165 protein-coding genes, 4 tRNA genes and 1 pseudogene are annotated in these 192112 nt (G+C 68.4%); 114 read left to right on the top strand and 56 right to left on the bottom strand.

The window, feature by feature from the left end; all coding sequences use genetic code 11:
* The first annotated feature begins 535 nt into the window (after positions 1-535).
* The 14 genes from ACFW0G_RS05965 (at position 536) to ACFW0G_RS05900 (ending at position 13024) form a co-directional block, all read left to right on the top strand.
* Entirely contained in the window at positions 536-1510 is a 975-nt protein-coding gene (locus ACFW0G_RS05965) for a redox-sensing transcriptional repressor Rex (RefSeq protein ID WP_378323642.1), read from the top strand.
* A complete protein-coding gene (locus ACFW0G_RS05960; RefSeq protein WP_378323641.1) occupies positions 1510-2826 on the top strand; it encodes a glutamyl-tRNA reductase in 1317 nt (438 codons plus the stop codon). Before ACFW0G_RS05965 ends, ACFW0G_RS05960 begins: the two co-directional genes overlap by 1 nt.
* A complete protein-coding gene (gene hemC, locus ACFW0G_RS05955) occupies positions 2827-3774 on the top strand; it encodes a hydroxymethylbilane synthase (RefSeq protein WP_378323640.1) in 948 nt (315 codons plus the stop codon).
* 86 nt (positions 3775-3860) lie between these two features.
* Entirely contained in the window at positions 3861-5393 is a 1533-nt protein-coding gene (locus ACFW0G_RS05950) for a uroporphyrinogen-III synthase (RefSeq protein WP_378323639.1), read from the top strand.
* Positions 5394-5469: 76 nt separating this feature from the next.
* On the top strand, positions 5470-5874 hold the full coding sequence (locus ACFW0G_RS05945) for a hypothetical protein (protein ID WP_378323638.1): 405 nt from the start codon (positions 5470-5472) through the stop codon (positions 5872-5874).
* A 43-nt stretch (positions 5875-5917) separates the two neighbouring features.
* The gene (locus ACFW0G_RS05940) at positions 5918-6607 is read left to right on the top strand and encodes a hypothetical protein (protein ID WP_378323637.1); all 690 of its coding nucleotides are present in this window, start codon (positions 5918-5920) and stop codon (positions 6605-6607) included.
* A gap of 143 nt (positions 6608-6750) precedes the next feature.
* Entirely contained in the window at positions 6751-7722 is a 972-nt protein-coding gene (gene hemB, locus ACFW0G_RS05935) for a porphobilinogen synthase (protein WP_378323635.1), read from the top strand.
* Between the two features lie 27 nt (positions 7723-7749).
* Positions 7750-8322 carry a hypothetical protein gene (locus tag ACFW0G_RS05930; RefSeq protein WP_378323634.1) on the top strand — a complete coding sequence of 191 codons (573 nt, stop codon included), beginning with the start codon at positions 7750-7752 and terminating at the stop codon, positions 8320-8322.
* 6 nt (positions 8323-8328) lie between these two features.
* Positions 8329-8847 carry a hypothetical protein gene (locus ACFW0G_RS05925; protein ID WP_378323633.1) on the top strand — a complete coding sequence of 173 codons (519 nt, stop codon included), beginning with the start codon at positions 8329-8331 and terminating at the stop codon, positions 8845-8847.
* Between the two features lie 13 nt (positions 8848-8860).
* On the top strand, positions 8861-9199 hold the full coding sequence (locus ACFW0G_RS05920; protein WP_378323631.1) for a hypothetical protein: 339 nt from the start codon (positions 8861-8863) through the stop codon (positions 9197-9199).
* A 71-nt stretch (positions 9200-9270) separates the two neighbouring features.
* Positions 9271-10539 carry an efflux RND transporter periplasmic adaptor subunit gene (locus tag ACFW0G_RS05915; RefSeq protein WP_378323630.1) on the top strand — a complete coding sequence of 423 codons (1269 nt, stop codon included), beginning with the start codon at positions 9271-9273 and terminating at the stop codon, positions 10537-10539.
* Positions 10536-11240: an ABC transporter ATP-binding protein gene (locus ACFW0G_RS05910; RefSeq protein WP_378323629.1), complete on the top strand. Its 705-nt coding sequence runs from the start codon at positions 10536-10538 to the stop codon at positions 11238-11240. Before ACFW0G_RS05915 ends, ACFW0G_RS05910 begins: the two co-directional genes overlap by 4 nt.
* On the top strand, positions 11237-12439 hold the full coding sequence (locus ACFW0G_RS05905; protein WP_378323628.1) for an ABC transporter permease: 1203 nt from the start codon (positions 11237-11239) through the stop codon (positions 12437-12439). The genes ACFW0G_RS05910 and ACFW0G_RS05905 overlap by 4 nt, the downstream gene beginning before the upstream one ends.
* Positions 12440-12451: 12 nt before the next feature.
* A complete protein-coding gene (locus ACFW0G_RS05900; protein WP_378323627.1) occupies positions 12452-13024 on the top strand; it encodes a DUF5666 domain-containing protein in 573 nt (190 codons plus the stop codon).
* 532 nt (positions 13025-13556) lie between these two features.
* Here the strand turns inward: ACFW0G_RS05900 and ACFW0G_RS05895 are convergent.
* Positions 13557-14039 (bottom strand): TspO/MBR family protein, encoded by a 483-nt coding sequence (locus ACFW0G_RS05895; RefSeq protein WP_378323626.1) that lies wholly within the window; start codon positions 14037-14039, stop codon positions 13557-13559.
* A gap of 91 nt (positions 14040-14130) precedes the next feature.
* On the opposite strand from ACFW0G_RS05895, the gene hemL reads away from it, so the two are divergent.
* The 4 genes from hemL to ACFW0G_RS05875 all read left to right on the top strand — a co-directional run bounded on the left by hemL (position 14131) and on the right by ACFW0G_RS05875 (position 17717).
* Positions 14131-15435 carry a glutamate-1-semialdehyde 2,1-aminomutase gene (hemL, locus tag ACFW0G_RS05890; RefSeq protein ID WP_378323625.1) on the top strand — a complete coding sequence of 435 codons (1305 nt, stop codon included), beginning with the start codon at positions 14131-14133 and terminating at the stop codon, positions 15433-15435.
* Positions 15432-16058 carry a histidine phosphatase family protein gene (locus tag ACFW0G_RS05885; protein WP_378323624.1) on the top strand — a complete coding sequence of 209 codons (627 nt, stop codon included), beginning with the start codon at positions 15432-15434 and terminating at the stop codon, positions 16056-16058. The genes hemL and ACFW0G_RS05885 overlap by 4 nt, the downstream gene beginning before the upstream one ends.
* Positions 16055-16639: a redoxin domain-containing protein gene (locus ACFW0G_RS05880; protein WP_378323623.1), complete on the top strand. Its 585-nt coding sequence runs from the start codon at positions 16055-16057 to the stop codon at positions 16637-16639. The genes ACFW0G_RS05885 and ACFW0G_RS05880 overlap by 4 nt, the downstream gene beginning before the upstream one ends.
* A 229-nt stretch (positions 16640-16868) precedes the next feature.
* Entirely contained in the window at positions 16869-17717 is an 849-nt protein-coding gene (locus ACFW0G_RS05875; protein ID WP_378323622.1) for a hypothetical protein, read from the top strand.
* A gap of 15 nt (positions 17718-17732) precedes the next feature.
* Here the strand turns inward: ACFW0G_RS05875 and ACFW0G_RS05870 are convergent, their stop codons facing one another.
* Positions 17733-18290, bottom strand: coding sequence for a TetR/AcrR family transcriptional regulator C-terminal domain-containing protein (locus tag ACFW0G_RS05870; protein ID WP_378323621.1), 558 nt, complete (start codon positions 18288-18290; stop codon positions 17733-17735).
* 103 nt (positions 18291-18393) lie between these two features.
* Between ACFW0G_RS05870 and ACFW0G_RS05865 the strand changes: the two genes are divergently transcribed.
* The 5 genes from ACFW0G_RS05865 (at position 18394) to ACFW0G_RS05845 (ending at position 25014) form a co-directional block, all read left to right on the top strand.
* Positions 18394-19494, top strand: coding sequence for an FAD-dependent oxidoreductase (locus ACFW0G_RS05865; RefSeq protein ID WP_378323620.1), 1101 nt, complete (start codon positions 18394-18396; stop codon positions 19492-19494).
* A 734-nt stretch (positions 19495-20228) separates the two neighbouring features.
* Positions 20229-21002: a cytochrome c biogenesis CcdA family protein gene (locus ACFW0G_RS05860; protein WP_378323619.1), complete on the top strand. Its 774-nt coding sequence runs from the start codon at positions 20229-20231 to the stop codon at positions 21000-21002.
* The gene (locus tag ACFW0G_RS05855) at positions 20999-22606 is read left to right on the top strand and encodes a cytochrome c biogenesis protein ResB (protein WP_378323618.1); all 1608 of its coding nucleotides are present in this window, start codon (positions 20999-21001) and stop codon (positions 22604-22606) included. Before ACFW0G_RS05860 ends, ACFW0G_RS05855 begins: the two co-directional genes overlap by 4 nt.
* Before the next feature lie 2 nt (positions 22607-22608).
* Positions 22609-23586 carry a c-type cytochrome biogenesis protein CcsB gene (gene ccsB, locus ACFW0G_RS05850; protein WP_378323617.1) on the top strand — a complete coding sequence of 326 codons (978 nt, stop codon included), beginning with the start codon at positions 22609-22611 and terminating at the stop codon, positions 23584-23586.
* Between the two features lie 108 nt (positions 23587-23694).
* The gene (locus tag ACFW0G_RS05845) at positions 23695-25014 is read left to right on the top strand and encodes a MinD/ParA family protein (protein ID WP_378323616.1); all 1320 of its coding nucleotides are present in this window, start codon (positions 23695-23697) and stop codon (positions 25012-25014) included.
* A gap of 7 nt (positions 25015-25021) precedes the next feature.
* Here ACFW0G_RS05845 and ACFW0G_RS05840 read toward each other — a convergent pair whose 3' ends face one another.
* A complete protein-coding gene (locus ACFW0G_RS05840) occupies positions 25022-25201 on the bottom strand; it encodes a hypothetical protein (RefSeq protein ID WP_378323615.1) in 180 nt (59 codons plus the stop codon).
* A gap of 230 nt (positions 25202-25431) precedes the next feature.
* Positions 25432-25644 carry a BldC family transcriptional regulator gene (locus ACFW0G_RS05835; protein WP_345397605.1) on the bottom strand — a complete coding sequence of 71 codons (213 nt, stop codon included), beginning with the start codon at positions 25642-25644 and terminating at the stop codon, positions 25432-25434.
* 579 nt (positions 25645-26223) lie between these two features.
* Between ACFW0G_RS05835 and ACFW0G_RS05830 the strand changes: the two genes are divergently transcribed.
* From ACFW0G_RS05830 to ACFW0G_RS05820, 3 genes are all read left to right on the top strand, one after another.
* Positions 26224-26697 (top strand): Lrp/AsnC family transcriptional regulator, encoded by a 474-nt coding sequence (locus ACFW0G_RS05830; RefSeq protein WP_378323613.1) that lies wholly within the window; start codon positions 26224-26226, stop codon positions 26695-26697.
* An 11-nt stretch (positions 26698-26708) separates the two neighbouring features.
* The gene (locus ACFW0G_RS05825; RefSeq protein WP_378323612.1) at positions 26709-27020 is read left to right on the top strand and encodes a DUF4229 domain-containing protein; all 312 of its coding nucleotides are present in this window, start codon (positions 26709-26711) and stop codon (positions 27018-27020) included.
* A gap of 76 nt (positions 27021-27096) precedes the next feature.
* Entirely contained in the window at positions 27097-28188 is a 1092-nt protein-coding gene (locus ACFW0G_RS05820) for a PLP-dependent cysteine synthase family protein (protein WP_378323611.1), read from the top strand.
* Between the two features lie 73 nt (positions 28189-28261).
* Here the strand turns inward: ACFW0G_RS05820 and ACFW0G_RS05815 are convergent, their stop codons facing one another.
* The 4 genes from ACFW0G_RS05815 to ACFW0G_RS05800 all read right to left on the bottom strand — a co-directional run bounded on the left by ACFW0G_RS05815 (position 28262) and on the right by ACFW0G_RS05800 (position 31612).
* Complete coding sequence (locus ACFW0G_RS05815; protein WP_378323610.1) at positions 28262-29134, bottom strand: 1,4-dihydroxy-2-naphthoate polyprenyltransferase; 873 nt, start codon at positions 29132-29134, stop codon at positions 28262-28264.
* A 53-nt stretch (positions 29135-29187) separates the two neighbouring features.
* On the bottom strand, positions 29188-29334 hold the full coding sequence (locus ACFW0G_RS05810; RefSeq protein ID WP_378323609.1) for a hypothetical protein: 147 nt from the start codon (positions 29332-29334) through the stop codon (positions 29188-29190).
* 50 nt (positions 29335-29384) lie between these two features.
* Positions 29385-30539, bottom strand: a complete 1155-nt coding sequence (gene menE, locus ACFW0G_RS05805) for an o-succinylbenzoate--CoA ligase (protein ID WP_378323607.1) — start codon at positions 30537-30539, stop codon at positions 29385-29387.
* 149 nt (positions 30540-30688) lie between these two features.
* A complete protein-coding gene (locus ACFW0G_RS05800) occupies positions 30689-31612 on the bottom strand; it encodes a 1,4-dihydroxy-2-naphthoyl-CoA synthase (RefSeq protein WP_378323606.1) in 924 nt (307 codons plus the stop codon).
* A gap of 57 nt (positions 31613-31669) precedes the next feature.
* Between ACFW0G_RS05800 and menD the strand changes: the two genes are divergently transcribed.
* From menD to ACFW0G_RS05785, 3 genes are all read left to right on the top strand, one after another.
* Complete coding sequence (gene menD, locus ACFW0G_RS05795) at positions 31670-33346, top strand: 2-succinyl-5-enolpyruvyl-6-hydroxy-3-cyclohexene-1-carboxylic-acid synthase (protein ID WP_378323604.1); 1677 nt, start codon at positions 31670-31672, stop codon at positions 33344-33346.
* A gap of 133 nt (positions 33347-33479) precedes the next feature.
* Positions 33480-34994, top strand: a complete 1515-nt coding sequence (locus tag ACFW0G_RS05790; protein WP_378323602.1) for a M1 family metallopeptidase — start codon at positions 33480-33482, stop codon at positions 34992-34994.
* A 22-nt stretch (positions 34995-35016) separates the two neighbouring features.
* Positions 35017-35466: a DUF3592 domain-containing protein gene (locus ACFW0G_RS05785; RefSeq protein WP_378323601.1), complete on the top strand. Its 450-nt coding sequence runs from the start codon at positions 35017-35019 to the stop codon at positions 35464-35466.
* Positions 35467-35487: 21 nt separating this feature from the next.
* Here the strand turns inward: ACFW0G_RS05785 and ACFW0G_RS05780 are convergent, their stop codons facing one another.
* The gene (locus ACFW0G_RS05780) at positions 35488-36333 is read right to left on the bottom strand and encodes an inositol monophosphatase family protein (protein ID WP_378323600.1); all 846 of its coding nucleotides are present in this window, start codon (positions 36331-36333) and stop codon (positions 35488-35490) included.
* A 178-nt stretch (positions 36334-36511) separates the two neighbouring features.
* Between ACFW0G_RS05780 and ACFW0G_RS05775 the strand changes: the two genes are divergently transcribed.
* Together ACFW0G_RS05775 and ACFW0G_RS05770 are read left to right on the top strand one after the other, a co-directional pair.
* The gene (locus tag ACFW0G_RS05775; RefSeq protein ID WP_378323599.1) at positions 36512-37630 is read left to right on the top strand and encodes a glycosyltransferase family 4 protein; all 1119 of its coding nucleotides are present in this window, start codon (positions 36512-36514) and stop codon (positions 37628-37630) included.
* 16 nt (positions 37631-37646) lie between these two features.
* Positions 37647-38750, top strand: a complete 1104-nt coding sequence (locus ACFW0G_RS05770; RefSeq protein WP_378323598.1) for a glycosyltransferase family 4 protein — start codon at positions 37647-37649, stop codon at positions 38748-38750.
* A 6-nt stretch (positions 38751-38756) separates the two neighbouring features.
* Here the strand turns inward: ACFW0G_RS05770 and ACFW0G_RS05765 are convergent, their stop codons facing one another.
* Both ACFW0G_RS05765 and ACFW0G_RS05760 read right to left on the bottom strand, forming a co-directional pair.
* Entirely contained in the window at positions 38757-39548 is a 792-nt protein-coding gene (locus ACFW0G_RS05765; protein ID WP_378323597.1) for a maleylpyruvate isomerase family mycothiol-dependent enzyme, read from the bottom strand.
* Between the two features lie 46 nt (positions 39549-39594).
* Positions 39595-40389: a maleylpyruvate isomerase family mycothiol-dependent enzyme gene (locus ACFW0G_RS05760; RefSeq protein WP_378323596.1), complete on the bottom strand. Its 795-nt coding sequence runs from the start codon at positions 40387-40389 to the stop codon at positions 39595-39597.
* A gap of 69 nt (positions 40390-40458) precedes the next feature.
* Between ACFW0G_RS05760 and ACFW0G_RS05755 the strand changes: the two genes are divergently transcribed.
* The 17 genes from ACFW0G_RS05755 to nuoN all read left to right on the top strand — a co-directional run bounded on the left by ACFW0G_RS05755 (position 40459) and on the right by nuoN (position 59848).
* Positions 40459-41202 (top strand): BTAD domain-containing putative transcriptional regulator, encoded by a 744-nt coding sequence (locus tag ACFW0G_RS05755; RefSeq protein WP_378323595.1) that lies wholly within the window; start codon positions 40459-40461, stop codon positions 41200-41202.
* A gap of 48 nt (positions 41203-41250) precedes the next feature.
* Positions 41251-41940, top strand: coding sequence for a demethylmenaquinone methyltransferase (locus ACFW0G_RS05750; protein ID WP_378323594.1), 690 nt, complete (start codon positions 41251-41253; stop codon positions 41938-41940).
* A gap of 10 nt (positions 41941-41950) precedes the next feature.
* Positions 41951-43246, top strand: a complete 1296-nt coding sequence (locus ACFW0G_RS05745; RefSeq protein WP_378323592.1) for a geranylgeranyl reductase family protein — start codon at positions 41951-41953, stop codon at positions 43244-43246.
* A gap of 752 nt (positions 43247-43998) precedes the next feature.
* Positions 43999-44415 carry an NADH-quinone oxidoreductase subunit A gene (locus ACFW0G_RS05740; protein ID WP_378323727.1) on the top strand — a complete coding sequence of 139 codons (417 nt, stop codon included), beginning with the start codon at positions 43999-44001 and terminating at the stop codon, positions 44413-44415.
* Positions 44416-44419: 4 nt separating this feature from the next.
* Positions 44420-44968, top strand: coding sequence for an NADH-quinone oxidoreductase subunit B family protein (locus ACFW0G_RS05735; RefSeq protein WP_345396263.1), 549 nt, complete (start codon positions 44420-44422; stop codon positions 44966-44968).
* A 5-nt stretch (positions 44969-44973) separates the two neighbouring features.
* Positions 44974-45738 carry an NADH-quinone oxidoreductase subunit C gene (locus ACFW0G_RS05730; protein WP_378323591.1) on the top strand — a complete coding sequence of 255 codons (765 nt, stop codon included), beginning with the start codon at positions 44974-44976 and terminating at the stop codon, positions 45736-45738.
* Positions 45735-47114: an NADH-quinone oxidoreductase subunit D gene (locus ACFW0G_RS05725; protein WP_378323590.1), complete on the top strand. Its 1380-nt coding sequence runs from the start codon at positions 45735-45737 to the stop codon at positions 47112-47114. The genes ACFW0G_RS05730 and ACFW0G_RS05725 overlap by 4 nt, the downstream gene beginning before the upstream one ends.
* The gene (nuoE, locus tag ACFW0G_RS05720) at positions 47111-47992 is read left to right on the top strand and encodes an NADH-quinone oxidoreductase subunit NuoE (RefSeq protein WP_378323589.1); all 882 of its coding nucleotides are present in this window, start codon (positions 47111-47113) and stop codon (positions 47990-47992) included. Before ACFW0G_RS05725 ends, nuoE begins: the two co-directional genes overlap by 4 nt.
* Positions 47992-49281 (top strand): NADH-quinone oxidoreductase subunit NuoF, encoded by a 1290-nt coding sequence (nuoF, locus tag ACFW0G_RS05715; protein WP_378323588.1) that lies wholly within the window; start codon positions 47992-47994, stop codon positions 49279-49281. Before nuoE ends, nuoF begins: the two co-directional genes overlap by 1 nt.
* Positions 49278-51764 carry an NADH-quinone oxidoreductase subunit G gene (locus ACFW0G_RS05710; protein WP_378323587.1) on the top strand — a complete coding sequence of 829 codons (2487 nt, stop codon included), beginning with the start codon at positions 49278-49280 and terminating at the stop codon, positions 51762-51764. Before nuoF ends, ACFW0G_RS05710 begins: the two co-directional genes overlap by 4 nt.
* A gap of 5 nt (positions 51765-51769) precedes the next feature.
* Positions 51770-53119: an NADH-quinone oxidoreductase subunit NuoH gene (gene nuoH, locus ACFW0G_RS05705; RefSeq protein WP_378323726.1), complete on the top strand. Its 1350-nt coding sequence runs from the start codon at positions 51770-51772 to the stop codon at positions 53117-53119.
* Positions 53106-53630, top strand: coding sequence for an NADH-quinone oxidoreductase subunit NuoI (nuoI, locus tag ACFW0G_RS05700; RefSeq protein WP_378323586.1), 525 nt, complete (start codon positions 53106-53108; stop codon positions 53628-53630). The genes nuoH and nuoI overlap by 14 nt, the downstream gene beginning before the upstream one ends.
* Complete coding sequence (locus ACFW0G_RS05695) at positions 53627-54514, top strand: NADH-quinone oxidoreductase subunit J (protein ID WP_378323585.1); 888 nt, start codon at positions 53627-53629, stop codon at positions 54512-54514. Before nuoI ends, ACFW0G_RS05695 begins: the two co-directional genes overlap by 4 nt.
* Complete coding sequence (nuoK, locus tag ACFW0G_RS05690) at positions 54511-54810, top strand: NADH-quinone oxidoreductase subunit NuoK (RefSeq protein WP_345396291.1); 300 nt, start codon at positions 54511-54513, stop codon at positions 54808-54810. The genes ACFW0G_RS05695 and nuoK overlap by 4 nt, the downstream gene beginning before the upstream one ends.
* Before the next feature lie 12 nt (positions 54811-54822).
* Positions 54823-56724, top strand: coding sequence for an NADH-quinone oxidoreductase subunit L (gene nuoL, locus ACFW0G_RS05685; RefSeq protein ID WP_378323584.1), 1902 nt, complete (start codon positions 54823-54825; stop codon positions 56722-56724).
* Positions 56724-58274 carry an NADH-quinone oxidoreductase subunit M gene (locus tag ACFW0G_RS05680; RefSeq protein ID WP_378323583.1) on the top strand — a complete coding sequence of 517 codons (1551 nt, stop codon included), beginning with the start codon at positions 56724-56726 and terminating at the stop codon, positions 58272-58274. Before nuoL ends, ACFW0G_RS05680 begins: the two co-directional genes overlap by 1 nt.
* A gap of 2 nt (positions 58275-58276) precedes the next feature.
* Entirely contained in the window at positions 58277-59848 is a 1572-nt protein-coding gene (gene nuoN / locus ACFW0G_RS05675; protein WP_378323582.1) for an NADH-quinone oxidoreductase subunit NuoN, read from the top strand.
* A 71-nt stretch (positions 59849-59919) separates the two neighbouring features.
* Here nuoN and ACFW0G_RS05670 read toward each other — a convergent pair whose 3' ends face one another.
* Together ACFW0G_RS05670 and ACFW0G_RS05665 are read right to left on the bottom strand one after the other, a co-directional pair.
* Positions 59920-60297 (bottom strand): hypothetical protein, encoded by a 378-nt coding sequence (locus ACFW0G_RS05670; RefSeq protein ID WP_378323581.1) that lies wholly within the window; start codon positions 60295-60297, stop codon positions 59920-59922.
* Positions 60298-60319: 22 nt separating this feature from the next.
* Positions 60320-60607, bottom strand: coding sequence for a hypothetical protein (locus ACFW0G_RS05665; protein ID WP_378323579.1), 288 nt, complete (start codon positions 60605-60607; stop codon positions 60320-60322).
* An 87-nt stretch (positions 60608-60694) separates the two neighbouring features.
* Between ACFW0G_RS05665 and ACFW0G_RS05660 the strand changes: the two genes are divergently transcribed.
* Both ACFW0G_RS05660 and ACFW0G_RS05655 read left to right on the top strand, forming a co-directional pair.
* Positions 60695-61537 (top strand): helix-turn-helix domain-containing protein, encoded by an 843-nt coding sequence (locus tag ACFW0G_RS05660; RefSeq protein WP_378323578.1) that lies wholly within the window; start codon positions 60695-60697, stop codon positions 61535-61537.
* Positions 61538-61550: 13 nt separating this feature from the next.
* The gene (locus tag ACFW0G_RS05655) at positions 61551-61754 is read left to right on the top strand and encodes a DUF397 domain-containing protein (protein ID WP_378323577.1); all 204 of its coding nucleotides are present in this window, start codon (positions 61551-61553) and stop codon (positions 61752-61754) included.
* Here the strand turns inward: ACFW0G_RS05655 and ACFW0G_RS05650 are convergent.
* The 4 genes from ACFW0G_RS05650 to ACFW0G_RS05635 all read right to left on the bottom strand — a co-directional run bounded on the left by ACFW0G_RS05650 (position 61707) and on the right by ACFW0G_RS05635 (position 64869).
* The gene (locus ACFW0G_RS05650) at positions 61707-62423 is read right to left on the bottom strand and encodes an ESX secretion-associated protein EspG (RefSeq protein ID WP_378323576.1); all 717 of its coding nucleotides are present in this window, start codon (positions 62421-62423) and stop codon (positions 61707-61709) included. The two genes, ACFW0G_RS05655 and ACFW0G_RS05650, sit on opposite strands and share 48 nt — an antisense overlap.
* A gap of 66 nt (positions 62424-62489) precedes the next feature.
* Positions 62490-63779, bottom strand: a complete 1290-nt coding sequence (locus ACFW0G_RS05645; protein ID WP_378323575.1) for a PPE domain-containing protein — start codon at positions 63777-63779, stop codon at positions 62490-62492.
* On the bottom strand, positions 63779-64429 hold the full coding sequence (locus ACFW0G_RS05640; RefSeq protein ID WP_378323574.1) for a DUF3558 domain-containing protein: 651 nt from the start codon (positions 64427-64429) through the stop codon (positions 63779-63781). Before ACFW0G_RS05640 ends, ACFW0G_RS05645 begins: the two co-directional genes overlap by 1 nt.
* Positions 64426-64869: a hypothetical protein gene (locus ACFW0G_RS05635; protein WP_378323573.1), complete on the bottom strand. Its 444-nt coding sequence runs from the start codon at positions 64867-64869 to the stop codon at positions 64426-64428. Before ACFW0G_RS05635 ends, ACFW0G_RS05640 begins: the two co-directional genes overlap by 4 nt.
* Positions 64870-65190: 321 nt before the next feature.
* Between ACFW0G_RS05635 and ACFW0G_RS05630 the strand changes: the two genes are divergently transcribed.
* Complete coding sequence (locus ACFW0G_RS05630; RefSeq protein ID WP_378323572.1) at positions 65191-66318, top strand: hypothetical protein; 1128 nt, start codon at positions 65191-65193, stop codon at positions 66316-66318.
* Here ACFW0G_RS05630 and ACFW0G_RS05625 read toward each other — a convergent pair whose 3' ends face one another.
* Entirely contained in the window at positions 66319-66975 is a 657-nt protein-coding gene (locus ACFW0G_RS05625; protein ID WP_378323571.1) for a hypothetical protein, read from the bottom strand.
* Between the two features lie 159 nt (positions 66976-67134).
* Here ACFW0G_RS05625 and ACFW0G_RS05620 point away from each other — a divergent pair, with 159 nt between their 5' ends.
* Positions 67135-67449 (top strand): DUF6204 family protein, encoded by a 315-nt coding sequence (locus tag ACFW0G_RS05620; protein WP_378323570.1) that lies wholly within the window; start codon positions 67135-67137, stop codon positions 67447-67449.
* 9 nt (positions 67450-67458) lie between these two features.
* Here ACFW0G_RS05620 and ACFW0G_RS05615 read toward each other — a convergent pair whose 3' ends face one another.
* On the bottom strand, positions 67459-68157 hold the full coding sequence (locus tag ACFW0G_RS05615; RefSeq protein ID WP_378323569.1) for a helix-turn-helix domain-containing protein: 699 nt from the start codon (positions 68155-68157) through the stop codon (positions 67459-67461).
* 24 nt (positions 68158-68181) lie between these two features.
* Positions 68182-70272: a UvrD-helicase domain-containing protein gene (locus tag ACFW0G_RS05610; protein ID WP_378323568.1), complete on the bottom strand. Its 2091-nt coding sequence runs from the start codon at positions 70270-70272 to the stop codon at positions 68182-68184.
* Positions 70273-70375: 103 nt separating this feature from the next.
* Between ACFW0G_RS05610 and drmD the strand changes: the two genes are divergently transcribed.
* Genes drmD through drmB form a run of 5 tightly spaced genes read left to right on the top strand, consistent with a single transcriptional unit; the run spans position 70376 to position 85379 of the window.
* Positions 70376-73540 carry a DISARM system SNF2-like helicase DrmD gene (gene drmD / locus ACFW0G_RS05605; protein WP_378323567.1) on the top strand — a complete coding sequence of 1055 codons (3165 nt, stop codon included), beginning with the start codon at positions 70376-70378 and terminating at the stop codon, positions 73538-73540.
* A complete protein-coding gene (locus ACFW0G_RS05600; protein ID WP_378323566.1) occupies positions 73540-77541 on the top strand; it encodes an Eco57I restriction-modification methylase domain-containing protein in 4002 nt (1333 codons plus the stop codon). Before drmD ends, ACFW0G_RS05600 begins: the two co-directional genes overlap by 1 nt.
* A gap of 33 nt (positions 77542-77574) precedes the next feature.
* Positions 77575-79911 carry a DUF262 domain-containing protein gene (locus ACFW0G_RS05595; protein ID WP_378323565.1) on the top strand — a complete coding sequence of 779 codons (2337 nt, stop codon included), beginning with the start codon at positions 77575-77577 and terminating at the stop codon, positions 79909-79911.
* A 51-nt stretch (positions 79912-79962) separates the two neighbouring features.
* Positions 79963-83520, top strand: a complete 3558-nt coding sequence (drmA, locus tag ACFW0G_RS05590; RefSeq protein ID WP_378323564.1) for a DISARM system helicase DrmA — start codon at positions 79963-79965, stop codon at positions 83518-83520.
* On the top strand, positions 83517-85379 hold the full coding sequence (gene drmB / locus ACFW0G_RS05585) for a DrmB family protein (protein WP_378323563.1): 1863 nt from the start codon (positions 83517-83519) through the stop codon (positions 85377-85379). The genes drmA and drmB overlap by 4 nt, the downstream gene beginning before the upstream one ends.
* On the opposite strand, the gene ACFW0G_RS05580 is transcribed toward drmB, so the two are convergent.
* Together ACFW0G_RS05580 and ACFW0G_RS05575 are read right to left on the bottom strand one after the other, a co-directional pair.
* Positions 85373-86497 (bottom strand): hypothetical protein, encoded by a 1125-nt coding sequence (locus ACFW0G_RS05580; RefSeq protein WP_378323562.1) that lies wholly within the window; start codon positions 86495-86497, stop codon positions 85373-85375. The genes drmB and ACFW0G_RS05580 overlap by 7 nt on opposite strands.
* Entirely contained in the window at positions 86497-87015 is a 519-nt protein-coding gene (locus tag ACFW0G_RS05575; protein WP_378323725.1) for a DUF4365 domain-containing protein, read from the bottom strand. Before ACFW0G_RS05575 ends, ACFW0G_RS05580 begins: the two co-directional genes overlap by 1 nt.
* Before the next feature lie 203 nt (positions 87016-87218).
* On the opposite strand from ACFW0G_RS05575, the gene ACFW0G_RS05570 reads away from it, so the two are divergent.
* The 3 genes from ACFW0G_RS05570 (at position 87219) to ACFW0G_RS05560 (ending at position 90889) form a co-directional block, all read left to right on the top strand.
* A complete protein-coding gene (locus ACFW0G_RS05570) occupies positions 87219-88091 on the top strand; it encodes a hypothetical protein (RefSeq protein ID WP_378323561.1) in 873 nt (290 codons plus the stop codon).
* A gap of 153 nt (positions 88092-88244) precedes the next feature.
* Positions 88245-89297 (top strand): polyprenyl synthetase family protein, encoded by a 1053-nt coding sequence (locus ACFW0G_RS05565; RefSeq protein WP_378323560.1) that lies wholly within the window; start codon positions 88245-88247, stop codon positions 89295-89297.
* A 20-nt stretch (positions 89298-89317) separates the two neighbouring features.
* Complete coding sequence (locus ACFW0G_RS05560; protein ID WP_378323559.1) at positions 89318-90889, top strand: hypothetical protein; 1572 nt, start codon at positions 89318-89320, stop codon at positions 90887-90889.
* A gap of 82 nt (positions 90890-90971) precedes the next feature.
* On the opposite strand, the gene ACFW0G_RS05555 is transcribed toward ACFW0G_RS05560, so the two are convergent.
* The 4 genes from ACFW0G_RS05555 to ACFW0G_RS05540 all read right to left on the bottom strand — a co-directional run bounded on the left by ACFW0G_RS05555 (position 90972) and on the right by ACFW0G_RS05540 (position 95522).
* Positions 90972-92036 carry a 2-oxoacid:ferredoxin oxidoreductase subunit beta gene (locus ACFW0G_RS05555; protein ID WP_378323558.1) on the bottom strand — a complete coding sequence of 355 codons (1065 nt, stop codon included), beginning with the start codon at positions 92034-92036 and terminating at the stop codon, positions 90972-90974.
* The gene (locus ACFW0G_RS05550) at positions 92033-93955 is read right to left on the bottom strand and encodes a 2-oxoacid:acceptor oxidoreductase subunit alpha (RefSeq protein WP_378323557.1); all 1923 of its coding nucleotides are present in this window, start codon (positions 93953-93955) and stop codon (positions 92033-92035) included. The genes ACFW0G_RS05555 and ACFW0G_RS05550 overlap by 4 nt, the downstream gene beginning before the upstream one ends.
* Positions 93956-94242: 287 nt before the next feature.
* Positions 94243-95004, bottom strand: coding sequence for an enoyl-CoA hydratase (locus tag ACFW0G_RS05545; RefSeq protein ID WP_378323556.1), 762 nt, complete (start codon positions 95002-95004; stop codon positions 94243-94245).
* Positions 95005-95075: 71 nt separating this feature from the next.
* Positions 95076-95522, bottom strand: a complete 447-nt coding sequence (locus ACFW0G_RS05540; protein WP_378323555.1) for an Lrp/AsnC family transcriptional regulator — start codon at positions 95520-95522, stop codon at positions 95076-95078.
* Positions 95523-95596: 74 nt separating this feature from the next.
* Between ACFW0G_RS05540 and ddaH the strand changes: the two genes are divergently transcribed.
* From ddaH to ACFW0G_RS05465, 15 genes are all read left to right on the top strand, one after another.
* Complete coding sequence (gene ddaH / locus ACFW0G_RS05535) at positions 95597-96451, top strand: dimethylargininase (protein WP_378323554.1); 855 nt, start codon at positions 95597-95599, stop codon at positions 96449-96451.
* An 82-nt stretch (positions 96452-96533) separates the two neighbouring features.
* The gene (locus tag ACFW0G_RS05530) at positions 96534-97199 is read left to right on the top strand and encodes a polysaccharide deacetylase family protein (protein WP_378323552.1); all 666 of its coding nucleotides are present in this window, start codon (positions 96534-96536) and stop codon (positions 97197-97199) included.
* Between the two features lie 135 nt (positions 97200-97334).
* Positions 97335-98042, top strand: coding sequence for a glycoside hydrolase family 75 protein (locus ACFW0G_RS05525; RefSeq protein ID WP_378323551.1), 708 nt, complete (start codon positions 97335-97337; stop codon positions 98040-98042).
* Between the two features lie 727 nt (positions 98043-98769).
* On the top strand, positions 98770-100101 hold the full coding sequence (locus tag ACFW0G_RS05520; protein WP_378323550.1) for a nucleotide sugar dehydrogenase: 1332 nt from the start codon (positions 98770-98772) through the stop codon (positions 100099-100101).
* A complete protein-coding gene (locus ACFW0G_RS05515; RefSeq protein ID WP_378323549.1) occupies positions 100091-101272 on the top strand; it encodes a glycosyltransferase family 4 protein in 1182 nt (393 codons plus the stop codon). The genes ACFW0G_RS05520 and ACFW0G_RS05515 overlap by 11 nt, the downstream gene beginning before the upstream one ends.
* Before the next feature lie 158 nt (positions 101273-101430).
* Positions 101431-102789 carry an exopolysaccharide biosynthesis protein gene (locus tag ACFW0G_RS05510; RefSeq protein WP_378323548.1) on the top strand — a complete coding sequence of 453 codons (1359 nt, stop codon included), beginning with the start codon at positions 101431-101433 and terminating at the stop codon, positions 102787-102789.
* Positions 102786-104483, top strand: coding sequence for a Wzz/FepE/Etk N-terminal domain-containing protein (locus tag ACFW0G_RS05505; protein ID WP_378323547.1), 1698 nt, complete (start codon positions 102786-102788; stop codon positions 104481-104483). The genes ACFW0G_RS05510 and ACFW0G_RS05505 overlap by 4 nt, the downstream gene beginning before the upstream one ends.
* 42 nt (positions 104484-104525) lie before the next feature.
* A complete protein-coding gene (gene asnB, locus ACFW0G_RS05500; RefSeq protein ID WP_378323546.1) occupies positions 104526-106445 on the top strand; it encodes an asparagine synthase (glutamine-hydrolyzing) in 1920 nt (639 codons plus the stop codon).
* A 7-nt stretch (positions 106446-106452) separates the two neighbouring features.
* Positions 106453-108633 (top strand): bi-domain-containing oxidoreductase, encoded by a 2181-nt coding sequence (locus ACFW0G_RS05495; protein ID WP_378323545.1) that lies wholly within the window; start codon positions 106453-106455, stop codon positions 108631-108633.
* Positions 108633-110561, top strand: a complete 1929-nt coding sequence (locus tag ACFW0G_RS05490) for an alginate lyase family protein (protein ID WP_378323543.1) — start codon at positions 108633-108635, stop codon at positions 110559-110561. The genes ACFW0G_RS05495 and ACFW0G_RS05490 overlap by 1 nt, the downstream gene beginning before the upstream one ends.
* A gap of 58 nt (positions 110562-110619) precedes the next feature.
* The gene (locus ACFW0G_RS05485; RefSeq protein ID WP_378323724.1) at positions 110620-112110 is read left to right on the top strand and encodes a right-handed parallel beta-helix repeat-containing protein; all 1491 of its coding nucleotides are present in this window, start codon (positions 110620-110622) and stop codon (positions 112108-112110) included.
* A gap of 1 nt (position 112111) precedes the next feature.
* A complete protein-coding gene (locus tag ACFW0G_RS05480) occupies positions 112112-113362 on the top strand; it encodes an O-antigen ligase family protein (protein WP_378323542.1) in 1251 nt (416 codons plus the stop codon).
* Positions 113359-114576 (top strand): glycosyltransferase, encoded by a 1218-nt coding sequence (locus ACFW0G_RS05475; RefSeq protein ID WP_378323541.1) that lies wholly within the window; start codon positions 113359-113361, stop codon positions 114574-114576. The genes ACFW0G_RS05480 and ACFW0G_RS05475 overlap by 4 nt, the downstream gene beginning before the upstream one ends.
* Before the next feature lie 26 nt (positions 114577-114602).
* On the top strand, positions 114603-115253 hold the full coding sequence (locus tag ACFW0G_RS05470) for a phosphatase PAP2 family protein (RefSeq protein ID WP_378323540.1): 651 nt from the start codon (positions 114603-114605) through the stop codon (positions 115251-115253).
* A 72-nt stretch (positions 115254-115325) separates the two neighbouring features.
* Positions 115326-115946, top strand: a complete 621-nt coding sequence (locus tag ACFW0G_RS05465) for a hypothetical protein (protein WP_378323539.1) — start codon at positions 115326-115328, stop codon at positions 115944-115946.
* On the opposite strand, the gene ACFW0G_RS05460 is transcribed toward ACFW0G_RS05465, so the two are convergent.
* The 14 genes and pseudogenes from ACFW0G_RS05460 to ACFW0G_RS05395 form a co-directional block, all read right to left on the bottom strand.
* A complete protein-coding gene (locus ACFW0G_RS05460) occupies positions 115871-117211 on the bottom strand; it encodes a DUF222 domain-containing protein (RefSeq protein ID WP_378323537.1) in 1341 nt (446 codons plus the stop codon). The genes ACFW0G_RS05465 and ACFW0G_RS05460 overlap by 76 nt on opposite strands.
* A gap of 146 nt (positions 117212-117357) precedes the next feature.
* On the bottom strand, positions 117358-117582 hold the full coding sequence (locus ACFW0G_RS05455; protein WP_378323536.1) for a PASTA domain-containing protein: 225 nt from the start codon (positions 117580-117582) through the stop codon (positions 117358-117360).
* 183 nt (positions 117583-117765) lie between these two features.
* Positions 117766-119192: pseudogene (locus tag ACFW0G_RS05450) on the bottom strand (right-handed parallel beta-helix repeat-containing protein).
* Between the two features lie 141 nt (positions 119193-119333).
* Positions 119334-120656 carry a glutamate-1-semialdehyde 2,1-aminomutase gene (locus tag ACFW0G_RS05445; protein WP_378323535.1) on the bottom strand — a complete coding sequence of 441 codons (1323 nt, stop codon included), beginning with the start codon at positions 120654-120656 and terminating at the stop codon, positions 119334-119336.
* Complete coding sequence (locus ACFW0G_RS05440) at positions 120653-121204, bottom strand: dTDP-4-dehydrorhamnose 3,5-epimerase family protein (protein WP_378323534.1); 552 nt, start codon at positions 121202-121204, stop codon at positions 120653-120655. The genes ACFW0G_RS05445 and ACFW0G_RS05440 overlap by 4 nt, the downstream gene beginning before the upstream one ends.
* Positions 121201-122382 carry a polysaccharide pyruvyl transferase family protein gene (locus ACFW0G_RS05435; protein WP_378323533.1) on the bottom strand — a complete coding sequence of 394 codons (1182 nt, stop codon included), beginning with the start codon at positions 122380-122382 and terminating at the stop codon, positions 121201-121203. The genes ACFW0G_RS05440 and ACFW0G_RS05435 overlap by 4 nt, the downstream gene beginning before the upstream one ends.
* Entirely contained in the window at positions 122379-123326 is a 948-nt protein-coding gene (locus ACFW0G_RS05430) for a glycosyltransferase family 2 protein (RefSeq protein WP_378323532.1), read from the bottom strand. The genes ACFW0G_RS05435 and ACFW0G_RS05430 overlap by 4 nt, the downstream gene beginning before the upstream one ends.
* Positions 123323-124564, bottom strand: coding sequence for a hypothetical protein (locus ACFW0G_RS05425; RefSeq protein WP_378323723.1), 1242 nt, complete (start codon positions 124562-124564; stop codon positions 123323-123325). The genes ACFW0G_RS05430 and ACFW0G_RS05425 overlap by 4 nt, the downstream gene beginning before the upstream one ends.
* Positions 124565-124627: 63 nt before the next feature.
* Positions 124628-125893 (bottom strand): DUF4910 domain-containing protein, encoded by a 1266-nt coding sequence (locus ACFW0G_RS05420; RefSeq protein WP_378323722.1) that lies wholly within the window; start codon positions 125891-125893, stop codon positions 124628-124630.
* Entirely contained in the window at positions 125893-126915 is a 1023-nt protein-coding gene (locus tag ACFW0G_RS05415; RefSeq protein ID WP_378323530.1) for an NAD-dependent epimerase/dehydratase family protein, read from the bottom strand. The genes ACFW0G_RS05420 and ACFW0G_RS05415 overlap by 1 nt, the downstream gene beginning before the upstream one ends.
* Positions 126900-127562: a PIG-L deacetylase family protein gene (locus ACFW0G_RS05410; protein WP_378323529.1), complete on the bottom strand. Its 663-nt coding sequence runs from the start codon at positions 127560-127562 to the stop codon at positions 126900-126902. The genes ACFW0G_RS05415 and ACFW0G_RS05410 overlap by 16 nt, the downstream gene beginning before the upstream one ends.
* Positions 127559-128353: a sugar phosphate nucleotidyltransferase gene (locus tag ACFW0G_RS05405; protein ID WP_378323528.1), complete on the bottom strand. Its 795-nt coding sequence runs from the start codon at positions 128351-128353 to the stop codon at positions 127559-127561. Before ACFW0G_RS05405 ends, ACFW0G_RS05410 begins: the two co-directional genes overlap by 4 nt.
* Positions 128350-129618 carry a class I SAM-dependent methyltransferase gene (locus ACFW0G_RS05400; RefSeq protein ID WP_378323526.1) on the bottom strand — a complete coding sequence of 423 codons (1269 nt, stop codon included), beginning with the start codon at positions 129616-129618 and terminating at the stop codon, positions 128350-128352. The genes ACFW0G_RS05405 and ACFW0G_RS05400 overlap by 4 nt, the downstream gene beginning before the upstream one ends.
* 636 nt (positions 129619-130254) lie before the next feature.
* Entirely contained in the window at positions 130255-131223 is a 969-nt protein-coding gene (locus ACFW0G_RS05395) for a YncE family protein (protein ID WP_378323524.1), read from the bottom strand.
* A 145-nt stretch (positions 131224-131368) separates the two neighbouring features.
* On the opposite strand from ACFW0G_RS05395, the gene htpX reads away from it, so the two are divergent.
* Entirely contained in the window at positions 131369-132220 is an 852-nt protein-coding gene (htpX, locus tag ACFW0G_RS05390) for a zinc metalloprotease HtpX (RefSeq protein ID WP_378323523.1), read from the top strand.
* 125 nt (positions 132221-132345) lie between these two features.
* Here the strand turns inward: htpX and rfbA are convergent, their stop codons facing one another.
* Both rfbA and ACFW0G_RS05380 read right to left on the bottom strand, forming a co-directional pair.
* A complete protein-coding gene (gene rfbA, locus ACFW0G_RS05385) occupies positions 132346-133230 on the bottom strand; it encodes a glucose-1-phosphate thymidylyltransferase RfbA (RefSeq protein ID WP_378323522.1) in 885 nt (294 codons plus the stop codon).
* Between the two features lie 54 nt (positions 133231-133284).
* A complete protein-coding gene (locus ACFW0G_RS05380; RefSeq protein WP_378323521.1) occupies positions 133285-134433 on the bottom strand; it encodes a sialidase family protein in 1149 nt (382 codons plus the stop codon).
* A 227-nt stretch (positions 134434-134660) separates the two neighbouring features.
* On the opposite strand from ACFW0G_RS05380, the gene ACFW0G_RS05375 reads away from it, so the two are divergent.
* Positions 134661-135365 (top strand): hypothetical protein, encoded by a 705-nt coding sequence (locus ACFW0G_RS05375; RefSeq protein ID WP_378323519.1) that lies wholly within the window; start codon positions 134661-134663, stop codon positions 135363-135365.
* Positions 135366-135368: 3 nt separating this feature from the next.
* Here ACFW0G_RS05375 and ACFW0G_RS05370 read toward each other — a convergent pair whose 3' ends face one another.
* Positions 135369-135860: a YajQ family cyclic di-GMP-binding protein gene (locus ACFW0G_RS05370; RefSeq protein WP_378323518.1), complete on the bottom strand. Its 492-nt coding sequence runs from the start codon at positions 135858-135860 to the stop codon at positions 135369-135371.
* A 150-nt stretch (positions 135861-136010) separates the two neighbouring features.
* On the opposite strand from ACFW0G_RS05370, the gene ACFW0G_RS05365 reads away from it, so the two are divergent.
* The 4 genes from ACFW0G_RS05365 to ACFW0G_RS05350 all read left to right on the top strand — a co-directional run bounded on the left by ACFW0G_RS05365 (position 136011) and on the right by ACFW0G_RS05350 (position 140037).
* Positions 136011-136092, top strand: a tRNA-Tyr gene (locus tag ACFW0G_RS05365).
* Positions 136093-136717: 625 nt separating this feature from the next.
* The gene (locus tag ACFW0G_RS05360) at positions 136718-137092 is read left to right on the top strand and encodes a hypothetical protein (protein ID WP_378323517.1); all 375 of its coding nucleotides are present in this window, start codon (positions 136718-136720) and stop codon (positions 137090-137092) included.
* A 69-nt stretch (positions 137093-137161) separates the two neighbouring features.
* Positions 137162-139303: a caspase family protein gene (locus tag ACFW0G_RS05355; protein WP_378323516.1), complete on the top strand. Its 2142-nt coding sequence runs from the start codon at positions 137162-137164 to the stop codon at positions 139301-139303.
* A 116-nt stretch (positions 139304-139419) separates the two neighbouring features.
* Positions 139420-140037: a hypothetical protein gene (locus ACFW0G_RS05350; RefSeq protein ID WP_378323515.1), complete on the top strand. Its 618-nt coding sequence runs from the start codon at positions 139420-139422 to the stop codon at positions 140035-140037.
* A gap of 28 nt (positions 140038-140065) precedes the next feature.
* Here the strand turns inward: ACFW0G_RS05350 and ACFW0G_RS05345 are convergent, their stop codons facing one another.
* Together ACFW0G_RS05345 and ACFW0G_RS05340 are read right to left on the bottom strand one after the other, a co-directional pair.
* Positions 140066-141247 carry an RNA polymerase sigma factor gene (locus ACFW0G_RS05345; RefSeq protein WP_378323721.1) on the bottom strand — a complete coding sequence of 394 codons (1182 nt, stop codon included), beginning with the start codon at positions 141245-141247 and terminating at the stop codon, positions 140066-140068.
* Positions 141248-141255: 8 nt separating this feature from the next.
* Positions 141256-141666, bottom strand: coding sequence for a YciI family protein (locus ACFW0G_RS05340; protein WP_378323514.1), 411 nt, complete (start codon positions 141664-141666; stop codon positions 141256-141258).
* 167 nt (positions 141667-141833) lie between these two features.
* Here ACFW0G_RS05340 and ACFW0G_RS05335 point away from each other — a divergent pair, with 167 nt between their 5' ends.
* On the top strand, positions 141834-143075 hold the full coding sequence (locus ACFW0G_RS05335) for an MFS transporter (protein WP_378323512.1): 1242 nt from the start codon (positions 141834-141836) through the stop codon (positions 143073-143075).
* Here the strand turns inward: ACFW0G_RS05335 and ACFW0G_RS05330 are convergent.
* The gene (locus tag ACFW0G_RS05330; protein ID WP_378323511.1) at positions 143072-143215 is read right to left on the bottom strand and encodes a hypothetical protein; all 144 of its coding nucleotides are present in this window, start codon (positions 143213-143215) and stop codon (positions 143072-143074) included. The two genes, ACFW0G_RS05335 and ACFW0G_RS05330, sit on opposite strands and share 4 nt — an antisense overlap.
* A 130-nt stretch (positions 143216-143345) precedes the next feature.
* Here ACFW0G_RS05330 and ACFW0G_RS05325 point away from each other — a divergent pair, with 130 nt between their 5' ends.
* Positions 143346-144623, top strand: coding sequence for a diguanylate cyclase (locus ACFW0G_RS05325; protein ID WP_378323510.1), 1278 nt, complete (start codon positions 143346-143348; stop codon positions 144621-144623).
* Between the two features lie 380 nt (positions 144624-145003).
* Complete coding sequence (locus ACFW0G_RS05320) at positions 145004-145858, top strand: class I SAM-dependent methyltransferase (protein ID WP_378323508.1); 855 nt, start codon at positions 145004-145006, stop codon at positions 145856-145858.
* A 73-nt stretch (positions 145859-145931) separates the two neighbouring features.
* Here the strand turns inward: ACFW0G_RS05320 and lon are convergent, their stop codons facing one another.
* The 3 genes from lon to ACFW0G_RS05305 all read right to left on the bottom strand — a co-directional run bounded on the left by lon (position 145932) and on the right by ACFW0G_RS05305 (position 150472).
* A complete protein-coding gene (gene lon / locus ACFW0G_RS05315) occupies positions 145932-148334 on the bottom strand; it encodes an endopeptidase La (RefSeq protein WP_378323507.1) in 2403 nt (800 codons plus the stop codon).
* 266 nt (positions 148335-148600) lie between these two features.
* Complete coding sequence (locus tag ACFW0G_RS05310; RefSeq protein WP_378323506.1) at positions 148601-149455, bottom strand: SAM-dependent methyltransferase; 855 nt, start codon at positions 149453-149455, stop codon at positions 148601-148603.
* A gap of 78 nt (positions 149456-149533) precedes the next feature.
* Positions 149534-150472 (bottom strand): GNAT family N-acetyltransferase, encoded by a 939-nt coding sequence (locus ACFW0G_RS05305; protein ID WP_378323505.1) that lies wholly within the window; start codon positions 150470-150472, stop codon positions 149534-149536.
* Positions 150473-150722: 250 nt separating this feature from the next.
* On the opposite strand from ACFW0G_RS05305, the gene ACFW0G_RS05300 reads away from it, so the two are divergent.
* The 6 genes from ACFW0G_RS05300 to ACFW0G_RS05275 all read left to right on the top strand — a co-directional run bounded on the left by ACFW0G_RS05300 (position 150723) and on the right by ACFW0G_RS05275 (position 154869).
* Complete coding sequence (locus ACFW0G_RS05300) at positions 150723-153365, top strand: putative bifunctional diguanylate cyclase/phosphodiesterase (RefSeq protein ID WP_378323504.1); 2643 nt, start codon at positions 150723-150725, stop codon at positions 153363-153365.
* Between the two features lie 80 nt (positions 153366-153445).
* Positions 153446-153518, top strand: a tRNA-Thr gene (locus ACFW0G_RS05295).
* A 126-nt stretch (positions 153519-153644) separates the two neighbouring features.
* Positions 153645-153717, top strand: a tRNA-Met gene (locus ACFW0G_RS05290).
* A gap of 49 nt (positions 153718-153766) precedes the next feature.
* On the top strand, positions 153767-153931 hold the full coding sequence (rpmG, locus tag ACFW0G_RS05285) for a 50S ribosomal protein L33 (RefSeq protein ID WP_005152047.1): 165 nt from the start codon (positions 153767-153769) through the stop codon (positions 153929-153931).
* A 90-nt stretch (positions 153932-154021) separates the two neighbouring features.
* Entirely contained in the window at positions 154022-154471 is a 450-nt protein-coding gene (locus tag ACFW0G_RS05280; protein WP_378323503.1) for a MaoC family dehydratase N-terminal domain-containing protein, read from the top strand.
* Positions 154468-154869: a MaoC family dehydratase gene (locus ACFW0G_RS05275; protein ID WP_378323502.1), complete on the top strand. Its 402-nt coding sequence runs from the start codon at positions 154468-154470 to the stop codon at positions 154867-154869. The genes ACFW0G_RS05280 and ACFW0G_RS05275 overlap by 4 nt, the downstream gene beginning before the upstream one ends.
* Before the next feature lie 78 nt (positions 154870-154947).
* On the opposite strand, the gene ACFW0G_RS05270 is transcribed toward ACFW0G_RS05275, so the two are convergent.
* A complete protein-coding gene (locus ACFW0G_RS05270) occupies positions 154948-155853 on the bottom strand; it encodes an SGNH/GDSL hydrolase family protein (RefSeq protein WP_378323501.1) in 906 nt (301 codons plus the stop codon).
* Positions 155854-156000: 147 nt separating this feature from the next.
* On the opposite strand from ACFW0G_RS05270, the gene ACFW0G_RS05265 reads away from it, so the two are divergent.
* Positions 156001-156216 carry a hypothetical protein gene (locus ACFW0G_RS05265; protein WP_378323499.1) on the top strand — a complete coding sequence of 72 codons (216 nt, stop codon included), beginning with the start codon at positions 156001-156003 and terminating at the stop codon, positions 156214-156216.
* A 111-nt stretch (positions 156217-156327) separates the two neighbouring features.
* Here ACFW0G_RS05265 and ACFW0G_RS05260 read toward each other — a convergent pair whose 3' ends face one another.
* Together ACFW0G_RS05260 and ACFW0G_RS05255 are read right to left on the bottom strand one after the other, a co-directional pair.
* A complete protein-coding gene (locus ACFW0G_RS05260; RefSeq protein WP_378323498.1) occupies positions 156328-157218 on the bottom strand; it encodes a TIGR03619 family F420-dependent LLM class oxidoreductase in 891 nt (296 codons plus the stop codon).
* Positions 157215-158444 carry a pyridoxal phosphate-dependent aminotransferase gene (locus tag ACFW0G_RS05255; RefSeq protein ID WP_378323497.1) on the bottom strand — a complete coding sequence of 410 codons (1230 nt, stop codon included), beginning with the start codon at positions 158442-158444 and terminating at the stop codon, positions 157215-157217. The genes ACFW0G_RS05260 and ACFW0G_RS05255 overlap by 4 nt, the downstream gene beginning before the upstream one ends.
* A 196-nt stretch (positions 158445-158640) precedes the next feature.
* Between ACFW0G_RS05255 and ACFW0G_RS05250 the strand changes: the two genes are divergently transcribed.
* The 6 genes from ACFW0G_RS05250 (at position 158641) to ACFW0G_RS05225 (ending at position 162268) form a co-directional block, all read left to right on the top strand.
* A tRNA-Trp gene (locus tag ACFW0G_RS05250) sits at positions 158641-158713 on the top strand.
* Between the two features lie 32 nt (positions 158714-158745).
* Positions 158746-159189, top strand: a complete 444-nt coding sequence (gene secE, locus ACFW0G_RS05245) for a preprotein translocase subunit SecE (protein WP_378323496.1) — start codon at positions 158746-158748, stop codon at positions 159187-159189.
* An 81-nt stretch (positions 159190-159270) separates the two neighbouring features.
* Positions 159271-160074, top strand: a complete 804-nt coding sequence (nusG, locus tag ACFW0G_RS05240) for a transcription termination/antitermination protein NusG (RefSeq protein WP_378323494.1) — start codon at positions 159271-159273, stop codon at positions 160072-160074.
* Positions 160075-160150: 76 nt separating this feature from the next.
* Positions 160151-160585 (top strand): 50S ribosomal protein L11, encoded by a 435-nt coding sequence (gene rplK / locus ACFW0G_RS05235; RefSeq protein ID WP_013222525.1) that lies wholly within the window; start codon positions 160151-160153, stop codon positions 160583-160585.
* Positions 160586-160664: 79 nt separating this feature from the next.
* On the top strand, positions 160665-161384 hold the full coding sequence (gene rplA / locus ACFW0G_RS05230; protein ID WP_378323492.1) for a 50S ribosomal protein L1: 720 nt from the start codon (positions 160665-160667) through the stop codon (positions 161382-161384).
* A gap of 80 nt (positions 161385-161464) precedes the next feature.
* Entirely contained in the window at positions 161465-162268 is an 804-nt protein-coding gene (locus tag ACFW0G_RS05225) for an alpha/beta fold hydrolase (RefSeq protein WP_378323491.1), read from the top strand.
* A gap of 57 nt (positions 162269-162325) precedes the next feature.
* On the opposite strand, the gene ACFW0G_RS05220 is transcribed toward ACFW0G_RS05225, so the two are convergent.
* Positions 162326-163246, bottom strand: coding sequence for a hypothetical protein (locus tag ACFW0G_RS05220; protein WP_378323490.1), 921 nt, complete (start codon positions 163244-163246; stop codon positions 162326-162328).
* A gap of 358 nt (positions 163247-163604) precedes the next feature.
* Here ACFW0G_RS05220 and rplJ point away from each other — a divergent pair, with 358 nt between their 5' ends.
* The gene (rplJ, locus tag ACFW0G_RS05215; RefSeq protein WP_378323488.1) at positions 163605-164153 is read left to right on the top strand and encodes a 50S ribosomal protein L10; all 549 of its coding nucleotides are present in this window, start codon (positions 163605-163607) and stop codon (positions 164151-164153) included.
* Between the two features lie 48 nt (positions 164154-164201).
* Entirely contained in the window at positions 164202-164588 is a 387-nt protein-coding gene (gene rplL, locus ACFW0G_RS05210; RefSeq protein ID WP_378323487.1) for a 50S ribosomal protein L7/L12, read from the top strand.
* Between the two features lie 86 nt (positions 164589-164674).
* Here rplL and ACFW0G_RS05205 read toward each other — a convergent pair whose 3' ends face one another.
* Positions 164675-166423, bottom strand: coding sequence for a DUF4157 domain-containing protein (locus ACFW0G_RS05205; protein WP_378323486.1), 1749 nt, complete (start codon positions 166421-166423; stop codon positions 164675-164677).
* A gap of 416 nt (positions 166424-166839) precedes the next feature.
* On the opposite strand from ACFW0G_RS05205, the gene ACFW0G_RS05200 reads away from it, so the two are divergent.
* Genes ACFW0G_RS05200 through ACFW0G_RS05150 form a run of 11 tightly spaced genes read left to right on the top strand, consistent with a single transcriptional unit; the run spans position 166840 to position 178458 of the window.
* The gene (locus ACFW0G_RS05200; RefSeq protein WP_378323485.1) at positions 166840-168033 is read left to right on the top strand and encodes an ABC transporter ATP-binding protein; all 1194 of its coding nucleotides are present in this window, start codon (positions 166840-166842) and stop codon (positions 168031-168033) included.
* 38 nt (positions 168034-168071) lie between these two features.
* Positions 168072-168824, top strand: coding sequence for an MlaE family ABC transporter permease (locus tag ACFW0G_RS05195; protein WP_378323720.1), 753 nt, complete (start codon positions 168072-168074; stop codon positions 168822-168824).
* A 3-nt stretch (positions 168825-168827) separates the two neighbouring features.
* Positions 168828-169664 (top strand): MlaE family ABC transporter permease, encoded by an 837-nt coding sequence (locus ACFW0G_RS05190; RefSeq protein WP_378323484.1) that lies wholly within the window; start codon positions 168828-168830, stop codon positions 169662-169664.
* The gene (locus tag ACFW0G_RS05185; protein ID WP_378323483.1) at positions 169661-170995 is read left to right on the top strand and encodes an MCE family protein; all 1335 of its coding nucleotides are present in this window, start codon (positions 169661-169663) and stop codon (positions 170993-170995) included. The genes ACFW0G_RS05190 and ACFW0G_RS05185 overlap by 4 nt, the downstream gene beginning before the upstream one ends.
* Positions 170992-172023 (top strand): MCE family protein, encoded by a 1032-nt coding sequence (locus ACFW0G_RS05180; protein WP_378323482.1) that lies wholly within the window; start codon positions 170992-170994, stop codon positions 172021-172023. The genes ACFW0G_RS05185 and ACFW0G_RS05180 overlap by 4 nt, the downstream gene beginning before the upstream one ends.
* Complete coding sequence (locus tag ACFW0G_RS05175; RefSeq protein ID WP_378323481.1) at positions 172020-173006, top strand: MCE family protein; 987 nt, start codon at positions 172020-172022, stop codon at positions 173004-173006. Before ACFW0G_RS05180 ends, ACFW0G_RS05175 begins: the two co-directional genes overlap by 4 nt.
* Positions 173003-174187, top strand: a complete 1185-nt coding sequence (locus ACFW0G_RS05170) for an MCE family protein (RefSeq protein WP_378323479.1) — start codon at positions 173003-173005, stop codon at positions 174185-174187. The genes ACFW0G_RS05175 and ACFW0G_RS05170 overlap by 4 nt, the downstream gene beginning before the upstream one ends.
* Positions 174187-175395, top strand: a complete 1209-nt coding sequence (locus ACFW0G_RS05165; protein ID WP_378323478.1) for an MCE family protein — start codon at positions 174187-174189, stop codon at positions 175393-175395. Before ACFW0G_RS05170 ends, ACFW0G_RS05165 begins: the two co-directional genes overlap by 1 nt.
* On the top strand, positions 175395-176660 hold the full coding sequence (locus ACFW0G_RS05160) for an MlaD family protein (protein WP_378323477.1): 1266 nt from the start codon (positions 175395-175397) through the stop codon (positions 176658-176660). The genes ACFW0G_RS05165 and ACFW0G_RS05160 overlap by 1 nt, the downstream gene beginning before the upstream one ends.
* A 36-nt stretch (positions 176661-176696) precedes the next feature.
* The gene (locus ACFW0G_RS05155) at positions 176697-177317 is read left to right on the top strand and encodes a hypothetical protein (protein ID WP_378323476.1); all 621 of its coding nucleotides are present in this window, start codon (positions 176697-176699) and stop codon (positions 177315-177317) included.
* Between the two features lie 22 nt (positions 177318-177339).
* Positions 177340-178458, top strand: coding sequence for a hypothetical protein (locus ACFW0G_RS05150; protein WP_378323475.1), 1119 nt, complete (start codon positions 177340-177342; stop codon positions 178456-178458).
* A 55-nt stretch (positions 178459-178513) separates the two neighbouring features.
* Here ACFW0G_RS05150 and ACFW0G_RS05145 read toward each other — a convergent pair whose 3' ends face one another.
* Positions 178514-179161 carry a class I SAM-dependent DNA methyltransferase gene (locus tag ACFW0G_RS05145; protein ID WP_378323474.1) on the bottom strand — a complete coding sequence of 216 codons (648 nt, stop codon included), beginning with the start codon at positions 179159-179161 and terminating at the stop codon, positions 178514-178516.
* Positions 179162-179881: 720 nt separating this feature from the next.
* On the opposite strand from ACFW0G_RS05145, the gene ACFW0G_RS05140 reads away from it, so the two are divergent.
* Both ACFW0G_RS05140 and ACFW0G_RS05135 read left to right on the top strand, forming a co-directional pair.
* Complete coding sequence (locus ACFW0G_RS05140) at positions 179882-183385, top strand: DNA-directed RNA polymerase subunit beta (protein WP_378323473.1); 3504 nt, start codon at positions 179882-179884, stop codon at positions 183383-183385.
* Positions 183386-183474: 89 nt separating this feature from the next.
* Complete coding sequence (locus ACFW0G_RS05135) at positions 183475-187386, top strand: DNA-directed RNA polymerase subunit beta' (RefSeq protein ID WP_378323472.1); 3912 nt, start codon at positions 183475-183477, stop codon at positions 187384-187386.
* A gap of 168 nt (positions 187387-187554) precedes the next feature.
* Here the strand turns inward: ACFW0G_RS05135 and ACFW0G_RS05130 are convergent, their stop codons facing one another.
* A complete protein-coding gene (locus ACFW0G_RS05130; RefSeq protein ID WP_378323471.1) occupies positions 187555-187914 on the bottom strand; it encodes a hypothetical protein in 360 nt (119 codons plus the stop codon).
* Here ACFW0G_RS05130 and ACFW0G_RS05125 point away from each other — a divergent pair.
* Both ACFW0G_RS05125 and ACFW0G_RS05120 read left to right on the top strand, forming a co-directional pair.
* On the top strand, positions 187865-189370 hold the full coding sequence (locus tag ACFW0G_RS05125) for an SdrD B-like domain-containing protein (RefSeq protein WP_378323469.1): 1506 nt from the start codon (positions 187865-187867) through the stop codon (positions 189368-189370). The genes ACFW0G_RS05130 and ACFW0G_RS05125 overlap by 50 nt on opposite strands.
* Positions 189371-190260: 890 nt before the next feature.
* A complete protein-coding gene (locus ACFW0G_RS05120; protein WP_378323719.1) occupies positions 190261-192060 on the top strand; it encodes a hypothetical protein in 1800 nt (599 codons plus the stop codon).
* Positions 192061-192112: the final 52 nt, after the last annotated feature.

Genomic DNA, 192112 nt, shown 5'->3' with positions numbered 1-192112 from the left:
CGGGAGCCGGGAGCCGGGAGCCGGGAGCCGGGAGCCGGGAGCCGGGAGCCGGGAGCCGGGAGCCGGGAGCCGGGAGCCGGGAGCCGGGAGCCGGGAGCCGGGCCTGGCCGCGCGATGCACTGAAGGCGCCCTTCACCGCGCTGGATGCACCGAAGGCGCCCTTCAACTCGTCCAACGCACTGAAAGCGTCCTTCAGCACCCCGCCGGTCGATCACACACTGCGATCAACGCCCGCCGCAGGGTGACTTCGATGCCACAGCGAGACCTCCTGAGCCCCGCCAGCACCCGCGAACGCCGCCCCGCGCACTACCCGGCGCCGCGTCAAGACTCCGTATGTGGGACTGGTCATGTCTCCTACCTGTGACTTTGTGCCTGCGTTCACAAGTGGACTACCGTAGGCACATCGCCTCCGCGCGGCCCGGCATCAAACCGGACTCCCGCCGCCGGGTCAAGAGCCAGTTTCGTACGGTTGTGGCGATGGCCGGAGCGGTACCGGACGCGCGGTCGGGAATTCGCGGTGAACAGGAGTGCCAGCGTGGTGACACAGCGGGGGCGTGGTGACGGGTCTACGCCACCCCGGGCGTCCCGCCGCCGGGACAGCCGCAACGGCCGGGCCACCCCCGACGCCGACAACGCGCCCACCGCCGAAATGCCCGCCGTACCCGGCGACGACGGCGCCAATGGCACCAACGGCAACGGTGGTGAAGGCGGCGAGGCCAGGGCGAAGTCGATCCCCGAGGCCGCGGTCGCGCGGCTCGCGGTGTACCTGCGGGTCCTTTCCGGACTGGCCGAGCAGGGCGCGACGACGGTGTCCAGTGAAGAACTCTCGCAGGCCGCCGGGGTCAACTCGGCGAAGCTGCGCAAGGATCTCTCCTACCTCGGCTCCTACGGCACCCGCGGCGTCGGCTACGACGTGCAGGTCCTGGTGAGCCAGATCGAGCGCATCCTCGGCCTGACGCGCAAGCACCGCGTCGCCGTGGTCGGGATCGGTAACCTCGGCCACGCGCTGGCCAACTACGGCGGGTTCCCCGGCCGCGGTTTCCCGGTGGAAGCGCTGTTCGACCTCGACCCGGACCTGATCGGCGTGCCGGTCGGCGGGCTGCCGGTGTCGCATCTGGACGAGATCCCGCAGGTCTGCGCCGAGCGGCAGATCTCGATCGGCGTGATCGCGACGCCGCCGACCGCCGCGCAGTCGGTGTGCGATCTGCTGGTCGCGGGCGGCGTCCAGTGCATCCTGAACTTCGCGCCGGTGGTGCTGCAGGTGCCGCCGCACATCGAGGTCCGCAAGGTCGATCTGGCGGTCGAGTTGCAGATCCTCTCCTTCCACGTCGCCCGGCGAGCCGACCTCGCCCCGGGCAACGGCACGGCGGGCGGTGACGGCCGTAACGGAGAACCGGGGGCTCGCCCCAGTGCCGACAATGGCAAGGCTGGTGCACTCTCAAGGGGGAAGAGTGCTTCGGGTAATGGGCGCGCCGGGACGGACGGCGGGCGGGGAATGGTGGTGCGCTGATGAGCGTGTTGGCAGTCGGGCTTTCCCATCGCAGCGCGGAGCTGAGCACGCTCGAGCGGGCCGCGGTGCCCGCGCACGAGGTGGTCAAGGTCCTGCACGAGCTGCAGCAGGCCGACCACGTCAGTGAGGCGATGCTGGTTTCGACCTGCAACCGGATCGAGGTCTACGCGGTCGTCGAGACGTTCCACGGTGGCCTCAACGACATCTCCGACGTCCTGGCCCGCCAGGCCGGGATGGAGCCAGCCGACCTGTACGACAGCCTGTACGTGCACTACGCGGGCGCCGCGATCGAGCACATCTTCTCGGTGGCCTCGGGGCTGGACTCGATGGTCGTCGGCGAGACGCAGATCCTCGGCCAGGTCCGTTCGTCCTACGCCACTGCGCGTGAGGCGGGTACGGTCGGCCGCACCCTGCACGAATTGGTCCAGACCACGCTGCGGGTCGGGAAGCGCGTGCACTCCGAGACCGGCCTGGACGCGCTCGGCGCGTCGGTGGTCTCCGAGGCGCTGGCCGCCGCGGGCGAGATCGAGGGCAAGCACGCGCTGATCGTCGGCGCCGGTTCGATGGGCGCGCTCACCGCGTCCCAGCTGCGCAAGGGCGGCATCGGCGAGATCACCGTGGCCAACCGCACCGAGGCCAACGCCCAGCGCCTCGCCGCGTCCGTCACCGAGGCCGGTGTGCAAGCCCGCTCGGTGCCGCTGGCCGACGTCCGGCGCGCGGTCGAGCTGGCCGACGTCGTGATCTGCTGCACCGGCGCGCAGGACGCCGTGTTCACGCCCGAGCACGTCACGCCCCGGGACGGCCGTGTGCTGGTCGTCTGCGATCTCGGCCTGCCGAGGGACGTCGACGCCGCGGTGGGTGAGCTGGCCTCGGTCACCGTGGTGGACCTGGAGACCATCCAGCGCCGCATGCGGGAAGCGGGCACCCCGACCACCGAGAAGCAGACCGCGAAGGCCACCGGCATCGTGCTCGACGAGGTGCGCGACTACCTCGCCGGACAGCGCAGTGCCGAGGTCACCCCGACCGTGACCGCGCTGCGCCGCCGCGCGGCCGAGGTCGTCGACGCGGAGCTGCTGCGGCTGGACAACCGGCTGCCCGACCTCGATTCGGGTGTCCGCGAGGAGGTCGGCCGCACGGTCCGCCGGGTGGTCGACAAGCTGCTGCACGCGCCGACGGTGCGGGTCAAGCAGCTGGCCGCCGAGACGGCCGACACCGACTACGCCAACGCGTTGCGCGAGCTGTTCTGCCTCGACCCGCAGGCCCCTGCGGCGGTGGCACGCCCGACCGCGCAGCAACCACCAGGGAAGAACCAGTAAGTGACCAGAGTCATCCGCATCGGGACGCGCGGCAGCAAGCTGGCGCTCGCGCAGACCGGGACCGTCGCCGAAACGCTCCGCAAGGCGGGCGCCGAGGTCGAGATCGTCACCGTCACCACGCCCGGCGACCAGTCGTCGGCGCCGATCCCGCAGATCGGCGTCGGGGTGTTCACCTCCGCGCTGCGGGAAGCGCTGCTGCGCGAAGAGGTCGACGTCGTCGTGCACTCCTGCAAGGACCTGCCGACCGCGCCCGAGCCCGGGATTACCCTCGCCGCGATCCCGCCGCGCGAGGACCCGCGCGACGCGCTGATCGCCCGTGACGGGCTCACCCTCGGCGAGCTGCCGCCGGGTTCGACGGTCGGCACCGGGGCGCCGCGGCGCACCGCGCAGCTGCGCGCGCTCGGGCTCGGTTTGGAAATCGTGCCGATCCGAGGCAATATCGACACCCGCATGCGCAAGGTCACCGACGGCGAGCTGGATGCCGTGGTGCTCGCGCGTGCCGGCCTGGTGCGTATCGGGCGGGGCGGGGCGATCACCGAGACCCTCGACCCGATCCAGATGCTGCCCGCTCCCGCGCAGGGGGCGCTGGCGGTGGAGTGCCGGGACGGTGACGTGGACGTCGAGCGACTGCTTTCGTCCACAGTGGACGATGAGGGCACGCGGGCCGCGGTGACGGCCGAACGGGCCATGCTGGCCGCGCTCGAAGCCGGGTGCACCGCTCCGGTGGGTGCGCTCGCCGAGATCGTCGAGGACCTCGACGCCGAGGGCGCGGTCGTGGAACGGATCTCGCTTCGCGGCACCGCGGCCGTCGAGGACGAGAACGGGTCGGTGGACATGTTGCGTGCCTCGGTGCTCGGCGACAAGGCCGAGGCCGCGCAGCTGGGCCGGACGCTGGCGGCCGAGCTGCTGGACCTGGGTGCCGGAGCGCTGCGCGGCACCGCGCACTGACCGACCCCGAGAGAACGACCAGCTGTACTGGAGAACTGCGGCCGTGCCCGAGCGCGCACGGCCGTCCAATGAGGAGAAACGCACAGATGACCCCCGCGCGTAAGACCACCGGGCGCGTCGCCTTCGTGGGCTCGGGCCCCGGTGACGCAGGACTGCTCACCGTCCGGGCCCAGGAACTGCTGGCCAAGGCCGAGGTCGTGGTGACCGACCCCGACGTCCCGGCCGGAGTGCTGGCCTTCGCCGCCGAAGGTGCCGAGGTACGCCCGGCCGTCGGCGAGGCGGCCGACGTCGCCAAGGACCTGACCACCGAGGCGAAGGCCGGGCGGCTGGTCCTGCGCCTGATCGCCGGTGACCCGCTGACCAGCCCGGCCGTGGTGGCCGAGGTCCAGGCCGTCGCGCGCACCAGCGCCGTGTTCGACGTCATCCCCGGCGTCTCGCCGAGCGCCGCCGTCCCGGCCTATGCGGGGATCGCGCTGGGCGGCACGCACACCGAGGTCGACGTCCGCGGTGACGTCGACTGGGGCGCGCTGGCCGCCGCGCCCGGCCCGCTCGTGCTGCACGCGACGTCGAGCCACCTGGCCGAAGCGGCGTCCGCGCTGGTCGAGAAGGGCCAGGCCGCGAGCACCCCGGTCGCGGTGACCGCGAACGGCACCATCAACACCCAGCGCACGCTGGACACCACCCTGGAGAAGCTCGCGGCCGACGCCGGCGAGCTGGTCGGCCCGCTGATCGTCACGATCGGCCAGGCCGCCGGGCAGCGCTCGAAGCTGTCGTGGTGGGAGTCGCGCGCGCTGTACGGCTGGAAGGTCCTGGTGCCGCGCACCAAGGAGCAGGCGGGCGAGATGGCCGAGCGGCTGCGCGGCCACGGCGCGACCTCGCACGAGGTGCCGACCATCTCCGTCGAGCCGCCGCGCAGCCCGGCGCAGATGGAGCGTTCGGTCAAGGGCCTCGTCGACGGCCGCTACCAGTGGATCGTGTTCACCTCGACCAACGCCGTCCGCGCGGTGTGGGAGAAGTTCGAGGAGTTCGGCCTGGACGCCCGCGCGTTCTCCGGCGTGAAGATCGCCTGCGTCGGTGAGTCGACCGCGGCGAAGGTGCGTTCGTTCGGCATCATCCCCGAGCTGGTGCCCGAGGGCGAGCAGTCCAGCGAGGGCCTGCTCGCCGAGTTCCCGCCGTACGACGACGTCCTCGACCCGGTCGACCGCGTGCTGCTGCCGCGGGCCGACATCGCCACCGAGACGCTGTCCGCCGGCCTGCGCGACCGCGGCTGGGAGATCGACGACGTGACGGCCTACCGGACCGTCCGCGCCGCCCCGCCGCCCGCCGAGACCCGCGAGATGATCAAGACCGGCGGCTTCGACGCGGTGTGCTTCACCTCGTCTTCGACCGTGCGGAACCTGGTCGGCATCGCGGGCAAGCCGCACGCGCGCACCCTCGTCGCGTGCATCGGCCCGAAGACCGCGGAGACCGCCGTGGAGTTCGGGTTGCGGGTCGACGTCCAGCCGGAGAAGGCCGACGTCCCGCACCTGGTCGACGCGCTCGCCGCGCACGCCGCGAAACTGCGTGCCGAGGGCGCGCTGCCGCCGCCGCGCAAGGCCAAGCGCGCCCGCCGCAGCTGAGTTCGTGAGCTGAAGGGGACTTTCCTCGCCTCACACGCGAGGAAAGTCCCCTTCAGCACAAGGCGGAGGGCGACTAGTGAGCGTTGATGGCACGGCGCCCTGGAAAGCCCTGCTTGACCAGGTGCCGCGCGCGCTCTTCATCCCGGACACCATCTGGGTGCGCGACGGGGATGATTTCGTCGCTCTGTCCAAGCACGACGAACCGGATCGGTGGGCCGAGGCGGTGGCCGCCGACGCGCCCGTGATCACGCAGGTCGATCTCGGCGAAGTCCGCCCCGGCGAGCGGGGGAGCTTTCCGTCCAGTTCGAGCAGCCAGCCCAGCATCGTCGCCGAGATGCTCGACGTGCTCGATCCGCAGCCCGGTGATTCCGTACTGGAGATCGGCACCGGAACCGGATGGAACGCGGCTCTCCTGCACCGCCGCGTCGCCCCGGATGGGCACGTCACCACGATCGAAAGTCGACCCCCAGCTCGCGGATGACGCGCGCCGCGCGCTGGCGAACGCGGGGTACGACGGTCCGCGGGTGATCACGGGCGACGGGCTGGCCGGTTGTCCCGATGGCGCCCCGTACGAGCGGGTCATCTCCACCGCGGCGATTCGTGAGGTCGTGCCCGTCGCCTGGGCAAGTCAGCTGCGGCCAGGAGGTCGCCTGGTCACCCCGTGGGGTACCGACTGGTCCAACGGCGTCATGCTGACCCTGGTCAAGGATGCCGACGGTGTCGGCACCGGCCGGTTCTCCGGTGATCTGGCGTTCATGCGCGTGCGCAGCCAGCGTCGCGCGCTCCACGCTTTCGAGCCCGATCCCGCCGACATCGCCGCTGCCGAAGTGTCCACCACCGACTGTCGGGGCCGCGACCTCGATCGGATGCTCAACCCCGGGAAGGGCCTGTTCGCCATCGGTGCTCGGCTGGCTGCGGCGAACCTGGTGACGGAGTGGGGTGCGTACGGTCCGCTGCACCACAACTTCGAGCTCGACGACCCCGATACCAGGTCGTGGGCGCGGCTGGATGCCAACCTCAACGATCCCGCGCCCTTCACGGTCCATCAGTTCGGCCCTCGCCGCCTGTGGGACGAGGTCGTGGCCGCGTATGACTGGTGGTACGAGAACGGGGAACCTGGTCTCGATCGGTTCGGGCTCACCGTCACGCCGGAGGGGGCGCAGACGCTGTGGCTCGACGATCCGGCGCACGTCGTTCGTACCTGGGAACACTGAGGTATCGGGCCGGGGAGCTGACGCACTGTCACTTCGAGAACGCGCTTTTCCTTGGCACATCGGGAAAAGCGCTTCTTCCGGCGGAGTGCCCGCTTACCCGCCCGCACCCCACGATCCCGACCGGCCGGGGTACCGTGGAGGACGTGTTCCCTGAGCATCGACCCCGCAGGCTCCGTACGACCCCGGCCATGCGCCGGCTGGTCGGCGAGACGACGTTGCGGCCGCGTCAGCTGATCCTCCCGATGTTCGTGGCCGAGGGCGCCGACGCGCCACGGCCGATCGCGAGCATGCCCGGCGTCGTCCAGCACACCCGTGACTCGCTGCGCAAGGCCGCCGTCGACGCGGTCAACGCCGGTGTCGGCGGGCTGATGCTGTTCGGCATCCCGAAGGTGCGCGACGCCGAGGGCTCCGGCGCGGTCGATCCGGACGGCATCCTGAACGTCGCGCTGCGCGACCTGCGGACCGAGCTCGGCGACGCGACCGTGCTGATGGCCGATACCTGCCTCGACGAGTTCACCGACCACGGCCACTGCGGTGTCCTGGACGCCGACGGCACGGTCGACAACGACGCGACGCTGCGGCTGTACGCGGAAATGGCGGTCGCACAGGCCGAAGCCGGGGCGCACGTGCTCGGGCCGAGCGGGATGATGGACGGCCAGATCGGCGTCATCCGCCGCGCGCTGGACGAGGTCGGGCACAGCTCGGCGGCGATCCTCGCCTACTCGGCGAAGTACGCCAGCGCGTTCTACGGGCCGTTCCGCGAGGCGGTGGACTCGCAGCTCAAGGGCGACCGCAAGACATACCAGCAGGACAGCGGCAACGCGCGCGAGGCGCTGCGCGAGATCGAGCTGGACCTCGCCGAGGGCGCCGACATGGTCATGGTCAAGCCCGCACTGTCCTATTTGGACGTCGTGAAGGCGGCGGCGGACATCTCACCGGTGCCGGTCGCGGCGTACAACATCTCCGGCGAGTACGCGATGGTCGAGGCCGCGGCCGCGAACGGCTGGCTCGACCGCGAGCGCACCGTCCTCGAGGTACTGACGTCGATCCGGCGCGCGGGCGCGGACCTGATCCTCACCTACTGGGCCGCCGAGGCCGCCGCCTGGCTGGACTGACCTCGCGCACGGGCTAGAGTCCTCGGGGTGGCCGACAAGGAGAACGAGATCCCCGACGACCTCGCCGGGCTGACCGACGACGAGCGCCGCAAGCGGGGCCGCGCGCCCGATCCGGTGCTGCCGGGTCAGCAGGCGCCGGCGTACACGGTGCCGACGCCGGTCAACATCTCGTTCGTGCTGTGGATCGCCTCGGGCGTGGTGCTGGTCGCCGGGCAGATTCTCTTCCTCGTGGAGAAGCAGCGCCTGATCGACGCCGTGATCAAGGCGACCAATGAAGCGAAGGCCCCCGGGCCGAAACCGAGCCCCGCGGACATCGCGGCGGGGATGACGACATTCCTGTGGACGCTGCTCGTCGGCGCCGTGGTGTTCAGTCTGCTGATCGCGCTGTTCGCCTACAAGGCGCGTCAAGGTACCCGTTCGGCGCGTTCCGTGGTGACCGCGCTGGCGATCTTCGAGGCGATCTTCCCGTTGCTGTTCCTGCCACAGGCGCTGCTGCCCTTCCTGGTGGTGAGCCTGCTGCTCGCGGTCGTCGCCCTGATCCTGATGTACTTGCCGAGCGTGGCGGCCTACTTCCCGAAGGTCGGCCGGAAGGTGAATTGAGACCGCATGAGTGAGCGCGTGCTGTACCACGAACCCGGCGTCGGCTGGATCGCCGTGCTGTGGGGGCCGCTGTTCGCCGTGCTGGGCTGGCTGTCCGAGTTGCTGCTCGGCGGGCCGGTACACACCTTCGCGTGGATTCTGGCGGGGCTCGCGTTGTGCGCGATCACCGCGCCGTGGGTTTATGCCCGGCGTCGTTACCTTTCGCTCGCGGTCACCACCGCCGGCTACCGGCAGGGCCGGGAAACCGTCCCGGCGGCGGAAATCGCCGCGGTCACCGACGTCGGCGCACCAGCGGGTGCGCGGGTGCTCGGCGGGGGCTGGGCGGTGCCCCGGAAGTACGACGAGCTGCCGGTCAAGCTCACCGACGGCTCGGTCGTCCTCGCCTGGGCGAAAGACGCGGAAGCCCTGCGCGACGCGCTTTCCCGGCTCGTCGGCACCGGTAGCGCCCATGACGGCAGTGCCGATGAAGACACTGCAGATAAAGACAGTGCCGATGCCGACAGCGCCAACCCCGGAGAGTCGTGAGAGGCTGCACACCGTGATCGAGCTGCCACAGCCCACCGGAGCGGAACTCTGGCCGCCGGAAGAGCCCGCGCCGTCCGCGCGGCTGAACAAGCCATGGCGGGCGCTGGTCGCCCTCGTCGAGGTGCTGCTGGCCGCGCTCGCCGTCTGGGGCGCGTTCGCGTGCTGGGACGCGGGCGTCGAGACGGTGACGACGACCGCCGGCGACGGCGCGGTCCTGGTGTCGCAACGGTATTTCGGTCACCTCATCGCCGGTGCGCTCGGGCTCGGTGCGCTCGCGGCGATCCTGCTGGTGGACGCGGTTCGTCAGCTGTCGCTCGCGGTGCGTGCGCGGCGCCGCGCGAAGAAGGACTGAGCCGCCCGATACACAGGTGCGGCACAGGAAACCCCTAGCTGGCTGATAACCGGTGCCCGCAGGGTTTCCGCATGACGCGGCGGCGCCCCACTCGGACGTGGGTCATCAACGGTGTACTGGTCGTGCTGCTCGGCGGCGCGGCTTTCGGGATATATCAGGCTTTCACGCCGTCGAGCAGTACCGCGCAGGCGCAGACGCGCACCACACCGGCCCGGCTGGCGACGGTGACGCAGACGATTTCCGCCGCGGGCACACTGGCCAGCAGCTACACGGGCGCGGCGAATTTCGGGACGTCCGGCAAGGTTTCCGCGATTTCGGTGAATGTCGGCGACGTCGTGACGGCCGGACAGAAATTGGCCACCCTCGACAGTGCTCAGGCGAACAAGCAACTTCAGGTCGCGCAGGCGAATCTGGCCGCCGCGCAGGAGGCGCTCACCGCGGGTGAGGCCGCTCCCGCCACGACGAGCGCCAAGGGTTCCACACAGACAGCCACGACGCAGAACAGCGTGACGGCCTTGCAGGCCAAAGTGGACCAGGCGCAGCTCGACGTCGACAACGCACAGGCCGCCGTCAACGCGACCGTGCTCTACGCACCGGGCGCGGGGACGGTCACCGCGATCAACGGCGCGGTGGGGCAGCAGACGGGTTCCTCGGGCAGCGGCCAGTCCTCGGCGTCTGCGTCCACAACGACGGGCTCGAGTGGCAACGGACAGAACAGCCAGGGCGGGCAGAGCGGTCAGCAGTCGTCGAGCGCGAGTTCGTCGAACAACGGGTTCATCGTCATCACGAACATGAGCGGCCTGGTCGTGAACACCTCGGTCGCCGAGATCGACGTCAGCAAGGTGAAGGCGGGCCAGAAGGCGACGGTGACGCTCAACGCCTTGCCGGACAAGCCGATCCAGGCGAGTGTGACGAAGGTCGACCTCACCCCGACCACGAGCGGGAACGTCGTTTCCTACGGCGCGCAGCTGAGCATGAGCAGCCCGCCGGACGGCCTGCGGCCGGGTCAGTCGGCGAGCGTGGTGATCACCGTCGCCCAGGCGGACAACGCGTTGAGCGTGCCCGCGGCGGCGGTGCGGACGGTCGGGAACACGAACGTCGTCACGGTCCAGGCGAACGGGCAGAACGTGACGCGGCAGGTGCAGATCGGCATCCGCGGCGAGTCGACCGTGCAGATCACCTCCGGGCTGGACGAGGGCGACAACGTGGTGCTCACCGCGGCAGCGCCCAGCGCGACGACCGGCAACGGCAGCCAGCGCGGCGGTACCGGCGGATTCCCCGGTACCGGTGGTCAGGGCAACGGCGGCCAGCGCGGGTTCGGCGGCGGGGGACGCGGATGAAGCCGGTGATCGCGGTCTCCGGACTGCGGAAGACCTACGGCAGCGGGGAAACCGCCGTGCACGCGCTGCGCGGTGTCGATCTCGTCGTCCGGCAAGGGGAGTACGTCGCGATCATGGGTGCGTCCGGCTCCGGGAAGTCGACGCTGCTGAACATGCTCGGCTGCCTCGACGTGCCGACCGCGGGGAGGTACCTGCTCGACGGGTTCAGCGTCGCCGACCTCAACGAACGTCAGCTCGCCTTGCTGCGCAACAGGAAGATCGGTTTCATCTTCCAGTCCTTCAATCTGGTCCCGCGCACCTCCGCGTTGTCCAATGTGGAACTCCCTCTTGTCTACAGTGGACTACGCAGGGTGGTGCGGCGGCGCAGGGCGTTGGCGGCACTGGAGATGGTGGGGCTGACCGAGCGCGCGCGGCATCTGCCCAGTGAGCTTTCCGGTGGGCAGCAACAACGTGTCGCCGTGGCGAGGGCGCTGGTGACCGGTCCGGCGCTGCTGCTGGCCGACGAACCGACCGGGAACCTCGACCGGGCCAGCACCGCGGACGTGCTCGGCGTGTTCGACCGGCTCAACGCGCAGGGCCGGACCGTCGTGGTGATCACGCACGAGGACGAGGTGGCCGCGCACGCGCACCGCGTCGTCCGTGTCGACGACGGGCTGATCGTCGTCGACGAGACTCGCCGTGCGGTGGGAGTGTCGACGTGAACCTGCTGGAAATCCTGCGGTTCGCGGTGCGCGGGCTGACCGCGAACAAGCTGCGTTCCGCGCTGACGACGCTCGGCATCACGATCGGGGTGGCGGCGGTGATCCTGCTCGTCGCGGTCGGCAACGGCGCGTCGGCGGCGATCGCGGCGAGCATCCAGGGCCTGGGCACGAACGTGGTCAACGTGTCCCCGCTCCGGGGCGGCCAGAGCGCGGGCTCGCGGCCGTTGACGGTGCAGGACGCGCACGCGCTGGTGGATCCGGTGGGCGCGCCGGACGTCAAGGCCGCGTCGCCGGTGGTGAACACGACGGCGACCGCGACGTACGGCCAGACCTCGTACTCGATCCCGACCGTGGCCGGCACCGAACCGGCGTACTTCACGACGACGAACCGGGCGATCGCCGACGGTGCGTTGTTCACCGACGAGGATGTCGCGTCGGCACGCAAGGTCGTCGTGCTGGGCCCGACGACCGCGCAGTCGCTGTTCGGGACCGCCGACGCCGCGGTGGGGAAGAACGTGCTGTTGAACAGCATTCAGTTCACCGTGCTCGGGGTGTTGCAGGCCAAGGGGAGTACCGGCCTGCAGAACGCCGACGACGTCGCGGTCGCGCCGCTGAGCGCGGTGCAGAACTCGCTGAGCGGTTACGGAAGCCTGAACCAGATCGCCGTCCAAGCGGGTTCGGCGGACTCGGTGGGGCTCGCGCAGGCGGAGATCACCGCGATCCTCGACGCGCGGCACGGGATCCGCGCGGGCGCGACGCCGGACTACCAGATCCAGAACTCCGAGCAGCTACTGGCGACCCGGACCTCTGCCACGCAGACGTTCACCGTGTTGCTGGCGGCCGTCGCGGCGATTTCGTTGCTGGTCGGGGGAATCGGCGTCACGAACATCATGCTGGTGACGGTGACCGAGCGGATCCGGGAGATCGGGATCCGCAAGGCGATCGGGGCGCCGCGGTCGGCGATTCTCGGCCAGTTCCTCGCCGAGGCCACGATGCTGAGCCTGTTCGGCGGCCTGCTCGGGGTCGTGATCGGCGTTGTCGGCAGCCAGTTCACCGTCGCCGGGATCACCCCGGTGGTGGTGCCGTCCTCGATCGCGCTCGCCTTCGCGGTTTCCGCGCTGATCGGCCTGTTCTTCGGCAGTTTCCCGGCGAACCGGGCCGCCAAACTGCGCCCCATCGACGCCTTGCGGCACGAGTAGGAGTTCTTCGCGATGTCTTCCACCACCTCCGACAGGCCCGCCGAGGAACCGACGGCCGAACTCCCGCCCGTGTCACCGGAATCGGTCGTCGCCGCCCCCGCCGTCGAAGGCGATCTCGACCGGGAACTCAAGCGCGTGGCGACGCCGTTCGGGAAGCCGACGCTCATCCTGGCCGCCTTGCTGGTTTTCGCACTCGCTTTCGGCGCCGGGGCGTGGACACACGCCGCTTTCCGCCCGGGCTCGAGCGCGGCATCCGGCTCCGGCAGTGACGCGCGCGGCCAAGGTCAGCGGCAGGGACAGAACGGAACCGGCGGCCAGGGCACCGGAAACCAGGGCGGCACCCGCGGCGCGGGCGGCCGCGGTACCGCGGGCACGATCGAGAAGATCGAGGGCAGCACACTGACCCTGAAAACCGCTCAGGGCACCGAAATCACCGTGTCCACAACGGACTCCACCACGATCGGCCTCACCCAGCCCGGCAAACTCGCCGACCTCAAACCGGGCGCCACCGTGACCGTGCAGGGCCAGCCGGACTCCTCCGGCGCCGTGACCGCCCAAGCCATCACCCAGCAACCCCCACGCTGACCACTCCCCACCGACCCCCATCCCCCACCCGCCCTATGGGGGGCGTCCCTGCAACATTCTATCGCGGGAGCACGACGAAAACCGGAGCCGCGGAAATCTGTGGACAGTCAGGGGAGTTGTGGACAACTCGGGGCGTGGCTCGGCCTGGGGTGCGCCCCGAGTTGCTCGGGCCTCTCCGTCACGCCGGGCGCCGCGCCCGCTGCCGTGAACGCTCCGTTGCGGACGTTGGACGTCGCGAACGACGCGTTCGCGACGTCCGGCCAGGCGCTCCCGCCGCCCCACGTTCGTCCTTTGTGGACTCTGGCATGGTGAAGGGAACTTTCAGGGCACTCAGCGCTGTGAAGGGGGCCTTCACCGCGTTCGGTACGCCTCGCAGCCTGCGGCTCCCGGAGCCAGGTAGTGCGAGGCAGAAGGGCGAGACCGTGGCCGAGCGGCGTGGTGAGGTGCGACAAGGGCGTCCCTCGGTGCGGTGAACGCACCCAGGGCGTCCCTCGGTACCCGCCGCCCCAGGCCCGAACCCGAGCCGTGGAACTCAGTTCAGCACGACCACCGCGGAATTCAGCGCCGTCGCGTACAACAGCCAGCCCACATAGGGCACCAGCAGCCCCGCCGCCAGCCGCGACCGCCGCGCGAAGAGCACGATGGTCACGAGTACCACGAAATCCAGTGCCACGATGTCGAACAGCGCGAGCGTCGTCGAACGCCCCGCGAAGAACAGCGGCGTCCACAGGACGTTCAGCAGCAGGCCGATGCCGTAGGCCGAGTACGCGCTGGTCTCCCCGTCCGTGCGCCAGTACCACCAGCCCGCGAAGGCGATCAGCAGGTACATGACCGTCCACATCGGACCGAAGAGCTCGGCGGGCGGGGCCCACTCCGGCTGGTTCAGGCGGGCGTAGATCTCCCGCGCCGACGTCGCGGCCAGCCCGCCGACCAGGCCCACCACGGCGACCACCGCGACGAACCCGAGCAGCGCCAGCCACGGATTGTGCCGCGGTGTGGTCGTGGTCACCGGCATGAGCCGATCCTAGGGCCGGCGAAAGAAAGGGGAAAGAAGCAGGTGACGGGGGTCGCGGCGGCGTTCGCGCGGGGTTTGCGAGACTGGACGGGTGACTTCTGGAACCGAGCAGTCCAAGGCATGGTTCGCCCGCGCGAAAGCGGCGGTCCCGGGCGGGGTGAACTCGCCGGTCCGCGCGTTCAACTCCGTCGGTGGCACCCCGCGGTTCATGGTCAAGGGTCAGGGGCCCTATCTGTGGGATGTCGACGGCAACCGCTACGTCGACCTGGTGTCCTCGTGGGGGCCGATGATCCTCGGCCACGCCCACCCGGGTGTCGTCGAGGCGGCCCGCGGCGCGGCCGCCGGCGGTCTGAGCTTCGGCACCCCGACGCTGGGCGAGGTCGAACTCGCCGAAGAGATCATCACCCGGGTCGCCCCGGTCGAGCGGGTGCGGCTGGTCAACTCCGGCACCGAGGCGACCATGAGCGCGATCCGGCTGGCGCGCGGCTTCACCGGCCGGCCGAAGATCATCAAGTTCGCCGGGTGTTACCACGGTCACGTCGACGCGCTGCTCGCCGAAGCCGGGTCCGGGGTGGCCACGCTCGGTCTCCCGACGTCGCCGGGCGTCACCGGCGCGCAGGCCGCGGACACCCTCGTGCTGCCCTACAACGACCTCGACGCCGTCCGGAAGTCCTTTGTGGACAACCCGGACTCGATCGCGGCGGTGATCACCGAGGCGGCGGCGGGCAACATGGGCGCGATCGCACCGGACGAGGGCTTCAACGCCGGGCTGCGCGACCTCGCGCACGAGTACGGCGCGCTGCTCGTCATGGACGAGGTGATGACGGGCTTCCGCGTCTCGCGCTCGGGCTGGTACGGGCTCGAGGGGGTCGCGGGTGACCTCTACACCTTCGGCAAAGTCATGTCCGGCGGGCTGCCCGCCGCGGCGTTCGGCGGACGTGCCGACGTGATGGCGAAGCTCGCGCCTGGTGGCCCGGTCTACCAGGCGGGGACGTTGTCCGGGAACCCGGTCGCGGTGGCCGCCGGGCTGGCGACGCTGCGCGCGGCCGACGATGCCGTGTACACGGCACTGGACACGAACGCTAAGCGCCTCGGCGGCCTGTTCGGCGCCGCGCTGAGCGAGGTGGGCGTCGCGCATTCCGTGCAGTACGCGGGCAACCTGGTCAGCGTGTTCTTCAGCGAGACGCCGGTGCGGGACTACCCGGGCGCGCAGGCCGCCGAGACCTGGCGTTTCCCGGCGTTCTTCCACGCGCTGCTCGACGCCGGGGTGTATCCGCCGCCGAGCGCGTTCGAGGCGTGGTTCGTCAACGCCGCCATGGACGACGAAGCGTTCGCGGTGATCGAGGCGGCCCTGCCCGCCGCGGCGCGTGCGGCCGCCGAGGCGGTACAGCCGTGAAGACGATCGTGCACCTGCTGCGTCACGGCGAAGTCCACAACCCCGAGAAGGTTCTGTACGGCCGCCTGCCCGGTTACCGGCTTTCCGACCGCGGCCAGCAGCAGGCGCTGACCGTCGCGGAGGCTGTTGCCGGGCACGACCTCATCTACGTCGTGGCGTCGCCGTTGCAGCGTGCGCAGGAGACCGCGGCGCCGATCGCGGCCGCGCATCGCCTCGACGTCGTCACCGACGAGCGGCTGATCGAGGCGGCGAACCAGTTCGAGGGCGAGCGGGTCGCCGTCGGGGACGGCGCGCTGCGCCAGCCGAAGCACTGGCCGAAGCTGCGGGACCCGTTCACGCCGTCCTGGGGCGAGCCGTATGTGGAGATCGCCCACCGCATGCTCGGCGCCGTCTACCGCGCGGCCGAGGCGGCCGAGGGACATGAAGCCCTGTGCGTTTCGCATCAGCTGCCGATCTGGACGCTGCGGCGATTCCTCGAGGCGAAGCGGTTGTGGCACGACCCGCGCAAGCGGCAGTGTTCGCTCGCGTCGCTGACCAGCCTGGTCTTCGACGACCGGGAGCTGCGCGAGATCGTCTACAGCGAACCCGCCGGCGCGACCGATCCGAAGGTGACGGGCGCGTGAAACGGCGGCTGGGCGCACTCGTGCTGAGCGCGGCGTTGCTGGTCGCGGGCTGTTCGACCGGCAAGGACGCGGTCGTCCAGGGAAGCAGTTTCACCTTCGTTTCCCCTGGCGGCAAGCTCGACATCACCTACGACCTCCCGCAGCGGCAGACCGCCCCCGTGCTGGCGGGGGACGATCTGATGAACGAGGGCAAGCAGCTGTCGCTCGCGGACTTCCCCGGCAAGATCATCGTGCTGAACCTGTGGGGCCAGTGGTGTGGTCCGTGCCGGGCGGAGGCGCCGGAGCTGGAGAAGCTGGCGGAGCAGGCGCAGCCGTTCGGGACCCAGCTCGTCGGGCTCGACGTGCGGGACCCGTCGCGCCAGGCGGCGCAGGATTTCGTACGGGACCGGAAGCTGACGTATCCGTCGATCTATGACCCGTCCGGACGCACCCTGTTGCAGCTTTCGGGCTATCCGCGCAACATCATCCCGTCGACGCTCGTACTGGACAAACAACATCGGGTCGCGGCGGTTTTCCTCCGTCAGGTACTCGCGAGCGACCTGCTGCCGCTGGTGCAGCGCCTTGCCGCCGAAGCGCCCTGACCTGCTGAAACGCGAGATCCAGTAACCGGAACGCAGGCCCCCGTCACTCCAATGGACCATTGACGGGGGTCTCGTTCACCTGCTTGGCTGGAATCGGAGATTGAGTAAACGCGTTTGCCCGGCCAAACTTGACGGATGATTTCGCCGGAATCGCGCCGCTCCATTTATTGTCGCAACACCGTATTTACTGCTGACACGACTGTGCTTTCTTTCGATGCAAGGAGTCGTCGTGCTGACGAGCGATACCGCGTTCAATGCCGCCAAAGCCGATTTCAACGACGTGTACAACCGGCCGGATCCGCGGGACTACTTCGCGGCCATGGAAAGAGTTGGCTACCGGCTGCCGGAGAATGTCATGCCGTCGTTTCTGCGGGTGATCGAAGCGGTGCGAAGAGTGCGGGGATCTGCTCCGCTCACCATCCTCGACGTCGGCTGCTCGTACGGTATCAATGGCGCGCTGTTGAACTACGAGTTGACTCTGGATGACCTTTACGGGCGCGGTGAGCAGCGGGAAGGTGACGCGACGCAGGAGCCGTCCGAGGTTGACAGGAAGTTCTTCGCCACGCGGAAAACGCCGTCCGGACACCGGATTCACGGAATCGACATAGCCACTCACGCGGTCGAGTACGCGACGAAAACCGGGCTGATCGACCGGGGTGCGGCACTCGATCTGGAGGCGGAGGAATCACCGGGAGTGCCTGCCGGATTGGCGGACGTCGACCTGATCATCTCGACCGGGTGTGTCGGATATGTCACCGTGAGAACGTTTTCCCGGTTGCTCGAAGCGAATACCGGCAGGCCGCCGTGGATCGCCACCTCCGCGTTGCGGACCCTCGATTATTCCTCGTTCGAACGCTGTTTCGGCGAGCGGGGATATGTGACGAGGAGTTCGTCGCGACCGGTGAAACAACGTTCGATTGCGAGTGCAGCGGAACGTGCACAGACACTGTCGAATCTGGCGGCGCTCGGTAAAGATCCCGCGGGGTTCGAGAGTGAGGGCGCGCTCTACGCCGATTGTCACGTCTCCGTACCCGGCGAGGAGGCCGGATCGGTGACGCGAGAGGAGCTTTTCGGCTGATCCGGGTCCGCTGGGTCAGCGAGTGGTGCGGACGGCGAGGCCGTCCACCACGACGGACAGGCCCGTCGTGAACGCGGTGTCCCGCAGCGCGCGGGGTACCGACGTCCGGCGGGCCTGTTCCTCGATCGTGAACCCGTTGACGTAACTCGTCACGACGTCCGCGCAGGCCTCCGCGTCCAGGCCGGACATTCCGGCGGAGCCGAGCGTGTCGATGAGCTGTCCGAGGAACGCGAGAGCGACCGGCCCCGGGGCGCTCATGGTCGCGATGACCCGGGCGCCATCGGGATGGGCCAGCATCGCATCGCGGTGTGCGTGCGCGAAGCAGATCACCTCGTCCTGCCAGGCCTCGATGGGGCAGACGGCCTTGGCCCTCGCGACGTCCGCCGTGGCGTCGGCGAGGATGCGCTCCGCGATCGCGTCCAGCAGGGCCTGTTTGTTCGCGTAGTGCCAGTAGAGCGCGCCGACGCGGACGCCGAGGCGGTCGGCCAGTTTGCGGGTCGACAACTCGTCCAGACCCGTTTCGTCGAGCAGGGCCACCGCGGCGTCGAGCACCGTGGCAGGGTTCAGCGGCATCCACCCCTCCGATCTTCGGTGCCCAGTTCACCACGCCTGGCGAATTGAGCACTGTTCAGGTAACTTGAGCACTGTTCAATTGAGCGGTGTTCAGGAGGTTGTCGTGAGGGTGGCGGTGATCGGGGCGGGACTCGGCGGGCTGTGCCTGGCGCAGGGATTGCGCGGCGCGGGCGTGGAGGTCGAGGTGTACGAACGGGACCCGGATGTCCACGGCCGGTTCCAGGGGTATCGGATCGGGCTGGGCGACTTGGGGGTCGGCGCGCTGCGCGCCTGTCTTCCCGAGCGGCTGCACGGCCTGCTCGACGCGACGACCGGCCGCCTCAGCGGGAGCAGGGAGAACTACGGGCCGGGGCTGGAGTTCACCGGGGCACGGCCGCCGATGACGGCGACCACGGTCGATCGGCAGGTGCTGCGGCAGCTGCTGCTCACCGGAATCGACGTCAGGTTCGGCAAGCGGCTCGGTGGCTATCGGGTGCTCGGCGACGGCCGGGTGCGGGCCGAGTTCACCGACGGTTCGGCCACCGAGGCCGATCTGCTCGTCGGCGCCGACGGAATCAACTCGGCGGTGCGTGCACAGCTCAGTCCAGGCGTGCGGCCCGAGGACACCGGCGTCCGGTGTGTCATCGGGCGCACGCCGCTCACCGACCGGTTCGCCGCGCTGGTGCCGGGATTCGGCGCGGGGGTCAGCGACGGCGAGGTGATGCTGATGATCGGCCTGATGCGGTTCCGGCGGCCGCCGCGCGAAGCGGGCGCGGAGCTGGGCGTGGCGCTACCGGACGTCGGTGACTACGCCCGCTGGGTGCTCATGCCGGCGCCGGAGCAGGAGGAACTGCCGCCGCGGGACGCCGTGCTCGCCGCGATCGAGGGCTGGCATCCCGACGTGCGGGCGCTCGTCGAGGCGGCGGACCCGGAGCACACGTCGTGGCTTTCGATCCGGGTCGTCCGGCCCGGCGTGCGCTGGCCGCTGGGGCCGGTGACGCTGCTGGGGGACGCCATCCACGCGACCTCGCCCAGCGGCGGCAACGGCGCGAACACCGCCCTGCACGACGCGCGGCGGCTGCGTGACCTGCTGGTGGAGCCGGGCACGAGCCTGCTCGACGCCGTCGACACCTATGAGACGGCGATGTTCACCTACGGTGCCCAGGCCGTCGAGCACAGCGTGGCCGCGCTCGACCAGTTCCTGCCCGGCCGCCGCGCCGCCTGACTCCCCGCGTCCGCTCCCCGGGCCACGCCATCCGATAGGCATTCCCCCACCCTCCCGGGGGCACCCCTGCAACCAGCATATCGGGGTTGACCTGCGAATATAGGGCTCGCGGAGAATCTGTGGACAACGGGTCCGGTTGTGGACAGCTCGGCGGGGACAGCGCACGGCCGGGCGGTAGCAAAGGTCCCTCGCTCCTGTTCCGGGGTGGCTCATGCGCCCGAATGTGGTTTTCTCGCTCAGGGTTCTGGGGCCGTGTGTGTTGCCGGAGGTGTTGTAGGACGCCTGGGGTGCGCTGGTCTGGGGTGTGACAAGGGCGTCCCTGGGTGCGGTGGATGCACCCAGGGCGTCCCTCGGACTTCCCTGCGCTCGCCGACTCCATTCGCCCGGTGTCGCGAACGCTCCGTTGGGGACGATGACCGTCCTGAACGACGCGTTCGGGACAGGGGCCTCGGCGCTGGAGCGTCGCGAATGCGACATTGACGGCGTTGAACGTCCCCAATGTCCCATTCGCGATACTGCCGACCAGGACACAAGCCCGCAACCGCCGTCGCCCGTATCGAACGCAACCGACCACTACCGAGAAACCCCAATGTGGCGCTCGGGGGACACGGCCACACCACCACGCACACAGCACGAAGCGCGCCCCAGGACCTTGGTCCTGTTTCGTCGTGACGTACGTCCTGTGAGACGGCCCCGGCGGGTTAACGCGAAGCTCACTGCCTACTCTCGTCGGAGTGAACTCCGTGTCCGAGCTGGCGCTTTCCGGGCCGCTGCTGCTCGCCGCGGGCGTCGCGCTGCTCGCCGGGGCCCTCTCGTTCGCGTCCCCGTGTGTGGTCCCGCTCGTGCCGGGGTACCTGGCGTACCTCGCCGCGCTGGTCGGCGCGGACGCCCCCGCGGTCAGCGCGGACGAACAGCGTAAGAAGGGCCGCTACGCCGTCGTCGGCGCGGCCCTGCTCTTCGTGCTCGGGTTCACCGTCGTCTTCGTCGCCACGCTGGGCACGCTGGTCTGGCTCGCCGACACGATCACGATCAACCAGGACGTCCTTCAGCGCGTCGGCGGTGTGCTCACGATCGCCATGGCGCTGGTGTTCCTCGGCTGGATCCCCGGCCTGCAGCGCGAGTTCCGTTCGCACCACGTGCCGCGCGGCGGGATCTGGGGCGCGCCGCTGCTCGGCGCCGTCTTCGGGCTCGGCTGGACACCGTGCATCGGCCCGACGCTGTCGGCGGTGACCAGCATGGCCAGCGCCACCGGCGGCGCCGCGGCGCGCGGCTACCTGCTGATCGCGATCTACTGCCTCGGCCTCGGCCTGCCGTTCCTGCTCATCGCGCTCGGCGCGCGCTGGGCCGTGCGGGCCACCGACTGGCTGCGCCGCAACGGCCGCCGCGTCCAGATCGTCGGCGGCGCGCTGCTGATGATCGTCGGGATCCTGCTCGTCACCGGGTTGTGGGGAGATCTGATGGGGTGGCTGCGCAACAGCCTCGCGAACAACCTCGAGCTGCCGCTGTGACGACCACGGAGACGCCCCCGGCGCAGCAGCCGAAGCCGAAGCACACGTCGCCGCTCAGGCGCGTCCTTGCCTTCCTGCGCAACACCTGGCGCGGCCTGACGTCGATGCGCACCGCGCTCGTCCTGCTCTTCCTGCTCGCGCTCGCCGCGCTGCCCGGCGCCCTGCTGCCGCAGCGCAGGCTCAACGCCCCGAAGGTCGACGAGTACATCACCGCGCACGGCTGGTGGGGCACGCTGCTGGACAAGCTGGAGTTCTACGACGTCTACAGCAGCGTCTGGTTTTCCGCGATCTACATCCTGCTCATGGTGTCGCTCGTCGGCTGCCTGACGCCGCGCAGCTTCGAGTACGTCAAGGCGATGCGCGCCAAGCCGGTGCTCACCCCGCGCAAACTCGGCCGCATGCCGCACTACCGCGTCGCGGGCACCGAGCGGCCGGTCGAAGACGTCCTCGAGGACGCGAACGCGCGGCTGTCCGGCTGGCGGCGGGTCCAGCGCGACGAGGGCGACGGCGCCCACAGCATCTCCGCGGAACGCGGCTACCTGCGCGAGACCGGCAACCTGGTGTTCCACTTCGGCATGCTCGGGCTGATCGTGTTCTTCGCGCTCGGCAAGCTGTTCAGCTACGACGGCCAGGTCATCGTGCAGGCCGACGGCAGCCAGTTCTGCAACGGCGGCATCTACAACTACGACTCGTTCAACGCCGGCCTGCGCGTCGACGGCACCGACCTGACGCCGTTCTGCGTGAAGGTGAACGACTTCAACGCGCACTACACCCCGGCTGGGCAGGCCGACTACTTCCACTCGAAGATCGAGTACCAGGCGGGCGAAGACCTGCAGACCGGCACCTGGCGGCCGTACGGCCTGGAGGTCAACTCGCCGCTGCGGGTCGACGGCGTGCGCGTCTACCTGCTCGACCACGGCTACACCCCGAAGTTCACCGTCACCTTCCCCGACGGCAGCGTCCGCACGATGGCGACCCAGTGGCGGACCGCGATCGTGCCCACCATGACCGCCGAGGGCGCGACGAAGTTCGACCAGCCGGGCATCACCGACGAGGCGCAGCGACGCACCCGGCAGCTCGCGATCACCGGCCTGCTCGCGCCGACCCCGCTGGTCCACGGCGGCATTCTCACCTCGACCGCGCCGGAGCTGAACAATCCGCAGGTCGCCGTCGACATCTACCGCGGCGACCTCGGGCTCGACGCGGGACGCGGCCAGTCGCTGTTCGAGATCGACCAGTCCCGGGTCGCCGACGGACGGCTGAAGAAGCTGACCCGGCTCAACATGCAGGTCGGCCAGGAGACCAAGCTCGACGACGGGACGAAGGTCAAGTTCGACGGTGTCCAGCCGTGGGTCGGGCTCCAGGTCTCCCACGATCCGACGCAGGGGTACGTCCTCGGTTTCGCGATCGCGATGTTCGTCGGTCTCGGCGGATCGTTGCTGGTCAAGCGGCGTCGGTTGTGGGTCCGGGTGCGCCCGGGTGGCGAGGGCGAGGCGCGTACCGTGATCGAGGTCGCCGGGCTGGCGCGCACCGATCAGGCCGGATACGGCGAAGAGTTCCAGCGCATCAGTGAACGACTGGTAACCGGCGAGAAGGGCAGCTGAGAATGCCGATCAACGACACGTTGTCGCAGTACAGCAACTGGCTGTACACGACCACCGTGGCGATCTACGTCCTCGCGTTGATGCTCACCCTCGTGGAGCAGGGCTTCGGGGCGAAGGGCAGGCAGGCCGCCGAACGCAGCAAGCAGCGGGCACGCGAGCTGGTCGGCGCGGGCGGGCCGGTGACCACCGAGGTCCCCTCGCAGCCCGAGGCACCCCGCGAGGTCGGCAGGCCGGAGCGGCTCGGCCGGATGGGCGCCGCGCTGCTCGTGCTGGGCGCGCTGCTGCAGCTGTCCGCGATCGTGCTGCGCGGGCTGGCGACGCACCGCGCGCCGTGGGGCAACATGTACGAGTACGGCATGGGCGTCACCTTCATCACGGTGGTGACCTGGCTCGTCGTGGTCCGGAAGTTCCCTGTCCGGCATCTGACGCCGTTCCTGCTGCTGCCCGTCGTCATCCTGATGTTCATCAACGGCACCATGCTGTACACGGTCGCGGCGCCGGTGCAGCCCGCGCTCCAGTCGTACTGGCTGGTCATCCACGTCTCCGCGGCCATCATCGGGTCCGGTGTCTTCCTGGTCCCCGGCGTGGCGAGCGTGCTGTACCTGTTCCGCTCGGCCCACGACCGGAACCCGGCGAAGTTCGCCCGGTTCGCGCCGAAGCTGCCCGCCGCGGACGTGCTCGACCGGATCGCCTACCGGACGACGATCTTCGCCTTCCCGGTGTTCACCTTCGGCGTGCTGTGCGGCGCGGTGTGGGCGGAGGCGGCGTGGGGCCGGTTCTGGGGCTGGGACCCGAAGGAGACCGTCGCGTTCATCGCGTGGGTGGTCTACGCGGCGTACCTGCACTCGCGGGCGACCGCGGGCTGGCGCGGCACGCGCGCCGCGGTGATCAACATCGTCGGGTTCGCGGCGACGATCTTCAACCTGTTCTTCGTCAACCTGGTCACGGCGGGATTGCACTCGTACGCCGGAGTCAGCTGACCGATCGGCCCTGGTAGGTCCTGCTGTAGCGTGTCGCCGACTACCGTCATCGCTGACGGGGTAATCAGTGTCTGGCAAGGCAACGACGTTCGTGGGAGGTTCGCACCGGTGACCGGATCCAGCGAAGAGTCGGCTCCTACGCCCTCTGAGCAGGCCAAACCGGCCGAACAGCTGTTCTCGGAGGACCGCACGGATTCGGCGCCGCACCCGAATTCGGGTGCCTATGAGGTCCAGCCGACGCAGTCCGTGTCGCCGCCCAACCCGGCGGTGTCCGGGCCGTACCAGGTCCCTGCCTCGGCGCAGCCCCAACCGCAGCCGCAGCAGCCGTATCCGGGATACGACCCCCACCTGCCGCCGCTGCAGCCGCAGTACGTCGACCCGGCCCAGCAGCAGCAACAACAGCCTCAGCAGCCCTACCCGCAGGCCGCACCGCACCAGGGTGTGCCGCAGCCCGCGCCGGGGGTGCTCCCGCAGCCGCAGGGCGGCAAGCACGCCGCGCCCGCCATGGACGAGCTGGCCACCGCGCACCTGGTCAAGCAGGTCAAGCGGCCGCCGCAGACCGGCTGGCGCAAGGCGCTCTACAAGGGCACCGGAAAGCTGGTCAACCCGGGCGAGAGCCCCGCCGACGTCCGGCGCCGCGAGCTGATCGCGCGGGTCAACCAGCCGCTGCGCGGGTGCTACAAGATCGCGATGCTGAGCCTCAAGGGCGGTGTCGGCAAGACCACCACGACGACCACGCTGGGCTCGACGTTCGCCTCGCTGCGCGGCGACCGCGTGGTGGCCGTCGACGCGAACCCGGACCGCGGCACGCTGTCGCAGAAGATCGCGATCGAGACCACCGCGACCGTGCGGCACCTGCTGCGCGACGCCGATCGCATCACCCGTTACAGCGACGTCCGCTCATACACCTCGCAGGGGTCGAGCAGGCTGGAAATCCTTGCCAGCGAACAGGATCCGGCCGTCTCCGAGGCGTTCTCCGAGGAGGACTACCGGCGCACGGTGAACCTGCTGGAGCACTTCTACAACATCGTGCTCACCGACTGCGGGACCGGCCTGATGCACTCGGCGATGAAGGGCGTCCTCGACGTCGCGGACGCGCTGGTCGTGGTGTCCTCCGGCTCGGTCGACGGGGCACGCAGCGCTTCGGCGACGCTGGACTGGCTCGAGGCGCACGGCTACGGGGAACTGGTCAAGCGCTCGGTGGCGGTGATCAACTCGGTGCGGCCGAAGGGTGGCTCGGTCGATCTGGACAAGCTGTCCGCGCATTTCGGCGCGAAGGTGCGCGCGGTCTGCCGCATCCCGTTCGACCCGCACCTGGAGGAAGGCGCCGAGATCGAACTGGACCGGCTGAACTCGGACACCCGGTTGAGCCTGCTGGAGCTGGCGGCGACGGTCGCCGACGGCTTCGGGACACAGCAGTACCGCTAGCCGGGATTCACTCCTCGTCGGGGCGTTTGCGCTGCTGTTCGCCGAGCTTGCGGAGGAAGTCGGGATCGTCGTCCGGGGCCAGTGGCGCCTGGCGCGTCGGCACGCCCACGCGCTGGGAGCCGCCGAACGCCCGCCACAACAGTACGGCGATGGTGAGCGCACCTACCGCCGCGAGCAGATAGAGCATGCCCGGTTCCTTCCGTGTCGTGCGGGACACCCGCACCCGATCGGCGCGACAAGCGGCTGCGCGAGGATAAGCTCATCGCGCCTCAACGTGCAGGCCTGCCGACCCCATGAGGTTAACCGCTTCGCCCCCACATCGGCGGATTCCCGGTACCCGGATGTGACGAAGGGCCGTGACCGGCAGGCAGGCGGTTGACCGCCCCATACCACTCACGACCCTCACGCACGGATGGTTCAGGCGTGCCGCGCCGGTTCGCTCGCATCCGTGGTCAGCTCGGCCAGGAGCTCGTTCACCTCGGACTCGCGGAATCGGCGGTGCCCACCCGGGGTCCTGATGGAGCCGATGCGGCCGGCGGTCGCCCACCGGGTCACCGTCTTCGGGTCCACTCGGAACAGAGCGGCCACTTCACCGGGGGTGAGCAACCGTCCTCCCATGGTCGCGGTCATTTTCCGCCTCCTTAACGACCTGACTGCTATACCGGAGGCGAGCCGGGCCGGTGGGCCCGTCGCGCCGGGGGTAGCCAACACGGCAATCGTTGCACTTCACCCGTCAGGTACTCGAACGGTTGTCGTTGAGTAAAGAGCCCTTAAAGGACAAAACAGACATGTTTCTTATGGACATCCGACGCGTCCGGGCGTAATGTCATCCGGTTTACCGCTGTGGGCCCTGACCTGCACATGTGACGCTGAACTGGGCTTTTCCGATTTCCCACCAGCCGTGTCGACGGTAGGGGACGCCCCGGTCGCCGGGAAAGGGCATTTCGGCGGGTTTCACGGTGCGGGCGCGGTATACCCGGCCATGAGTGGTGCTCGATCACGAGGTGAGGGCGCTGTTCGGTGAGATAATCACCGGTAAAGTTGTGCACAATCCTGGCCGCGATGTGGGATGTGTCTCAGCGCCTCCGAGTGTGTTGCGGGCACGGCCGCCGAAGGACGCTTTACGTACGTTGGGCGCGCCGAAGGACCCTTCAGCGCATCGGGCGGCACCGCGCGGGAATCTTCACAATGGCGGCCTAGGGTGGGCACGTGGACCACGTCGACAGGAAAATCATCGCGGCGCTGCGGGAAAACGGCCGGGCGACCTATGCCGATCTCGGGAGGTCTGTCGGGCTTTCGGCGTCCTCGGTGCACGAGCGGGTCGGCAAGCTCGAAGCGTCCGGGGTGATCACCGGCTATCACGCGATGGTCGACCCGAACGCCGTCGGGCTCGGGGTGACCGCGCTGGTCGGCATCCATCCCACCGACACCGCGACCGACGACGACGTCGCGGACGCGCTCGGCGGGCTCGACGAGGTCGAGAGCTGCTACGCCGTCGCGGGCGACGAGGCGTTCGTCGTCAAGGTCCGGGTTTCGACCGTCGACGAGCTGGAACGCAGCCTCGGCAGGCTGCGCCGCATTCCCGGGGTCGGCCGCACGAACACCACCGTCGTGCTGTCCACCCGCTTCGAGGGGCGCCCGAACAACGCGGGCCTGGACGAGGTGTCGCCGGGCAAGGCGTAGCCTGCTGAAGTGTGAGTGAGACGCCGACATCAGCCAAGCCGCCGGTCCCGCATCTGGCGCGTGACCTGACGTTGTACCTGCTGGCGCGATTCGCACTGGTCGCGGTGCTCGCCGCCGTCCTCGCGCTGACCGGCGTCCCGCTGCTGGTGGCGATCCTGATCGGCCTCGTCGTCGGGCTCCCGCTCGGCCTGCTGCTGTTCCGTTCGCTCAACGCCAGGGTGACCGCGGGCCTCGCCAAGCGCAACGAGCGGCGTGCGCGGGCCCGGGCCCGGCTGCGCGCCCAGCTCCGCGGCGACGCGACGTCGAATTCCGACGCCGCATGAGCGACGCTTGCGAGCGAATCATGGATGTCATGCGCCAAAAAGAATTCAACACTGTCTCGCGGAGCGAGGCGATCGCATGAGCCGCCTGCACAGCCGGAGCTGGGTCCGCGAGGCCGTCCGGATCATCGAGGCCGACGCGAACCGCAGCGCCGACACGCACCTGCACGTCTTCCCGTTGCCCGCGGACTGGGGCATCGATCTGTACCTGAAGGACGAATCGGTGCATCCCACCGGTTCGCTCAAGCACCGGCTGGCGCGCTCACTGCTGCTGTACGGGCTGGTCAACGGTCAGATCGGGCCGGACACCGTGCTCATCGAGGCCTCCAGCGGCTCGACGGCGGTGTCTGAGGCGTACTTCGCGCGGATGCTGGGCCTGCGGTTCGTCACGGTCGTGCCGCGCAGGACCAGCAAGGAGAAGATCGCGCTCATCGAGTTCTACGGTGGCGAATGCCACTACGTCGACCGGGCGCCGGACATGTACCCGGAGGCCGAGCGGCTCGCCGCCGAGTGCAACGGGCACTACCTCGACCAGTTCACCTACGCCGAGCGCGCGACGGACTGGCGGGGCAACAACAACATCGCCGAATCGGTGTTCGCGCAGATGAAGTCCGAACGGCATCCGGTGCCGGCCTGGATCGTGGTCGGCGCGGGTACCGGCGGTACGAGTGCCACCTTCGGCCGCTACGTGCGTTACAAGCGGCACACGACCAAGATCGCGGTCGCCGACCCGGAGAACTCGTCGTTCTACGGTGCCTGGCAGACCGGTGCGCTGGACTACTGCACCGGAATGCCTTCGCGCATCGAGGGAATCGGCCGTCCGCGCGTCGAGCCGTCGTTCGTGCCCGGTGTGATCGACGAGATGATCCGCGTCCCGGACGCCGGCTCGCTGGCCGCGATCCGGCTGCTGCGTGAGCGCACCGGGCACTGGGCGGGCGGATCCACCGGGACCAACCTGTACGGCGCTTTCCAGCTGATCGCGCGGATGCTCGAAGAGGGGCAGGCGGGCAGCGTCGTGACGCTGCTGTGCGACGGCGGCGAGCGCTACGCCAACACGTACTACAACGACGAATGGCTGGCCGAGCAGAACCTGGACATCACGCCGTACCAGGCGAAGTTCGAGGAGTTCCTCACCACGGGCAAGTTCGCCGAGGAAGAGCTGGGCGAGTAGCCGAAGGGGACGTTCCTCGCGTGCGATGCGAGGAAAGTCCCCTTCAGCGCGTCTTACGAGAGGAACGTCCCCTTCAGCTCAGGCCGAGGGCGACGGCGGAGAGGACGGCCCAGGCGAGCATCGCGAGCCCGGTGTCGCGCAGCGCCGGGATCAGCTCGCGGCCGACCTTCCCGCCCCCGACCGCGCGCACCGACGTCAGCAGCAGCGGCGCGGTGATCAGGGTGATCAGCACCCACGGCTGGAAGATGCCGAGTACGACGCTGAGCACGTACGGCACCGTCACCAGCGCCAGGTAGAGCCGTCGCGTGCCGCGATCGCCGAGGCGAGTGGCGAGGGTGCGCTTCCCGGCCTCGATGTCGGTGGGGATGTCCCGCAGATTGTTCGCGACGAGCACCCCGGTCGAGAAGGAGCCGACCGCGACCGCGCAGGCGAGGCCCGCCCAGCTGACCCGTCCGGCCTGGACGTACACCGTCCCGAGCACCCCGGCCAGGCCGAAGAACACGAACACCGCGATCTCGCCGAACCCGTAGTAGCCGTACGGTTTGCTGCCGCCGGTGTAGAACCACGCGCCGAGGATGCACAGCGCGCCCATCGCGAGCAGCCACCAGTGACCGGTGAGCGCGACGAGCAGCAGCCCCAGCACACCGGCGAGGCCGAGCGAGGTCAGCGCGGCGGCCAGCACGGTTTTCGGGGCAGCGCTACCGGACCCCACCAGCCGCAACGGGCCGACGCGGTGCTCGTCGGTGCCGCGGACGCCGTCGGAGTAGTCGTTGGCGAAGTTGACGCCGATGATCAGGGCCAGCGCGACCAGCAGGGCGAGCAGCGAACGCCACCAGGAGAACGCGTCGAGCGCGATCGCGGCGCCGATCCCGGCGACCACCGGGGCGATCGCGTTGGGCAGCGTCCGCGGCCGGGCGCCTTCGATCCACTCACTCACTGTCGCCATGACGTCCATTCAACGCCATGACGATCACCCGTTGGCCGGAAACCCCCGGAATGTCACGGGGTGCGCGGAGCACTCCACGTGAGCTGGCCACTGTTCGGTGCGAGGGCGGGAGTTTCGTCCGCCATAGCCGGACCGGCGAGGACGGCCAGTCCGAACGCGGCGAGCATGCAGGTGAGTGCGGTACGTATCCGGCGCGTCATGGGAGAAGCCAAGCCGTTCGGCCCAGGACCTGTCAACACAATCGGGTGAATCAGGGGATGTTTTCCGTCGTCAAGCGATCACGTACGGCCATTCGGTCTATTTTCCCCGGCCCGCGCAAGGGAAGCTCGGTGGCGAACTCGACCCGCTTCGGCGCGCACGCGGCGCCGAGTTCGGATTTCACCGCCGCGCACAGGTCGCCGCCATCGCAGGCACCGCTCGCCGGGACCACGAGCGCCACGACGGCCTCGCCCCATTCCGGGTGCGGCACACCGACCACGCAGGCGTCGCGCACGCCGGGCTGGGCGCCGAGGACGCGTTCGATCGCGGCGGCGGAGACCTTCACCCCGCCCGTGTTGATCATGTCGTCGGCGCGGCCGAGAACCTGGAGCCTGCCGTCCTCGGTAAACCGGCCGCGGTCCGAAGTGCGGAACCAGCCGTCGCCGAACGACTCCGCGGTCAGCTCCGGCTGCCGCCGGTAGCCGTGCGCGAGGACGTCGCCCGCGATCCGGATCCGGCCGTCGTCGTCCAGTTCGATCCGGACGCCGTCGAGCGGGACGCCGTCGTACACGCAGCCGCTGGCCGTCTCGCTCATCCCGTACGCGGGCACGATCCGGACGCCGGCGTCGGCCGCGCGTTCCCGCAGCTGCGCGGAGGTCGCGGCGGCGCCGATCACGATGGCGTCGAAGGTGCGGGCCGCGGCCAGTCCGGCGGGGGAGTCGAGCAGGCGGACGAGCTGGGTGGGCACCAGCGCGGTATACCGAGGACCGTCGACAGTGGACAGTGACGCGGCGGCCGCGGCGAAGTCGTCCGGGCGGAAGCCGTCGCCGGTCAGCACCGCCGGGGTGGTGCCCGACAGCAGCGCGCGGACGAGCACCTGCAGGCCCCCGATGTAGTGCGAGGGGGTGGCGAGCAGCCAGTGACCGGGGCCGCCGAGCCGTGCGTGAGTGGCCGTGGCGGACGCGCGTAGCGCCGACGCCGAGAGCAGCACACCCTTCGGGGCGCCGGTGGATCCCGACGTCGCGATGATCACCGCGGTGCCGGGCTCGACGGGTTCCTCCGGCGCCATCGCGTCCCGCAGCGCCTTCGCCGACGGGTCCTTCGCGTTCAACGGCACCACCGCGGGCCCACCGTCGAGCGCTTCACCCACCGCCGCCGTCAACTCGGCCACCGACCCGGCCGACCCGTCGACCCACACCTCCCGCACGCAACCTCCCGAGTCCCACACTCCCGCGCCCGAGTTCCACGTTCAGGCGTCCGAGGTCCCCGTTCGCGACGCGGAACCCTTCAGCGAGTGTGGAACACGACGCGCGCGAATGCGGAACTCGGGCGCGTAAGTGTGGGGCTCGCCGCAGCTCAGTAGTAGTAGGGCACGTCCTTGAAGTCGGGGTCGCGTTTTTGGAGGAAGGCGTCGCGGCCCTCGACGGCTTCGTCCTGCATGTACGCGAGACGGGTGGTTTCACCGGCGAAGAGCTGCTGGCCGACGAGGCCGTCGTCGATGAGGTTGAAGGCGTACTTCAGCATGCGCTGCGCCGTCGGCGACTTGCCGATGATCGTCCACGCCCAGTCCAGCGCCTCCGCCTCCAGCGAGGCGTGCGGGACGACGGCGTTGACCGCGCCCATCGCCTGCATTTGCTCGGCGGTGTACTCGCGGCCGAGGAAGAAGATCTCCCGCGCGAACTTCTGCCCGACCTGCCGGGCGAGGTAGGCCGAGCCGAAGCCGCCGTCGAACGAGCCGACGTCGGCGTCGGTCTGCTTGAAGCGGGCGTGTTCGGCCGAGGCGAGGGTGAGATCGCACACCACGTGCAGCGAGTGCCCGCCGCCCGCGGCCCAGCCGGGAACGACCGCGATCACCGGTTTCGGCATGAAGCGGATGAGCCGCTGGCACTCGAGGATGTGCAGCCGCCCGGCCCGTGCCGGGTCCACCGTGTCCGAAGTCTCCCCGCTCGCGTACTGATACCCGGAGCGTCCGCGAATACGCTGGTCACCGCCGGAGCAAAAGGCCCAGCCACCGTCCTTGGGGGACGGTCCGTTCCCGGTGAGGAGGACGCAGCCGACATCCGGGCTCTGCCGGGCGTGGTCGAGCGCGCGGTACAGCTCGTCGACGGTGTGCGGCCGGAAGGCGTTGCGGACCTCCGGCCGGTCGAACGCGATGCGCGCGACCCGCTTGCCACCGCGGTTCTCAGCCGACCGGTGGTAGGTGATGTCAGTGAAGTCGGATCCCTCGACCGGGGTCCACGCGGCGGGATCGAACAGCTCGGAAACTTGGGCTTCATCCACGTTTGGGAGAATAGGACGTGTGCTTATGAGTGAAGACGACAGTCGCGAGGTCCGCCGGTGAATCCGTCCACCGCGCAGGCCCGCGTGCTCGTCGACGAACTCGTCCGCAACACCGTCTCGCACGTCGTGCTCTGCCCCGGCTCCCGCAACGCCCCGTTGTCGATCGCGCTCTACGACGCGGCGGCGGCCGGGAGGCTCCAGCTGCACGTCCGCATCGACGAGCGCGGCGCCGCCTTCCTCGCGCTCGGCATCGCCGCCCGCACCGGCCGCCCGGTGGCCGTGCTGTGCACGTCCGGGACCGCCGCCGCGAACTTCCACCCCGCGGTGCTGGAGGCCGACCGCGCCGGGGTGCCGCTGATCGTGCTGACCGCCGACCGGCCGCCGGAGCTGCGGGCGGCGGGGGCGAGCCAGGTCATCGACCAGCACCAGCTCTACGGCGACGCCGTCCGCTACTTCGACGAGCTGGCGGTCGCGGAGCGCCGCGCCGGCCAGAACTCGTACTGGCGCAGCCAGATCTGCCGGGCCTGGAACGCCGCGTACGGCGAATGGCGCTGCGGGCCGGTGCACCTGAACATCCCGTTCCGCGAGCCGCTCGTGCCCGATACCGACGATGACGGCGAGTGGTACGAATCGCTCGAAGGACGTCCCGACGGCGAACGCTGGACGGAGCTGCCGGACTTCGGCGCGCTCCCGTCGTTCGTCGTGCCCTCGGCGCGGCACGGCCTGGTCATCGCGTGCGACACGGGCGTGCAGGCGGCGAGCGAATGGGCCGAGCTGCACGGCTGGCCCGTGGTGTCCGAGACCGGCGGCCTCGGCCTCTCGGGCGGGACGGCGATCTCGTCGGGGACGTGGCTGCTCGGCGTCGAGGACTTCATCGCGCGGCACAAGCCCGAGCAGGTGCTGTGCCTCGGCCGTCCGACCGTGTTCCGGCAGGTCCAGCGAGTCCTGTCCGATCCCGGCGTCGAGGTGCTGCTGGTGCGCCCCGACTCGGACTGGCCCGCGCCCGCGCACAACGTCCGCCAGGTCGGGCAGTGGTTCGACGAGCCGACCAAACCCGCCGACCCGGAGTGGCTGGCCAGCTGGCGCCGTGCCGACGCGGCCGCCCGTGAAGCCGTCGACGGGCTGCTCGCCGACGAGCCGTGGCCCAGCGGGTTGCGGCTGGCGAGCGAGCTGGTGGACGCGCTGCCGGAGGGTTCGCTGCTGGTCGTCGGCTCGTCCAACCCGACCCGGGACGTCGCGCTCGCCGGACGGCTGCGCCCGGACGTCCTGGTGCACCGCAACCGCGGTGTCGCGGGTATCGACGGAACCGTGTCGACCGCGATCGGCGCCGCCACCGTCCACCGTGGACCGTCGTACGCGCTGATCGGCGACCTGACGTTCCTGCACGACGCGAGCGGCCTGTTGACCGGGCCGACCGAGCAGCGGCCCGACCTGACGATCGTGGTGCTCAACGACGACGGCGGCGGGATCTTCTCGCTGCTGGAGCAGGGCGCGCCGGAGCACAACGCCAGCTTCGAACGCGTCTTCGGCACCCCGCACGGCGCGGATCTCGGCGCGCTGTGTGCCGGGTACCGGGTGCCGCACGTCGTGGCGAACACGCTCACGGAATTCCGCGCCGCACTGCGCCCCGCGCCAGGGCTGCGCGTGGTCGAGGTCCGCGTCGACCGGACGCGGCACCGCGATCTGCACAGCAGGCTGCGTGCGGTGGTGAGTTCGGCCGTCTCGGCGGTCTAGACCAAGATCGCCGTGCGCGTCAAAGCGGGGACGGCCACATTCTCACCGGGTAAGAACCCTCCCTTCGGCTGTATCTCCGGATTCGGCAGCTGAATACGTTCACCTTGCCTGAATTCGTTCTGGGAGGAACCACATGAGGAAAAGAACGCGCGCCGGGTTGGGTGTGCTCGCCGCCGGAGTCACTTCGGTACTGCTCGCGGGAGTCGCGGGCGCGGCGCCCTCGCCCGGCGCACCCGGCGTCGGGGATCCGTACTACCCGAACGCCGGGAACGGCGGTACGGACGTCCAGCACTACAACATCCGCCTGACCTACCAGCCCGCCACCGATCTGCTGTCCGGCACGACCACGCTCCTGCTCACCGCGACCCAGGACCTGTCGCGGTTCGATCTGGACTTCGGGCTCAAGGCCACCAGCGTCCTGGTGAACAACCGCCCGGCGCAGTTCACCAACTCGACCGGCAACGGCGAGCTGGTGATCACCCCGGCCACGCCGCTGGCCAAGGGCCAGACCGCCACCGTCGTGGTCGCGTACTCGGACACGCCGTCGCAGGTGAAGATCGACGGCATCGCCGGCTGGAAGAAGACGCCGGACGGTGCGCTCGCCGTCGACGAGCCGCAGAGCGCGGCGTGGTGGTTCCCGTCGAACGACCACCCGACCGACCGCGCCACCTTCGACGTCTCGGTCGAGGTGCCCGACGACGTCGCCGCGTTGTCCAACGGCACCCTGGTGAGCAAGACCAAGAAGCGGGCGGGCTGGACGCGCTGGAACTGGCGCAGCACGCAGCCGCAGGCGACGTACCTGACGTCGCTGGAGGTCGGCAAGTTCGAGGTCAACCAGTCGACGACGTCGGACGGCAAGCCGTTCATCACCGCCTACGCCGCCGACCTCGGCCCGTCGCTGGACGCCGCGAAGGCCAGTGTCGAGCGGACCCCCGAGGTCAACGAGTTCCTCGCGTCCCAGTTCGGGCCTTACCCGTTCGAGGCGCAGGGCGGTGTGGTCACCAGCGGCATCACCTTCTCGCTGGAGAACCAGACCCGCCCGGTGTACGGCGCGAAGAACTTCGCCGCGGGCGCGAACACCTCGCTGATCGCGCACGAGAACGCACACCAGTGGTTCGGCGACAACGTCACGCTCGGCCGGTGGAGCGACATCTGGCTGAACGAGGGCTTCGCGACGTACGCGCAGTTCCTGTGGTCCGAGCACACCGGTGAGGGCACCGCGGACGAGCTGGCGCAGTACATCTACGACTCGAACGCGGCGGACGCCCCGCTGTGGAAGCGTCTCCCTGCCGACCCCGGCGCGGCCAACCAGTTCGACAACGCCGTCTACGACCGCGGCGCGCTCGCGGTCCACGCGCTGCGCAAGACCGTCGGTGACCAGGCGTTCTTCCGGATCCTGCAGACCTGGCAGAAGGAGAAGGCCGGGAAGTCCGCGCGGATCACGGAGTTCATCGCGCTCGCCGAGAAGATCTCCGGGAAGCCGCTGTACGACCTGTTCCAGACCTGGCTCTACACCGCGGGCAAGCCGCCGGTCGGCCCGAACGGGGCCGCTCCGCAGGCGCTGGCGGCAGGGGTGAAGCAGGCACCGAAGTCGTACGCGCAGATCAAGGCGACCCAGGAGTTGCTCCACGCCGAGCACGCGCATTGAGCGGTACCTCTATGCTCGCGGCGTGATGGCTAAAGGTGAGCGGGCGAGGCGCATCGGGTGGTACGTCACCCTCGGTGTCGCCTCGCTCCTCACCGTCATGTGCGTGGCACTGCTGTTCGCCGCGATCCGCAACGACAACGCGATCTCCGGCCAGCTGGGGACAGCGAACGCGCAGGTCGAGTCGGTCGCCTTCGACCGCACGATCATCCAGTTCGCGACCCCGGACGGCATCGTGCACAGCCCGTCGAACGGGGTCCTCTACCCGGGCGGCCTCGTCGCGGGCCAGCTGGTGCGCATCGAGTACGACATGTCGGACCCGGAGCTGGCGCGGGTCGCCGGGAAGTCGGCCACCGACACCCTGCTGCCGCTCGGCCTGACCGTGCTGGTCACCTGGCTCGTCGCGACGCCGCTGCTGTGGTGGATCCGGCGGCAGAAGCGCACCGCCGCGCCGGTCGTCCCCGCCACCGTGTAGCCCCGGGGACTTGAGCGGTGTTCAGGTCGTGCCGGTGAGGGCGGCGGTCTCCTGCCACCAGCCCAGCACCTCGTCCGCGACGCCGGGGGCCGCGACGAGCAGGCCGTCCGTCGGCAGCGCGGTGTCCTCGCCGTGCTTGTCCAGCACGACCGCGCCCGCCTCGATCGCCATCGCCACCGAACCCGCGACGTCCCACTCGTGGTAGCTGTGCAGCACCGCGGCGGCCGCGTGACCCAGCGCGACCTGCGCGATCGACAACGCCGCCGAGCCGAGCACCCGGACCCCGGCGTGCGCGGCGGCGGCCCGTTCGATGAACCCGCCCATGCCCGGCCACGGCCCGGTGCGCGCCAGCTCGGTGCACACGATCGCCCCGGCGGTGCCGCGCCGGTCCGCGAGGGTGATCGGCTTGCCGTTCGCGCGGGCTCCCCGGCCGCGGGCGGCGGCGTAGATCTGCGCGCGGTACGGGTCGGCGACGACGCCGACAACCGGGCCGGCGGCGTCGATCAGCGCGAGGCTGTAGGCGCACCACGGCACCCCGGCGACGTAGTTCGCGGTGCCGTCGACCGAGTCGACGACCCAGCGGTACTCGGCGACGTCCGCGCCGTGGTCGGCGCCGAACTCGTGGCCGACCACCGGGATCCCGGGGAACTCGGCGGTCAGCACCCGGCGGGTGTGCCGCTCCAGGATGCGGTCGGTGTCGGTGACCCAGTCGAACGGCGATTCCAGCGTGGTGGGGTGCGCGCCCCGCCCCGCTGTCGCGGTGATGACGTCGGTGGCGTCATTGGCCAGGCGCCCGGCCACCTCGAGGGCTCTGGACAACAGGCCCGGTTCTACGGGCCGAGGCGGCCTCGACGAAAGGAGGGTCATGCCTTCTTAGTCTGGGCCGCGCTGGTTTCCGGGACACGACCTGGAGATGACATGTCTTGCGCAATCTGTCGACGGATAGTGCTCGGTACGTACTCGTAAGTAGTGTTCGGTGTTCGTTGGCCGAGGCGTCACGCGGGATTGGCCTGGTTCGTCAGAATCGGGTGCGACAGTGAGCGGCGTGCGAGTCGCCATCGTCACCGAAAGTTTCCTGCCGCAGGTGAACGGCGTGACCAACTCCGTCCTGCGGGTCGTGGAGTACCTCGCCGAACGCGCCCACGACGTGCTGATCATCGCGCCCGGACCCGGTCCGGACAGCTATCGCGGCGCGCCGGTCGTGCGGATTCCCGCGCTCGACTTCCCCGGTGTGAACTCCCTGCCGATCGGGGTGCCGACGCGGACCGTGCTGACCGCGCTCGCCGCCTTCGGCCCGGACGTCGTGCACCTCGCGTCGCCGTTCGTGGTCGGTGCGCGCGGGCTCGCCGCCGCGCGCAGGCTCCGGGTGCCCTCGGTCGCGGTGTACCAGACCGACATCGCCGGGTTCACCTCCGCGTACGGGTTCGGCATCGCCGCCCGCGCGGCGTGGCGCTGGGTGCGGCGGCTGCATTCGCGGGCCGATCGCACGCTCGCGCCGTCGACCGACTCGGTCGACCAGCTGCGGCTGCACGGCATCCCGCGTGTGCACCGCTGGGCGCGCGGCGTCGACATCTCCCGGTTCTCCCCGGCGCACGCCGATCCCGCGTTGCGGGCCGAGCTGGCGCCGAACGGTGAGTTGCTCGTCGGGTTCGTCGGCAGGCTCGCGCCGGAAAAGGAGGTCGACCGGCTGACCGCGCTCGCCGGCGTCCCCGGCATCCGGGTCGTCGTGGTGGGCGACGGGCCGGAGCTGCCCGCGCTGCGGGAACGCCTGCCCGGCGCCGCCTTCCTCGGTGCGAAGTACGACGACGAGCTGTCCGCCGCGTACGCGAGCCTCGACGTCTTCGTACACACCGGGCCGCACGAGACGTTCTGCCAGGCCGTGCAGGAGGCGATGGCCTCCGGGCTGCCGGTGCTCGCCCCGGACGCGGGCGGCCCGAAGGACCTCGTGCTGCCGGGCCGCACCGGCTACCTGCTCCCCGTCGACCGCGCGGAGTTCGGCCCGGCGCTGGTGTCCAAAGTGGACGACCTGCGCGACGCCGCGCTGCGGGCCCGGCTGGGCGAGAAGGCGCGGAAGGTGGTGCTGGGCCGCACCTGGCCCGCCGTGTGCCGTGAACTCGAGGCACACTACGAAGCGGTGCAGGGCCGAGTCGCTCGCGCCGCCTGACGATGCGCGGCGTGAGATGCACATAGTCCAGCTGGCCAACTTCTACGGACCGCGGTCGGGTGGGCTGCGGACCGCGTTGCACCACCTCGGCGCCGGGTACGTGAGCAGCGGGCACCGGGTGACGCTGGTGGTGCCGGGCCGTCGCTACGCCGACGAGACGCTGCCCACCGGCGTGCGCCGGTTTTCCCTGCCCGCGCCGCAAATCCCGGGCACCGGTGGCTACCGCGCCGTCGATCCGCACCGGGTACGCGCGGTGCTGCGGCGGCTGGAACCCGACCGCCTCGAGGTGTCCGACCGGCTGACCCTGCGCGGCATGGGCACCTGGGCACGACGGCACGGCGTGCCCAGCACGGTCATCTCGCACGAGCGGCTGGACCGGCTCCTCGAACAGTTCCTGCTGCCCGCGCCGGTGGCGCGCCGCGTCGCCGACACCGCGAACCGCCGGATGGCCGCGAACTACGACACCGTGGTCTGCACGACCGCGTTCGCCCGTGCGGAATTCGATCGCATCGCGGTGCCGAACGTGCGCCGCGTGCCACTCGGCGTCGACCTCGCGACGTTCACCCCGGCGATGCGCGACGACACCTGGCGGTACACCCTCTCCGGCGGGGCCGACGCGCTGCTTGTCCACTGTGGACGGCTGTCGCCGGAGAAACACGTCGAGCGCAGCGTGGACACCGTCGCGGAGCTGACCGAGTCGGGCGCCCGCGTCCGGCTGGTGGTGGCGGGCGACGGGCCGCGGCGGCGCGCGCTGGAACGCCGGGCGCGGGGCCTGCCCGTGACGTTCCTCGGCTTTTTGTCCGGACGGAACGAAGTGGCACGACTGCTCGCCAGCGCCGACGTCTCACTCGCACCGGGCCCGCACGAGACGTTCGGGCTGGCGGCGCTGGAGGCACTGGCTTCCGGGACGCCCGTGGTGGTTTCGGCGTCGGGCGCGCTGCGGGAGATCGTGCGGCCGGGCTGCGGCGCCGCGGTGTCGGACCACGCGCCGGCGTTCGCCTCCGCCGTGACGGGCCTGCTGGAACATCCCGAGGATCTGCGGCGCGCGGCGGCTCGGGCCCGCGCCGAGGAGTTCGCGTGGCCCGCGTCGGTCCGCGGCATGCTGGCCGCGTTGGGCTAGGTCCGCTCATCCGAAGTCGACCCGTTCCAGCCAGAAGTCGAGTAGTTCGGTGTCTCCGAAGATTTTGAAGGGTCCGTCGGTGATGGGACGTCGTTTGTAGATGGCCAGCAACAGTTCGGTGACGGGACCACGGACCGCGACCGCTGATTTTTCGTGTGCGCGGCGCCAGGTGATGACGTCGCCGGTGAGGTCGACGACCCATTCCGCGTTCGCTTCGGGCGGGGTGTCGGTGGCGTGGAAGTGCAGGGTGCGGCCGGGGCCGAGCAGTTCCCGCATCCACGGATGGACCTCGAAGTGCAGCGGCAGCGAGCCCAGTTCCATCCATTCATCGATACCGTCTACGGCCACCTCCTTGTCTAGTTCGTACTTCAGGCCGAGGGCCAGCGTCGCGTCGGCGCGGTGGATAGCCGTTTCGTGGGTGAAGCGCCGCACGAAGAAATCCGTGGTGCCGTAGTCCGGTACCGGTGTCCACACCGGCGTTCCGGGTCCAGCGGCGCGCAGCGTTTCCGCCAGTCGCTCAGCGCCCTCGGCGAGCCACGGGCCGACGACGGCCGGATCTTCGTCGGTGTACGCGGCGAGGTCGCGGCCTCCTTCCGGGATCGGTTCGGTGGCACGGGTTCGCACGAGGGTTTCCGCCCAGCGCTGAACCCCGCCGAGGTGCCGCAGCAACTGGCCCACGTTCCACTCGGGGCAGGACGGCACGTCGGTGGTGAGATCGGCGTCCTTGAGCGACGCGACCAGCAGGCTGGTCTGGGTGACGATTTCGGCGCAGTAGCGTTCGTAGCTCAGGCGAGTCATGTGGTCACCGTACGGCGCACCACCGACAAAAAAGCCCTGCCGCGGCTCAGCCGAAGTCGACCCGCTCCAGCCAGGAGCCGAGTAGTTCGGTGTCGCCGAAGATTTCGAAGGGTCCGTCGGTGATGGGACGTCGTTTGTAGATGGCCAGCAATAGTTCGGTGACGGGACCACGGACCGCGACCGCTGATTTTTCGTGTGCGCGGCGCCAGGTGATGACGTCGCCGGTGAGGTCGACGACCCATTCCGCGTTCGCTTCGGGCGGGGTGTCGGTGGCGTGGAAGTGCAGGGTGCGGCCGGGGCCGAGCAGTGCGCGCATCTCCGGTCGGACCTCGAAATGCATCGGCAGCGAGCAGAGTTCCAGCCATTCGTCGATGCCGTCGACAGCCACTTCTTGGTCGAGGACGTACTCGGCGCCCAGCGCCAGAGTCGCGTCGGCGCGGTGAATGGCCGTTTCGTGGGTGAAACGGCGTGCGTAGAAATCGGTGCCGGGCTGGTCGGGGAGCGGGGTCCACACCGGCGTTCCGGGTCCGGCCGCCTGCAACGCCTCCGCGAGCTTTTCGGCGCCTTCGGCAAGCCACGGACCCACGACGGCGGGGTCTTCATGGGTGTACGCGGCGAGTTCGCGGCTCGCCGTGCCGGACGGTGGTTCGGCCGCCCTGGTCCGCACGACGGTTTCCGCCCAGCGCTGCCCCTCACCGAGGTGGCGCAGCAGCTGGCCCGCGTTCCACTCGGGGCAGGACGGCACTCCGGCGGTGAGGTCGGCGTCCTCGATCGACGAAACCAGCAGGCCGGTCTGGGTGACGATTTCGGCGCAGTAGCGTTCGTAGCTCAGACGAGTCATCTGGTCACCGTAGAGCGGGCCACCGGGTGCTTGTACCGGTTTTGTACGACGCCGACGCACTCTCGCTCCATGAGGTTCGAGGTGCTCGGGACCATCGGCGCGGGCCAGTCGCCGATCCACGGCAGGCTGCGCCGGATCCTGCTCGGCATGCTGCTGGCGGACGCCAGCACCACGGTCCGCGCCGAGGTACTGACCGACGCGCTGTGGGACTGCGGCCCCGACCCGAGAGCACCCCGCAAACTGCACTGGCACGTCCACAAACTGCGTCAGGACCTCCCCGAACCCGGACGGCTCAGCTGGCGTCCCGGCGGCTACCGCCTCGCCGTGCAGCCCGGGGAACTGGACGCCGAGCGGTTCGAATCGACCGCGATACGAGCGCAGGAAATCGCCGATCCGGCCGAGCGGGCGGCGCTGATCCGGCGCGGGCTCGCGCTGTGGCAGGGCACCCCGTACGAAGGTTTCGACGTGCCGGTGCTCCTCGGCGAGGCGTCGCGGCTGGCCGAGCGCAGGCTGTCGATGCTGGAGGACCTGCACGCCGCGGAACTGGAACTCGGGCGGCACACCGCGGCGGCGGTCGAACTCGACGGGCTGGTGCGCCGGTATCCGCGGCGCGAGCGGCTGTACTACCTGCTGATGCTCGCGTTGTGCCGTGGCGGACGTCAGAGCGAAGCGCTCGACGTCTACCGCCGGGCGCGGCGCGTGTCGCTCGGGCAGCTGGGACTCGAACCCGGGCCCGCACTGCGCGAACTCGAACGTCGCATCCTCGCGGGCGAAGACAACGGGATGGCGCGGATGCTGACGCGCTTGTCATGACTCCGACGCGCGCCGCCGCTCTCAGGGCCCGGCGACTAGTCTGCGGCTATGTCCCGAGCGAGTCTTGACAAGGATCCGCACGACGTCGCCGCCATGTTCGACGACGTCGCGTCCGGCTACGACCGCGCGAACTCCTTCATGACGTTCGGCTTCGACCGGCGCTGGCGCACCACCACCGCGCGGGCGCTGGACGCCAAGCAGGGGGAGAAGGTCCTCGACCTCGCCGCCGGGACCGGGGTGTCCACCGTCGAGTACGGGCGCGGCGGCGCCTGGTGCCTCGCCGCCGACTTCTCCGTCGGGATGCTTCGCGCGGGCAAGCACCGGAAGGTGCCGATGGTCGCGGCGGACGCCCTGCACCTGCCCTTCGCCGACGACAGCTTCGACGCGGTGACGATCTCGCTGGCGCTGCGCAACTTCGTCGACGTCAAGGCCGCGCTGATCGAGATCGCCCGGGTCACCAAACCCGGTGGGCGGCTGGTGATCTGCGAGGTGTCGACGCCCACCTTCGCGCCGATCCGGTTCGTCCACCGGAAGTTCATCCTGCGCCTGCTGACCTGGTTCGGCAGCCGCAACTCCTCGAACCCCGAGGCGTACTCGTACCTGGCCGAATCCATGCTCGCCTGGCCGGACCAGCGGGCGCTGGGGGAGATCATCGCGGGGGCGGGCTGGACCGAGGTCGAGTGGATGAACCTCACGTTCGGCGTCGTCGCCGTCCATCGCGCCCGCAAGCCCGCCTAGACTCGATCGCATGAGTTCCTCCAGCCGCCGCAATCCCGAGCACGACGCCGAAGTCATCGTCGTCGGTGCCGGACCGGCCGGGTCCACGGCCGCCACGTATCTCGCCCGTGCCGGCGTCGACGTGTTGTTGCTGGAGAAGACCGAGTTCCCCCGCGAGAAGGTCTGTGGTGACGGGCTGACTCCGCGCGGCGTCAAGCAGCTCATCGACCTCGGCATCGACACCAGTGAGGACGCGGGCTGGGTGCACAGCCGCGGCCTGCGCATCCTCACCGGCGACCTGACGCTGGAGCTGGACTGGCCGGACCTGACCAGTTACCCGCCGTACGGCGTTTCCCGCACCCGCCAGGATTTCGACGACCTGCTGGCGAAGACCGCGGTCAAGGCGGGGGCGCGGCTGTATGAGCGGACCACCGTGACCGGCGCGATCACCAGCCCCGGCGGGCGCGTGGTCGGCGTCGAGGCGAAGGTCGGCCCGGAGCGGACGCCGGTGTCCTACCGCGCGCCGCTGGTGCTGGCCTGCGACGGCGTGTCCGCGCGGCTCGCGCTGAGCGTCGGCATCCAGAAGAACGAGAAGCGGCCGATGGGCGTCGCGGTGCGCCAGTACTACAAGAGCCCGCGCCACGACGACCCGTTCATCGAGGGCCACCTGGAGCTGTGGGACCGCTCGGACCCGCGGAACCCGAAGCTGCTGCCGGGCTACGGCTGGGCGTTCCCGCTCGGCGACGGCACCGTGAACGTCGGCCTCGGCATGCTGTCGACGTCGGCGTCGTTCCGTAACACCGACTACCGCGCGCTGCTGCGGCAGTGGCTCGACGGGACACCCGAGGAATGGGGCTACCGCGAGGAGAACGCGATCGGGAAGGTCGGCGGCGCCGGACTGCCGATGGGCTTCAACCGCACCCCGCACTACCGCGACGGCCTGCTGCTGCTCGGCGACGCGGGCGGCATGGTCAGCCCGTTCAACGGAGAGGGCATCTCGGCGGCGATGGAGTCGGCGCAGATCGCGTCGGAGGTCGTCGTGCAGGCGCTGGCGCGGGCCGAAGGGCCTTCGCGGGAGCGCGCGCTGGCGGGCTATCCGCGGGCCGTCGCGGAGCTGATGGGCGGGTACTACCGGCTCGGGAACGTGTTCGCGAAGCTCATCGGGAAGCCGAAGATCATGCACGCGTGCACGAAGTACGGGCTGCGGATCAACGCGCTGCTTCCCTTGGTGTACAAGGGACTTTCGGGTTGTTACGACGCGAAGGGCGGGGACGGCGTCGACCGCCTCATCGCCGCTCTCTCGCGCGCTACACCCTCTCCGCGCTGAAGGACGCCTTCGGTGCGTTGGCGGCACTGAAGGACGCTTTCAGTGCGCTCGATGCACTGAAAGCGTCCTTCAGCACCACCAGACCCGCCGGAGCCGGCCACCCGACCCCGCTCACGACCCCGCCAGAGTGGCGCGTCAGGACCCATCCGCGTTGTCCACAACCGCGCCGGTTGTCCACAGATTCACCACGACCCCCGTTTCCCCAGGTCAAACGCGATACGCTGGTTGCAGGGGTGCCCCCGGGAGGGTGGGGGAATGCCCAGGGGATACCGCCGCGATACCCACCGCCCGGCAGGTCTCGCTCCCACGGACGGCGGGGGCGATGGACACCCAGGTGGAGCAATGGTTGCCCGGCCGGTCAGTGTGATAAGTCACAGGGCAGCGGTGGTTTGTCCGGGCCCCGAATCGATCTTCGCCGGGCTTCGCGCAGGTCTCAGCTTTGCGGCCGGGAGTGTCGGCGTCCGGTTTGTCCGATGGGTTAGGTAACCCTTATACCGCAGCCCCTAGGGACAAGAATGTGAGTCACGTCCTATAGTCGGGCCATGCTTTGTGAATCCCTTCACATCCGCGACCAGTGGCTTGTGAACTATTTCACAAGCGGACCTCTACGGCCTCACGGGCCGTAAGGGTGCCCTGACCCTCGGCGGTGTGACCCAGCTCCCTTAGGGTGCGGGCAAAAGCCGACGAGGCGACGTGCGTACCACCACACGCAAACCGCAGCGGCGCGGAAAGGATGGCGAAACCCCGTGCTGATGTTGCCCGTGCTGACGCAGGCGAGCACCGAGCAGGTCGCTCAGGCGCCCGGCCTCAAGGTCTATCTCCCCCTGGTCCTGTTGTTCGTGCTGGCGCTCGCGTTCGCGGTGCTCTCGGTGCTGCTCGGCCCGCTGGTCGGCCCGAGCCGCTACAACAAGGCCAAGCTGTCCGCCTACGAATGCGGGATCGAACCGTCCCCGCAGCCGCTCGTCGGCGCGGGACGCATGCCGGTGGCCTACTACATCACCGCGATGCTGTTCATCCTGTTCGACATCGAGATGGTCTTCCTCTACCCGTTCGCGGTCTCGGCGGACGCGCTCGGCCTGTTCGGCCTGGTGGAGATCGTGCTGTTCATCGCGACGGTCGGCTTCGCGTACGCCTACGTGTGGCGGCGCGGCGGCCTGGATTGGAACTAGAACCATGGGCCTGGAAGAAAAACTCCCCAACGGCATCCTGCTGGCCAGCCTCGAGGGCCTGGTCAACTGGGCACGCAAGAACTCCCTGTGGCCCGCCACGTTCGGCCTCGCCTGCTGCGCGATCGAGATGATGACCGTCGGCGGTTCCCGCTACGACATCGCCCGCTTCGGCATGGAGCGCTTCAGCGCCACCCCGCGCCAGGCCGACCTGATGATCGTCGCCGGCCGTGTCACGCAGAAGATGGCCCCGGTCCTGCGCCAGATCTACGACCAGATGGCCGAACCGCGCTGGGTTCTCGCGATGGGCGTCTGCGCCTCCTCCGGCGGCATGTTCAACAACTACGCCGTCGTGCAGGGCGTCGACCACATCGTGCCGGTCGACATGTACCTGCCCGGCTGCCCGCCGCGCCCGGAAATGCTGCTCGACGCGATCCTCAAGCTGCACGCCAAGATCCAGGACGAGCCGATCAACGCGCGCCGCGCCGCGATCCGCGCGGCCAGCGGCGCCCGCACCGAACTCGTGCCCTCGTCGATCAAGTACGCGAAGAAGTGATCGAAGTGCCTGAAAACACCCCAGCTGAGACACCAAAGACAGGCGGCGAGCAGTCGTCGGCCGAACGCCCCGAAGGCGGGCTCGAACCCCGCGGCACGCGCCCGGCCGAGCCCGTCGTCGCCGGGAAAGAACGCCAGGGCATGTTCGGCGTCTCCGGCACCGGGGACACCTCCGGCTACGGCGGCGTCCGGCTCCCGGCGTACAGCCCGGCCCCGGCCGAGCGCCCGTACGGCGGCTGGTTCGACGAGTTCGCCGACGAGTTCTACGCCGCCTTGGCGGACAACAAGATTCCGGCCGACGCGATCCTCCAGACCACCGTCGACCGCGGCGAGATCACCTTCTACGTCGACCGCGAGCACCTGGTCGGCGTGGTCCGGACCCTGCGCGACGACGCGGGGCTGCGGTTCGAGCTGTGCAGCTCGGTGTCCGGTGTGGACTACGGCGCCGACGTCCCGCAGCGGCTGCACGCGGTCTACCACCTGACATCGATGACCTACCGCCGCCGCATCCGGCTCGAGGTCACCATGGACGTCGAGGATCCGCACGTCCCGTCGATCGTCGAGCTCTACCCGACGGCCGACTGGCACGAGCGCGAGACCTGGGACATGTTCGGGATCGTCTTCGACGGCCACCCCGCGCTGACCCGGATCCTCATGCCGGACGACTGGGACGGCCACCCCCAGCGCAAGGACTACCCGCTCGGCGGGATCCCGGTGGAATACAAGGGCGCGGAGATCCCCCCGCCCGATCAGCGGAGGTCGTACTCGTGAGCACCGAGAACATCGCCGACGTCAGCACCGGCACCGACACCACCGCCAAGGGCTCCGACAGCACCGGCGACGTCGACTACGCCGCGGCGCGCGAAACCACCGAAGGCCCCGTCTACACGGTGTCCGGCGGTGACTGGGACGACCTCATCGAGGACGCCAAGCACGACGAGCGCATGGTCATCAACATGGGCCCGCAGCACCCGTCGACGCACGGCGTGCTCCGGCTCGTGCTGGAGATGGAGGGCGAGACCGTCACCCAGCTCCGCTCGGTCATCGGCTACCTGCACACCGGGATCGAGAAGAACTGCGAGTACCGGACGTGGACCCAGGGCGTCACCTTCGTGACGCGCATGGACTACCTCGCGCCGCTCTCCACGGAAATGGCCTACTGCCTCGGGGTCGAGAAGCTGCTCGGCATCAAGGCCCCGCCGCGCGCGGAGCTGCTGCGCGTGATGCTGCTGGAGATCAACCGCATCGGCTCGCACCTGGTCTACATCGCCACCGGCGGCATGGAACTCGGCGCCACCACCGCGATGACGCTCGGGTTCCGCGAACGCGAGGTCGTGCTGCACCTGCTGGAGCACCTGACCGGCCTGCGGATGAACCACGCGTTCATCCGCCCCGGCGGCCTCGCGCAGGACATGCCCGAGGACTACCACGAGAAGGTCACCGAGTTCGTCGAGACGATGGACAAGCGCCTTCCCTTGTACGACAAGCTCTTCACCGGTCAGCCGATCTGGCGCAACCGGCTCAAGGGCGTCGGCTACCTGCCGGTGGACGCCTGCCTCGCGCTCGGTGTCACCGGGCCGGTGCTGCGTTCCGCCGGTCTGCCGTGGGACCTCCGCAAGACCGAGCCGTACTCCCGCTACGACGAGCTCGAGTTCGACATCCCGACCTCGACCGACGCGGACTGCTGGGCGCGGTACCTGATCCGCGTCGAGGAGATGCACCAGAGCCTGCGGATCATCAGGCAGATCCTCAAGATGCTCGAACCCGGCCCGGTCATGGTCGAGGACAAGAAGGTCGCCTGGCCCGCGCAGCTGTCCCTGGGCAGCGACGGTCTCGGCAACTCGCTGGAGCACGTCCGCAAGATCATGGGCCAGTCGATGGAATCGCTGATCCACCACTTCAAGCTGGTCACCGAGGGCTTCAAGGTGCCGCCGGGCCAGGTGTACTCGCCGGTGGAGTCGCCGCGCGGCGAGCTGGGCGCGCACCTCGTCTCCGACGGCGGCACGCGGCCGCTGCGCGTCCACATCCGCGAACCGAGCTTCGTGAACCTGCAGTCGATGCCCGCGATGGCCGAGGGCGGGCTGGTGGCGGACGTGATCGCCGCCATCGCTTCGATCGACCCCGTGATGGGGGGAGTGGACCGATGACTTCAAGTACCGCCGTGCCCGAGCCCGGCCCGAACGCGGCCGAGACCACCCACGTGGCCGCCGGTCCGGACACCGACGTGGTCGGCATCGCGCCGGACCCCGCGGCGGCCGAGGCCATCCTGGCCGAGACGCCGCCGCTGGAGGACGTCTTCGGCGACGACATCGTCGCCAAGGCGAAGAACCTGATCGAGCGGTACCCGATGTCGCGTTCGGCGCTGCTGCCGATGCTGCACCTCGTGCAGTCGGTGCAGGGCTACGTGTCCCAGGAGGGGATTTCCTTCTGTGCCACGCAACTCGGGCTCACCGACGCCGAGGTCAGCGCGGTCGCGACGTTCTACACGATGTACAAGCGCCGCCCGTGCGGTGAACATCTGGTGAGCGTCTGCACGAACACGTTGTGCGCGGCGCTCGGCGGCGATGCGATCTACAAGAAGCTCCAGACGCACCTGGGTTCCGAAGAAAACCCGTTGGGGCACGAGGAAACCGCGGGCACGCCGGGCGAGCAGGGCTCGATCACGCTGGAGCACGCGGAATGCCTCGCGGCCTGCGACCTCGCCCCGGTCATCCAGGTCAACTACGAGTACTTCGACAACCAGACGCCGGAGAAGGCGGTCGCGCTGGTGGACGCGTTGCAGGCGGGCAAGAAACCCGCGCCGACGCGTGGCGCGCCGCTGACCGACTTCAAGGGCGCCGAACTGCAGCTCGCCGGGTTCTTCCCGGAGGACGAAGCGATCTACAACGGCGACGTCGACGGTCCGTCACAGGCCGTGGAAACGCTGCGGGGCGCGAAGATCGCGCAGGAGCGGGGCTGGACGGCACCGGTCGCGAACGACGTCCCGCTCCCCGCTGTGCCTTCGAAAGAGGGGGAGAAAAAGTAATGGCTGACCCGATTACGCCGGTCCTCACCAAACGCTGGCTCTCCCCGAACTCCTGGCGGCTGGCCACCTACGAACAGCTCGAGGGCTACACCGCGATCCGCAAGGCGCTCAAGGGAACGCCCGAGCAGCTCGTCCAGCTGGTCAAGGATTCCGGCCTGCGCGGGCGCGGCGGTGCGGGCTTCCCGGCGGGCGTCAAGTGGTCGTTCATGCCGCCCAACGAGGACAAGCCGCACTACCTGGTGATCAACGCCGACGAGGGCGAACCGGGGACCTGCAAGGACATCCCGCTGATGATGGCGGACCCGCACTCGCTCATCGAGGGCTGCATCATCGCCTCGTACGCGATGCGGTCGCACCACTGCTTCATCTACGTCCGCGGGGAAGCGCTGCACTGCATCCGCCGCCTCAACGCGGCCGTCCGCGAGGCCTACCAGGCGGGCTACCTCGGCAAGAACATCCTCGACTCCGGATTCGACCTCGACATCACCGTGCACGCGGGCGCCGGGGCGTACATCTGCGGCGAGGAAACCGCGCTGCTCGACTCGCTGGAGGGCCGTCGTGGCCAGCCCCGGCTCAAGCCGCCGTTCCCCGCGGCCGCCGGGCTCTACGCGGCGCCGACCACGGTCAACAACGTCGAGACCATCGCCAGCGCGCCCTACATCGTCAACGCCGGATCCGACTGGTTCCGGCAGATGGGCCGCGAGAAGTCGCCCGGCCCGAAGATCTACTCGATCTCCGGCCACGTCGAGAAACCCGGCCAGTACGAGTGTCCACTCGGGACAACGCTGCGCGAACTACTGGACATGGCGGGCGGCATGAAGGACGGCATCCCGCTCAAGTTCTGGACGCCCGGCGGCTCGTCGACCCCGATGTTCACCGCCGAACACCTCGACACTCCCCTGGATTTCGAAGGGGCTGCCGAGGCGGGGTCCATGCTCGGCACCACCGCGGTCCAGGTCTTCAACGAGACCGTGTCCGTGCCGTGGGCCGTGATGAAGTGGACGCAGTTCTACGAGCACGAGTCCTGCGGCAAGTGCACGCCGTGCCGCGAGGGCACCTACTGGCTCGCGCAGATCCTGGAGCGGATGGTCGAAGGCCACGGCACGCCCGAGGACATCGAAACCCTCCTCGACGTCTGCGACAACATCCTCGGCCGGTCCTTCTGCGCGCTCGGTGACGGCGCCGTCTCGCCGATCACCAGCGGCATCAAGTACTTCCGGGACGAGTTCCTCGCCTTGTGTGAGAAGAACAAGGCCGCCCAGCCCGAACTGGTGGGAGCACAGGCATGACGATCGCACCCGACAAGCCGGGTACGTCCACAGAGGACACTCCGGTGCCCGAAGGCCACGTCAAGCTGGTCATCGACGGCGAAGAGGTCATCGCGCCCAAGGGCGAACTGCTGATCCGCACCGCCGAGCGCCTCGGCACGGTCATCCCGCGCTTCTGCGACCACCCGCTGCTCGACCCGGCCGGTGCCTGCCGCCAGTGCCTCGTCGAGGTCGAGATGGGTGGCCGCCCGATGCCGAAGCCGCAGGCGTCCTGCACCATGACCGTCGCCGACGGCATGGTCGTCAAGACGCAGCTGACCTCGGCGGTCGCGGACAAGGCCCAGCAGGGCGTGATGGAGCTGCTGCTCATCAACCACCCGCTGGACTGCCCGATCTGCGACAAGGGTGGCGAGTGTCCACTGCAGAACCAGGCGATGGCACACGGGCGACCGGAATCCCGGTTCGTCGACACGAAGCGGACGTTCCCCAAGCCGCTGCCGATCTCCTCGCAGGTCCTGCTCGACCGCGAACGCTGCGTGCTCTGTCAGCGCTGCACCCGGTTTTCGGCGCAGATCGCCGGTGACCCGTTCATCGAACTGCTCGAACGCGGTGCGCACCAGCAGATCGGCACCGCCGAGACCGCGGACGTGCTCGACCTGGCGTCGCGGACGACCAGCGGCGAGCCGTTCCAGTCGTACTTCTCCGGCAACGTCATCCAGATCTGCCCGGTCGGTGCGCTGACCAGCGCCGCGTACCGCTTCCGGTCCCGGCCGTTCGACCTGGTGTCCGCGCCGAGCGTGTGCGAGCACTGCTCGTCCGGCTGCGCCGAGCGGACCGACTTCCGGCGCGGCAAGGTGATGCGCAAGCTCGCCGGGGACGACCCGCAGGTCAACGAGGAGTGGATCTGCGACAAGGGCCGGTTCGCGTTCCGGTACCCGCAGGCCGCCGACCGCCTCCGCCGTCCGCAGGTCCGCAACCGCGAGACCGGCGTGCTGGAAGAGGCGTCATGGACCGACGCGCTGCGTGCCGCCGCAGAGGGCCTGAGCAAGGCTCGCGACGGCAAGGGTGTCGGCGTGCTGGCCGGCGGACGGCTGACCGTCGAGGACGCCTACGCGTACTCGAAGTTCGCCCGGATCGCCTTGCGTACCAACGACATCGACTTCCGCGCGCGGGCGCACTCCGCCGAGGAGCTGGCCTTCCTGGCCGCGTCGGTGGTCGGGACGACACCCGAGACCGGCGTGACGTTCGGCGAGATCGAGCGGGCTCGCACGGTGCTGTGCGTCGCGTTCGAGCCCGAGGACGAGGCGCCGATCGTGTTCCTGCGGCTGCGCAAGGCGGCCCGCAAGAACCGCACCCGGGTCGTCCACTTGGGACAGTGGACGACGTCGTCGGTGCGCAAGACCTTCGGCGAGTTGCTGGCTTGCGTCCCCGGCGGGGAGGCTGCCGCGATCGACGGAATCGCCACCCACGCCGCGGATCTCGACGAGGCTCTGGCGGGCGACGGCGCTGTCGTGCTCGTCGGCGAGCGTGCCGCCGAGGTGCCGGGCCTGTTCTCGGCGCTGCACCGGCTTTCCGAGCGCACCGGCGCGCGGCTGGCGTGGATTCCGCGCCGGGCGGGCGAACGCGGCGCGCTGGAGGCGGGCGCGGCGCCGACGCTGCTGCCGGGCGGCCGTCCCGTCACCGACGCCGACGCCCGCGCCGAGGTCGAAAATGCTTGGGGCGTAACGATTCCTTCGGCGGAGGGCCGGGACACCACCGGCATCCTCCAGGCGGCATCGGGACAGCAGCTCGACGGCCTGCTCGTCGGTGGCGTCGACCCGGACGACCTGCCCGACCCGGACCTCGCGCGCCGCGCGCTGGACAACGCCGGGTTCGTGGTGAGTCTGGAGCTGCGGCCGAGCGCGGTCACCGAACGCGCCGACGTCGTCCTCCCGATCGCCCCGGCGGTCGAGAAGGCGGGCAGCTACCTCAACTGGGAGGGTCGCCGCCGCGAGTTCGACGTCACGCTCGAAGGCACCGGCGCGCTGCCCGACTGCCGGGTCCTCGACACCCTCGCCGTCGAGATGGACGCCGACCTCTTCACCCAAACCCCCGCCGCCGCCCACGCCGACTTCTCGCGGCTCCAAAGTGCCGTTAAGGCCACCTTGCGGGCGTCAGATGCCCTTAAGGTGGCCTTAACGGCATCGCCGCAGGCAGGCGACGGCAAGGCGGTGCTCGCGACCTGGCGGCAGCTGATCGACAACGGCTCGCTCCAGGACGACGAACCGCACCTCAAGGGCACCCAGCGCAAGCCGGTGGCGCGGCTGTCGGCGAAAACCGCCGAAGGGCTCGGCAAGGTCGTCAAAGTGAGCACCGAACGCGGCGCGATCACGCTGCCGGTCGAGGTCGCGGACCTGCCCGACGGTGTGGTCTGGCTCCCGGGCAACTCCGACGGCTCCGCCGTCCGCGCCACTCTCGGCGCGGGCCACGGCGCGGTCGTCAGCATCACCGGAGGTGAGCAGTGAGCGCGATCCTCACCCACGCGGACACCGCGGTGGGCGGCATCCCGAACGCGGCCGAACGGGCGGCGCTGCTCGCGGACGACCCGTGGTGGCTGATCCTCATCAAGGCCGTCGTCATCCTGCTGATCGGCCCGATCCTGACGATCTTCCTGATCGTCTGGGAGCGCAAGGCGGTCGGCCGGATGCAGAACCGGCCCGGCCCCAACCGCGTCGGCCCCGGCGGCTACCTGCAGTCCCTCGCCGACGCGATCAAGCTCCCGTTCAAGGAGCAGGTCATCCCGGACACCGCCGACCGCAAGGTGTACTTCCTCGCGCCGGTGATCTCCGCGGTGCCCGCGTTGATCGCACTGGCGGCGATCCCGTTCGGCCCGGTGGTTTCGATCTTCGGCGAGCGCACCGTGCTCCAGCTGGTCGACCTCCCGGTCGGCGTGCTGGTGATCCTCGCCTGCTCCTCGATCGGCGTGTACGGCATCGTGCTGGCGGGTTGGTCGTCCGGCTCGCCATACCCGCTGCTCGGCGGTCTTCGCAGTGCGGCGCAGGTGATCTCGTACGAGATCGCGATGGGACTGTCCATTGTGGCCGTCATCCTCTACTCGGGGACGCTGTCGACGTCGGGAATCGTCGAGGCGCAGCAGAGCGGCTGGTACTTCTACCTGCTGCTGCCGAGTTTCGTGATCTACGCGATCTCGATGGTCGGTGAGACCAACCGCGCGCCGTTCGACCTCCCGGAGGCCGAATCCGAGCTGGTCGGCGGGTTCCACACCGAATACAGCTCGATGAAGTTCGCGATGTTCTTCCTCGCCGAGTACGTCAACATGGTCATCGTCTCCGCGTTCGCGACGACGTTGTTCCTCGGTGGCTGGAAGTTCCCGTTCGTCGGCGCCGATTCGCCGCTGAACCAGAACTGGTGGCCGCTGCTCTGGTTCTTCGCGAAGACGTTCATCCTGCTGTTCGGCTTCATCTGGCTGCGCGGCACACTGCCCCGCCTGCGGTACGACCAGTTCATGCGGCTGGGCTGGAAGGTCCTCGTCCCGGCCAACCTGGTCTGGATCGTCGTCATCGCCGCGGTCCGCGCGGTCAGGAACAGCGGCGGCCTGTCGATCCCGCAGATCCTTATCGGCGGCGGCGTGATCCTCGTCTTGATCGTGCTGCTGAGCCTGCTGCTGCCGGACAAGAAGGTCCCGGACGAGGACTACGTGCCGATCACCGGCGGCGGGCACCCGCTGCCGCCGCTGGACCTGAAGGTCCCCGAGACCACCCCGCGCCAGAAGGCACTGGCCAAGGCTGAGGCGAAGGCGGCCAAGCGCAAGCCCGCCGCCGTATCCACCGGAAGGGAGGCCGGCGATGGGGATCTTTGATCCGATCAAGGGCTTCGGCGTCACCTTCGGCATGATGTTCAAGAAGGTCGCCACCGAGGAATACCCGGAGGCCGGTGCCCCCGCGGCGCCGCGTTACCACGGGCGGCACCAGCTCAACCGGCATCCGGACGGGCTGGAGAAGTGCGTCGGCTGCGAGCTGTGCGCGTGGGCCTGCCCGGCGGACGCGATCTTCGTCGAGGGCGGGAACAACACCGAGGAAGCGCGGTACTCGCCAGGGGAACGCTACGGCGCGGACTACCAGATCAACTACCTGCGCTGCATCGGCTGCGGACTGTGCGTCGAGGCTTGCCCGACCCGGTCCCTGACGATGATCAACTTCTACGAGCTGGCCGACGACGACCGGCAGCGGCTCATCTACACCAAGGAAGACCTCCTCGCGCCGCTGCTGCCCGGCATGGAGCAGCCGCCGCACCCGATGCGGCTCGGGGACAACGAGCAGGACTACTACGTCAACGGTCCGGAGCTGGCCCGAGGGGAGACGGTCAAGTGATCGCCGCATTCCTCGCGCAGGCGCCCGCGGTGAACGCCTCGGTGTCCACCGGCGAGGCCATCGCGTTCTGGATCCTCGGCCCGGTCTGCCTGCTCGGCGCGCTCGGCATGATCTTCTCCCGCAACGCCGTGCACTCGGCGCTGTGGCTGGTGCTGACGATGCTGTCGCTGGGCGCGCTGTACATGCTCCAGTCGGCGCCGTTCCTGGGCTTCACCCAGATCATCGTCTACACCGGCGCGATCATGATGCTGTTCCTGTTCGTGCTGATGATGGTCGGCAGGGAAAGCTCCGACTCGGTGGTCGAAGTCCTTCGCGGGCAACGACTCATGGCGGGACTGCTGGGCATCGGGCTCGCCGGGCTGATCGCCGCGGGCCTGTTCCGCTCGCTCGTGAACGTCACTCCGGCCGCCCCACTCGACCCGTACAGCCCGAACGGCGGCGGCGCGGGCGGCCTCGGGCGGCTGATCTTCACCCAGTACCTGTTCCCGTTCGAGCTGACCTCGGCGCTGCTGATCACCGCCGCGATGGGCGCGATGGTGCTGGCCTTCACCGACCGGCACCGCAAGGGCGCCAAGAAGTCGCAGCGCGAACTGGTCATCGACCGGTTCCGCGGCGAGCACGACCGCCCGTCGCCGCTGCCCGGCCCCGGCGTCTTCGCCACCGCCAACTCGGTGGCCACCCCGGCGCTGCTGCCCGACGGCTCGGTCGCTCCCGAATCGCTCTCGGCGCTGATCGAGTCGACCTCGGCGGTCCAGCTGAACGAGGAGCGCAAGCAGGTCGCCGACACGGAGCCGAAGGCCGACGCGCACGCGCTCGTCGGGGCCGAGTTCGCCGAGACAGCGGCCACTGTGTCCGAAGGAAATGAAGGGGAGGAGAAGAAGTGACTCCGACCTACTACCTGCTGCTCTCGGCGCTGCTGTTCGCCATTGGCGCGGTCGGCGTCCTGGTGCGGCGCAACGCGATCGTCGTGTTCATGTGCATCGAGCTGATGCTGAACTCGGTGAACCTCACCCTGGTCACCTTCGCCCGCATCAACGGCGGGCTCGACGGCCAGGTGATGGCGTTCTTCGTGATGGTCGTGGCCGCCGCGGAGGTCGTGGTGGGGCTGGCGATCATCATGGCGATCTTCCGCACCCGCCGCTCGGCCTCGGTCGACGACACCAACCTGCTGAAGTACTAAGGGAGACACCGAGTGACCGCATCATCGTGGCTGCTGGTGGCCTTTCCTGCCCTCGGCGCGCTGATCCTGCTGCTGGCGGGCAAGCGCGCGAAGGCATGGGGGCATCTGCTCGGCTGTGCCACCGTCACGCTCGCCTTCGTCTACGGCGTCATCCTGTTCTTCGCCGCCGACACCAAGTCCACTGTGGACACCAAGCTGTTCTCGTGGATCCCGGTGTCCGCGCTGCAGGTCGACTTCGGACTGCGCGTCGACGCGCTGTCGCTGACGTTCGTGCTGCTCATCACCGGCGTCGGCATGTTGATCCACTTCTACTCGATCGGCTACATGGAGTCCGACGAAGGCCGGTACCGCTTCTTCGCGTACCTGAACCTCTTCGTCGCCTCGATGCTGGTTCTGGTGCTGGGCAACAGCTTCGTGACGCTGTACCTCGGCTGGGAAGGCGTCGGCCTCGCGTCCTACCTGCTCATCGGCTGGTACCAGGGCCGCAACTCCGCCGCCACCGCGGCGAAGAAGGCATTCCTGATGAACCGCGTCGGGGACGTCGGGCTCGCGCTGGCGATCTTCATCATGTTCAAGTACTCGGGCTCCACCGGCTACGCGCAGGTCTTCGACGCGGTGAGCGCGGGCAAGTTCCCGCCGGCGGCGATCACCGCGATGGCGATTCTCCTGCTGCTCGGCGCCTGCGGTAAGTCCGGTCAGTTCCCGCTTCAGGCCTGGCTTCCCGACGCGATGGAGGGCCCGACGCCGGTGTCGGCCCTGATCCACGCGGCAACGATGGTCACCGCCGGTGTCTACCTGGTGGCCCGCTCGAACGTCATCTTCAACGCCACCGAGGACGGGCGGCTCATCGTCACACTCGTCGGCACGGTGACGCTGCTGATCGGATGCATCGTCGGCTGTGCCTACGACGACATCAAGAAAGTCCTCGCGTATTCGACGGTCAGCCAGATCGGCTACATGATGCTGGCGGTCGGCCTCGGCCCAGTGGCGTACGCGCTGGGCATCATGCACCTGGTCGCGCACGGCTTCTTCAAGGCCGGGCTGTTCCTCGGTGCTGGTTCGGTCATGCACGCCATGAACGACGAAGTCGACATGCGCAAGTTCGGCGGCCTGGCGAAGAAGATGCCGATCACCTACGCGACCTTCGGCCTCGGCTACCTCGCGCTGATCGGCATCCCGCCGCTGTCCGGCTTCTTCACCAAGGACGCGATCATCGAGGCGGCGCTGGGCCAGGGCGGCTGGCGCGGCTGGGTGATGGGCGGCGCGGCGCTGCTCGGCGCCGGGCTCACCGCGTTCTACATGACCCGCCTGATGGTGATGACCTTCCACGGCAAGGCACGCTGGAAGGACCTCAAGAGCGAGGACGGCCGCGACTTCCACCCGCACGAGTCGAAGCCGGTCATGTGGGTCCCGATGGCGATCCTCGCGGTCGGCTCGGTCGGCGCGGGCGCGTTCTTCGCGCTGGGCCACCGGTTCACCGAATGGCTCGCTCCGTCGGTCGGCGAAACCGTCGAGGCTCATCACCTGCCGGTCGAAGCGTGGGTCATCTCGGTCGCGGCGGTCGTGCTCTCGCTGCTGGGTGTCCTGATCGCCTGGCTGATCTTCCGCCGGGACGTCCCGGTCGAACGCCCCGAGCGCGTCTCGGTCGTCACCAAGGCCGCGCGCAAGGATCTCTATGGCAACGCGCTCAACGAAGCCGTGGTGGCCCGGCCCGGCACCTGGCTCGCCCGCGCGCTGGTCTACGTAGACAACCGCGGCGTCGACGGCGCGGTCAACGGGCTGGCCGCCGCGCTCGGCGGCGGGTCCGGACGGCTACGGCGGCTGCAAACCGGGTTCGTCCGGTCCTACGCGCTGTCCATGCTCGGCGGCACGTTCCTGCTTCTCGTGGCTCTCCTGCTGGTGAGGTTCTCCTGATGACTTGGCTTCTCGCACTCATCCTGCTGCCGGTCGTCGGGGCGGTGGTCGTGGCCACGATGAAGGCCAACGACCGGCTCGCGCTGCGCACCGCGCTCGCGCTGTCCATTGTGGAATTCCTGCTGATCATCCCGTTCTGGGCGAGCTACTCGCCGTCCGGTGCGCGGCTGCAGCAGGTGTCCTCAATGGACTGGATCCCCGGATTCGGCATCCACATCTCGTTCGGCACCGACGGCGTCTCGCTGATCATGATCGCGGTGATCGCGCTGCTGGTGCCGATCGTGGTCGGCGCGCTGGGCGTCACCGACAAGCTCCCGGCCGGGCGCAGCGCGGGCGGGTTCCTGTCGCTGATCCTGCTGCAGGAGGCGCTGACGATCGGCGTGTTCGCCGCGACCGACGTCTTCCTGTTCTACGTGCTGTTCGAGATCATGCTGATCCCGATGTACTTCCTCATCGGCGGCTACGGCGGCGCGAACCGGCAGTACGCGGCGGTGAAGTTCTTCCTGTACTCGTTCCTCGGCGGCCTGATCATGCTGGCCTCGGCGATCGGGGCGTACTCGCTGGCCTCGGACAAGCTCGGCAAGGGCACGTTCGACTGGGCCACGCTGGTCACCGTGGTTCGGGACGCGCCCACCGGGACGCAGATCTGGCTGTTCCTCGGGTTCTTCCTGGCGTTCGCCATCAAGGCGCCGCTGGTGCCGTTCCACACCTGGCTGCCCGACGCGGCGGGCGAGGCCCCGATCGGCGTCGCGGTGCTGCTGGTCGGCGTGCTGGACAAGGTCGGCACGTTCGGGTTCCTGCGGTACTGCCTGCCGATGTTCCCGGAGGCGAGCAAACAGCTGGCGCCGCTGGTCCTCGTGCTCGGCGTCGCGGGTGTCCTTTATGGATCGATCCTCGCGGCCGGGCAGCGGGACATGAAGCGGTTTATCGCCTACGTCTCGATCGCCCACTTCGGCTTCATCGCGCTGGGCATCTTCGCCTTCAACGAGCAGGCGATGGCCGGGTCCGTGTCGTACATGCTCAACCACAGCCTCGCCACCGGCATGCTGATCGTGGTCATCGGCATGATCGTGGTGCGCGGCGGGTCGACGAAGATCTCGGACTACGGCGGTATGTCGAAGGTGACCCCGCTGCTGGCCGGGATGCTGCTGCTGGCCGGTCTGTCCACTTTGTCCCTGCCGGGCACGAACTCGTTCGTCAGCGAGTTCCTCGTCCTGCTGGGGTCCTTTGTGGACCACCCGGTGTACGCGATCATCGCCACCGTCGGCATGGTGCTCGCCGCGGCGTACGTGCTCTGGCTCTACCAGCGCATCATGACCGGCCCGGTTCGCGGTGACGCGCTTGTCGGTGCCGGTGGTGGACCGGGTACGGCGATCGCGCCGGAGCTGGGCGCGAAGAAATTCATTAAGGACCTCGGCGGCCGGGAGATCGCGATCCTGGCGCCGATGGTCGTGCTGATCATCGGGCTGGGCTTCTACCCCAAACCGGTGCTCGACACGATCACCCCGTCGGTGCAGCAGACCATGTCTGCGGTTAACGGAGGCAAGTAACCGTGCTCGACATCGTTCTGACGCAGGCGCCGCAACAGCTGCAGACGCCGTCGATCGACTACGCGGCCGTGCTGCCGGTACTGATCATCTTCGGCGTCGCCTGTGTGAGCGTGCTGTTCGAGGCGTTCCTGCCCCGGCACATGCGCTGGCCGTCGCAGGTGTTCCTGTCCATTGTGGGCATCGCCGCGGCGGGGATCTCGCTGGTCATCTACGTCAGCTCTTCCGCGCCGAAGAACGGCGTGACGACGTTCAGCAAGGCCATCTCGGTGGACCGCCCCGCGTTGTTCCTGTGGGGCACGCTGCTGTTGCTCGCCCTGGGTTCGGTGCTGCTCATCGCGGACCGCTCGGTCGAGCCGGGAGGTGCTTTCGTGGCGCAGGCCGGAATCCGGCCGGGCACCGTGCAGGACCGCGCGCAGGCCGGGTCGACCGGCATGCAGACCGAGGTGTTCCCGCTGACGCTGTTCGCGCTCGGCGGCATGATGGCGTTCTGCGCGGCCAATGACTTGCTCACGATGTTCATCGCGCTGGAAGTGCTTTCGCTGCCGCTCTATCTGATGTGCGGCCTGGCGCGTCGGCGTCGCCTGCTCTCGCAGGAGTCGGCGGTCAAGTACTTCCTGCTCGGGGCATTCTCCTCGGCGTTCTTCCTTTATGGACTCGCGCTGCTCTACGGCTACGCGAACTCCGTGAAGCTGGCCGACATCGCCAACGCCGCCGCGGGCTCGGACCGTTCGGACACGCTGCTGTTCGCCGGGCTCGGGCTGCTCGTGGTCGGCCTGCTGTTCAAGGGCTCGGTCGGCCCGTTCCACACCTGGACCCCGGACGTCTACCAGGGCGCGCCGACCCCGGTGACCGCGTTCATGGCGGCGTGCACGAAGGTCGCCGCGTTCGGCGGGATCCTGCGGGTGCTGTCGGTCGCGTTCTCCTCGACCAGCTGGGAATGGCGCGGGGTGCTGTGGGCGGTCGCGATCATCTCGATGGCGATCGGCGCGGTGCTGGGCCTGACCCAGACCGACGTCAAGCGCATGGTCGCCTACTCGTCGGTGGCGCACGCCGGCTTCCTGCTCGTCGGCGCGATCGCGATGACCGAGAAGGGCCTGTCGAGCACGCTGTTCTACTTGCTGGCCTACGGTTTCACGACGCTGGCGGCGTTCGGCGTGATCAGCCTGGTGCGCGATTCCAGCGGCGAGGCCACGCACCTTTCGGCGTGGGCGGGGCTGGCGAAACGCTCGCCGGTGCTGGCCGCGGTGTTCACGTTCTTGTTGCTGGCGCTGGCGGGTATCCCGTTGACGAGCGGGTTCGTCGGGAAGTTCGTGGTGTTCTCCGCAGCGCTGTCCGACGGCATGGCACCGCTCGTCGTGGTGGCCCTGGTGTTCAGCGCGGTCGCGGCGTTCTTCTACCTGCGGGTCATCGTGCTGATGTACTTCTCCGAACCCGCCAAGGACGGCCCGACGGTCACCGTGCCCGGCGCGTTCACCACCACCGCGATCACGCTGGGTGTCCTGGTCACCCTGATCCTGGGCCTGGTCCCCGCCTTCGCCCTCGACTGGGCAGGCACCGGCGGCTTCGCTTCCTAGGCTCCACGTGCTCTGAAGGCCACCATGAGGGACTCTAACGCCCTCAAGGTGGCCTTCAGAGCGTTTAAGGCTCAGTCGTCCTCGGGGTGGAGGTCGGGGAGGGGCGGCGGGGCCCAGGTGAGGTCGTCCTGGGGGAGCAGGGCGGTGGCGCGCTGGGTGGCCGCCAGGTACTCGGCGTGTGCCTGCGGGTTGGCGGGGCCGCCCGCGGCCATGTAGCCGTCGAACTCGAGTGCCTGTGCGGCGCTGACAGCCGCGACCTGCCGCAGGAACTGTTCAGCCCGCCGGGTCTGCTCCCGCAGCTCCGTCAGGTCGAAACCGTCCTGCTCCAGCTTTTCGAGGCGCCGGCCGATGTCGTGATGGGAGTCCGCGGCATCCATCGCCGCGGCCACCGCACGACGCAGCGGTTCGGCGCTCGGATGGGGCGGTGCCGGCCCGTTCTCGGCGTCCATCCCCCGACCCTACCTCCGGACATCAGGATTCGGAGGGCATCAGCTCCCGGCTGCCATCCCACGCGACGTCGACCGTGGCGAGGACGTCACCGGGCTCGTCGTAGTCGTCGATCTCGCCGTAGCAGAAGTTGAAGTACCCGGACTCGTACCGTCCGGTGCGCAGCAGCGCGAAACCCCACTCCCGCAGTTCCCGTACCGATGTCTCGTGTTTTCGCACCGCGGAGTTCATTTCGGCGAAGCCGATGAATCCGTAATCCACCTTGTTGATCGAGATCTTGCGTTGTTCGTAAGCGAAGTAGCCGTAGCGCATTGCTTCCCCTAATGGTGTGCTTGTTGCCGCAACTCTATGGCCTGCCACTGCCGCCGTGCCAAGGTGTTTCACCTGAAAGGAGGTCCCATGCCCAGACCCAAACCGAAACCGCAGGCACGTGGACTTGCAGAGGGGTTACGAAATACGCGTAAGGCCTGCAAGCTCGCGATGATCGAGGTGGCCGAGAAACTGGGGTGGTCGCAATCCACGCTGAGTCGTATCGAGACCGGTTTACGCAATGCATCGGCCGAAGAGGTCTCGGCGCTTCTCGCCGTGTACGGCGTGACAGGCGAGAAGAAGGAACGGCTCATGGAGCTGGCTCGCGACATCGACAGGCCTACGTGGCTCGAGACCGCGTACGCAGAGGTTCCCGAGCAAGCCAAGACACTGGCCAAACTCGAACTCGACGCCACCAGGCTCGTCGACGCGGAGGTGACGTTGATTCCGGGTTTGTTGCAGACGCCGTCCTATGTCCGCTCTCTCATGAACTCCGCTGGTGTGGCTCCCGCAGATATCCAGCCTCGGGTTGACCTGCGAAGGGAACGGCAGAAGGTGCTGGAGACCAGGAAACCGCCAGAGTTCGTCGCGTTCATGGATGAGGCTGTGCTGCACCGCCGAGTCGGGGGTGCCAGGGTCATGGCTGATCAGCTACGGCATTTGCTCGCTATGGCTCAACGCCCATCCGTTGAACTGCGGCTCATCCCTTTTGACGTCGGCGGACACGCCACGGTCAATGGTGCTTATTTGCTGCTGGAGTTCGGTGATGGCCGCCCGGTGGTGCATCTGGAACAACGACGTTCCCTGTTGTTCTTCGACCAGCCCGCCGACGTGGAGCCCTACATTCAGGCCACTGCCAGCCTGAATGCGGCGGCACTGGATCCTATGCAGTCGGTGCAAATGATCGAGCACCTCCTTGCAACCTACGAGTGAGTAGACTGCACACATGGACCTCACGTCGGCGATCTGGCGCAAATCCAGCTACAGCGGCACCGAGACGAACTGCGTCGAGGTCGCGTTCGGTACGGCGGAAGCGGCTATCCGGGACTCGAAGGACCCGGCCGGAGGCGCGCTCGTCCTCGGCCGGGCCGCCTTCACCGCACTAGTTGTCGAGGCTGGCGCGCAGCGAGGCGATCTTCTGGGCCAGTAGTCCGGGTTCGCCCGGCAGCACGGTGATGTACCGGTTGCCGGGCGCCCCGGACAACTCCATGGCGACGCGGCCCGAGTCGATGTCGAGGTAACTCAGCTCGTCTCGCGCCACTTCGCGCTGTCCGCCGCGAGGCCGCTTCGCCACCGTGAACTGGCCGAGTCCGTAGTAGGGCTGGTTGAACACGTCGTCGAGCATGCGGGCCGCGCGGGTGCGATCCTCTGAGCGCTCGTAACGGCCGTCGCCGCCGTCGGTGCGGAACTCGTCCTGCGGCAGCGAGAACGTCGGGAAGCTCGCGGGCGCGTACTCCGGCAGATTGGCGACCAGCACCTCCGGCGGCTGCTGGCGGTCCGGGACCTCCTTGAGCCACACCCGCTCGCCCGAGCACAACGCGGTGACCGCGACCCCGCCCGCGACGGCGACGAGCACACCGAACTGCTCGTTCATGTCGCGGGCGTACGCGAAGTACTCCGACTCGGGCCGATCCAGCGTGTGCAGGACATCCTCGAACTCGCCAGTCAGCCGATCACCCCTGGTGAACCCGAACTGCGCGAGCTCGTCCAGCGCCTCGCGGCTGACCTGTCCCTCGGCGGACGGCGGGATGTACCGCAGCCCGCCCGCGAAGATCGGATGCGGATCGCCGCACCCGGCGTGACGCATCGCGGTCAACACGGTATTCAGCGTGAGCTCCACTGCGCGCGTGAGCACTACGTCACCCTCCCCTTGGTCACGGTGCTACTACTTGCGCTGTTCGCCGATGACTGGCGGCATAGGCTTGACCTCGGTGCCGCCGAACGTCTCGTCGGGGTCGGGGTTGAGCAGGTAGGCCGGAGCCTTGTGCTCCTTGTCCTCCTCCTTCTTGCCCTTACCACCGGCACCCGCGCCCATCGGCATCCCGTTCGCGCCCTTGGCACCCGCCGCGCCAGCCGGACCACCCGGCATCCCGGCCCGACCGCCTCCCGGCACCCGCTCACCCGGCATTCCGGCCCCGGAGCCGCGTCCCGCACCCCGGCCCGGCTCGTTCGCGCCGCCACCGGTCCCGCTGCCACTGCGATAACCGCCGCTGCCGCTACCACCCGGCCCGCCACCGCCCGGCACATTGCCGGACCCATACGGCCCGAACTCGCCGCCACCACTTGTCGACGGGAACGGATTCACCGGCTGCCCGGTCGGCCCGAACTGGTAGTTGTTCGACGCCGCGGGCGGCACAATCGGCTTCGGCACATAGGAATTGGCGCGCGTATCGTCCGGAATGGACGATGTGTGACCCGGCGGCTGCTGCCACCCGCCCGGCCGATTGGGCTGCTGCCCGCTCTGCCCGCGCTGATCGCCACCGGTTGTCTGCCCGGTGTTGCCCGTGTTGGTGCCCGGCTGCTGCGTGCTGCGCCCCGTTGTTCCCGTGTCCGTCCCGGTCCCGGTGCGGGTATCCGTGCCGAACCCGCGAACCTGCTTACCGTCCTGCCCGCCCGTGTCGCCGGTGCCGCCCGGCGGAGCCATGCTGACCGGCGCCCCGGGATCCCGCAGCTCGGAATATTGCGTCGGAATCCGCGCGTTGTTGTCGCCGCTGGACGAATGGTAAGCACTGAAGGTATCGATATTGTGCTGACTGTCTGTCTGCCACTGTGAAACCTTGTCGCGGTAACCACCGCTGTTGCCGTTGAGCGCGCTGACGAGGTCTTCGGCGGTGAACTCCGGCTGCTGCGCTGGAACCTTCTTCACACTGTTCCTCGCCGAACTGAACGCGGTCATCTGATCCCCGACTGCCTGCTGGGCATTTGAGAGATGGACGCTATCGTCAGCGGACGCCATTGCCAGTGGCTCAGTCGAATCCGCCGCTGCCTGCGCAGCGCCTCCCTGCCATCCAGCAAGAGTCTTCTCCCGCAACTGGGCGACTTTATTGGCCCGGTCATTCAGTTTTTTGCCTAGGCCATCGATGATCCCTTGCGCGCCGGACAGTGAACCTGTTCCCGGTCCGTTGGTGATCTGATCGTAGATCTCGGCGGCCGTCAAAGGTCCCTCGGCAACCATCAGCGCCCTCCCTTGATGTTGGCCAGTGCCTCACCAGCGACTTTCTGCGCAATCTCGCACGGATCCCTCTTGCCTATATTCGCATCGGAAAGCGTGATACCGGCGTTGAGGACCGACGTATCACTTGTTCCTACGGCGACAAGGCATTCGCCTGTAGTATTGCGCTTATCTGCGAACCCGTAGGCGACTGCGGGGTGCCCGCCAATGGCAGGTACCTCCATGAAGAATTTATACTCTGTGTTTCGGAGGCGGTAAATCCTGGTCAAGCCTTCCGGGTAGGCCGTGAAGAAGTTGATGCTTACATCAGTACGTGCGGTTCCGGGGGGACGCCACGTACATGTGGGCCCCGAAGTTGCCGCCAGGTCTGTTTTTGCGGATGCATTTTCCCCGAGGAGATCGGTGACCTGCTCGCGCGTGAGGGCATCACAGGGTGTTCGCAGATGCGGCGTGAAGTCGATCGGGTCGGTGACCTTGGGCACCCCCGGGCCGGGGATCTGGTCGCTTGTTCCGGGAGTTGATGCTTTGCTCGTTGTGCTACTGGCTGTTGCGGATGATGGTTGCGCGTTGCCCGGAGTGTTGGTCGAGCAGGCGGTAAGCGCTAGCGCAGCCGCGCCGATTAGGGGGACGAGTCGGTGGATAGAAGACCTCACAGAATGCCTCCGGCTCGTTTGACCTGGCCTTGGCCCGTTTCCTCGGCTGTGGCGTACTTGCCCAAGGCGGTGACATATTTATTGGCCATTTCCCGGCAGTACTTCTCGCGCTGCTCGAACGTCGCGGCTAATGCGGTGCCGGACGTGTGGATTCGTTCCGCATGTCCACTGCTCGCGTACTCCTTGCCGGGGCCTTCAATCTGCCCTAGCTGTTCGGCGTCGCGTGCATCGTCCTTGAACTCGTTGGCCAGGTCGGTCCAGTCCTTGACGAGGGAGTGGAGGGTGGCTTCGTCGTACTGGAAGCCGGGGGTGTCGCCAGTGAGGTCGGTGACCCAGGAGTTCGCGGGCTTGCCGCCGTAGCTGCCGCCAGGGGGCGGCGCCTCGGGCTCGAACCAGCGGACTTCGTGGTTCGGGTCGTAGGTCGGCGGCTGCTCAGCCATGGCGTTTCACCCCCGTCACCCCGAATGGTTCCGGTGTGCAAGGGCGAGGGCGCCCCGAAGCCGTCGTCATCACTGTGCTCTCCCCGTAGCAGCAGGGTGCTTTCTCCCCGGCACCCTGCGTAGTCCGACGCACCGGAGCTTACCTGAGTTCCTTCACCGCGTCGTCCGGTCCGCAAGAAGATCCGTACCGGGCTGAATAGCGCTCGTGAACATCGTGACTAAACGTAATTGCCATTCGGGTGAATGTCTCGACGAGAAGTGCATTTTTCCTGGTGAAGATGCAGATCCGTATGCACACTCAGCGTGATGATTACGCGTAAAGTGGCGCTCGTCGCAGCTCTGGTCCTCCCGCTCGCCCTTTCCGGTTGCGCGACCGAAACCGCGCCGGGACCCGCCTCTGAATCGGCGTCGCCATCGGCGGAATGGGCGCCTCGGCAGCCGCGGCCCGCCGATCGCGACCGGGCCGCGCTGGCGGAGGTGGACAAACTGGACCTTTGCGCATTGATCGACCTCGGCGTCTACGCGAAGCGCAAGGCGAACGACACCCCGGTCAACCTCGTGCCCTGGACGCGCGACGACCGGCGCGAGTGTCGGTTGACGCGCGACGACGCGCCGCTGCTCACGGTGACCGACGAGGAATCGACCGGCGACACCGAACGGCGGTTCAGCACGGTCGTCGACCTGGGCGGGGTCAAGGGTTATCAGCTGGAGAGCCGACGCGGTGGGGAGACCGTCGACTGCGTGTATCGCATTCCGGTCAGTTTCCGTCGCGCGATCCGGATCGATCCGTACGTCGGCAGAGCCGAGGGGCCGCATGCCTGTGAAATGGTCAAGGATTTCGCGGCGGGGGCGGCGGCGAAGCTGCCCAGGAACCTCGTCTATCCGCCGGACGGGCAGGACACCGGGGCGCTAGGGGCATGCGCGGACCTGCTGGGCGGCGAAATCTGCGATCCGGCCGTACCGGTGCCGGTTCCGGAGGATCACCGGGAACTGCTGGTCGCTGGTGAGCACAATCCGAACGTGCTGTGTGCGACGTTCGCCGCAGCGGTTACCCAGGTCTACGGTGCCGGTTTCCGTCCGGTCGCAACGCCGAATGCCTGTTATTTCGTCGAATCACAGCACCGGCTCCAGATCGAAGCCGGATTCACGGCGAGGGGCGACAACGCGGGCATTTTCGGATCGGACACCACGCTGTGGAAGGACAAAAAGAAGATAACCGTGGTCGACAAGCCCGCGGTCATGTATCAGACCCTCGGCGAGGACGAATTCGACATCTACGCCTCGCCTACGGGCGACCTCGACGAACGCGGGCACGTCCGGTTCCGGCTGAGTGCGAAGGATGAACGCGGGATACACAGCGACGCGCACCCAAAGCTGTCCAAAGAGGACTGGGTGCGCGCGCTGCGTGTCATGGAATCCGTGATCGACCGGCACTTCCTCGGCTGGTGATCACGGCGTCGGGGAGCAGGCCGTGGAGCCGACGGTGACGCTGCCGGTGATGCCCGAGTCCGGCGTGAAGTCGATGCGCAGCATGGTCAGGGACATGCTGCCGTCGCCGGGCAGGTTCTGGACGTTGAACACCGCGTTCGCCAGCACGGTTCCGCCGGACTTCGTCAGCGGCTTCGTGTAGTTGGCGGGCATGGGTGAGGGCAGGCCGGTTATGCCGCTGAGACCGCCGAACGTCCAGTTCGCGTTCGTTTGCGTCTGGGTGGCGGTGCAGGTGACCTCGTAGTTGCGGATCCGGACGCGCGGGCCGCCGAGGCTCACCAGCGCGGACAGTTCGAAGTTCGTTCCGGTGGCCTTCGACGTCGTGGTCGTGATGTCGTTGGCGGGGTCGGTCACGGTGGTCGTGCACGACGAGGTGCCGCCGCCGAAGCTGACGCCGGGCTTGGTCACCAGGCCGGATTGCGCGCTCGTCGGGCCTTCGACGGCGCAGGGCGCCAGCTTCGGGATCGTGCTCGTGGTACCGGACTTGGTGAAGTCGGCCGCGCCAAGCGAGGCGACGCCCGCCGGAGTCGTGGCGTGGGCGGGGAGGACGCCGGCGGTCAGCCCTGCCACCAGCAACGCGGTCAGTGCGCCGGCTCGTTTCGCCATCGTGCTGCGCATTTCGTGTCCTCCTCGCTCGCCTTGCTCGTACGAGGTGAATATCCGTCAGGTTGTTCCGGCTGTTGCATTCACGGCCGATGTGTCACTCGTTCGTGCGGGACGACCACCCGATCGCAAATCCAGTCGTGTATCCGGATACAGGTATGTATCTTGACGATCATGCCGACCTACCGCGTGCTCGTCCGGGGCAAGTTCGACCGGCCCGACGAGCCGACCCGAGCCCGGCTGCTCGCCGCCGACCAGCCCGAAATGGCCTTCACCGAAGAGGGTTCGCTGTCCTACAACCACCATCTCGCGAGCTTCGGCTTCCGGATCGTCGTGCACGTCGAGCCGGGGGAGAACGCCGAACGCGAGGCGCGCGACCAAGCCGAGCTGAGGGCGATGGAACTACTCGAGGAACAGCGCTACCCGTATCGGGACCTCGGATCCACCGCGACCTGCATGGACGACATCAAGATCAACCGCCGCAGCTGAGGCGACGGCTCAGAACGCGGTAGCGATGTACTCGAAGTTCCCCGCCCCGACCGTGCGCTCCAGAGTGCGGATCACCGAACGCGAGTTGTCGTACGGACCGTCGATGTAGAACGGCTTGCCGTCGTTGCCGAAGGTAATGACGCTCGGTCCGCTCCACGAGCCGAGATGGCCCTCGACGTCGGGCCAGCCAGGGTGTGGCTCGAAACCGAGGCCGCGCGCGTACTCGATGGCCCCGAACACGATTTCGCGGGCCAGTTCGATTGGCGCCTCGATCGGGTCGCCGTGGTACGCGTCGAAGTAGGCGTGGACGAACGCCCGCAACTCGTGTTCGTCCATGACCTTGTGGTCGTAGATGTTCTTCAGCCCGAGGCAGTAGACGTCGACGAGATAGCCACAGATGTCGATCTTGTCGTACCGGTGTTCGCGGGCCACCAGCACCGCGACCATCCCGCCGGTCTCCGCCGCGGTGTCCTCGTCGCGCGGCCATTCAGGGTGTCCCGCGATGGTGAGGCCGGTGCTCCAGGTCGGGCTGACCCAGCAGCCCACCACGCGCGGCTCGGGTGCGGCAGTCCGCGCCGCGGCGGCCACCGCGCGGACCAGCCGCGAGGCTTCGGCCGACCCGATGCCCAGCGTCTTCGCGATTTGCTTCGGCGCGAGTCCCCGTTCGCGAAGCTGACGGACCTGGTCGAGACGTTCCCCGGTCGACATGTCGCGGATAGTAGCTGTTTGGCGTCAGCTCGCGATGAAAGGGCTGGGCTCACCTGCATGGGATACGTAGAGCGCGTCCCGGGCACGAGTCGACGCCACGAACAGCAGGCAGCGTTCACGCTGGGTGTCCTGGGCGTGAGTGGCCGGATCCTCCTCGACGGCGGTGACGGCAGCCGGGAGCGGGACGGCGCCCTGGTCGACGCCGATGACGGCGCCGCACTGAAATTCCAGTCCCTTCATCCCGTGCATGGTCTCCACCCGCACGCCACTCTTGCCTGACGTCGTTATGCCGGCTTTCTTGAGTGCGTCGCGCACGGTTTTTCGCATCGCTTTGGTTCGGGTGGCGACCCCGATGGCGTGAGCCTCGATTCCTTGGCCCAGCCAGCCGACGACCTGCTGGACGAGCCCGTCCAGTTCGGCGTCACGGTCGGGGTAGGGGTGTACCGCCGGGCGACGTCCATGCAACGACGACTGGTAGCCCTTGAGCGTGTCGGGTTCGTCGTCGAGACCGGTGACGTTCTGGGCGTTCAGCACTCCGACCGACCACTGCAGGATCTCCTGTGTCGTCCGGTAACCGACCGTCAGCCGTTTGCTGCGCCCTTGCACCTTGATGCCGAGGCTGCCCAACGAGACCCGGTTGTCGTAGATGCGCTGGTTGGGATCGCTGACGATGAACAGGTCATCCGGCTGGTGGCCGACCAGATTCCGCAACAGCCGCCACTGGGTGGGGTGCAGGTCCTGGCCTTCGTCGACGAGCACATGCAGGTATGGCGGCCGGTCCCGGTCGGCGAGAATCCGGACGGCGTCGGCAACCACCTGGAGGTGGAGACGTTGCCCGGTGCTCTTGAGCTCGTCCAGCGCGTGGGCGATCCCCTCCCACACAGTTTCGCGGGGAACACTGAGCCGTTTCAACCGTCCTTTGCGCTCACAGGCCAAGTAGGCGTCCCGATCCGCGAGGTCCTGGGCCATGATGACCTGGTCCCATTCGCTTTCCAGGAATTTCCCGGAGACGGCTTCACCGATGTGCTTCGCAGCGCTGTGCCACAGCCGGGTCTTGGCGTGATCGTGGATGATGTCCGGCGGGCTGCCCTCCGCGTCCCGCACGATGTCGTAGGCGACCTTGTTCACCGTGGACACCCTGATCCGTGACAGGACCGACTCATCGTCGATGATCTGGCCGAGCTGGTCCTGCAACGCGTCGGCCAGATTGTTCGTGAAGGTGGTCATCAGGATGGCCGGGGCCTCGCCGGGCGGCAGCTTTTCCGCGAGGAACGCGGCCCGATGAACCGCAGTGACGGTCTTGCCCGTTCCCGCACCGCCGGTGACCAGCGCGGGGCCGGTATAGAGCGCCCGATAGGCGATGTTCTCCTGCCGTTTGTGCAGGAAGGTCCGCCATAGGGCGAACGGATTGGCCAGCATCTCGGCGAGATCTTCCGGTCCGGTGATGGGGGCGAACCGGTCCGGGGTGCGATGGATCGCGGCGGTCAGGTCCGCCGGATCGATGCCGGGTTCCGGCTTCTCGTCGACGAGCTGGTCGCACAGCAGCTGCCAGACCTCTTCCTCGTCGTACCCCGCCGCGAAGGCGACCAGCACGTTGTACTGCGGTTCGGGAAGCAACTTGGCCATCGGGGCGAGGTGCTCTTCGGACACCATGTTCCGGACCAGCGGCAGTACCTCGGCGTCGATGCCGAGCCTGATCAGCGCGCTGTCCTTGACATGGTCGAACAGCCGGGTTTCGGTCTGCCGCGAGGCGTTCCGGATGGCGGGTTCGAGCTGGTCGATCGCCGCTTGATCGCGTACTTCGAGTACCCCGAAAGCCTGGTTGACGCTGAACCGTTTACTGATCGCGTAACGGTTCGCCTTGTCGTGTGGGAGCACCGTGAGCAGGGTGTACTCGTCGCCGTCCTCCGGGGCGAGGACGATGCCACGCCAGAAGTCGTTGATCCTGATCGTACGGACGCGCGGGTCGATCGAGCCCTGCAGCTTCTCGAGGTGTAATCCCGCGTGTGTGTGGAAGGGGAACCGGCCCAGCGCATTGTCGACCAGTCGCTGTACCGGCTTCTCCAGCTTGACGTAGGCCGCCAGGAAGTCCTTCGCGATGTTCAGCCGTGCCACAGTGTCCCCTCATCGCCGTAACGGGCCGGGTTGACCTTACGACCTTGCAGTCACGCATGGTATCCAGATATGAGAATCGGGTGGCCGGTTCGGGGAGGGTGGAGTGCACGTGCATGACCGAGCGATCGCGGTTCCCGCACCGGGGCAGCTAGTTACAGTACGAAATCGGCAGTGGGTGGCGGCAGATGTTGCGCGAGGCGCAGTCGCCAGCAGCGATCCCCATGTTCTCTCCGCCCGTGCGCCACATCTGGTGACGTTGGCCAGCATCGAGGACGATGCGAGGGACGAGGAACTCCGTGTGGTCTGGGAGCTGGAGCCCGGTGCCCTGATCCACGACTCCACGGTGCTGCCGAGCCCGGAGCACGGCTTCGACGATCCCGCCGAGCTTGCCGCGTTCCTGCACGCCGTGCGCTGGGGCGCCATCGCATCCGCGGACACCACGGCCTTGCAAGCACCGTTCCGGTCCGGCATCCAGGTCGAGGATTATCAGCTCGACCCCGTCGTCCGCGCTCTGTCTATGCCGAGGACGAACCTGCTCATCGCCGACGACGTCGGGCTGGGGAAGACGGTCGAAGCCGGCCTGGTGATCCAGGAGCTCTTCCTTCGGCATCGGGCACGCACGATGCTGATCGTCTGCCCGGCCGGTCTGACGTTCCAGTGGCGGGACGAAATGCAGGAGAAGTTCGGGCTCGACTTCCGGATCGTCGATGCCGAACTGCTGAAGAAACTCCGCCGTCAGCGCGGACTGTACGTGAACCCGTGGACGCACTACCCGCGGTTGATCGTCAGCATCGACTGGCTCAAGCGGGAACGTCCGATGCGGCTGCTCCGGGAGGTACTGCCGGCCACTCCGCGTTACCCACGTGCCTTCGACCTGCTATTGGTCGACGAGGTGCACAACTGCGCGCCGTCCGGGCGAGGCAAGTACGCGGTGGATTCGTGGCGCACCAAGGCGATTCGTGCGCTCGCGCCGCATTGCGAGCATCGCCTTTTCCTTTCGGCGACGCCGCACAACGGCTACCTGGAGTCGTTCACCGCGCTCCTGGAAATGCTGGACGACCAGCGGTTTGCCCGCGGAGTGAAGCCGGCCGAGGACCAGCTCGCCAAGATCATGATCCGCCGCATGAAGAGCACTCTGCCGAAGAACTGGGACGGGACGAATCGGTTTCCCCGGCGTGAGATCCGGTACCTGGAACTGGACTACTCGCCGGAGGAACGGTCGGCGCACGCTCTGCTTGCGCAGTACGCCGAGAGCCGGAAGGCCGCGTCGTCGGACAAGGGGTCGAGGTCCGCGGCGGAATTCGTCACTACGCTGCTGAAGCGTCGTATGTTCTCGTCGCCGAAAGCGCTCGCCGAGACGGTGAAAAAGCATCTTGAAACCATGGCGGGGCGAGAAGAAGGCGTCGGTGGCAGGCAGGCCCTGTTGCCCCTGATCGAGCGGTTGGACGAAACCGCCGAGGACGACGCGGCTTACGCCGAGGCGGAGGAGGCCGCGCTCAGTGCGGTGCGTGGCTGCGCACCTCCGTTGAGCTCCGCTGAACGAGGGATGCTGAACGAGCTCCTGAACTGGGCCGAAGCTGCCATCGACCGGCCGGATGCCAAAGTCCGTCAGCTTCAAGGCTGGCTGGAGCCGATCGTTCGGCCCGATGGCGAGTGGAGCTCGGAGCGTGTCATCGTGTTCACCGAATACCGGGACACTCAGCGCTGGTTGTATCAGCAATTGATCCAGGCGGGCTACCCGAAAGAACGGCTGGAACTGCTCTACGGCGGCCAGGATGAGAAGAAGCGGGAAGAGGTAAAGACGAGGTTCACCTCTGAGCCAGAACTCGACGATGTCCGGGTGCTGATCGCCACCGACGCCGCGAGCGAGGGCATCAACCTCCAGGACTACTGTCATCGGATTCTGCATTGGGAGATTCCCTGGAACCCGAACCGGCTCGAACAGCGCAACGGCCGGGTCGACCGGCATGGTCAGCGCGCGGCGGAGGTTGAGGTCCGGCACTTCGTGCCCGCGGGCTGGGAAACCGCGAACTTCGGCGAGGGTTCTCTCGAAGACGAGCTGGACTTCCTCCGGATCGCGGTGGAGAAGGTCGAGCAGATCCGGGAAGATCTCGGGAGCGCGGGCGAGGTGATCTCCGCGCAGGTCGAACGCAAGATGCTCGGCGAACAGTCCGGTTGGGTGATGGCGGACGCCGAGATCAGGAAACGCGCGTCGCGGGCGCGGCTGAAGGTCGAACGTGATCTCGCTCGCGACCTCCAGCGGCTGACCGAAACCCTGGCGGGAAGCCGCACCGAGCTGGACCTGACACCCGAGACGGTGGAGCAGGTAGTGCGGACGGCGCTCCGGCTGGCGCATCGTCGTGAGCTGGAGCCCGCGACTCCGCCGAGAGGCTTTGCGGCACCGGTGTTCCGTCTGCCGGAGTTGCCCGGCGCGTGGGCTTCGGCACGGAACGCCGGGTTGTACCACGCCTTGACCGGCAAAGAACGGTTGGTGACCTTCGACCAGGACGCGGTCGCCGGTCGTCACGACGTCGTATTGCTGCATCTCGGTCATCAGCTGGTGCAGATGTGCCTGCGGTTGCTCAGGGCGGAGCTGTGGGCCCAGGCTCGTGCCGGCGGCGGTCCGACGGGCAAGCTCAACCGGGTGACGGCCAGGGTCGTGCCCGGCGATCACCTACTGCAGCCCGCAGTGGTGGCGCATGGCCGGGTCGTCGTGACTGGCGCCGAGGGAACTCGGCTGCACGAGGAGGTCATGGCCGCCGGCGGCGTGATCGACCAGGGACGTCTGCGCAGGGCCACAGCGGACGAGGTGACTGGGTGGCTCGCCGCGGCGTCGACCGACACCGTGCCCGATGAGCTACGTGTCCGTTTCGCCGAGCTGTGGCCCGAGCTGAGCAACCCGCTCGCGAAACTTCTCGCTCGGCGGGCGGCGGATCGGACGAGGAGCATGGAGGCGTTGCTGCGCAAGCGGTGCGACGAGGAAGTGGCCGGGATCGGTGTTGTTCTCGATGAACTCGAACGGTCGATCCGAGAGGCGCTCGACGTCACCGACCATTGGCAGCAAGGCAGCTTGTTCGACCTTGACGACGAGCGAGAACAGTTGCACGCGGACCACGAGGCGTTGCTGGCCCGTCTGGAGAACATCCCTGATCAACGGGAGGACGAGACGGCGGCGTTGCGGCGACGGTACGCCGACCCAGTGGCGCGCTGGTTCCCCGCAGCGGTGGAGTTCCTGGTCCCGGAGTCGATCGTGAAGGGAATGCGCTGATGCCCGCCGCGAGGCCGAAGATTCCGCGTCCCCCGAGTGTGGCGGAGCAGCACTCGGAATGGCTTTCACTGGTACGTCCGGAAGGTCCGTTCCTCGCCCTGCCGGTGCTTGCTGACGCACTTCCGCAGGGGCTTGAGGAAATCCCGAAGGAGACTCGTGCCCGGGTGCGGCAGGCCTGGGCGGAACTGGCCGCGGCGCCCGACCTGCTCGGCCCGCGGTGGCAGGAGCTGATCCTGACGGAAGTCCTTCGCTACCCGAAGGCGATGATCTCCAGCAGCGTGCTGTCGTCCGCGGATTTTCGCGGGCTTCGGCCGGACGCGCTGCTCGGCCAGGGCGGTGCGACCAGGATGCACCTCTACCGGCGTGCCTTCGACGAGCAACTGACGACCGCAGTGCGCGGCCAACCCGCGTTGACGGAGCGGGCGGCGCAGGTCTGTCGTGACACACGCGTGCCGTTGGCGCTGCTCACCAATGGTCGTCTGTGGGTGCTTGTGCACGCCCGGCCCGGTGAGACCACGAGTACTGCGGTGTTCGACGCGGATTTGTGGTCGGAAGAACCAGCTTTGCTGCGGGCGTTGGCTTCGCTCTGTGTCGCAACGCGAGTGTTGCCCGCTCCGACTCGCGCGGACGGTACGCCTTCTACCAGCCTAGCCGCGCTGTTCGCCCGAAGCGCCGAGGAACACGCTCACGTCACGACGACGCTCGGCAACCAGGTGCGGCAGGCCGTCGAGCTGCTCGTCGCCGAGATCGCCTTCCGGGACCGGGAAAGCGGCGGCGTTCTGCTGGCCGACGTTCCTGAACGGGAGATCTACCGCGGCGCGTTGACGGTGTTGATGCGTCTGGTGTTCCTGCTGTCGGCCGAGGAACAACGGCTCCTGCCGGTCACCGATCCGATCTACGCGCTGGGCTATGCCGTTTCGACCCTGCACGAACAGCTGACAGCCGACCGTAGCCGGTACGGAGACGAGGTGGCCGACCGCAGCCGCGCGGCGTGGCCACGGTTGCTGGCGCTGTTCGCCGCCATCCATGGCGGTTGTGAGCACCCGGACCTGCGGATTCCGGCGTACGGGGGTTCGTTGTTCGACCCGCGCCGCTATCCGTGGCTGGAGGCTGCCGAGGTCAGCGACCAGGTAATGCACGAGATCCTGGACGCGCTCCTCGTGCTCAAGCATCGTGGCAAAGCGCCCGAGCAGTTGAGCTATGCCCGGCTCGGGGTCGAGCAGATCGGCCACGTGTATGAGGGTTTGCTGGAGTTCTCGTGCAAGAAGGTGGCAGAGCCGTACGTCGGGCTGCGGGGCAAACTGGAGCCGGAGCTGCCGCTGAGCGAGGTCGAGGCTCTCCTCAGAGAGGATGAGCTTCGGGCTCGATGCGATGCCACGCCCAAGCAGTTCGCGAAGTGGCTCGCTGCGGAGCCGACACTGGAGCAGATGGCCGACCTGCGAGCGGCTTTCGACAACGACGACGCGCTCGCCGAGCGGGCGCGTCCGTTCTGGGGGCTCTTGCGCCAGGACCTGCGTGGAAAGCCGACAATTTTCCCGGCGGGGTCTGTTCTGTTCACACAGGTGGGCGATCGACGGTCGACGGGCACGCACTACACGCCGCGGAAACTTGCCGAGGAAGTCGTCGAGCACACCTTGGCACCGTTGTGTTTCGATCCGGGCCCCGCGCAGGGAGCCGAACTTGCCGATTGGCGGGTGAAACCCGCGGCGGATCTCCTGAAGCTCAACGTGGTAGACCCGGCGATGGGGTCCGGCGCGTTTCTTGTTTCGGCCTGTCGGTACCTGGCCGAACGGCTCGTGCAGGCTTGGGAGCGGGACGGCGTCCCCGACGACGTCGCCGTGTTGCTTGACGACAAGGACGATCGCGAAGGGCTGTTGCTCGCGGCACGGCGCCTCGTCGCGGCTCGTTGTCTGTATGGTGTTGACCGCGATGACATGGCCGTCGAACTGGCGAAGCTGTCGTTGTGGCTGGTCACGTTGGCCAAGGACAAGCCGTTCGGGTTTCTGGATCACGCGTTGCGGTGCGGGGACTCGCTGATCGGCCTGCTGAACGAACGGCAGCTCGTGTCGTTCCACCTCGACGCGTCGAGTGGTCAGAGCGCGGGCACGAACCTGTTCCGGTATCTCAACGAGCGGATCGACCTCCTGCTGTCCGACGCGGCAGACCTGCGTCGGGAGATCGAAGCGAGCGTTGTGCAGGATGCGCGAGATGCGGCCGAGAAGGCTGAGCTGCTGGCCAACGCGGAGTGGATGACGCGGAAGCTGCGGATCGCCGCCGATGCGGTGGTCGGCGCGGCACTATCCACTGTGGTCAAGAGCGGGCCGTGGTACGAGGACGATCCTGCCGAGGAGGTTGCCTACGAACGCCGGCTCGACGGGATCGCCGATCAAGTCGATGCGTTGCTGCGTGAGGAGGATTCGGATTCTCCCGTTGAACGGGAGCTGAAGGGGATCATCGGCGAGTGGTTGCGTGGGCCGCGTCCGGAGCCGATCCGGCCGCTGCACTGGCCGCTGGAGTTCCCCGAGGTGATGAGTACCGGTGGCTTCGATGCCGTGGTGGGCAACCCTCCATTCATCGGTGGCCAGCGGCTCACTGGGGCGATAGGTAAGGACGTGCGGGAGTATCTGGTCGAGTACGTCGGCAAGGGCAAGCGGGGGAGTGCGGACCTGTGTTCATACTTCCTGCTGCGCAATGTCGATATCTCGTTAGGTGGTCGAGTAGGCATCATCGCCACGAACACGATCGCGCAGGGCGACACTCGTGAGGTCGGTCTTGACCAGGTAGTTGCGCACGGGCGTTCGGTTTACCGGGCAGTGAAGTCGCAGCCGTGGCCGGGTACCGCTTCGCTGGAAGTCTCACTGGTTTGGGTCGGAGATACGCAACTCGGCGAGGCGATTCAGCTCGACGGACGTGTGGTCCACGCGGTCACTCCGTCACTCGACGCTCGTTCGCGGGTGTCTGGCAATCCTTATCGTTTGGCTGCCAATGCTGCGCAGTCTTTTCAGGGTTCTAACGTGCTTGGCAAGGGCTTCATGATGTCGCCTGCGGAGGCCCAGAATCTCATCGAGAAGGACGCAAAGAACAAGGATGTGCTGTTCCCGTATCTGGGCGGCGAGGATCTCAACTCCAAATTTGACGGATCTGCCAGTCGTTGGGTGATCAACTTCCGTGATTGGAACATGGAGACTGCGCAGCAGTACAAGGATTGTTTTGCCATCGTTGAAGAGAAGGTTAAGCCTGGTCGGTTGGGCAACAATCGGAAAATCTACCGTGACTATTGGTGGCAATATGCTGAAAAGCGTCCTGCGTTACAGGAAGCTATCTCTGATCTAAGTCGAATGCTTGTGATAGCGCGAGTTAGTCGAACCGGATTGCCTATTTTTGTTTCAACCGGCCAAGTCGTTAGCGAAGGTACGGTAGTATTTGCGGTCGATCGAGATGCTTATCTTGCGCTTTTGTCCAGCAACTTACATTTTGCATGGTGGACCAATAAGGGTGCATCAACACTGCGGACTGACGCGCGCTACACGCCCTCGGACGGGTTTGAGACGTTTCCGCAGCCGGTGTTGACGGAGCGGATGGATCGGGCCGGGGAGGAGCTGGATACGTTCCGGCGGTCGGTGATGCTGGAGCGTCAGCTCGGACTGACCAAGCTGTACAACCTGGTGCACAACGAGTCTAACCAGGACAGTGACATCGTGCGACTGCGAGAGATCCACACCGAGATCGACCTCGCCACCGCCGAGGCCTACGGCTGGGCGGACCTCGATCTCGGCCACGGCTTCCACCAGATTCGTCAGGGGCAGCGATTCACCATCGCGCCGGATGCCCAGACCGAGCTCCTCGACCTACTGCTTGAACTCAACTTCGAGCGTCACGCCGAGGAAGAACGCCAGGGCCTGCACCGCAAGAAGAAGACCAAACCCAAGCGCGCCAGGAAAACCACCGAGCAGCAGCAACCGTTGGATGGCCTCTTCGCGCCGGATGGCTCGCTCTTCTGAGCGAGTCCGGGCGACGAGGGAGGAGAGGGATTCATGGAAAAGAAGTTCACCAGCGACGAGGTGCCGCTCGCGCAGCTGCTCGACCAGGCCAAGTTGGGCAAACTCCAGCTGCCCGACTTTCAGCGCGGTTGGGTCTGGGACGACAACCATATCTCCAGTCTGCTGGCGTCACTGTCGCTGTCCTACCCGATCGGCGCGGTCATGACGCTCCAGACCGGAAACCCCGACGTCCGGTTCCGGTCCCGGCCGTTGCAGGGTGTCGACCTGCGCAGCCCGGTCGAGCCGGAGTTCCTCTTGCTGGACGGTCAGCAGCGCATCACCTCGCTCTACCTCGCCTTGCGTTCCGGCGCACCGGTGCCGACCACGGACGCGCGGAACAACCCGATGGAACGTCGGTACTTCGCCGACATCAGGGCGTGCATCGACCCGGCCCGCGATCGTGAGGACGCCATCATCAGCGTCCATGGACGCGGTGTGGTGACGACATTCCGCGGTGACGTGGTCCTGGATGTGTCGACGGTGGAAGCACAGGTGGCCGCAGAGATGTTTCCGCTGGACAGAGTCATGGACTACTCCGAGACGATGTCGTGGCACTACGCCTATGTCGACAACGGCCCGGGGGAACGTGATGAGCGCCTTCAGGTCTGGCGTACGTTCCACGAAACGGTGATCAATGCTTTCGTGCAGTATCAGGTTCCGACGATCGCGCTGATTCGGTCCACGCCCAAGGAAGCGGTCTGCCAGGTCTTCGAGAAGGTCAACACCGGTGGTGTCTCACTGACGGTGTTCGAGCTGCTCACCGCCACCTACGCGGCTGACGACTTCAATCTGCGAGCCGACTGGGACGAACGCGAAAAGCTGCTCGGTGCGGAGCGGCTGCTTCGCGGGTTCGAGGCCACCGACTTCCTGCAGATCCTGACATTGCTGGCCACCTTCGATCGGCGGAAGCGGTATCTCGCGGACAAGCCCGGTGATGACAAAGCAGCGCCCGCTGTTTCGTGTAAGCGGCGGGAAGTACTGAGGTTGGAACTCGCCGACTACCGGAAGCGGGCCGACGAGGCGACCGAGGCCCTGCGGCAGGTCGTGCGGTTCCTGCATGGCGAACACGTGTATCGCGCGAACGACGTGCCTTATGCTACCCAGCTGGTGCCGCTCGCCGCGATTTTCGTGACGCTCGGCGACGCTGCCGACCGGCCGCACGCCCAGCAGATGTTGCAACAGTGGTACTGGTGCGGTGTGCTCGGTGAGATGTACGGCGGTTCGACCGAAACGAGGTTCGCCAATGATCTGCAGGACGTCACCGCGTGGATCGGCGAGGACGGACCGGAGCCGGGCACGGTACGGGAGGCTCAGTTCCAGGCCGCCCGGCTGCTGACGCTTCGCACGCGTAACAGCGCCGCGTACAAGGGTATTTACGCTCTCCTGATGAAGCGGGGCGGACGGGACTTCCGGACCGGCAAGACAATCGATGTCACCGCCTATCTGGACGACGCTATCGACATCCGGCATATCTTTCCCCAGCGGTGGTGCGCCGGGAACGATATCCGCGCGGGCATCGCCGACTGCATCGTCAACAAGACGGCGATCGACGCCCGCACCCACCATCGTGTCCGGGGTGACGCGCCCAGCAAGTACCTGGCCCGGATCGAGAGCCAGGACCAGGTCGAACCCGCATATTTGAACGCCATCCTGCGTTCGCACGACATCGACACGGTCGCGGTGCGCGCGGATGACTTCCCGACGTTCTTCAACGCCCGCTTCGAGCGGTTGCTGCGGCAGATCGAGGAGGCGATGGGGAAGCCGGTCAACCGGTCCGCCGATCGCTCGGAAAGCCCGTTCCCGGACGTATACCGGGATGCCGATCGGGTACGCGAGGGTATCCGGGCGCTGATCGAGGCCGACGAGAACAAGGTCGCCGAATTCAAGTCGACCGGCCGGAAGAACCTGCGTACCGGGGAACGGGACGACGACATCGAATGGGGTGTCATCAAGTCGATCACCGCGTTTATGAACACCTATGGCGGAACACTGCTGGTGGGTGTCGAGGACAACACGGGTAAAGTCGTCGGAATCGAAGAGGATTTTCCCTACGTCGCGAAGAAGAACGTCGACGGCTGGGAGTTGTGGCTCACCGACGTGGTGTCCCGGGCGGTGGGCAAGGTCGCGGCGGCAGGCCTCGATGTCCGGATGGCGAAGTTCGACGGCGGGACCGTCGCACGTATCGATGTCGCGCCCGCCGCGAAACCCCAGTTCGCTACGCCGCTGAAGGGCGACAGGAGGCCGCGCTTCCTCGTTCGTATCAACAACTCCACCCACGAGTTGCAGGGCAGGGAGGCGGTGGACTACCAGCGCGGACGCTGGACCGACTGACGTGCGCCGGATGTCCAGTGATTGTCGGTGCCGACCGCTACGGTACGTCTCATGACCCAACTGTCGGTGCTGAAGGCGCCCGAGCCGGGCGAGATCCGCGACGAGCTGCAGCGGCTCGTGGTGAACGATCTGCTCGGCCCGCTCGACGGCGCTGAAGAAGAGTTCACCGGCGCGGAGAACCCGATCGACCGATACCCGCTGGGCAGGCTGGCCTCCCGGGGCGAGGTCGTGGAGCCCGAGACCCAGGACGGCTTCTCCGCCGCCGACGCGGGCGAAGCCGCCGATCCGGATCCGGAACCGGACGCGCCGAATGTCACGAGCCTGACGCCTTCATCGCTGGGGTTCACCGCGCATGTGGACGGTCAGGAGAGCGAACTGCTCGTGATCGCTTCGTGGGGCCGCTACGAGCGGGCCAAGTCGGAGCGGGAGGACACCGTGGGCACGGTGGTGTGGCGGCGTGTTCCGATGGGTGGGGACGTCGTCGTCCCGCTGAAACAGGGCAGGTTCACCGGCCTGGTTCCCGACGAACGAGAACCGGCGGTCGTGATCCGCGGTCGGGTGCGTAAGCACGCGGGGAACTGGCTGGTCTCTGTATTCCTGGAGAATGGCCAGCCCCAACCCGACCGCAAGCGACACCCGGAGCTGTGGATCTTCCAGGTTGAGCTCACCGCTGCCGCGGCGGGTGAGCGTCCGGTGTTCCTGCCGCGGTTCGAGCGCGCTCGCGGTGGGGACAAGCAGGACAAGGCCGAGCGCCGGCGCCTGGCGATGGCATATCGGTTCCACTCCGAGTTCGCCTTCGGCAGCGGCACGGCGGTGCATGCGACCACCGCTGTCGGCAACCCGACGCGGGCCATCCGGATCAGCACCAGGACGGTTCCGGAGTACGAAATCCCGTTCACCGATGTGCCCACCGCCGAAACCGACGAAGACCTGCCGGAACTCGACGACGTCGTACTCGACATGAAGCAGCTCGCCGAGCTGGCCGAACAGTCCGCCGACGCGGTGAGCGCCGCACTGCGGCCGTTGGCATCCGGATATCGTGCCTGGATCGAGCACAGGCGTGCGGACATCGAAGACCCCGCGCATCATCTCGAGGACTACCGCGATGAGGCGGTGGACGGGCTGGCCGCGGCTACCCGCGCCGCCGAGCGTGTCGAAGCGGGTATCGAGGCACTGACCACGAACGCGAATGCCCGGCGTGCCTTCGCCTTCGCCAACTGGGCCATGTACCTGCAGCGCCTGCATACCCAGGTCGCGGCCCGGCGCCGCAAAGACCAGCACAGCGACTTCGACGCCGTCGTCGCTGAGGTCGACACCGGGACCTCGCAGCGGTGGCGGCCGTTCCAGCTGGCCTTCATCCTGCTGAACTTGCCGTCATTGGCCGACCCCACGCATCCGGAGCGATCCGAAGATCGTGAACGGGCCGTGGCCGATCTGTTGTGGTTCCCCACCGGTGGCGGGAAGACCGAGGCCTATCTCGGTCTGACGGCCTTCGCCATCGCGGTTCGGCGCTTGCAGCCGGTCTTCGGGGAGTACAACGCCAAGGCCGGCGTCGCGGTGCTCATGCGGTACACGCTCCGGTTGCTGACCATCCAGCAGTTCGAACGCGCGGCTACGTTGATTTGTGCCGCCGAGACCCTGCGCCGGGGCGACGAACAGACCTGGGGCGATGAGCCCTTTCGGATCGGTATGTGGGTCGGTGGCCGGGTCACGCCGAACAAGACCGAGCACGCGGAGGAGTGGCTCAAGCAGCGCCGGAATATCCGAGGCGCGGTCACCCGCGCACAGGGGTCCCCACACCAGCTCTCCAGCTGTCCGTGGTGCGGCACCAAAATCGACCCGGGGCGCGACATCGAGGTACACAAGCCCCATCAGCGGACCCTGGTCGTTTGTCCCGGGCTCAGCTGTCCGTTCGGTGCCGTCGCCGAGGACACACAAGACCTCGCGGTTGATCGCAAAGGCCTGCCGGTGCTGGTGGTCGACGAGGAGATCTACCGCCACCCACCGTCTCTGCTCATCGGGACGGTGGACAAGTTCGCCCAGCTTCCGTGGCGGGGCGAGACGATCTCGTTGTTCGGCAGAGTCGACCGGCGCTGCGAACGACACGGGCTGGTGACACCCGACATGCAGCGGGAGAACGGCGGGGAAGAACCCGGCTTCCACCCGCCGACCCCGCATGCGCCGGCCGCGCAGATCGTCCGCATCGCTCACCTGCGGCCGCCGGACCTCATCATCCAGGACGAGCTGCATTTGATTTCGGGGCCGCTGGGCACACTGGTCGGACTGTACGAGAACGCGGTGGACAAGCTGGCCACCTGGCAGGATCCGGCGACCTCGCGCACGGTTCGTCCCAAGGTGATCGCCTCCACCGCGACCGTCCGGCGGGCCGACAGCCAGATCGACTCGCTGTTCAATCGGAAGACAGCGATCTTCCCGCCCCCTGGGCTCTCGGTCGATGACAATTTCTTTGCCCGGCAACGGGATCCGTGGAACCAGCCGGGCAGGCGCTATGTCGGTATCTGCGCCCATGGCGCCCGGATCAAGTCGACATTGATTCGGGTGTACGTATCGGTGCTGGGTGCTGCGCAGAAACTGCACGAGCAGTACGGCCGGAACGAAGTCACCGACCCGTACATGACCTTGGTCGGGTACTTCAACAGCCTGCGCGATCTCGGGGGTATGCGCCGGATCGCCGAGGACGACGTCCGCAGCCGGCTTCAGCGTGCTCACGAGCGGGGGCTGGCCAGGCGTTTCGTCTCCGACGACGGGATCAAGGAACTCACCTCGCGGTTGTCCTCGGACGAGATCCGGCCGCTGCTCGACAAGCTCGAAGTCACTTTTCCTCGGCGCAAGGAGAAGGGCGCCCCCACACCCATCGATGTCCTGCTGGCCACCAACATGATCGCGGTCGGTGTCGATGTCTCCCGGCTCGGCGCAATGGTGGTGTGCGGGCAGCCCAAGTCGACGGCCGAGTACATCCAGGCCACCAGCCGCGTCGGCCGTACCCGGGAAGCTCCCGGGCTGGTGTTCACCGTGTACAACTGGGCTCGGCCGAGGGACTTGTCGCACTACGAGAGCTTCGAACATTTCCACGCGACCGTGTACCGGCACGTCGAGGCGCTCTCGGTGACGCCGTTCGCCGAGCGGGCCGTCGATCGTGGGCTGACCGGGGTGCTGGTGGCACTGGTCCGGGAGCTCGAACTCACCTACAACGGCAACCTGGAAGCGCTCAATTTCGACAAGGATTCGCCGCTGGCCGATCATGTCGTCCGCTACCTGCGTCGACGGGCCCTCGAAGTCAGCGACAAGCCCACCGCCGTGCGGGTCGAGGCGGCACTCGATGACCGGCTGGCCAACTGGGCGCGCCAACGGAATGTTTCCGGCCGCCTGCTGGCTTATAAGCAGCCGAGGAGGACCGAGGATGTCGTGGGTCTGCTGTACAAACCCAACGAAGGGCGGTGGCGGCAGATGACCTGCCCTACCTCACTTCGTGACGTGGAGCCAGGTGTGCAGCTGCTGCTTCAGCGCGTCGACGGCGGGCGTGACGAGGAACCTCCCTACCTGCCGCCGAGCGAACCGGCCGCCGAAGCGGGTGATGACGCATCATGACCCCCCAAGTCCAGCATCGCGTGGGCGCGTTGCGCCCCAACCAGCTGCTGCACACCTACGGCGTCGGCGCCATGGCAGACCTGCCCAGCTTGTCCGTGATCATGCTCGGCCTGGACTACTGGAACCTCGACCAGTCGAGTACTCCCATCCAGGAAGACCGCTTGCTGGCCGCAGTGCGCGCCAAGCTCGGTCACCAGGTGAGCAATCTCCGGCTCCCGCCCTATCTGCCGGAAAACCCGGCTGACCCCTTCGGCCAGTGGACCAAAGTCGGGGTACCGGTCGCTCTTTTTCCACGCTGGCTTCGGTGTTCTCGGTGTAGCCAGCTCGGCGAGGCCGAGGGAGGCCTGTTTGAACTCGATCCGGATCCGTTCCGGCCGGACGCCGTTCGTTATGTACACAAATGTTATGGAAACGGACGAAAACGTCCGACTGCTCTCCCCGCCCGGTTCGTGCTCGCGTGCGAGAACGGACATCTTGACGATTTCCCATGGCACTACTACACCCATCGCGGCCTGCCTCCGGAGACCGGGCACCCGCTCAAGATGACCGAGTCCGGCAGCACTGGCGAGGCGGCGAACGTCTTCGTGTCCTGTACCTCTGCTTCATGCCCAGCCAGCAGGTCGATGTCGGAGGCGTTCGGCGAACCGGCGGCGGCCAGCCTGCCCGTCTGCCGCGGGCGGCATCCGCACCTGCCGGGCGTCTTCGAGGACTGCGGACTACCAGTGCGCACCTTGGTTCTCGGTGCCACCAACAGCTGGTTTCCCATGCAGCTGCGGGCCTTCACTGTGCCCAAGGCGGACAACACACTGGCGCATCTGGTCGCTGAGTTCTGGACGATGCTCGCGCTGTACACACAGGTACCAAAAGAGGTCGCCCAGCAAATGATCCAGAATTTGCCATGCTGGCTGGAGCTCGAACCCTACGGGATCGAGCGAGTCTGGGAAGCCATGGAGTCGCATGCCGAACACAGCGAAAAGGAGCACCGGAGCGCCGATCCCGCCGATCTTCAGAAACCGGAGTGGGACGCGTTCACCGCGATTGACCAGGTTGACGTGGCTGATTTCACCACCGTGCACGAGAAAGTCCCGCGCAGCGCGAGTTCCTGGCTTCAGCGGCTTGTCCTGATACCGAGGCTGCGGGAGGTCGCCGCCTTGTATGGGTTCACCCGGATCGACGCACCCGAGTGGGAAGTACAGGAAACCGAGGATCAGCGCCGGGCTCCGCTGTCGGTGGGGGACCCGACGTGGGTGCCCTGTGCCGAGATGCGCGGTGAGGGATTCTTCCTTCGATTCGACGAAGAGCGGATCGCCCAGTGGGAGCGCTCTGCCGCCGTTCACCAACGGGAATCGGGATACCTGTTGCCCGCGCACCGGAAGTGGTGTGCGCAACGAGAGGTCGATCCGGGTGGTTGGCCGGGGACGCGCTATGTACTTCTCCACACCTTCGCGCATGTCCTCATCCGTGAGCTTGCCCTCGAGTCCGGGTACAGCGCGGCAGGCATCGGTGAGCGGATCTACGCGCGAAGTCCGCGCTCCGGTGAGGAACCGATGGCCGGTGTTTTGTTGTACACGGCCGCGCCGGACAGTGAGGGGACGCTTGGCGGCCTGGTTTCCCTCGGCCGCACTGAGCGGCTCGGCCAGCTCATCGACCGTGCGCTGGAGGCTGCTCAGATGTGCAGCTCGGACCCGTTGTGTTCGGAACATGATCCGCGGGAACACGGTCGTTTGTCCGGGGCCGCCTGCCATGCGTGTCTGTTCGCGGCGGAAACGACCTGCGAGCGCGGGAACCAGTACCTGGATCGAGCCTTGCTCGTCGATACGCTCGGCGCCACCGGGCATGGCTTCTTCGGCGCTCACTGATCCGTTTTGGGCAGGATCTCGACTCGTTCCGCCTGGATGATCTCGGACTGCCGTCCGGTGTGCCGCAGGGAGCCCGTGACACGGAGTTCGTTTCCGTCCCGGTGGGCGGCGAGAGCCAAGTCGTAATCGCGTGACCCGAGGCGCAGCACGATCCGTTCCTCGGCCCGTCGTTTCTCTGCGACCTCCACTACGCCCGCCAGCTGTACCTTTCCCAGTTTGTCAGTCGGCGTGCGATGCAGATCGACGACTCGGCCGATGACCGTCGCGACTGCCTCGGTGGGGTACTTGCGGAGGAACTTGCCGCCGCGCTTGATCACCGAGATGATTCGCGAATCAAATCGGAGTAACGGTGTTTCGACATTAACCGGAGAATCCAAGGCCCAGGAAAATGACAACTCAAAGGTGCTTTGCCGTTGCCCACCCACATTCGCGAGAGCTTCGCAGAGATTCGCCGAAACGCCGTCGCCGATTCGTTCGACAAACGCGGTGTAATCGTCATTGCGTGAGAGTTCCGCGGCTTCGCGCGCGGACGCTGCGGCTTGGTGGAGGTGCAGCAGTGCGTCACGTGGCGAGTACAGCGGGGTGACACCTTCCTCTGGGAGAGGGCTTTCAACTCGGAGTACGTAACTTCCCACGCTGGTCTGCCCCAGTCGTAGTGTGCTGATGATCGCTTTGGCAGCATCGGGTTTATTGCTGGGCAGAACGCTCGGTCGCGTGGGTGACACGGTCGACGTCGCGGCGGCCATGAGCAGATCATGCGTTCCCTGCACGGCCTTCAGCCCCTCCGGCAGCGGAATGGTTCCGCTCGGGCCGTCGGGAACAGTGCGAATGTAGTGAACATCGACCCTGGACGAACGCAGGTCACGGACTATCTCCTGGGGAGGCCGGCCTTCCACAAGAGCAAGGGTTTCCACGACGTCTGAGACGCCGTTGGCGTAGTCGCGCAGTTCCGGCACCGCGGGGACGAGCACTTCTGCGTCACCGTCATCGACAGCGAACTTCCAGATCACGGATCGGCTGTAGGTTCCACTTTCCTGCCAGCCCGTGGCACGAAGGTATGTCACGATGTCCGCGAGCTGAATGGACGCCAGCTGCTCAAGGGGAAGATCAGGTCGCATCACGCCTCCACCGGGAGCGATTCTGCAGGGGCCAGGAGCTCCCGTAGAGCCGCGACAGTGAGTAGATTCCGGACCGGCACATCGACAGCCACTGTCGCGACTTGGTGCGGGTCCACCCTGGGTTTGTCCAGAAGGGACACCCAGTAGGCTGCGTACCTCAGCTCGGTGCGCTCGTGCGTGATGACCGCGTAGTCCGGCCAATCGTCCGGCACAACGACGAGGGTGAGGAAGCGTGGCATCTGAAAGTCGGAACCGGCGAGGTTGTTGAAATGCTTGGCCTCCATCCGGTACTTCCAGAACCCGTCCCGGTGCGTCGCGCGGCGACGCATCCAGGATTTGACCTGCACTTGGATGCTGGGGTGGCGCCAGCGTCCCAGAACACCCTTGTAGCCAAGTGTCAGGTCGATGCCCCGGGTGTCGATGTCTTCCTGCCCGACGGTAAGCCCGGCTGCCGACGCCAGCACCCGGATAAACGACTCGCCGAACGCACCCTGATGCTCGCTCTTGTCCAGCCCCATGTCCACCGCTTCGAGTATGGATTTGCTTCGATCGTAGACGATGTGTCGCGAAGCACGAGGCCGATTGGCGGCTGAGTCCTGGCTTACCAGCGTTCACACTATGTGGTGACGTGAGTAGATTGTTGTCCCGCTTGATTGTAAGCCGCCCTCCTGGCACTGAGGCTGTCGCGTACGACGCATGTCAACAGGAGGGTGTTGTGTCGATGGTGATCGAACAGGACGAAGAGGCGTGGCTTGACAGCTGTACTCCGATTCGACCATTTCGTCCCTTGTGGCGACTGAGCGGTTGGGCAGCGCGAGCGTGTCATCGTCTGTCCTCGGTTCGCCCCTGGATGGTTCTGGTGCGGCACGGCATAACAGCTCACGAGGCTCGCCGTGGCTGGGCCGGAGCGGCGATGTTCCTGATGTCGACCATCCACTCTTGGGTGACGTTCATGCTGATGGCAGGCGGGACTCTGGCGCTCGATGCATTACTTGGTCGGGCTTACCCAGTGTGGATACTTCTCCTGGAGACACTACTGATCGTAGTTTTCGTGCCGTGGCTGGCGATCTTCATCAGCAAGCCTGTCACGCGGCGTTCTACGCCCTATCGACTCATGCAGAGGATCGAAGGCGCGGTGGTCGCGTTGAATCCTACGCGGTCACACGTCCGTGTAACGCATGGTCGACACTGGGACACCTGGTACCTCATGAGCCGAGTGCGTGCGCGGAGACGTCGACGGCTGATTACCTTGGCTTGGCAGATCAGTGGGGACCTCGCGCTGCTCTGCGGTCGCTCACGACGTCATCGTGGCGAGGTCAAAGGCTTCGGCACATGGCTGTTGTGGGCTGCTGAAGACATCGATGACGTTGGTCGCAGAGATATCGTGACGCGACGTTGCGTGGCGGTTGTGCAGCATGTCATTCGGCCGGATCCGTGGCTTGAGCTCGCCATGAAACAGGCGCCGGGTGAGATTCTGCTGGTCAGGCCGAGGTTTGGTGATCGCTTTACGGCAATCGCGGGCATGTCGATACCTATAGTGATCGGGCCGCTCGCGACAGTAGTGGGGGCTTTGGTGGCGGCGCTGGTCAAATGAGCCAACTGTGGCAGTGGTGCTGGCCTTTGCCGAGGGGCCGGTGTCATGTTCGTCACCGTTTCCGCAGGACAGCGGGTAAACGGCGGCACCGGGCGTACTACTACGCTGGAGGCCGACTCGACTGGTGCATGAGAGAGCGGAGCCGACGTGTCTGTGTCTTCACCAGCCCCCGGGGCGGGATCCAGCCCCGCTGTGCCCGGTGACGCCCTCGCGGACCTGCGCGCGACCGTTGGGCTCCAGATCGCCGACGAGACCCTGCTTCGCTCGATCGCGGGCGGCCTGGCGGAGGTCGAGAAGCTGCTTCGCGACGTCGTGCGCAGCGACGTCCAGGCCGTCAACGACGCGGCGTCGCACCTGGTGGAGGCGGGGGGCAAACGTTTCCGTCCGCTGTTCACGCTGCTCTCCGCCCAGTTCGGGCCGAAGCAGGACGAGCACGTCGTCATCGCGGCCGCCGCGGTGGAGCTGGTGCACCTCGCGACGCTGTACCACGACGACGTCATGGACGAGGCGACCATGCGGCGGGGCGCGGAGAGCGTCAACGCGCGGTGGGACAACACCGTCGCCATCCTGACCGGCGACTTCCTCTTCGCGCACGCTTCGCGGCTCGTTGCGGATCTCGGGACCGACGCAGCGCGGATCATCGCGGAGACCTTCGGCGAGCTCGTCACCGGTCAGATGCGCGAGACCGTCGGGCCCCGCGAAGGGGATGACCCGGTCGAGCACTACCTGACGGTCATCGCGCAGAAGACCGGCTCGCTGATCGCGACATCCGGCCGGTTCGGCGGGATGATGTCCGGCGCCGCCGAGGAGCACATCGAGGCGCTGCGCCGCTTCGGCGACATCATCGGGACCGCGTTCCAGATCTCCGACGACGTCATCGACATCGCCTCGCCTTCGGCCGAGCTGGGCAAGGTGCAGGGCACTGACCTGCGCGAAGGCGTCCGCACGTTGCCGATGCTCTACGCGCTGGCCGATCCCGCCATCGACCCGCGCCTTGCCGAGCTGCTGTCCGGTCCGATCGCCGACGACGCCCTGGTGGCCGAGGCACTCGAACTCCTCCGCCGGTCCAGTGGCCTTGAACGCGCACGGGTGACCCTTTCCGACTACGCTCAGCGAGCACGTGCCGAGCTCGCAGCGCTGCCCGCGTCCCCTGCGCGGGACGCGTGTGAGTCGGTCGCCGACTACCTGGTCGAGCGCACGCACTAAGGGCACTAAGGGGCAGATGGATGTCCATTTTCGGACAGGTGTGGCTGTGGAGCCTGCTGGCGTTCTTCATCGGCGTGCTGCTGACCTGGCTGCTGCTGGTGCTGCCCGCCCGCAAGCGCGTCCGTGAGCTGGAAGGCGCGCTGAGCGACGCCCGCGCCGACGCCGCGCGGATACCGGCGAACGCGGGCGTTCTCGCCGCCGGGGCCGGGGCGGCGGGCGCCGCCGCGGCCGGAACGGCGATCTTCGCGCGACCGGGTGCCGACGAGGAGCCGCCCGCGCGGGGCTATCCGGACACGATCGTGGAACAGGAGCCGGTCGCGGCTCCGGAGTACGAGCACGCGGCCGAAGAAGGTGTGCTCGGTTCTCACCGCGAGCCGGAGTCTCGGGCGGAGGCAGACGAGGAAGCGCTTACTGCGACGCAGGTCTTCCAGCCGGAACCCGCGTACCCGGCGGAGGATCACGAAGCCGCGTACGCCGCCGAGCCTGCGCCCGAGCCGGAGCCCGCTCCCACCGCGGAGGAGGAGTTCACGCACTCCATCGAGCGAGTGAGCGATCCCGAGCCGGACTACCGCGCCGCCGCGACCGAGTACCTCAGCGTGCCGCCGGAGAGTGGTTACCAGTCGGACGCGACGGAGTACCTGCGCCCGGTCGAGCCACCGTTGCCGGAGGAGCCCGCTCCGCCGGCGGGGTCGTTGTTCACCTCCCCGCTGGAGGACGCCGAACCGGCCGAGTACGAACCCGCGGAGCCCGGCGAATCCGTCGAGTCCTTCGAATCCGAGGCGTCCGGGGCGGCCGAAACCCCGGCGGAGCCGGAAGAACAGCCCGCTCAGACCGGCTCGCTGTTCCAGTCCGAACCCGTCGCCGACGCGCCGCAGCGCTCGATGCTGGAGGAGCGGCTCGAACCGGGTGGCGAACCGGCTTCCCTTTTCCAGCCGTCTTCCCGCACCGAGTCCGAACTGGCGCCCGACTGGTTCGACAAGGAACCGTTGCCGGAGCGGTCCCCGTTCGAGGAGCCCGCTTCCGCCGAATACCTCGGCGAGCACGCGGCTACCGAGCAGTCTCCGTCCACATCGGACACCCCCGCGTACGCCTTCGGTGGCGGCGAGGAAACGGCTTCGGACGGCGTGCTCGACGACGTTCCGGAGGAGACTCCCGCGGAGGCGACCCAGGTGCTGCCGAAGCGGCAGCCGAGGGAGTCGCCGCGTGGCGGGTTCGAGCCGCCGCGGCCGATCCAGCCGTCGATGCGGCCGGTCGAACGGCGCGACCCGGAACTCACCGGCGGGCACAGCGGATCGCTCTTCGAGCCGTCCGTGCAGCCGAACCAGGTCGCGGCCTCGATGGCGCAGCCGCCGGAGCCGCCGCCCGCGCGGGAAGTGGCCGAGGATTCGGTGCCGCCCGGTCCGTTCGGCCCCGGCTCGGCGATGCCGCGTCCCGGCGGTGGACGTCCCGCCGAGGGCTTCGCGGTCAAGGCGAGCGTGACGGCTTTGCGGTACTGCACCGAGGATTCGCCGCAGTTCCCGCGCATGGTGGCCGAGGTCTGGTTCCGGACGCCCAGCGACGCCGAACGAGTCGGCTTCCGCCCCCTCACCTGAGGTAGCTCCGGCAAAGGTCCGTGAATGCCACATTGAGGGAATCAGAGTCCCTCAATGTGGCATTCACGGACCTCGGAAGCTCTTACGCGACCGTCCAGGTGTCCTTGCCGCGCAACAGGCCCTGCAGATCGGGCGTGCGGGCGGCGCGGGCCTCCTCGACCTGGGCGCGGGCGCCGTCGTCGTAGGTGGGGCGCTCGACCTGGCGCAGGATGCCGGTCGGAACGTGCGTGAGGTTCTGGTCGCCCAGCCGCGTCAGCGCGAAGGCGTACGAGGTGTCAGCGATCGACGGGTCGTGCACCACGAGGTTGTCCTCGCCGATGTCGGCGACCTTGCCGATGTCCAGACCACCCCAGTCACCGCGCTGGACGCCGAACTCGCTCTCCGGGCCGAAGCGGATCGGCTCACCGGCCCGCAGCGGGATCAGCCGCTGCGCCGCCTCGTCCTTGTCCTTGAGGACGTCGAACGCGCCGTCGTTGAAGATCGGGCAGTTCTGGTAGATCTCGACCAGCGCCGAGCCGCGGTGCTTCGCGGCGGCTTCGAGGACCTCGGTGAGGCCCTTGCGGTCGGAGTCCAGCGCGCGCCCGACGAACGACGCCTCGGCGCCGATGGCCAGCGAGAGCGGGTTGAACGGGGTGTCGACTGAGCCCATCGGGGTGGACTTGGTGACCATGCCCTGCCCGGACGTCGGCGAGTACTGGCCCTTGGTGAGCCCGTAGATCCGGTTGTTGAACAGCAGGATCTTGATGTTCACGTTGCGCCGCAACGCGTGGATCAGGTGGTTGCCGCCGATGGACAGCGCGTCGCCGTCCCCGGTGACGACCCATACCGACAGGTCCGGGCGGGCGGTGGCCAGGCCGGTCGCGATCGACGGCGCGCGGCCGTGGATCGAGTGCATGCCGTAGGTGTTGAGGTAGTACGGGAAACGCGAGGAGCAGCCGATCCCGGAGATGAAGACGATGTTCTCGCGCTTGAGCCCGAGCGTCGGCAGGAACGACTGGACGGCGTTGAGCACGACGTAGTCGCCGCAGCCGGGGCACCAGCGGACTTCCTGGTCGGACTTGTAGTCCTTCGCCTTCTGCGGGGCCTCGGTGCTGGGCACAAGGTCCAGACCGCCGAGGGTGGGCAGCCCCAGATCGATCGCGGTCACTTGACCCCCTCCGTAACACTGCTGGTGATGATCTCGGTGAACACGTTCTGCAGTTCCTCGGCCTTGAACGGCAGCCCGGCGACCTTGGTGTGCGAGTGCACGTCGACGAGGTACTTCGCCCGCAGCAGGAGTGCGAGCTGGCCGAGGTTCATTTCCGGGACGACGACCTTGTCGTAGGAACGCAGGACGTCGCCGAGGTTGGCGGGCAACGGGTTCAGGTGCCGCAGATGCGCCTGCGCGATCGGCATCCCGAGCTTGCGCACCCGGCGGCACGCCGCGCCGATCGGGCCGAACGAGGAGCCCCAGCCGAGCGCGAGCACGCGGGCCTTGCCACCGCTGGGATCGTCGACGACGACGTCCGGGACGTCGATGCCGTCGATCTTCGCCTGGCGCAGGCGGACCATCTTGTCGTGGTTGTCCGGGTCGTAGGAGATGTGGCCGGTGCGGTCGGCCTTCTCCAGCCCGCCGATGCGGTGCTGGAGCCCGGCGGTGCCGGGGATCGCCCACGCGCGGGCCAGCGTCTCGGGATCGCGCACGTACGGCCAGAACTCGCCGGATTCGTTGTCGGAGTTGGGTTCCGACGCGAACTCGACGCGCAGGTCCGGCAGGTCGGCGACGTCCGGGATGAGCCACGGCTCGCTGCCGTTGGCGATCGCGCCGTCCGAGAGCAGCAGCACCGGGGTGCGGTACTTCAGCGCGATGCGGGTGGCTTCGAGCGCGGCGTCGAAGCAGTCCGCAGGCGAGAGCGGCGCGACGATCGGCACCGGGGATTCGCCGTTGCGGCCGAACATCGCCTGCAGCAGGTCGGCCTGTTCGGTCTTGGTCGGCAGCCCCGTCGACGGCCCGCCGCGCTGGACGTCGATGACGACCAGCGGCAGCTCGGTCATCACGCCGAGGCCGACGGCCTCCGACTTCAGCGCGACACCGGGACCGGAGGTCGAGGTGACGCCGAGCGCGCCGCCATAGGAAGCGCCGAGCGCGGCACCGATCCCGGCGATCTCGTCCTCGGCCTGGAAGGTGATGATGCCGAAGTTCTTGTGCTTGCTCAGTTCGTGCAGGATGTCCGACGCCGGGGTGATCGGGTACGTGCCGAGCAGGATCTGCAGGCCGGACTGCTGCCCGGCGGCGACGATCCCGTACGCGAGCGCGGTGTTGCCGGTGATCTGGCGGTAGGTGCCCTTGTTCAGCTTCGCCGGGGCGACCTCGAACGTCGTCGCGAAGGATTCGGTGGTCTCGCCGTAGTTCCAGCCCGCGCGGAAGGCGAGGATGTTGGCCTCGGCGATGTCGGGCTTCTTCGCGAACTTCTCGCGCAGGAACCGCTCGGTGCCCTCGGTCGGCCGGTGGTACATCCACGACAACAGGCCGAGCGCGAACATGTTCTTGCAGCGCTCGGCGTCCTTCTTGCCGAGCCCGGTGTCCGCGAGCGCACCCTGCGTCAGTGTCGACATGGCGACGCGGTGTACCTGGAACGAGGACAGCGTGTCGTCGTCGAGCGGGTCGTTGTCGTAGCCGACCTTGACCAGGTTCCGCTTCGAGAACTCGTCGGTGTTGAGGATGATCGTCCCGCCCGACGGGACGTCGCCGAGGTTCGCCTTCAGCGCGGCGGGATTCATCGCGACGAGGACGTCGGGACGGTCGCCGGGGGTCAGGATGTCGTAGTCGGCGAAGTGCACCTGGAACGAGGAGACGCCGGGGATGGTGCCCTGGGGCGCCCGGATCTCGGCGGGGAAGTTCGGCATCGTCGACAGGTCGTTGCCGAACGCCGCGGCCTCCGACGTGAAGCGGTCGCCGGTCAGCTGCATACCGTCACCGGAGTCGCCGGCGAACCGGATCACCACGCGGTCCAGCTTGCTGACCTCGGTCGGCCTGGAAGCGGCCAGGCTCGCGGAGGCGCCGTTGCCGTTCGCACTCGTGCTCATGGGTCAGGGATTCCCTCTCTCCCGACATGCTGCGTGGCCCGGGTCGGCTCCTCGGGTGGACGCCCGCCCGGTGGTGTCGGCTCCGGCCACAGGGCCTTCCACGAGGTTAGCTCGTACCGGACCTCAGGGTCGTCGGGTGCCCGCTCGATGGACGCCTTCCGGGCTGCTGTTCCGGCATCGCTCGCCGGACGTCCTATTTACCTGTAACTGATGGTAACGGTTAAGCGCGCGGATCGCTGTGACCCACGTCTCGGCGCCGACCGTAGTGGCCGGGTGTCGAGGTCTTCTCAACGCCCGCTGATACGGGCCTTCATCGCCGCGAGCCGTTCCGCGAAGGCCGGTGAGGCCAGCGAAGCGAGCTGCGGCTTGATCTCGGCGTTGACCGCGTCGGCGTGCTCCGTGAGTCCGCGGCTGTTCCGCAGTGACTCCTTCGTCGCGAGGACAACCTCGCGCGGTGCGGCCACGGCCGGAGCGGCGAGGTCGAGTGCGGCGGTGAGCAAGGCGTCGTGATCGCCGTCGACGACCCGGAGCGCGAGGCCCGCGCGTACGGCGGCTTCGGCGTCGAGTACTTCGCCGAACAGTGTCATCGCCGCCGCTTGCTGGCTGCTGACGGCTCGCTGAACCATCCACGTCATCCCGCCGCCGGGATGCAGCCCCAGTTCCAGGAACCGGGCGACGAACTTGGCGCGGGGTCCGGCGAGGCGGACGTCCGCGGCGAGCGCGAGGTTGAGGCCCGCGCCGACGGCCGCGCCGCCGACCGCGGCGATCGTCGGAAGCCGACATCGGGCCACGGCGAGGAAACCGTCGTAGATCGCGCGGAGGCCTTCTTCGTTCGCGGTGCCCAGGGCGGTCAGGTCGGCGCCCGCGCAGAACGCCGGGGGAGCGCCGGTGACGACCACGGCGTGCACGGCCGTGTCCGCTTCGGCTCTCGCGACGGCTTCGGCCAGTTCGGCGGAGAGGCCGAGCGTGAGTGCGTTGCGGGTGTCCGGGGCGTCGACGGTCAGCAGCGCGACGCCCTTGTCGTGTTCGCTGCGGATGGTGTCGCTCATCCTCCGAGCGTGACACGGAACACGCGGCGGGTTCCCGGAATGTGGCGCACACCGCCCTTTTCGGTGCTGTTTCAAGATTCGGGAGAGGGCGGTCGTTCCAACAGGCGAGACAACACGACCGTGGAGACGGTCCGGTCGACGATCTCCAGACCGCGCAGCCGCTCCAGCGCCGTCTCCAGATGGTGGATGTCGCTCGCGCGCAGATGCACGATGGCGTCGGCGGCGCCGGACACCGTGTAGGCGGCGACGACCTCGGGCAGTGGTTCGAGCCGGGCGCGGATCCGCGCGGGCGTGATGTTGCCGTTGCAGGTGACCTCGACGAACGCCTCGGTGCCCCAGCCGAGCGCCTCGGGGTCGACGACGGCCGTGAAACCCCGCAGGACACCGGTTTCCAGCAGCCGGTCGACCCGCCGTTTCACCGCCGGGGCGGACAGGCCGACGACCTTGCCGATCTCGGCGTAGCTGGAGCGCGCGTTCGCCACGAGGCACGAAACGATTCGCTGGTCGATGGTGTTCACGCGCAATGTTTAGCATGCGGATGCGCAGTGAACAGTGATTGATTGCGGTATTAGGCGCCCCTTACCCTGCAATCATGCAGGGATCCCGACCGCTGGAGCAGCCGCGCGTGCCCACCACGCGCCGATACCTGATGTGCCCGCCGCGGTTCTTCGCGGTGGAGTACGCGATCAACCCCTGGATGGACCCGACCCAGTCGGCGAGCGCCGAGGTCGCGCTCGAGCAGTGGACCGCGCTGCGCGACACGTACCGCAGGCTCGGCCACACCGTCGAAGAGATCGAACCCGAACCCGGCCTCCCGGACATGGTCTTCGCCGCCAACTCCGGCACGGTCGTCGCCGGCCGCGTCCTCGGCTCGCGGTTCCGTGCGCCGCAGCGGGCCGCCGAGGCCGAGCACTTCCGCCGCTGGTTCGTCGAGCACGGCTACCGCGACATCACGATGCCGGAGAAGATCAACGAGGCCGAGGGCGACTTCGCCTGGACAGGGAACCTGCTGCTGGCGGGCACCGGCTTCCGCACCGACCCCGCGGCGCACGCCGAGGCACAGGAGGTCCTCGGCGTACCGGTGGTTTCGCTGAACCTCGTCGACCCGCGCTACTACCACCTCGACACCGCGTTGTTCGTGCTCGCCGAAGCCACCGACACCACCCGTGCGCAGATCGCGTACTACCCGGAGGCGTTCTCGCCGGGGTCGCGCCGGGTGCTGGAGCGGCTCTTCCCGGACGCCGTGCTGGCCGACACCGCCGACGCGGAGTGCTTCGGGCTCAACGGTGTTTCCGATGGCCGCAACGTCGTCCTGCCGGTCGAGGCGACCGGATTGGCCGCACGCCTGGAAAAGCAGGGGTACGAACCCGTCTTCGTGGACATTTCGGAGCTGCGCAAGGCAGGTGGCGGGCCGAAGTGCTGCACGATGGAGATCCGCAAAGGCTAACTGCCGGTAAAAAGATGTAACTCTCGCGCTAATCGCTCGATAGATCCACGAACCCGACCGAAAGATCTGAGCGAGGCGAGAGATGGCGGTGGCGGTCAATCTGGCCGTGCACGGGATAGGCCGCCCGGCCAGGGCGCTCGACCCCGGGGAGGACGAGCGCTGGGTGACGGAGGAGCAGTTCGAGCAGCTGCTCGACGCGGTCGCCGGGCGGACGGACGTGCACCTGAGCTTCGACGACGGCAACTCCTCCGACGTCGAGATCGCGTTGCCGCGGCTGGTGGAGCGTGGCTTGCGTGCCGAGTTCTTCCCGCTCGCGGGCAAGCTCGGCGAGCGGGGTTACGTGGATTCCGACGGCGTGCGCGAACTCGTGCGCGCGGGGATGACCATCGGGTCGCACGGCTGGGAGCACCAAGACTGGCGGCGGCTCGACGACCGGCGCGCGCGGCGGGAACTCGAGAAGGCGCCGCGGGTGCTCGGCGAGCTGAGCGGGACGCCGGTGCGGCGTTTCTCGCTGCCCTACGGCGCTTACGACCGCCGAGTGCTTGGGCGGCTGCGTGCGGCCGGGGCGATCCGGGTGTACACGAGCGACGGTTTCCCCGCGCGGGCGGACAGCTGGCTGCAGTCGCGCACCGAGGTACGGCACGATCTCGACCAGCGGTGGCTCGATGACGTCCTCGCCGGCGCGGGCACTGTGTACCGTCGAGCGGGACGCTGGGCCGCTCGCTGGGTGCGGCGCGTCGCGCGCTAGCTGGCGCTTCTTCACGCGCGTTTGAACAGTGGGAAAACTACTCACGCCTGGCTCTTGAGTTCGGTGACGCTGCGGTGCATCCTAAGTACCCGCCGCGCACGTAAGGAAGTCTTCCTAACAAATGGGAGCCAGGTTATGCGGAAACTGATCCTGCTCGTGACCCTCTTGCTGGCCGCGGCGGTGACCCCATCGGCTGTGGCCGCGCCTTTGGGTGCGTCTTTGGGTGCTCCGGCTGATGCTTCTGGTGCTTCTGTACAGGCGGGGCCGAGTGCGGCGGAACTGCTGGCGAAAACCGCGGGCTGCAAGCAGATCTCGAAGGGCAAGTACAAGACCGACGAGGAAACCGGTGCTTCGATCCCGGTGTGTGATGCCAACGGTGCCGTGTTCTGGAAGGCCGACATGGACATCGACTGCGACGGTCAGCGGACCGCGCAGTGCAACGAAAAGACCGACTGCTGCTTCCTGCCGGACACCGCTTTCCCGCAGTCCGACGGGAAACCGCTGAACGCCGCCGCGTTGCCGTATATCGTCGTGCCGCAGGCGAGCGGGATCTGGAACTACGAGGCGTCCAAACTGAAGGGCGCGGGCTCCTGCGCGGTGATCTACAACAACAAGGTGGTCTACGCGGTCATCGGGGACACCGGGCCGAAGTCCATCATCGGTGAGGCCTCCTATGCCACCGCCAAGGCACTGGGCATCAACCCCGACCCGAAGAACGGTGGCGTCGACTCCGGCGTGACCTACATCTGCTTCAAGAACTCCACGGTGTCGCCGATCGAGAACCACAGCAAGGCGACGTCGGTCGGTGAGGGGCTGGCGACGAAGTTCGTGCAGAGCAACTGATTCTTTCTCGCTCTTCTGCGAGGGGCGCCTTCGGTGCGGTGGTCGCGTCGGGGCGCCCTTCGGCGTGTTCGGGTCCACAAAGGATGGAGAGGTAGGTGTGCTGAAGGACGCCTTCGGTGCGCTCCGTGCGCTCAAGGCGTCCTTCAGTGCCGGGAAGTCTCGCCTGCCAAGCCTGCCGGACGCCGTGAAGGCCTCCTTACCGGCGCTCAGCGCCCTTAAGGACCCCTTCGCGGCTAGACTGTCCACAAAGGACAAGCATGCTGGCGCTGAACTGGGTGCCGAGGGACGCCTTGGGTGCGTTGAGTGCGACAAGGGCGTCCCTCGGTGCATCGAGCGCACCGAAGGCGTCCCTCGGCACACCGCCCAGCACTCGCTGCGGCAGATATCCACAGCCATTCGTGATTGTGGACAACTTCCCTTCCCGGAGCGCTTTTCGCGGGTTTTGTCGTACCCGGGCGATAGAATGTTGCAGGGACGCCCCCCAAGGGAAGGGTGGGGGAGGGGGTTAGGGCGGAGCGGAGCCGCGGTGATCGCCGGGTGAGTCGATCATCGGAGGCCCGGTGTCAGGGGTTCCGTTGTGTGCCAAGGATAGTGGGCCGAACGGACGTGGGGAGAGTCAAGGAAGCGTAACGACACGCACCGTCGCCGAATCGACGCGTGGGAAGCGGTAACGAACCGCGCGCGGGTACCGACCAAGGGTGCAGCGAATCCGGCTGGAGGGTGTGTCGTGCAGATCAGCGTCTTCGGGCTGGGCTACGTGGGCTGCGTGTCCGCCGCGTGCCTCGCCGGTCGTGGTCATCAGGTCGTCGGGGTGGACGTCAACCCGATCAAAATCGATCTCGTCACCCGGGGCAAGGCCCCGGTGGTCGAGGAACGCATCGGCGAGCTGACGGCGGAGGTCGTGGCGTCCGGGGCGCTGCGCGCCACCACCGACGTCGCCGAGGCCGTCGCCGCCAGTGAGATCTCGCTCGTCTGCGTCGGTACGCCGTCGGCGCCCAACGGCAGCCTTTCCACCGCGTACCTCGAACGCGTCGCGGAGGAGATCGGCGAGGCACTGAGCGCGAAAGCCCGGCGCCCCGAAGGGGCCCGCCACACGGTCGTCTTCCGCAGCACCATGCTGCCCGGCACCTGTCTCGACCTGCTGGTTCCCATTCTGGAAAAGGCCTCCGGCGGCACCGCCGGGGTCGACTTCGGGGTCGCGGTGAACCCGGAGTTCCTGCGCGAGGGCAGCAGCGTCCGCGACTTCTTCGACCCGCCGAAGACCGTCATCGGCGAGTTCGACAAGCAAAGCGGCGACGCCGTCGCGAAGCTCTACGAAGGGCTGCCCGGCGACGTCTTCCGCGTGCCGATCCCGGTCGCCGAGATGACCAAGTACGCCGACAATGCCTTCCACGGCTTGAAGATCGGCTTCGCGAACGAACTCGGCGCCGTCTGCCGCGCGCTCGGGCTCGACTCGCACCAGGTCATCGACGTCTTCCTCGCCGACCGCAAGCTCAACATCAGCCCGGCCTACCTGAGACCCGGGTTCGCCTTCGGCGGCTCCTGCCTGCCGAAGGACCTGCGTGGCCTGGTCTACGCCGCGCACCGCGCCGACGTGTCGGTGCCGATCCTCGCGCACGTGCTCCCGTCGAACGACGAGCACCTGCAGCGCGCGTTCGACCTCGTCGCCCGCACCGGGAAGCGCAAGATCGGCCTGTTCGGGCTGTCGTTCAAGCCCGGCACGGACGACCTCCGCGAGAGCCCGCTCGTCGAACTGGCCGAACGGCTGCTCGGCAAGGGCTACGACCTCAAGATCTACGACGCCAACGTCAGCCTGTCCCGGCTGATGGGCGCCAACCGCGAGTACATCGAGAGCAGGCTCCCGCACCTCGGCCAGCTGCTCGCGGGCTCCATCGGCGAAGTCCTCGCCCACGCCGACGTGTGCCTCGTCGGCAGCTCCGACGCCGCGGTCGCCGACGCGCTCCCGCACGGCGGCGACCAGGTGCTCATCGATCTCGTCCGCCTCCCCGACGCCGCCACGCGCCGGAACGAAAAGGGATACGTCGGCCTTGCCTGGTAAAAGAGCCCTGATCCTCGTCGAGAATCTTTCGGTCCCGTTCGACCGCCGGGTATGGCAGGAGAGCACGACCCTGCGCGACGCGGGGTGGGAGGTGCACGTCATCTGCCCGCAGGGCACCAAGCGGGACACCGAGGCGTACGCGGAGATCGACGGCGTCCACATCCACCGGTACCCGCTCAAGGCCGCGACCGGTGGCCCCGCCGGGTACCTGCAGGAGTACGGATCCGCGCTGTGGCACACCTTCCGGCTCGCGCGGAGGATCGGCCGCGTCGACGTCGTGCACGCCTGCAACCCGCCGGACCTGCTCTTCCTCGTCGCGCTGCTGCTCAAACGCCAGGGCGCCCGGTTCATCTTCGATCAGCACGATCTATGCCCCGAGCTGTATCTTTCGCGCTTCGACCGCGGCGAGGACTTCCTCTACCGCGGGGTCTGCGCGCTCGAACGCGCCACCTACCGCGCCGCCGACGTCGTGATCTCGACCAACGAGAGCTACCGCGAGGCCGCGCTGACCCGCGGGAAGAAGTCGCCCGACGACGTCTTCGTGGTACGCAGCGCGCCGGTGATCGACCGCTTCCAGCAGGTCCCCGCCGAGCCCGAACTCAAGCGCGGCAAGCCGCATCTGCTCTGCTACCTGGGGGTCATGGGCCCGCAGGACGGCGTCGACTACGCCCTGCGCTCGCTCGCCGCACTGCGTGACGAGGTCGGCCGCGACGACTGGCACGCCGCGTTCGTCGGCTCCGGCGACACCTTCGACGAGATGGTCGCGCTGTCGAAACAGCTCGGGCTGGCCGATCGGGTCGAGTTCACCGGCCGCATCCCGGACGCCGATCTGGTGCGCTACCTGTCGGCCGCCGACGTCTGCCTCGCGCCCGATCCGCTGAACCCGCTCAACGACGTGTCGACGATGAACAAGATCATGGAGTACATGGCCATGAGCCGCCCGATCGTCTCGTTCGACCTGCGGGAGGCGCGGGTTTCGGCGGGGGACGCGGCCCTCTACGCGCCCGCCAACGACGTCGGCGAGTTCGCGAAGCTCATCGCGAAGCTGCTCGACGATCCCGCCGAGCGTGAGCGCATGGGCGAGCTGGGCAAGGAACGCGTGAACGGGCCGCTTTCGTGGGACAACTCCCGCACCGCGTTACTCGCTGCCTACGAGCGCGCGACCTCCTGAGTGCCGAGTACAAAACTTTGAACAAAACTCCGGCGTAGCTGTAACCAATGTCGTGAACGCGACGACGGGTGGGATGAAAGCCGCGCTTCCAGCGGTGACAAGCCTTTACCAAGGCCGGATTGGTATCCACCGGCACAGTACGAGGGGAGACCCCGGCGTTGCGTGACGATACGGTGCGCCTGTCCATGGTCGGGCAGGTTCTCCGCAGGCGTTGGCGGCTGCTCGCTGTCCTCGTCGTGGTGGGGGGCCTGGCCGGTGCCGGCGCTTCCCTGCTGTTCTCCCCCGGCTACAAGACCACCGCGAGCGTGCTGATGCAGGGCCCCCGGCAGGCCGACGAGCTGCTGACCCAGGCCCAGGTCGCGACCAGCTCCGTGGTGCTCGACCGGTCCGCCGCCAACCTCGGCTGGCACGTCTCCTCCGACGACCTCCGCAAGCGGATCACCGCCTCGGCCGCGCAGGGCAACGTGGTGACCCTGGAAGTCTCCGGCGCCACCGCCGACGCGGCGAAACAGCTCGCCGACCAGGTCGCGGACCAGTTCGTGAAGTACTCGACCCAGCTGCTGGCCAACAGCATGGACCCCGCCGGGCAGCTCGCGCGGGAACAGCGGGAGACCCTGCGCCAGCAGGTCGTGCAGACCAACCAGAAGATCTCCGATCTGCAGCGTTCGGTCGAGGGCAAGGACCTGACCGTGGAAAGCGTCCAGGCCCGCACCCAGCTCGAAGGGCTGCGGACCTCGCTGGAGCAGGCGATCAACAACCTCAACCAGGCCGACGCCGCCACCGGGCAGGGCAACATGGTCGTCATGGGCCCGGCCGCGCGGCCCAGCGCCGCGGCGGCGCCGACCATGGTCCAGTTCGTCGCGGGCGGCGCCGTGTTGTTCTTCCTCGTTGGCGTCCTCGGTCACCTCTTCGCCGCGCGCGCCGACCGCAGGCTCCGGAGCGAGACGGAAATCGCCGCCGCGCTCGGTGCCCCGGTCCTTTCCGCGATCGACGTCCCCGACGCCGCCGCCCCGGCCGCCGCCACCGGACTCGGCGGGAAACTGCGCCGCGCGGTGGGCGGCGACCGGCCGTGGCACGTCCCGCGGCTCGAAATCCCGGCGGACGACCTCAACCGCGACGTCCGCTACCGGCGTGTCCTGACCCGGCTCGGGCTCACCCACGGCACCCGCGAGCGGATTCTGGTGCTCACCGCGGACGACGACGGGCCCGCGGCGGGCGCCGCCGAACAGCTCGGCGTCGCGGCCGACGCCGAGGCCGTCCCGCGGTCGGCGATGGACCGTGCCGAGATCGTCGCCTCGCGTCCGATCGTCCTCGACGGCGGCGGCGTGACGGGTGTGCTCGTCGTGCTCGGCGCGGGTTCGCGGACCGCGTGGGAGCTGGTCGGGATCGCCGAGGCCTGCGCGGATGCCGGGCACGAGATCCTCGGCGCGCTGCTGGTCCATCCGGTGCGGCCCGGTGCGGAACCCTCGAAAAGCCAGGACACCGTCCGGCGCGACGCGATGGCGGGTTCGGCGTGACTACCCGGCAAACCTCCTCCCAGCCGCTGCTCGACCTGCCGCGGCTGATCGCCTCGGTCCGCAGGGGCCGGCGGCTGTGGCTTTCCCTCGCCCTGCTCGGTCTTGTAGCAGGCGGCGCGCTCGCGGTCGTCCTGCCGTCGCCGCCGACCGCGGTCACGAAGATCATCGTGCTGCACAAGGACGATTCCCCGACCGACAGCGGCACGCTGATCCGCACCGACGTCGCCCTCATGCAGACGACGCAGATCGCCGGCGCCGCGCTGAAAGCCGTCAACAGCACGCAGAAACCGGAAGACTTCCTGAAGGACTACCAGGGTCTCGGCCTGACGAACAACGTCCTGCAGGTGACGGTCAAGGGCACCAGCGCGGCCGACGCGACAGCGCGCGCCAAGGCACTCGCCGACGCGTTCATCGCCGATCACGCGCAGCGCAACCAGGCCGCCGCGTCCGCGCAGGCCAAGGCGCTGAGCGATCAGCGCAACCAGATCCAGGCCCAGCTCGCCGACGTCGACGCGCAGATCGCGGAGAAGGAGAAGACGAACGTCAGGGGCCGGACGGCAGGCAACGCGACGGAACTCGAAACGCTGTACGGCAGGCGCGCCGCGCTCACCGCGCAGATCTCCGACTTCGAACAACGCGCGCAGCAGGCCGGGATCGGCACCCCGCAGATCGCCGCGGGCACGCAGATCATCGAGACACCGCGGGTCCTGCCGCGTTCGCTGCTCAAGACCGGCGCGCTCAACAGCGGTATCGGTCTCGCGCTGGGCCTGGCACTGGGGCTCGCCCTCGCGCTCGTCACCGGCGTCGTGCGGGACAGGCCGGTGCTGCGCCGCGAGATCTCCGAACACCTCGGTGCGTCGGTCATCGCACAGCTTTCCTCGCCGCCGCGCGGTCCGGTCAAACTCTGGCGACGTTCACGCGGGGTCACCGACCGGAAGAGGATCGCGACGACACTCGTCCGTGCGATCCGCTCCGACGCCGGGTCCGTGTCGTTGCTGGAACTCGGCTGTCCGAAGGTCACCGCCGCGCTCGCCCTCGACATGGCAGCCGAACTCGACGAGCCGGTCGCGCTCGTCGACGATCTGCCGGGCGGGGAGCTGCGCACGCTCGCCGCCGCCTCGGGCAGCGAGGCCAGGCTCGTGGCCGTCGACGCCCCACCGGCCGAGCCCGAGGAACGCCGGATAGGCGTCGGCTCGGTCTCGCCGGGGGTGGCGTGGACCGACCTGGACGCGCTCGGCGAGGAGACCGTGCTCGTCGTGCGGGCAGGGAAGGAAAGCACGCTGTGGCTGCACACCGTGGCGCGGCAGCTGGCCGACCGGGCCATCCCGATCATCGGCGTCGTCGTGGTCGACCCCGATCCGCGCGACCGTACCGACGGCACGTTGTGGGACGGCCTGCACACCGCGTTGCGCGGCCGTGCGGCCGCACAGCGGTCGAAGGAACTGGACGTCCCCGAAACCACGCCGGCGATTCCGGAACCGGTGGACGACGGACGGAAGATCTCGGACTCCGAGGCCCCGACGAGGATTCTGGCGCCGGTCAAGCCGGTGGCGAAACCCAAGCCGGGCAAGCAAATCCGCAACGGCGTGCCACGCAGGCCGACACCGTTGCTGCACGATCCCGCGCACAAGGGCGAACTGCCGACCGAGCACTTTTCGCCGGTCACCGGGGAGAAGAACGCGGAAGTCTCGTGACGACCGCACCCAGTTCCACGAATTGAAGGGGACGCCACGCAGATGTGCGGCATCGCAGGCACCTATCTCTGGCCCGACGGCGGCCCGCTCACCCAGCGGCTCACGAAGGCGCTGGCCCACCGCGGCCCGGACGGCGCCGGCCACTACGAGCACGCCGCCGGCGCTGGGGAAGTCCACTTCGGACACCGACGGTTGTCGATCATCGACCTGTCGGAGACCGGCGCGCAGCCGATGGTCGCCGACGGCCTCGCGCTGACCTACAACGGAGAGCTGTACAACGCGCCGGAGCTGCGTGCCGAACTGGAGGCGGCCGGGGTGCGTTTCCGTGGCACCTCGGACACCGAGGTGGTGTTGCAGGCGTGGCGGGTGTGGGACATCGGATGCCTGCCGCGGCTGCGGGGCATGTTCGCGTTCGCGGTGTTCGACGAACGCTCCGGCGAACTCGTGCTGGCCCGCGACCAGCTCGGTATCAAGCCGCTGTTCCTGGTACGACGTGGCGGCGGGGTGGTGTTCTCCTCGGAGCTGAAGGCGCTCGCGTCCGAACTCGGTGGCTCGCTGCGCATCGACGAAGCCGCCCTCGTGGCCTCGCTGCTGTACTACTGGGTGCCGGACGGCCGGTGCGCGTTCCGGGAGGCCGAGAAGCTCCCGCCCGGCAGCTGGCTGCGCTTCCACCCCGACGGACGAACCGAACAGGGCAGCTTCTGGTCCCTGCGCGAGGTCGCGGCCGAGGGCGCCGAATACACCGGTGACGTCGATCTGGACGCGGTTGTCGCCGAGTCGACAAGGAAACACCTGCTCGCGGACGTCCCCGTCGCGACGTTCCTTTCCGGTGGGCTCGATTCGAGCTACCTGACCGCGCTCGCCGCCCGCGAGCAGCCGGGGATTTCGGCTTACACCATCGGTTTCCGCGCCGAGGACGCGAAGTTCGAGGCCATGCCGGACGATCTGCGCTACGCCCGGCAGGTCGCCGCGAAGTTCGGCGTCGACCTGCACGAGATCGAGATCGCGCCGCAGGTGCTGGACCTGCTGCCGCGGATGACCTATCACCTCGACGAGCCGATCGGCGATCCGGCGGCGATCAACACCTTCCTGATCTGCACCGCCGCGCGGGAGGCCGGGGTGAAGGTCATGCTGTCCGGGATGGGCGCCGACGAGCTGTTCGCCGGTTACCGCAAGCACCTCGCGAACGTCCTGGCGCTGCGGTACCAGCAGGTCCCCGGCGCGCTGCGCAAACCAGTCCATTCCCTTGTGGACAGACTGCCGGTCGCGACGGCGAAGCGGGGCTTCCGCTCGGTGCGGTTCGCGAAGCGATTCCTTTCGTTCGCCGAGCTGCCGGAGGAGACGGCGTTCCGGCGCAGCTACACGATGTACGACCGGGCCGAGCTGCTCGATCTGCTCAACCCGGACCTTTCGTCCACTGTGGACGACGTGCTGACCGAGCACGCCGACACGTACAACGACAACGTCCTCGACGACTTCGTCAACCGGATGTGCCTCGCGGACTCCCGGCTGTTCCTGCCCGGCCTGAACCTGACCTACACCGACCGGTCCAGCATGGCGGCCTCGACCGAGGTGCGGGTGCCCTTTGTGGACGTCGAGGTCGTCAAGGCCGCCTTCCGTATCCCCGGCAACCGCAAGATCGTGGGGCGGCAGGGGAAGATGGCGCTCAAGCAGGCCGCACTGTCCATTTTGCCCGGTGAGATCGTGCACCGGCCGAAGGGCCTGTTCAGCGCGCCGATCCGGGCGTGGATGAGCCGGGACCTCGCACCCGTGGTGCGGGAGGTCGTCAACGACGGCGAACTCGTCAAATCCGGGTTCCTGCGGCGCGAGGCGTTGCAGCGGCTCGTCGACGAGGACGCGGCCGGGCAGCAGGACCGGTCGAAACACCTCTGGCACGTACTGACTCTCGAATACTGGTACCGCGGCGCCACCGCCGCGGGCGCGGGCAGCGGTAACAACTAGGAGTGACGTGAAACAGGTAGTGCAGAACTACAAGAGCGGTGAGCTGGCCCTTCTCGAGGTGGCCGCGCCGGCGTGCAAGGCGGGCGGGGTGCTCGTGCGGACGCTGTTCTCGCTGATCTCCACCGGCACCGAGATGATGAAGGTCTCCGAGGCGAGCCTTTCCTTGGTGGGCAAGGCCCGTGCCCGGCCGGACCAGGTCGCGAAGGTTGTGCAGAGCGTGGCCACCAACGGCCTCGCCGCCACCTACCGCAAGGCCATCAACAAGCTCGACTCCTACACTCCGCTCGGCTACTCGCTGTGTGGCGTGGTGGAGCAGGTCGGCGACGGCATCGAGGACGTCCAGATCGGTGACCTCGTGGCCTGCGCGGGCAACGAGCAGGCGCTGCACGCCGAGCTGAACTGGGTGCCGAAGAACCTGTACAGCCGCGTTCCCGCCGGGGTCGATCCGCGGCACGCCGCCTTCGGCACCGTCGGTTCGATCGCGATGCAGGGTGTCCGGCGCGGGGAACCGCAGCTCGGCGATGTCGCGCTGGTGATCGGGCTCGGCCTGATCGGCCAGCTCGTCGTGCAGCTGCTGACCGCGTCCGGTGTCCGCGTCATCGGTGTCGACCCGGACCCGACGCGCTGCGAACTCGGCGAAAAGCTCGGCGCGCTGGCGTGCGGGAATCCGGCGTCCGAGCAGATCGAGGCCGCGGTCGCCGAAATCACCGCGGGCCACGGCGTCGACCAGGTCTACCTCGCGGCGGGTGGCAGCACGAACGAGCCGGTGGAGCTGGCCGCGAAGCTCGCGCGCGACCGCGGCCGCATCGTCGACATCGGCAAGTGCAAGCTCGACCTGCCGTGGAACGCTTACTACGAAAAGGAACTCGAGGTCCGGTTCTCCCGTTCGTACGGACCCGGCCGCTACGACCCGGAATACGAACTCCAGGGCCGCGACTACCCGATCGGCCAGGTGCGCTGGACGGAACGCCGCAATATCGAAAGCGTTCTCGACCTGATCGCCCGCAAGCGCATCGACGTCGAACCACTGATCTCGCACGTCGCGGACTTCTCGACCGCCGTCGAGACGTACCGCAAGCTCAACGACGGTGAGCTGAAAGCGGTGGCGGTGCTCTTCCGCTACCCGGACGCGCTGGCCGACGTCCATGTCCAGGAAGCCATTCTCACGGCGCCGCGGGTGGCTCCGGCGACCAAGGTCGCGAAGGCGCTTCCGCTGGGGCAGCCGCTGCGGCTCGGCTTCATCGGCGCGGGGAACTACGCGTCCTCGATGCTCCTGCCGCATCTGGCCGAGATGACCGACGTCCAGCTCCGGCACGTGGCCACCACCTCGGCGCTGTCCGGAGCCAACGCTCAGCGCAAGTTCGGCTTCGCCGAGGCGTCCACCGATGTCGACAAGGTACTGGAGGACCCGTCGATCGACGCGGTGTTCGTCGTGACCCGGCACAGCTCGCACGCCGAGCTGACCCGCCGCGCGTTGCTCGCGGGCAAGGCCGTGTTCGTCGAGAAACCCCTTGCCCTGTCGGAAAAAGAGCTGACCACCGTGGTGGAGGCTATCGAGGAGTCGGGCAACGACCGGGTCCAGGTCGGGTTCAACCGCCGCTTCGCACCGCTGCTGCTGGAGGCGCGGGGCCAGTTCGGCCCGCGGGTCGGCGCGGCTTCGGTGCGCTACCTCGTCAACGCCGGACGTCTCGAGCACAACAGCTGGTACAACCAGGTCGAGAGCGAGGGCTCGCGGTTCGCCGGTGAGGGCGGGCACTTCATCGACACGGTGAGCTGGCTGCTCGGCAGCGACCCGGTTTCGGTGTACGCGTGCGCGACTCCGAGCGGCGCCGACCTCCAGATCCTCCTGCGCTACCCGGACGGCTCGACGGCTTCGATCAGCTACGCCACCAGCGGGTCCAGTGGTTTCCCGAAGGAAACGCTCGACGTCGTCGCGGACGGGAAGGTCCTGAAGTTCGACGACTTCGTCCGCGCGTCGGTGTTCTCCCGCAAGAAGTGGGCCAGCTCGCGGATTCCGAAGGGCCGCGACAAGGGCCAGCGCGCCGAACTGGAGGCGTTCGTCCGCGCGGTCCGGCGCGGTTCACCGATGCCGGTTTCGCTGAATTCCCTGGTCGCGACGACGCTCACCACGTTGGCCGTGCAGCGCAGCCTCACCACCGGCACCCCGGTGCGGATCGAGGGTTCGTGATGGATCCCGCCTGGTACCTGCGCCGGCTGTCCCGGATGGGACCGGCCGAGATCGCCGGGCGCGTCACCGACGTCGTCCGGAAACGGCAGTGGCGTGAGCTGCCCGCCCAGTCCACGCCGTTGCCCCGGCGAAGATTCGCCGCGGTCCTCGATGACGACGTGCTCAAGGCCGTCGGCGACGAGGCCGTAACCCGGCTCGTCGCCACTGCAGACCGCTTGCTGGACGGCCATGGCGAGTACTTCGGTGTCGAACGGCACGACCTGGTCGCGCCGGAGTGGTCCCGCGACCCGAAGACCGGGCTCGGCGCACCGTCCGATGTGTACTCGTTCGACATCGACTACCGCAGCGAGGACACGGTCGGGGACATCAAGCAGATCTGGGAACCCTCACGGCACCAGCACCTGACCGTGCTCGCCGCCGCGTTCGCGCTGACCGGCGAGGTGCGGTACGCCCGGCGCGTCGCCGAACACCTGCGGTCCTGGTGGTCGGCCAACCCGCCGATGCGTGGTGTGCACTGGGTGAGCGGGATCGAACTGGGCATCCGGCTGCTGTCCTGGGTCTGGGTCCGCCGCCTGCTCGACGGCTGGCCAGGGGCGCGCGACCTGTTCGAGGACAACCCGGTGGCACTGCGGCAGATCTGGTACCACCAGCGCTGGCTCGAGGACTTCCCGAGCCGGGGTTCCTCGGCGAACAACCACGTCATCGCCGAGGCGGCCGGGCAGCTCGCCGCCGCGAGCGCGTTCGCGTGGTTCCCGGAATCCCCGGGCTGGCGGGCGGACGCGCTGCGCTCGCTCGACGAGCACCTGCGCGCGAACACCTTCGACTCCGGCCTGAACCGCGAGCTGGCCACCGAGTACCACGGCCTCGTCCTGGAACTGGGTCTCGCGGCGGCACTGGAGGCGAACGCCGCGGGCGCCCACGTTCCGGATTCGACCTGGCTCGTCCTGCGACGGATGTGCGATGCACTGGCGTCCATTGTGGACGTGAAGCTGCATCCGCCGAGGCAGGGTGACGCCGACGACGGTTTCGGCCTGATCTTCGACGGTCCCGACGTCGGTCGCTGGGCGTCGTTGCTCGCCACCGGGGACGCGCTGTTCGGCCGTCGCGACTGGTGGCCGGAAGTGTCCGAAAAGGACGTACGAACCCCGCTGCTCGCCGCGCTCGGCCCGGTGCCACAACCGACGTCCGCGCGGCCCGTGCGCCGCCCGGCGCATCTCGCCGACGCCGGGATGACCGTCCTGCGTTCGCGCGGCGAAACGGGGGAGATCTGGTGCCGGTGCGACGCCGGGCCGCACGGCTTCCTCTCGATCGCCGCCCACGCGCACGCCGACGCGCTCTCGGTGGAGGTCCGGCACGACGGCGTCGAGATCCTCGCGGACCCGGGAACGTATTGCTACCACGGCGAACCCCGCTGGCGGTCGTACTTCCGGTCCACCCTCGGCCACAACACCCTGGAGCTGGACGGTGCCGATCAGTCTGCTTCGGGCGGTCCGTTCCTGTGGATCCAGCACGCGCACAGCACGGTTCTCGACGTGCATACTCCGGACAGTGGCCCGTCGCGCTGGAGTGCCGAGCATGACGGCTACCGTCCGGCGATCCACCGCCGCTCGGTGACACTCGACGGCGAGGTGCTCACGATCCTCGACGAGGTCGACGGCTCGGAAGGTCGCTGGGGCAGGCTCGCCTTCCATCTCGGGCCCGCGGTCGACGTCTCGCTCGATGGGCACACCGCGAGTCTGAAGTGGACACAAGGGCGCGCCGCGGTGCTGGAACTCCCGCCGGAGCTGGCTTGGACGGCACACCGGGGCCAGGAGGATCCGCCGCTGGGCTGGTATTCCGCGGGCTTCGGCCGTCGTGAGCCCGCGACGACGTTGGTCGGCAGTGGCGGTGCCGGTGCGGTGACGACGAGACTGAGATTCGCGAGATAGTCCACAGTAGACAGTCCAGATCGGAAGGAGGTTCGCGGTGATCCGCACGAAAAGCCTGATGGCACTGCTGGGCGTGGCAGCGCTGGTACTGAGCGCGTGCTCCGGGCAGGACGGCGACGCCGCGAACCGGCCGCCGTCGGCCGCGCCGTCCGGGCAGGTCGCGGCGGTGTGCGACAAGCTGCCGCCCGGCCCGGCCACCGCACCGGCGGGCGCGGTGACGATCGACCCGGCCGTCAAGGGGGACATCCGGGAGAAGACCAAGTCCAGCCCAGCGGGTACGACGTTCTGGCTGGCGCCGGGCGCGCACCTGCTCGGTGACGACCGGTACAACCAGGTAGAGCCGAAGGACGGCGATGTCTACATCGGTGCGCCCGGGGCCATTGTGGACGGTAAGAAGCTCAACAACTACGCGTTCACCGGCCACGCGAAGAACGTCAAAATCCAGAACCTGACCGTCCAGGGTTTCACCGCGCCCCGCGACGAGGGCGTGGTCAACCACGACTCCGGCGACGGCTGGGTGATCGAGCACAGCGCGATCCAGGACAACGACGGCGCCGGGCTGATGGCGGGCGACCGTCAACAGGTCAGGGGCAACTGCCTGCGACGCAACGGGCAGTACGGGATGAACGCGTTCGCCGAGGGCAACCGGATCACCGGGCTCGTCGTCGAGGGCAACGAGATCGCCGGGAACAACACCGGTGACTGGGAAAAACACGTCGACGGCTGCGGCTGCACCGGCGGCGTCAAGTTCTGGTCGGTCAACGGCGCCGACATCAGCGGGAACTGGGTGCACGACAACCGCGGCACCGGCCTGTGGGCCGACACGAACAACAACGACTTCCTCATCGCGAGCAATGTCATCGAGGGCAACGACGGCGCCGCGATCTTCTACGAGATCAGCTACAACGCGATCATCCGGGACAACACCATCCGCCGGAACAACTGGGTCGACGGCCGCAAGCGCGCGGACAGCGGCGACAACTTCCCGGCGGGCACCATCTACCTGTCCGAGGCGGGCGGCGACCCACGGGTGAAGGCTCGCACCGACAAGATCGATGTCTTCGGCAACGTGCTGCAGGACAACTGGTCCGGCGTGACGTTGTGGGAGAACGCCGACCGGTTCTGCAACAGCCCGGCGAACACCTCCACCGACTCCTGTACCCGCCTGGTCACCAATCGTACCCAGTGCGCGGCGCCCGGAATCGACACCGCACAGTTAAAGGCCGACTGCCGCTGGAAGACCCAGCGCGTCGAGATCCACGACAACCGGTTCCTGCTCGACCCCGCCGTCATCGGCTGCACGGTCACCTGCGGCCGGATGGCGTTGCTGTCGAACTACGGCACCTACCCGGAGTGGTCGCCGTACAAGGGCGGCGTGGTGCAGGACGCGATCACGTTCAACCAGGGCAACCGCTGGTACCACAACACCTACGCCGGCCCGTGGACGTTCGTGGTTCACCAGCCCGGCCAGGTCGTCGAGTTCGGGGAGTGGCAGGGCGCGCCGTACCAGCAGGACAAGGAGAGCACGTTCGGCAGGGGTGGTGGCTGACGTGGCCGACACGACCGCGCGGACGCCCACCTCCTCGTCCATTGTGGACACAGAGCGCCCGCCGAAACTGGTGGGTGCCGCGTGGACACTGCTGATCATCAACACCCTCGGCTCGACCGGGGCGCAGACCGTGATCCCGCTGCCGCGTTCGGTGAGCCAGCTCGTCACCATGGGCTCCCTGATGACGGCGTTCGTGCTGGCGCTGGTGCTCAACCCCCGCCTCCGGATCCGGCCGAGCGCCTATCTGCTGCTGCTCACGTTCCTGCTGCTCACCAGCATCGTGGCGAGCGTGGACCTGCAGTCGGGCCTCGGCGCGCTCTTCCGGTGCTTCCGGTTTTCGGTTTTCCTGGCCACCCTGTGGCTGCTGACGCGGTGGTGGGACGGTGGTGTCACGTTCGTCCGGCACCACATCCGCGCGTACGGCGCGATCCTCGTGACCGTGGCGATCGGGCTCGTCGTCGCACCGGGCAAGGCTTTTCCGGACATCTACGGCGGCAGGCTCTCCGGTGCGGTGTGGCCGCTCACCCCGCCGCAGGTCGGACAGTACGCGGCGATCATCGCCGGACTTTCGCTGCTGCTCTGGCTCGGCCGCCGGACGGACCGCTGGAGCGCGCTGGCCGTCGTCGTCCCGTCGCTCGGCCTCCTGCTGCTGACCCACACCCGCACGGCGACGCTCGGCCTCGTCGTCGGGCTGGCGGTCGCGCTCGGCTCGCTGCTGCTGACCAGCCCCCGCGTGCGGAAGGTGTTCGCGTGGAGCGCGCTGGTGGTCGGGTTCGCGGCGGTCGCGCTGGCCTCGGCGTTGCAGACCTGGTTCCTGCGCGGGCAGAGCGCGGACAACTTCTCCAGTCTGACCGGCCGTGCGAAGGTGTGGGACGCCCTGCTGGACGCGCCGCGCTCGACGTTCGACTATCTCTTCGGCGTCGGGCTGACCGACAAGTCCTACGCCGGGCTGCCGATCGACAACAGCTGGCTGGCGGTCTACCACGAGCAGGGTTACCTCGGGATCGGACTGGTGGCGGCGTTCCTGCTGGTCCTGGTGGCCGTCGCGGTCCTGCGTCCGCCCTCGCTGCAACGCGCCTGCGCGATCTTCCTGATCGCGTACTGCCTGAGCGCGTCCTACACCGAGGCCGGGCTGGGCGACGCCTCGCCGTATCTGCTGCACCTGGCGGTCGCGGCGTCCTTGCTGGCCCGCGGTCCGGCGTCGGACAGTGCCGAAGAGAAGTTCATTCCCGGGGGAGGGGTGCGACGATGAAGGTGCTGGTGGTGCACAACCGCTACCGGTCCGAGCAGCCGAGCGGCGAGAACACCGTCGTCGACCAGGAGATGGCCCTGCTCGCCGACGGCGGGCACCAGGTCGGGTTGTTCGAACGCCGTAGCGACGACATCGCCTCGATGTCCTTGCCGCGTAAGGCCGCCGTGCCATTGCTCGTGCCGTGGAACCCGGCGGCGCGGCGAGACCTGGTGACCCGCTTGCGGGCCGACCGCCCGGACGTCGTGCACCTGCACAACACGTTCCCGCTGCTCTCACCGTCGGTCGTGGCCGCTTGCGCGGACGCGCGGGTGCCGGTGGTCGCGACGCTGCACAACTACACGATGGTCTGTCCACCTGGGACGCTTTACCGCGACGGGCGCATCTGCACCGACTGCGTCGGCGGCTCGCCGCTGCCCGCCGTGCGGCACGGCTGCTACCGGGGTTCCGCGGTCGCGACGGCGCCGATGGCGGTGAGCATGGTCGCGAACCGGCGGCGCTGGTGGTCCGGGATCGACCGGTTCTTCTGCATTTCGGCCGCACAGCGTGCCACGCTGGTGGCGGCGGGGATGCCCGCCGAACGGCTCGTCGTGAAGCACAACTTCGTCCCCGACCCTGGTGTGCGTCGGTCCGGCACGGGCTCCCACATACTGTTTCTCGGCCGGATCACCGCGGAGAAGGGCATCCTGACCTTGATGACCGCGTGGGATCGCGTGGCGGCCTCCGGTGGTCTCGGGTTACCGCTGGTCATCGCGGGCACCGGCCCGCTCTCCGACGACGTCTCTCGCTGGGCCTCGGGCCGGGAGGACGTCCGGTATGTGGGCCTGCAGTCCAAAGAGGACTGCCGGGCGCTGACCGCGGACGCCGCCGCGGTGGTCGCGCCCTCGTCGTGGCTGGAGGCGTTCGGGCTGGTAGTCGTCGAGGCGATGGCCGCCGGCGTGCCAACGGTCGCGGCGGCTCACGGGGCTTTCACCGAGCTGGTCGATGATGGGGAGACGGGCCTGCTGCACCGCCCGGACGATCCGGCGTCGCTGGCGGAGTGCCTGCGGCGGATCGTCTCGGCGGACAACCGCGCGATGGGCGAAGCGGCGAGGCTGCGCTACGAAAAGGGCTTCACGCCGTCGGTCGGGCTGGACCGGCTGATCGCCGGATACACCGACGCGATCGCCACCCACACCTCGTCCGGCGGTGCGGGCCGGGCGAGGAGCATGCGCTGACTGACGTACGAGGCAACGCCCGCCGGGTGTTCGACGCCGTCGCGTCCGCACCCGCGGCCTTGCCGCCCCTGCTGCGTGCTCCGGCTCTCGTGCTGGTGATTCTCGGTGTGCTCGTGGTTTTCGTGCTCGCCGTGGTCTTCGCGGGCGAGACGTCGGTCGGCGGCGTGGACGCGGCGATCCTGCCCGCCATCGACGGCGTTACGCCGCCGCTGCGCTACGCGGCGTTGGTGTTCGATTTCGGCGGTGAACCACTGGGCTCGCCGCTGCTGGTGGCGGCGGTGGCAGGGATGTGTCTGTGGCGGCGCCGGATGCGGCTCGCGGTGGTGACCATCGCCGGGGTCGTCGTGACGGTCGGGGTGACCAGTGTGCTGAAACCCGTTGTCGGCCGGATGATCCACGGCCACTACTTGTCGTTCCCCAGCGGCCACACCGCTTTCGCGACCGCGTTGGCCGTGGTGGTGGCGTTGCTCTTCGCCGAGCGGCTGAGCCGGGTCGCGGCCGTGTCGCTGCTCCTGGGGTTGGGGCTGATCGCCGCGTTGCTGATGGGCTGGGCGCAGGTCGCGCTCGGGGCGCACTATCCGACCGACGCGCTGGGCGGCTTCTTCACGGCACTCGCCGTCATGCTCGCGGTGGCCTGGTGCGTGGACCGGCTCTTGCCCCGCCGTCACGCTGGATGATCAAGCGCTAACCTTGAGCACCAAATACGGCCTTTCGGCTCAGTATCTTGCGCCGAATGCTCAGGGGGAGACATGTCGGAGGAGATGAAGAGCGCGGTGCGCACCAACGTGTCCGGCACCGCGGACACCGTCGTGCAGGTCGCGGAGCAGCATGGCGACACGAACATCCACCTGCCGCGGAAACCCGGTTCGCCGTGGCTGATCGGCGCGATGCTCTTCGTGGTCATCGTGGCCGCGGCCGTGGTCGTTTATCTCGAGCACGAGCGGCTGTCCGCCCGGTCAGCGCCGGAGTCGCAGACGCCTTCGGTCCAACCTCCGGCTGCGGGCGGGGTTCTCGACTGTGGTCCCACCGCGCAACCGATCTACAGCGGTTCCTATCGAGGCTGTGAGATCAAGAACGCGAACATGGGGCAGAAAACTCACGTCTCGGCCGATTGGGGCTCCAGGAGAAGGACACTGCTGGTGATCGGTCAGGGCTACCAGTTGTATGTCGCGGACAACGACGGGCCGTTCAGCACGCTGGGCAAGGTCGCCGCCTCGGGAGGCGGCGGCCTCTTCTTCACCTATACCGGGGACAACGCGGGCTACGTCCGGTTTCTCGCCACGGATTCGAAGCGTTACTGCCTCGACCTCACCGCGGCCCCCGTCGGCTCCGGGAAGCCGGCGACGCGAGGCGACTGGTACGTCTGCTGACCGGCGATCGGCCGATCCGCGACGTGAAAGACGTTGCGTCTCGGTCTGCGCAGGGGGTCCAGGTAATCCGGCGGGATGAACTCGGGGAGTCCGTCTTCGGCGACGCGGACCGACCAGCCGGCGTGATGCAGCAGCCGGTGGTGGGCGCCGCAGAGCAGGACGAAATTCCGGAGGACGGTGAGTCCGCCGTTCACCCACTCGAGCACGTGGTGGGCGTCGCAGTGTCTCGGTTTCCGCCGACAGCCTGGGAACGCGCAGCCGCCGTCCCGGATGACCAACGCCTTGCGCAGGGCCGGGGTGACGAGTCGCTTGGCCCGGCCGAGGTCGAGGGGTTCGCCCTGGGAACCCAGTACCGCAGGGATGACCTGGCAGTCGCAGGCCAGCACCCGGGCCTCGGTGGCGGAGATCTTGCTGACCATGTCCAGGCAGGCGGTGCCGAGCTGGGACTTCAAGTCCTCCAACGTCACCGTGACTAGCAATTGGGCGCGGTCGCCGCCGGGCGCGTCGGGGGTGTTGGCGAGCATGGCGATGGCTTCGCCGAAGGCTTCCCCGTAACGCTGGGACGGCGATCGCAAGTCCGGCCACTTCTCTTCGCCCGCGGGGCGCGGGGTGGCCAGCGGGTCGAGGACGGTGCTGAGCCGGACTCCGGTGATGGGGTCGAGTTGCCCGTCGATGTCGAACCAGCCGTCTTTCCGTTGCCGCAGCCGTAACTCGGGTTTGCGGTCTGACGGCGTCGGGTCCTTCGGTGGCTTTCCGTCCTGATCCATGCGGGCCAGGATCTCGTCGGCGGCCTTGGCCACTTCCTGTGGTGTCGCGTGGCGGGCGAGTTCGACGAGGATCTTCTCCGCGCTGCTTCTGTCCTCTTCGGACACAAAGCTGGGGACCTTCTTGAGGAAGTGGAGGATCCTGTCGCTGTGGTGTGGCCCGATCTCACCGTCAAGAGCGGCCGTCCCGGTTGCGGCCGCGTCCGCGGGGAGTTCGGTACCGTCGATGTTACGGCCGGGATTCAACCCGTGGGCCCGATCGAGGTACTTTTTGGCTTCACCACGCGACATTCGCCCCAGGTGCGCGAACCATGCCGCGGTAGATCTGTAGCCGTACAGCTCGGAGGCGCCACGCGAGTCGATCTCTACGAGGAACTGCCCGAGCTCGGCGTCCAGGCGCCACATGGACTCCAGCCGTGTACGCACCTCGTCGGCGAGTTCACGACCGGATCGCCGCCACAGCTCCTGCGGCGGTTCCAGAGTGGACGGATTCTCGGACACGCCACCCATCATACCGCGCTACTAGAACATACGTTCGACACGAACGAGTGAATTCCGGCGTGGTGCTTCCGCGCTGATGGTCCGTGAAGGCCTCCTTCACAGCGCTCAACGCCGGTAAGGAGGCCTTCACGGCATTGGGCGAGGGCTCAGCGGTCCGTGTACTTCACCGCGGTCAGCGTGATCACCGTGTGCGGCGGGACCTTCGTGCCCGCCGGCGGATCCTGGCCCACCTGCACCCAGTTCCGGTCGTTGATCAGGGCCCGGCCCAGCCCCTTCCCATCCACCTCGCGCAGGTTGTAGAGCCCGGCGGCCTGCATGGTGTCCTGCGCCTGCTGGTGGTTCATCCCGGAGACGTCGGGGACCGTGATCAACTTCGCCGCGGTGCTGCTGGTGGGAGAGCCTCCGGTCGGCGCCGAGGACGCGGGAGAACGCTGTTGCCCGGGTGCCCCGCAAGCGGACAACGCAGCGACGAGGACCACCGACGGCACGGCTTTCCGAACTATCGAAGACAACCGCATCCCCTCTCGCCGACGTCCTCACGAACAGTGTGGCACTCAGGAGCCGCTGAAGGTACTCCCCGCGTCCTGCCCGTACGGCGCGGCCTGCCAGCGCGCGACGTCGAAGGTTCGTGACGTGTCGTGCGCGGTGAAGCGCCACGGGCCGTTGTAGGTGTTCGACCGCCAGTGGTTGTCCTGCCCGAACGTGACCGCCTCCTGCACCACCTCACCGTGGTACGGCGACCAGTCCGGGTACGTCCCGAAGTTCGCCAGTAACGCCATCCGACCGCACGATCCCACGGCACAACCGAGCCGCCCGGGATCGAAGTGGAACGTGTTCTCGTGAATGGAAACCCGCTGCGTCTTCCACCGGCAGTCCGAGTATTTCGCGCCGGACGCGATTTCCGGCTGCGCGCACGAAGATGTCGGGCCGTTCGTCCGGGTGCAGTAGTTCGTCGAGGTGTTCGCGGGGCTGTTGCAGAAGCGGTCCGCGTTCTCCCACAGCGTGATCCCGGACCAGTTGTCCTCGAACGTGTTCCCGGTGATGTCGATGGACGACGTCCTGGCTCGCACGCGCGGTTCCCCACCGGACTCCGAGAGATACACCGTCGCCGTCGGGAAGTTGTCGCCACGGTCGGCGAACCGGCGGCCCTGCACGACGCCGTTGCCGTGGAACGTGTTGTTCCGCAGGATCAGGTTGTAACTGGTCTCGTAGAACAGCCCTTCCGCCTCGTTCGCCTCGAACAGGTTGTCCTCGACGAGGAAGTCGTTGTTGTTCGTGTCCGCCCACAGGCCGGCGCCGTGGTTGTGATGGATCCGGTTCCGCCGCACGTCGGCGCCGTCGACCACCCAGAACTTCGCGCCACCACTGCAGCCGCAGCCCGGGACCTTCGTTTCCCAGTCGCCGGTGTTGTTGCCGGTGATCTCGTTGTCCTCCAGCACGAGCCCGGTGATCCCGTCGCCAGGCTGATAGGCGTTCAGCCCGTACTGCCCGTTGTCCCGCAGGCACGTGTGCCGCACCTGTTGCCGCGCACCGGCCATCAGCCCGGCGCCCTCGTTCCGTTCGATCGTGGCGTTCTCGATCGTCCAGCCGTCCCCGGAATCGTGGTTCACCACGCCCTGGTCCCGCGGCGCCGCGAAACCGCGCACGGTCAGGTTCCGGATGGCGACGTCGTGCGCGCGGCCGGTGAAGGCGTACTTGTTGATCCCGCGTCCGTCCAGCACCGCGCCGGGCGCGCCGAGATAGATGTCGCCGTCCTTGGGGGTGCCTGGCCGAACTCGTCCTTGCCGAGGGTGTGCGTGCCCGGGCCGAGCCAGAACGTCGTCCCGGGCGGGGACGACGTGGTCTTCGCGGTCAGGTCGGCGTCCACCGCGGGATCGACGAGGACGGCGCCAGCAGGCGCCGACGGGTACGAGACCGGCTGGTGGTCGCAGACCGGCGCGCCGGGGGCGGCTGCCGCCAAGGCCGGGAAAAGACACGACATCAGCAGCGCGGACGCCAGCAGCACACCTGATCTCGGCATACGGGTAACGGTACGTCCGACCGGGCGTCACCGCTGTCACCCCGAAGTGTGGACTCGTGCGCGTTCCACCGCCAGAACCAGGCAGAACGCGCACGAACCCCGCTACGCGAACCGCCTGAACACCGGCTTCACCGAGCGGCCGCCCATGAACGCGGCCGGGTCGTCGGCGTCGAGTGCCTTGCGGTAGACGGTGCACGCCTGCGCCACGACGTCGATCGTCCGGTCGATGTCGGCCTCGGTCAGCGCACTGCTGACCACAAAGGACGGACCGATCACCCCGCCGGTGAGAAGCTGCCGCAGGAACAACGTCCGGTACGGTTGCGACGGCTTGAGCCGCTCGTCCAGTGTCGCGAACACGAGGTTGCTGGCCCGCCCCCGTACGAGGACGTGCTCGCCGACCCCCATGCTTTCGGCGACCTCGCGGACTCCCGTCGCGAGCCGCCCACCGAGGGTGTGCAGCCGCGCGGTGACGCCCTCTTCGGCGTAGGTGTCGAACACCGCGATCGCGGCGGCCAGCGAGTGCGTTTCCGCGCCGTGCGTGGTCGAAAGCAGGAACACCCGGTCCCGCGTATCGCGCAGGCCGCCCAGCTCCATCAGCTCGCGACGTCCCGCCAAGGCCGACACGGCGAACCCGTTGCCCAGCGCCTTCCCGAACGTCGAGAGATCGGGCTGGACGCCGTAGAGCCCCTGAGCGCCGGCCTCCGACCAGCGGAACCCGGTGATCATCTCGTCGAAGATCAGCACACATCCGTGCCGGTGCGCCAGCTCGCGTAGCGCGGCGAGGTAGCCGGGCGCCGGTTCGGTCTGCGTCGCGGGTTCGAGGATCAGGCACGCGACCTTTCCCTCGTGCTCCCGCAACATCTCTTCGGTGGCCGCGAGGTCGCCGTAGGGGAACGACACGGTCAGCGCTGTCGTCTCGCCCGGGATTCCCGACGACATCGCGGTGGTGCCGATGAACCAGTCGTCGACGGAGAAGAACGCGTGGTCGGCGCAGATCGCCACCAGCGGCCTGCCGGTGGCCGCGCGGGCCAGCCGGACGGCCGCGGTGGTCGCGTCCGAACCGTTCTTCGCGAACTTCACCATTTCCGCGGTCGGCACCGAGGCGAGGAATCGTTCCGCCGCCTCGGCCTCCACAATGGACGGACGGACGAAGTTGCTGCCTCGCTCGATCTCGCGGCGCACCGCCTCGACGACGCGCGGGTGTACGTGCCCGAGGCTGACCGAACGCAACCCGGAGCCGTATTCGATGTACTCGTTCCCGTCGATGTCCCACACGTGGGCGCCCTTGCCGTGCGAGATCACCGGCGCCAGGTCTTCGGGATACTGGTCTTCCCCCTTGGCGTAGGTGTGCGCGCCGCCGGGAATCGCCGCGTGCAGCCGCTCGTTCGCCTCTGACGATCGTGGCAGCGGCCGGTTCTCGGTCATGTCGGTTTTCCCCCGATCACCTCGGTGAGTTTCGGTGCCTTTCTGTCTCGCGATGACGCCGTTGTCACCGGAAGCGGCCAGGGGATGGCGAGTTCGGGGTCGTCGAAGGCGATGGTGACGTCCTCCGCAGGGTCGTGCGCCCGGTCGATCCGGTACGACACGTCGGCGGGATCGGTCAGCGCCTGGAACCCGTGTGCGCATCCCGCGGGGATGTAGAGCGAAACCTGGGTTTCCCCGGAAAGCTCGAAGTATTCCTGATTGCGGTAGGTCGGCGAATCGGGCCGCAGATCCACGACGACGTCGAAAATCTCTCCGTACGAACAGCGGACCAGTTTCGCCTCGCCCTTGCCCGAACGCAGATGCATTCCGCGCAACACGCCTTTGCGGGAGCGGGACACGCTGTCCTGGAGGAATCCGTCCGGGTCGATGCCGACCGACCGCGCGACGCCGGCGTCGAAAGTGCGACTGAAGAAACCGCGTTCGTCGACATGCGGGGTCGGTTCGAAAAGATACGCGCCGGTGATGGTGGTGACCGGGGAGACTTTCATCGGGCGCCCCTCGGGATCAATGTGTCGGACAGTGTGGCGAACTGGTGCTTGAGCCGTTCGGAAAGCCCGGCGTTGCGCGAGGCCAGCGTTGCGCGCAGTTCGGCGGACCGTGCTTCCAGTTCGGTGAACTGCGTGATCAGCCGCTCGAGGTCGATGGCACGGGCCGACTGACAGAATTCGGCGAGCCCCAGTTCCGCCATGAGCACGTCGTTCTTCTTCGCGTACCCAATTGCCACGGTCGGTTTCGCGAGCTTCAGCGCGCACAGGACGTTGTGATAGCGAGTGGCCACGACCGTCTCGACGCACGCCATCGAGGTCATCAGCTCGTCCAAAGTGGACATCGGCGCCGCGGTGACCAGCGGCGAGTCCACAGTGGCCCGGATCGCGTCCGTGACCTCGGTGTCCGCCTGGTCGCCGATGAACAGCCGCACCGGCCGTCCCCGGTCGACGAGCCATTGGACGAACGCGGTCATGGTGCCGACGTAGTCGCGATAGATCTCGTCGGCATGTGCGCGGTCGTCGTTCCCGCCGGAGTACGCCATCACGCCGACGCCGACGGTCCCGAGTTCGGCGGGCACGTCCGGCACCGGCAACGCGAAGGCGAGGTCCGGATAGACCTGATCGCGCGAGACGTCGACACCCATGGCGCGCATGGCGTCCTGCGACAGTTCGTCCCGATAGGACCGATACGCCGCCAGCCGCGCAGCCGTCCGCACGATCGCCCGGGTGACCCGGTGGGTGATCACGTTGGCGCCGACGCTGACCAGTGCCACGCGCGTGCCGAGCAGCCGACCGGACGCGCAGAGCAGCAGCAGTGCGTACGGGAAACCCCAGGGGCGCAAGGGAAGCGTGGCTTCGAGCACGCCCATGCCCGGCACGATCACCGCGTCCTGGCGGCGAACCCACCGCGCGGTCCGGACGATGTCGACGACCTTGCCGAACCCTTTCAGCGCGATCGACCGCACCCCGGACGCCGTGCGGTATTCGTCGCGGTACCAGTTCAGCCGCGTCGCCCGGATCCCGTAGCGGGCCGAGACCTGTTCCGGCCCACCGCACAACGCGCTGATGACGGCGTCGGGATGCTCGGCCCGCAGGTAGGCGAGTACCGCCTCCAGCGAGCCGTCGTTGCCGAGGTTGCCCGAGCCCAGCAGCCCGAACACGCCGACCCGGGTGGTCACCAGCCCCGTCCTTCCTGGCCGGCGACGATCGCGCTCACCGTCAACGCCTCTTCGGGCGTCGCCGTGGGCGCCCGGTCTTCGATCCGTTCGCCGCGGGCACGCGCCCGGCTCGACGCCCACGTCCACAGGTGCCGGTAGCACTGCTGACGCTCTCTTGTGGACAGTGGCGCACGCTGGATCGCCGTGACGAACCCGAGGACGTACTCGCCGAGCAGGCGCACGGCGGGGTTCCGGAGCCGGTCCGCGCGCCGCGGGTCCAGATTCGCACACCGGCTCCGGATGGTCGGATTGGCCCGCTCGGCCCGGTGCGGGTGGTCGCGGCGGAAGTACAGCAGTTCGGGGACCTGGTGGAACGGCCCGTGCAGCGCCAGTTCCGCGACATAGGTCCGGTCCGCGTGGTGGTAGCTGTTCATCGGCGTCACGCGCCGCAGCACGTCGGAACGGATCACGCCGTAGAAGTCGTCGCCGCCAGGCTCGAACAGCAGGCTCAGGAACCGCTCCGGAGCGTACGGCGAGTCCGTGTCGATGTGGTAGTCGAACACCTGCGTGACGGCGCCGGAACCGTCGATGATCGCCGTCCCCGCGTGCGCCACGACCACGTGCGGCCGTTCGTCGAGCGCCTCGACACAGCGCAACAGCAGGTCCCGCGCGTAGAGGTCGTCGTGCGAAACCCATTTGAACAGCTCGGTCCGGCACACTTCGAAGAGGTAGTTGTGGTTCGGCGTCGCGCCGATGTTGACCGGTTGCCGGACGTACCGGATCCGCGAGTCCTTCTCCGCGTACTGGCGGCAGATCTCCTCGGTGCCATCGGCCGAAGCGTTGTCGGAGATGACCAGCTCGAAGTCCCCATAGGACTGTCCGAGCAGCGCGTCGAGCGATTCGGCCAGGTACTCCTCGCCGTTGTACACCGGAAGGCCGAGGCTCAGCCGGGGAAGAGTGGTCATGACTGGGTCATCTCCTCAGAGGTATCGGGCGCGGTGTACTCGCGAAGCCCGGCGTGCAGCTGGAACCACCAGACGATCGATCCGCTGAGCGTGGCGGTCGCGACGCCCCAGGCCGAGCCGACCGCGCCGCCGATGAAGGCGCCGATGAGGCCGCCGCCCAGGTAGAACGCGGAGGCGACGAGCTGCGAGCGCAGGCTCCGCGGCGCCGCACCCAGTGCTCGCAGGCCCGCCGCGGCGCCGGTGCTGAAGCTCGCGCCGACGACCGAGAACGTCACCGGCAGGATCAGCTGCGACGACGTCGTCCAGACCTCGCCGAGCGCGAACCGGCCCCAGGAATCCGGTAGCAGGAACAGCAGCCCGAGGCCCCACACGAACGCGGCGGCGGCCTGGCCGGTGCCGAGCAGCGCGCAGAACAACCGCAGCCGGTGCGGCGAACGGCGCAGCACCCGGGCGCCTTCGGCGACCGTGACGAGCGAAAGTCCCATCAGCAGCGCGAGGAACGGGCCGAGCAGCTGTTCAGCGCCGCGGACGGTGCCGACGGCGGCGAGCCCGGCGATCGCGCCGAGCCCGTACGCGCGCAGCTGCGACGCGCCGCTGTTGCTGACGTTCTCGATCAGGTACCGCGGCCCGAGGTCGCGGTGTTCGCCGACCCAGCCACGGACCCCACCCAGCCGGGGCAGGATTCCGGTGCGCAGTAAGCCGAAGCAGGCAGCGACGGCGCTCGCCACGCCCCAGGCCAGCAGGAACGCGACGACGCTGCGGAAGTGTGCGGCCACGAACATCGACGGGATCAGCGCGACCCCGGCGATGGCGTCGGTGGTGAACGCGCGGCGTCCTTCACCCGCCGCGAAGAAGGCGAACCGCCAGCTGTCCTGCAGCAGCAAGGCGGGCAGCGCCAGAGCGAGCGCGAGGAACGCATGGCCGACCGCGCCGCCGATGGCGAGGCCGACAAGAAGACTGCCGATGCCCGACACACAGCCGACGGCCAGCGCGGTGCCCGAAGCTCGGCCGACCGCCGCTCGCCAGTCCGTTGTGGACACTCCGCTGTAGCGCACCATCAGCGGATCGGTCGCCAGCCCGCGTGAGACGTTGAGAATGACGCCGTAGGTCACCCACGCGATACTGAACACGCCGAACGCGTGCGGGCCGAGCGAGCGGGCCACGAACATGCCGACGACGAAGTTCGTCAGGCTGGACACGGCCTGATCGCCGAGTCCCCAGCTCAACCGGCCAGCCATGGCGCGCACCGCGCCGGAACGCAACAGCGAACGCTTCGGCTGCTCCCCGACGGTGGTCACGGCTCACTCCTTGATCAGGCCGGCGTCGTGCAGGGCACGCGCCGCGACGGCGACGACGTCGAACGGCAGCCCGGAACGCTCGGCGATGTCGAGCAGGCTGTGTTCGCCGTCGGAGAAGTTGAGCACCCACAACATCGCCATCTGCGCCTGCTTGGCGTCGCTGCGCCCGCCGAGGGAGTCGTACAGGCCGCGTTTGCCCAGCTGCGGCTCGCCGTACGGGCTCAGGTTGACGTAGCGGCGGTTGCGGTCCAGCACCGCGACCGCGTCACGCAGAGCCGCCAAGGTGCCTTCCATTGCCTCGGGGGAGACGAAGTCCGGATTGTCGGCCGAGGTGTGGTACTCGGGATAACCCGCGTACGGCGTCCTCGTGAGCGAACCGACACCGAGGTTGAACCCCGGTGAGCAGAACTGACGCTCGTCATATCCGTAGGGCGAGAACTCGACCGTCTTGTGTGGACGTCCATCGAGGACATACCGCATGACCCGGTCGATCTCGGCGTCTCCGCGCCTGCTCTGCTTGTATGTCAGCGGGCCGGAGTCGCCCGCGCAGGCCAGCACGAGGCCGTGCTTGACCTTGTCGACGCGCTCGGCGTTGCGGGCGAGCCAGGTGATCGAGCCGATCGTGCCGGGCATGAACAGGAAGCGGTAGGTGTACCAGGGCTTCGTCGCGGCCAGCGACTGGGCCAGCGAGATCGCGACGGCGATCCCGGCCAGGTTGTCGTTCGCCAGCGACGGGTGACAGACGTGGCAGGACACGATCACCTCGCCGGTGATGTGGCCCGGAACGACGTGCTCGCCGTAGGTGAGGCTGCCATCCTCCAAAGTGGAATCGATGACGACCTCGTACTCCGCCTCCGGCAGCGCGTCGAGCTTTTCCTGGGACAGGCAGAAACCCCAGGTGGGGGCGTAGTAGCTCGTCCGGTAGGGAATCCACTGTGGAGTGTCGGGCAGCGTGTGCAGGTGTGCGCGCAGCTCGGACAGTGGCATGCGCCGGTTCACCGGGACGCTGTAGCCGACCACGTGCAGGTTGTGCTCGGTGAAGTCCACCACGCGATTGCCCGCGCTGTCGGCGATGTAGGCGTCGCGGATGTTCCACTCCTGCGGGATCGTCCAGTCCAGCACCTGCGCCCCGGTCGGCACTTCGTGCAGTTCGAGCGGAATGTGCTCGCCGATGATGCCCAGGGTGCGGCGGACCCCGTCGCCGGTGATGCTCCGGCAGATCGGGTACAGCCGCTCGACGAGCGCGTGCATTTCCGCCCCGGTTTTCATCACCGGCGCCGCAGGGTGTCGTCGATGAGGCCGTCTTCGCTGCGGTCCTTCAGCCACGCGAGCCGGGTGAACTTGCGCTCGAAGTCCTCTTTGGACAGCTCGAACCGGCGGTAGGCGTCGATCAGCTCGACCGCGCCGTCCTTGACCGACCAGTCGCAGTCGAAACCGGGGACCGCCGCGCGGAAGCGCGAGAAGTCCACCCGGTACGAACGCGGGTCGGCGCCCGCTTCGCCGGTGATGCGCAGCGTCGAGCCTGGCACGGCCTCGACGACTTCCTGCGCGATTTCGGCCACGGTGACATTGTTCTTTTCGGTCCCGATGTTGAACGCCTTGGCGTGCACGGCTTCCTTCGGGGCGTCCAGCGCGGCGGCGAACGCGCGGGCGATGTCCTTGGCGTGCACCAGCGGCCGCCACGGCGTCCCGTCCGAGAGCACCAGCACCTCACCGGACAGGTGGGCGTGCGCGGTCAGGTTGTTCAGCACGATGTCCGCGCGCAGCCGCGGGGAGTAACCGAACGCCGTCGCGTTGCGCATGAAGACGGGCGTGAAGTGGTCGTCGGCGATCTCGCGGACGTCGTCCTCGACACGGACCTTCGACTCCGCGTACGGCGTCACCGGACGCAGCGGCGCGTCCTCGTCCACCAGCCCGTCACCGCCGGAAGCGCCGTAGACCGAGCACGTCGAGGCGTAGAGGAACCGTTCGACGCCCGCGTCCTTGGCCAGCCGGGCGAGCCAGACGGACGCGTGGTGGTTGATGTCGTAGGTCAGCCCTGGCGCGAGCGAGCCCAGCGGGTCGTTGGACAGCGCGGCCAGGTGGATCACGGCGTCCACATCGGACAGATGCTGGGCGGTGACGTCCCGCAGGTCGACCTGGTACCCGGCGGGGTCGTCCGGCGCCGGACCCAGCAGACAGCCCTCGAACAGGCCCGAGTCGAGGCCGACGACCTGGTGTCCGGCGGCGGCCAGCACCGGCGCCATCACCGTGCCCAGGTACCCCTTGTGCCCGGTCAGCAGGACCCGCATGTCCCCTCCATATCGAGAACGATTTTTTTGACGTCAAAGGCTTCCGCGTACCGCGTGCCGCATTCGATGCCGCGGATGCGGGCCAGCCCGAGGAACGCTTCCCGGTCGTACCAGGGCCGGTGCCGCTGAGAGGCGTAATGTTCTTGCAGCAACTGGACTTTTCGCTCGGCCAGCTCCGGCGTAAGCGGCTGGTACAGCGACGGCCTGCCGAGATCGCCGTCCCATTTGACGATCTCGTAGCCGAGCGTGAGGTGATCGCGGAATGCCGTCGGGACCAGCTTCGCGAGCCCGCGGTGATCCTGGTGCGCGTCCTCGGTCCGCGGAGCCAGGATGAGGTCGGGATCGGTGCGCCGCCGCAGGTCCTCGAGCGCGTTCTTGGCCTCTTCCCAGTGGGTCGGCAGCCGCCCGTCCGGGAGTTTCAGCACCGTGACGTCGACGTCCGCACCGGGACAGAACGCGGCGAGCGCGGCTCGCTCCTCGTCCTCCCGTTCGGTGCCGCCGCCGGAGAGCACGAGCGCGTCGACCTTCAGGCCGGGCCGCTCGGCGCACAACGCGAGCAGCGTGCCGCCCGCGCCGATCGCGATGTCGTCGCAGTGCGCGCCCAGCGCGACGATCCTGCCGAGCCGTTCGGCCCCGAGCCGGATCACGCCGTGCGCTCCTGTTTGTCGCTCTCCCAGAGCGCCCACGGCCGCACGCCGCGCGAATAGCTCTCGTCGAGTGCGTACCGTTCCTTCACCGTGTCGGTCGGTTTCCAGAACCCGCGGTAGGGATAGGCGAGCAGGCGCCCGCGCTTCGCCAGTTCGCCGCAGCCGTCGGCAACGAGATCGCCGCCCTCGGGGATGTGGTCGAACACTTCCTGGCGCAGCACGAAATACCCGCCGTTCTCCCACAACGGCATCTCGCTGACCGCGGTGATCGACCCGACCATTCCGGACTCGTTCATCTCGACGCAGTGGAACGAGGACTGCGGCGGCACGACCATCATCGACGCGCCGGCGTCGGAGTTCGAGAACCGTTCGATCATGTCCGGCAGCGGCGCGTCGGTGAGGACGTCGGCGTAGTTGGCGAGGAACATTTCGTCGTCGTCGAGATGCGGGCGCACGCGGCGCAGGCGTTCCCCGATCGCGGATTCGATACCGGTCTGCACGAAGGTGATCGACCAGTCGGAGATGTCGGTCGAGAGCAGTTCGGGTTTCCCGTTGCGCAGCACGAAGTCGTTCGACGCGGTTTCCTCGTAGTGGAGGAAGAATTCCTTGATGTGGTGTGCCCCGTAACCGAGGCAGAGAATGAATTCGGTGTGGCCGAAATGCGCGTAGTACCGCATCACGTGCCAGATCAGGGGTCTCGGGCCGACCATCGCCATCGGCTTGGGCACGTCGGACGCGGTGCCGTTGCGCATCCGCATCCCGTACCCGCCGCAGAACAGCACTACCTTCACGACGTCACCTCGACGTTTGCGAGTCTGGGCTCGACGATTTCCAGGGAAGGAATGGGGAAGACCAGTTTCCCGCCCCATTCGTCCACATAGGACAGCTGGGCGGTCAGTTCCTCCCGCAGGTTCCAGGGCAGGATCAGGACGTAGTCCGGCCGGTCCGCGGTGATGCGTTCCGGTGGCAGCACCGGGATCCGCGTCCCGGGGGTGAACCGGCCGTGTTTGTACGGATTGCGATCGACCGTGTAGGCCAGCAGATCCGTACGGATACCGCAGTGGTTGAGCAGGGTGTTTCCCTTGCCTGGCGCGCCGTAGCCGACGACGGTCTTGCCGACGCGCGCCGCCTCGATGAGGAAGTGGAGCAGATCGAGCCGGACGCGGGCGACGCGCTCGGCGAATTCGGTGTAGCCGGACAGTTCGTGCAGTCCGGCGGCCTTCTCCCGGGACAGCACGTCGGTCATCCGCGCGCTCGGCTCGCCCGCGACCACGTCGTGCGAGGGCGGAGTGGGGCGGGCCCACAGCCGGATCGAGCCGCCGTGCGTGGGCAGGAGTTCGACATCTACCACGGTGAGCCCGCCGGTGGCCAGTGCCCGGCGCGCGGATTCCACGGTGTAGTACTGGAAATGCTCGTGGTAGATCGTGTCGTACTGGTTGAGTTCGATCAGCGTGAGCAGGTGCTGCACCTCGATCGACACCCAGCCGTCGTCCGCCACGAGCGTGCGCAGGCCCTGGGTGAAACCGAGGATGTCCGGGATGTGCGCGTAGACGTTGTTCGCGACCACGAGGTCGGCCGGGCCGTGCTCCGCGCGGATCGCGGCGGCCGTTTCCGGGCCGAGGAACTCGGTGACCGTCGGCACGCCCTTGTCGCGCGCGGCCTGCCCGACGTTCGCCGAGGGTTCGACGCCGAGACATCGGATCCCGCGCTCGGCGACGTGCTGCAGGAGGTAGCCGTCGTTGCTGGCGACCTCGACCACGAACGGTTCGGCGCGGTCGATCCGCGGGAGCGCGCCCTCGACGAACCGCCGCGCGTGCTCCACCCACGAGGTGGAAAACGACGAGAAATAGGCGTATTCGGTGAACGTCTCTTCCGGGGTGATCAACGGCGGCAGCTGCGCGAGCCAGCACTCGGTGCAGACGCGCAGGTGCAGCGGGTAGGTCGCTTCGGGTTCGTCCAGCTGTTGTGCGGTGAGAAACAGCTCACAAGGGGGCGTGGCGCCCAGATCGACGACACTCGCCATTCCCGCCGATCCGCACAGCCTGCATTTCGTCATGAGTGGGCAACTCCCCGTTTTCCGCTGCCGGAGCCGGCCGCGTCGCCCATAGGTTCGCTACCTTCGCCGCCCCTGTTACAACGCCCCTCCGCCGTGTCGTCCATCCACGTACGCGTGTCGGCCGTCCGGGTGCGCGTGTCGTCCGTTCCGCCCCGGAACCGCACCTCGTCAAGGTCGCACCCGGCGCCCCGGCCAGGCGTCGGTGGGCTCGAACCCCGAGGTCACACCCCTGGGAGGGACCCACCACTCGCGGCCGCGGATCCCACTGGACACAATCCGCGCACGGGTGCGTCCCGGCGAGATAACGGCTGGTTCGCCCGCCGGGTTCACGGGCATGAGAAAGGGGACTCCCGTCGCGTCCCCACGACGGAAGCCCCCTCCCCGCTCCGGTGGCGCGAGCTCCCCCTTCGCGCCGTTCCGGGCGGGTCCGCGGCCCGGTCCCCCTGGCCACCGAGCCGCGGACGTACTGAAGGGGACCTTCCTCGATCCCCCTTGCGGGGAAGGTCCCCTTCAGCGCACCCCCAGCCTCTCCCCTCTATGCAAGACAGGAGGAGGGTCCCGCCCGGGAGATACATGGTTCGTCAGAATTTTTCGGCCAGGATTTCCGACCCGCCGGGACGAGGGCGAACAGCGCCGTCAGAAGTCGCGGATCACTGAGACTCTGCCGTGCAAGGGATCCGTCACGAAGATCGTCCGCGTCCGCTGGTCGACGGCGACGTCGCCGGGGTTGACGCCGAGGTCGAGTTCCCCGCTGAGCGTGCCGGCGGCGCCGTCGATCCGGGCCAGCCCGTTGCTGCCACCGTTGCTGTAGACAGTATCCGTTCCCTGGTGCACGGCGATCGCCGACGACTCGCTGCGCAACAGCACGGTCTTGCGCTCGCTCCGCGTCGCGGCGTCCACAATGGACATGTGGTGGATGGCCGAGTTCGCGACGTAGACGGTGCCGCTCTGCTGGTGCACCGCCACTCCGGTGGGGGACGCCCCGACCCGGATGCTCGCGGTGAACCTCCCCCTGCCGATGTCGAAGACCTCCACCGAGTTCGTTGCCGCGCTGGTGCAGTAGGCGAGCTTGCGCCCGCTGTCGACGGCGATGCCGGATAGTGCCTTCACCGGGCTGTTCGCCGTTCTGCGCAGCGTGGCGCTGATCCCGTCGAGCACCGCGAGCGCGCCGGTCGCGGCGCTCACCGCATAGATCCGGTTGGCCTGCGGGTCGAGCGCGAGCGACGACGTCCCGGCACCGGCGCCGATCACGCTGACCAGGGCGAGCCTCAGGCCGTCGAGCACCAGCACGGTGCCCGCCGGGGGATTGGCGACGTAGATCCGGTTGGTCAGCGGGTCGACGGCGACGTCGCCGGGTGCGCCGCCGGTGCGGACGACCGCGGTGACCGTCGCGCTGAAGCCGTCGATGATCGAGACCGAGCCGGTGGCCGGATCGGAGACGTACGCGAGACCGGTGAGCGGATTCACCGCGACCGCCGCCGGCGTGCCCCCGACGTCCACCGTCACGACCTGCTCGGCCCGCGCTTCAGTGGTCGCGGCCACGGTGCCCGCACCCGCCGCGACCAGTGTGAACAGGCCGCGCCTGCTCAGTTCCGGACCACGCATCGGCACCTCCGCGGAGAAGGGGAATGCCCTCGCATTGCCGTTCGACCCTAACCCGGGTGACGATCATGCGAAGGAACTTCGGATCGCCCGATCGCGTTGTTTCCGGTGGGTAACCCGCGAGTTCGAGCGGAAGGAGGCGAGCATCGTGCACAAGCATCACAACGGGCTGAAGACCGCGCTGCTGCTCGGCCTGCTCTCCGCGATCATCATCGCGATCAGCGGGTTCTTCGGCCGTGGCGCGCTGATCATCGGCCTGCTGCTGGCGCTGGGCATGAACGCCTTCGCGTACTACAACTCCGACAAACTCGCGCTGCGCGCCATGCACGCGCGGCCGGTCTCGCAGGCCGAGCAGCCCGCGATGTACCGCATCGTGCGCGAGCTGGCGACGACGGCGCGGCAGCCCATGCCCCGCCTCTACATCAGCCCGACGCAGGCGCCCAACGCGTTCGCCACCGGCCGCAGCCCGCGGCACGCGGCGGTGTGCTGCACCACCGGCATCCTCGACCTGCTCGACGAGCGGGAGCTGCGTGCCGTGCTCGGGCACGAACTGTCGCATGTATACAATCGCGATATTCTCATCTCGTGCGTCGCCGGCGCGCTGGCCAGCGTCATCAGCGTGATCGCGAACATCGCACTGTTCTTCGGCGGCAACAACCGCGACGGCAACCCGCTCGTTTCGCTGCTGCTCGTGCTGGTCGGCCCGATCGCCGCCGCGATCATCAAGATGGGCGTCAGCCGCTCCCGTGAGTACCAGGCCGACGCCTCGGGCGCGGAGCTGACCGGCGACCCGCTCGGCCTGGCGTCGGCCCTGCGGAAGCTCGAACGCGGCACCCGCGCGGCGCCGCTGGCACCCGAGCCCGCCGTGGTCTCGCAGTCACACCTGATGATCGCGAACCCGTTCCGGCCGGGGGAGGGGCTGTCGAAGATGTTCTCGACGCACCCGCCCATCCAGGACCGCATCCGCCGCCTGGAAGAAATGGCGAACCGCCCCTACTGAGTCTTGTGCGTTGCGGCCGGTTCTAACCGGACGCAACGCTCACGAGTTCTTTCGGCCCCGCACACGCGGGGACAATCGGGGCGTGGTGGTGATTGACCCGAAGGGCGACGGACCACCCCCGCCGCTCAAGCGCCGGTCGCCCCGGCAACCCGGGCGACGTTCATCACATAGTCGCCGTAGCCGGACTTCGCCAGCTTCGAGCCCAGCGCGTAGCACTGGTCCGCGTCGATGAAGCCCATCCGCAGCGCGATCTCCTCCAGACACGCGATCCGCACCCCGGTCCGGTGCTCCAGCACCTGCACGAACTGGCCCGCTTCGAGCAGCGAATCGTGCGTCCCGGTGTCCAGCCACGCGAAGCCCCGGCCCAGATCGACCAGCCGCGCGCGGTCCTGCCGCAGGTAGGCGAGGTTGACGTCGGTGATCTCCAGCTCGCCCCGCGGCGACGGCTTGAGGCCACGCGCGATCTCCACGACCTGGTTGTCGTAGAAGTACAGCCCGGTGATCGCCTTGTTCGACCGCGGCCGCTCCGGCTTCTCCTCGATGGACACCAGCTTGCCGCTGTCGTCGACCTCGCCGACGCCATAGCGTTCGGGGTCCTTCACCGGATAGCCGAACAGCACACAGCCGTCCAGCGTGCCGACCGCCTCGTGCAGCCTGCCGCGGAACCCCTGGCCGTAGAAGATGTTGTCGCCCAGCACCAGCGCGACGTCGTCGTCGCCGACGAAGTCCGCGCCGATCACGAACGCCTCGGCGAGCCCGTTGGGGCTGGGCTGCACGGCGTACGAAAAGGACAGTCCCAGCTGCTCGCCGTCGCCGAGCAACTTGCCGAAGTTCGGCAGGTCGGCCGGGGTGGAGATGATCAGGATCTCGCGGATCCCGGCCAGCATCAGCACCGAGATCGGGTAGTAGATCATCGGCTTGTCGAACACCGGCAGAAGCTGTTTCGAAACCGCTTGGGTGATCGGATGCAGCCGTGTCCCGCTGCCCCCCGCCAGCACGATCCCCTTCATCCCGCTCCTCCGCTCGACACCTGTAGGGCCGATGACCGACCCTACTGGCCGCTGCTAGGGGAACGCTGGACCCTTTCCGAAGTACGCCTTGCAGCCGTTGTTGTTCTCGGTGGCGATCTCCAGGACGTTCCTGCCGCCGTCCACGGGCAGCAGCGTCGAGCTGTAGTTGGGGCAGAAGTTGTTGTAGATGCCGGAGATGTGCACCGGTGCGGGCAGCTCGTACCAGTTTCCGGCACCGAGGTCGTCGTTCGCGAGCAGCACCTGGCCGTTGGCGGACTGCGGAGTGCCGTAGGAGTTGGTGTAGATCTGCCCGACCATGACGATCCGGACGCCGCGGGGGCCGCCGGGGAACAGCGCGATCGTCTGCGCGTGCTGGAAGTAGTTGCCGTTCGCGGTCGTCACCCGGGTACCGGGGTCGGCGGGGTCGCCCCAGTTCGCGCCGTCGTCGGAGATCTTGTAGTACGGGTCGCAGTAGCGGTCGCCGTAGTTGCAGATCTCGTACGCGAAGTAGTAGCGCCCGTCGGGCAGCCGCCGGATGATCGGCATCCCGGGCCGCACGCGATGCGGCGGGATGGCCATGGTCAGCTGCTTGGTGCCCCAGTTCACGCCGTCGGTCGAGGCGACCCGGTTGAGCACCTGCGCGTACTGCGGCGCCTGGGTCTCGTCGGCGTAGTGCAGCCACAGCGTGCCACCGGCGTCGACGGTGAACTCGGCTTCCCAGATGCCGTCGTGGTTGTGCGAGCGCGCGGCCTCGGACAGGAAGCTCCAGGTGCGCCCGCCGTCCCGGCTCGACCAGATCTTGATGCCGACCCGGCGCTGGGGCCCGGCGTCCTGCCGGTAGCTCGCCGCCCACAGCAGGGTCCCCGTCCGCAGACGCCCGACGCGCTGGGGCAGTTCGTACAGGGTGCCGCAGCACATGCCCGCCGCGCCGTCGGGATCGCGGATCTCGCTGAGCTTGTGGAAGGTTTCGCCCTCGTCGGTGCTCTCCATGATCGGCGTGAACTTGCCGCCGCCGTCCTCGCTGCTGAGCGACGCGAGGATGTGCCCGCGGCCGACCGGCGAATGTTCGAGCCGGATGAGCCGCGCGTAGTTGCCGAAGCCCGGGACGAGCTGTTTACGCGTCGCCGCCTGCGCCGGGCTGAGCGTCGCAGCGCTCACTGTCAGTGACAGCACGAGGGCGAGCAGAAGTCTGAACCGGCGCATCTCGAACCCTTCTCCGCGCAGTAGCGGCGTGATTACACCACGCACTTCGGAAGTGACATCGGCTTTGCGTTCGGCACAGCTACGTCGGTCGCGGGATTTCGCTCGTCCGGGGAAAAGGCATGGCTCGACCGGGTGAACCCCGCACTGTCCGTGGCGGTAACGCGAGACCGTGGCCCGGCGAAAGACGTCACGAGCCGAGAAGCGGCTCATGAGGGGGACGCACCGTCTTGACCAGGAACTTCCGTCGCTGGGCGGGCTGCGCGCTGACCGTTGCCATCCTGGCGACGACGGCCGCCTGCGCCGAAGGCTCGTACGGCGTCGGCTACATCATCGGCCGACGTGGCAACTCGGGCGCGTTCACCGCTCCGCCGCCACCGCCTCCGTCACCGACGCGACCGGCTCCCGCGGAGCTGCCGAACGAAACCCACAGTGGCAAGGGCGACGCGACGGTCCCGATCTCCTGGCCGAGCGACCAGCCGGGGTTCGTCACCTTCGAATGCCCGAAGTGCGTCAGCAACGTCTTCGTGAACACCGACGGTGACGAGATCTCGCTCGTCAACGCCATCGGCTCCTACCGCGGCACGCACTGGATCAACATGTCCCTGCACGCCCACCGGCCGACCCGCACCCTCACGATCAGGGCGAACTCCGCCTGGACCGTGACCATCGCCGACGCGCGGAGCCTGCCGGTCGCCGAGCCGGGCAAGGAGCTGTCCGGCAAGGCCGAATCGGTGCTCAAGATCCCCGCCGGAGTGACGAAGGCCGCGGTCGTCGCGAACGGCGACTTCCACTTCGCGCTCTGGGTCACGACGGACTCCAGCAGCAGGCTCGTGGTCAACCAGCGGCCGCCGTACCGGAACACCATCCCGGTCGACGGCCCCGGCTACGTCCAGGTCGAGGCCGCGGCGAACTGGACGTTCACCGCGTCCTGACGCTCACCGGTAGTTGGTGAACTGCAGCGCGATCTCGAAGTCCTTGCCCTTGAGCAGGCTGATGACCTCCTGCAGGTGATCCTTCTTCTTGCCGGACACCCGCAGCTGGTCACCCTGGATCTGGGCCTGCACGCCCTTGGGCGCCTCGTCGCGGATGAACTTGGCGATCTGCTTCGCCTTGTCCGAGGCGATGCCCTGCAGGATCTTCCCGCCGATCTTGTAGATCTTGCCCGAGAGTGCCGGCTCGCCCGCCTCGAACGCCTTGAGCGAGATGCCGCGCTTGATCAGCTTCTCCTTGAACACCTCGACCGCCGCCAGCGCGCGCTCCTCGGTCTCCGACTCGATCGCGACGGCCTCCTCGCCGGACCAGCCGATCGAGGTCCCGGTGCCGCGGAAGTCGAACCGGGTGGACAGCTCCTTGCTCGCCTGGTTCAGCGCGTTGTCCACCTCCTGGCGATCGACCTTGCTCACCACGTCGAAAGAGGGATCCGCCACGTGTTCTCACACCTCGTACTCGCTCGTCAGGGGCCACCAGCCTAGCCCCACGCCGTGCCGATCCGGGCACCCGACGCGACGGGGGATCCCCGGGTGCGGGGCGCCCGCACCCGTTGGGTATGCTTTTGCCCGGCCGGTTCGCCGTGCCATGGCAGGTTACCCAAGTGGCCAAAGGGATCTGACTGTAAATCAGACGGCTCAGCCTACGGGGGTTCGAATCCCTCACCTGCCACGAGCGATGTGGGCGAGGTGTGCCGACGGGAAGCGTCGGCGTGCCTCGCTCGTCGTGTTTTCTGGGGGTGCGACCCCCAGGCCCCGCCCGGAGGGGCTTCGCCCCCCGGACCCCCGCCTGTGGTCCCGTGTTCGAGTTGGGTTCCTTGTGGATCCGCCTCTGCGGCAGGGCGATCGACTCCGTTGTGTGGCGCGAGTCATACGGACGCTCTCGAGCGGCCCCTCGATGGTCTCTTCCGTGAAGACGGCCTCTTCGATGCTCCGGTGGGCCTTCTTCGCCGAATGGGGTTCGTGCGTGCGGGACAGTGCGAAACGCGTCGAATGTGTTCGATATCGAACACATTCTGCTGGCTTTCTCGAAAGAGTTTAATCCAGGCTAAATATTTGCCGAATGCGTGAGCTGGCGCTTTCTGGTCGTACGCTTTTTTGACTGGCCGCCAACAACCGTGAACTTCGAAGGTTGTGGATCTTGTCTCTCATCATGCCGAACGCATGATCGTGAAGAACGAAACTTGTCGCCGTCGGCTCGACTGGACGACCTCGAACACGTGGCTGCGATGTGCCTGCTAAGGTTCTCGCCCACCTGAGTACGTCCGGTAGCGATTTTGTTGCGACAGAGGACGATAATGATCATCAGTGACAACGGCTCCAGTGCCTTCACCTTGGTGTCCGCCGATGGAACCTCGAAGCTTTCGCTGCGCATGACGGATCTGCTGTCCGGCGATTTTCGGGAACACCTTACAGCGCAGGGGTTCTGCGTCTCGGACGACGATGCTCGCTCGGTCGTGTCCGAGGCTGTCGTTGCCGTGGCGGCCAATCCCGCCGCATGGACCGCCGTGGGTGGAATTATCGTGACGTTCCTTCGCCGGCACCGCGGGAAAGTGCACCGCTTCGAGGTCGAGAACAAGAAGATCTCCATCGAGGGATACTCCGCCCGGGACGCGAGGAAGCTGGCCGCGGATCTTCTGAAGCTGAGCCGGCAACACGGTAAACCCGAGTAGCAGGCCGGGACCGGTCCCGGTCCCGGGCCGTAGCCTTCCCCACCATCCCTTCCCTCATCAGGAGGAACAGTGCCGAACGCTTTGGTGATCGGCATCGACCGATACGCCGCGAAGCGGATCCCCGCGCTCAAGTGCGCTGTCAACGATGCCGAGGTGATGTCCCGGCGACTCGTGGACGCGGGATTCGAAGTCGTGACGTTGACCGATGACGCCGCCACCCGCAAGGACATCTCCTGGCAACTCGAAGTCGGCCTCAATGACAGGGTGCCGGACGAGGACGACCCGGTCCTGATCTACTGGGCCGGGCACGGCATGTCCGACCTGCGCGAGAACGCCGACAGCGACGAGGGATGGTCGACCTTTCTCCTCCCGTTCGACGCCGACATCGACCAGCCGCTGGCCTCCGCCTTCCCGGTCCAGAACGTGTGGGCCTTGTTGAACAGGCTCAGGACCCGCCGGCTGCTCGTCATGCTCGACACCTGCTTCAGCGGAGCCTTCGCCGAGGATGACCGTCGTGGTTTTTCTCTGGGCGGGAGAGGCGGATCCGCGCGCATGACGGACGATTTCCTGCGGATGGAAGGCCACGGCCGTGTGGTCATTTCGGCATGCGGCCCGAACGAAGTCGCCCGCGAGAACTCCAGGAACGGCCACGGCAACTTCACTCGGTCGGTCCTCTCGGTGATGGAGCGCGGCGTGGATCTCCGGAACCGTCAGGTCAAGATCACCACTTTGATGGCCGACATCCGGGAGGAGGTCCAACGGGAGACCAGGGGCGCGCAGACACCGTTCTTGCATGTCGCGAGCCGGGGCGCGGACTGGAGCGTGCCGCTTCCGCCTCGGGCGCCTTACCAGTCACCAGTGCCGAGCTGGGCGTTCGTCGGAACTTCCGGCGGGGTCGGAAAGACAACCTTGGCGATGATGACGGCGGAACTGCTCGCCGAATCCGGCAACACCGTGCTCTACCTCGACGCCGATATCGCTCACCACGGTGGCACCAGCGAATGGTGTCAGCGAGCGAAGATCGATCTCGGAGCGACTCGCACTTTCGCCGATCACGTGGCCATGTTCTCGCGCGCGAAGACGAGCACCCGGGTCGGCCAGCTCAACGACAGGCTGCTGGACGTCACTCCGGACTATTTGCGCAGACACGGCTGCGGCACGATCCATCTGCTCCCCGCGGCGCGGGCCGGTGACCGGCTGTTCGCTTTCGATCTCGTGGCCGAGATCAAGGACCGCCGCTCGAACGAGACCTGCCGCCGGATCCTCGACGCCGCTCTGGATCGCGGTGTCCGGCAAGGAGCGACCTGCGTCGTCATCGACTGCGGGGCCCAGTTCGACCCGCTCGCGGTGAACGCGCTCACCGCGGCCCATCACCCGTTCATTGTCGCCGCGTCACGTGCCGGAGCCAGGGACCAGCGGGAAACCATCCTGAGCAACTGCGCCCAAACTGTCGACGAGTTCAATCGTATGCGCGTCGAAACCGTCGTCAACCGGGCCCCGAGCAGGGAAGCCCTGGTGCAGCACTGGGGAGAGCCAGGCTATGGCCGGGGCAACTATTACCACTGGCTGCCCTTCGATCGCGCGCTCTTCCAGGACTGGGAGGAAGGACGCCCGAACTTCGAACTCGGTTACGACGAGTTGAGTCATTCCTGGCACGAGATCCTGGTGGCGTCCGACCGAAACAGCTGCGACGGTCTGCACCGGAACCTGCTGCCCAGCGAATGGGACCGATTCAGTAAGTGGGCGCTCTGGATCATCAACAACCCAGGCTGGGCGGAAACGGAACGGAACGCACTGAGCAGGATGCTGCGGCGGTCTTACCTGCTCATTGCGGGCTATTTCGTGGGCCTGGGGGTCAGCCTTACCAGTATGCTTCTGCATATCTTCGCCGAGGACCCGGCGAAGGATCACTCGTTTCTCCCGCAATGGCTGGCGATCACCCTCGTCGCCCTGATCGGGTTTGTTCTGCTCAGCAACATCGTCGGTGGGATCCTCCTCCGCCGTCGCCGCAAGGTGCTCCGGGAAGTGATCAAGTACAGCGTCTCGACGGAGGAGCTCAAGAGATGGTTCTCCATTCCGCGCAGTGAGGGGGCGTGGTGGAAGGTCTGGAAAGCCAGCCGCCGCGCGGCCATCGAATGGCTGCACAAACGTGTGGTGGCCGCGCGGGAGGCGCAGTTGCCGTCCGGCGAGATCCGTGAGGCACGTACGTGACTGGCCTCGGATTCTCCTGCTCGTACACCAGACTGCGGGATGTGGCGGGCGAGTCGCCGTGCGGGCGGCCCGCGACTCGGCGTACGAAGGGCGAGCCGAAATGCATGGGTCACTGGGTGACCGAGCAGCTGATGAGAATTCTCGGCCGCACCGAATACGCGCGGAAGGTCTGGTGGTTCGCGAGCGTTCTGCTGGTCGTATACAGCCTGATGGGCGCTTGGGCATGGTCGCAGTCATACAGTAACTACATCTACGTGACCTGGGCGCTGACGATTTTCAGTATCGGGCTGCTTGTCACGACCGCGCGGGAACATCCGTTCGGCGGATGGCTGGCTCTGGTGTCCGCTCCGGTCATCGGCTTCGCACTCATGGAGAACGGCGTGACCCTGCTGCGAGTTTACCTCTTCGCGGCGGGCACGCCGCCCAACGGAGGTTCCCGGTTGGGGGAGAACCTCGGGGGTTTCGTCGATCTGAGCACTGGGGTGATCTTCTTCAGCTCGTTCGTGGGATTCCTGTTTTGGTATCGGTACGACAGCCGCAGGGAGCTGAGGGCCTGGACCTTCCTCAATCCCCTCCTGGCGATCCTCGCACTTCCCTGCATCGTGGCGGTGACCATCATGACGCACTGGGCTTATCTCGGCCTCCGCCCGTGGTTCCTCGTGGTCTACCCGGCCGCCTACATTGCCCGTGGCCCGGAACAGCTCAAGCGATTGGCCAAGCTCCTTCGGGTCTGACGTGGCGAATGTCGAGCGGCGAGGGGCGTCAGTGATGCGGGTGGATGTTGAGGCGGGCCGCCTGACGCGTCAGGTAGTCGCGCTCGGCGAGGTTGGGGGCTTTCTCGGCTGCCTCGGCATACAGCCGTGTGGCGGTCGCCAGGTCGCCGTCGCGTTCGTGGAGGTACGCCGCGACCGCGGTGTGGCGGGGGAGGGAGTCGTCCAGTTTCGCGAGCGCCGCCAGCCCGGCGCGCGGTCCGTCGGCCTCGCCGACGGCCACCGCGCGGTTGAGCCGGACGACCGGGCTGTCGGTCAGGCGCGCGAGTTCGTCGTACCACTCGACGATCTGCACCCAGTCGGTCTCCCCGGCCGTGGGCGCGTCGGCGTGAAGTGCCGCGATGGCGGCCTGTGCCTGGAATTCGCCCAGCCGGTCGAGGGCCAGCGCCGCCTGCAGGATCTCGACGCCCTCGGCGATCGACGCGGTGTCCCACCGGCTGCGGTCCTGTTCGGCGAGCGGCACCAGGCTGCCGTCGGGCGCGGTCCGGCTGGCGCGCCGGGCGTGGTGGAGCAGCATGAGGGCGAGCAGTCCCGCCACTTCGGGATGGGGGACGGCAGCCGGCGGGGTGGGTAAGCGCAGGTCGACTACGGCGGCGAGCTGCCGGGTGAGCCGGATGGCCTCGGCCGCGAGGTCGACGTCACCGGAGTAGCCCTCGTTGAAGACCAGATAGAGGACGCGCAGCACGGTGGCGACGTCGCCGGGCTGGTCGAACCGCACGCCGGAGACGGTGCGCTTGGCCCGGCTGATGCGCTGCGCCATGGTCGACTCGGGCACCAGATAGGCCTGGGCGATCTGGCGGGTGGTCAGCCCGCCGACCGCGCGGAGCGTGAGAGCGACCGCGGACGACGGTGTCAGCGACGGATGGGCGCACAGGAAGTACAACTGCAGCGTGTCGTCCACGGCCGAAGCCGGTCCGGGTGCGGGCTCCTCCTCGACGACGTCCTCGCGGCGGCGGCGCGCGGTGTCCGCCCGGGTCGTGTCGAGGAACTTGCGCCAGGCCACGGTGACCAGCCAGCCCTTCGGGTTGGCCGGAACACCGTCGGCTGGCCAGGCGCGGACCGCCTCGACCAGGGCATCCTGCACGGCATCCTCCGCCGCCGCGAAGCCGGCTCCGCGGCGGCAGAGGATCCCGAGGACGCTCGGCGTGAGGCTGCGGAGCAGCGCCTCGTCCATTCGGTCGGTCACTCCGTGATGCAATCGGCATGCTCGGTCATGAACGGACGCAGCTCGAGCCACTCGTGGATCGGCTTCCCGCCCGCACCCGGGGCGGCCGACAGCTCCCCGGCCAGCTCGACGGCGCGTTCGTAGCTGTCGACGTCGATGATCATCCAGCCGGCGATGAGATCCTTGGTCTCGGCGAACGGACCGTCGGTGACCGGCGAGCGTCCCTCGCCGTCGTAGCGGACCCACGTGCCCTCGGGGACGAGCGCCTGGCTGTCGACGAACTCGCCGGTCTTCTCGATCTTGGCCGCGAAGTCCCGCATGTACTGCATGTGCGCCGAGATCTCCTCCGGCGTCCACTTCTCCATGGGCACGTCGTTGGCCGGGGCCGGGGCGCCGCGGTAGTGCTTGAGCAGCAGGTACTTCGCCATCGTCGTTCTCCTCGGTGCTGGTGTGGCCCATTGTGGCCACATTCACCGCTGTGACGGAGCCGTTCCCGGGTTCTCGACATCGCCGCCCGAGATTTTTTTCCGAAGTTCCGCGGAAGAGGTCTTCCCGGATTGGTTGCTCACAGTGTCCGGATGGTGACACTGGTGGCATGGTCAAATCGGGGAGGGTGTTCGCCAGGGCCGAATTCCGTGCGCTGTTCCTGGCGGTGGTGGTCTCCGTCGCGGGGGACCAGGTCGCCAGGGTCGGGCTCAGCGTGCTGGTGTTCGAGCGCACTCGCAGCGCCGGGTGGACCGCGGCGGCCTATGCGCTGACGTACGTGCCGAACGTGCTGGCCGGGCCGTTGCTGTCCGGGCTCGCCGATCGGTGGCCGCGACGCGCGGTGCTGGTCGGCGCCGATCTGCTGCGGGCGGGGCTGCTCGGGGTGATGGCGATACCGGGGCTGCCGCTCCTCGTGGTCGCGTCGCTGCTGGTGGTGGTGCAGGCGGCGGGCGCGCCCGGCAACGCCGCGCGGGCCGCGACGCTGGCGGCGGTGCTGCCTGCCGAGGACGACTACGTGCTCGGCAAGGGGGTCATCGACGTCGTGGTGCAGCTCGCGCAGGTCGCCGGGTTCGCCACCGGCGGCACGCTGACCGCGGCGTTCGGGCCGTCGCAGGCGTTGCTGGCCGACGCCGCGTCGTTCCTGCTGTCCGCCGTCGTGCTTCGCGCGGGGCTACGCGCTCGGCCCGCACCCACGGAGCGGTCCGATGCCGCGCCGCGCCGGTGGTGGGCCGATCTGACCGCGGGGGCGCGATTGGTGGCCGAGACCCCCCGGCTGCGCGCGCTCATCGGGCTCGCGTGCGTCGCCGGCCTCTACATCACGGTGGAGGGCCTGGCCGCCCCGTACGTCGCGCAGGTCGGCGGCACGGCGCAGGCGGTCGGGGTGCTGCTGGCGGCAAGTCCCGCCGGAGCGGTGGTGGGCATGCTGATCGTGCGGCGCCTCCCTTCTCCGTTGCGACCACGGCTGTTGACGCCGCTGGCGATCGCGGCCTGCGCGCCGCTCGTGATCTGCGCGGCCGAACCGGGGCTGGTGGTGACCGCGCTGCTGTGGGCGGTGTCGGGCCTGGCCAGCGCCTACCACCTCCCGGCGTCGGCGGCGTTCGTGCGTGCGGTGCCCGACGCGCGGCGCGGCCAGGCGTACGGACTGGCCGCGACCGCGTTGCAGACCAGCCAGGGACTCGGCATCGCGCTCGCCGGCCTGGCCGCGACCCAGCTGCCCGCCTCGGCCGTCGTCGCGGTGTGCGGCGGGCTGGGCGTGATCGCGGCCGCCGCGGCGGGTGGGGCGTGGGACCGTGCTCGCCGCGCCCCACTGTCCGGTTCGCTGTTCGGCAGGCCCGAGAGCGAGTCGGCCTAGCGGCTCCACTCGTTCCCGCGACGGTCCCACTCGTTGCCGGGGCCCCACTCGTTGCCCTGGAACCGGGTCCACTCGTTCCCGTGCAGCCGGGTCCACTCGTTGCCGCGCGGGGTCTGGTTCGCGAGGAACGTCGTGTTCATGAGGATCACTGCCTTCCGGAGGGTTCGTGCATTGGAGGGTTTCGTAGTCGACGCTATCGACAGCCGGTGACGATGCGGTTACCGTGAATGCTCCTTCGTCGCTCACCGCAACCGGGGGATGGGATACAGCGTGAAGGCGGATCGGGACGGACACAGATCGGGCCCTGGCGGATGGCAGCTCTGGTCGCTGCCGGGGAAGGCGCTCGCGCTGATCCTGGTCGTCGACCTGGCTGCCGTCGGCATCGCCGTGGGCACGGCGAACTCGCTCGCGGCCGGCGGTACGCACTGGTGGTGGTTCGCGGCCCTGGTCTGCGGTTCGGTGGCGCATCTGGAGGTCGCCAGGAGCATCGAACGCCGCCGCGAGCAGTCCAGCAAGGGTGTGCCGTACACGAACCTGAAGTCGCTCTGGGTGTTCGCGGCCGTGTTGCTGGTGCCACTGCCGCTGGTCATCGCGCTGACCGTCGTTTCCTACGGCTACTGCTGGGCGCGCGTATACGGGCCGTCGGTCGCGCATCGCAAGGCCTACTCGGCCGCCACGTTCGTGCTCGCCTCGGCCGCCGCGAGTGCCGTGCTGCACGCCGGGGGCCTCGACCAGGTGCCGCGGTTGCCGAAGAGCGCGTGGTCGCTGCTGGTCATCGCCGTGGCCGCCGCCGTCTGGTGGCTGGTCAACTACGCGCTCGTGGTGTTCGCGATCGTACTGTCCACTTCGGACACATCCGTCCGGCAGGCACTGGGCGACCCCGCCGATCAGCTGGTGGTCGCCGCGGCCCTCGGCCTCGGCGTCACCGTCGCGGCCCTGCTGGTGACAGTGCCGTGGGCGCTGCCCGCGCCGATGGTGGCAGTGCTGGCCGTCCACCGGGACCTGCTGCTGCCGCAGTACCTGCGTGCCGCCCGCACGGACGCGAAGACCGGGCTGGCCGCGCCGACCTTCTGGACGGACGTCGTCAACGCCGAACTCGACCGGGCCCGGCTCGCGGGCACCACCGTCGGGGTGATCTTCCTCGACCTGGACCGGTTCAAGCAGATCAACGACACCCACGGTCATCCCGCCGGTGACGAGGCGATCCGGGCGGTGGCCGACACCGTGCGCGGTGAGGTCCGCGGCGCTGACCTGGTCTCGCGCTGGGGCGGGGACGAGCTGGCGATCGTGTTGCCCGGTATCGGGCACCACCAGTTGCACGCCGTCGCGGAGCGGATCCGCCTCCGGCTCGCGCGGACGCCGATCACGCTCACCCGCACCAAGTCCGGGGTGACGCAGATCCTTCCCGGCGTGACCACTTCCATGGGGCTGGCGTCCTTCCCCGGCAACGGCGTCGACGCCGACCAGTTGGTCCTCGCCGCCGACCACGCGCTTCTCGACGCGAAGCGCAACGGCCGCAACCAGTCCGTCTTCGCGACCAGTATTTAGATCCACCGATCCGTTTCAAAGGGACTTCTCGCCGGGATGATGGTGAATTTCACCGATTTGCCTGCCATATTTCCCCGGCTTGTGTCAGGCTGTTCAGATCAATTTCCGATTTGTCTTCGATGGGTCGGTTTTCAGTGTGCGATTTGCCGTACCGGGCTGGCAAACACGCTGTTCATGCTGTGAGTCATTGAGTGACGGCAGCGGGTTCGGGCTACTCGGATCGGCGATTCGGGCCACCTTTGTCTCCACCTTTCGGGTGTCACCGAAATTGGCCGTTGATAGTGCGGTCGAGTCCGTAACACCCGCATTGGTCGACTCGACAGCATCGAAGCCCGTGCATCTCACGGGCGGCTCACAGCTGAATTCCCATGGAGGTGCGTATGTCATTTTCCGGGACGAAACAGCAGACCAGCCAGGGGCAGGCGAGGGAAGCCCTGGTCAAAGTGCAGTACGAGGACGCGACCGCGGCGGCGAACTACGCGGCGTCGTTCGAGGGATGGGGCCCCGTCGCCCGCTATCACTGGTCGCGGCGGCACATCGTCGGGGAGGCCCTGAAGAACTGCCCCGGTGGGGCGCTGCTCGACATCGGGTGCGGCCCCGGTGCGCAGGTCCGGTACCTGCTCGACGAGCGACCGGGAGATTTTCGCATCACGGCGTGCGACCAGTCGTTCGCAATGATCGAGGCCACCGCCGAACGCGTCGGCCCGGCGGGCGGCGTCCGGCTTTCGGTGGCGGACATCGAGGACATGCCGTTCGGCGACGACAGTTTCGACGTGGTCCTCGCGATGGGGGTGCTCGAGTATGTCGACGCGGGCAACGCGTTGCGGGAGGTCGCGCGGGTACTGCGGCCGGGCGGGCTCCTCGTCGCGACGATGCTCAACCCGCTGAGTCCGTACCGGCTGTTCGAGTGGGGCGTGTTCTGGCCTGCCCGGCGGGTGGCGGGTTTCGTCGAGCGATGGTGCGGTGTCCCGCCGCATCGTCGGCACGCCGCCCGGAGGACGGGGATCCACGCCGTCCGCCCGGCCCGGCTGCGGAAGTTGCTGTGGCAGTCCGGACTGTCGCCGAAGGATGTCGCGTTCTACGACGTGACGGTGCTGGTGCCGCCGTTCGACCGCCTCGTGCGCCGGTGGGCGAGGGGGTGGCGGCACGCACCGGAGACCACGGTGAGCCGCGGCGCGCGGCGCTGGCTCGGCACGGCCTATCTGATGACCGCGCGGCAGTCCGTGCCGTCCTGAACGACGGGAGGCATCGTGCCGAAGGGGACTTTCAGTGCGTCCACGCACCGAAAGTCCCCTTCGGGTCAACCGGTTACGCCGCCTGGGGCAGCGGTGCCGACGCCGGGGCGAGCGCCAGGTCGAGCACCTCGCGGACGTTCGCCACCGCGTGCACGTCCAGCTCGGCGAGCACCTCGGCGGGCACGTCGTCGAGGTCCGGTTCGTTGCGCTGCGGGATGATCACGGTCTTCATCCCGGCCCGGTGCGCGGCGAGCAGTTTCTGCTTGACCCCGCCGATGGGCAGCACCCGCCCGGTCAGTGACACCTCTCCGGTCATCGCGACGTCCGCGCGCACCACGCGGCCCGAGAGCAGCGAGGCCAACGCCGTCGTCATCGTGATCCCGGCGCTCGGCCCGTCCTTCGGCACCGCGCCCGCGGGCACGTGGACGTGGATGCCGCGCTCCTTCAGATCGCCGACCGGCAGCTCCAGCTCCGCACCGTGCGAGCGCAGGTAGGACAGCGCGATCTGCACCGACTCCTTCATCACGTCGCCGAGCTGGCCGGTGAGCTGCAGCCCGGTCGCGCCGGACTCCGGATCCGCCAGCGACGCCTCGATGTAGAGCACGTCACCACCGGCGCCGGTCACCGCCAGACCTGTTGCCACACCGGGGGTGGCGGTCCGCTGGGTCGACGCGGGCAGCGAGGACTCCGGCAGGTGCCGTGGCCGGCCGAGGTAGGTCTCCAGGCCCTCGGCGTCCACCGTGACCGGCAGGGTGACCTCGTCGAGCGCGACCTTGGTGGTGATCTTGCGCAGCACCTTCGCGATCGTCCGGTTCGCGTTGCGCACGCCCGCCTCGCGGGTGTACTCGGCGGCGATCCGGCTGAACGCCTCGTCGGTGATGACTACGTCGCCCTCGCCCAGCCCGGCGCGTTCCAGCTCGCGGGGGAGCAGGTGGTCGCGGGCGATGGTCACCTTCTCGTGCTCGGTGTAGCCGTCGAGCGTGACCAGCTCCATGCGGTCCAGCAGCGGGCCGGGGATGGTCTCCAGCGCGTTCGCCGTCGCCAGGAACACCACATCCGACAGGTCCAGCTCGACCTCGAGGTAGTGGTCCCGGAACGTGTGATTCTGCTCCGGATCGAGCACTTCCAGCAGTGCGGCGGTCGGGTCGCCGCGGTAGTCGGCGCCGACCTTGTCGATCTCGTCGAGCAGCACGACCGGGTTCATCGAGCCCGCTTCCTTGATGGCGCGGACGATCCGGCCGGGCAGCGCGCCGACGTAGGTCCGCCGGTGCCCGCGGATCTCCGCCTCGTCGCGGATGCCGCCGAGCGCGACGCGGACGAACTCGCGGCCCATCGCCTTCGCCACCGACTCGCCCAGCGACGTCTTACCGACGCCGGGAGGGCCCGCGAGGGCGAGCACCGCGCCGGATCGCCGCCCGCCGACCGGCCCGAGGCCCGATTCCGCGCGTCGCTTGCGCACGGCCAGGTATTCGATGATGCGTTCCTTGACGTCGTCGAGCCCCGCGTGGTCGGCGTCGAGGATCGCCCGCGCGCCCGCGATGTCGTGGACGTCGGTGGTGCGCTCGTTCCACGGCAGTTCCAGCACCGTGTCGAGCCAGGTCCGGATCCAGCCGCCCTCCGGCGACTGGTCCGAGGTCCGCTCCAGTTTGTCCACTTCGGACAGTGCGGCCTTCTTGACGTGCTCGGGCAGCTCGGCGGCCTCGACCCGGGCACGGTAGTCGTCGTCGGCCGCGGATCCGTCCAGCTCGCCCAGCTCCTTGCGGATCGCCTCGAGCTGGCGGCGCAGCAGGAACTCTTTCTGCTGCTTCTCCATGCCCTCCTGGACGTCCTTGCGGATCGTGTCCGTGACCTCCAGCTCGGCGAGGTACTCGCGGCTCCATTCGAGCGCCTTCTCCAGGCGCGTCGAGACGTCGAGCGTAGTGAGCAGCTCGAGCTTCTGCTCGGTCTTGAGGTACGGCGCGTTGCCGGACAGGTCGGCGACCGCGGAGGGCTCCTCGACCTGCTGGACGGCGTCGATCAGCTGCCAGCCGCCACGCTGTTGCAGCACGGAGATGACGACGGCCTTGTACTCGGTGGCGAGCTGGGCCGTGCGGTCGTCGGTGACCTCGGGGGCGTCGTCGGCGTGGACCCAGCGGGCGGCGCCCGGGCCGTCGGCGATGCGGCCGACGGCGGCGCGGTGGGTGCCGCGTAGCAGGACCGCGGCCTTGCCGCCGGGGACGCGGCCGACGCGTTCGACGGTCGCGACGGTGCCTACCTCGGCGTACTCGCCGTGGACGCGGGGGACGATCAGGACCTCGGCCTTCGCCGCCGCGGCGGAGCGGATGCCGGGGAAGGACGCCTGCGCCGGCGTCTTGGCCTGGGCGGACTCCACCGCGGCCCGGGTCTCGCTGTCGGTCAGGTCGAGCGGGACCACCATGCCCGGCAGCACGACGTCGTCGTCCAGCGGGAGCACGGGCAGGAGGCGGGTGTCGGTCATGTGCACTCCTCGGTTAGTTGAGTCTGCCTAGCTCAACTCTCCGATCGACCGGTTTGTTTCCACTGGAGTGTTCGCCCGCAGCGATCACCCCCGCCCACCCCAAACATCCGACCCCCTCCTAGCCCCCTGCCCGCCTCCGAGCGCGTTTAGCCCGCTAAACGCGCTCGCCGAGGGGGCACCCGAGTGCGTTTAGCCCGCTAAACGCGCTTGGTCGCGGGAGGGGGCGGGGTGGACATCGGAGGTGTGGAGGGGAAGGGAGAGGTGGGTCAGGCGGGCTTTTCGGCCACGCCGCACCACGCGAAGGGCCGCGCCTCGGCCTCGACGGCGTTCAGCTGACGGTCCGGCCGCCAGTCGGGAAGGTGCACGACGCCGGGCTCCAGCAGCGTCCAGTCCCCGAACAGCGCGACGATCTCGTCGCGGTCCCGCAGCCACATCGGGTTGCTCGTGTTCCGGTACTGCTCGACGAGCCAGCGCAGCCCGTCCAGTGCCTCGCCCGGCTCGCCGTCGCCCTCGCTCATGTGCGAGATCACCAGCCTGCTGCCCGGCGGCAGCGCGTCCCGGTACGTCCGCACGATCCCGGCGGGGTCGTCGTCCGGCCCGGCGAAATGCAGCACGGCCACCAGCATCAGGCAGACCGGCTGCGTGAAGTCGATCAGTTCCCGCGTCCGCGGGTCACGCAGGACCGTCTTCGGGGAGCGCATGTCGGCCTGGACGATCCCGGCCCAGTCGGTCGCGCCCTCCTCTTCCAGGATGACCGTCGCGTGTGCCACCGCCACCGGCTCGTAATCGACATAGACCACTTTCGCCGGCTCGTCGTCGGGCAGTTCGGCCGCGATCACCTCGTGCACGTTCCCGGCTGTCGGGACCCCCGAGCCGAGGTCGATGAACTGCCGGATCCCGCCGTCCAGCGCGCTGCGCACCGCCCGGTTCATGAACTCCCGGTTGTGCCGGGCACCCGGTTTGACGTACGGCCACTGCCGTTCCATCCGGCGCCCGAACTCGCGGTCGACGGCCCAGTTCTGGCTGCCCCCGAGATACCAGTCGTAGATCCGCGCCGCGGACGGCTTCTCGGTGTCGACGCCCTCCGGCGCGGTCGGCGCGGAATCCCCCTGCTCGGTCACTATCGGTCCCCTCGCTCGCGCGTTCCTGTGCTCAGCGTAGCGAGCGCGGGGCCTGCGAGAAGCCGCCACGCGCCGTAGTCACCGAACCGCCGGCCGCCGTTGCCAGTACGTCCACAGCGGGCGATAGCCCTGCGCGTACCAGAACGGCGTCGACCGCGGATTCGCCGCGGCGTGGTGCAGCAGCACGACGTCGGCGCCCTCCTCGTCGAGAACCTGGTGCGCGTGGGTCGCCAGCGCGGTGCCGACACCGGACGACCGCGCGGCCTCCGCGACCGCCAGTGACGACAGATAGCCGACGCGGGTAGCGGCGACGCGGCCGCTGATCCAGCCGGTCTCGCCGGGGTGCTGGACGTTCACCATGCCGAGCGGACGGCCGTACAACTCGGCGATCCACAACGGCGGCTCCGGCCGTTTCAGCTGTTCGGCGAGGTCCTTGGCCAGGATCTCCTCGACACCCGCGCGGAGGTTGACCGTGCCGAACTGGGCGTCGTAGGAATGCAGCTCCATCCCCAGCGCGACGGCGGTCTCGAGGTCGCCGGGCTCGGCACGGCGGATCTTGACGCCCGGCGTGCCGCGCGGGCCCGCCGGGGTCATCCGCTCGGCGGGCCGCACCGCGATCACGCGCAGGGGCGCGAAGCCGTGGTGCAGCATCTCGCGCGCGCCCGCCGCGTCCCGGCTCGCACGGGGCACGATCGCCGCGGTCTCGGTGTCGCCCGGTTCGGCGACCGCGCGCAGATGTTCATCCCATCGGGTGAGCAGCGCGTCGAGCGCGTCCGCCGGGCGCGGGCCCGCCAGCTGGAGGTCGAGCCGGTGCTCGGTCAGCGCGCGCCAGGGCGCGTTCGGGGCGTCGCGGTCGACCTGGACGCGGGAAGCGAGGCCTGCCGCGGCGGAGTCACCGGCCCCGACGCCCAGCACCACGGCGTTTTCCGAGGTCTCGAAGGGAGTCGAACCGGGGAGCAGGGGATCCACCGCCGCGAGCCGTGTCGCGTGTTCGGAGGCAATCACGTCGCTGTGCATGGGGCACATTCAAGCGCTACCCGGGCGGATGTGCGTAGAGAACGACGCGAGTGGGCACCTCGTACGCGACCCCGGATGTTTCACTCCTTGGTCCACGCAGGTCAGTGCGGCTTGGTCATTGTTAACCCTGGGGTGATCTCCTAGTGTCTCGAAAGGGACACGGGTACGCCCTACGGGGTACGGTATGGCCCTTGTCCACACCTGACGTCACGGATGAACGACCGGTGGGGCAGCCGGGAAGGAAGGTCGGATGCCGGACAGCAACGCCCACGCCCCAGCCTCGGCACAGGCCAAAGCGGGCACGGGTGGAGCCGGGACGTCAGTGTCTTCCGTGTCCTCTTCCGAGGCCCGCACCGACGAACGCCGCTTCCGCGCCTACACCTTCGTCGTGCTCAGCCTCGGCCTCGTCGCGGCCTTCGCGGTCGGCGCGTGGCTGCCGTTCAAGGGGAACGTCAACCTCTGGTGGATCGGCCTCGTCCTCACCGTCGCCTTCCTGCTCGCCGAGCAGCTCGGCATCAACGTCGACGTCCGGAGCGGCATCTCCTGGACCATTTCGTTCACTGAAATCCCGCTGGTAATCGGTTTCTTCATCGCTCCGTTCGAGGTCGTGCTCGCCGCGCACCTGGTCGCGGGCATCGGGACACTGCTCGCCCGCAAGGTCGCCGGGCGCGTCCTCTACAACGCGGGCGCGTTCCTGCTGGAGATCACCGGCGCCTTCGCGGTCGCGGGCCTGGTCAAGCAGGCGACCGGCTCGGTGGACATGACGTGGGTGGCCGCGCTCGCCGGGACACTGGCCGCGCCGCTGGTCAGCACGCTGCTCGCGCTCGCCGCGGTGCGGGTGCTGCGCCGCCGGATGCGGGTCAGCACCGCGATCCGGCTCACCGGGCGCATCCTCGTCGTCGGCTTCGTCAACGCCTCGGTCGGCCTCTCCGGTTACCTGGTCATCTCCAGCACGCCCAAGGCGTGGCCGCTGGTGCTCGCCGTCTTCCTCGGGCTGACCGCGCTGTACTGGGCTTATTCCGACCTGCTGCGCGAACAACGCGACATGGAAGCGCTGTCGGACGTCAGCCTGATGGTCGCCCGCTCCGGCCAGCAGGCCGCCGCTCGGCCCGCGAGCCGGGCGGACGAGCTCGTCGGCGGCGTCGACGTCCGCGAGTGGGCCACGATCGCCGAACGCATCAAGGACCAGCTCGCCGCCGGGCGGGTGGTGCTGCGGCTGCGGCTGGAACCCAAGGACGCCATGCGCGTGGTCGTCGCGGGTGACGACCTGCCACCGGTCGACCCGGCCGCCGACGATCCGCTGCTGCGCCTTCCCGGCGCGCACGTCCGGCACTTCCGGATCACCGAAGCGAACCCGGACGTCCGTGCCGCGCTGATCGACCGCGGCGCGCAGGAGGCGCTCGTCGTCCCGCTGCGCAGCGCGAACCAGCTCCTCGGCGTCGTCGAAGCGCACGACCGGCTCTCCCGCTGGCGTGGTTTCGGCAAGTACGACGTCCAGCTGCTGGGCACGATGGCGAGTCACCTCGCGACGTCGCTCGACAACCGCCGCCTGCTCGCGACACTGCGGCACGACGCGTACCACGACCCGCTCACCGGGCACCTCAACCGGCCGGGCTTCCGGCAGGTCGCGAAGGAACCGTTGCGGGAGTTCGCGAACGCCGTGGTGCTGCGTATCGACCTGGACGTCTTCTCGACGGTCAGCGACGCGCTCGGCTACGCGTGGGCCGACCGGATGGTGATCGCCGCCGGCCGCCGCATCCGTGACGCGCTCGGCCCGGATGTCCCGCTCGCGCGGCTGGAGGGCGCGTCCTTCGCGGCGCTGCTCGTCGGGTGCGCGCCCGAGAACGCCCACGCGGCGGCGGAACGGCTGCGTGCCGAGCTTTCCGCGCCGTATCCGGTGGACCGGCTCTCCGTCGAAGCGAACGCGATGATCGGGTACGCCACCACCTCGCCCGAGGACAACGGCGACGCCGTGGACATCGACGGGCTGCTCCAGCGTGCCGACGTCGCGGTCCGGGCCACGCGCGGCGGCGAGGAGGTCCGCGGCTACGTGCCGAGCATGGGCCAGATCTTCTTGCGGCGCTTCCAGCTGGTCACGCAGTTCCGCCAGTCGCTGGAGGACGGCCAGGTCACCGTGCACTACCAGCCCAAGATCACTCTGCCGAACCGTCAGGTGCAGGGCGTCGAGGCGCTGGTGCGCTGGGTGCACCCGGAGTTCGGCAGGCTCGGCCCGGACGAGTTCGTCCCGGCGATCGAGGCGGCCGGGCTCATCGGCGTGCTGACGTCGTTCGTGCTGGAGGCCTCGCTCAAGCGCGTCCGCAAGTGGCTCGACGAGGGCCTGCGGATCTCCGCCGCGGTGAACCTGTCGGTGCGCAACCTCGCCGACGAGGACTTCCCGGCCAAGGTCGCGCGTGAGCTGGAACGCTTCGACGTCCCGCCGGAGCTGCTGACGTTCGAGCTGACCGAGTCCGGGGTGATGTCGGACCCGCAGAAGGCGCTGCCGATCCTGCGCGAGCTGCACTCGCTGGGCATCGTGCTCGCGGTCGACGACTTCGGCACCGGGTACTCGTCGCTGGCCTACCTGCGGCAGCTCCCGGTCGACCAGGTCAAGATCGACAAGAGCTTCGTGCTCGGTATGGGCACCGACCTCGGCGACCTCGCCGTGGTGCGCTCGATCGTCGAACTCGGTCACTCGCTCGGGCTCACCGTCGTGGCCGAGGGCGTCGAGGAGGACGTCGCCCGCGACCAGCTCGAAGCGATGGGTTGTGACGTCGCGCAGGGCTACCTCATCTCGCGGCCGCTGCCGGAGGACCGCCTGGAGGCGTGGCTGCAGGCGCGGACGGCCCGCTCACCGGGGCGGCACTCGGAGACAGTGCTGACCCTGCTGACCTGAGGTTTTGTACTTTGGCCACCCCGGTTGCACAGAGGGGTGAACCCCCTTGCTAATCTTTCCAAGTCCTCGCGAGAGGCCAGGCCCCTTTAGCTCAGTCGGCAGAGCGTCTCCATGGTAAGGAGAAGGTCTACGGTTCGATTCCGTAAAGGGGCTCGCGAGTGGGCGGGCTATGCTTGCAGAAAGCGCAAGCGTAGCTCGCTTCGCGGTGTCCTCTGGGGGTCGGACCCCCAGACCCCCGCCAGGGGCAAGCCCCTGGACCCCGGGGGCGGGCGCAAGTAGGGCGGTGTAGCTCAGTTGGCAGAGCAAGCGGCTCATAATCGCTGTGTCGCCGGTTCAAGTCCGGCCACCGCTACGCGGTAATCCTGGGGTACGCCCCCAGACCTGAGAGAGAAGGAAACGCTGTGGCTGCCACCGACGTGCGACCCAAGATCACGCTGGCGTGCGAGGAGTGCAAGCACCGCAACTACATCACCAAGAAGAACCGGCGCAACAACCCGGATCGCCTGGAGATGAAGAAGTTCTGCCCGAACTGCGGTACGCACCGGACTCACAAAGAGACCCGCTGACGTCGAGCGGTTCCTCATCCAGCTTCGCCGAAGCCGTCCCGGACACCCCGGGGCGGCTTCGTCGTTCCCGGAGCCCGGTAGCCTCCTCGCGTGCCCTTGGATCAGTCGTTCAGCGGGCGGAGCTATCCGCCCGCCAGCAAGTATGAAGTGAGCCGGGAGAAAATCCGGGAGTTCGCCGACGCGATCGGCGACGAGAACCCGCTCTACCGGGACGCCGAAGCCGCGCGCGCCGCCGGCTATCCCGACGTCATCGCGCCGCCGACGTTCGTCACGATCATCAACCTCGCCGCGATCAACACCATCGTCACCGACCCCGAACTGGGGCTGGACTACTCGCGCATGGTCCACGGCAACCAGTCCTTCGGTCACACCCGCCCGATCCACGCGGGCGACGTGCTCGAGCTGACCACGCACATCGAGAAGATCATGGCGCGCGCGGGCAACGACTTCATCGACCTCCGCGCCGACATCACCGACGCCGGGGGCGCGCCGGTGTGCACCACGCGGGCCCAGCTCGTCGTGCGAGGGGAGGACGCGTGAACGTCGGAGACGAACTGCCCCCGCTGCGGGTGCGGGTCACCAGGGACCAGCTCGTCCGCTACGCCGGTGCGTCGCTGGACTTCAACCCCATCCACTGGAACGAGAGGTTCGCGAAGAACGTCGGGCTCCCGGACGTCATCGCGCACGGCATGCTGACCATGGCGCTGGCGGGCCGGGTCGTCACCGACTGGCTCGGCGACCCCGGCCGCCTCGTCGATCTCAGCACCCGTTTCACCCGGCCCGTCGTGGTCCCCAACGACGAGCAGGGCGCGCTTGTCGAGTTCACCGGCAAGGTGGCCGCGATCTCGGACGACGGGATCGCCCGCATCGATCTGGTGGCCAGGTTCGACGGCCAGACCGTCCTCGGCAGGCCGCAGGCCAAGGTCCGCGCGAGCTGAAGGGGACGTTCGTCGCATAAGACGTGCTGAAGGGGACTTTCCTCGCATCTCGTGAGAGGAAAGTCCCCTTCAGCAGCTCTAGGGGAGCTTCAAGAGGCCCTCGACGGCTTCGGCCATGCCCTGTTCGCCCCGCGCGTTCGGGTGCAGCGCGGCGGCGGGTGAGGCGGGGAAGAGCCCTTCGACCCAGCGTTTGTCCGTCGCCGCGCACAGGTCGTGGCCCTTGCCGGGCGTCGCGGTGTCGGCGAATCCCGCGCCGTGCGCCTTCGCCTGCGTGGCGAGCATGCTGTCGAACTTGCCCAGCGACTCCCGCAGGTACTTGACGTCCCCCGACCCCACCGGCAGCGACGGCCAGCAGCCGTCCCCCTCCGGCAGCACGGTGGGGTAGCCCACGACGATGACTCGCGCTTTCGGCGCCTTCTCGTGGATCTTTCCCAGTACCGACGCGATCTTGCCCGCGGTGGCCTCGATGCGCTCGGCGAGTTCGTCGCGCCCGCCCGCGGTGAACCGGTCCCGGCACTGCGCGCCGGCCGGCTGGTTCGTGGAGCACTGGCTCGCGAGCCCGACGAACCCGACGTCGTTGCCGCCGATGCCGATCGTCACCAGCGTGGTCGCGGCGGTGACGGCGTCCAGTTGCGCCGAGTTGGTCCCGTTGCGGGTCTGCTGGGGGCCGGTGATGTTCGCGGTCGTGGCACCGCTGCAGCTGACGTCGGCGAACTCGGCGGGCTTGAGCCGCGCGGAGACCAGATGCGGGTAGTTGTTGTCCGAGCGGTCGCAGCCCGGCGGTGTCCCGGCGGGCCGCCCGGTGCGGGGCGCGGAGGTGTACGAGTCGCCGAGCGCGACGTAGCGCCCCGTGCCGCCGCCGGTTTCCGCGCCGGCGGGCGGGCTCGTGGACGAGCCGCGATGCCAGTAGTAGTACCCGAACGCCACCAGCCCGATGACGATCACGAGAACCAGGCAGCCGCCCCCACCACTCTTCTTCGCCACTCCTTCGTTTCTACCGACCCGCGGGCCCGCGCGCCTCGCCGATCCGGGTGACGTGCAGGCCGCCGAACAGGAGCTCTCCGGTTGCGTGAGACATGCGTCACAGTCAGTGTGGACTGGTCCGAACAGCCCAACGGAAGGCGGGAAGTCATGAGCCTGAACCTCGACAAGCTGGTCGACAAGGCTTGGGAGGACAAGTCGATCAAGGAGCTGCTGGAGGCGCCGCCGTCGGCGCTGGAAGGCCTGACTCCGAAGCACGACGAACTGCTCGCGGAACTGAAGATCAAGACGATCCGCGACCTCGGCAACTGGAAGTACGCGACGAAGGCCGCCGCGCTGGTGGACCTCGCGGACGCCGAAGCCTGACGACCATCCGTGAAGGCCTCCTTACCAGCGCTTGAATCCATACCGCCGTGCGTAGCGCGTCCGTTGAGGGCGGTGGCGGGGGCATGGATGGACGGTAAGGAGGCCTTCACGTCACTTCAGGGCGTCACGCAGCTCGGTGGCGAGTTCGAGGGCGTGGGTGACGTCGTGCGCGAGGTAGTGCAGATCGACGAAGGCCTCGTCGTACCCGGCGTCGCGGGTCTCGGCCAGCCGCGCGGTGGCGTCCGAAACGCTCGCGATCCGCGTCCCTGGCGACGGGTTCAGCCGCAGCACACGCCGCAAGGCGCCCGGGTCGCGTCCGGCCTCCTCGGCGGCGGCCACCGCGACGTCCCACAGCGCGTCGAGCCGCTGGGGCGGCTGCCACGCGGGCAGCCAGCCGTCCGCGCGCCTGCCGATCCGCCGCAGCGCCGTCTCCGACATCCCGCCCAGCAGCACCGGCGGGCCGGGGCGCTGCACCGGCCGAAGGTCCACTGTGGACTCCGGAATCCGCCACCGCGCGCCTGCGTGCCCGCCCGGCGCGCCGGACCAGATTTCCCCCAGTACGTCGAGAAGTTCGTCCAGCTGCTTACCGCGTCCGGTCCACGAGGTGCCGGTCGCGGCGTACTCGTCCCGCATCCAGCCGATGCCGAAACCGGCGTCCAGCCTGCCGTCGCTGGCTTGGTCCAGTGTCGTCAGGGTCCGCGCCAGCAGCACCGGCGAGTACACCGGCGCGATGAGCGTGCTGGTGCCCAGCCGCGCGGTTTCGGTCGCGCCCGCCGCCGCGGCCAGCGTCACGAACGGATCCGCGAACGTCGTGAACTCCGGCGGATACGGCCGTTCCGGCGTGCCGCCGGGGTAACGGTCCGACGGGTTGTTCGGGGTCAGCACTCGATCGCCCACCCACAACGACGCGAAGCCGAGAGACTCCGCGGCCGAGGCGAAGCTCGCGACCGAGCCGGGCGCGGCCAGCTTTCCGTACTGCGGCAGGGCCAATCCGAGTTTCATCTCGCCTCCGCGAGGATCTCGCCCATGCGGGTTACGCCTTCGACGAGCGCGTCCTCACCGATCGCGTACGAAAGCCGGAAGTACCCCGGGGTGCCGAACGCCTCGCCGGGCACCACGGCGACCTCGGCCTCGCGCAGCAGCAAATCGGCCAGTGCCACCGTGTCCTTCGGCTGCGCGCCGCGAATTTCCTTGCCCAGCAATGCCTTCATCGACGGGTACGCGTAGAAGGCCCCCTGCGGCACGGGAATCTCCACGCCGGGAATCTCCGAAAGCAGCGAGACGATGCGCTTGCGCCGGGCGTCGAACGCGGCCCGCATCTCGTGCACGACGTCGAGCGGGCCCGCGACCGCGGCGAGTGCCGCGCGCTGGGCCACATTGGACACATTGCCGCACAGATGCGACTGGTAGCCCGCGGCCGCCTTGATGACGTCGGCAGGGCCCGCCATCCAGCCGACCCGCCAGCCGGTCATCGAGTACGTCTTCGCGACGCCGTTCAGCACCAGCGTCCGGTCCGCCAGCTCCGGCACCACGACCGGCATCGAGTGCGCCTCGGCGCCGTCGTAGACCAGGTGCTCGTAGATCTCGTCGGTGACGACCCACAGGCCGTGCTCGAGCGCCCAGCGCCCGATCGCCTCGACCTGCTCGCGCGGGTACACCGCACCGGTCGGGTTCGACGGCGACACGAACAGCAGCACCTTCGTCCGCGGTGTCCTGGCGGCTTCGAGCTGTTCGACGTCCACGAGGTAGCCGGTGGTCTCGTCCGCGACGACCGGCACCGCGACGCCGCCCGCCAGCCGGATCGACTCCGGGTAGGTGGTCCAGTACGGCGCGGGGACGAGTACCTCGTCGCCGGGGTCGAGCAGGGTGGCGAACGCGGAATAGACCGCCTGCTTCCCGCCGTTGGTCACCAGCGTCTGCGCCGGTTCGACGACGAGCCCCGAGTCCCGCGCGGTCTTCGCGGCGATGGCCTCGCGCAGTTCGGGCAGCCCGGCCGCGCCGGTGTAGCCGTGGTTGGCCGGATCGCGCACCGCCGCGGCGGCGGCCTCGACGACGTGCGCGGGGGTCGGGAAGTCGGGCTGACCGGCGCCGAAGCCGATCACCGGGCGGCCGAGGGCCTTGAGCTCACGGGCCTTCGCGTCGACCGCGAGGGTCGCCGACGGGGTGATCCCGCCGATGCGCGCGGACACGCGGGGGTGTCGCTGGGTGCCGTTGGCGGGGCTGGTCATGCGGTCATCGTGACACGACCGGGTGACGGCCCGCCCGCTGGTTTCCCCGGTGATCGGGAGCGTTGAGGGGCGCGGTTGCGAGGTGCCGGAGGCCTTGCCGTAGACTTCCGGACTTGGAACGCACTACGGTCAACCCCGCCTGGTGGTGGGGATGATGGAATGCGTCCTCCGGAGCTCCGAGTGATCGGTGTTCCACAGGGGTGTAGCTCAATTGGCAGAGCAGCGGTCTCCAAAACCGCAGGTTGCAGGTTCAAGTCCTGTCACCCCTGCGCAACGGAACTGGTGGAGCGGAGGAGTGGTCGTGAGCGACAGCGACGCCAGCGGCGAAAACGAGCAGGACAAGGCGCCAGAGGCCCAGTCCCGCCCGGTCACCGCCGCTGCCCGGCGTGAACGCCGTGCCTCCTCTCGTCCGTCCGGGAAGTCCGAGGCCCGCTCGGATGGCAAGACCCGGCCTGCCAAGGCCGGGGAGAAGGCCGACGACGCCGCGAAGTCCGAGAAGTCTTCGGACGCGAAGGGGAAGGCGACCCCGAAGCGCGACCGCAAGCCGAAGAAGGCTTCGCTGTTCGCCCGGATCATGCGCTTCATCCGCGAGGTGTGGGCGGAGCTGCGCAAGGTCATCTGGCCCAACCGCAAGCAGATGGTCACCTACACCGCGGTGGTGCTGATCTTCGTGGTGTTCATGGTGGCACTGGTGAGCGGTCTTGACCTGGGATTCAAGCAGGTCATCGGGCTCGTGTTCGGCTAGCGAGCGGCCGGGCGCGGCGCCGGGAGGCGGACCGCGCCAGCCTGCCCGGACACGGCAAGCGATCAACTGAGAGGACGGAACGTGACCTCCGAGAACGGCACAGCAGCCGGTCAGGACCTGACCGAGCTTGACGGCGAGCAGGTGGCCGCGGCACTCGGTGACGAGGAGACCGTGGACGCCGAGGCCGCCGACGTGCCCGCCGCCAGCGAAGAGGTCGACGAAGCCGCCGCTGCTGACGAAGCCCCCGCCGCCGAAGAGCAGGCGGACGACCCGGTCGCGGCGCTGCGCGCGGAGCTGAACTCGCTGCCGGGCGAGTGGTACGTCGTGCACTCCTACGCCGGGTACGAGAACAAGGTGAAGACCAACCTCGAGACCCGCACCCAGACCCTGGACGTCGAGGACTACATCTTCCAGATCGAGGTCCCGACCGAAGAGGTCACCGAGATCAAGAACGGCCAGCGCAAGCAGGTGCAGCGCAAGGTGCTGCCGGGCTACATCCTGGTCCGGATGGACCTCAACGACCAGTCGTGGAGCGCGGTGCGCAACACCCCCGGTGTCACCGGGTTCGTCGGTGCCACCTCGCGCCCGTCGCCGCTCACCGTCGACGACGTGCTGAAGTTCCTCGCGCCGCAGGTCGAGAAGGAAGCCCCGGCCAAGGCGGGCAAGGGCGAGGCGGCCGCGGCCGCGGCGCCCGCCGGCGGTTCGTCGGTCGAGGTCGACTTCGAGGTCGGCGAGTCCGTCACCGTCATGGACGGCCCGTTCGCGACCCTGCCCGCGACGATTTCCGAGGTCAACGTCGACGGGCAGAAGCTGAAGGTCCTGGTGTCGATCTTCGGCCGGGAGACGCCGGTCGAGCTGTCGTTCACCCAGGTCTCCAAGATCTGACGACCGCAGTACGCGGCCGGCAGCCCCCGCGCCCACGGCAGGTGCGCGGGGAACGTAGTACAGGACAGGAACAGGAATGCCACCCAAGAAGAAGAAGCTTGCGGCGATCATCAAGCTGCAGATCAAGGCGGGTGCGGCCAACCCCGCGCCGCCGGTCGGCCCCGCGCTGGGTCAGCACGGCGTGAACATCATGGAGTTCTGCAAGGCCTACAACGCCGCGACCGAGTCGCAGCGCGGGGACGTCGTCCCGGTCGAGATCTCCGTGTACGAGGACCGGTCGTTCGACTTCAAGCTGAAGACGCCGCCGGCCGCGAAGCTGCTGCTGAAGGCCGCGGGCGTGGAGAAGGGCTCCGGCGAGCCGCACAAGACCAAGGTCGCCAAGGTCACCTGGGACCAGGTCCGCGAGATCGCCAAGACCAAGGAGACCGACCTCAACGCGCACGACATCGACCAGGCCGCGAAGATCATCGCCGGCACCGCCCGCTCCATGGGCATCACGGTCGTCGACTGACGTCATCTCGCAGCTCCACGTGGGAGAGCCAAGTGCTGGCTCGACACCACACTGATCCACTGAAGCTAAGGACAGAAGCATGACCAAGCACAGCAAGGCCTACCGCCAGGCCGCCGAGCTGATCGACAAGACGCGGCTCTACGCGCCGCTCGAGGCGGCGAAGCTGGCCAAGGAGACCTCCAAGAGCAAGATGGACGCGACCGTCGAGGTCGCGATGCGTCTCGGTGTGGATCCCCGTAAGGCCGACCAGATGGTCCGCGGCACCGTGAACCTGCCGCACGGCACCGGTAAGACCGCTCGCGTCATCGTTTTCGCCGTTGGTGACAAGGCCGCCGAGGCCGAAGCCGCCGGCGCCGACGCGGTCGGTACCGACGAACTGATCGAGCGCATCCAGGGTGGCTGGCTCGACTTCGACGCCGCGATCGCGACGCCGGACCAGATGGCCAAGGTGGGCCGCATCGCCCGCATCCTCGGCCCGCGTGGCCTGATGCCGAACCCGAAGACCGGCACCGTGACCCCCGCGGTCACGAAGGCCGTGCAGGACATCAAGGGCGGGAAGATCAACTTCCGCGTCGACAAGCAGGCCAACCTGCACCTGGTGATCGGCAAGGCCTCGTTCGACACCGAGAAGCTGGTCGAGAACTACGCGGCCGCGCTGGACGAGATCCTGCGTGCCAAGCCGTCCTCGGCGAAGGGCCGTTACCTGAAGAAGGTCACCTTCGCGACGACGATGGGCCCGGGCATCCCGGTCGACCCGGCGCGCACGCGCAACCTGCTCAGCGAGGACGCGGCGGTCTGACCTGCCGCTGAGTCAAACATCACGCGAAAGGGCGGCCCCGTTTTGTGCGGGGCCGCCCTTTCTTCGTGTCTGATGGAGACATGCCGACTTTCGCCACGTTCGACGGGCTCCGACTGCACTACACGGTGTGGGACGGCGATGGGCGGCATCGGCGTCCGGTGGTGCTACAGCACGGCTTCGCAGCCGACACGAACGCGAACTGGATCGGCCCCGGCGTCGTCGAAGCGCTGCGCGAGGCAGGCTTCACCGTCATCTCGCTCGACGCGCGGGGTCACGGCCGGTCCGAAAAGCCGCATGAGCCCGAGCGCTACACCGAGGACACCATGGCGCTGGACGTGTCCGCGCTGCTCGACGAACTGGGTCTCGACGAGGTGTCGCTGGTCGGCTACTCGATGGGCGCGATCATCGCGCTGGCCACGACCGCGTCCGACCAGCGCGTCCGCTGCCTGGCCACCGGCGGCGTCGGCTCCGGGATCGTCGACTTCGGCGGCGTCGACACCCGGGTCGTGCGGCCCGAGGAGATCGTGGCCGCGATGCTCGCCGATGACCCATCGGACCTCCCGGCGGCGTCGGCACCCTTCCGCGCCCTGGTCGACCTCGTCGGCGGTGACCGGTACGCGCTGGCCGCCGTCGCGCGCGGCGCGAAGAACGTCCCGATGGACCTGACCGCGATCGGCGTCCCGACCCTCGTGCTCGCCGGTGAACAGGACCCCCTGGCCGCCGAACCCGAGCGCCTCGCCGCCGCCATCGCGGGCGCCCGCCTGGTCCGGGTCCCCGGTGACCACATGACCGCGGTCATGAACCCCGCCTTCTCGGCCGCGCTGGTGGACTTCCTCTCCGCCCACCCCGCCGATCACCCGACGCGCCCCGCCCACCGCGTTTAGCCCGCTAAACGCACTGGGGCAGCCGCCGGAGAGCGCGTTTAGCCCGCTAAACGCAGGTCAGCTGGTCGGGGGTGCGCTGGACGGCGGAGCCGGGCAGGCGGCAGGGCCCGGCGAGTGGCCGGTGATGATCCACTGGCCCTTCTCGACCCTGGACACCTTGAAGACGCCCAGCGCCGGACCGCCCTTCACGCGGTAGGAACACGAATCGATCGTGACCGTGTCCCCCGGAACCGGTTCGGAAACACTCGAGGGCAGCGATTCGGCGTAGTCGTTCTTGCTGGTCACCTGCGTGGCGAGAGCCCGGACGGCGGCTTGGCAGTCGGGCTGTCCCATGTCCCGGGCGAACTTGGTCTGGATGTCGATGTTCTGCCTCGGATCGAAGCTGAACCGGCCACAGGCGTCGTCCACGCGGCCCTGCGCGATGTTGTGGTAGACGAACCGGACGGCCTCGTACGGGTTCGTCGAGAAGATGTGGTTGGAGTGGTAGGTGCCGCCGCCTTCCGCCGCGATCTGCGCGGACGACTTCCCGGCGTCACTGGGGAAGAACTGGTGGTAGGCCCAGGTGGCCGCGATGGCGAGCAGCACGAACGCGAGGACCCAGCCGAGCACCTTCCCGCCGAGCCGCTTCAGCCAGCGAGGCGCCTGACGGGGCCGGGGGCGTTCGGCGGGCGCCAGCAGGCCGGTCTGGGGTGCCGGGACCGGCGGCTGCCAGTTCTGCTGCGGAACGGGCTGCTGCGACGACGTCGGGACCAGGCCGCCCTCCGGCGTCGGCGCGGGCTGGTTGCCCTGCTGGGCCTGGGTGAAACGCAGGTAGTCCTGGAACTGCTTGAACTGCTCGAACTCACGCAGCTGCTGCGGATCGAGCTGCGGTGCGGGTGGCTGCGCGGGAGCGGCGGGCGCCGGTTGCGCCGCGCTCGCGGGTTCGATGTCCGTGCCGGGGTCGTGCTCCGGCTTTCCGTCACCACGCTGCTCCGCCACGTCACCATGATGCCTCCCCGCGTGTCTCCCGCCACCCCCTGGGCACCCCGGCGACCGCGTTTAGCCCGCTAAACGCAGGTCACGGCGCCCGAGGGGGTGGGGTGGGAGAAGAGGGCGGGGCGGGGTGCCGTATGCTGGTCGACGGTTCTACCGAAGACCGCTGGTTTTCCCGGCGCCCGGATGGGTGCGGGGAACGAAGGCCCCGCAGTGGCGGGCGGCCCGCGCAGGAGGAACGAGGCTCGCCCCGCGGCGCCGCAAGGTGCCCGTGTGTCAACGCCCCGCGTCTGCTGCGCTGGGGCGTTTCGTCGTTTCAGGGCTCTTCGGCCAGTGGAAACACTAGCCAAGAGAGGAGGCGACCATGGCGAAGCCCGACAAGGTGGCGGCCGTCGCCGAGATCGCGGAGAGCTTCCGCAGCAGCTCGGCCACTGTCGTTACCCAGTACACCGGCCTCTCCGTGTCCCAGCTGTCCCAGCTGCGCCGCGCTCTCGGCACCAACGCCAAGTACCGGGTCGCGAAGAACACCCTCGTCAAGCGTGCCGCCGAGGACGCCGGCATCGAGGGCCTCGAGGACCTGTTCGTCGGTGCGACCGCGATCGCCTTCGTCAAGGGTGAAGCTGTCGACGCCGCGAAGGCGCTTCGCGACTTCGCGAAGGAAAACAACGCGCTTGTCATCAAGGGCGGCTACATGGACGGCCGCGCCCTCAGCGTCGAAGAGATCGGCAAGATCGCCGACCTCGACAGCCGCGAGGTCCTGCTGTCCAAGGCCGCCGGCGCGTTCAAGGCGAAGCTGTCCCAGGCCGCCGCGCTGTTCCAGGCGCCGGCGTCCCAGGTCGCCCGCCTGGCCGCCGCGCTGGAGGAGAAGCAGCGCGAATCCGGTACCGCAGCCGAAGCACCCGCCGAGAGCTGAACCACCCCACCCCCGAACGTCTAGTTCGTTTCAGAGAGGAAAGCCATCATGGCGAAGCTGAGCACCGCCGAGCTGATCGACGCCTTCAAGGAGCTCACCCTTCTTGAGCTGTCCGAGTTCGTGAAGGAGTTCGAGGAGACCTTCGACGTCACCGCCGCCGCCCCGGCCGCCGTCGTCGCCGCCGCCCCGGGTGCCGCCGCTCCGGCCGCCGCCGAGGAGCAGGACGAGTTCGACGTCGTCCTCGAGTCTGCCGGTGACAAGAAGATCCAGGTCATCAAGGTCGTCCGCGAGGTCGTCTCGGGCCTGGGCCTGAAGGAGGCCAAGGAGCTCGTCGAGAGCGCCCCCAAGGCCCTCCTGGAGAAGGTCGACAAGGAGGCCGCCGAGGCCGCCAAGGAGAAGCTCGAGGCCGCCGGCGCCAAGATCGCCATCAAGTGATCTTGGGCGCGTCAGCGCCTTGCAGTACCGCCGAAGGGGCGGGCGTCCACATCGGACGCCCGCCCCTTCGCGTTCCGGCCGAGCTTTCAGGGCTCTCGCAGGATGACTTCGTCGAGACCGGCGACGTGCGCGTCGACGAGCTTGTCCAGTTCGGCCTTGTCGGTCAGCTTCGGGAGTTCGACCGTGATCGTCGTGGCCGCGGGTCGCTCCGCCGTCGCGACCGGGCCGTACATGCCCAGCGAATTGCCCTCCGCGTGTTCCGAGGAGCTGTAGTGGACGTTCGGCGCGATCTCTGTTCTCCGCGGCGCGTTCCCGGCGAAGGCGCTCGGCCGGGCGTCGCGGGCGTGGGAGCGGGTCTTGGCGAGCAGTTCCTGGGTCAGCGCGTCGTCCGCGGCCGCCGCTTTCGGGTCGGTGAGCTTGCCGGTGTTCGGGTCGGTGCCCCGCGGGTCGACGAACACGCCGGGCGCGTCCCCGATCTTGCTGGTCAGGGAATGTGAATGGACGCTGACGATTCGTGTCGGCTTGAACCGCTCCATCAGTTTGATCAGCGCCCTGGTTTCCGGCAACAGGCGGATGCTGCTGGTGTTGAACGACTTCTTCTTGCCGTCCTTCGTTTTCGTGAAGTCCTCCGGCGGCCTCGTCGGGGTGTTGAACTGTGTTTCCCCGGTGTCCCGGTCGATCGGATGCGTCACCAGTTCGGCCCCGCCGCTCTTCCCACGCTCGCGCGCCTGGGCGTAGGTCTCGCCGGGTAGCGGGTAGTTCCGGTTCGGGTCCAGCTCCCCACCGCCTTTCCTGGTCCGCCCGGCCGGCACGTAGCGGCCGGACTGGGGACGTTCCGGCAAGCCGTATTCCCGGTGCGTCAGGGAGATGAGTTCGGGGACGAGGATCGTGGTGAACGCCGGTGGGTTTCCGGCGGCGGACTCCTTGGCCAGCCGCGTACGCAGCCTCTCGACGACTTCGCGACCTTCAGGCTCGTCACCATGGACGCCACCGAGCACGAGGACTCGCTGGTCCGGGTTCCTGCCGGGGAAGAGGTAGATCTTGATGGGCTGGATCTGCCGATCCCGGCTCGGATCCGGGTCGGGATCGGCTTGGCCCGCCTCGATGTTGCCCGCTTCGGGAGCCCAGTTCCCTTTTCGTGCCCGGTCGCTGCGTTCGGTGAGGTCCTTGGCGTCCCACAGGGGTTCGGCACCGTGCGCGATGATCGTCCTGGCGAGCCAGAGGTCGTCCGGCTGGCCGGCGAGTTTCGCTTCGACCGCGGTGAGTACCGCCGGGTCCTTCCGGTCGGCTTCGCTCCCGGCGCGGAGGGCGTCGAACACCTCCCCCTTGGACTTGGCGGTCTGCACGCGTTCGGCGAGCGTGGCGTGCTGGACCGCATGACGCGGCGCGGCCCCGCGTACCGTGGCCCGGCTGCCGGACAGCACCAGTTCGGCGGCGTCGTGCGCCTCACGCTCCAGTGAACCGGTATCACCCGGTGAGCGCTCGGCGCCGTGCCGTTGCTGAAGCACGTGCGCGAGTTCGTGGGCCAGCAGCCGCCGTTCTTCCCGCGGCTGCCCCGGCGACGACGTGACCCGCACGAACTCGCCGGACGCGCTGGCCACGACCCCCGGCGTTTCCGGTGCGCCGCCCAGCCGGACGCGGGAGAGATCGGCGTCGAAAGCGTGCTCCATTTCGCGGCGGACGTCACCGGGCAGCGGTGTGCCGTGGACGGGGGTGTCGACGAAATCGCCGAGCGCTGGGCCGTGCTGGGGGACCTCGGCGACTGGCTCGCGCCCGGCGGGCCGCGTACTCGGCTCGTTTGCCTGTTTAGTCCGTTTGGTGCCGTCGTGCCGCATGTCGCGATCCCCTCCGCCGCGCCGGATCCGATCCCGCCGGAATACCGCATGCCCGTCACGCCGCCGTCACCGTCGCAGCGTCCGGCGACCGCGGTTAGCGGGCTAAACGCGGCGTTTAGGCAAGCTAAGGACCGCGTTTAGCTGGCTAAACGCAGTTCGGGGCCCTTGTCGATCTGCGGGGAAGAGGTGGGTGCACTACGGTGCGTCCTGCGCGACGGCCGAGGACGCCGTCCCGAGGGTCACGGCGAGATGACGATGACCTTGGGGCTGGCCAGAAAAGAAAACTGGTGAGTAACCTGTTCGCACTCAGCTCGTTGCACCTGGTTGACGCGGGATCGAGGCGCGTTCGCGGGTTTCGCGGCCAGTGGCGCGAGGCGGCGGGCGCGCAATGACGCGGAACAGCTCCTGGAGGTGCGATGGGTGCCGAGGTGGTCATCGAGGGCTTGACGAAGTCCTTCGGTAAGCAGGCCATCTGGCGGGACGTCACGTTGACGCTGCCTCCGGGCGAGGTGTCGGCGATGCTCGGGCCGTCGGGGACCGGGAAGTCGGTCTTCCTGAAGTCGATGATCGGGCTGCTCAAGCCCGAACGGGGCCGGTGTGTGATCAACGGGGTCGACATCGTGACCTGCTCCGAGCACAAGCTGTACGAGATCCGGAAACTGTTCGGGGTGCTGTTCCAGGACGGGGCGTTGTTCGGGTCCATGAACCTGTTCGACAACGTGGCCTTCCCGCTGCGCGAGCACACGAAGAAGTCCGAGACCGAGATCCGCCGGATCGTGCTCGAAAAGCTGGAAATGACCGGTTTGGCCGGGGCGGAGAAGAAACTGCCCGGCGAGATCTCCGGCGGTATGCGCAAACGTGCCGGGCTGGCCCGCGCGCTGGTGCTGGACCCGCAGATCATCCTGGTCGACGAGCCGGACTCCGGTCTGGACCCGGTCCGCACCACCTACATCTCGCAGCTGTTCCTGGATGTGAACGCGCAGATCGACGCGACGTTCCTGATCGTCACGCACAACATCAACCTGGCCCGCACGGTGCCGGACAACCTGGGCATGCTCTTCCGCAAGGAGCTGGTCATGTTCGGCCCGCGCGAGGTGCTGCTGACCAGTGACGAGCCGGTGGTCGAGCAGTTCCTCAACGGCCGCAAGCGCGGTCCGATCGGCATGTCCGAGGAGAAGGACAGCGCCACCATGGCCCGCGAGGAGGCCGAGGCCGCCGCGGGACACGCCGACGGCGCGCTCGACCACGAGGACGTCCGCGGTGTCGTGCCGCAGATGCAGGTCAGCCCCGGCGTGCCCGCCCGCTCCGGCGAGCGGCGCCGCAAGGACCGGGTCATGAAGATCCTGCACACGCTTCCGCCCGCCGCGCAGGAGGGCATCATCGAATCGCTGTCCCCCGAGGAACAGCAGCGCTACGGCGTCAGCCCGCACATGCTGGTCCCGGCGGGCAGGCGCGGACAGGACACGGGCACCGGCTCGATGCCGAGCCACCATCAGGGCCAGCTGCCCCCCGACCAGGTCGCCCAGCTGCCTGGCAACGGGTGGGACGCCGGTCAGCCGAGACAGGGTTCGCACCGGATGCGTCCGCGTGGTGATCAGGAGTCCGGGTGAGCTCGACCGCAACACCGGCGAAGATTCCCGGTATCGGCATGCTGCGGCAGACCGGGAACCTGTTCGCTCTCGGCCTGGACATCGTCCGTGGCATTTTCCAGCGTCCGTTCCAGCTGCGTGAGTTCATCCAGCAGGCGTGGTTCATCGCCAGCGTGACGATCCTGCCGACCGCGCTCGTCGCGATCCCGTTCGGCGCGGTCATCTCGCTGCAGTTCGGCTCGCTCGCGCGTCAGCTCGGCGCGCAGTCCTACACCGGCGCCGGTTCGGTGCTCGCCACCGTGCAGCAGGCGAGCCCGCTGGTGACGGCTCTGCTCGTCGCGGGTGCGGGCGGAAGCGCTGTCTGCGCGGACATCGGCGCGCGGACGATCCGCGAGGAGATCGACGCGATGGAGGTGCTGGGCGTCTCCGCGGTCCAGCGCCTCATCGTGCCGCGCACGCTCGCGATGATGCTGGTGGCGCTGCTGCTCAACGGCATGGTCAGCGTCATCGGCGTCCTCGGCGGCTACTTCTTCAACGTCGTGCTCCAGGGCGGGACGCCGGGCGCGTACCTGGCGAGCTTCTCCGCGCTGGCCCAGCTGCCCGACCTCTGGGTCGGGGAACTCAAGGCGCTCATCTTCGGCTTCATCGCCGCGGTGGTCGCCAGCTACCGCGGGCTCCACCCCTCCGGTGGGCCGAAGGGCGTCGGGGACGCGGTGAACCAGTCGGTGGTCATCACGTTCCTGCTGCTGTTCGTCGTCAACTTCGTGATCACGCTGGTCTACCTGCAGATCGTGCCCGGAAAGCTGGACTAGCGCATGACGTTCCTCCAAGGCGCGAAACGCGTCGCCAACCGTCCTTTGCAGACGCTGGACTCGCTGGGCGACCAGATGTCGTTCTACGGCAGGGCACTGCTGTGGACGCCGAGGACGCTGCGCCGGTACACCAAGGAAGTCCTGCGGCTGCTGGCCGAAGTCAGCTTCGGGTCCGGTTCGCTCGCGGTCATCGGCGGCACGGTCGGCGTGATGGTCGGCCTGACGCTGTTCACCGGTGTGCTCGTCGGTCTCCAGGGCTACTCGGCGCTGAACTCGATCGGCACCTCGGCGTTCACCGGCTTCCTGACCGCGTTCTTCAACACCCGCGAGATCGCACCGCTGGTCGCCGGGCTCGCGCTGTCCGCGACGGTCGGTGCCGGGTTCACAGCGCAGCTGGGCGCGATGCGGATCTCCGAGGAGATCGACGCGCTCGAGGTCATGGGCGTGCCGAGCCTGCCGTACCTGGTGACGACGCGGATCATCGCCGGGTTCGTCGCGGTCATCCCGCTCTACATCATCGGCCTGCTGAGCTCGTATCTCGCGTCACGCTTGGTCGTTATCTACATCTACAACCAGTCAGCGGGAACCTACGACCATTATTTCGACCTTTTCCTACCACCACAGGACGTGCTGTATTCGTTCATCAAGGTGCTGCTGTTCAGCGTCTTGATCATCCTGTCGCACTGCTACTTCGGGTACCGGGCGACGGGCGGACCGGCCGGTGTCGGCGTCGCCGTCGGCAAGGCGGTCCGGTTGTCCATCGTCACGGTTTCGATCATGAACTTCTTCATCGGTTTCGCCATCTGGGGAACCGACGTCACGGTGAGGATCGCGGGATGAGCACCATCAGGCGCAGGCTGCTGGGTCTGCTGCTGGTCGCGGTCCTCGTCGGCGGCGTCGCGCTGAGCATCGCGCTCTACGACAAGGCGTTCACGTCCGTGGTCACGGTCAAGCTGAAGGCCGACACGGTCGGCAACCAGCTGATCGAGCAGTCCGACGTCAAGGTGCGCGGGCTGATCGTCGGCTCGGTCAAGAAGATCGACGCGACGACCGACGGCGCCGAACTGACGCTCGCGCTCAAGCCGGAGTCGGCGAAGCTGATCCCGGCGAACGTCTCGGCGCGGTTCCTGCCGAAGACGTTGTTCGGCGAGCGGTACGTGTCGCTGGAGATCCCGGACGCCCCGTCGTCGAAGACGATCGCCAGCGGCGACACGATTTCGCAGGACCGCTCGGTCACCGCGGTCGAGCTGAGCAAGGCGCTCGGTGACCTGATGCCGGTGCTGCAGGCGGTCCAGCCGCAGAAGCTGTCCAGCACGCTGACCGCGATCTCCACCGCGCTCAAGGGCCGCGGCAACGACCTCGGCGAGACGCTGTCCCAGCTGGGTGACTACATCGGACAGCTGAACCCGCACGAACCCGAGCTGCAGCACAACCTCAAGGCACTCACCGAGTTCTCCGGGCACCTCGGCAACGCGGCGCCGGATCTGGTGCAGAGCCTGGACAACCTGAGCACGACCACGAGGACGGTCGTGGACCAGCGGCAGAATCTGTCCACTTTGTACAACAGCCTCGGCCAGGCCTCGATGGACCTCCAGACGTTCCTGGAGAACAACGCCTCGAACCTGATCAGCCTGGCGAAGACCGCCCGGCCCACCGCCGAGCTGCTCGCGAAGTACTCGCCCGAGTACCCGTGCGTGATCAACGGGATGGCGGGCATCGTGCCGCTGGTCGACCAGGCGCTCGGCAAGGGCACCGGCAAGCCGGGCCTGCACGCGACGCTCGAGATCGTCGTCAACCGCGGTGCCTACAAGCCGGGCAAGGACGAGCCGCGGTTCGAGGACAAGCGCGGCCCGCGCTGCTACGACTTCAAGAATCCGCCGGACCCGTTCCCGCAGCAGCCGCCGGACGGGCCGTTCAAGGACGGCACGAGCCAGACCCCGCCGCCGCGTTCGGTCAGCGAGGGCCTCAACCCGGCGAACTTCAAGGCGGACGCCGTCGGGCTGGGCGGCGGTGGTGCCTCCGCGGGCAACCCGGCCTACACCGCCGCGGAGCACGACTTCCTGTCCCAGCTCGTCGGCCCGCAGGTCGGCATGGACGCCGCGAAGGTGCCCGGCTGGAGCTCGCTGCTGGTCGGCCCGCTCTACCGAGGGGCGGAGGTGACGGTCCAGTGAGGGGACTGCTCGCGCCGCTGATCAAGCTGGTCGTCTTCGTCGTGGTCACGGTCCTGTTCACCACGGTGCTCGGGCTGAGCATCGCGAACATGAACAACACCAGCACCAAGGCCTATCAGGCCCGCTTCGTCGACGCGACGCTGTTGCTGCCCAACGACGACGTCCGCATCGCGGGGGTCCGCGTCGGCCAGGTCAAGGACGTCAAGATCGTCGACCGGCGCCAGGCGCAGGTCGACTTCGAGGTCGACTCCGGCATCAAGCTCCCGGCCGGGGTCACCGCGCAGATCAAGTTCCGCAACCTGGTCGGCCAGCGCTACGTCTCGCTGTCGCAGGGCGGCCCGGTGGGCGGCGGGATGCTGCAGCCGGGCGGCACCATCCCGCTGGAGCGCACCACGCCGGCGCTGGACCTCACCGAGCTGTTCAACGGCTTCAAGCCGCTGTTCACCGCGCTGAACCCGGACGACATCAACAAGCTGTCCTACGAGGTCATCCAGGTCCTGCAGGGCGAGGGCGGCACGGTGGAGAGCCTGCTGCGGCACACCGCGTCGCTGGCGACCACGATCGCCGACAAGGACAAGGTGATCGGCGAGGTCATCGACAACCTCAACTCGGTGCTCGACACGGTCAACGCGCACACCCCGCAGCTCAACGACCTGATCATCAAGCTGCAGCAGCTGGTCTCCGGGCTCGCCGCCGACCGCAAGCCGATCGGGGACGCGATCGAGGGACTGGGCAACCTCGCGCAGTCGACGTCCGGGCTGCTGTCCGAGGCACGCGCGCCGCTGAAGGACGACATCGCCGCGCTGGGCACGCTCACCGACAAGCTGAACCAGAACGAGCCGCTGCTCGAACACTTCTTCCAGCTCCTGCCGAAGAAGGTCTCCGCGCTGACGCGCACCGCGGACTACGGGTCCTGGTTCAACTTCTACGCCTGTGAAGTGAAGGGAAGCGTGGCCCTGCCTCCGCTCATCAACGAGCCGATCAACGTCCCGCTCCTGCCCGCCAACCGGGCGAGGTGCCAGGGATGAAGTCGTTCCAGAAGCGCAACCCCGTCCCGATCGCCCTCGCCGGAATCGCGGTGCTGGTGCTCGGCTTCATCGCCGCGCTGAACTCCGACAGCCTGCCGCTCATCGGCGGCGGCACCACCTACAGCGCGGATTTCGCCGAGGCCGCGGGGCTGCAGAAGGACAACGACGTCCGCATCGCCGGTGTCAAGGTCGGCAAGGTGTCCGACATCAAGCTCGACGGCGCGAACGTCAAGGTGTCGTTCAAGGTCAAGGACGCCTGGATCGGCGACAAGACCAACGCGGCGATCAAGATCAAGACGGTGCTGGGCCAGAAGTACCTCGCGCTGGATCCGCAGGGCCAGGGCACGCAGAACCCGTCCGCGACGATCCCGCGGGACCGGACGATGTCGCCGTTCGACGTGCTGGACGCGTTCCGCGGCCTGTCCAGCACGGTCGACAACATCAACACCGACCAGCTGGCGAAGAGCTTCGACACCATCTCGCAGACCTTCGGCAACACCCCGCAGGACGTGAAGGGCGCGCTGACCGGGCTGTCGCGGCTGTCGGACACCATCGCCTCGCGTGATCAGCAGCTGTCGAACCTGCTCGCCAACACCCGCCAGGTGTCGCAGACGCTGGTGGACCGCGACGCCGAGGTGCAGAAGCTGCTGGGCGACGGGAACAAGCTGCTCGACGAGATCTCCCGGCGTGAGGCGGCGATTTCTTCGCTGCTGGCGGGCTCGAAGCAGCTGGCCTCTCAGCTGCAGGGCCTGATCGACGACAACGACAAGCAGCTCAACCCGGTGCTCACCCAGCTCGACCAGCTGACCTCGATGCTGCAGCGCAACCAGGACTCCCTCGCGCAGGGCATCGCGAAGTTCGCGCCGTTCATCCGGGTGTTCACCAACACGGTCGGCACCGGGCACTGGTTCGACAACTACATCTGTGGTCTGGTGCTGCCGTCGTTCGGCCCGATCAACGAAGAGGGGTGCTACGCGAAATGAGTGACACCCGCTTCGGACAGAGTCTTCTCCGCGGCTTCACCGTCGCGATCGTGCTGGCGCTCGTGGTGGCCGGCGCGCTGTGGTGGACGCTCAAGGACGCCGGGCGCAACCACCTGACCGCCTACTTCGCCGGCGCCGTCGGTCTCTACGAGGGCAACAGCGTCAAGATGCTCGGCGTCGACGTCGGCACGGTGACGAAGATCCAGCCGATGGGCAACCAGGTCAAGGTCGACCTCCAGTACGACCGGTCGGTCCCGGTGCCCGCCGACGCGAAGGCGCTGATCGTGTCGCCGTCGCTGGTGAGCGACCGGTACATCCAGCTCGCCCCGGCCTACACCGGCGGCCCGCGCATCAACGACGGCACGGTCATCCCGCTCAACCGCACCGAGGTCCCCCTGGAAGTCGACCAGCTCGCCGCGAGTCTGTCCAAGGTCAGCAAGTCGCTCGGCCCGAACGGCGCGAACAAGACCGGGTCGCTGTCGAACCTGCTGGACACCGCGGCGAAGAACGTCGACGGCAACGGCCAGGCGCTGCACGACACGATCACCAAGCTCGGCCAGGCCGCCGGGACGCTGCAGGGCAACTCCGGCGACCTGTTCAAGACCGTCGAGAACCTCGGCCAGTTCTCGCAGACACTGGTCAACAGCGACGGCCAGGTCCGCCAGTTCGAGCGGCAGCTGGCCGACGTCAGCGGCTACCTGGCGGGGGAGAAGGACAATCTCGCCGCCACGGTCCGCCAGCTCGGCACCACGCTGACCTCGGTACAGGCGTTCATCGAGCAGAACCGCGGCCGGGTCAAGTCCAATGTGGACAAACTGGCGAGCGTGACCAAGGTGCTGGTGGACCAGCGCAGCGCGCTCGCCGAGACCCTCGACGTCGCGCCGCTCGGCCTGTCCAACCTGGTCAACACCTACAACGGCTCCTCGGGCACGCTCGACGCGCGGCCGCTGCTCAACGAGCTGACCCAGCCGCCGCTGGTGATGGTGTGCAACCTGCTCAAGCAGACGCCCGCCGCGCTGGACGCGCTCGGTGACGCGTGCAAGTCGATCGCCGGGGTGGTCGACGGCCTCGTGCCGTTGCCCTCGATCGCCCAGGTGATCCACTCGCTGCAGAACGGCCAGCTCCCGCCGCTGCCGCTCCCGATCGCCGGGCAGCTCTACGGTTCCCCGGGGGGCAAGTGATGCGACGCTCTCGCCTTTTGACCGCTGGTGTCCTCGCCACCGTCTCCGCGCTGACGCTGAGCGGCTGCGCGTTCAACGGCATCTACGACCTGCCGCTGCCCGGTGGCGCCGACGTCGGCAACCACCCATACACGGTCAAGATCGACTTCCGTGACGTCCTCGACCTCGTCCCGCAGTCCGGGGTGAAGGTCAACGACGTGCCGGTGGGGCGGGTCGAGTCGATCGGGCTGACGCCGGACGGCTGGCACGCCCAGGTCACCGTGAAGGTCAACGGCGACGTCAAGCTGCCGGCGAACGCGATGGCGGGCGTCCGCCAGTCGAGCCTGCTCGGCGAGAAGTACGTGTCGCTCTCCTCGCCCGGCGAGGGCGCGACCGGGAAGCTCGCCGACGGCGCGACGATCCCGCTGGAGCGCACCGGCCGCGACGTCGAGGTCGAAGAGGTCCTCGGCGCGTTGTCGATGCTTCTCAACGGCGGTGGGGTGGCGCAGCTGAACACCATCACCAAGGAGCTCACCAACGTCACGGCCGGACGGGAACCGGAGATCAAGGCGCTGCTGCACAACGCCGACGAGCTGGTGTCCAATTTGGACCGCCAGTCGGCGAACATCACGCGGGCCATCGACGGGCTGAACCGGCTTTCGAGCACGTTGCGCGGGCAGAAGGACAAGCTCGTCGGCGCGGTCGACAACCTCGGGCCGGGGCTCGGCGTGCTGGAACAGCAGCGCGGTCAGCTGGTGAACATGCTCAACGCGCTCAACAACCTCTCCGGCGTCGCGACCGACACGGTGAACAAGAGCCAGGCGAACCTCGTCGCCGACCTCAAGGCGCTGACCCCGACGCTGCAGAAGCTCGGCGAGGCGGGTGCCAACCTGCCGAAGGCGCTGCAGCTGATGCTGACGTTCCCATTCAGCGATCAGGCCGTCGAGGACGTCAAGGGCGACTACTTCAACCTGTTCCTGAAGGTCGACCTGAACCTGAAGGACATCATGGACAACCTGGGCCGCAGCAGGCAGAACCCGCTGAAGGACCTGGTGCCGGTGCCGGGGCTGACCGGTGGTGTCCCCGGCACGCCGGCGAACCAGCCGCCGCCGCTGCCGATCCCCGGTGAGCAGGGGAGCCAGTCCGCCCCGGCGGGCGGCGGGCAGCCGTCGCCGCAGCAGACGGGCGTCGCCGGGATCTTCGGCCTGCTGTCGGGAGGTGCGGGCTGATGCTGATCCGCAGGACGAAGATCCAGCTGGTGGCCTTCGCGGTCATCTCGATCGTCGCCATCGTGTACGCGCTGATCCGCTTCGCCGGGCTGGGCCAGGTGTTCGGGCAGAGCGGGTACACGGTGAAGCTCGAACTCAACGAGTCCGGGGGCATCTTCAGCAACGCCGAGGTGACCTACCGCGGCTTCAACGTCGGCCGCGTCGGCGAACTCCGGCTGACCAAGACCGGGCTGGAAGCGGACCTCAACATCGACCCGTCGGCCCCGCAGATCCCCAGCGACCTGAAGGCCGTCGTGGCGAACCGGTCCGCGGTCGGCGAGCAGTACGTCGACCTGCAGCCCGCCGCCGACAAGGGCCCGTATCTCGCCTCGGGCACCGTCATCCCGGCGGCGAAGACGAAGGTCCCGGTCAGCACCAACGAGCTGATCGGCGACCTCGACTCGCTCGCGACCTCGGTGCCGACCGATTCGCTGCGCACCGTCGTCGACGAGTCGTACAACGCCTTCTCCGGCACCGGTCCGGACCTGCAACGGCTGATGGACACCGCGCGCGGCTTCACCTCCACCGCGCAGAAGTACCTGCCGCAGACCGTGCAGCTGCTCCAGGCGGGCGGCAAGGTGCTGGACACGCAGAACGCCGAGGCGAGCTCGATGGCGTCGTTCAGCAAGAGCCTCAACGAGCTCACCGGCACGCTGAAGAACTCCGACGGCGATCTGCGCAAGCTCATCGGCATCACCCCGCAGGTGGCCAACCAGGTCAGCCAGGTCCTCGCCGAGTCCGGCCCGGGGCTGGGCGCGCTGACGGCGAACCTGCTCACGACGTCGAACCTGCTCTCGACCCGGCTCGACGGGGTCGAACAGGTCCTCGTGACCTACCCGGCGCTGGTCGGCGCGGCCCGCAGTGTCGCGCCCGGCGACGGCACCGCGCACCTCGGGCTGGTGCTGAACCTGTTCGACCCGCCCGCGTGCACCAAGGGCTATCTGCCCTACAAGGACTACCGGCCCGGTTCGGACCTGACGCCGCGGCCGGGGGCCGAGAACGCGTACTGCGCGGAGCCCAAGGGCAGCCCGATCAACGTGCGTGGTTCGCAGAACGCGCCGTACAACGGGGTGCCGGTGGTGCCGTCGGACGCCGACATCAAGGCGAACGCCAACCGGCCCGACCAGGAGCTGGCCGACCAGCGCAACGCCCAGGTGCCGGGCGTCGTCGGGAGCCCCGGTGTCAGCCTCAACAACCTGGCTTCGCTGCTGGGTGTGGGTGCCTGACAGCGATTTGATGACCGCTACCTACGCTGGAGTGTTATGAGTGTGGACGAACCTTCGGACGTGACCGCCGGGACCGACCCCTACGGCGCCGCGCCCGAACCGGTCGCCACCGCCGTCCCCGCCGCGACCCCGGCCGGGAGGTGGCAGCTCCCGCGGCTGCTGATGGTGATCGCGGCGGCGTTCGCGCTGGCCGCGCTGATCGTGGCGGCCGCGTTCGGCGTCCGGTGGTGGCTCGTCGCCTCCGGCGACAACGCCGGCCTGGCCAGCTCCAGAGACGCCGTCGTCCGTGCCGGTGCCACCGCGATCAAGGCCTACACCGAGGTCGACTACCAGAACCTGGACAACTTCTTCAACCAGCAGAAGGCCGTCTCCAGCGACGAGATGGCCAAGCAGCTGTCCCAGCTGGAGCCGACCTACCGCAAGGCGCTCACGGAAGCGAAGACCAAGGTCAGCACGACCGTGCAGGACATCGGTGTGGAGGAACTGGACGACCACCAGGGCAAGGCCAGCTTCCTCGCCGCCATCAGCACCCAGGTCACCCAGGGTGACAAGTCCAGCGCGAAGGCCCTGCGGCTCGAGGTCTCGATGACCAGGGTCGGCCAGGACTGGAAGCTGTCCGGTATCGACAACGTGCCGCTCGTCGCCGCCGGTCAGTAGCCGCACCAGAACGGAGCCTGTTTTGCCCCCCTCTCGTCGTCAGCCCCGCTCGACCCCGCCGGCCCGCCGGCCGCGTGTCGCGGGCCTGCGCAAGCCTTCCCCCGGCCCGTCCGCTCCGCCCTCGCCCGCCACCGAAGAGGAGACGACCTCCGCGGCGACGCGGCCTCGTCCGACGCCCCGTCCCTCGGCCGCGTCGCCCTCCGAGGAGCCGCGGTTCCCGGACGCTGGTGTCCCCGCGACGACCGGGCTGTCCGACAGCGCCTCCGCCGATACTGCCGACGCCGCAGCCGAGGCGGACGCGGCGTCGTCGTCGGAGGCCGAGACGGCGCGGATCGCGGCCGATCCGATCACTGGTGAGCCGGAGAGCACCGCTCCGGAAACCGACGAGCCGGAGACTTCTTCGGCGGAAATGGCTGAGCCGGAGACCAGTGAGCTTCCGGTCGAGGACGCGAAGCCGAGCCCGCGGCGGAAGGCCCGTGACGAGTGGCGGTCCAAGCCGGTCGACGTCGAGGAGGCCGAGGCGGAGGCCGCCGGGAAGCCCGCGTACGCGGCGAGCGCACCCTCGAAGCCGGGCGTGCCCTGGGGCTACCTGGTGGCCGGGATCCTGTTCGTGGTCGGGCTGCTGTTCACGGCCGGTGCGGTGATCTTCGTGCTCAAGGGCAACGAGGCGGCCGACTCCACGAGCAACACCGCGCTGCTCGACGTCGCGAAGACCGCGCAGGTCAAGGACCAGATGTCGAAGGCGACCGAGGCGCTGTTCTCCTACGACTACAACAACATCAAGAAGACCGAGGACGCGGCGAACGACCTGCTGGCCAACGACGAGGTCCGCGGGAAGTACAACGCGTTGATGGGCGAGGTGAAACGGCTCGCGCCGCAGCAGAAGATGGTCGTGACGGCCAAGGTCACCCGCAGCGCGGTGATCATGCTGAACGGCGATCTGGCGAAGGTGATCCTCTTCGTCGACCAGACCTCGACGCGGGCGGACACGAAGAAGACCACCGCGGGCAGCGCGCAGCTGCACGTCAACGCCCAGCTGCAGGGTGACAAGTGGAAGGTCACCGACATGGACACCTACCAGGCGCCCCAGCCGCCACAGCAGTCCGCGCCGCCTTCCTCCCCGGCGCCGCCAAGCAAGTAACCCGCACCCGGGGCCACCGCATTGTCCTTTGTGGACTGCGGTGGCCGAGGGGCGGTCAGGACTTCGGGGGTTTGCGGACCAGCAGCTGGGCCTGCTGGAACCGCCGCTCGTTCTCGTAGGGCTCGCGCAGCATCCGGGAGACCTCGACGAACCCGGACTGGCGCAGGAGGTCCATGAGGCTGTCGGGCGACCACCGGTAGGCGAGCGTGACCTTGTGGTCGAATTCCTCCGGCACCGGGTCGTCCCCGGCGAAGAAGCCGAGCATGAGGTGGCCGCCCGGTGCCAGCACCCGGTGGAACTCGGTGAACACGGTGGGCAGGAGCCGTGGCGGGGTGTGAATGACGGAGTAGAACGCGAGAATCCCGCCGAGCACCTCGTCGGCGAGGTCCAGCGCGGTCATCGAACCCTCGTCGAACCGCAGGTCCGGATGGGCCCTGCGGGCCAGCGCGATCATTTCCGCGGACAGGTCGACGCCGAAGGCGGTCAGCCCGAGTGTGTGCAGGTGGGCGGTCACGTGGCCGGGGCCGCAGCCGAGGTCGGCCACCGGCCCGGCGTCGTGGGCCCGTACGAGCTCCGCGAACGCGGCCAGCATCGCGCGTTCCATCGGCAAGGTCTCGAGCACGTTGCTGAACGTCTCGGCGTAGAGGGACGCGACGGCGTCGTAGGCGGCCCTGGTGTCGCTCAGGACGGTGGATTCGGTCACGGCGGAACCCTACGGCGCCGGTGCCGTCCGTGTCCGGCGGTCGCGGAGTGCCGAGGGACGCCTTCGATGCGCTCGAAGCACCGAGGGACGCCCTCGTCGCGTCAGGAGTGCCGAAGGGCCCCTTCGCCGCGGCCAACGCACCGAGGGCGTCCTTCAGCGCATCCGGCGGCTTCCACGGGCCCCGGAACCCGGGCCCGGAGGAACCTCGATGTGCCGCGAGAGCGGAGAAATTCCCTGCCGGGCATCTCCGGCGCCGCGTCGGTCGAGTGGGCTTCGACATACTTCCCGGGGGCACGAAACCCCAGGTAGAGTGCCCGAGGTGGCGCTACCGGCCGGTAACCAGGATGATATTGGGCCGCTCACGCTCCGCTGGCCCTCTCCCACGCTGCGCCAACCGGCGGGACCATGGCGTGGCATCTTGACTCCGGGCCCCGGTGGGTTCACGCTTACTTCCGACAGCGACACCGGAAGCCCTTGCGGGAGGGACGACCGGCACGCTGGGAGGCATGCCTGAAGGCGTTGCGGTGTGGGCTGGGCCCCGTCTGGAGAGCCCCCTGGACAGGCAGCGACGTCCGGGCTAAACTGTCTCTTTGCGCTGCCCTCTTTCAGGCTGCCCGGAGCCGGTAGTTAGGATAGTGGGCACACGGCACACCCTTGACAGTCACCGATAGCTGTTGCTATGGCGGCTGCCACCGCTCATTGTCCCCGGAAGGACGCATCTTGGCAGTCTCTCCCGCGAACCAGGCCACTGCTGCGACCACCTCGGCTGTAACTCGCTCGGAGTCCACGGGAATCCCCGGCGCGCCCAAGCGGGTCTCCTTCGCAAAGATTCGCGAGCCCCTCACTACGCCCAACCTGCTCGACGTCCAGATCCAGTCGTTCCAGTGGTTCACCGGTGACGAAGCGTGGTACGAGCGTCGGGTCGAGGCTGGCGAGGAAAACCCGATCGGCGGTCTCGAGGAGGTCCTCAACGAGATCTCGCCGATCGAGGACTTCTCGGGTTCCATGTCCCTGTCCTTCTCCGACCCGCGCTTCGACGAGGTCAAGGCCTCCATCGAGGAGTGCAAGGACAAGGACATGACGTACGCCGCCCCGCTGTTCGTCACGGCGGAGTTCGTCAACAACAACACGGGTGAGATCAAGAGCCAGACGGTCTTCCTCGGCGACTTCCCGGTGATGACCGACAAGGGCACGTTCGTCATCAACGGCACCGAGCGTGTCGTGGTGTCGCAGCTGGTCCGCTCCCCGGGCGTGTACTTCAACCGCAACGTCGACAAGACGACCGACAAGGACGTGTTCGACGTCCGGGTCATCCCGAGCCGCGGTGCCTGGCTGGAGTTCGACGTCGACAAGCGCGACACCGTCGGCGTCCGCATCGACCGCAAGCGCCGCCAGCCGGTGACCGTGCTGCTGAAGGCGCTCGGCTGGACGACCGAGGCGATCCGCGAGCGCTTCTCCTTCTCCGAGACGCTGCTGGCCACCCTCGAGAAGGACCACACCGCGGGGACCGACGAGGCGCTGCTCGACATCTACCGCAAGCTGCGCCCGGGCGAGCCGCCGACGAAGGAGAGCGCGCAGACCCTGCTGGAGAACCTGTTCTTCAAGGCGAAGCGCTACGACCTGGCCAAGGTCGGCCGGTACAAGCTGAACAAGAAGCTCGGCCTGAACACGCCGCACGGCACCGGGACGCTGACCGAAGAGGACATCGTCACGATCATCGAGTACCTGGTCCGGCTGCACGCCGGCGAGGAGAAGATGACCGCGTCGACCGGCGAGGAGATCCCGGTCGAGACCGACGACATCGACCACTTCGGCAACCGTCGCATCCGCACCGTCGGCGAGCTGATCCAGAACCAGATCCGCGTCGGCCTGTCCCGCACCGAGCGCGTCGTCCGCGAGCGCATGACCACGCAGGACGTCGAGGCGATCACGCCGCAGACCCTGATCAACATCCGCCCGATCGGCGCGGCGATCAAGGAGTTCTTCGGTACCTCGCAGCTGTCGCAGTTCATGCAGCAGACCAACCCGATCGACGGCCTGACCCACAAGCGCCGCCTGAACGCCCTCGGGCCCGGTGGTCTGTCCCGTGAGCGCGCCGGCATGGAGGTCCGCGACGTCCACCCGTCGCACTACGGCCGGATGTGCCCGATCGAGACGCCGGAAGGCCCGAACATCGGCCTGATCGGCTCGCTGTGCTCCTACGCGCGGGTCAACCCGTTCGGCTTCATCGAGACGCCGTACCGCAAGGTCGTCGAGGGCCGGGTCACCGACCAGGTCGACTACCTGACCGCGGACGAGGAAGACCGCTACGTCAAGGCGCAGGCGAACGCGCCGATCGACGACGACGGCCACTTCCTCGAGGACCGCGTCCTGGTCCGCCGGAAGGGCGGCGAGGTCGAGCTGATCGACCCGATGGACGTCGACTACATGGACGTCTCGCCGCGGCAGATGGTCTCGATCGCGACCGCGATGATCCCGTTCCTCGAGCACGACGACGCGAACCGCGCGCTGATGGGCGCGAACATGCAGCGTCAGGCGGTGCCGCTGCTGCGCAGCCAGGCGCCGTACGTCGGCACCGGCGTGGAGCTGCGGGCCGCGATCGACTCCGGCGACATGCTGGTCGCCGAGCAGTCGGGTGTGGTCGAGGAGCTGTCGGCCGATCTGATCACGGTCATGCACGACGACGGGACGCGGAAGAGCTACAGCCTCTACAAGTTCCGCCGCTCGAACCACGGCACCTGCTTCAACCACCGCCCGATCGTCAACGAGGGCGACCGGGTCGAGCAGGGCCAGGTCATCGCCGACGGCCCGTCCACCGAGAACGGTGAGGTCGCGCTCGGCAAGAACCTGCTCGTGGCGGTCATGCCGTGGGAGGGCCACAACTACGAGGACGCGATCATCCTCTCCGAGCGCATGGTGCAGGACGACGTGCTCACCTCGATCCACATCGAGGAGCACGAGATCGACGCCCGCGACACCAAGCTCGGCGCCGAGGAGATCACCCGGGACATCCCGAACGTCTCCGAGGAGGTCCTGGCCGACCTCGACGAGCGCGGCATCATCCGTATCGGTGCCGAGGTCCGCGACGGCGACATCCTGGTCGGGAAGGTCACGCCGAAGGGCGAGACCGAGCTGACCCCGGAGGAGCGCCTGCTCCGCGCGATCTTCGGCGAGAAGGCCCGCGAGGTCCGCGACACCTCCCTGAAGGTGCCGCACGGCGAGACCGGCAAGGTCATCGGCATCCGGGTGTTCTCCCGCGAGGACGACGACGAGCTGCCCCCCGGCGTCAACGAGCTGGTCCGCGTCTACGTGGCCCAGAAGCGCAAGATCCAGCCGGGCGACAAGCTCGCCGGCCGGCACGGGAACAAGGGTGTCATCGGCAAGATCCTGCCGGTCGAGGACATGCCGTTCATGGAGGACGGCACCCCGGTCGACATCATCCTGAACACCCACGGTGTGCCGCGACGGATGAACATCGGCCAGATCCTGGAGCTGCACCTCGGCTGGCTGGCCTCGCAGGGCTGGAAGATCGAGGGCGGCCCGGACTGGGCGAAGAACCTCAACGAGGAGCTCTACGACGTCGAGCCCGGCACGAACACCGCGACCCCGGTGTTCGACGGTGCGAAGGAAGAGGAGCTGACCGGGCTGCTCGGGGCGACCAGGCCGAACCGCGACGGTGAGCGCATGGTCAAGGAGAACGGCAAGGCGACGCTGTTCGACGGCCGCTCCGGCGAGCCGTACCCGTACCCGGTTTCGGTCGGCTACATGTACATCCTGAAGCTGCACCACCTGGTCGACGACAAGATCCACGCCCGCTCCACCGGCCCGTACTCGATGATCACGCAGCAGCCGCTGGGTGGTAAGGCGCAGTTCGGTGGCCAGCGCTTCGGTGAGATGGAGTGCTGGGCGATGCAGGCGTACGGCGCGGCCTACACGCTGCAGGAGCTGTTGACGATCAAGTCGGACGACGTGGTCGGCCGCGTCAAGGTGTACGAGGCGATCGTCAAGGGGGAGAACATCCCCGAGCCGGGCATCCCGGAGTCGTTCAAGGTGCTCCTCAAGGAGCTCCAGTCGCTGTGCCTCAACGTCGAGGTGCTCTCCAGCGACGGCGCGGCCATCGAGATGCGCGACTCCGACGACGAGGACCTCGAGCGCGCCGCGGCGAACCTCGGCATCAACCTGTCCCGCAACGAGTCGCCCTCGGTGGACGACGTCGTGCACTGACCGGTGCCGGGCGGGGACCGGCCTCCCGCAGGTCCCCGCCCCACCGCCGACCCCTCTTAGTCGAAACAACCCCAAGGGGATGCAAAGACGTGCTGGACGTCAACTTCTTCGATGAGCTCCGCATCGGCCTCGCTACCGCCGACGACATCCGTCAGTGGTCCTACGGCGAGGTGAAGAAGCCGGAGACCATCAACTACCGGACGCTCAAGCCCGAGAAGGACGGCCTCTTCTGCGAGAAGATCTTCGGCCCGACCCGGGACTGGGAGTGCTACTGCGGTAAGTACAAGCGGGTCCGCTTCAAGGGCATCATCTGCGAGCGCTGCGGCGTCGAGGTGACCCGTGCCAAGGTGCGCCGTGAGCGGATGGGCCACATCGAGCTGGCCGCCCCGGTCACCCACATCTGGTACTTCAAGGGTGTTCCCTCGCGCCTGGGCTACCTGCTCGACCTGGCGCCCAAGGACCTCGAGAAGATCATCTACTTCGCGGCCTACGTCATCACCGGCGTCAACACCGAGCTGCGGCACAACGACCTGCCGACCCTCGAGAACGAGATCGGCGTCGAGAAGAAGAACCTCGAGACCAAGCGCGACGCCGACATCGAGGCCCGCGCCCAGAAGCTCGAGGCCGACCTCGCCGAGCTGGAGGCCGAGGGCGCCAAGTCCGACGTCCGCCGCAAGGTCAAGGAGGGCGGCGAGCGCGAGATGCGCCAGCTCCGTGACCGCGCCGGTCGCGAGCTGGACCGTCTCGACGAGGTCTGGAGCACCTTCACCAAGCTCGAGCCGCGTCAGCTGATCGCCGACGAGCTGCTCTACCGCGAGCTGATCGACCGCTACGGCGAGTACTTCACCGGCGGCATGGGCGCGGAGGCCATCCAGAAGCTGGCCACCGAGTTCGACGTCAACGCCGAGGCCGAGAGCCTGCGCGACACCATCCGCAACGGCAAGGGGCAGAAGAAGCTCCGCGCGCTGAAGCGGCTCAAGGTCGTCGCGGCCTTCCAGGCCACCGGCAACGACCCGCGCGGCATGGTGCTCGACGCCGTCCCGGTGATCCCGCCGGACCTGCGCCCGATGGTCCAGCTCGACGGTGGCCGTTTCGCCACCTCCGACCTGAACGACCTCTACCGCCGGGTCATCAACCGGAACAACCGGTTGAAGCGGCTCATCGACCTCGGCGCGCCCGAGATCATCGTGAACAACGAGAAGCGGATGCTGCAGGAGGCCGTCGACGCGCTGTTCGACAACGGCCGCCGCGGCCGCCCGGTGACCGGTCCCGGTAACCGTCCGCTGAAGTCGCTGTCCGATCTGCTCAAGGGCAAGCAGGGCCGGTTCCGCCAGAACCTGCTCGGCAAGCGTGTCGACTACTCCGGCCGTTCGGTCATCATCGTCGGCCCGCAGCTGAAGCTGCACCAGTGCGGTCTGCCGAAGGACATGGCGCTCGAGCTGTTCAAGCCGTTCGTCATGAAGCGGCTGGTCGACCTGAACCACGCGCAGAACATCAAGTCCGCCAAGCGGATGGTGGAGCGCTCGCGGCCGCAGGTGTGGGACGTGCTGGAAGAGGTCATCACCGGCCACCCGGTGATGCTCAACCGTGCGCCGACCCTGCACCGCCTCGGTATCCAGGCCTTCGAGCCGCAGCTGGTCGAGGGCAAGGCCATCCAGCTGCACCCGCTGGTCTGTGAGGCGTTCAACGCGGACTTCGACGGTGACCAGATGGCGGTGCACCTGCCGCTGTCGGCCGAGGCGCAGGCCGAGGCCCGGATCCTGATGCTGTCGGCGAACAACATCCTGTCGCCGGCGTCGGGCCGTCCGCTCGCCATGCCGCGGCTGGACATGGTCACCGGCCTGTTCCACCTGACCCGGTTGAACGAGAAGGCCGACGGCGCGGGTCAGGCGTACTCCTCGCCCGCCGAGGCGATCATGGCCTTCGACCGTAAGGCGCTGAGCCTGCACGCCCCGATCAAGATCCGCATCACCGACCGTCAGCCCGCCAAGGCCGACGAGGCGCGGCTGGCGGAGAACGGCTGGGAGCCGGGCAAGACCTGGCTGGCCGAGACCACCCTGGGCCGCGTGCTGTTCAACGAGCTGCTGCCGGCGGACTACCCGTTCATCAACGAGCCGATGCCGAAGAAGCGTCAGGCCGCGATCGTGAACGACCTCGCCGAGCGGTACTCGATGACCCAGGTCGCGCAGACCCTGGACCGCCTGAAGGACGCCGGGTTCTACTGGGCGACCCGTTCCGGCGTCACGGTGGCGATCTCCGACGTCCTGGTGCCGGAGGGCAAGAAGGCCATCCTCGACGAGTACGAGGGCAAGGCCGACCAGGTCGAGAAGCGCTACCAGCGTGGTCAGCTGTCGCACACCGAGCGCAACAACGAGCTCGTCAAGGTGTGGACGCAGGCCACCGAAGAGGTCCACAAGATCATGGAGACGGCGCTGCCGGACGACAACCCGATCGCCATGATCGTGAAGTCCGGCGCGGCGGGGAACATGACGCAGGTCCGGTCGCTGGCCGGGATGCGTGGTCTGGTGTCGAACCCGAAGGGTGAGTACATCCCGCGCCCGATCAAGGCCAACTTCCGTGAGGGCTTGTCGGTGGCGGAGTACTTCATCGCGACGCACGGTGCCCGGAAGGGTCTGGCGGACACGGCGCTCCGTACCGCCGACTCGGGTTACCTGACCCGTCGTCTGGTGGACGTCTCGCAGGACGTCATCGTCCGCGAGATCGACTGTGGCACCACCCGCGGCATCAACATGCCGATCGGCGAGGACATCGGCGACGGCAAGGTCCTGCGTGACCAGCACGTCGAGACCAGCGTGTACGCGCGGAACCTCGCGACGGACGCGGTGGACGCCAAGGGCAACGTCGTGCTCAACGCCGGCGACGACCTGGGCGACCCGGCCATCGAGAAGCTGCTCGGCAGCGGCATCTCGAAGGTCAAGGTCCGCTCGGTGCTGACCTGCGAGTCGGCCGTCGGTATCTGCGCGACCTGCTACGGCCGCTCGATGGCGACCGGTCAGCTCGTCGACGTCGGCGAGGCGGTGGGTATCGTCGCCGCCCAGTCGATCGGTGAGCCGGGTACGCAGCTGACGATGCGTACGTTCCACCAGGGTGGTGTCGCCGGTGACGACATCACGACCGGTCTGCCGCGTGTCCAGGAGCTGTTCGAGGCCCGCGTCCCGAAGGGCAAGGCGCCCATCGCCGACGTCGACGGCCGCGTGCGGATCGAGGAGAGCGAGCGGTTCTGGAAGATCACCCTCATCCCGGACGACGGGGGCGAGGAGATCGTCTTCGACAAGCTGTCCAAGCGGCAGCGGCTCGCGAACACCCCGAACGGCCCGCTGGGCGACGGCGACCACGTGAACGTCGGCCAGCAGCTGCTCGAAGGCACGCCGGATCCGCACGAGGTCCTGCGGGTCATGGGGCCGCGCGAGGCGCAGATGCACCTGGTGGACGAGGTCCAGAAGGTGTACCGGGCGCAGGGTGTGTCGATCCACGACAAGCACATCGAGGTCATCGTCCGGCAGATGCTGCGCCGCGTGACGATCATCGACTCCGGTGCCACGGACTTCCTGCCGGGCGAGCTGCCCGAGCGGACCAGGTTCGAGGCGACCAACCGGGCCGCGGTCAACGACGGTGGCGAGCCCGCTTCGGGCCGTCCGGTGCTGATGGGTATCACGAAGGCCTCGCTGACCACGGACTCGTGGCTGTCGGCGGCGTCGTTCCAGGAGACCACGCGCGTCCTGACCGACGCGGCCATCAACGGCCGCTCGGACAAGCTCGTCGGCCTCAAGGAGAACGTGATCATCGGTAAGCTGATCCCGGCCGGTACCGGGATCAACAAGTACCGCAACATCCAGGTGCAGCCGACCGAGGAGGCGCGGGTCGCCGCTTACGCGATCCCGTCCTACGACGACGGCTACTACACCCCGGATGTGTTCGGCTCCTCGCCGGGCGCCGCGGTGCCGCTGGACGACTACGACTTCGGCCGCGACTTCCGCTGATCCACCCTTTCGAAGAGCCCCCGGCACACGCCGGGGGCTCTTCGCTTTTCCGGGGAATGTCACGGCGGTACACCGTTCACCGGAAACGGATATTCACCTTTTCGCGAATCTCGCTAAGGTGATCCGGTTCTACGCGGTTCGGGGGCTTTGCGCGTTTCCATCGGGTAATCAGGGGTGACACTGCGTGAACAAATTACCTGGCGAAAGACCCATCGCGCGGACGGTGGCGAGCTGTCTCGCCACGTTCGCCGCGGCGGTGGCATTGACCGGCGTGTTCGCCGCGCCCGCCGGAGCGGATCCGGTACCTGTTTCCACCGCGCCGCCGTCCACGGCCGCGCCGTCGAGTAGTTCCGCGGCACCGGAGCCCAGCGCGCCGAGTTCTTCGGCCGTGCCGAGTTCTCCGCCTGCGGTGAGTTCGCAGCCCGCGGCGCCGCAGCCGAAAGCCGAGTCCGCGCAGCGTTCCCGTGTCGAGGCGTCGGTGATCTTCGCCCAGACGTCGTACCGGACGGACGAGGACGTCCGGTTCATCTTCAAGCTGAAGAACATCGGCGAGACTCCTGCAGTTGGTCTGCAGGTCTCCCAGAACATCCTCGATCCGACCGATCTTGTGGTCCCGTACGACCCAGGCTGGGGTCCGCTCAAGGGCAAGCCGGGACTGAACCTCGATCCTGGGGCCACCTACGAGCTGCCGGTCTCCGGGAAGGTTCGTGATCTCGAAAAGGCCACCGCGGTCGTGCGGGGATTCGTGTACGACGAGACCGGATTCGGTGCCGGTACGTTCAACGCCGAGGTCACGGTGACCAAGGGGCCCGGTCATGCGGCTGGCGTCGTCTTTGGCGACCGGAACGGCAACGGCATCTTCGACAACGGTGAACAACTGGCCGGCGCCAAGCTCACTCTGCGGTACGTCCACAGTGGAGGGACGTACTCGGCGACGAGCGACGCCGACGGGAAGTTCAGTTTCGACGCGCCGGCCGCGGACTACTACCTCGGTGGCGAAGTGGTCGGCGGCTGGCTGATCCCGTTCGAAACCGTCCACATCGGACCGGACACGAAGGACCTGCTCGTCCGAGGGGCACCGCCGCTGAACGGCGCGCTGAAGGCGTCGATGGCCTTCACCCAGCGCAGCTACAAGCCAGGGGAACTCGCGCACGTCACGGTGACGCTGTCCAACTCCGGCCCGATCCCGCTCACCGGCATCGTGGCCGCGTGCAACCGCATCGGCGACGGCTACATCCTGAACGGCCGCGGCCCCGGGTGGGGAGACCTCGCGGCGGGCGGCGTGACGATCGCGCCCGGGCAGACCCGTACCTTCGACGTGTCCGAGGCAGTGCCCGAGGCCGCCTTCAATCGGGGTTACGTCGTTGCCTCCTGTGACTTCGGCTATCGCGAGGTCGACATCGACAACCACGCGAAGGCTCATGACCAGGCGGCGGTGCCGGGTGCCAAGGCCGCCGTCGTCGGCGATGTGGCCGTCAATTTCGACAACCAAGGGAAGCCGCAGCAGGGCGTCGCCGGGGTCAAGGTCGTGCTGGTCTCCGACCAGGACTGCCCGATCGCCGGCGAGCAGACGACCGACGCGAACGGGCACTTCGAGTTCCACGACGTGGTGCCGGGGCCCGCTTACCAGCTGTACTTCCTGCCTCCGCAGGGCTGGCGGATCAAGTACCAGAACCCGACCGCGATCAACGTCTACGGCCCCGCCGACCACCCGGCCCGGGTGGTGATCCTGGCCGAGTCCGGTGACGCGCCGCTGCCGACCGTGCCAGCCCAGCCCGCGAGCTGCGGCCGGCCCGGCACTCCCACGTCGCCGGACGCCGCCCCCGCCGGAAGCCAGGGGACCGGCGGCGGTCAGAGCGGCAGCTCCGGCCTGGCCAGCACCGGCGTCGACGCGCTCGCGTTCGGCGCACTCGGCCTGGTCACCTTGGCGCTCGGTGCGGCCTTCGTGCTCGTCGCCCGCCGACGCCGCCGTCCAACCGCCTAACACCATCCCCCTCCCAGCGCCCTCGGCCCCCTTCGGCCGAGGGCGCTTCTTCATTCCCCGACACCCCACGAGCCGCCCCCTCCACCCTCCTCCCAGCCCCGCCCCGAGCGCGTTTAGCCCGCTAAACGCACTCTGCGCGGCCCCGGCAAGCGCAGTTAGCGGGCTAAACGCGGCGCTGAGCAACGCTAAGGATCTGGCGGGAGGGTGGTGCGGCGGCGGGTCGCGATGGTCGCGGGAGGGGGCCAAGTCGGCCGGCAAGCCCACAAGTTCCCGGCATTTGGTAACGAAATCATCACGCCTGCCGCCAGGGGTGAGGGCGCGGATAGGGCCGTTGTGACCAGTTGTGAGACGGCCAAGGGGAGCACTTCTCATGGTCCGAGAAGGCGCCACTCGTTCGGGCTAGTCAACAGAGGGTTGCTGACCTTCGTGCAGAGAGAAATTCACCCAGCCGGGCTAGTTCTCATTCTTTGATCACGAGATTGACACGATGACCGGTTGGGTCGACTATTTCGCGCATGTCCGCTCCTGTCGCCCTGGTGTGCCGCCGCCACGTGGATCTTCGGCACCAGGCCAGCGCGCTCTGTATGAATTCCTGACGGTTCCTCCGCAGCCGATCCGCTGAATCCGCGCGCCCGTTTCCCGGTGCGTGCCGATTCACCGTGACCCGTTCATTATTCGCCGCACCGCGAGCATTTCCGGATCCGCCGGTCCGGTGAACGCGTACGCGCGGTGCCGCCGGCTTCCCCTGCCGCAATCGGTCAGTTCGTCGTGCGCGAAACAGGGGGAGGGATGTGCCTTTCGTGGCGCTTTTCGACAAACAGGGAGTACGTATGCGATTCACCTCGCTCCGGACCGGCTCGGTCCGCAGGCGAAAAGTGGTGACCGTCGCCATGGCGGCCGCACTGGCCGTCGCGGCGGTCACCTACACCGGCTCGGCGACCAGCGCCTACGCCGACGTCCAGGTCGTCACCGACGCGAAGACCGCGGCCGACGGCAAGCAGTACTGGGTGCAGAACCACCTGGTGTCCAAGGATCTCGCCACGCAGGCGCGTTCCGGTGGCACGCCCAAGAAATGGCTGCTGGTCTGGGCCGGTGACGAGAACATCGCCGACACACTGGTCAAGGACGTCAAGAACCTGCCGGGCTCGCTCGGCGGTGGTCTGAACAAGGTTAAGAACGCGCTTCCCGGGCCGGACTTCCTGGCCGTGATCGACGCTACCCAGGGCTCGCCGACCTACGGCAAGGTGGTCAACACCGCCACCGTCGGCCCGCTCGTCGAGAACGAGCCGCACCACATGCAATACGTGTGGCACAAGGGAGACACCATCTACGCCGGTGCGCTCTTCGCCGCCGCGACTTACGCGTTCGACGTCGGTGCGCTGCCGCAGCTGAAGCTCAAGGGTGTCAGCTTGCCGACGCAGACGCTCGGTGGCTCGGTGCCGGACGCGTACTGGGTGCTCAAGGACGGCACCGCCTATGGCACGTACATGGGCGGCCCGGTCGTTCCGGGCCCGCATTCCTACGCCGACGGCTCGACCCAGATCGGCAACGGTTTCGCCGGCAGCCCCGGCGAGGTGGTCCGCTTCGACCAGAACGCCAAGGTGCTTTCCGAGTCGCCTGCCGCGACACCGCAGGGCGACAACCAGAAACTGTGCGACAACCTGCCGCAGCTGGGCAAGCCGACCTGCGCGAACCCGCACGGAATCCAGGCCCGCGAGGACCTGAACACGTTGGTCACCAGTGACTACGCCGAGCCGAGGAACATTATTCTCGACCCGGTCAAGCAACCCTCGCCGTACCTGCGCCGCCCGACCGTGCGCACCTGGGACATCGCCGACCGGAACCACCCGAAGCTGAAGTCGGTGTCCTACCTGCAGGACGGCCCGCGTGCCGATCCGAAGGACCCGTTGCACGCCGAAAGCCGCGCGGTCATGGAGACCACGGTGACCAACCAGCCCGGCCACAAGGGCGCGTTCGCCCAGACCATGCAGGGCGGCGCGGTGTTCTACACGCCGGACATCACCGCGAAGGAGCCGCACTGGATCGAGGTGTTCGACGACGGCACCGCGAACAAGGCGATCTACCCGAACAACGACTCAAACGGCGGTAGTTCCAACGGTGGCTGGATCCAGACCAGTCCGGACGACAAGTACCTCTACCGCGCCATCCAGGGGCGGCAGAAGGGCGCGCTCGGGCCGGACGACCCCGGCACCACCGGTGGCGTGTACGTCCTCAACATCGAGAAGCTGGTCAATGCCGGTGATCGGGTCGAGGACATCAAGGGCCGCATCGACACCAAGGAGAAGGCTCAGCAGGGCGGTGGTGGCGATCTCCCGACCGTCGCCGGCGCGGCGCCGATCAACCCCGGTACCCCGGGCGCGGGCCCGCACTGGGGCGCCTACGACAACTGGACGCTCGGCGCCGACGGTTTCTACCACGAAACCGCCCAGCCGCAGCACCTCGCGGTGTCGAACTACTTCGTCGCCCGGTCCGGTTTGGACGGTGACCACAAGGTCAACCTGCTGAACCTCGGGCCGGACGGGAAGGTCGCGGTCGACCAGAAGTTCCGGGACGAGTTCACCGGGCAGGTCGGTATCAACTTCAACCGCAAGTCCTGGCCGCACGGGGACTTCGGCAACGCCAAACCGCACTCCGAACTGTTCGTCGTCGCGGACGCGGACATCAAATGATCACCGTGCCGTGGCGGGCGGTTCACGCCCCCCCCCACCGCAAACCACCCCG

It is taken from the genome of Amycolatopsis sp. NPDC058986, assembly GCF_042741125.1.
GTDB lineage: Bacteria > Actinomycetota > Actinomycetes > Mycobacteriales > Pseudonocardiaceae > Amycolatopsis.
The sequence above is the reverse complement of the archived record's forward strand: the minus strand, read 5'-3'. Positions and strand labels throughout refer to the sequence as shown.

Excerpts from the sequence above, each read along its gene's own strand:
- ACFW0G_RS05960 (WP_378323641.1), top strand. The coding sequence starts at position 1,510 with ATGAGCGTGTTGGCAGTCGGGCTTTCCCATCGCAGCGCGGAGCTGAGC.
- ACFW0G_RS05950 (WP_378323639.1), top strand. The coding sequence starts at position 3,861 with ATGACCCCCGCGCGTAAGACCACCGGGCGCGTCGCCTTCGTGGGCTCG.
- ACFW0G_RS05925 (WP_378323633.1), top strand. The coding sequence starts at position 8,329 with ATGAGTGAGCGCGTGCTGTACCACGAACCCGGCGTCGGCTGGATCGCC.
- ACFW0G_RS05915 (WP_378323630.1), top strand. The coding sequence starts at position 9,271 with ATGACGCGGCGGCGCCCCACTCGGACGTGGGTCATCAACGGTGTACTG.
- ACFW0G_RS05910 (WP_378323629.1), top strand. The coding sequence starts at position 10,536 with ATGAAGCCGGTGATCGCGGTCTCCGGACTGCGGAAGACCTACGGCAGC.
- ACFW0G_RS05900 (WP_378323627.1), top strand. The coding sequence starts at position 12,452 with ATGTCTTCCACCACCTCCGACAGGCCCGCCGAGGAACCGACGGCCGAA.
- ACFW0G_RS05895 (WP_378323626.1), bottom strand. The coding sequence starts at position 14,039 with ATGCCGGTGACCACGACCACACCGCGGCACAATCCGTGGCTGGCGCTG.
- ACFW0G_RS05870 (WP_378323621.1), bottom strand. The coding sequence starts at position 18,290 with ATGCCGCTGAACCCTGCCACGGTGCTCGACGCCGCGGTGGCCCTGCTC.
- ccsB (WP_378323617.1), top strand. The coding sequence starts at position 22,609 with ATGCCGATCAACGACACGTTGTCGCAGTACAGCAACTGGCTGTACACG.
- ACFW0G_RS05840 (WP_378323615.1), bottom strand. The coding sequence starts at position 25,201 with ATGCTCTATCTGCTCGCGGCGGTAGGTGCGCTCACCATCGCCGTACTG.
- ACFW0G_RS05835 (WP_345397605.1), bottom strand. The coding sequence starts at position 25,644 with ATGACCGCGACCATGGGAGGACGGTTGCTCACCCCCGGTGAAGTGGCC.
- ACFW0G_RS05820 (WP_378323611.1), top strand. The coding sequence starts at position 27,097 with ATGAGCCGCCTGCACAGCCGGAGCTGGGTCCGCGAGGCCGTCCGGATC.
- ACFW0G_RS05815 (WP_378323610.1), bottom strand. The coding sequence starts at position 29,134 with ATGGCGACAGTGAGTGAGTGGATCGAAGGCGCCCGGCCGCGGACGCTG.
- ACFW0G_RS05810 (WP_378323609.1), bottom strand. The coding sequence starts at position 29,334 with ATGACGCGCCGGATACGTACCGCACTCACCTGCATGCTCGCCGCGTTC.
- ACFW0G_RS05790 (WP_378323602.1), top strand. The coding sequence starts at position 33,480 with ATGAGGAAAAGAACGCGCGCCGGGTTGGGTGTGCTCGCCGCCGGAGTC.
- ACFW0G_RS05780 (WP_378323600.1), bottom strand. The coding sequence starts at position 36,333 with ATGACCCTCCTTTCGTCGAGGCCGCCTCGGCCCGTAGAACCGGGCCTG.
- ACFW0G_RS05770 (WP_378323598.1), top strand. The coding sequence starts at position 37,647 with ATGCACATAGTCCAGCTGGCCAACTTCTACGGACCGCGGTCGGGTGGG.
- ACFW0G_RS05765 (WP_378323597.1), bottom strand. The coding sequence starts at position 39,548 with ATGACTCGCCTGAGCTACGAACGCTACTGCGCCGAAATCGTCACCCAG.
- ACFW0G_RS05760 (WP_378323596.1), bottom strand. The coding sequence starts at position 40,389 with ATGACTCGTCTGAGCTACGAACGCTACTGCGCCGAAATCGTCACCCAG.
- ACFW0G_RS05755 (WP_378323595.1), top strand. The coding sequence starts at position 40,459 with ATGAGGTTCGAGGTGCTCGGGACCATCGGCGCGGGCCAGTCGCCGATC.
- ACFW0G_RS05750 (WP_378323594.1), top strand. The coding sequence starts at position 41,251 with ATGTCCCGAGCGAGTCTTGACAAGGATCCGCACGACGTCGCCGCCATG.
- ACFW0G_RS05745 (WP_378323592.1), top strand. The coding sequence starts at position 41,951 with ATGAGTTCCTCCAGCCGCCGCAATCCCGAGCACGACGCCGAAGTCATC.
- ACFW0G_RS05740 (WP_378323727.1), top strand. The coding sequence starts at position 43,999 with ATGTTGCCCGTGCTGACGCAGGCGAGCACCGAGCAGGTCGCTCAGGCG.
- ACFW0G_RS05735 (WP_345396263.1), top strand. The coding sequence starts at position 44,420 with ATGGGCCTGGAAGAAAAACTCCCCAACGGCATCCTGCTGGCCAGCCTC.
- nuoE (WP_378323589.1), top strand. The coding sequence starts at position 47,111 with ATGACTTCAAGTACCGCCGTGCCCGAGCCCGGCCCGAACGCGGCCGAG.
- nuoF (WP_378323588.1), top strand. The coding sequence starts at position 47,992 with ATGGCTGACCCGATTACGCCGGTCCTCACCAAACGCTGGCTCTCCCCG.
- ACFW0G_RS05710 (WP_378323587.1), top strand. The coding sequence starts at position 49,278 with ATGACGATCGCACCCGACAAGCCGGGTACGTCCACAGAGGACACTCCG.
- nuoI (WP_378323586.1), top strand. The coding sequence starts at position 53,106 with ATGGGGATCTTTGATCCGATCAAGGGCTTCGGCGTCACCTTCGGCATG.
- ACFW0G_RS05680 (WP_378323583.1), top strand. The coding sequence starts at position 56,724 with ATGACTTGGCTTCTCGCACTCATCCTGCTGCCGGTCGTCGGGGCGGTG.
- ACFW0G_RS05670 (WP_378323581.1), bottom strand. The coding sequence starts at position 60,297 with ATGGACGCCGAGAACGGGCCGGCACCGCCCCATCCGAGCGCCGAACCG.
- ACFW0G_RS05665 (WP_378323579.1), bottom strand. The coding sequence starts at position 60,607 with ATGCGCTACGGCTACTTCGCTTACGAACAACGCAAGATCTCGATCAAC.
- ACFW0G_RS05660 (WP_378323578.1), top strand. The coding sequence starts at position 60,695 with ATGCCCAGACCCAAACCGAAACCGCAGGCACGTGGACTTGCAGAGGGG.
- ACFW0G_RS05655 (WP_378323577.1), top strand. The coding sequence starts at position 61,551 with ATGGACCTCACGTCGGCGATCTGGCGCAAATCCAGCTACAGCGGCACC.
- ACFW0G_RS05645 (WP_378323575.1), bottom strand. The coding sequence starts at position 63,779 with ATGGTTGCCGAGGGACCTTTGACGGCCGCCGAGATCTACGATCAGATC.
- ACFW0G_RS05635 (WP_378323573.1), bottom strand. The coding sequence starts at position 64,869 with ATGGCTGAGCAGCCGCCGACCTACGACCCGAACCACGAAGTCCGCTGG.
- ACFW0G_RS05625 (WP_378323571.1), bottom strand. The coding sequence starts at position 66,975 with ATGCGCAGCACGATGGCGAAACGAGCCGGCGCACTGACCGCGTTGCTG.
- ACFW0G_RS05620 (WP_378323570.1), top strand. The coding sequence starts at position 67,135 with ATGCCGACCTACCGCGTGCTCGTCCGGGGCAAGTTCGACCGGCCCGAC.
- ACFW0G_RS05615 (WP_378323569.1), bottom strand. The coding sequence starts at position 68,157 with ATGTCGACCGGGGAACGTCTCGACCAGGTCCGTCAGCTTCGCGAACGG.
- ACFW0G_RS05600 (WP_378323566.1), top strand. The coding sequence starts at position 73,540 with ATGCCCGCCGCGAGGCCGAAGATTCCGCGTCCCCCGAGTGTGGCGGAG.
- ACFW0G_RS05595 (WP_378323565.1), top strand. The coding sequence starts at position 77,575 with ATGGAAAAGAAGTTCACCAGCGACGAGGTGCCGCTCGCGCAGCTGCTC.
- drmA (WP_378323564.1), top strand. The coding sequence starts at position 79,963 with ATGACCCAACTGTCGGTGCTGAAGGCGCCCGAGCCGGGCGAGATCCGC.
- drmB (WP_378323563.1), top strand. The coding sequence starts at position 83,517 with ATGACCCCCCAAGTCCAGCATCGCGTGGGCGCGTTGCGCCCCAACCAG.
- ACFW0G_RS05580 (WP_378323562.1), bottom strand. The coding sequence starts at position 86,497 with ATGCGACCTGATCTTCCCCTTGAGCAGCTGGCGTCCATTCAGCTCGCG.
- ACFW0G_RS05575 (WP_378323725.1), bottom strand. The coding sequence starts at position 87,015 with ATGGGGCTGGACAAGAGCGAGCATCAGGGTGCGTTCGGCGAGTCGTTT.
- ACFW0G_RS05570 (WP_378323561.1), top strand. The coding sequence starts at position 87,219 with ATGGTGATCGAACAGGACGAAGAGGCGTGGCTTGACAGCTGTACTCCG.
- ACFW0G_RS05560 (WP_378323559.1), top strand. The coding sequence starts at position 89,318 with ATGTCCATTTTCGGACAGGTGTGGCTGTGGAGCCTGCTGGCGTTCTTC.
- ACFW0G_RS05550 (WP_378323557.1), bottom strand. The coding sequence starts at position 93,955 with ATGAGCACGAGTGCGAACGGCAACGGCGCCTCCGCGAGCCTGGCCGCT.
- ACFW0G_RS05545 (WP_378323556.1), bottom strand. The coding sequence starts at position 95,004 with ATGAGCGACACCATCCGCAGCGAACACGACAAGGGCGTCGCGCTGCTG.
- ddaH (WP_378323554.1), top strand. The coding sequence starts at position 95,597 with ATGCAGGGATCCCGACCGCTGGAGCAGCCGCGCGTGCCCACCACGCGC.
- ACFW0G_RS05530 (WP_378323552.1), top strand. The coding sequence starts at position 96,534 with ATGGCGGTGGCGGTCAATCTGGCCGTGCACGGGATAGGCCGCCCGGCC.
- ACFW0G_RS05525 (WP_378323551.1), top strand. The coding sequence starts at position 97,335 with ATGCGGAAACTGATCCTGCTCGTGACCCTCTTGCTGGCCGCGGCGGTG.
- asnB (WP_378323546.1), top strand. The coding sequence starts at position 104,526 with ATGTGCGGCATCGCAGGCACCTATCTCTGGCCCGACGGCGGCCCGCTC.
- ACFW0G_RS05490 (WP_378323543.1), top strand. The coding sequence starts at position 108,633 with ATGGATCCCGCCTGGTACCTGCGCCGGCTGTCCCGGATGGGACCGGCC.
- ACFW0G_RS05485 (WP_378323724.1), top strand. The coding sequence starts at position 110,620 with ATGGCACTGCTGGGCGTGGCAGCGCTGGTACTGAGCGCGTGCTCCGGG.
- ACFW0G_RS05475 (WP_378323541.1), top strand. The coding sequence starts at position 113,359 with ATGAAGGTGCTGGTGGTGCACAACCGCTACCGGTCCGAGCAGCCGAGC.
- ACFW0G_RS05465 (WP_378323539.1), top strand. The coding sequence starts at position 115,326 with ATGTCGGAGGAGATGAAGAGCGCGGTGCGCACCAACGTGTCCGGCACC.
- ACFW0G_RS05445 (WP_378323535.1), bottom strand. The coding sequence starts at position 120,656 with ATGACCGAGAACCGGCCGCTGCCACGATCGTCAGAGGCGAACGAGCGG.
- ACFW0G_RS05440 (WP_378323534.1), bottom strand. The coding sequence starts at position 121,204 with ATGAAAGTCTCCCCGGTCACCACCATCACCGGCGCGTATCTTTTCGAA.
- ACFW0G_RS05430 (WP_378323532.1), bottom strand. The coding sequence starts at position 123,326 with ATGACCACTCTTCCCCGGCTGAGCCTCGGCCTTCCGGTGTACAACGGC.
- ACFW0G_RS05425 (WP_378323723.1), bottom strand. The coding sequence starts at position 124,564 with ATGGCTGGCCGGTTGAGCTGGGGACTCGGCGATCAGGCCGTGTCCAGC.
- ACFW0G_RS05420 (WP_378323722.1), bottom strand. The coding sequence starts at position 125,893 with ATGAAAACCGGGGCGGAAATGCACGCGCTCGTCGAGCGGCTGTACCCG.
- ACFW0G_RS05415 (WP_378323530.1), bottom strand. The coding sequence starts at position 126,915 with ATGCGGGTCCTGCTGACCGGGCACAAGGGGTACCTGGGCACGGTGATG.
- ACFW0G_RS05400 (WP_378323526.1), bottom strand. The coding sequence starts at position 129,618 with ATGACGAAATGCAGGCTGTGCGGATCGGCGGGAATGGCGAGTGTCGTC.
- ACFW0G_RS05395 (WP_378323524.1), bottom strand. The coding sequence starts at position 131,223 with ATGCGTGGTCCGGAACTGAGCAGGCGCGGCCTGTTCACACTGGTCGCG.
- rfbA (WP_378323522.1), bottom strand. The coding sequence starts at position 133,230 with ATGAAGGGGATCGTGCTGGCGGGGGGCAGCGGGACACGGCTGCATCCG.
- ACFW0G_RS05380 (WP_378323521.1), bottom strand. The coding sequence starts at position 134,433 with ATGCGCCGGTTCAGACTTCTGCTCGCCCTCGTGCTGTCACTGACAGTG.
- ACFW0G_RS05360 (WP_378323517.1), top strand. The coding sequence starts at position 136,718 with ATGATCATCAGTGACAACGGCTCCAGTGCCTTCACCTTGGTGTCCGCC.
- ACFW0G_RS05345 (WP_378323721.1), bottom strand. The coding sequence starts at position 141,247 with ATGGACGAGGCGCTGCTCCGCAGCCTCACGCCGAGCGTCCTCGGGATC.
- ACFW0G_RS05340 (WP_378323514.1), bottom strand. The coding sequence starts at position 141,666 with ATGGCGAAGTACCTGCTGCTCAAGCACTACCGCGGCGCCCCGGCCCCG.
- ACFW0G_RS05335 (WP_378323512.1), top strand. The coding sequence starts at position 141,834 with ATGGTCAAATCGGGGAGGGTGTTCGCCAGGGCCGAATTCCGTGCGCTG.
- ACFW0G_RS05330 (WP_378323511.1), bottom strand. The coding sequence starts at position 143,215 with ATGAACACGACGTTCCTCGCGAACCAGACCCCGCGCGGCAACGAGTGG.
- ACFW0G_RS05320 (WP_378323508.1), top strand. The coding sequence starts at position 145,004 with ATGTCATTTTCCGGGACGAAACAGCAGACCAGCCAGGGGCAGGCGAGG.
- lon (WP_378323507.1), bottom strand. The coding sequence starts at position 148,334 with ATGACCGACACCCGCCTCCTGCCCGTGCTCCCGCTGGACGACGACGTC.
- ACFW0G_RS05305 (WP_378323505.1), bottom strand. The coding sequence starts at position 150,472 with ATGCACAGCGACGTGATTGCCTCCGAACACGCGACACGGCTCGCGGCG.
- ACFW0G_RS05300 (WP_378323504.1), top strand. The coding sequence starts at position 150,723 with ATGCCGGACAGCAACGCCCACGCCCCAGCCTCGGCACAGGCCAAAGCG.
- ACFW0G_RS05265 (WP_378323499.1), top strand. The coding sequence starts at position 156,001 with ATGAGCCTGAACCTCGACAAGCTGGTCGACAAGGCTTGGGAGGACAAG.
- ACFW0G_RS05260 (WP_378323498.1), bottom strand. The coding sequence starts at position 157,218 with ATGAAACTCGGATTGGCCCTGCCGCAGTACGGAAAGCTGGCCGCGCCC.
- ACFW0G_RS05255 (WP_378323497.1), bottom strand. The coding sequence starts at position 158,444 with ATGACCAGCCCCGCCAACGGCACCCAGCGACACCCCCGCGTGTCCGCG.
- rplK (WP_013222525.1), top strand. The coding sequence starts at position 160,151 with ATGCCACCCAAGAAGAAGAAGCTTGCGGCGATCATCAAGCTGCAGATC.
- rplA (WP_378323492.1), top strand. The coding sequence starts at position 160,665 with ATGACCAAGCACAGCAAGGCCTACCGCCAGGCCGCCGAGCTGATCGAC.
- ACFW0G_RS05225 (WP_378323491.1), top strand. The coding sequence starts at position 161,465 with ATGCCGACTTTCGCCACGTTCGACGGGCTCCGACTGCACTACACGGTG.
- rplJ (WP_378323488.1), top strand. The coding sequence starts at position 163,605 with ATGGCGAAGCCCGACAAGGTGGCGGCCGTCGCCGAGATCGCGGAGAGC.
- rplL (WP_378323487.1), top strand. The coding sequence starts at position 164,202 with ATGGCGAAGCTGAGCACCGCCGAGCTGATCGACGCCTTCAAGGAGCTC.
- ACFW0G_RS05205 (WP_378323486.1), bottom strand. The coding sequence starts at position 166,423 with ATGCGGCACGACGGCACCAAACGGACTAAACAGGCAAACGAGCCGAGT.
- ACFW0G_RS05200 (WP_378323485.1), top strand. The coding sequence starts at position 166,840 with ATGGGTGCCGAGGTGGTCATCGAGGGCTTGACGAAGTCCTTCGGTAAG.
- ACFW0G_RS05195 (WP_378323720.1), top strand. The coding sequence starts at position 168,072 with ATGCTGCGGCAGACCGGGAACCTGTTCGCTCTCGGCCTGGACATCGTC.
- ACFW0G_RS05190 (WP_378323484.1), top strand. The coding sequence starts at position 168,828 with ATGACGTTCCTCCAAGGCGCGAAACGCGTCGCCAACCGTCCTTTGCAG.
- ACFW0G_RS05185 (WP_378323483.1), top strand. The coding sequence starts at position 169,661 with ATGAGCACCATCAGGCGCAGGCTGCTGGGTCTGCTGCTGGTCGCGGTC.
- ACFW0G_RS05175 (WP_378323481.1), top strand. The coding sequence starts at position 172,020 with ATGAAGTCGTTCCAGAAGCGCAACCCCGTCCCGATCGCCCTCGCCGGA.
- ACFW0G_RS05170 (WP_378323479.1), top strand. The coding sequence starts at position 173,003 with ATGAGTGACACCCGCTTCGGACAGAGTCTTCTCCGCGGCTTCACCGTC.
- ACFW0G_RS05165 (WP_378323478.1), top strand. The coding sequence starts at position 174,187 with ATGCGACGCTCTCGCCTTTTGACCGCTGGTGTCCTCGCCACCGTCTCC.
- ACFW0G_RS05160 (WP_378323477.1), top strand. The coding sequence starts at position 175,395 with ATGCTGATCCGCAGGACGAAGATCCAGCTGGTGGCCTTCGCGGTCATC.
- ACFW0G_RS05155 (WP_378323476.1), top strand. The coding sequence starts at position 176,697 with ATGAGTGTGGACGAACCTTCGGACGTGACCGCCGGGACCGACCCCTAC.
- ACFW0G_RS05130 (WP_378323471.1), bottom strand. The coding sequence starts at position 187,914 with ATGAACCGGACGTCCTCGTCCGTCCGGTACGACGTCTGGGCGAAGATC.
- ACFW0G_RS05120 (WP_378323719.1), top strand. The coding sequence starts at position 190,261 with ATGGCGGCCGCACTGGCCGTCGCGGCGGTCACCTACACCGGCTCGGCG.